This is a genomic window from Amycolatopsis sp. MtRt-6 (assembly GCF_017308975.1).
Taxonomy (GTDB): domain Bacteria; phylum Actinomycetota; class Actinomycetes; order Mycobacteriales; family Pseudonocardiaceae; genus Amycolatopsis.
Window position 1 is genome coordinate 1 of the sequence record NZ_JADWPD010000008.1, and the last position, 229,125, is coordinate 229,125.

213 protein-coding genes (1 of these 213 only partly in view) are annotated in these 229,125 nt (G+C 71.8%); 80 read left to right on the top strand and 133 right to left on the bottom strand.

Annotation, left to right across the window (positions count from 1 at the left end):
- Positions 1-231: 231 nt before the first annotated feature.
- From I4Q55_RS15535 to I4Q55_RS15580, 10 genes are all read right to left on the bottom strand, one after another.
- Positions 232-1,086: a DivIVA domain-containing protein gene (locus tag I4Q55_RS15535; protein WP_091308822.1), complete on the bottom strand. Its 855-nt coding sequence runs from the start codon at positions 1,084-1,086 to the stop codon at positions 232-234.
- Between the two features lie 52 nt (positions 1,087-1,138).
- The gene (locus I4Q55_RS15540; RefSeq protein ID WP_013224824.1) at positions 1,139-1,414 is read right to left on the bottom strand and encodes a YggT family protein; all 276 of its coding nucleotides are present in this window, start codon (positions 1,412-1,414) and stop codon (positions 1,139-1,141) included.
- A gap of 116 nt (positions 1,415-1,530) precedes the next feature.
- A complete protein-coding gene (locus tag I4Q55_RS15545) occupies positions 1,531-2,130 on the bottom strand; it encodes a cell division protein SepF (protein WP_206788508.1) in 600 nt (199 codons plus the stop codon).
- Between the two features lie 97 nt (positions 2,131-2,227).
- On the bottom strand, positions 2,228-2,938 hold the full coding sequence (locus tag I4Q55_RS15550) for a YggS family pyridoxal phosphate-dependent enzyme (protein ID WP_206788509.1): 711 nt from the start codon (positions 2,936-2,938) through the stop codon (positions 2,228-2,230).
- Positions 2,935-3,639: a peptidoglycan editing factor PgeF gene (gene pgeF / locus I4Q55_RS15555; RefSeq protein ID WP_206788510.1), complete on the bottom strand. Its 705-nt coding sequence runs from the start codon at positions 3,637-3,639 to the stop codon at positions 2,935-2,937. The genes I4Q55_RS15550 and pgeF overlap by 4 nt, the downstream gene beginning before the upstream one ends.
- A 214-nt stretch (positions 3,640-3,853) precedes the next feature.
- Positions 3,854-5,164 carry a cell division protein FtsZ gene (gene ftsZ / locus I4Q55_RS15560; protein ID WP_206788511.1) on the bottom strand — a complete coding sequence of 437 codons (1,311 nt, stop codon included), beginning with the start codon at positions 5,162-5,164 and terminating at the stop codon, positions 3,854-3,856.
- Positions 5,165-5,407: 243 nt separating this feature from the next.
- A complete protein-coding gene (locus I4Q55_RS15565) occupies positions 5,408-6,163 on the bottom strand; it encodes an anti-sigma factor domain-containing protein (RefSeq protein WP_206788850.1) in 756 nt (251 codons plus the stop codon).
- A gap of 11 nt (positions 6,164-6,174) precedes the next feature.
- Positions 6,175-6,780 (bottom strand): ECF RNA polymerase sigma factor SigK, encoded by a 606-nt coding sequence (gene sigK, locus I4Q55_RS15570; RefSeq protein ID WP_206788512.1) that lies wholly within the window; start codon positions 6,778-6,780, stop codon positions 6,175-6,177.
- On the bottom strand, positions 6,773-7,507 hold the full coding sequence (locus I4Q55_RS15575) for a DUF1365 domain-containing protein (protein WP_206788513.1): 735 nt from the start codon (positions 7,505-7,507) through the stop codon (positions 6,773-6,775). The genes sigK and I4Q55_RS15575 overlap by 8 nt, the downstream gene beginning before the upstream one ends.
- Positions 7,501-8,769: an NAD(P)/FAD-dependent oxidoreductase gene (locus tag I4Q55_RS15580; protein WP_206788514.1), complete on the bottom strand. Its 1,269-nt coding sequence runs from the start codon at positions 8,767-8,769 to the stop codon at positions 7,501-7,503. The genes I4Q55_RS15575 and I4Q55_RS15580 overlap by 7 nt, the downstream gene beginning before the upstream one ends.
- An 82-nt stretch (positions 8,770-8,851) precedes the next feature.
- Between I4Q55_RS15580 and I4Q55_RS15585 the strand changes: the two genes are divergently transcribed.
- Both I4Q55_RS15585 and I4Q55_RS15590 read left to right on the top strand, forming a co-directional pair.
- A complete protein-coding gene (locus I4Q55_RS15585; RefSeq protein ID WP_206788515.1) occupies positions 8,852-10,114 on the top strand; it encodes a cyclopropane-fatty-acyl-phospholipid synthase family protein in 1,263 nt (420 codons plus the stop codon).
- Between the two features lie 2 nt (positions 10,115-10,116).
- Entirely contained in the window at positions 10,117-10,878 is a 762-nt protein-coding gene (locus tag I4Q55_RS15590; protein WP_206788517.1) for a DUF1295 domain-containing protein, read from the top strand.
- Here I4Q55_RS15590 and I4Q55_RS15595 read toward each other — a convergent pair.
- A complete protein-coding gene (locus tag I4Q55_RS15595; RefSeq protein ID WP_206788519.1) occupies positions 10,865-11,371 on the bottom strand; it encodes a DinB family protein in 507 nt (168 codons plus the stop codon). The genes I4Q55_RS15590 and I4Q55_RS15595 overlap by 14 nt on opposite strands.
- Before the next feature lie 77 nt (positions 11,372-11,448).
- On the opposite strand from I4Q55_RS15595, the gene I4Q55_RS15600 reads away from it, so the two are divergent.
- The 3 genes from I4Q55_RS15600 (at position 11,449) to I4Q55_RS15610 (ending at position 13,014) form a co-directional block, all read left to right on the top strand.
- The gene (locus tag I4Q55_RS15600; protein ID WP_206788852.1) at positions 11,449-11,892 is read left to right on the top strand and encodes a MarR family winged helix-turn-helix transcriptional regulator; all 444 of its coding nucleotides are present in this window, start codon (positions 11,449-11,451) and stop codon (positions 11,890-11,892) included.
- Between the two features lie 9 nt (positions 11,893-11,901).
- Entirely contained in the window at positions 11,902-12,336 is a 435-nt protein-coding gene (locus I4Q55_RS15605; protein ID WP_091308790.1) for an OsmC family peroxiredoxin, read from the top strand.
- Positions 12,337-12,429: 93 nt separating this feature from the next.
- Entirely contained in the window at positions 12,430-13,014 is a 585-nt protein-coding gene (locus tag I4Q55_RS15610; RefSeq protein WP_206788521.1) for a TetR/AcrR family transcriptional regulator, read from the top strand.
- Here the strand turns inward: I4Q55_RS15610 and I4Q55_RS49180 are convergent.
- On the bottom strand, positions 12,986-14,044 hold the full coding sequence (locus I4Q55_RS49180) for a 4Fe-4S binding protein (RefSeq protein ID WP_242546079.1): 1,059 nt from the start codon (positions 14,042-14,044) through the stop codon (positions 12,986-12,988). The genes I4Q55_RS15610 and I4Q55_RS49180 overlap by 29 nt on opposite strands.
- Positions 14,045-14,187: 143 nt before the next feature.
- Here I4Q55_RS49180 and I4Q55_RS15620 point away from each other — a divergent pair, with 143 nt between their 5' ends.
- Positions 14,188-14,670, top strand: coding sequence for an alpha/beta fold hydrolase (locus tag I4Q55_RS15620; RefSeq protein WP_242546080.1), 483 nt, complete (start codon positions 14,188-14,190; stop codon positions 14,668-14,670).
- A 352-nt stretch (positions 14,671-15,022) separates the two neighbouring features.
- The gene (locus I4Q55_RS15625; protein WP_206788523.1) at positions 15,023-15,916 is read left to right on the top strand and encodes a LacI family DNA-binding transcriptional regulator; all 894 of its coding nucleotides are present in this window, start codon (positions 15,023-15,025) and stop codon (positions 15,914-15,916) included.
- Positions 15,917-15,919: 3 nt separating this feature from the next.
- Here the strand turns inward: I4Q55_RS15625 and I4Q55_RS15630 are convergent, their stop codons facing one another.
- Both I4Q55_RS15630 and I4Q55_RS15635 read right to left on the bottom strand, forming a co-directional pair.
- Positions 15,920-16,831 (bottom strand): glycoside hydrolase family 68 protein, encoded by a 912-nt coding sequence (locus I4Q55_RS15630; RefSeq protein WP_206788525.1) that lies wholly within the window; start codon positions 16,829-16,831, stop codon positions 15,920-15,922.
- Between the two features lie 23 nt (positions 16,832-16,854).
- Positions 16,855-17,904 carry a LacI family DNA-binding transcriptional regulator gene (locus I4Q55_RS15635; protein ID WP_206788527.1) on the bottom strand — a complete coding sequence of 350 codons (1,050 nt, stop codon included), beginning with the start codon at positions 17,902-17,904 and terminating at the stop codon, positions 16,855-16,857.
- A 134-nt stretch (positions 17,905-18,038) separates the two neighbouring features.
- Between I4Q55_RS15635 and I4Q55_RS15640 the strand changes: the two genes are divergently transcribed.
- From I4Q55_RS15640 to I4Q55_RS15655, 4 genes are all read left to right on the top strand, one after another.
- Positions 18,039-19,400 (top strand): ABC transporter substrate-binding protein, encoded by a 1,362-nt coding sequence (locus tag I4Q55_RS15640; RefSeq protein ID WP_206788529.1) that lies wholly within the window; start codon positions 18,039-18,041, stop codon positions 19,398-19,400.
- A gap of 173 nt (positions 19,401-19,573) precedes the next feature.
- Positions 19,574-20,410 (top strand): carbohydrate ABC transporter permease, encoded by an 837-nt coding sequence (locus I4Q55_RS15645; RefSeq protein WP_206788531.1) that lies wholly within the window; start codon positions 19,574-19,576, stop codon positions 20,408-20,410.
- On the top strand, positions 20,407-21,231 hold the full coding sequence (locus I4Q55_RS49185) for a carbohydrate ABC transporter permease (protein WP_206788533.1): 825 nt from the start codon (positions 20,407-20,409) through the stop codon (positions 21,229-21,231). The genes I4Q55_RS15645 and I4Q55_RS49185 overlap by 4 nt, the downstream gene beginning before the upstream one ends.
- Before the next feature lie 110 nt (positions 21,232-21,341).
- Entirely contained in the window at positions 21,342-22,511 is a 1,170-nt protein-coding gene (locus I4Q55_RS15655) for a hypothetical protein (protein WP_206788535.1), read from the top strand.
- Here the strand turns inward: I4Q55_RS15655 and I4Q55_RS15660 are convergent.
- The gene (locus I4Q55_RS15660; RefSeq protein ID WP_307793215.1) at positions 22,487-25,750 is read right to left on the bottom strand and encodes a family 78 glycoside hydrolase catalytic domain; all 3,264 of its coding nucleotides are present in this window, start codon (positions 25,748-25,750) and stop codon (positions 22,487-22,489) included. The genes I4Q55_RS15655 and I4Q55_RS15660 overlap by 25 nt on opposite strands.
- 243 nt (positions 25,751-25,993) lie before the next feature.
- On the opposite strand from I4Q55_RS15660, the gene I4Q55_RS15665 reads away from it, so the two are divergent.
- Together I4Q55_RS15665 and I4Q55_RS15670 are read left to right on the top strand one after the other, a co-directional pair.
- Positions 25,994-26,635, top strand: coding sequence for an MFS transporter (locus I4Q55_RS15665; protein WP_206788537.1), 642 nt, complete (start codon positions 25,994-25,996; stop codon positions 26,633-26,635).
- 37 nt (positions 26,636-26,672) lie between these two features.
- Positions 26,673-27,548, top strand: coding sequence for a fumarylacetoacetate hydrolase family protein (locus I4Q55_RS15670; protein WP_206788539.1), 876 nt, complete (start codon positions 26,673-26,675; stop codon positions 27,546-27,548).
- A 5-nt stretch (positions 27,549-27,553) separates the two neighbouring features.
- On the opposite strand, the gene I4Q55_RS15675 is transcribed toward I4Q55_RS15670, so the two are convergent.
- From I4Q55_RS15675 to I4Q55_RS15685, 3 genes are all read right to left on the bottom strand, one after another.
- A complete protein-coding gene (locus tag I4Q55_RS15675; RefSeq protein WP_307793216.1) occupies positions 27,554-29,701 on the bottom strand; it encodes a cation-translocating P-type ATPase in 2,148 nt (715 codons plus the stop codon).
- 5 nt (positions 29,702-29,706) lie between these two features.
- Positions 29,707-29,985, bottom strand: a complete 279-nt coding sequence (locus tag I4Q55_RS15680) for a DUF1490 family protein (RefSeq protein ID WP_307793217.1) — start codon at positions 29,983-29,985, stop codon at positions 29,707-29,709.
- Between the two features lie 164 nt (positions 29,986-30,149).
- Entirely contained in the window at positions 30,150-32,972 is a 2,823-nt protein-coding gene (locus tag I4Q55_RS15685; RefSeq protein WP_206788541.1) for a beta-galactosidase, read from the bottom strand.
- A 354-nt stretch (positions 32,973-33,326) separates the two neighbouring features.
- On the opposite strand from I4Q55_RS15685, the gene I4Q55_RS15690 reads away from it, so the two are divergent.
- Positions 33,327-33,941 carry a TetR/AcrR family transcriptional regulator gene (locus I4Q55_RS15690; protein ID WP_206788543.1) on the top strand — a complete coding sequence of 205 codons (615 nt, stop codon included), beginning with the start codon at positions 33,327-33,329 and terminating at the stop codon, positions 33,939-33,941.
- Positions 33,942-33,980: 39 nt separating this feature from the next.
- Positions 33,981-35,066, top strand: coding sequence for a winged helix DNA-binding domain-containing protein (locus I4Q55_RS15695; RefSeq protein WP_206788544.1), 1,086 nt, complete (start codon positions 33,981-33,983; stop codon positions 35,064-35,066).
- Here I4Q55_RS15695 and I4Q55_RS15700 read toward each other — a convergent pair.
- Positions 35,063-36,019 (bottom strand): YafY family protein, encoded by a 957-nt coding sequence (locus I4Q55_RS15700; protein WP_206788545.1) that lies wholly within the window; start codon positions 36,017-36,019, stop codon positions 35,063-35,065. The two genes, I4Q55_RS15695 and I4Q55_RS15700, sit on opposite strands and share 4 nt — an antisense overlap.
- 111 nt (positions 36,020-36,130) lie before the next feature.
- Between I4Q55_RS15700 and I4Q55_RS15705 the strand changes: the two genes are divergently transcribed.
- Both I4Q55_RS15705 and I4Q55_RS15710 read left to right on the top strand, forming a co-directional pair.
- Positions 36,131-36,589: a nucleoside deaminase gene (locus tag I4Q55_RS15705; RefSeq protein ID WP_206788546.1), complete on the top strand. Its 459-nt coding sequence runs from the start codon at positions 36,131-36,133 to the stop codon at positions 36,587-36,589.
- A gap of 23 nt (positions 36,590-36,612) precedes the next feature.
- Positions 36,613-37,575, top strand: coding sequence for an isopenicillin N synthase family oxygenase (locus I4Q55_RS15710; protein ID WP_206788547.1), 963 nt, complete (start codon positions 36,613-36,615; stop codon positions 37,573-37,575).
- Here I4Q55_RS15710 and I4Q55_RS15715 read toward each other — a convergent pair.
- Positions 37,562-38,860, bottom strand: coding sequence for a diguanylate cyclase (locus I4Q55_RS15715; RefSeq protein WP_206788548.1), 1,299 nt, complete (start codon positions 38,858-38,860; stop codon positions 37,562-37,564). The two genes, I4Q55_RS15710 and I4Q55_RS15715, sit on opposite strands and share 14 nt — an antisense overlap.
- A gap of 217 nt (positions 38,861-39,077) precedes the next feature.
- Between I4Q55_RS15715 and I4Q55_RS15720 the strand changes: the two genes are divergently transcribed.
- On the top strand, positions 39,078-40,037 hold the full coding sequence (locus I4Q55_RS15720) for a glycosyl hydrolase family 18 protein (RefSeq protein ID WP_206788550.1): 960 nt from the start codon (positions 39,078-39,080) through the stop codon (positions 40,035-40,037).
- Positions 40,038-40,109: 72 nt separating this feature from the next.
- Here the strand turns inward: I4Q55_RS15720 and I4Q55_RS15725 are convergent, their stop codons facing one another.
- The 3 genes from I4Q55_RS15725 to I4Q55_RS15735 all read right to left on the bottom strand — a co-directional run bounded on the left by I4Q55_RS15725 (position 40,110) and on the right by I4Q55_RS15735 (position 42,866).
- On the bottom strand, positions 40,110-40,589 hold the full coding sequence (locus I4Q55_RS15725; protein ID WP_206788552.1) for a hypothetical protein: 480 nt from the start codon (positions 40,587-40,589) through the stop codon (positions 40,110-40,112).
- A 157-nt stretch (positions 40,590-40,746) separates the two neighbouring features.
- Positions 40,747-42,522, bottom strand: coding sequence for a murein biosynthesis integral membrane protein MurJ (gene murJ / locus I4Q55_RS15730; protein WP_206788554.1), 1,776 nt, complete (start codon positions 42,520-42,522; stop codon positions 40,747-40,749).
- A gap of 86 nt (positions 42,523-42,608) precedes the next feature.
- The gene (locus I4Q55_RS15735; protein WP_206788556.1) at positions 42,609-42,866 is read right to left on the bottom strand and encodes a hypothetical protein; all 258 of its coding nucleotides are present in this window, start codon (positions 42,864-42,866) and stop codon (positions 42,609-42,611) included.
- A 164-nt stretch (positions 42,867-43,030) separates the two neighbouring features.
- Here I4Q55_RS15735 and I4Q55_RS15740 point away from each other — a divergent pair, with 164 nt between their 5' ends.
- The 3 genes from I4Q55_RS15740 to I4Q55_RS15750 all read left to right on the top strand — a co-directional run bounded on the left by I4Q55_RS15740 (position 43,031) and on the right by I4Q55_RS15750 (position 46,362).
- Positions 43,031-44,362, top strand: coding sequence for an alpha/beta fold hydrolase (locus I4Q55_RS15740; protein ID WP_206788558.1), 1,332 nt, complete (start codon positions 43,031-43,033; stop codon positions 44,360-44,362).
- A 270-nt stretch (positions 44,363-44,632) separates the two neighbouring features.
- Entirely contained in the window at positions 44,633-45,718 is a 1,086-nt protein-coding gene (locus I4Q55_RS15745) for a sensor histidine kinase (RefSeq protein ID WP_206788560.1), read from the top strand.
- On the top strand, positions 45,715-46,362 hold the full coding sequence (locus I4Q55_RS15750) for a response regulator transcription factor (RefSeq protein WP_206788562.1): 648 nt from the start codon (positions 45,715-45,717) through the stop codon (positions 46,360-46,362). The genes I4Q55_RS15745 and I4Q55_RS15750 overlap by 4 nt, the downstream gene beginning before the upstream one ends.
- 1 nt (position 46,363) lies before the next feature.
- On the opposite strand, the gene I4Q55_RS15755 is transcribed toward I4Q55_RS15750, so the two are convergent.
- The 8 genes from I4Q55_RS15755 to I4Q55_RS15790 are packed head-to-tail and all read right to left on the bottom strand — an operon-like array spanning position 46,364 to position 56,137.
- The gene (locus I4Q55_RS15755) at positions 46,364-46,960 is read right to left on the bottom strand and encodes a TetR/AcrR family transcriptional regulator (protein WP_206788564.1); all 597 of its coding nucleotides are present in this window, start codon (positions 46,958-46,960) and stop codon (positions 46,364-46,366) included.
- Positions 46,957-47,790 carry an NAD(P)-dependent oxidoreductase gene (locus I4Q55_RS15760; protein ID WP_206788566.1) on the bottom strand — a complete coding sequence of 278 codons (834 nt, stop codon included), beginning with the start codon at positions 47,788-47,790 and terminating at the stop codon, positions 46,957-46,959. Before I4Q55_RS15760 ends, I4Q55_RS15755 begins: the two co-directional genes overlap by 4 nt.
- Before the next feature lie 10 nt (positions 47,791-47,800).
- Positions 47,801-48,967 carry an acyl-CoA dehydrogenase family protein gene (locus I4Q55_RS15765; protein WP_206788568.1) on the bottom strand — a complete coding sequence of 389 codons (1,167 nt, stop codon included), beginning with the start codon at positions 48,965-48,967 and terminating at the stop codon, positions 47,801-47,803.
- Positions 48,964-50,913, bottom strand: a complete 1,950-nt coding sequence (locus I4Q55_RS15770; RefSeq protein WP_206788570.1) for a biotin carboxylase N-terminal domain-containing protein — start codon at positions 50,911-50,913, stop codon at positions 48,964-48,966. The genes I4Q55_RS15765 and I4Q55_RS15770 overlap by 4 nt, the downstream gene beginning before the upstream one ends.
- A 7-nt stretch (positions 50,914-50,920) precedes the next feature.
- Positions 50,921-52,519, bottom strand: coding sequence for an acyl-CoA carboxylase subunit beta (locus I4Q55_RS15775; protein ID WP_206788572.1), 1,599 nt, complete (start codon positions 52,517-52,519; stop codon positions 50,921-50,923).
- Complete coding sequence (locus I4Q55_RS15780; RefSeq protein WP_206788574.1) at positions 52,516-53,664, bottom strand: acyl-CoA dehydrogenase family protein; 1,149 nt, start codon at positions 53,662-53,664, stop codon at positions 52,516-52,518. The genes I4Q55_RS15775 and I4Q55_RS15780 overlap by 4 nt, the downstream gene beginning before the upstream one ends.
- Positions 53,661-55,349: an acyclic terpene utilization AtuA family protein gene (locus I4Q55_RS15785; RefSeq protein WP_206788576.1), complete on the bottom strand. Its 1,689-nt coding sequence runs from the start codon at positions 55,347-55,349 to the stop codon at positions 53,661-53,663. Before I4Q55_RS15785 ends, I4Q55_RS15780 begins: the two co-directional genes overlap by 4 nt.
- Positions 55,346-56,137, bottom strand: a complete 792-nt coding sequence (locus I4Q55_RS15790) for a TIGR03084 family metal-binding protein (protein WP_206788578.1) — start codon at positions 56,135-56,137, stop codon at positions 55,346-55,348. The genes I4Q55_RS15785 and I4Q55_RS15790 overlap by 4 nt, the downstream gene beginning before the upstream one ends.
- Before the next feature lie 306 nt (positions 56,138-56,443).
- Between I4Q55_RS15790 and I4Q55_RS15795 the strand changes: the two genes are divergently transcribed.
- The 7 genes from I4Q55_RS15795 (at position 56,444) to I4Q55_RS15825 (ending at position 68,001) form a co-directional block, all read left to right on the top strand.
- Entirely contained in the window at positions 56,444-57,673 is a 1,230-nt protein-coding gene (locus I4Q55_RS15795) for an HNH endonuclease signature motif containing protein (protein ID WP_206788580.1), read from the top strand.
- 303 nt (positions 57,674-57,976) lie between these two features.
- The gene (locus I4Q55_RS15800) at positions 57,977-58,816 is read left to right on the top strand and encodes an enoyl-CoA hydratase-related protein (protein WP_206788582.1); all 840 of its coding nucleotides are present in this window, start codon (positions 57,977-57,979) and stop codon (positions 58,814-58,816) included.
- Positions 58,813-59,406, top strand: coding sequence for an acetoacetate decarboxylase family protein (locus I4Q55_RS15805; RefSeq protein ID WP_206788584.1), 594 nt, complete (start codon positions 58,813-58,815; stop codon positions 59,404-59,406). The genes I4Q55_RS15800 and I4Q55_RS15805 overlap by 4 nt, the downstream gene beginning before the upstream one ends.
- A 225-nt stretch (positions 59,407-59,631) precedes the next feature.
- Complete coding sequence (locus tag I4Q55_RS15810; protein ID WP_206788585.1) at positions 59,632-62,541, top strand: ribonucleoside-diphosphate reductase subunit alpha; 2,910 nt, start codon at positions 59,632-59,634, stop codon at positions 62,539-62,541.
- Between the two features lie 16 nt (positions 62,542-62,557).
- On the top strand, positions 62,558-63,631 hold the full coding sequence (locus I4Q55_RS15815) for a ribonucleotide-diphosphate reductase subunit beta (RefSeq protein ID WP_086847910.1): 1,074 nt from the start codon (positions 62,558-62,560) through the stop codon (positions 63,629-63,631).
- A 159-nt stretch (positions 63,632-63,790) separates the two neighbouring features.
- Positions 63,791-67,507 carry a hypothetical protein gene (locus I4Q55_RS15820; protein ID WP_206788586.1) on the top strand — a complete coding sequence of 1,239 codons (3,717 nt, stop codon included), beginning with the start codon at positions 63,791-63,793 and terminating at the stop codon, positions 67,505-67,507.
- Positions 67,508-67,515: 8 nt separating this feature from the next.
- On the top strand, positions 67,516-68,001 hold the full coding sequence (locus tag I4Q55_RS15825; protein WP_206788587.1) for a hypothetical protein: 486 nt from the start codon (positions 67,516-67,518) through the stop codon (positions 67,999-68,001).
- A gap of 10 nt (positions 68,002-68,011) precedes the next feature.
- Here the strand turns inward: I4Q55_RS15825 and I4Q55_RS15830 are convergent, their stop codons facing one another.
- Positions 68,012-68,416: a pyridoxamine 5'-phosphate oxidase family protein gene (locus I4Q55_RS15830; protein ID WP_206788588.1), complete on the bottom strand. Its 405-nt coding sequence runs from the start codon at positions 68,414-68,416 to the stop codon at positions 68,012-68,014.
- A gap of 82 nt (positions 68,417-68,498) precedes the next feature.
- Between I4Q55_RS15830 and I4Q55_RS15835 the strand changes: the two genes are divergently transcribed.
- From I4Q55_RS15835 to I4Q55_RS15850, 4 genes are all read left to right on the top strand, one after another.
- Entirely contained in the window at positions 68,499-69,473 is a 975-nt protein-coding gene (locus I4Q55_RS15835; protein ID WP_206788589.1) for an AraC family transcriptional regulator, read from the top strand.
- Positions 69,474-69,491: 18 nt separating this feature from the next.
- Complete coding sequence (locus I4Q55_RS15840) at positions 69,492-70,952, top strand: cytochrome P450 (RefSeq protein ID WP_206788590.1); 1,461 nt, start codon at positions 69,492-69,494, stop codon at positions 70,950-70,952.
- Positions 70,953-71,189: 237 nt separating this feature from the next.
- A complete protein-coding gene (locus I4Q55_RS15845; protein WP_206788861.1) occupies positions 71,190-73,007 on the top strand; it encodes a bifunctional diguanylate cyclase/phosphodiesterase in 1,818 nt (605 codons plus the stop codon).
- Positions 73,008-73,089: 82 nt separating this feature from the next.
- On the top strand, positions 73,090-73,551 hold the full coding sequence (locus I4Q55_RS15850) for a peroxiredoxin (protein ID WP_206788591.1): 462 nt from the start codon (positions 73,090-73,092) through the stop codon (positions 73,549-73,551).
- Here the strand turns inward: I4Q55_RS15850 and I4Q55_RS15855 are convergent.
- The 4 genes from I4Q55_RS15855 to I4Q55_RS15870 form a co-directional block, all read right to left on the bottom strand.
- A complete protein-coding gene (locus tag I4Q55_RS15855; RefSeq protein ID WP_206788593.1) occupies positions 73,517-74,071 on the bottom strand; it encodes a GNAT family N-acetyltransferase in 555 nt (184 codons plus the stop codon). The genes I4Q55_RS15850 and I4Q55_RS15855 overlap by 35 nt on opposite strands.
- 38 nt (positions 74,072-74,109) lie before the next feature.
- Positions 74,110-75,318 carry an LCP family protein gene (locus tag I4Q55_RS15860; protein WP_206788595.1) on the bottom strand — a complete coding sequence of 403 codons (1,209 nt, stop codon included), beginning with the start codon at positions 75,316-75,318 and terminating at the stop codon, positions 74,110-74,112.
- A gap of 89 nt (positions 75,319-75,407) precedes the next feature.
- Complete coding sequence (locus tag I4Q55_RS15865; protein WP_206788596.1) at positions 75,408-76,652, bottom strand: cyclopropane-fatty-acyl-phospholipid synthase family protein; 1,245 nt, start codon at positions 76,650-76,652, stop codon at positions 75,408-75,410.
- 95 nt (positions 76,653-76,747) lie between these two features.
- Entirely contained in the window at positions 76,748-77,440 is a 693-nt protein-coding gene (locus tag I4Q55_RS15870) for an alpha/beta hydrolase (protein ID WP_206788597.1), read from the bottom strand.
- Positions 77,441-77,524: 84 nt separating this feature from the next.
- On the opposite strand from I4Q55_RS15870, the gene I4Q55_RS15875 reads away from it, so the two are divergent.
- Both I4Q55_RS15875 and I4Q55_RS15880 read left to right on the top strand, forming a co-directional pair.
- Positions 77,525-78,253, top strand: a complete 729-nt coding sequence (locus I4Q55_RS15875; protein WP_206788598.1) for an SIS domain-containing protein — start codon at positions 77,525-77,527, stop codon at positions 78,251-78,253.
- 109 nt (positions 78,254-78,362) lie between these two features.
- Complete coding sequence (locus tag I4Q55_RS15880; RefSeq protein WP_206788599.1) at positions 78,363-79,529, top strand: serine hydrolase domain-containing protein; 1,167 nt, start codon at positions 78,363-78,365, stop codon at positions 79,527-79,529.
- A 115-nt stretch (positions 79,530-79,644) separates the two neighbouring features.
- On the opposite strand, the gene I4Q55_RS15885 is transcribed toward I4Q55_RS15880, so the two are convergent.
- Both I4Q55_RS15885 and I4Q55_RS15890 read right to left on the bottom strand, forming a co-directional pair.
- Positions 79,645-81,516, bottom strand: a complete 1,872-nt coding sequence (locus tag I4Q55_RS15885) for an ABC transporter ATP-binding protein (protein WP_206788600.1) — start codon at positions 81,514-81,516, stop codon at positions 79,645-79,647.
- Between the two features lie 98 nt (positions 81,517-81,614).
- Entirely contained in the window at positions 81,615-82,046 is a 432-nt protein-coding gene (locus I4Q55_RS15890; protein WP_206788601.1) for a MarR family winged helix-turn-helix transcriptional regulator, read from the bottom strand.
- A gap of 130 nt (positions 82,047-82,176) precedes the next feature.
- Between I4Q55_RS15890 and I4Q55_RS15895 the strand changes: the two genes are divergently transcribed.
- Positions 82,177-83,529, top strand: coding sequence for a glycosyltransferase family 87 protein (locus I4Q55_RS15895; protein ID WP_206788602.1), 1,353 nt, complete (start codon positions 82,177-82,179; stop codon positions 83,527-83,529).
- On the opposite strand, the gene I4Q55_RS15900 is transcribed toward I4Q55_RS15895, so the two are convergent.
- From I4Q55_RS15900 to I4Q55_RS15920, 5 genes are all read right to left on the bottom strand, one after another.
- Positions 83,516-83,725: a helix-turn-helix domain-containing protein gene (locus I4Q55_RS15900; RefSeq protein WP_003071237.1), complete on the bottom strand. Its 210-nt coding sequence runs from the start codon at positions 83,723-83,725 to the stop codon at positions 83,516-83,518. The genes I4Q55_RS15895 and I4Q55_RS15900 overlap by 14 nt on opposite strands.
- A 177-nt stretch (positions 83,726-83,902) precedes the next feature.
- Entirely contained in the window at positions 83,903-85,531 is a 1,629-nt protein-coding gene (locus tag I4Q55_RS15905; protein ID WP_206788603.1) for an ABC-F family ATP-binding cassette domain-containing protein, read from the bottom strand.
- A 137-nt stretch (positions 85,532-85,668) separates the two neighbouring features.
- Positions 85,669-86,319: an acVLRF1 family peptidyl-tRNA hydrolase gene (locus I4Q55_RS15910; RefSeq protein ID WP_206788604.1), complete on the bottom strand. Its 651-nt coding sequence runs from the start codon at positions 86,317-86,319 to the stop codon at positions 85,669-85,671.
- 160 nt (positions 86,320-86,479) lie between these two features.
- A complete protein-coding gene (locus I4Q55_RS15915; RefSeq protein ID WP_206788606.1) occupies positions 86,480-89,353 on the bottom strand; it encodes a S8 family serine peptidase in 2,874 nt (957 codons plus the stop codon).
- Between the two features lie 397 nt (positions 89,354-89,750).
- On the bottom strand, positions 89,751-91,322 hold the full coding sequence (locus tag I4Q55_RS15920) for a deoxyguanosinetriphosphate triphosphohydrolase family protein (RefSeq protein ID WP_206788607.1): 1,572 nt from the start codon (positions 91,320-91,322) through the stop codon (positions 89,751-89,753).
- A gap of 74 nt (positions 91,323-91,396) precedes the next feature.
- On the opposite strand from I4Q55_RS15920, the gene I4Q55_RS15925 reads away from it, so the two are divergent.
- Positions 91,397-91,738, top strand: a complete 342-nt coding sequence (locus I4Q55_RS15925; protein ID WP_206788609.1) for a PASTA domain-containing protein — start codon at positions 91,397-91,399, stop codon at positions 91,736-91,738.
- A 226-nt stretch (positions 91,739-91,964) separates the two neighbouring features.
- On the opposite strand, the gene I4Q55_RS15930 is transcribed toward I4Q55_RS15925, so the two are convergent.
- Both I4Q55_RS15930 and I4Q55_RS15935 read right to left on the bottom strand, forming a co-directional pair.
- On the bottom strand, positions 91,965-92,603 hold the full coding sequence (locus tag I4Q55_RS15930; RefSeq protein ID WP_206788610.1) for an SRPBCC family protein: 639 nt from the start codon (positions 92,601-92,603) through the stop codon (positions 91,965-91,967).
- Positions 92,600-92,947, bottom strand: coding sequence for a helix-turn-helix transcriptional regulator (locus I4Q55_RS15935; protein ID WP_206788611.1), 348 nt, complete (start codon positions 92,945-92,947; stop codon positions 92,600-92,602). Before I4Q55_RS15935 ends, I4Q55_RS15930 begins: the two co-directional genes overlap by 4 nt.
- Before the next feature lie 128 nt (positions 92,948-93,075).
- Here I4Q55_RS15935 and I4Q55_RS15940 point away from each other — a divergent pair, with 128 nt between their 5' ends.
- Positions 93,076-94,743 (top strand): GGDEF domain-containing protein, encoded by a 1,668-nt coding sequence (locus I4Q55_RS15940; RefSeq protein ID WP_206788612.1) that lies wholly within the window; start codon positions 93,076-93,078, stop codon positions 94,741-94,743.
- An 11-nt stretch (positions 94,744-94,754) separates the two neighbouring features.
- On the opposite strand, the gene I4Q55_RS15945 is transcribed toward I4Q55_RS15940, so the two are convergent.
- Positions 94,755-95,378, bottom strand: a complete 624-nt coding sequence (locus I4Q55_RS15945; protein WP_206788613.1) for a TetR/AcrR family transcriptional regulator — start codon at positions 95,376-95,378, stop codon at positions 94,755-94,757.
- A 38-nt stretch (positions 95,379-95,416) separates the two neighbouring features.
- Here I4Q55_RS15945 and I4Q55_RS15950 point away from each other — a divergent pair, with 38 nt between their 5' ends.
- Positions 95,417-96,634 carry a glycosyltransferase gene (locus tag I4Q55_RS15950; RefSeq protein WP_206788614.1) on the top strand — a complete coding sequence of 406 codons (1,218 nt, stop codon included), beginning with the start codon at positions 95,417-95,419 and terminating at the stop codon, positions 96,632-96,634.
- Between the two features lie 25 nt (positions 96,635-96,659).
- On the opposite strand, the gene I4Q55_RS15955 is transcribed toward I4Q55_RS15950, so the two are convergent.
- From I4Q55_RS15955 to I4Q55_RS15970, 4 genes are read right to left on the bottom strand one after another with little or no spacing between them, the layout of a single operon-like run.
- Positions 96,660-97,820 carry a sulfotransferase gene (locus I4Q55_RS15955; RefSeq protein ID WP_206788615.1) on the bottom strand — a complete coding sequence of 387 codons (1,161 nt, stop codon included), beginning with the start codon at positions 97,818-97,820 and terminating at the stop codon, positions 96,660-96,662.
- A gap of 10 nt (positions 97,821-97,830) precedes the next feature.
- Positions 97,831-98,619, bottom strand: coding sequence for an SDR family oxidoreductase (locus I4Q55_RS15960; protein WP_206788616.1), 789 nt, complete (start codon positions 98,617-98,619; stop codon positions 97,831-97,833).
- Positions 98,616-99,806, bottom strand: coding sequence for a hypothetical protein (locus I4Q55_RS15965; protein WP_206788617.1), 1,191 nt, complete (start codon positions 99,804-99,806; stop codon positions 98,616-98,618). Before I4Q55_RS15965 ends, I4Q55_RS15960 begins: the two co-directional genes overlap by 4 nt.
- Positions 99,803-100,282, bottom strand: coding sequence for a nuclear transport factor 2 family protein (locus tag I4Q55_RS15970; protein ID WP_206788619.1), 480 nt, complete (start codon positions 100,280-100,282; stop codon positions 99,803-99,805). Before I4Q55_RS15970 ends, I4Q55_RS15965 begins: the two co-directional genes overlap by 4 nt.
- 39 nt (positions 100,283-100,321) lie before the next feature.
- On the opposite strand from I4Q55_RS15970, the gene cysD reads away from it, so the two are divergent.
- The 4 genes from cysD to I4Q55_RS15990 all read left to right on the top strand — a co-directional run bounded on the left by cysD (position 100,322) and on the right by I4Q55_RS15990 (position 104,102).
- A complete protein-coding gene (gene cysD, locus I4Q55_RS15975; protein ID WP_206788863.1) occupies positions 100,322-101,254 on the top strand; it encodes a sulfate adenylyltransferase subunit CysD in 933 nt (310 codons plus the stop codon).
- Positions 101,254-103,065, top strand: a complete 1,812-nt coding sequence (gene cysC / locus I4Q55_RS15980; RefSeq protein ID WP_206788621.1) for an adenylyl-sulfate kinase — start codon at positions 101,254-101,256, stop codon at positions 103,063-103,065. Before cysD ends, cysC begins: the two co-directional genes overlap by 1 nt.
- A gap of 33 nt (positions 103,066-103,098) precedes the next feature.
- Complete coding sequence (locus I4Q55_RS15985) at positions 103,099-103,470, top strand: VOC family protein (RefSeq protein WP_206788623.1); 372 nt, start codon at positions 103,099-103,101, stop codon at positions 103,468-103,470.
- 95 nt (positions 103,471-103,565) lie between these two features.
- Positions 103,566-104,102, top strand: a complete 537-nt coding sequence (locus I4Q55_RS15990; RefSeq protein ID WP_206788885.1) for a hypothetical protein — start codon at positions 103,566-103,568, stop codon at positions 104,100-104,102.
- Here I4Q55_RS15990 and I4Q55_RS15995 read toward each other — a convergent pair.
- From I4Q55_RS15995 to I4Q55_RS16005, 3 genes are all read right to left on the bottom strand, one after another.
- Positions 104,093-104,812, bottom strand: a complete 720-nt coding sequence (locus I4Q55_RS15995) for a class I SAM-dependent methyltransferase (protein ID WP_206788625.1) — start codon at positions 104,810-104,812, stop codon at positions 104,093-104,095. The genes I4Q55_RS15990 and I4Q55_RS15995 overlap by 10 nt on opposite strands.
- 19 nt (positions 104,813-104,831) lie before the next feature.
- Positions 104,832-105,485 carry a response regulator transcription factor gene (locus I4Q55_RS16000; RefSeq protein ID WP_206788627.1) on the bottom strand — a complete coding sequence of 218 codons (654 nt, stop codon included), beginning with the start codon at positions 105,483-105,485 and terminating at the stop codon, positions 104,832-104,834.
- 64 nt (positions 105,486-105,549) lie between these two features.
- A complete protein-coding gene (locus I4Q55_RS16005) occupies positions 105,550-106,776 on the bottom strand; it encodes a sensor histidine kinase (RefSeq protein ID WP_206788629.1) in 1,227 nt (408 codons plus the stop codon).
- 285 nt (positions 106,777-107,061) lie between these two features.
- On the opposite strand from I4Q55_RS16005, the gene I4Q55_RS16010 reads away from it, so the two are divergent.
- Entirely contained in the window at positions 107,062-109,002 is a 1,941-nt protein-coding gene (locus I4Q55_RS16010) for an AarF/ABC1/UbiB kinase family protein (protein WP_206788630.1), read from the top strand.
- Here I4Q55_RS16010 and lepB read toward each other — a convergent pair.
- The 8 genes from lepB to I4Q55_RS16050 all read right to left on the bottom strand — a co-directional run bounded on the left by lepB (position 108,926) and on the right by I4Q55_RS16050 (position 116,303).
- Positions 108,926-109,681 carry a signal peptidase I gene (gene lepB / locus I4Q55_RS16015; RefSeq protein WP_242546083.1) on the bottom strand — a complete coding sequence of 252 codons (756 nt, stop codon included), beginning with the start codon at positions 109,679-109,681 and terminating at the stop codon, positions 108,926-108,928. The genes I4Q55_RS16010 and lepB overlap by 77 nt on opposite strands.
- Positions 109,682-109,905: 224 nt before the next feature.
- A complete protein-coding gene (locus tag I4Q55_RS16020; RefSeq protein ID WP_206788631.1) occupies positions 109,906-110,301 on the bottom strand; it encodes a metal-sulfur cluster assembly factor in 396 nt (131 codons plus the stop codon).
- Positions 110,298-110,747, bottom strand: a complete 450-nt coding sequence (gene sufU, locus I4Q55_RS16025) for a Fe-S cluster assembly sulfur transfer protein SufU (RefSeq protein ID WP_072477978.1) — start codon at positions 110,745-110,747, stop codon at positions 110,298-110,300. The genes I4Q55_RS16020 and sufU overlap by 4 nt, the downstream gene beginning before the upstream one ends.
- Positions 110,744-112,033, bottom strand: coding sequence for a cysteine desulfurase (locus I4Q55_RS16030; RefSeq protein ID WP_206788632.1), 1,290 nt, complete (start codon positions 112,031-112,033; stop codon positions 110,744-110,746). Before I4Q55_RS16030 ends, sufU begins: the two co-directional genes overlap by 4 nt.
- 36 nt (positions 112,034-112,069) lie before the next feature.
- The gene (gene sufC, locus I4Q55_RS16035; RefSeq protein ID WP_091308583.1) at positions 112,070-112,840 is read right to left on the bottom strand and encodes a Fe-S cluster assembly ATPase SufC; all 771 of its coding nucleotides are present in this window, start codon (positions 112,838-112,840) and stop codon (positions 112,070-112,072) included.
- A gap of 27 nt (positions 112,841-112,867) precedes the next feature.
- On the bottom strand, positions 112,868-114,076 hold the full coding sequence (gene sufD / locus I4Q55_RS16040) for a Fe-S cluster assembly protein SufD (protein ID WP_206788633.1): 1,209 nt from the start codon (positions 114,074-114,076) through the stop codon (positions 112,868-112,870).
- 2 nt (positions 114,077-114,078) lie between these two features.
- Entirely contained in the window at positions 114,079-115,527 is a 1,449-nt protein-coding gene (sufB, locus tag I4Q55_RS16045; protein ID WP_091308578.1) for a Fe-S cluster assembly protein SufB, read from the bottom strand.
- The gene (locus I4Q55_RS16050) at positions 115,524-116,303 is read right to left on the bottom strand and encodes a metalloregulator ArsR/SmtB family transcription factor (RefSeq protein WP_206788867.1); all 780 of its coding nucleotides are present in this window, start codon (positions 116,301-116,303) and stop codon (positions 115,524-115,526) included. Before I4Q55_RS16050 ends, sufB begins: the two co-directional genes overlap by 4 nt.
- A 159-nt stretch (positions 116,304-116,462) precedes the next feature.
- Here I4Q55_RS16050 and mptB point away from each other — a divergent pair, with 159 nt between their 5' ends.
- The 5 genes from mptB (at position 116,463) to I4Q55_RS16075 (ending at position 121,934) form a co-directional block, all read left to right on the top strand.
- Positions 116,463-118,094, top strand: a complete 1,632-nt coding sequence (mptB, locus tag I4Q55_RS16055; RefSeq protein ID WP_206788634.1) for a polyprenol phosphomannose-dependent alpha 1,6 mannosyltransferase MptB — start codon at positions 116,463-116,465, stop codon at positions 118,092-118,094.
- Positions 118,095-118,100: 6 nt separating this feature from the next.
- On the top strand, positions 118,101-119,027 hold the full coding sequence (locus I4Q55_RS16060; protein WP_206788635.1) for an ABC transporter ATP-binding protein: 927 nt from the start codon (positions 118,101-118,103) through the stop codon (positions 119,025-119,027).
- Positions 119,024-119,806, top strand: a complete 783-nt coding sequence (locus I4Q55_RS16065; RefSeq protein ID WP_206788636.1) for an ABC transporter permease — start codon at positions 119,024-119,026, stop codon at positions 119,804-119,806. Before I4Q55_RS16060 ends, I4Q55_RS16065 begins: the two co-directional genes overlap by 4 nt.
- A gap of 192 nt (positions 119,807-119,998) precedes the next feature.
- Entirely contained in the window at positions 119,999-120,964 is a 966-nt protein-coding gene (locus tag I4Q55_RS16070) for a heme A synthase (protein WP_206788638.1), read from the top strand.
- Between the two features lie 52 nt (positions 120,965-121,016).
- Positions 121,017-121,934, top strand: coding sequence for an acyl-CoA desaturase (locus I4Q55_RS16075; RefSeq protein WP_206788639.1), 918 nt, complete (start codon positions 121,017-121,019; stop codon positions 121,932-121,934).
- Positions 121,935-122,144: 210 nt separating this feature from the next.
- Here I4Q55_RS16075 and I4Q55_RS16080 read toward each other — a convergent pair whose 3' ends face one another.
- Positions 122,145-123,368, bottom strand: a complete 1,224-nt coding sequence (locus I4Q55_RS16080; RefSeq protein WP_206788868.1) for a hypothetical protein — start codon at positions 123,366-123,368, stop codon at positions 122,145-122,147.
- 193 nt (positions 123,369-123,561) lie between these two features.
- Between I4Q55_RS16080 and I4Q55_RS16085 the strand changes: the two genes are divergently transcribed.
- Positions 123,562-123,753, top strand: a complete 192-nt coding sequence (locus I4Q55_RS16085) for a hypothetical protein (RefSeq protein WP_206788640.1) — start codon at positions 123,562-123,564, stop codon at positions 123,751-123,753.
- On the opposite strand, the gene I4Q55_RS16090 is transcribed toward I4Q55_RS16085, so the two are convergent.
- Both I4Q55_RS16090 and I4Q55_RS16095 read right to left on the bottom strand, forming a co-directional pair.
- Positions 123,754-124,614, bottom strand: a complete 861-nt coding sequence (locus I4Q55_RS16090; RefSeq protein ID WP_206788641.1) for a RimK family alpha-L-glutamate ligase — start codon at positions 124,612-124,614, stop codon at positions 123,754-123,756. It lies immediately after the preceding gene.
- Positions 124,611-124,910, bottom strand: a complete 300-nt coding sequence (locus I4Q55_RS16095; RefSeq protein WP_206788642.1) for a hypothetical protein — start codon at positions 124,908-124,910, stop codon at positions 124,611-124,613. Before I4Q55_RS16095 ends, I4Q55_RS16090 begins: the two co-directional genes overlap by 4 nt.
- A 91-nt stretch (positions 124,911-125,001) precedes the next feature.
- Here I4Q55_RS16095 and I4Q55_RS16100 point away from each other — a divergent pair, with 91 nt between their 5' ends.
- Positions 125,002-125,970: a quinone oxidoreductase gene (locus I4Q55_RS16100; protein WP_206788643.1), complete on the top strand. Its 969-nt coding sequence runs from the start codon at positions 125,002-125,004 to the stop codon at positions 125,968-125,970.
- A gap of 48 nt (positions 125,971-126,018) precedes the next feature.
- Here the strand turns inward: I4Q55_RS16100 and I4Q55_RS16105 are convergent, their stop codons facing one another.
- The 4 genes from I4Q55_RS16105 to I4Q55_RS16120 form a co-directional block, all read right to left on the bottom strand.
- The gene (locus tag I4Q55_RS16105; protein WP_206788644.1) at positions 126,019-126,588 is read right to left on the bottom strand and encodes an FKBP-type peptidyl-prolyl cis-trans isomerase; all 570 of its coding nucleotides are present in this window, start codon (positions 126,586-126,588) and stop codon (positions 126,019-126,021) included.
- A 10-nt stretch (positions 126,589-126,598) separates the two neighbouring features.
- The gene (locus tag I4Q55_RS16110; protein ID WP_206788645.1) at positions 126,599-128,836 is read right to left on the bottom strand and encodes an ATP-binding domain-containing protein; all 2,238 of its coding nucleotides are present in this window, start codon (positions 128,834-128,836) and stop codon (positions 126,599-126,601) included.
- 60 nt (positions 128,837-128,896) lie between these two features.
- Positions 128,897-129,295, bottom strand: coding sequence for a hypothetical protein (locus I4Q55_RS16115; protein ID WP_206788647.1), 399 nt, complete (start codon positions 129,293-129,295; stop codon positions 128,897-128,899).
- A gap of 206 nt (positions 129,296-129,501) precedes the next feature.
- Entirely contained in the window at positions 129,502-130,482 is a 981-nt protein-coding gene (locus tag I4Q55_RS16120) for a heme o synthase (protein ID WP_206788649.1), read from the bottom strand.
- A gap of 283 nt (positions 130,483-130,765) precedes the next feature.
- Here I4Q55_RS16120 and tkt point away from each other — a divergent pair, with 283 nt between their 5' ends.
- The 8 genes from tkt (at position 130,766) to I4Q55_RS16160 (ending at position 142,072) form a co-directional block, all read left to right on the top strand.
- A complete protein-coding gene (gene tkt / locus I4Q55_RS16125; protein WP_206788651.1) occupies positions 130,766-132,868 on the top strand; it encodes a transketolase in 2,103 nt (700 codons plus the stop codon).
- 14 nt (positions 132,869-132,882) lie between these two features.
- Entirely contained in the window at positions 132,883-133,995 is a 1,113-nt protein-coding gene (gene tal, locus I4Q55_RS16130) for a transaldolase (protein ID WP_206788653.1), read from the top strand.
- Positions 133,996-134,003: 8 nt separating this feature from the next.
- A complete protein-coding gene (locus I4Q55_RS16135) occupies positions 134,004-135,626 on the top strand; it encodes a glucose-6-phosphate isomerase (RefSeq protein WP_206788654.1) in 1,623 nt (540 codons plus the stop codon).
- The gene (gene zwf / locus I4Q55_RS16140) at positions 135,623-137,146 is read left to right on the top strand and encodes a glucose-6-phosphate dehydrogenase (RefSeq protein ID WP_206788655.1); all 1,524 of its coding nucleotides are present in this window, start codon (positions 135,623-135,625) and stop codon (positions 137,144-137,146) included. The genes I4Q55_RS16135 and zwf overlap by 4 nt, the downstream gene beginning before the upstream one ends.
- Positions 137,143-138,144: a glucose-6-phosphate dehydrogenase assembly protein OpcA gene (opcA, locus tag I4Q55_RS16145; RefSeq protein WP_307793218.1), complete on the top strand. Its 1,002-nt coding sequence runs from the start codon at positions 137,143-137,145 to the stop codon at positions 138,142-138,144. Before zwf ends, opcA begins: the two co-directional genes overlap by 4 nt.
- Positions 138,141-138,920 carry a 6-phosphogluconolactonase gene (pgl, locus tag I4Q55_RS16150; RefSeq protein ID WP_206788656.1) on the top strand — a complete coding sequence of 260 codons (780 nt, stop codon included), beginning with the start codon at positions 138,141-138,143 and terminating at the stop codon, positions 138,918-138,920. Before opcA ends, pgl begins: the two co-directional genes overlap by 4 nt.
- Positions 138,921-139,057: 137 nt before the next feature.
- Positions 139,058-140,539 carry a hypothetical protein gene (locus tag I4Q55_RS16155; protein WP_206788657.1) on the top strand — a complete coding sequence of 494 codons (1,482 nt, stop codon included), beginning with the start codon at positions 139,058-139,060 and terminating at the stop codon, positions 140,537-140,539.
- Positions 140,540-140,872: 333 nt separating this feature from the next.
- Complete coding sequence (locus I4Q55_RS16160; protein ID WP_206788658.1) at positions 140,873-142,072, top strand: sensor histidine kinase; 1,200 nt, start codon at positions 140,873-140,875, stop codon at positions 142,070-142,072.
- A 308-nt stretch (positions 142,073-142,380) separates the two neighbouring features.
- Here the strand turns inward: I4Q55_RS16160 and I4Q55_RS16165 are convergent, their stop codons facing one another.
- The 6 genes from I4Q55_RS16165 to I4Q55_RS16190 all read right to left on the bottom strand — a co-directional run bounded on the left by I4Q55_RS16165 (position 142,381) and on the right by I4Q55_RS16190 (position 147,856).
- Positions 142,381-142,725 (bottom strand): RNA polymerase-binding protein RbpA, encoded by a 345-nt coding sequence (locus tag I4Q55_RS16165; RefSeq protein WP_043788280.1) that lies wholly within the window; start codon positions 142,723-142,725, stop codon positions 142,381-142,383.
- A 108-nt stretch (positions 142,726-142,833) separates the two neighbouring features.
- Entirely contained in the window at positions 142,834-143,064 is a 231-nt protein-coding gene (secG, locus tag I4Q55_RS16170) for a preprotein translocase subunit SecG (RefSeq protein ID WP_003071471.1), read from the bottom strand.
- A gap of 127 nt (positions 143,065-143,191) precedes the next feature.
- On the bottom strand, positions 143,192-143,977 hold the full coding sequence (tpiA, locus tag I4Q55_RS16175) for a triose-phosphate isomerase (protein WP_206788659.1): 786 nt from the start codon (positions 143,975-143,977) through the stop codon (positions 143,192-143,194).
- On the bottom strand, positions 143,977-145,191 hold the full coding sequence (pgk, locus tag I4Q55_RS16180) for a phosphoglycerate kinase (RefSeq protein WP_206788660.1): 1,215 nt from the start codon (positions 145,189-145,191) through the stop codon (positions 143,977-143,979). Before pgk ends, tpiA begins: the two co-directional genes overlap by 1 nt.
- A gap of 5 nt (positions 145,192-145,196) precedes the next feature.
- Entirely contained in the window at positions 145,197-146,201 is a 1,005-nt protein-coding gene (gap, locus tag I4Q55_RS16185) for a type I glyceraldehyde-3-phosphate dehydrogenase (protein WP_091308527.1), read from the bottom strand.
- Positions 146,202-146,674: 473 nt separating this feature from the next.
- Complete coding sequence (locus I4Q55_RS16190) at positions 146,675-147,856, bottom strand: winged helix DNA-binding domain-containing protein (RefSeq protein ID WP_206788662.1); 1,182 nt, start codon at positions 147,854-147,856, stop codon at positions 146,675-146,677.
- Between the two features lie 72 nt (positions 147,857-147,928).
- On the opposite strand from I4Q55_RS16190, the gene I4Q55_RS16195 reads away from it, so the two are divergent.
- The gene (locus tag I4Q55_RS16195) at positions 147,929-148,573 is read left to right on the top strand and encodes a LysE family translocator (RefSeq protein WP_206788664.1); all 645 of its coding nucleotides are present in this window, start codon (positions 147,929-147,931) and stop codon (positions 148,571-148,573) included.
- Here the strand turns inward: I4Q55_RS16195 and I4Q55_RS16200 are convergent.
- The 5 genes from I4Q55_RS16200 to I4Q55_RS16225 form a co-directional block, all read right to left on the bottom strand.
- The gene (locus I4Q55_RS16200) at positions 148,554-148,898 is read right to left on the bottom strand and encodes a helix-turn-helix transcriptional regulator (protein WP_206788871.1); all 345 of its coding nucleotides are present in this window, start codon (positions 148,896-148,898) and stop codon (positions 148,554-148,556) included. The two genes, I4Q55_RS16195 and I4Q55_RS16200, sit on opposite strands and share 20 nt — an antisense overlap.
- 295 nt (positions 148,899-149,193) lie before the next feature.
- The gene (locus I4Q55_RS16210; RefSeq protein ID WP_206788665.1) at positions 149,194-149,988 is read right to left on the bottom strand and encodes a TIGR03620 family F420-dependent LLM class oxidoreductase; all 795 of its coding nucleotides are present in this window, start codon (positions 149,986-149,988) and stop codon (positions 149,194-149,196) included.
- 38 nt (positions 149,989-150,026) lie between these two features.
- Positions 150,027-154,484, bottom strand: a complete 4,458-nt coding sequence (locus I4Q55_RS16215; RefSeq protein ID WP_206788667.1) for a hypothetical protein — start codon at positions 154,482-154,484, stop codon at positions 150,027-150,029.
- A gap of 10 nt (positions 154,485-154,494) precedes the next feature.
- A complete protein-coding gene (locus I4Q55_RS16220) occupies positions 154,495-155,295 on the bottom strand; it encodes a hypothetical protein (RefSeq protein WP_206788669.1) in 801 nt (266 codons plus the stop codon).
- Positions 155,295-156,776, bottom strand: coding sequence for a hypothetical protein (locus I4Q55_RS16225; protein WP_206788671.1), 1,482 nt, complete (start codon positions 156,774-156,776; stop codon positions 155,295-155,297). Before I4Q55_RS16225 ends, I4Q55_RS16220 begins: the two co-directional genes overlap by 1 nt.
- A gap of 118 nt (positions 156,777-156,894) precedes the next feature.
- Between I4Q55_RS16225 and I4Q55_RS16230 the strand changes: the two genes are divergently transcribed.
- From I4Q55_RS16230 to I4Q55_RS16240, 3 genes are all read left to right on the top strand, one after another.
- Positions 156,895-157,332: a PPOX class F420-dependent oxidoreductase gene (locus I4Q55_RS16230; protein WP_206788672.1), complete on the top strand. Its 438-nt coding sequence runs from the start codon at positions 156,895-156,897 to the stop codon at positions 157,330-157,332.
- Positions 157,333-157,370: 38 nt separating this feature from the next.
- Entirely contained in the window at positions 157,371-158,201 is an 831-nt protein-coding gene (locus I4Q55_RS16235; RefSeq protein WP_206788674.1) for a coproporphyrinogen III oxidase, read from the top strand.
- 305 nt (positions 158,202-158,506) lie between these two features.
- Positions 158,507-161,071: a PQQ-dependent sugar dehydrogenase gene (locus I4Q55_RS16240; protein ID WP_206788676.1), complete on the top strand. Its 2,565-nt coding sequence runs from the start codon at positions 158,507-158,509 to the stop codon at positions 161,069-161,071.
- A gap of 48 nt (positions 161,072-161,119) precedes the next feature.
- Here I4Q55_RS16240 and I4Q55_RS16245 read toward each other — a convergent pair whose 3' ends face one another.
- On the bottom strand, positions 161,120-161,488 hold the full coding sequence (locus tag I4Q55_RS16245; protein ID WP_206788679.1) for a hypothetical protein: 369 nt from the start codon (positions 161,486-161,488) through the stop codon (positions 161,120-161,122).
- A gap of 163 nt (positions 161,489-161,651) precedes the next feature.
- On the opposite strand from I4Q55_RS16245, the gene I4Q55_RS16250 reads away from it, so the two are divergent.
- On the top strand, positions 161,652-162,251 hold the full coding sequence (locus I4Q55_RS16250; protein ID WP_242546085.1) for a hypothetical protein: 600 nt from the start codon (positions 161,652-161,654) through the stop codon (positions 162,249-162,251).
- A gap of 143 nt (positions 162,252-162,394) precedes the next feature.
- Here the strand turns inward: I4Q55_RS16250 and I4Q55_RS16255 are convergent, their stop codons facing one another.
- Positions 162,395-163,003, bottom strand: a complete 609-nt coding sequence (locus I4Q55_RS16255; RefSeq protein WP_307793219.1) for a TetR/AcrR family transcriptional regulator — start codon at positions 163,001-163,003, stop codon at positions 162,395-162,397.
- A gap of 70 nt (positions 163,004-163,073) precedes the next feature.
- On the opposite strand from I4Q55_RS16255, the gene I4Q55_RS16260 reads away from it, so the two are divergent.
- Positions 163,074-163,970: a sterol desaturase family protein gene (locus I4Q55_RS16260; protein ID WP_206788681.1), complete on the top strand. Its 897-nt coding sequence runs from the start codon at positions 163,074-163,076 to the stop codon at positions 163,968-163,970.
- On the opposite strand, the gene I4Q55_RS16265 is transcribed toward I4Q55_RS16260, so the two are convergent.
- On the bottom strand, positions 163,920-164,879 hold the full coding sequence (locus I4Q55_RS16265) for a glucosyl-3-phosphoglycerate synthase (protein WP_206788684.1): 960 nt from the start codon (positions 164,877-164,879) through the stop codon (positions 163,920-163,922). The two genes, I4Q55_RS16260 and I4Q55_RS16265, sit on opposite strands and share 51 nt — an antisense overlap.
- 242 nt (positions 164,880-165,121) lie before the next feature.
- Between I4Q55_RS16265 and I4Q55_RS16270 the strand changes: the two genes are divergently transcribed.
- Entirely contained in the window at positions 165,122-165,586 is a 465-nt protein-coding gene (locus I4Q55_RS16270) for a hypothetical protein (protein ID WP_242546086.1), read from the top strand.
- A gap of 52 nt (positions 165,587-165,638) precedes the next feature.
- Here I4Q55_RS16270 and whiA read toward each other — a convergent pair whose 3' ends face one another.
- Genes whiA through uvrC form a run of 4 tightly spaced genes read right to left on the bottom strand, consistent with a single transcriptional unit; the run spans position 165,639 to position 170,469 of the window.
- Entirely contained in the window at positions 165,639-166,631 is a 993-nt protein-coding gene (gene whiA, locus I4Q55_RS16275) for a DNA-binding protein WhiA (RefSeq protein WP_043788299.1), read from the bottom strand.
- Positions 166,631-167,617, bottom strand: coding sequence for a uridine diphosphate-N-acetylglucosamine-binding protein YvcK (gene yvcK / locus I4Q55_RS16280; RefSeq protein WP_206788685.1), 987 nt, complete (start codon positions 167,615-167,617; stop codon positions 166,631-166,633). Before yvcK ends, whiA begins: the two co-directional genes overlap by 1 nt.
- 1 nt (position 167,618) lies before the next feature.
- A complete protein-coding gene (gene rapZ / locus I4Q55_RS16285; RefSeq protein ID WP_003101350.1) occupies positions 167,619-168,476 on the bottom strand; it encodes an RNase adapter RapZ in 858 nt (285 codons plus the stop codon).
- A 43-nt stretch (positions 168,477-168,519) separates the two neighbouring features.
- A complete protein-coding gene (gene uvrC, locus I4Q55_RS16290; RefSeq protein WP_206788686.1) occupies positions 168,520-170,469 on the bottom strand; it encodes an excinuclease ABC subunit UvrC in 1,950 nt (649 codons plus the stop codon).
- Between the two features lie 220 nt (positions 170,470-170,689).
- Here uvrC and I4Q55_RS16295 point away from each other — a divergent pair, with 220 nt between their 5' ends.
- On the top strand, positions 170,690-171,412 hold the full coding sequence (locus tag I4Q55_RS16295; RefSeq protein ID WP_206788688.1) for a trypsin-like serine protease: 723 nt from the start codon (positions 170,690-170,692) through the stop codon (positions 171,410-171,412).
- Positions 171,413-171,483: 71 nt separating this feature from the next.
- Positions 171,484-172,263 (top strand): exodeoxyribonuclease III, encoded by a 780-nt coding sequence (locus I4Q55_RS16300; RefSeq protein WP_206788690.1) that lies wholly within the window; start codon positions 171,484-171,486, stop codon positions 172,261-172,263.
- A gap of 27 nt (positions 172,264-172,290) precedes the next feature.
- Here I4Q55_RS16300 and I4Q55_RS16305 read toward each other — a convergent pair whose 3' ends face one another.
- From I4Q55_RS16305 to rpe, 5 genes are all read right to left on the bottom strand, one after another.
- On the bottom strand, positions 172,291-172,734 hold the full coding sequence (locus I4Q55_RS16305) for a PH domain-containing protein (RefSeq protein WP_206788692.1): 444 nt from the start codon (positions 172,732-172,734) through the stop codon (positions 172,291-172,293).
- Positions 172,731-173,237 (bottom strand): 6,7-dimethyl-8-ribityllumazine synthase, encoded by a 507-nt coding sequence (ribH, locus tag I4Q55_RS16310; RefSeq protein ID WP_206788693.1) that lies wholly within the window; start codon positions 173,235-173,237, stop codon positions 172,731-172,733. The genes I4Q55_RS16305 and ribH overlap by 4 nt, the downstream gene beginning before the upstream one ends.
- A complete protein-coding gene (locus tag I4Q55_RS16315; RefSeq protein WP_242546088.1) occupies positions 173,234-174,562 on the bottom strand; it encodes a bifunctional 3,4-dihydroxy-2-butanone-4-phosphate synthase/GTP cyclohydrolase II in 1,329 nt (442 codons plus the stop codon). Before I4Q55_RS16315 ends, ribH begins: the two co-directional genes overlap by 4 nt.
- Entirely contained in the window at positions 174,559-175,188 is a 630-nt protein-coding gene (locus I4Q55_RS16320) for a riboflavin synthase (RefSeq protein ID WP_206788694.1), read from the bottom strand. The genes I4Q55_RS16315 and I4Q55_RS16320 overlap by 4 nt, the downstream gene beginning before the upstream one ends.
- A 79-nt stretch (positions 175,189-175,267) precedes the next feature.
- The gene (gene rpe, locus I4Q55_RS16325; protein WP_206788878.1) at positions 175,268-175,939 is read right to left on the bottom strand and encodes a ribulose-phosphate 3-epimerase; all 672 of its coding nucleotides are present in this window, start codon (positions 175,937-175,939) and stop codon (positions 175,268-175,270) included.
- A 122-nt stretch (positions 175,940-176,061) separates the two neighbouring features.
- Between rpe and I4Q55_RS16330 the strand changes: the two genes are divergently transcribed.
- The 3 genes from I4Q55_RS16330 to I4Q55_RS16340 all read left to right on the top strand — a co-directional run bounded on the left by I4Q55_RS16330 (position 176,062) and on the right by I4Q55_RS16340 (position 179,137).
- Positions 176,062-177,261: a sensor histidine kinase gene (locus I4Q55_RS16330; protein ID WP_206788695.1), complete on the top strand. Its 1,200-nt coding sequence runs from the start codon at positions 176,062-176,064 to the stop codon at positions 177,259-177,261.
- Positions 177,258-177,920, top strand: a complete 663-nt coding sequence (locus tag I4Q55_RS16335) for a response regulator transcription factor (RefSeq protein WP_206788696.1) — start codon at positions 177,258-177,260, stop codon at positions 177,918-177,920. The genes I4Q55_RS16330 and I4Q55_RS16335 overlap by 4 nt, the downstream gene beginning before the upstream one ends.
- 110 nt (positions 177,921-178,030) lie before the next feature.
- A complete protein-coding gene (locus I4Q55_RS16340) occupies positions 178,031-179,137 on the top strand; it encodes a serine hydrolase (protein ID WP_206788697.1) in 1,107 nt (368 codons plus the stop codon).
- On the opposite strand, the gene I4Q55_RS16345 is transcribed toward I4Q55_RS16340, so the two are convergent.
- The 8 genes from I4Q55_RS16345 to I4Q55_RS16380 all read right to left on the bottom strand — a co-directional run bounded on the left by I4Q55_RS16345 (position 179,126) and on the right by I4Q55_RS16380 (position 189,663).
- Entirely contained in the window at positions 179,126-179,623 is a 498-nt protein-coding gene (locus I4Q55_RS16345) for a flavoprotein (RefSeq protein ID WP_206788698.1), read from the bottom strand. The genes I4Q55_RS16340 and I4Q55_RS16345 overlap by 12 nt on opposite strands.
- A gap of 10 nt (positions 179,624-179,633) precedes the next feature.
- On the bottom strand, positions 179,634-181,058 hold the full coding sequence (locus I4Q55_RS16350; protein ID WP_206788699.1) for an RsmB/NOP family class I SAM-dependent RNA methyltransferase: 1,425 nt from the start codon (positions 181,056-181,058) through the stop codon (positions 179,634-179,636).
- Positions 181,055-181,981: a methionyl-tRNA formyltransferase gene (gene fmt / locus I4Q55_RS16355; protein ID WP_206788700.1), complete on the bottom strand. Its 927-nt coding sequence runs from the start codon at positions 181,979-181,981 to the stop codon at positions 181,055-181,057. The genes I4Q55_RS16350 and fmt overlap by 4 nt, the downstream gene beginning before the upstream one ends.
- A gap of 409 nt (positions 181,982-182,390) precedes the next feature.
- Positions 182,391-184,196, bottom strand: a complete 1,806-nt coding sequence (ggt, locus tag I4Q55_RS16360; RefSeq protein ID WP_206788702.1) for a gamma-glutamyltransferase — start codon at positions 184,194-184,196, stop codon at positions 182,391-182,393.
- A gap of 291 nt (positions 184,197-184,487) precedes the next feature.
- Positions 184,488-186,608: a hypothetical protein gene (locus I4Q55_RS16365; protein WP_206788703.1), complete on the bottom strand. Its 2,121-nt coding sequence runs from the start codon at positions 186,606-186,608 to the stop codon at positions 184,488-184,490.
- 48 nt (positions 186,609-186,656) lie between these two features.
- Complete coding sequence (locus tag I4Q55_RS16370) at positions 186,657-188,630, bottom strand: hypothetical protein (RefSeq protein ID WP_206788706.1); 1,974 nt, start codon at positions 188,628-188,630, stop codon at positions 186,657-186,659.
- Between the two features lie 67 nt (positions 188,631-188,697).
- On the bottom strand, positions 188,698-189,015 hold the full coding sequence (locus I4Q55_RS16375) for a hypothetical protein (protein ID WP_206788707.1): 318 nt from the start codon (positions 189,013-189,015) through the stop codon (positions 188,698-188,700).
- Between the two features lie 60 nt (positions 189,016-189,075).
- Positions 189,076-189,663, bottom strand: a complete 588-nt coding sequence (locus I4Q55_RS16380) for a sigma-70 family RNA polymerase sigma factor (RefSeq protein WP_307793220.1) — start codon at positions 189,661-189,663, stop codon at positions 189,076-189,078.
- Between the two features lie 278 nt (positions 189,664-189,941).
- Here I4Q55_RS16380 and I4Q55_RS16385 point away from each other — a divergent pair, with 278 nt between their 5' ends.
- On the top strand, positions 189,942-191,600 hold the full coding sequence (locus tag I4Q55_RS16385) for a CotH kinase family protein (RefSeq protein WP_206788708.1): 1,659 nt from the start codon (positions 189,942-189,944) through the stop codon (positions 191,598-191,600).
- A 6-nt stretch (positions 191,601-191,606) separates the two neighbouring features.
- Here the strand turns inward: I4Q55_RS16385 and I4Q55_RS16390 are convergent, their stop codons facing one another.
- From I4Q55_RS16390 to pyrR, 16 genes are all read right to left on the bottom strand, one after another.
- Entirely contained in the window at positions 191,607-192,083 is a 477-nt protein-coding gene (locus tag I4Q55_RS16390; RefSeq protein WP_206788710.1) for a hypothetical protein, read from the bottom strand.
- On the bottom strand, positions 192,067-192,288 hold the full coding sequence (locus I4Q55_RS16395; RefSeq protein ID WP_206788712.1) for a hypothetical protein: 222 nt from the start codon (positions 192,286-192,288) through the stop codon (positions 192,067-192,069). Before I4Q55_RS16395 ends, I4Q55_RS16390 begins: the two co-directional genes overlap by 17 nt.
- Before the next feature lie 6 nt (positions 192,289-192,294).
- On the bottom strand, positions 192,295-192,972 hold the full coding sequence (locus tag I4Q55_RS16400) for a Crp/Fnr family transcriptional regulator (RefSeq protein WP_206788714.1): 678 nt from the start codon (positions 192,970-192,972) through the stop codon (positions 192,295-192,297).
- A 42-nt stretch (positions 192,973-193,014) separates the two neighbouring features.
- Positions 193,015-195,111, bottom strand: coding sequence for a primosomal protein N' (locus tag I4Q55_RS16405; RefSeq protein ID WP_206788716.1), 2,097 nt, complete (start codon positions 195,109-195,111; stop codon positions 193,015-193,017).
- Between the two features lie 204 nt (positions 195,112-195,315).
- The gene (metK, locus tag I4Q55_RS16410) at positions 195,316-196,518 is read right to left on the bottom strand and encodes a methionine adenosyltransferase (protein ID WP_206788881.1); all 1,203 of its coding nucleotides are present in this window, start codon (positions 196,516-196,518) and stop codon (positions 195,316-195,318) included.
- 93 nt (positions 196,519-196,611) lie between these two features.
- Positions 196,612-197,832 (bottom strand): bifunctional phosphopantothenoylcysteine decarboxylase/phosphopantothenate--cysteine ligase CoaBC, encoded by a 1,221-nt coding sequence (gene coaBC / locus I4Q55_RS16415; RefSeq protein ID WP_206788718.1) that lies wholly within the window; start codon positions 197,830-197,832, stop codon positions 196,612-196,614.
- Positions 197,825-198,094, bottom strand: a complete 270-nt coding sequence (gene rpoZ, locus I4Q55_RS16420; RefSeq protein WP_206788720.1) for a DNA-directed RNA polymerase subunit omega — start codon at positions 198,092-198,094, stop codon at positions 197,825-197,827. Before rpoZ ends, coaBC begins: the two co-directional genes overlap by 8 nt.
- The gene (gene gmk, locus I4Q55_RS16425) at positions 198,091-198,744 is read right to left on the bottom strand and encodes a guanylate kinase (RefSeq protein WP_206788722.1); all 654 of its coding nucleotides are present in this window, start codon (positions 198,742-198,744) and stop codon (positions 198,091-198,093) included. The genes rpoZ and gmk overlap by 4 nt, the downstream gene beginning before the upstream one ends.
- Positions 198,741-199,058 (bottom strand): integration host factor, actinobacterial type, encoded by a 318-nt coding sequence (gene mihF / locus I4Q55_RS16430; RefSeq protein WP_003096398.1) that lies wholly within the window; start codon positions 199,056-199,058, stop codon positions 198,741-198,743. Before mihF ends, gmk begins: the two co-directional genes overlap by 4 nt.
- Before the next feature lie 107 nt (positions 199,059-199,165).
- Positions 199,166-200,014 carry an orotidine-5'-phosphate decarboxylase gene (pyrF, locus tag I4Q55_RS16435; protein WP_206788723.1) on the bottom strand — a complete coding sequence of 283 codons (849 nt, stop codon included), beginning with the start codon at positions 200,012-200,014 and terminating at the stop codon, positions 199,166-199,168.
- A complete protein-coding gene (carB, locus tag I4Q55_RS16440) occupies positions 200,011-203,325 on the bottom strand; it encodes a carbamoyl-phosphate synthase large subunit (RefSeq protein ID WP_206788725.1) in 3,315 nt (1,104 codons plus the stop codon). The genes pyrF and carB overlap by 4 nt, the downstream gene beginning before the upstream one ends.
- The gene (carA, locus tag I4Q55_RS16445; protein WP_206788726.1) at positions 203,325-204,446 is read right to left on the bottom strand and encodes a glutamine-hydrolyzing carbamoyl-phosphate synthase small subunit; all 1,122 of its coding nucleotides are present in this window, start codon (positions 204,444-204,446) and stop codon (positions 203,325-203,327) included. The genes carB and carA overlap by 1 nt, the downstream gene beginning before the upstream one ends.
- Positions 204,443-204,937: a transporter gene (locus I4Q55_RS16450; protein ID WP_206788727.1), complete on the bottom strand. Its 495-nt coding sequence runs from the start codon at positions 204,935-204,937 to the stop codon at positions 204,443-204,445. The genes carA and I4Q55_RS16450 overlap by 4 nt, the downstream gene beginning before the upstream one ends.
- Positions 204,937-206,223, bottom strand: a complete 1,287-nt coding sequence (locus tag I4Q55_RS16455; protein ID WP_206788728.1) for a dihydroorotase — start codon at positions 206,221-206,223, stop codon at positions 204,937-204,939. The genes I4Q55_RS16450 and I4Q55_RS16455 overlap by 1 nt, the downstream gene beginning before the upstream one ends.
- Complete coding sequence (locus I4Q55_RS16460; protein ID WP_091308415.1) at positions 206,220-207,152, bottom strand: aspartate carbamoyltransferase catalytic subunit; 933 nt, start codon at positions 207,150-207,152, stop codon at positions 206,220-206,222. Before I4Q55_RS16460 ends, I4Q55_RS16455 begins: the two co-directional genes overlap by 4 nt.
- Positions 207,149-207,757: a bifunctional pyr operon transcriptional regulator/uracil phosphoribosyltransferase PyrR gene (gene pyrR / locus I4Q55_RS16465; RefSeq protein WP_206788729.1), complete on the bottom strand. Its 609-nt coding sequence runs from the start codon at positions 207,755-207,757 to the stop codon at positions 207,149-207,151. The genes I4Q55_RS16460 and pyrR overlap by 4 nt, the downstream gene beginning before the upstream one ends.
- Before the next feature lie 249 nt (positions 207,758-208,006).
- Here pyrR and I4Q55_RS16470 point away from each other — a divergent pair, with 249 nt between their 5' ends.
- A complete protein-coding gene (locus tag I4Q55_RS16470; RefSeq protein ID WP_003096372.1) occupies positions 208,007-208,495 on the top strand; it encodes a transcriptional regulator in 489 nt (162 codons plus the stop codon).
- A gap of 122 nt (positions 208,496-208,617) precedes the next feature.
- On the opposite strand, the gene nusB is transcribed toward I4Q55_RS16470, so the two are convergent.
- Genes nusB through I4Q55_RS16485 form a run of 3 tightly spaced genes read right to left on the bottom strand, consistent with a single transcriptional unit; the run spans position 208,618 to position 210,770 of the window.
- Positions 208,618-209,073, bottom strand: a complete 456-nt coding sequence (nusB, locus tag I4Q55_RS16475) for a transcription antitermination factor NusB (RefSeq protein WP_091308410.1) — start codon at positions 209,071-209,073, stop codon at positions 208,618-208,620.
- Positions 209,073-209,636, bottom strand: a complete 564-nt coding sequence (gene efp / locus I4Q55_RS16480; RefSeq protein ID WP_206788730.1) for an elongation factor P — start codon at positions 209,634-209,636, stop codon at positions 209,073-209,075. The genes nusB and efp overlap by 1 nt, the downstream gene beginning before the upstream one ends.
- Positions 209,637-209,681: 45 nt before the next feature.
- Entirely contained in the window at positions 209,682-210,770 is a 1,089-nt protein-coding gene (locus I4Q55_RS16485; protein ID WP_206788731.1) for a Xaa-Pro peptidase family protein, read from the bottom strand.
- Between the two features lie 72 nt (positions 210,771-210,842).
- Here I4Q55_RS16485 and I4Q55_RS16490 point away from each other — a divergent pair, with 72 nt between their 5' ends.
- The gene (locus I4Q55_RS16490) at positions 210,843-211,232 is read left to right on the top strand and encodes a B-4DMT family transporter (protein ID WP_307793229.1); all 390 of its coding nucleotides are present in this window, start codon (positions 210,843-210,845) and stop codon (positions 211,230-211,232) included.
- Between the two features lie 14 nt (positions 211,233-211,246).
- On the opposite strand, the gene I4Q55_RS16495 is transcribed toward I4Q55_RS16490, so the two are convergent.
- The 9 genes from I4Q55_RS16495 to I4Q55_RS16535 form a co-directional block, all read right to left on the bottom strand.
- The gene (locus I4Q55_RS16495) at positions 211,247-212,725 is read right to left on the bottom strand and encodes a beta-xylosidase (RefSeq protein WP_206788733.1); all 1,479 of its coding nucleotides are present in this window, start codon (positions 212,723-212,725) and stop codon (positions 211,247-211,249) included.
- Between the two features lie 242 nt (positions 212,726-212,967).
- The gene (locus tag I4Q55_RS16500; RefSeq protein WP_206788734.1) at positions 212,968-213,876 is read right to left on the bottom strand and encodes a GNAT family N-acetyltransferase; all 909 of its coding nucleotides are present in this window, start codon (positions 213,874-213,876) and stop codon (positions 212,968-212,970) included.
- On the bottom strand, positions 213,873-214,304 hold the full coding sequence (gene aroQ, locus I4Q55_RS16505; protein WP_206788735.1) for a type II 3-dehydroquinate dehydratase: 432 nt from the start codon (positions 214,302-214,304) through the stop codon (positions 213,873-213,875). Before aroQ ends, I4Q55_RS16500 begins: the two co-directional genes overlap by 4 nt.
- Positions 214,301-215,425 (bottom strand): 3-dehydroquinate synthase, encoded by a 1,125-nt coding sequence (gene aroB / locus I4Q55_RS16510; RefSeq protein WP_206788736.1) that lies wholly within the window; start codon positions 215,423-215,425, stop codon positions 214,301-214,303. The genes aroQ and aroB overlap by 4 nt, the downstream gene beginning before the upstream one ends.
- A 9-nt stretch (positions 215,426-215,434) precedes the next feature.
- The gene (locus I4Q55_RS16515) at positions 215,435-215,959 is read right to left on the bottom strand and encodes a shikimate kinase (RefSeq protein ID WP_206788738.1); all 525 of its coding nucleotides are present in this window, start codon (positions 215,957-215,959) and stop codon (positions 215,435-215,437) included.
- Positions 215,956-217,143, bottom strand: coding sequence for a chorismate synthase (gene aroC / locus I4Q55_RS16520; protein WP_206788740.1), 1,188 nt, complete (start codon positions 217,141-217,143; stop codon positions 215,956-215,958). Before aroC ends, I4Q55_RS16515 begins: the two co-directional genes overlap by 4 nt.
- 388 nt (positions 217,144-217,531) lie before the next feature.
- Positions 217,532-218,173, bottom strand: a complete 642-nt coding sequence (locus I4Q55_RS16525) for an anti-sigma factor (protein WP_206788742.1) — start codon at positions 218,171-218,173, stop codon at positions 217,532-217,534.
- Entirely contained in the window at positions 218,170-218,682 is a 513-nt protein-coding gene (locus I4Q55_RS16530; RefSeq protein ID WP_206788744.1) for a sigma-70 family RNA polymerase sigma factor, read from the bottom strand. The genes I4Q55_RS16525 and I4Q55_RS16530 overlap by 4 nt, the downstream gene beginning before the upstream one ends.
- A gap of 4 nt (positions 218,683-218,686) precedes the next feature.
- A complete protein-coding gene (locus I4Q55_RS16535) occupies positions 218,687-219,055 on the bottom strand; it encodes a hypothetical protein (RefSeq protein ID WP_206788745.1) in 369 nt (122 codons plus the stop codon).
- Positions 219,056-219,160: 105 nt separating this feature from the next.
- Between I4Q55_RS16535 and I4Q55_RS16540 the strand changes: the two genes are divergently transcribed.
- A complete protein-coding gene (locus I4Q55_RS16540; protein WP_206788746.1) occupies positions 219,161-219,598 on the top strand; it encodes a ubiquinol-cytochrome c reductase iron-sulfur subunit in 438 nt (145 codons plus the stop codon).
- A 72-nt stretch (positions 219,599-219,670) separates the two neighbouring features.
- Here I4Q55_RS16540 and I4Q55_RS16545 read toward each other — a convergent pair whose 3' ends face one another.
- Both I4Q55_RS16545 and I4Q55_RS16550 read right to left on the bottom strand, forming a co-directional pair.
- Positions 219,671-220,126: a PTS glucose transporter subunit IIA gene (locus I4Q55_RS16545; protein WP_206788747.1), complete on the bottom strand. Its 456-nt coding sequence runs from the start codon at positions 220,124-220,126 to the stop codon at positions 219,671-219,673.
- Positions 220,123-220,362, bottom strand: coding sequence for a glucose PTS transporter subunit EIIB (locus tag I4Q55_RS16550; protein ID WP_072482356.1), 240 nt, complete (start codon positions 220,360-220,362; stop codon positions 220,123-220,125). The genes I4Q55_RS16545 and I4Q55_RS16550 overlap by 4 nt, the downstream gene beginning before the upstream one ends.
- Positions 220,363-220,605: 243 nt before the next feature.
- On the opposite strand from I4Q55_RS16550, the gene I4Q55_RS16555 reads away from it, so the two are divergent.
- From I4Q55_RS16555 to I4Q55_RS16570, 4 genes are all read left to right on the top strand, one after another.
- Positions 220,606-221,391: a GntR family transcriptional regulator gene (locus I4Q55_RS16555; protein ID WP_206788748.1), complete on the top strand. Its 786-nt coding sequence runs from the start codon at positions 220,606-220,608 to the stop codon at positions 221,389-221,391.
- Positions 221,388-222,623, top strand: coding sequence for a PTS transporter subunit EIIC (locus I4Q55_RS16560; protein ID WP_206788749.1), 1,236 nt, complete (start codon positions 221,388-221,390; stop codon positions 222,621-222,623). Before I4Q55_RS16555 ends, I4Q55_RS16560 begins: the two co-directional genes overlap by 4 nt.
- A gap of 40 nt (positions 222,624-222,663) precedes the next feature.
- Positions 222,664-222,930 (top strand): HPr family phosphocarrier protein, encoded by a 267-nt coding sequence (locus I4Q55_RS16565; protein WP_091308360.1) that lies wholly within the window; start codon positions 222,664-222,666, stop codon positions 222,928-222,930.
- A 71-nt stretch (positions 222,931-223,001) separates the two neighbouring features.
- On the top strand, positions 223,002-223,817 hold the full coding sequence (locus I4Q55_RS16570) for a serine hydrolase (protein ID WP_206788750.1): 816 nt from the start codon (positions 223,002-223,004) through the stop codon (positions 223,815-223,817).
- A 176-nt stretch (positions 223,818-223,993) separates the two neighbouring features.
- On the opposite strand, the gene I4Q55_RS16575 is transcribed toward I4Q55_RS16570, so the two are convergent.
- Positions 223,994-224,926 (bottom strand): D-2-hydroxyacid dehydrogenase family protein, encoded by a 933-nt coding sequence (locus tag I4Q55_RS16575; protein ID WP_206788751.1) that lies wholly within the window; start codon positions 224,924-224,926, stop codon positions 223,994-223,996.
- Positions 224,927-225,068: 142 nt separating this feature from the next.
- A complete protein-coding gene (locus I4Q55_RS16580; protein WP_307793224.1) occupies positions 225,069-226,262 on the bottom strand; it encodes an endonuclease/exonuclease/phosphatase family protein in 1,194 nt (397 codons plus the stop codon).
- Positions 226,263-226,395: 133 nt separating this feature from the next.
- Here I4Q55_RS16580 and I4Q55_RS16585 point away from each other — a divergent pair, with 133 nt between their 5' ends.
- Together I4Q55_RS16585 and I4Q55_RS16590 are read left to right on the top strand one after the other, a co-directional pair.
- Positions 226,396-226,779, top strand: a complete 384-nt coding sequence (locus I4Q55_RS16585) for a hypothetical protein (RefSeq protein WP_206788753.1) — start codon at positions 226,396-226,398, stop codon at positions 226,777-226,779.
- A gap of 10 nt (positions 226,780-226,789) precedes the next feature.
- Positions 226,790-227,449: a TetR/AcrR family transcriptional regulator gene (locus tag I4Q55_RS16590; protein WP_206788754.1), complete on the top strand. Its 660-nt coding sequence runs from the start codon at positions 226,790-226,792 to the stop codon at positions 227,447-227,449.
- Here the strand turns inward: I4Q55_RS16590 and I4Q55_RS16595 are convergent.
- Entirely contained in the window at positions 227,400-228,680 is a 1,281-nt protein-coding gene (locus tag I4Q55_RS16595) for a GrpB family protein (protein ID WP_206788755.1), read from the bottom strand. The genes I4Q55_RS16590 and I4Q55_RS16595 overlap by 50 nt on opposite strands.
- Positions 228,681-228,741: 61 nt before the next feature.
- A protein-coding gene (locus I4Q55_RS16600; RefSeq protein WP_307793230.1) for a shikimate dehydrogenase crosses the window boundary here: on the bottom strand, positions 228,742-229,125 show its final stretch. The gene runs 444 nt beyond the window's last position; only the last 384 of its 828 coding nucleotides appear in the window; its start codon lies off the right edge, out of view — the gene reads right to left on this strand; the stop codon is at positions 228,742-228,744.

The following is a 229,125-nucleotide window of genomic DNA, read 5'->3' on the forward strand; positions in this document are numbered from 1 at the left end:
CCAACGGCTACGGGCCCACACCCACGTCACCTTGAGCCAGCGAAGCGCTTCCGAGAGACCCCACCCAACAGCCGTCCAAGCCCCACCCGAAAGACCCCCCCACCCCCCCCCCCCCCCCCCCCCCCCCCCCCACCCACCCCCCCCCCCCCCCCCCCCCCGGCCCGCCCCCCCCCCCCCCCCCCCCCCCCCCCCCCCCCCCGGGCGCCCCCCCCCCCACGGCCGGAAGGAAACTCAGCCGGCTTCGGCCCGCGGGCCGAACGAGTAGCCCTGGCCGCCGCTCGACGAGCCGGACGACTGCCCGGAGTTCGACGACGCCGACGCCGGGGCCGCGGAGCCGCGGTCGTCGAGTTCGCGCAGCTGGGACTCGAGGAACCCGCGCAGCCTCGTGCGGTACTCCCGCTCGATCGTGCGCAGCTCTTCGATCTTCTTGCCCAGCCCGCTCTTCTCGGAGTTCAGGCTGTTCATCGTCTCGGTGTACTTCCGCTGCGACTCGCGCTCCAGCGTCGTCGCCTTGTCACGCGCCTGGCGCTCCAGCGTCTCGGCACGGGTCCGCGCGTCGTTCAGCATCGTGTCGACGCGGGTGCGGGCCTCGTTGACCATCGAGTCGGACTTCGCCCGGGCGTCCGAAAGCAGCTGCTCGGACTTGGTGCGGGCCTCGGCCAGCATCCCGTCGGACTCGGTCTTCGCCTCGGCGGTGAGCCGGTCGGCCATCTCCTGGGCCAGGCCCAGGACCTTGGCGGCCTGCACGTTCGGCTCGGTGCTGTCGCCGACCATCGAGTGCGCCTGCGTCTGCTCCATGGCCGACTGCGGCGGCGGCACCGGCGCCAGGCGCCGCGACGGCTCTTCGCGCATCGGGGGCGCGCCGACGTTCGCCTTGGCGTTCTCCAGCTCGCTGCGGGTCGACTCGAGCTCCGCGTCGAGTTGTTCCATCTGCTGGCGCAGCTCGTTGTTGTCCTCGATCAACCGGGCCAGCTCGGTCTCCACCAGGTCGAGGAACGCGTCCACCTCGTCCTCGTTGTAGCCCCGTTTGCCAATGGGCGGCTTGCTGAACGCGACGTTATGCACGTCAGCGGGGGTCAACGACATCAGATCACCTCACGCACTCCATGGCCTGCAGGGTCCACCCAAGTCTCCCCGATCAACTTGGAGTCGCCAGTTGCATCGCGAAGAACACAACCAACAGCAGCACCATAATCGACAAGTCCAGTCCGACGCCGCCGATCCGAACCATCGGAATGATCCGTCTGAACAACCGGACCGGCGGGTCCGTCACTGTGTAGATGGTCTCGAGCGTGACCGCAACCCCTCCGGCCGGATGCCACTCACGCGCGAAGGTCCGGACGAGTTCGACCACGATCCGCGCCGTCAGCAGCAGCCAGAAGGCGAACAGCACGTACCAGACGACCAGCCACACAGCTTCCACGTACCTACTCTAACCGGGCGTCCTCTCCGAAGACGCAGTTGAGGGGGGCCGAGCCCGGATCGGGTCGGCAAAGTCACGTCTGCTTGCGCTCAGCGGTACGGGCGACTTCAGCCCCGCAAAAACAATCCGCCCTCGGCAATCCGCCGACGGTCTTCCGCCGTGACGTCCACATCGGGCGGTGAGAGAAGGAACACCTTGTTGGTGACCTTGTCCATCGACCCTCTGAGCGCGAACGCCAGCCCGGCGGCGAAGTCGACGAGCCGCTTCGCGTCCGCGTTCTCCATCTCGGTGAGGTTCATGATCACCGGGATGCCCTCGCGGTAGTGCTCCCCGATCGCCCGCGCCTCCGCGTAACTGGTCGGGTGCAGCGTGGTGATGCGGCTCAACGGGTCGCGCACCGGCTGGCGCACGACCGGCTCGACGACCGGGCGCAGCCGCGCCACCGGCTCCGGCTGCCGGTCGACGGCCAGTGCCCCGTGAACGGCAGGCTCGGAACCGGACACGGAGCGTGACCGGCTGCGGCTGACGGGCTCGTCGTACGTGTCGTCGACGTCGCGGTACCGTGAACGCGACGACCGCGGGGCCGGCTCCTCGTAGGAGTCGTAGTCGTCGTCGTAACCGCGCCGATAGTCGTCTCCGTCGTCGTAGCCGTCGTCGTCAGCGGGCACCATCCCGAAGTAGGCCTTCAGCTTCTGCAGCGCGCTCATGCCTCTCCCTAGCCCTAGCCGCTCCCGCACTGACTGTTCTCCACGCCGTCAGTGCCCCGCGCGGGCGGACACGAAACGTGACGACCGCGCGAGCTCCCTACGGCGAGGCTAAACCGCGCCCACCGAGCAACGCGGTTCCGACACGCACACAGGTCGAGCCGTGCGTGATCGCCTGTTCGAGATCATGGCTCATCCCGGCCGACACGTCTGCGGCATTCGGGTGATCTTTGCGGAGCCGTTCGGCGGCACGGGCCAGCCGCTCGAAGGCGGCGGCCGGGTCGGCACCCAGCGGCGCGACGGCCATCAGGCCGCGAAGCCGCAGCTCCCCGGTCTGCGCGATGCGGCCGGCCAGCGCGTCCAGCTCGCCGAGCGGGCAGCCGCCGCGCGCGGGATCGTCGTCGAGGCTGGCCTGGATCAGCACGTCGAGGGGTTCGTCACGTATCTGGGCGTCGCGAGCCGCACGCACCGCCTTCGCGAGCGCGTCGGCGAGCCGCGCGGAATCGACGGACTGCACTTCGTGTGCCCACCCGACCACGGAACGTGCCTTGTTGCGCTGGAGCCGGCCGACCATGTGCCACCGCAGCTCGGGGACTTCGGCGGCTTTCGGGCCGGCCTCCTGGTCGCGGTTCTCGCCGACGTCGGTGACGCCGAGCTCGCCCAGCAGCGCGACGTCGGACGCGGGGAACGTCTTCGTGATCGCGATCAGCTTGACCTCGTCCCGCGCCCGCCCGGCGGCCCGGCACGCGGCGGCGATCCGCTCCTCCACCTCGCGCAGGTTCTCGGCCAGCTCGGCCTTGCGCCCGGTCATGCCTCGATCCAGGTGATGCCCGCGATCCGCCCGGTGGTCCCGTCTCGGCGGAAGCTGAACAGCGTCCTGTCCTCGTTCGTGCACCGCGGGTCGACGCCGATCTTGCCGATGCCCAGGTCGGCGAGCTGCCGCCAGAGCCCGGCGCGCAGGTCGAGCCCGGGCGTCCCCTTGCGGGTCTTGCACGCGCTCCCGGGGACGTGTTTCTCCACGTCGGCGGCCATTTCGGCGGGGACCTCGTAGCAGTCGCCGCAGATGGCCGGGCCGAGCAGCGCCTCGATGCGGTGCGGTTCGGCGCCCACTTCCCGCATGGCCTCGACCGCCGCCGGGACGACGCCGACGCGCGTGCCCACCCGGCCCGCGTGCACCGCCGAGACCACCCCGGCCTCGGCGTCGGCCAGCAGGATCGGGACGCAGTCGGCGACCAGCACCACGAGCGCGACCCCGGGCGTCGCCGTCACCAGGGCGTCGGTCGCCTCCGCGGCGCGGGTCTCCGACCCGTCGACGACGGTCGCCGTGCGGCCGTGGACCTGCTCCATCCAGGCCAGCTTGTCCTCGGCCAGGCCCAGCTCGGCGGCCAGGCGCTTGCGGTTGGCGTAGACGTTGCCCTCGTCGTCGCCGACGTGGTCGCCCAGGTTGAAGCTGTCGTACGGCGGCCGTGACGCGCCGCCCGCCCTGGTCGTGACCACTCGCCGAACCCGCACGAATCCTCCTGAAAGTCGCTGAAGCCCGGCCCCGTGCGCCCCAATGTGGCCTTGGTTGCGCTCAACGCACCCAAGGTGGCCTTCGGTGCGTTCAACGCACCGAAGGCCACCTTGGGGCGCTGGCCGCTGGTCAACAAGGTGAGCCGGGCCGGAATTGCCGAAGGCCACCACCCACGACTCTAGTTCGCGGGTGATGGCCTTCAGGGGCTGGTGGCTAGCGCCGCATGAACGGCGGGACGTCGACCTCGTCGTCCGACGGGTCGTCGTGCACCGGCATCGCGCGCCCGGGCAGGCTGCCCTGGGTGGCGTTGGAGCCGAGCGGCGAGTAGCCGCGCGAACCGCCGCCGGGCTGCGGGAGCCCGCCGGGCGGCTGGTTGCCGCCGGCCGGCGGCAGTGACGAGTGCGTGCGCGGCGGCGCCACCGGGTAGCCGGAGCTGCCCGCGGACGGCACCGGAGTGGCGCCCGACGGCGGCGTCGGCGGGTTCGAGACCTGGCCGGCCACAGCAGACGCTGTCGCCCCTGACGACGACCGGGAGCCGGAGCCGAACGTCGACGGGTCCAGCTTCTTGTGGGTCGGCGCGCCGGCGTCGAACCCGGCCGCGATCACCGTGACGCGGACCTCGTCGCCGAGGGAGTCGTCGATGATCGTGCCGAAGATGATGTTGGCGTCCGGGTGCGCGGACTCCTGCACCAGCGACGCGGCCTCGTTGATCTCGAACAGGCCCAGGTCGGAGCCGCCCGCGATGGACAGCAGCGCGCCGTGGGCGCCGTCCATCGACGCCTCCAGCAGCGGCGAGTTGATCGCCTTCTCCGCGGCCTGGATGGCCCGGCCCTCGCCGCGCGCGGAGCCGATGCCCATCAGCGCGGAGCCCGCGCCGGACATGACGCTCTTGACGTCGGCGAAGTCGAGGTTGATCAGGCCCGGCGTGGTGATCAGGTCGGTGATGCCCTGGACACCGGAGAGCAGCACCTCGTCCGCCGAGCGGAACGCGTCCATCAGCGAGACGCCGATGTCGCCGAGCTGCAGCAGCCGGTCGTTCGGGATCACGATGAGCGTGTCGCACTCGTTGCGCAGCGCCTGGATGCCCTCTTCGGCCTGCTTGCCGCGCCGCTTGCCCTCGAAGGTGAACGGGCGGGTCACGACGCCGATGGTCAGCGCGCCCAGCTTGCGGGCGATCTGCGCGACGACCGGCGCACCGCCGGTCCCCGTGCCGCCGCCCTCGCCCGCGGTCACGAACACCATGTCGGCGCCCTTGATGACCTCTTCGATCTCTTCGCGGTGGTCTTCGGCGGCCTTCTGGCCGACCTCGGGGGCGGCGCCCGCGCCGAGGCCACGGGTCAGCTCGCGGCCGATGTCCAGCTTGACGTCGGCGTCGGACATGAGCAGTGCCTGCGCGTCGGTGTTCACCGCGATGAACTCGACACCCTTGAGGCCGACCTCGATCATGCGGTTCACGGCGTTCACGCCGCCACCGCCGATGCCGACCACCTTGATCACCGCAAGGTAGTTGTGCGGGGGCGTCATCGAAGTCCGCCTTCCTGATCGTTGTGCCCGTACAGCCCGCCGCCGGTGATCAAACCCTCAACCTCAACCCCAGATCGAGAGTTATGTCAACCGCCGACGTTAGGCAGGACGGTAGGCACCAGGCAGGCTCTAATCCAGTAGGCACGCCGTGTGTCGCAAAGGTGTTTTGCCACAACACGTTCGAGCGCGCAAGAGCGACGGGCCGCGAGCGCCGCCGGAGCCCGATCTGGTATGGCCGCCGGATCAGGCCGGCACGGGCATGCTCATGAGGACTTCCGACGGCGCTCCGGTGGCCGATCCGCCGGGCGGTTCCACGCTCACCGCGACCTTGTCGGCACTGCCGACGCCGTCCGCGACGACCAGGCCGCCCTGGTCCGCGGCCGCGATCACCCCGGCCGAGCGCGGCGCGCCCGCGCCGGTGATCAGCCAGGCTTCGTAGACCTTCCCGCCCGGCTGCGCCGGCAGGCCCGCGTCCATCACCATCACCCGGTTCAGCGACCGCGACAGGACGACCGTGACGCCGCCGCCGGTGGGCGCTTCGCCGTGCGCGGTCTTCGCGTCCGGGGCCGCGAGCAGCGCCGCGACCGGCGCGAACTGCTGTTTCGCCTGGTCGAGCCGGCTCTGCGCGGCCTGCAGCTCCTGCCGCTGGGTCAGCGCGATCCCGCCGAACACCCCGCCCGCGGCGAGGCCGACGACGGCGGCCGCGGCCGACACGATCACGGCCCAGCGCGGCGCGCGCGCCGAGGGGCGGTGCCGGTCGGGTGAGCCGGGCCGGGTCCGCGGCGGCAGCTGCCGGGTGGCGTGCATGGCGGCCATGACGCGGTCCTTGAAGTACGGCGGCGGCTCCTCGGCCATCGCCGCGCCCAGCCGGGCCGCGGTCGCGCGCAGCTCGGCGACCTCCTGGGCGCACGAGTCGCACTGCTCCAGGTGGCGGGCGAACTCCGCGCGCTCGACGTCGTTGACGGCGTCGAGCGCGAAGGCGCCGGCGAGGGTGTGCATCTCCGGTGTGCTCAAGCGGTCACCCCCAGACAGTCCCGCAGGCGGATCAGCCCGTCCCGCAGCCGCGTCTTGATCGTGCCCTGCGGCGTCGACAGCACTTCGGCCACCTCGCGATACGTATAGCCCTGGTAGTAGGCGAGCAGCACCGATTCGCGCTGCAGGTCGGTCAGGAAGGACAGGCACCGGCGCACCTGGGAGCGTTCGAGCCGGGCGGTGACGGACTCGGCGACCTCGTCGAACGGGCGGCCGCGGGCGGCTTCGAAGTTCGCCTTCTGCTCGCGTTCGGTGCTCGCGCGGGCCGAGCGGACGCGGTCGACGGCGCGGCGGTGCGCCAGCGTCATCGCCCAGTTCAGCGCCGAGCCCTTGTCCGGCGCGTAGCGGGTCGCGGTGCGCCACAGCTCGACGAGCACTTCCTGGGCGACCTCCTCGGACTGGGCCGCGTCGCGCACGATCCGCCGGACCAGGCCGTAGATCGGCCCGGCGAACTGGTCGTAGAGCAGCTCGAAGGCGCGCTCGTCGCCCTTGGCGACGCGGACCATCAGTTCCTCGGCGGTGGGGCCGGCCGGGATTTCGGAGGGCACCGGCGCCATCCGGCGCGGGCGGGCCGGCTCATCCATGCAGCTGTCCTCCGGCGTTCTGCGGGGTGCGCGGCACGACCGCGGCCTTGCGCAGCCACAGCGTGACACCGTGGCGGCGGATCAGCGCGGACACCCGTTGCGGGAGCAGCGGCCGGGCCAGGACCAGCCGGGCCAGCCACCGCGGGTTCACCGGGCGGCGAACTCCCCGCAGCGTAGCGACCAGCGGCGTGGCCGTCCCGCGCCGCAACGCGACCGTGAGGTCGAGCAGTGCTTCCGGGCGGGGCAGCCGCATCCGGTATTCGCCGTCCATCTCCTGGAACGGCGAGACGTAGAACTCCTTGGCCGCGCGGGCCAGTCCGGCCTCACCGGGGTGCAGCAGGTAGGCGTGGCGGCCGCCGTAGGTGTTGTGCACCTCGGCCACGACGCACGCCAGGCGGCCGCCCGCGTCGTGGCACCAGTAGACGCTGATCGGGTTGAACACGTACCCGAGCACGCGCGCGGCGGCCAGCATCACGACCCGGCCGCCGCGCAGGTCGACCCCGCGCTCGGCGAGCCAGGCGTCCAGCTTTTCCCGGATCCCGCGCGGATCCGTGGCGGCGAAGTGGTCTCGGCGGTCGAAGCGGGCGAAAGGCCGCAGCCACCACGGCAGCCGCGGGAGGTCGTCCAGGTCCACCCGCCACAGGTACACGCGGTGGGTGAAGGCGTACCGCGGTTCGATCCGCCGCACGTGCGCGACCGTGGCGTCGTAGAGCGCGTTCGTCACCACGTCACCCCCAGGCTTTCCGCGGCGCGGGCGCCCGAGGCGCAGCCGTCCTCGTGGAAGCCCCAGCCGTGGTAGGCGCCCGCGAAGGCGAGCACGCCGTCGTTGAGCCCGGCCAGCCGGCGTTGCGCGGCAACGGATTCCGGCGTGTAGACGGGGTGCTCGTACCGCGTCCGCGCGACGACGTGCTCCGGCCCGGGGCCGTCGCCGGGGTTGAGCGTGACGACGTAGCCGGCCGGCTCGTCGAGCCGCATCAGGCGGTTCATGTCGTAGCTGACCTGCACCGCGCCGGTCGGGGCGCCGCAGGCTGGCGCGCGGTAGTTCCAGCCGGCCCGGGCGCCGGGCAGCGAGGGCAGCACGCTCGTGTCGGTGTGCAGCCAGGCCTCGTTCCCGGAGTACCGGAACGCACCGAGCACCGCGCGCTCGGCGGCGGTCGGGTTGGCCAGCAGGGCCAGCGCCTGGTCGGCGTGCGTGGCGACGACGACCTTGTCCACCCGGTGCGGGGTGTCGGCGTCGTCGCGGATCTCGACGCCGCGCGCGGTCCGCAGCACCGACCGCACCGGCGTCGAGAGGTGCACCGCCGTCAGCTGCTTCGCCGCGAGCTCGACGTACTCGCGGGAGCCGCCCACGACGGTCCGCCAGGCCGGCGAGTCCTTCACCGAGAGCATGCCGTGGTTGCGGAGGAACTCGAAGAGGTACCGGGCCGGGTACCGCAGGGTGTCGGCGCGGTCGGCCGACCACACCGTGGACACCAGCGGCAGCATGAAGTGGTCGACGAAGTAGCGGGTGTAGCCGCCGATGGCGAGGAACGCGCCGAGCGTGACGTCGCCGGCGTCCTGCGCGGCCAGCAGGCGCTTCGCGTGCCGGTGGAACCGCTTCACCTCGGCCAGCATCCGCAGGTACCGGCCGCGGACGGCGTTGCCGCGCTGCGCGAACAGCCCGGCCAGGCCCTTGGCGCCGGCGTACTGCAGGCCGCAGCCGTCGCAGCGGATGCTCATCGACATCTCGGTGTCGCGGGTGCGCACCCCGAGCTCGCCGAAGAGCTTCAGCAGGGTCGGGTAGGTGCGCTCGTTGTGGACGATGAAGCCGGAGTCCACGCCGACGGTGCCGCCGTGGGTGCTCGGCACGTCGTGCGTGTGCGCGTGCCCGCCCAGGCGGTCGTCGGCCTCGAACAGCAGCACCTCGTACTTGCGTTGCAGCAGGTATGCGGCGGTCAGCCCGGCCACCCCGCTGCCGATGACGCCGATGCGTTCTCCCGTGATCTCCACACCGGTCCTTCGGGACCGCGGCCCGGCCGGATTGCCGGACCGGGCGACCAATCCACCGGGGTGGGCGGCGCGAATCCCGGGCATGCCGCACACCACCGCGCACCACCTCGCTTCCTTCGCCGAAAAGCTCCTCGGCGGCCCGCTCCCCGTGGGCCTGCGGACCTGGGACGGGACCCGCGCCGGCCCGGCGGACGCGCCGACCGTCGTGCTCCGCAACCGCCGTGCCCTGCGCCGCCTGCTCTACGCGCCCGGTGAGCTGGGGCTCGCCCGCGCCTACGTCACCGGCGACCTCGACGTCGAAGGAGACCTGGCGGACGGCTTCCGCCGGATCTGGGCACTGACCCGCTCGGGTGAGCTCGCCCGGGTCGAGCTGGGGCCGCGTGAGTGGGCCGAAGCCGTCCGGCTGGCCGCCCGGCTCGGCGTCGCCGGGCTGCCGCCGAAGCCGCCCGCCGAGGAGGCGCGGCTGTCGGGGCGGCTGCACAGCCTGCGGCGCGACCGCTCCGCCATCGCCCACCACTACGACCTGGGCAACGCCTTCTACCAGCTGCTGCTGGACGAGTCGATGGCCTACTCCAGCGCGTACTTCACCTCGGAGTCGCGGAGCCTCGAACAGGCGCAGCACGACAAGCTGGAGCTGATCTGCCGCAAGCTGGGGCTGCGGCCGGGCATGCGGCTGCTGGACGTCGGCTGCGGCTGGGGCTCGCTGCTCGTCCACGCCGCGAAGCACCACGGCGTCGAGGCCGTCGGCATCACGCTCTCGGCCGAGCAGCTGCAGCACGTCCGCGGCCGGCTCGCCCAGCACGACCTGGCCGGCCGCGTCGAGGTCCGGCGGCAGGACTACCGGGAGCTGCCGGACGCGCCGTTCGACGCGGTCGCGTCGATCGAGATGGGCGAGCACGTCGGCGAGGTCAACTACCCGGCGTACGCGGCGACGCTGCACCGCATGGTGAAGCCGGGCGGCCGCGTGCTGCTCCAGCAGATGTCCCGCGGGCACGTCGCCCCCGGTGGTGGCGCGTTCATCGAGCGGTACATCGCGCCGGACATGACGATGCGCCCGGTCGGCCGGACGATCGGCCACCTGGAGACGGCCGGGCTGGAGGTCCGGGACGTGCACGCGCTGCGCGAGCACTACGTGTGGACGGTCCGGGCCTGGGCCGCCACCCTGGAGGACAACTGGGCCGACGTCGTCGCGCTCATCGGCGAGACGGGCGCGCGGGTCTGGCGCCTGTACCTGGTGGGCGGGGCGCTGGCGTTCGAGGAGAACCGGATGGGCGTGGACCAGATCCTGGCCGTGCGGCCGCACCCCGGCGGCACCAGCGGCATGCCCGCGACCCGGGAGTGGTGACGATGCCGCAGCTGCTCGTCACGGCCGCCGTCACGCTCGCGGCGGTGGCCGTGACCTTCGCGATCGCGCGGGCGCGCCGGCGCTACGACACGATCGACACGTTCTGGGGACTCGGCTTCGCGCTCGTCGCGATCGCCGCCTTCCCGCTCGGCGACGGCCCGCTCTCCCTGCGGCTCGTGGTGGTGCTCCTGACCGTCGTCTGGGGTGTGCGGCTGTCGGTGCACCTGCACCTGCGCAACCACAAGCTGCCGGAGGACCCGCGGTACGCGCGGATGGGGCACGGGCAGGCGAAGATGTTCGTGCGCGTGTACCTCTTCCAGGCCGTGGTGCTGTACTTCGTGTCGCTGCCGGTGCAGTTCGCGATGGACGGCACCGGGATCGGCGTGCTCGGCTGGCTCGGCGTGGCGGTGTGGCTGGCCGGCTTCGCGTTCGAGACGATCGGCGACGACCAGCTGCGCCGTTTCAAGGCCGATCCGGCCAACCGCGGCCGCGTGCTGGACACCGGGCTGTGGCGCTACACCCGGCACCCGAACTACTTCGGCGACGCGTGCGTGTGGTGGGGCCTGTACCTCCTGGCGTGTTCGACGTGGCCGGGCGCGGCGACGATCCTCTCCCCCGTGGCGATGACGTTCACCCTGGCCCGCGGCACGGGGAAACCGTTGCTGGAGAAAGGAATGGCCCGCACCCGCCCGGCGTACGCGCACTACGTCGAGCGGACCAGCGGCTTCTTCCCGTTGCCGCCCAGGCGCGTCACTCCCCGGTGAGGCCGTCGGTCAGCTCCCGCAGGACGTCGAGGTGGCCGACGTGGCGCGCGGTCTCCTCGATCATGTGCGTGACGACCCAGCGGACGTTGAAGGTCTCGTCCTTGTGCGTGACCTGGTCGTCGAGGCTGCGCTCGGCCACGATTTCGCGGCTGCGGGCGCACTGCTTCTCGTAGTCCGCGAGGAGGTCTTCCACGGTGGTCCCGGGTGGGACCCGGAACTCCGCGTCCGGGTCCTGCTCGAGCTTCTCCTCCCAGGTGTCCTCCTCGCCGTCGACGACCACGCCGAACCAGAACCACTCGTTGAGCGTGAGGTGGGCGACGAGACCGGCGACGGTCGTCAGCTCGCTGGGCAGGTGCTTTTGCCGGGCCTGGTCTTCGGTGAGCCCGCCGGCCTTCCACGCGACGGTGGCCCGGTGGTAGTCGAGCAGGCCGGTGAGGATTTCGCGTTCGCCGCCGGTGAGCGGCACCTCGGGGCGCTTCGGTCGTTCGGTCATGATCGGAACTGTGCCAGACGGGTCCGACAGTTTCTAATACCTTGCGCACGATGTAATCGTGCACTAGGTTCGTGACCGTGCCGGACGAGTTCCTTCTTGACGAGCAAGCCTGCTTCGCGCTGTACGCGGCGTCGCGAGCCGTGACGGACGCGTACCGGCCACTGCTCGGCGAGCTGGATCTCACCTACCCGCAGTACCTCGTGCTGCTGGTGCTGTGGGAGTCCGACGCCCGGCCGGTCAAGGAGATCGGCGAGGCGCTGCACCTGGACTACGGCACGCTTTCCCCGCTGCTCAAGCGACTCGAGGCCAACGGGCTGGTGACGCGGACACGACTGCCCGCGGACGAACGCACGGTGGTGGTCAGCCTGACCGAGCAGGGCCGGGCGGTGCGCACGCGCGCCGCCGGCGTCCCCTCGGCGATCGGCTGCGCGCTGGGTCTCGACGACACTTCGCGCCGGGAACTGATCAAGACCCTGCGGCAGCTGACGGCGTCGGCCGCCGCTTATTCATCCGAGCACTGAGGAGGCTTTATGCCCAGCCGTGACGCCACCACCCACTGGGTCGGCGGACTGAACAGCGGGAAGGGCGAGGTCACGCTGGACTCGTCCAACGCGGGCACGTTCGCGGTCTCGTTCCCGACCCGGGCGGGCAACCCGGACGGCCAGACGAGCCCGGAGGAGCTCATCGCGGCGGCGCACTCGTCCTGCCTGGCGATGAACCTGTCGGGCGTACTCGAGTCCCACCAGCTCACCGCGGACTCGATCGACGTGAGCGCGGAGGTGACGCTGGGCCCGGCGAAGGGCGGCGGCTTCGAGATCAGCGGCATCGCGATCACCCTGCGGGCGTCGATCCCGGGCGTGACGGCCGAGCAGTTCGCGGAGTACGCGGAGACGGCCGAGAAGACGTGCCCGGTGTCGAAGGCCCTGGCGGGCACGACGATCACCATGGACGCGGCTCTCGCCTGAGGCGGTTCCCGGCGGCGGCCCTCGCTTCGGCGGGGGCCGTTTCCTCGAAACCGATCGGTTTCCCTCCCGCCGCAACCGGGCTAACCTCGCAGGATGACCACCGGAACCACCCCACGCGACCGGCTGCTGGCCGCGGCCGCCGAGCTCACCTACCGCGACGGGGTCGGCATCGGGGTCGAGGCGCTGTGCAAGGCCGCGGGCGTCTCGAAGCGGTCCCTCTACCAGCTCTTCGAAAACAAGGACGCCCTGCTGGCCGCCAGCCTCAAGGAAGGCGCGGCCGCCTTCGTGGCCGCCCTGCTCCCGCCCGCCGACGACGGCCGCGACGCGCGGGCGCGGATCATGCACGTCTTCGGGCAGCTCGAAACCCAGGCCGGCGCGCCCGGGTTCCACGGCTGCCGGTACCTCGCCGCGCAGGTCGAGCTCAAGGACCCGCGGCACCCCGCGAGCAAGGTGGCGCGGCGGATCAAGCGCAACCTGCTGGGCTTCTTCCGCCGTGAAGCCGAACGGGGTGGCGCCGGCGATCCGGACCTGCTGGCCCGGCAGCTCCTCGTGGTCTTCGACGGCGCCAGCGCGCGGGCCGGGATCGGCGTCGACGACCTCAAGGGGCTCGTCGGCCCCACCGTCACCGTCCTGCTCGACGCGGCAGGCCTCACCCCGGCGGCCGCCAGCCGCCGGTGACCTCCTTGACCGGCTTGTGCGGGAAGCGGCTCCGGACGTACTCCGCCGCCCGCGAGCCCGGCATGACGTACAGCGTCTCCCGCTTCTCCCGCAACGGCCGCAGCACCGTGTCCAGGAACGCCTTGCGGTCCTCCAGGTACGGGGCGAGGACGTCCTCGCCCGCGGGACAAACGGCCAGGCAGTACCCCGACTTGTACCCCGGCGGCGAACTCAGGCTCTGCCACAGGGAGGCGTTTTCGGCGTCGGTGACCCGGGTGCGGTAGTCCGCGGCGTCCGCGCTGCCGGCCACCGTCTGCGCCCAGTCGGTGAACCCGCTCATGAACTCGCGGTAGTTGTGCGTGGTGCAGGCCAGCCCGTCGAACGCCCCGTCCTTGCCGATCGCCCCGACCGGGCAGGCCGAGACACACAGCTTGCAGTCGATGCAGGGGTTGTAGTCCAGCTCCTGCCCGTACTCGCTCACCTCCGCGTCCACCAGCACGGTGGCCAGCAGCACGAAACTGCCGAACTTCGGGTGGATGACGTTGCGGTGCAGGCCCATCACCCCGAGCCCGGCCGCGACCGCGACCGTCTTGTGCGCCACCACCCAGATCCGGTCCGTGCCGAACCGGTCCATCTCCTGCGGGAAGCCGACCGAGGGGTTGATCGCGTGGTGGCCGGCGTCCTGCAGGGCCTGGACCACGGCGCGGGCGGCGTGGTTGGCCTGCTCGTCGGTCTGGTGGAACTCCTGGTTGGCGACGCTGCGGGCCGGCGAACGGCAGTTGTCGCGGTTCATCCGGAACGCCATCGCGACCAGGCTGCGGGTGCCGGGCAACGCGCCCAGCACGTACTCGCGCTCGCCGGCCAGATCGGGATGGTCGAGGCTCACCGCGGCGACGTCGTCCGCGCCGGCCGCCAGGCACAGCTCGCGCAGCCAGGCCGCGTCGAGCACCGGCGGCGGGCCCGTGGTCGTCCGGCGCCGCGCGAGCACGGCCCGCACCGAAGGGTGCGCTGCCAGCTTTGCCGGCAGCACAGGGTCTTTCCCGGCCGTCATCCGCTCTCCCTGGTCGTTGCAGCCACACTGTAAACCGATCGGTTTCCCCCACCTTAGCAGCTCTTCTTGCCACCGGAAACCGATCGGTTTACGATCTGAAACCGATCGGTTTCCGGTCGCCCGACGCACAGGAAGCCGGCGAGATGCCCGACGCAGCACGACCCGCGATCCCCGTGCCCGGCACGACCAGCCACACCCTCGCCGCCCGAGACCGGCGCGAAGGCGCGTTGCGCTACCTGAAAGCGGGCTCCGGCACTCCCCCGGTGCTGCTGCACACCGTGCGCACCCAGGCCGAGCACTTCCGCGCCCTCATCCCGCTGGTCGCCGACCGGTTCACCGGGTACGCCCTCGACCTCCCGGGCATGGGCTACTCCGAGATCGTGCCCGGCGCGTCCTACGACGAGCCCGCGATGCGCGCCGGCGTCGAACGGCTCCTCACCGGGCTCGACCTCGAGGACGTGACACTGCTCGGCGAGTCCATGGGCGCAGTGCTCGCCCTGACCACCGCGGCCGGCCTGCCGGACCGGGTCCGGCGCGTCATCGCCGGAGTCGAACCGAAGGCCGCGCTGCGCAGGATCCTGCGGGGCGGGCTCGGCGACAAGACAGCCTGCGCGAGGACTACCTGACCGAACTCCTCCAGGTGGGCCGCCGCCCCGGCTACCCCGTCGTGGCCCGCGGCGTCTCCCGGAACCTGCCGAGCCTCGTCGCGCTACCCCGGAGTCAAGGCGCCCATCCACCTCGTCTACGGCGAGCGGGACTGGTCCCGGCCGGCGGACCGCCGGGCAGTGATGAAGTGGCCTGCGCGACAACGGAACCGATCGAATCGGTTCGATCATCACCTTTCCCAGTGAATGCATTGGGACCAGCTCGGATCTGCTTGCTTATCCCCGAAGGGTGTTCTACGTTCGGATGTCGTCGATGCGGTTCGACGGATCGTGACGAGTCGCCGGCTCCTGGGGGGAGGCTGTCGGGAACGCCATGCGCAAGCGCGCTCACCACCGGCCCGCCGGGGCCCCGCCCGCGGCCGGCCACCGGACGAACGTCCTGGCCCTGGTCGTCCCCCTGCGCGCCGGTGCCCACGACGTCGTCGTGCGGGAGTTCGTGGCCGCCGCCATCGCCGCGGCCGGCGCCCGCGAACACGCCCTGCTCCTGCTCACCGCCGAAGAGGGCCCGGCCGCGCTGCGCCGCGCGGTGTCGTCGTCCGTCGCCGACGGTGTCGTGGTGATGGACGTCGAAGCGGCCGACCCCCGCGTCCCGGTGCTGCTCGGCCTGGGCAGGCCCGCCGTGCTGATCGGCGTGCCGGACCGCCCGCGCGGGCTCGGCTGCCTGGACCTCGACTTCGCCGCGGCGGGCGCGCTGTGCCTCGGCCACCTCGCGAGCCTCGGGCACGAGCACGTGGCCCTGATCGGCTCGTCACCGGCCACCTACCGGCGGGGCAGCAGCGCCGCGACCCGGCTCGCGCGGGGCTTCACGGCGGAAGCGAACCGCCGGCGCGTCCGCTCGACGACGCTGGCGTGGGGCGACACCCACCGGCAGGCGGTCCGCGGCCTGGACGTGCTCTTCGCCCGCCACCCGGACGTCACCGGTCTCGTGGTCCACAACGAAACGGCGCTGCCCGCGGTGCTGGCGGGCCTGCGCCGGCGGGGCCTGCGGGTTCCCGAGGACATCTCGCTCGTCGCGGTCTGCCCGGAAAGCCTGACCACGCACAGCCTGCTGGAGCTGACCTGCGTGGCGATCCCGGCGCGGGAGATCGGCGCGCTGGCCGTCGAAACGGTCATCCGCCGGCTGGACGGCGAGAGCGCACCGGAGACCCGGCTGCTGGTCCCGGAGCTGACCGCCCGCGCCAGCACCGCGCCGCCGCGCCCGCGGTGAAGCTCAGACCACTTGCAGCCCCGCGGAAGGGGTGTAGCGGACCGCGAAGGGATCGGACAGCTCCCCGGCGAACCCACCGTCGCGTTCGGACACGAACCCGATCAGGTGCCACGCGTTCCCGGCGTCGCGGACCAGGCGGGGCGCGTACAGCCCGGGGCACGACACGGGCCGGGCGAGCGACAGGTCCCACGGGCCGGTCACCGCGGGGCCGGGCACCGCCCACACCGCGGCCTCGGCCGCGCGGACGCCCAGGTTGCTGCAGAAGAGCAGCAGCGGCTGCCCGTCGACGACGGCGACCTGGGGCACCTCGAGGTGGCCGAAGCCGCCGGGCCGGGTGAGCGGGGGCCGGGCTTCCCAGTGCAGCAGGTCGGCCGAGAAGGCGTGGCCGATCACGCCGCCGCCGTCCTTCGCGTGCGCGGTGACGAGCATGTGCCAGCCGTCCCCGCCGGGCGCGGGGAACACCCACGGGTCCCGCCAGGCTTCGCCGGCCCAGTCCGCGCGGTCGTCGTGGGCGTACCAGGCCGGATCGGGCTCGACCAGGGGCTTCGCCCCGAAGCGGTGCCACGTGTGCAGGTCGTCCGAGATGGCGAGGCCGATCCGCTGCACCGCGTGGCCGCCGTCGTCGCGAACCCCCGTGTAGAACAGGTACCAGCGCCGGTCCGGCCCGCGGACGACGGACCCGGTCCAGGTCGCGAGGTCGTCCCACGCCGGCCCGTCGGCGGGGACCAGGGCGTCGGCGACGAGCTCCCAGTTCCGCAGGTCGCGGGAAACGGCGTGCCCGATCGACGCCCGCCGGTGGCGCCGCTCGGGATCGAGCAACGCCCGCGAGGCGCGCAGGAAGAAGGCGTGGTGCCGGCCGTCGTCGTCCGTCGTGTACCAGCTGTCCCACACCCAGTGGTCGGGCAGGCGCAACATCGGGTGACCTCCAGGTCGGGGGTTCAGGACCGCGGACGCGTGACCGACGCGCGGGTGCGCAGCGGCATCGGGATGCGGTGGACCGGCGGCTCCCCGGTGGTTTCGCCGTTGATTTCGGCGAAGAGCGCGTCGACCGCCCGGCGGCCGAGCTCGTAGAACGGCAGGGCGACGGTGGTGAGCTGGGGCCGCATCCACGAAGCAAGCGGGTGGTCGTCGAACGAGACCACCGAGACGTCGTCCGGGACGCGCAGCGAGGCGTCGTCCAGCGCCTGGTAGGCCCCGAAGGCGAGCCGGTCGTTGAGGCAGATCAAGGCCCGCGGCCGGGTGCGGGCGAGCAGTGCGCTGGTCGCTTCGAAGCCGTATTCGGGCAGCCAGTCGGCGGTCCGGGTGCCACTCGCGATCTCGACGCCGGCCTCGGCGAAGACCTCGCGGATGCCGATGAGCCGCTCGACGGCCGCGACGCTGTCCCGCGGCACGTTCCGGACGCCCGGCCCGGCGCCGATCAGGTGGATGCCGTCGCGGTGCCCGGCTTCCAGCAGCACCCGCGCGGCCGCGCGGCCGGCCTCGACCTCGTCCGGGACCACCACGGGCAGCGGCGAAGGCGTCTTCGGCACGGCGTTGAGCAGCACCGCGGAGGTCGCCCGCAGGTTCTCGGGCACCGTGACGCGCCGGGTGTACATCGAGGCGAAGACGATCCCGTCGACCTGGCGGTCGTGCAGGCCTTCCAGCAACGCGTGTTCGAGCTTGCTGTCCCCTTCGGACTCACCGATGAACAGCAGGACACCGCGGTCGCGGGCGGCTTCGATCGCCCCCTTGATCATGTCGCCCGCCAGCCGGGAGGTGGCGACCGTGTCGGAGACGAACCCGATGGTCATCGTGCGCCCGGTGCGCAGCCCGGCGGAGACGATGTTCCGCCGGTAGCCCATTTCTTCCGCCACCGCCTTGAGGCGTTCCTGCACCTCGTCGGAAATGCGCAGCTCGGCGCCGCGCCCCGAAAGCACCAGGGATGCGGTGCTCCGCGACACCCCCGCCGCCTTGGCGACGTCGGCCAGCGTGACCCGTCGTGGGCTCACCGTCGCACCCCCGCCTTCCCCTCGAACCTTGACACCGGCTTGTCCGATCACCGAGACTACCGATGCTAACTCGGTTTAGCAAGATCGAATCCCCAGCTCGACCGGGGAATCCACACGCGACGGAGGAGACGATGTTGTCCCGTCGAACACACCACAGCCGGCCCCTCGGCACGCTCGTGACCCTCACCCTGGCCGGCGCACTGGCGGCGTCCTGTTCGGCGCCGGGCGGCAGTGCGGGGCCGGGCGACACCACGGCCGCGGCCGTCACCGCGGAGCCGACGTGCGGCAGCGCGCCGGTCACCATGCGCGGGTACTTCGAAACCGGCTTCCCGATGGCCAAGGCGCTCACCGACGAGTTCACGAAGCAGTTCCCGAACGTCAAGTGGGACGTCCGTGAAGACCAGTTCGCGGTGATCACCCAGAACGCGCCCCGCGTCCTCGCCGACGACCCGCCGGACCTGATGCGCCTGCCGCAGGTGTCCGAGCTGGTCAAGGACGGCCTGCTGAAGAACCTCGACGGGTACGCGAAGTGGTTCGGCTGGGACAAGTGGCCCGCCGGCCAGCTCGCGCAGCTGCGGATGGGCCCCGGCGGGCGGCCGCGGGGCGAGGGCTCGCTGTTCGCGATGGGCCTGAACTTCAGCATGACCGGCGTCTTCTACAACAAGCAGCTCGCGGCCCGGATCGGGATGACCACCCCGCCGGCCACGCTCGCGCAGCTCGACGAAGCCATGGCGAGGGCGAAGAACGCCGGTATCCAGCCGATCCAGCAGTTCAACGGCGGCGCCACCGGCGGACTGGCGTTCCCGCTGCAGAACCTGATGGCGGCACTGGGGCAGCCGGCGCCGATCAACGACTGGATCTACCAGAAGCCCGGCGCCACGATCGACACGCCGTCGAACCTGCAGGCCGCGCAACACCTCGAACAGTGGATCAAGGCCGGGTACTTCGCGCCGGACGTCAACGCCGTCGACTACGCGCAGATGGTCAGCCGCTTCACCGCCGGGCAAGGCCTGTTCAGCTTCAACGGCGACTGGGAGTCGGCCAACCTGGACAAGCTGATGGCCGGCAACGCCGGGTTCTTCCCGATGCCGCCGGCCCAGGCGGGCGCCAAGCCCGCGGCCATGTCCGCGCCGCTCACCGTCGGGATCAGCGCCAAGGCACCGCACGCCGACTGCGCGGCGTTCTTCCTCAACTGGGTGGCGACGAACACCAAGGCGCGGGAAGTCGCCGTGCAGACCGGTGGATCGCACCCCATGGGCCCGGCGGACGCGCCGCTGCCGCCGGTCGCGGCGGGCACGGTGACCGCGGGGACGCTCGAAGCCGCCGCCCAGGTCGACCGGGACGGGACCGCCATGGACTTCATCGCCAACGCGACCGGCGCCATCTACGCCAAGAGCTGGACGCCGCAGCTGCAGAAGCTGGTTTCCGGCGAGCAGACACCGGACGGGCTGCTCAAGTCGGTGCAGCGCGACTACGCCGAGCAGGTCGGGAGCTGAGGATGGCGCGTCACAAACCGCTTGCCGTCCGGGACGAGCGCCCCAATGTGGCCTTCGGTGCGTTGAACGCACCCAAGGCGGCCTTCGGTGCGTTGAACGCAACCAAGGCCACATTGGGGCGCAGGCCGCCTGCGCGCCGGCGACGACGTGCGGGCTGGGCGGGCTGGCTCTTCGTGGCCCCGGCCCTGATCTGCTACGCCGTGTTCGTGCTGCGGCCGATCGTCCTCACCGTCCAGTACTCGTTCTACGACTGGAACGGCGTCGGCGCGTCCCGCTGGGCGGGCTTGGCCAACTACGGCAAGGTCTTCACCGATCCCGAGCTGTACGAGTCGATCCTGCACGCGTTCGAGCTGATCCTCTTCTTCAGCGGGATCCCGGTGCTGCTCGGCCTGGCGATCGCGGCGACGATCCGCCGCATCGCGACGAGCCGCCTCGCGCTCGTCGCCCGGACCGTGCTGTTCCTGCCGCAGGTCATCCCGCTCGTCGCCGCCGGCATCGCGTGGACGTGGCTGCTGTCGGCCACCGGCGTCGTCAACCAGCTGTTCTCGGCGCTGGGCCTCGGCAAGGTGACGACGGCGTGGCTCGGCGGCTCCTCGACCGCGCTGCCCGCGGTGGGCGCGATCGGCGCCTGGGTCCTGCTCGGCCTGTGCATCCTGCTGTTCCTGTCCGGCATGAGCAAGATCGACCCGGCACTGTACGAGGCGGCCCGCATCGACGGGGCCGGGGTGGTCCGCGAGTTCTTCGCGATCACGGTGCCGAGCCTGCGCCAGGAGATCGGCGTCTGCGTGACCGTGACGGTGATCGCCGCGCTCGCGAGCTTCGACATCGTGTACGTCTCGACCCAGGGCGGCCCCGGGAACGCCACCATGGTGCCGGGCCTGGAGATCTACTACCTCGCGTTCTCGCAGCGCGAGGTGGGGCTGGCCTCCGCGCTCGCCGTCGTGCTCATGGTGGTCGTCCTCGTGGTCGTGCTCCCGATCCAGCGCATCTCCCGGGAGGAGAAACCGTGACGGGCACCGCACGGGCCGGTCTCACCGGCCGCGTCCTGCTCATCGTGCTGATGGCGGTCACCCTGCTGCCGTTCGTCAGCCTCTTCGTCACCGCCCTGCACCCGGCGGGCAGCTATCCGTCCGGTCTGGACTGGCCGGCCGACCCGCAGTGGGGCAACTTCGTCCGGGCGTTCGAAGTGGCGCGGCTGGGCGAGTTCCTGAAGTCGAGCGTGCTCATCGTGCTCGGCGTCGTCCCCGTCTCGCTGCTGATCGCGACGATGGCCGGCTTCGCCACCGGGCACCTGCGCATGCCCGGCGGCCGCGCGGTGTTCCTGGTCTTCGTCCTCGGCCTGACGCTGCCGTTCGAAGGCATCATCACGCCGCTGTACTTCCAGGTGCGGGACATGGGCCTGCTCAACACCCGGTGGGCGATCATCCTGCCGCTGATCGGCCTGTACATGCCGTTTTCGGTGTACTGGATGCGCGCCCACTTCGTGACGATGCCGCAGGAGCTGTCGGAGAGCGCCCGGGTGGACGGCGTCAGCACCTGGCAGCTGTTCTGGCGCATCCACGTCCCGCTGGCGAAGCCCGCGCTCTCGTCGCTGGCGATCCTGCTGTTCCTGTGGACCTGGAACCAGTTCCTGCTCGCGATCGTGCTGGTGGACGAACCCACGAAACGCACGATGGCCGGCGCGCTGGGGGCGTTCCAGGGCCAGTGGGGCACCGACATCCCGCTGCTGTGCGCCGGTTCGCTGCTGATCCTGACGCCGACGCTGGTGGTCTTCCTGATCTTCCAGCGGCGCTTCGTGTCGGCGTTGCTGGCGGGTTCCTTGAAGGGCTGACCGGCGGCTCGGCCCGGGTTGCGCGCGGCCGGCTCCTGGGCCGGTTCGACGTCCTGTCCCCGGGCCGCGCTAGCATCCCGGCGGCGGCCGCGCCGATCAGGAGGCGAAAGATGGCGGACGAACGCGGCGTCGAAGCCGTCGAGCAGTGGTTCCGGCGGCGAGGGCTGCCCGCCGTCGTGCGGGGGCGGCCCGCGCACCTGCTGGTCCGCACCGCCCCGGCGGTCGTGTTCATCGCCGCCTGGCAGGTACTGACCTCCGTGCTGTCCGCGGTGGACGGCCAAACAGACGCGGAATTCGACCGGCTGATGCAGAGCGACCTGTTCGCCCTCGGGTACGGCGGCCTGCTGCTGGGCCTGGTCGTCGTCCCGGCCCTCGGCTCCTGGCTCACCGCGCGGTGGGTGCGGCGCAAGCTGGTCGACCGCGGCGGGGCCGGGCCCGCGGCGGTCATGGCGACCGTGTTGGTGGTTGCCGTGCCCGTCGCCGAGCAGGTGCTCGAAGACGACCCGGTGCCACTCGGCCTGGTGATCCAGGCGGCGATCCTGGCCGGGCTGTTCGCCGCCGCGTTCGTCGGGGTCGGCTCGATCGTCGGCTGGGCGCTGCGGGCCGCGTTCCGCCAGATCCGGCTGCTGGGCGAACTGACCAGCCGGGTACTCCCCCTGCTCCTGCTGTTCACCGTCTTCGGGTTCTTCACCACCGAGATCTGGCAGGTCGGCGCCGCGCTGCCGCGGCCGCGGATGTGGCTGGTCGTCGGGCTCTTCGCCGTGGTCGCCGTGGTGTTCCTGCTCGCGATGCTCAAGGCGGAGGTCACGACGCTGACCCAGTCGCGCACCGCCCCGGTCGGCCTCGACAAGCTGCGCGAAACCCCGCTGGCGCCGTTCCTCGCGGACGGCGTCCCCGCCGAACGCCTCCCGCTCACGAAGCTGGAACGCGCGAACATGGTCCTCGTCCTGGTGCTGACCCAGGTGCTGCAGACCCTCGTGCTCGCTGCGCTCGTCTTCGTCTTCTTCGTGGCCTTCGGGATCATCGCGATCCAGCACTCGGTGATCAAGACGTGGATCGGCCGCGACCCGGCCTCCGGCACGCTCTTCGGCATCCAGCTGCCGGTGCCGGAAGAGCTGCTGCAGGTCTCCCTGTTCATCGCCGCGTTCTCCGGCCTGTACTTCGCCGCCTCGACGGTGACCGACGCCAAGTACCGCAGCGCCTTCTTCGACCCGCTCGCCGACCACCTGGCCGTCAGCCTCGTGGCCAGGGACCTCTACCTCGGCGCCCGGAAGCGGTAGGTCCCGGACCCGACGACCACGACGGTGGCCTTCTTCCCCGCATCGTACGTCACGCTCGAAACGCCCGGCGCCCACCGCACCGGCTTGCCCGACTCGGTGACGTTCCCGGCCGGGATCACCACCTCGGCGGTCGTGCCGGCCGGCACGGTGACGGTCATCGTCAGCCCGTCACCGGTGAGAGCCCACGCGTTCGACAGCCGCCCGTAAACGGTGTCGATGGCCCCTTCGGCGTGGGTGAGCCCGCCGCCGACGCGCGGCTCGATCACGCTCTTGCGGTAGCCGGCTTCCTTGATCCGGATGCCGCCGATGTTCTGGTGCATCCAGTCGGCGACCGCGCCGTAGGCGTAGTGGTTGAACGAGTTCATGTCCACCGGCCCGAAGGTGCCGTCGGGCTGGATGGAGTTCCAGCGCTCCCAGACGGTGGTGGCGCCCTTGCCGATCTCGTAGCCCCACGACGGGTAGTCCTTTTTGGACAGCAGCGTGTAGGCGAGGTCGTCGCGGCCGATGTTCGTCAGCGCCGGCAGCAGCCACGGCGTCCCGATGAACCCGGTCTTGAGGTGGTTGTCGCTCTGCGCGAGCTTCGCCACGTACTTCTCCCCCGCCTTGGCCCGCAACGCCGGATCGGTGATCAGCTCCATGCCGAGGGCGAGCGCGTACCCGGTCTGCGAGCCGCCCAGCACCGTCCCGTCCGCGGCCACGTAGGCCTTGGTGAACGCGGCGCGGACGTCCTCATAGAGCCGGGAGTACTCCGCCGCTTCGGCGGTCCGGCCGACCGCCGCCGCCATTTCCGCCATCATCCGGACGTCCTGCGCCCAGATCGCGGTCCCGAGCACGCCCTGGTCCGACGGGTCGTCCAGGTTCAGCCAGTCGTTGGTGAAGAACGTCAGCCGCCCGGTCTCCAGGTTGTCCGGCCCGGCGCTCGCCCGGGCGTAGGCGAAGAACCGGCTCATCGCGTCGTAGTTGTCGCGCAGCACCCGGGTGTCGGAGTAGGCGTGCCACAGGGCGTACGGCACGGTGATGAGCGCGTCTTCCCAGCCGACGCCGCTCTCGTCGAACGCCCCGTTCGTCGCCGGGACGACCGCCGGGATCGACCCGGTGGGCTTCTGCTCGTCGCGGACGTCGGTCAGCCACTTCCCGAGGAACGCCCGCATGTCGCTCAGGTAGCTCGCGGTCGGCGCGAAGATGCTGATGTCGCCGGTCCAGCCGAGCCGCTCGTCCCGCGCCGGGGTGTCGGTCGGGATCGAGAGGAAGTTGCCCCGCGCGCCCCACGCGACGTTGCTCAGCAGCTGGTTCAGCATGCCGTCGGACGTGCCCAGGGTTCCGGTGCGGCGCAGGTCCGAGCCCCACACGACACCCTGGACGTCGGCGGCGGGCGGCGGCGTGGCGAGCCCGGTGACCTCGACGTAGCGGAACCCGTGCTGGGTGAACGTCGGCTGGTAGGTGATCGTGCTGTCCTTCGCGAACCGGTAGTAGTCGGTGGCGGTCGCGGCCCGCAGGTTCGCCACGTACATCGTGCCGTCGGGGTTGAGCACCTCGGCGTGCCGGAGCCGGACCGTGTCGCCGGCCTTGCCGGTGATCTTCACCCGGGCCACGCCGACCATGTTCTGGCCGAGGTCGTAGACGGTCACCCCCGGCGCCGGCGTCGTCACGGCTTTCGTGGCGAGGACCTGGGTTTCCCGCACCGGCTCGTCCGGCTGCGGCGCCAGCTTGGCCGTGTCCGAAGGCCGCACGACGACCGGCGCCCACGCCGAGTCGTCGAACCCGGCGTCCGCCCAGCCCGGCTGCTCGAGCCGGGCGTCGTAGGTCTCGCCGAGCTGGTTGTCGGTGGCCGCGAACGGGCCGGTGGCCCACTTCCAGGACGGCGTCGTGTCGACCCACTGCACGCTGCCGTCGGCGTAGGTGATCTTGAGCCGCGCGACGAGTGCCAGGTCGGTGCCGTACTGCCCCTTGCCGGCGAGGCCGATCTTCCCGGCCCACCACCCGTCGCCCAGTGCCGCGCCGAACCCGTTCGCGCCCGCCCGGACGAGGCCGGTGACGTCGTAGGTCTGGGACTGGATGCGCCGGGCGTACTCGGTGTAGCCCGGCGCGAGGTACTGGTCGCCGACCTTGCGGCCGTTGAGCGTGAGCTGGTAGACGCCGTGCGCCGACGCGTAGACCCGCGCCTGCGCCACGCGCTTGCCCGGCGTGGTCGCGAACGACGTCCGCAGCAGCGGCCCGTAGGTGTCACGGCCGGCCAGCAGGGCGTCGGTGTTCCCCGTGACGGTCAGTTCGCCGTTGCCGACGCTGCCGCCGGTGAACGGGTTGGGCACGGCGAACTCGGGGTCCGCCAGCACGGTGCCGTCCGGCTTGGTGACGGTGAACTTCCGCACGGTCACCGACTCCGTCCCGTAGGTGCGCAGGCCGGGCCGCCCGCTCGGGAGGTCCGCCGCGGTGCGCGTGTCGACGACGACACCGTCCAAAGTGGTCCGGATCGTGGTGCCCTCGACGGTGTAGGCCACGGTGTGCGTCCCGGTCAGCAGGCCGGCCCGGGTGAACCCGAACGGCCGCAGGTCCACTTCGGCCAGCACGGCGTAGTCGCCGTTGACCCGGCGGTGCGGCCGCAGCATCGGCACCGACGTCGCGGAGTCACCGACGTTGATCTGCCACATGAAGGCGTTGCCGAGGTCCCGCGCGCGCAGGAAGGTCCCGAAGGCGAGGTTGTTCAGCCGGAAGGTTTCCGTGACGGTGTAGCCGGTCCACTGGTCGTAGGCCGGAGCGGGCTTGCCGATCCAGGCCGCCGGACCCCAGTCGGCCGCGGTGAGCAGCCCGGTTTCGAACCAGGCGGGCGCGCTCCAGCGGCTCGGCGTGCCCCGGTCGTCCCAAACCCGGACCCGCCAGAAGTACCGCGTACCGGAGGCGAGCGCGGGGCCGCCGTAGGCGACATCGACCTGCTGGGCCGACGCGACTCGGCCGGAGCGCCACCCGCCGGCGGCCTGCGGCGACCGCCCGACCTCGAGTTCGTAGCCGGTCTGCGTCACGGCTCGGCGGGCGGCGGAGATCTGCCAGCCGAAGACGGGAGCGGCGCCGGGAATCCCCAGCGGGTCGACCCGGCCGTTCGTGGTGAGCCCGTCGACGGTCGCTGTTCCGCCGCCCGGAGCGGCGGCGGAAGTTCCCGGCAGGAACGCGAGTCCCAGCAGGATGACGGCCGGCAGCGTCGCTGCGGGACGGTGGGCTTTCGTGCGGCGCTGCCTGAAGGCCACGGCTACTCCGACCTGAGAATTGAAACGATTCAACCCGAGGAGACTTCCGTGAGATTAGGTGACCGCCGTCACGGACGTCAACACCCCGCCACAGGCCGGGCCGGTGAATCCGTCGAACGCCCCGGGCCGGCCGGTTCGCCCGGCATGCCGGCGCCATCCGCACGGAGTTTCGCGACTTGGCTTGCCGTGAAGACTTCCGGCAACGGCGAACGAGGCGGCTAGCGAAGTAATACGGTGACCGCCATGCACGTGACGCCTCCGCCATCGCCTGTCACTCGTCCCGCTGCCGCGCCGGCCTGGTGGCAGGTGTCCGGGCCCGGCTTCGCCGCGCTGATCGGGCTGTTCATGCTGACCGCGATCTACCGGTTCGACGGTGTGCCGGCGATCCAGCTCGAACTCGGCTTGTCCAGCCTGAGCTTCCTCCTGATCGGGCTGGTCGCCTACCTGGCCGGGGCGGCACTCGCGGTGCCCGCCGGGCTCCTGCTCGGCGCCCGCTTCCCCACGGCGGTGGCGATCCCCGCGCTCGGCGCCCTGTTCGTCGGCGTCCTGCTGGCCGCCTTCACCGACGCCGGCGGGCTCCTGACGATCGGCCGCGCCTTCGCGGGCCTCGGCACCGGTGCGGCCGCCGGGACCACGGTCGCGCTGATCAGGAAGCTTCGCGGAGGCCGCGGTGTCGTCGCCGGCGTGACCGCCGCGCTCGCCGTCCTCGCCCTGCTGCTCGGGCCGGTCATCGGGCAGCTGATCTCCGCGGCGCTGGGGTTCCGGGTGGTCCAGCTGACCGCGATCCCGTTCCTGCTGGTCGCGCTCATCGCCACCGCGGTCATCGGCATCGTCCGGCTCACCTCGGCCAAGCGCCCGGTCCCGAACGGCCCGTCGTACCCGTAACCTGGTCGCACACCCCCGAAGGTCGAGGAGGCCCGGTTTGAGCCACCTGGTGCGATTCACCGACGGGACCGGCACCGTCCGGGTCGGCCTGCTCACCGGCGAGCAGCTGCGGCCGCTCGCGGTGACGTCGATGAGCGACCTGCTGCGCCGCCCCGTGGCGGAGATCCGTGAGCTGGCCGAGGCCACCGGGGAGCCGGTGCCCGCGGCCGGGGCGAGCCTGCTGCCGCCACTCGACGGGCGGATGGAGGTGTGGGCCGCCGGGGTGACCTACCTGCGGTCCGAGGAGGCCCGCCGTGAGGAGAGCGCCGACGAGGACGTCTACGCGCGGGTGTACCGCGCGAAGCGCCCGGAGCTGTTCTTCAAGTCGGCGGCCTGGCGCGTGGTCACCGACGGCGAGCCGGTCGCCATCCGCGCCGATTCCGCCAACAACGTGCCGGAGCCCGAGCTCGGCCTGCTGCTGACCGCCACCGGGGAGATCGCCGGGTACGTGGTGGTCGACGACGTCAGCTCCCGCAGCATCGAAGGCGAAAACCCGCTGTACCTCCCCCAGGCCAAGATCTACACCGGATCGTGCGCGGTGTCGGCGCGGGTGCGGCCGGCGTGGGAGGTGCCGGACCCGCTCTCGCTCGACCTCCGCATGCGCATCCTGCGCGACGGGCACGAGGTGTTCGCGGGCGAAGCCAGTACCGCCCAGCTCAACCGCGAGCCGGCCGAGCTGGTCGAGTACCTGTGGCGCGACAACGACTTCCCCGACGGCGCCGTCCTCTCGACGGGCACGTCCGTCGTGCCGGGCCTCGACCTCGGGCTGCGGCCGGGAGACGTGGTCGACATCGAGATCGGCGAGGTCGGCTCGCTGCGCTCCCCCGTGGTGCTGGGCGCGGACGAGGTGCGCCGCGCGCTCGCGACCCACTGAGGCCGCTAGCGGTCGAGCCGGTAGCGGATCAACCGGGAACTGTTCCCCACGACCGCGACCGAGGACGCGTTGTGCAGGATCGCCGCGGCCACCGGCGACAGCCCGCCCACGGCGGACACCGCGAGCCCGACCGCGTTGACCGCGATCGACATCCCGTAGTTCTGCCGGATCAGGGTGATCCCGCGGCGGCCCAGGTCACGCAGGTCGAGCAGGGCACGCAGGTCGTCCGTGGCGAGGGCGACGTCGGCGGTCTCGACGGCGACGTCCGTTCCGCCGGCCCCCATGGCGATGCCGATGTCGGCCAGCGCGAGCGCGGGCGCGTCGTTGGTGCCGTCGCCGACGACGGCGACCGTGTACCCCTCGGCCTGCAGCTGCCGGACCACGTCCTGCTTCTGCTCGGGGAGGACCTGGGCGCGGAACTCGTCGACGCCGAGTTCCGCCGCGACCGCCGCGGCCGTGTCGGGGTGGTCGCCGGTGAGCAGGATGACGCGCCGGACGCCGTCCGCCCGCAGCGCGGCCAGCACTTCCCGCGACTCCGGGCGTACCGCGTCGCGCAGGGACACCAGCCCGGTCAGCCGGCCGTCGACCGCCAGCAGCAGCGGCGTCTCGGCGTCCTGCTGGAGCTTGCGGACCCAGCGCTCGGCCTCGCCGGGGATCGTGATGTGCTCCTGCCGCAACAGTTCGACGCTGCCGATGAGCATGACCCGGCCGTCGCTCTGCACGCGCATGCCCTGGCCGAGCAGGACCGCGCACTCCTCGTGCGGCGGGATCTCGATCCGCCGTTCCTCGGTGGAGCGGATGACCGCCTGGGCGAGCGGGTGCCGGGAGTGGATCTCGGAGCTGGCGGCGTAGGCGAGCACCTGTTCCGGCGACCAGGCGTCGTCGAAGGAGATCACGTTCGTCACCACCGGGCGGCCCAGGGTCAGCGTCCCGGTCTTGTCGAACACCACGGCGTCGACGCGGCCGGCGGCCTCCAGGTGGGCGCCGCCCTTGATGAGGATCCCGCGGCGGGCGCCGTTGCCGATCGCGGCGCTGATCGCCGTCGGCGTGGCCAGCCCGACCGCGCAGGGGCAGGCCACCAGCAGCATCGTCATCGCCCGCCGCACGTCGCGGGTCACCAGCAGGGTGAGCGCGGAGAGGGCGAACGAGGCGGGCACGAACCGGCGGGAGAAGGTGTCGCCGACCGTCTGGATCGGCGCCCGGTCCTCCTGGGCCTGCTCGACGCGCGCGATGATCCGCCCGATCGCGGTGTCGGGGCCCACCGCGGTGGCCCGCACGACGATCCGGCCCCGCAGCAGCACCGAGCCCGCGTGCAGCGCGGTCCCCGGCGCGACGGTGACCGGCAGCTGCTCACCGGTGACCGCGGCCTGGTCCAGGATGCCCTCGCCCTCGACGACGACCCCGTCGACCGGCAGCACCACGTGCTCGTGGACGACGACCTCGTCCCCGACCAGGAGCTCGGCGATGTCGATTTCGACCTCGGCGCCGGCCGGCGTGCGCACCCAGGTCCGGGTCTGCGTGCCGGTGAGCAGTTCGGAGATCGCCCGCCGGCTGCGCCGCAGCGTCAGGTCCTGCAGGTATTCGCCGATGTTGAGCAGCCACAACACGGTGAGGGCGACGACGTTTTCCCGCAGCACCAGGCTCGCGATGGTCGCCGCCGACACCAGCGCGTCGGTCCCGGCACCGCGGCGGCCGGCCAGCGACCGCAGCGCGCCGCGCAGGAACGGGTAGCCGGTGAAGATGGTGACCGCCGTCGCCGCCGTGCGGCCGGCCGGGCCGAGCATCGGCGGCCGGCGCAGCCCGTAGCGCCGTATCCCCAGCAGCGCCAGCGCCAGCCCACCGGCCAGCATGCGCAGCATGTCGCCGGTGCGGACGTCCGCCGAGCGGGGCGACCGCACGACCGGTGCCGCGGGGTCCGAGCGCAGGGCCCGCTCGATCGCCGTGACGAGCTCGTGCCGGTCGCAGCGGAGCCGGTCGTACCAGACCACGACGCTGGCGGTGCGCGGATAGGCGTGCACCCCGCGCACCCCGGGGACCTGGTCGACGGCGTCCTCGACGGCCACGGCCCGGGCGTGGCTGCCGCGCAGCGCGGGCCCGACGAACCGGACCCGGCCGCCGGCATCGGACACGAGGGTCAGCGGCGCGGGGGTCACGGCGGTCAGTGTTCGTGCCCGTGCCCGGCCGGCGCCCCGGGTACGGGCGTCTGCTCCCCGATGCGCTCCCGCGCTTCGCTGAGCACGTCGGCGGTCGCCAACCGCACCTTTTCCGCCCCGGTTTCCGCCGCGCGGGCACCCTTCAGGCCCCACGCGGTGACCGCCACCGTCGCCGACCGGAAAGCACCCGACCGGGCGATCCGCTTGGCGCCGTCGTAGACGGCCGCCCCGGCAACACCGGTCACCACCACGCCCACCGCTTTGGCGGCGATCCCGCTCAGCACCACCGGCCTCCTCAGTCATCCGGCTCGCCCGGAGGTGCCCTGACCTGTGCCGGCACGCTCATCCGCGCGAGATCGGCAGCTTAACCCGCGCGGGCGCCGGTGTCCTGACAAGACCGGCTACCTGACAATGATTATCGTCACCTTCAAGCCCGGCGGCCTGGTGTTCACGGGAGGATCCCGGCCGGGTGCGCGCCGGTCCACTGGTTCCCCAGCTGGACGAGGCTCACCGGGACCGGCACCGGTCCCGCTTCCCGGGGTTCGGCCGAGACCACCGCCAAGGTCAGGGTGTTGGCGGTCTTGAGCACCCCGTTCGGCAGCACGAAGTCGCGTTGCGGACCACCGCTCAGGTACTGGCCCATGTTCCAGCCGTTGACGAACGCGAACACCCGGTAGGTGCCGGCCCGCTCGCCGAACCTGAGCGCGACGGAGACGTCCTGGTCCTTCGGGGTGTCGAGCCGGAACGTCGTGCGGTACCAGGACACCCCCGGTTCGGTGGTGGCCGGCGGCCGGTCCCACCGGGCGTGGCCGCCCGGGAGGTGCCACCCCTGGCGTTCGCCGTGGAGGCCGCCGGTGTTCAACGGGCCGCGTTCCCCGTCGTTGCCGCGGGCGCCCCGGATCAGCCAGGAGATCTTCGCGTCACCGACCGCCGCCCCGAAGAGCCCCCGCGGCTGCTTGAACCGGGTGTCGTCGGCCGTCCAGTCGTCGTTGTGCCCCATGTTGGTCACGAGCACCGAAAGCCGGGCCGCCCTGCCCTTGACCAGCGCTCCTTCCGGCACCGGGAAATCACCGCGTCCGGGGTCGGTGTTCACCGGTGCGTCCGAGTCGGCCTGCGTACCGCCGGCGGCGGACCCGAGGTAACGCCCGTCGAGCCACACGAGGTAGCTTCCCCGCTTACCGGTGATGGCGTTCAGGGACACGGTCTTCTCGGTGCCGTCGGGGACGAAGTCGCCGCGGTACCAGACATTGCCGTGGTGGTAGCCGTAGTCGTCGGAGTAGAGCACCGGCAGCGTCTTCGGCTTGATCGGGCTCGCGGTCGTGGTCTTGTCCGCGACCGTCCAGCCTTCGTCGCCGGCGGCGGGCGGCTCGGCCCGGTACCCCCAGCCCGACAACGCGGGCAGTGACACCGCGCGCGGTCCCGGGAGAGCACCCACCAGCGAACCACTCGGCGTGCGCCGGGTGTCGACGGGCCTGCCGCCGACGACCAGCCGGCGGGCCGGGCTGAAGACCTCCACGTCCCCCGGTGCGTCCGTGTCCGCGCGGAGGACCAGCCGGTCGTCCGCCATCCTGGCTTCGCGCACGACCGACGTGCCCCGGACCAGGACCGGCCCGGCCCCGGTGTCCAGCCGCCAGAACCGGGCGGCGGTCTCGTCGGTGCCGAGCAGGAGCAACGCCGGTGGCCGGCCGCCCCCGGAGACGAGCACCCGGGCCAGCCCGGCGTGGGTGTAGTCGAGGCGCAGGTCCTTGCCGTCGAACGAGCTGCGCACCTCGCCTTCCAGCACCCGGACGGACGGCGCCGACGGGTACCGCAGCACCGTCGTCCCCTGCTCGCCCGCACGCCCGTAAAGCACGGCGACGTCCCGGCCGCCGGTGGTCACGTGGGTCAGGATCTCCGACGTCGAGTACACCAGCCGCTGCCGGCCGAGGTCGTACCCGGCGACCAGGATCTTGGCGTCCCGCCCGTCGACCCGGACCGGCACCCGGTAGTCGCCGTCCGGCGTCGACCAGTCCAGCGTCGTCGCCACGTCGGTGCCGGCCCGCCGGTCGGCGTGGCGGACGAGGACGAACTGCGTCCGGGTGTCCGGGTTCGCCCGCGCCTGGGTGAACACCGCCGCGTCGCCGGACGTCGGGGCCGTGGCCGGGTCGGTCTTGGTCAGCGGCGCGACGGTCGTCATGAAGTACGCCTGGCGCTTGAACTCGTCGTACTTCGTGGTGAGCCCGCGCGGCTCGGTGATCGCCGCGCCGTAGTCATAGGAGGTGTAGACGTCGTTGGGTTGTGGCAACCAGCCCCACGACGTGCCGCCGTAGAGCATGTAGTAACCGAACATCGTCGCACCACTGCCGATGACGTTCGACTTGTAGTAGACCTTCATGTAGTCCGGCCCGGTCAGCGCCCGGCATTTTTCGTAGCCCGCGTTGTTCAGGTCGATCGCCCCGGCCTGGTACTCGGCGGCGTAGACCGGAGCGTCTTCGCGCAACCGCCGCGTGACACCTTCGCCCCAGGTCCCCCACGTGTCCGGATCGGGACAGTTGAACGCCTGGGGGTAGTCGTCGACGCCGGGGATCTGGACGGCCCCCTGTCCCGACGACCAGTTCGCCAGATCGGCGTTGCAGCAGTTGTTGTGCACGATCGGCACGTCGATCCCGTCGGCCCTGGCCTTCTGCTGGAGCTGTTCCATGTAGGCCGGGTCGACGTTGACGGCGTATTCGTTCTCCACGTTGTAGGCGATCACCGAACCACCGCGGGTGACCTGGTGCCGCGCCAGGATCGGGTTGATGTGGTCCAGCCATTCCCGGTAGGCGGCGGTGTATCCGGGGTCGCTCGACCGCGCGCGCCCGTCGACCGTCTTGAGCCACGCGGGAAATCCCCCGCCGGTGGTTTCGGCGTTGATGTAGGGCCCGGGCCGGGCGACCACGTAGAGACCGATCTCCTCGGCCATCCGCAGGAGCCGGTCCACGTCCCGGACGCCGCTGAAGTCGTACACCCCGGGCGCCGGCGAGTGGTATCCCCAGTGGAAGTACAGCGAGACGCCGGTGAACCCGGCCGCCCGGATCTTCTCCAGGATGTCGCGCCACAGCTGGGGGCTGGGCAACCGGAAGTAGTGGAACTCCCCGGACCACAGCATGAGCCGGCGGCCGTCGACGCTGAGCGAGTACCTGTCGTAGCCGACCTGGTGTCCCCGTGCCCCGGCGTCCGGCGACGCGTGCACCGGCGAACCGGGTGCGACGACCAGGCCCAGCAGCATCAGGAAAGCGACGAAGATCCTCATCGGCACCATCCATCGTCGAGGCGTTTCCGGGAGCCCGGCAGTCGAAGTGTTTCCATGGCACGTTAGGGCCGCGTCGCGGTCAACGCAATACTTGCGGTTCTGCCTTTGTCTCCGGTATATCCTGCGAAATCATCGAATGCCGGTACGTCGAATAGTCGAATAGTCGAATAATCGACGCGCGGAGAACGGCGAGCGAGCGTTCCGATTTCGCCGCCGGCGGAAATCTTTTCGCGGCCGGCTCGGCCGCGTCGTGGCCGGCCGTCGCCGGGGAGGTGTCCCCGCTTCGCTGAGCGCCCGCTTACAATGAACCCGTCCGCGCCTGCCGGCCGGGCGGCGGAGTGGGAGGATCACCGGATGTCGATGTCGCTGTCGGCCGAACTCTGGCCGGACGTGCAGCCGGAGACGGCGCGGCGGCTCATGCTGGCCGGCGTCGAAGCCTTCGCCCAGCGCGGCTACCACGCCACCACCACGCGGGACATCGCCGGCGCCGCCGGGATGTCGCCCGCCGCGCTCTACGTGCACTTCCCCTCCAAGGCCGCGTTGCTGTTCGCCATCAGCCGGTACGGCCACGAGCAGACCCTTTCGCTGGTCGAGAACGTCGTCGCCAAGGAGTCCGACCCGGTCGAGCGGATCCGGCTGATCGTCGAGGACTTCGTGGCCTGGCACGCGCGGCGCCACACGGTGGCGCGGGTCGTCCAGTACGAGCTGCAGGCGCTGCCCGAAAAGGAGTTCGAGGTGGTCGCCGCGCTGCGGCGCCGGATCGAGCGGATCGTGCGGGAAGTCATCGCCGAGGGCGTCGAGGGCGGCGTGTTCACCGTGGCCGACCCGCACGTCGCCGCGCGGGCGGTGCTGTCGCTCGGGGTCGACGTCGCCCGCTGGTACAGCGAGCGCGCCCGTCAGACGCCGGCCGCGCTGGGCACCGAGTACGGCGGGCTCGTGCTGCGCATGCTCGGCGTGTCCGGCCGATAGCGGTCATTCTCTGTCCGCTATTTCCGGCAGGGTGGTCTCGTGCACACCGTCCTGGACTCGCGGGCCCTCAACCGCGCCACCCTCGCCCGGCAGCTGCTGCTCGAACGCGCCGAGCTGCCCGTGCTCGACGCCGTCACCCACCTCGGTGGCCTGCAGGCGCAAGAGCCGCAGGAGCCGTTCACCGGGCTGTGGTCGCGGCTGCGCGCCTTCGCCCCGGCGACGCTGGACGCCCTGCTGACCGGACGGCAGGTGGTGCGGACCCACCTCATGCGCCGCACCGTCCACCTGCTCGCCGCCGACGACGTCCTGGCGTGGCGGAGCCGGTTCGACGCGATGCTGCGGCAGCGGGTCGTCACCACCTACCGCCGCGAACTCGAGGGCGTGGACTTCGCCGAGCTCGCCGCGGCGGGCCGGGCGGTGCTGGCCGACGGCGAGCCCCGCTCGATGGGCGAGCTCGCGCGGGCGGTCGCCGGCCGGTGGCCCGAGCCGGGCCCGCGCCCGCTCGGCGAGCTGCTGGTCGCCGCGTTGATCCCGTCGGCGCAGCTGCCGCCACGCGGGCTGTGGCGCACCAAGGCGGGCGTCCGGAACCTCCCCCTGGCCACGTGGCTCGGCCGCGACGTCGACCCCCTCGCCCCGGACGACGGCGTCGGCCGGACGCTGGTCCGCCGCTACCTGGCGGCGTTCGGCCCGGCGGCGACGGCTGACCTGCGCGCCTGGTCCGGCCTGACCGGTCTGCCGGCCGCGGTGCAGGCCGTGCGCGACGAGCTGGTGGTCTTCCGCGACGAGCGCGGCCGCGAGCTGCTCGACCTGCCGGAAGCACCCCGTCCCGACCCGGAAACGCCGGCGCCGGTGCGGTTCCTGCCCGCGTTCGACAACGCGATCCTCGGCTACGACGACCGGTCCCGCATCATCGACGACGCCCACCGCGGGCTGTCGGTGGCGGGCGAGCGGGTGGTCCTGCTCGACGGCCGCGTCTCGGCGACGTGGACGGTCGAGGAGGGCGCGGTCGTCGTGCGGCCACTGCGGCCCCTCACGAAGGCCGAACGCGGCGAGGTGGCCGCCGAGGGAAGCGCGCTGGCCGCGTTCTTGAGCGACGGCGAGACCGACCAGGTGCGACTGGGCTAACCCGCCGCCCTGGCGAACCGCTCCGCCACCTCCCGCAGCCGCTCGACCAGGCCCGGCGGCGCCTCCTCGACGACGAAGTCGAACCCCAGCTGCGCCAGGTGGTACGGCACCGCGTCCAGGTTGTTCGCCCCCGTGCGCAGCCGGCAGCTGTGCTCGTCCACCTCCTCCACGACGCCCGAGGTCGGCGGGACGCGCCGGGCCAGCTCGGCGGCCGGGGCGGCCACCCGCAGCACCAGCCGGTGCGGGTACACCTCCGTCGAAATCTGGCGGGAGACGTACTCCGCGAGGTCCGGAGCCGGCGGTTCGCGCGGCGTGAACCGGAAGCCCACCGCCGGCGGCCCCGCGATCCGGTCGACGCGGAACGTGCGCCAGGCCGCGCGGTCGAGGTCGAAGGCGACCAGGTACCAGCGGCGTCCCGTGTGGACCAGTCGCAGCGGCTCGACCGATCGTTCCGTCGCGGCACCGGAGGAGTCGGCGTAGGCGAACCGCAGCCGTTCCTGGTCGCGGCAGGCCGCGGCGAGCACCGTCAGCACCGAGGCGTCCACCGTCGGACCCGAACCGGGCAGGGCCACCGTCGCCGCCTGCAGCGCGCCGACCCGGGGCCGCAGCCGCGCCGGCAGCACCTGCTCCAGCTTCGCCAGCGCGCGCACCGACGTCTCCTCGATGCCACCGACCGTGCCGCTCGCGGCCGTGCGCAGGCCGACCGCGACCGCCACGGCCTCGTCGTCGTCCAGCAGCAACGGCGGCAGCGCCGCCCCCGCGCCGAGCCGGTAGCCACCCGCCACGCCCGGGGTCGCGTGCACCGGGTAGCCCAGTGACCGCAGCCGCTCGACGTCCCGGCGGATCGTGCGGACGTCGACCTCCAGCCGCGTCGCGAGGTCGGCACCCGGCCAGTCCCGGCGCGCCTGCAACAGCGAGAGGAGCCTGAGCAGGCGTTCCGCGGTGCCGTACATGGCACGCAGTGTGCCAGACATCGAGGACAGCAGCGGTCCGCGATCCGCCGGATCGTGCAGCCGAGCGGTCAAACACTTGCCAGGCACCGCCCCGGGCGGAAAGAGTGACGCATGCCGATCGACCCGCACGCCCTGCTCGCCGTCGCCCGCGAAGAAGCCGAACTGGGCAAAGCGGAAGGGGGCGTGCCGATCGGGGCCGCGCTGTTCGACACCGCGGGCACCCTGCTGGGCCGCGGGCACAACCGGCGCGTGCAGGACGGCGACCCGTCGATGCACGCCGAGACCGCGGCGTTCCGCAACGCCGGCCGCCGCCCGCACTACCGCGACACGATCATGGTCACGACGCTCTCGCCGTGCTGGTACTGCTCCGGGCTCGTCCGTCAGTTCGGTATCGGGCGCGTCGTCATCGGTGAGGCCGAGACGTTCCACGGCGGTCACGACTGGCTCGCCGAGCTCGGCGTGGAGATCACCCTGCTCGGCGATCCCGGCTGCACCGCGCTGATGACGGAGTTCATCGCCGCGCGCCCGGACCTGTGGTTCGAGGACATCGGGGTCGAGAAGTCCGAATAGGACAGTGTGTGACAGGAGCCGGTATGCCGTCATCCGTTCCGCTCGTGGACCTTTCGCCGTGGTTCGCGGGCACCTCCGAGGGCCGGGCCGAGGTGGCGGGCCGCATCGACCGCGCGCTGCGGGAGTCCGGCTTCCTGCTGGTCACCGGGCACGGTGTGCCGGACGACCTGCGCCACCGGACGCGTGAGCTGGCGCGGGAGTTCTTCGCGCTGCCCGAGGACGTCAAGCAGCGCTACGCCGTCACGGTCGGCGGCCGCGGCTGGCTGCCGCCGGGCGTCGAGGCCAACGGCTACGCCGAGGGCACCGAGACGCCACCGGACCTCAAGGAGTCCTACTCGGCGGGCGCGGACACCCGGACCGGCGTCGCGGAGGTCGACGGGTTCTGGTTCCAGCCCAACGTCTGGCCGCACGAGGTGCCCGGCCTCGGCGAGGCGGCGACGGAGTACATGCGCCGGATGCGGGCGCTGTCGGACCACCTGCTGGAGATCTTCGCCGCGGCACTCGGCCTCGCCCAGAGCCACTTCACCCGGCACACCGGGCACCCGACGTACACGTTCAACATCAACTGGTACCCGCCGATGACCCACGTCGGCCCGCCGGCGCCGGACCAGTTCCGGATCGGCCCGCACACCGACTTCGGCACGGTGACCGTCCTCGACCGCCAGGCCGGGCTCGGCGGCCTGCAGGTCTGCACGGCGGACGGCGAGTGGGAGGACGCCCCGTTCCACCCGGAGGCGTTCACGGTGAACATCGGCGACCTGATGGCCCGCTGGACGGGCGACCGCTGGCGGTCCACCCGCCACCGCGTCCTCCCGCCACCGGCAACGGCGCCGGACGAGGACCTGGTGTCGTTGATCTTCTTCTACGAAACCGACCACGACGCGCGGATCACGTCGCTGGCGCCGCCGCTGGGGACGCGCACCTACCCCGAGGTGATCGCTTCGCAGTACCTCAAGGAAAAGCTCAACGCGATCACGATGAGCTGACGTCCGGCTCGGCACAGACCGTCCGGTTCCGGCCCGCCGCCTTCGCCCGCAGCAAGGCCTGCTCCGCGGCCAGCAGCGCGTCTTCGAGCACGCCGTCGGCCGCGCAGTCCGCGACGCCGATCGAGACCGTCACCCCGACGAACTGCGGGCCGTCGCCCGAGGCCTTCAGGGCCACCAGCGTCGAGGCGATCCGCAGCCGGATGCGCTCGGCGATCGCCATCGCGTCGAAGCGGCCCGTGCCCGGCAGCAGCACCGCGAACTCCTCGCCGCCCGAACGGCCCACCAGGTCGGCGGCGCGGACCTCGTCGCGCAGGGTGCCCGCGACCGCGCGCAGCACCGCGTCGCCGATGCGGCCGCCGTAGCGGTCGTTGAGCAGGCGGAAGTGGTCGAGGTCGAGCAGCAGCACCGCCGGGCCCGGGCCGTGGCCGCCGAGCCGGTCCAGGCGGGCCTCCGCGGCGCCGCGCCAGGACGCGGCCGTCAGCACGCCGGTGCCGGGATCGAGGGTGACGTGGTCGCGGCGGCCGGCGCCCAGCCCGCCGCGGTGCAGCACGACTGTGGCCCCGGCCAGCAGCGGGACCAGCATCGGCGCGGCGACGGCGGCCCACGCGAGCGGGAGGCCGAACGCCGTCATCGCGGCGTCGAAGGCGTGCCCCGGCGCGGCTTCGCGCGGCCGGCGGGGCCCGTCGGCGCCGGTCACGAGCGCGGCGTTCACCGCGAGGAACACCAGCCCGGCGGCGGCGAGCAGGAGGACGGTCCGGGTGCCGAGGACGTCGCCGAGCGGGCGGACGCCGGTCGCGGTGAGGAAGGCGCCGGCGGCGAGCCCGGCCAGCGCCGTCGCCGCGGCGCCGAACACCTGCCGGTGCACGGGTTTTCTGCGGACCCGGAACCACTGGTGCAGTGCGGAGAGCACGACCAGTGCGGCGGCGAGCCCGGGCCGGAGCACGAGCACCCCGGCGAAGATCCACGGCGTGTCGACGCCGGGGCCGAGGAGGGTGTCCTCGCGGTGACGTTCGACCGGCCGCGCGAGTTCGGCCGACACCAGCATCCCGGCCGCGAGCAGCGCGAACGGCGCCAGCATCGCGGCGAGCGGCGGGAAGCGGAGGGCGGCGAGCACGACGGCGGCGACGGCGAGGACGTCGACCCCGACGAAGTACCAGACCTGGCCGCGGCGCGGCAGCCGCCACAGGGCCCACTGCCGCAGCGCCCAGCGCCGCGGGAGGAGGGCGGGCAGGGACCGGCCCGGGCGGCGTTCCCCGCCGGCGGCGACCGTGGAATCCCCCACCATTTCGGCAAAGTAGCCGGAATGCGGGCCCGTGTCACTCCGCCTTCAGGGGAATTTCACATCGTCGGCCCGGCCGGCTTCGTGGGTCATTTTCCGACCGGCGGAGGGTTGACACACAACATTGGTCCAGTCCACTGTGTGGTGGCACACCGTGCTCCTCCCGGGTTGATCCCGCCGCCTCAAACCGGAGGTGCTCCACCTGCGTCTTCGGAGGACTTCCATGCCATCAGTGCGCCGTCTGCTCACCCTCGCGACCGCGGCTTCGGCCGCGCTGGCGACCACGATCGGCCTCGCCCCACCGGCCATGGCCGCAGTCGACCCCGTGCTCGCCTCGCCGTACCTGTACCAGTGGAGCGGGCAGACCGGTCCGGCCGCGGCGATGTCCGCGACCGGCGTGAAAGCGTTTACCCTCGCCTTCGTCCTGTCCGACGGGACCTGCAACCCCAAATGGGACGGCACCCGGTCGCTGACCGGCTCCGACAAGACGATGATCCAGAACATCCGCAACGCCGGCGGGGACGTGATCCCGTCCTTCGGCGGCTGGTCCGGCACGAAGCTGGGCTCGAAGTGCACGTCGGCCTCGGCACTGGCGGGCGCGTACCAGAAGGTGATCGACGCCTACGCGCTCAAGGCGATCGACCTCGACGTCGAGAACACCGACGAGTTCCAGAACGCCACGGTGCAGGACCGCATCCTCAACGCCGTCAAGCTGACCAAGCAGAAGAACCCGGGCCTGCGCGTGGTCATCACCATCGGCACGACGACGACCGGTCCCGACAGCTGGGGCAAGCGCCTGATCAACCAGGCCAAGGCGATCGGCGCGGGCGTCGACGTCTGGTCGGTCATGCCGTTCGACTTCTCGAACGGCGGTGACATGGCCGCCATGACGAAGTCGGCGGTCGACGGCCTGAAGAACCAGCTCAAGACCACGTTCGGCTGGAACGACGACACCGCCTACCGGCACAGCGGCCTCTCCTCGATGAACGGCAAGACCGACAACGCGGGCGAGACCGTCACGGTGGCGAACTTCAACTCCATCCGCAGCTACGCGGCGAGCCACCACCTGGCCCGCTTCACCTTCTGGGCCACCAACCGCGACTGCGGCGGTGGCGGCGAATGCAGCGGCATCACCCAGGACAAGTACGCGTTCACCAAGATCGTCGCCGGCTACACCGGCTGACGCGGAGACCCGTAGTGGGGCTGTCGGAGGCCCTCTCGCCGGCATCGGGGTCGGCGAGGGGGTCTTCGCGGGTCAGCGCCGCCAGCCGCCGCAGTAGTAGGGGTTGCACTGGTACGGGTTCCAGCCGGAGGGCGACGGTTTCGTCGTCGACGGCGGAGGTGGCGGCGGCAGTTCGACCGTCACCGTCGGGGTGGGTGTCGGCGTCTTGCGGGCGTGCATCACCACCGGGGACGGCGTGCTGGTCTGCGTCGGCGCGGCCACCGCGGTCGACGGCGGGATCGCGGTCGCCGGCTGCAGCTGCGGGAACTGCGTGGAATCGGGCACGGGATCCGGCCGCGTGGCCAGCACGAGCACGAGCCCGCCCAGCACGACGATCACCGCGGAGGCCAGCGCCATCCGCGCCGCCCCGCTCTGCCGGACCTCCGGCTCGGCGTCCCGGCGTGCGGCCAGTTCGGCCGCGCGCGACCCGGGTCTGCGCGGCCGCGCCCCGGTCTGTCTGAGCAGTTCGTCGACCGTGACCCGGTCACGTCGTCTGCGCGCACGGCGCGTCATGCACGACCTCCACCCGAATACCCCCGCCGCCGCGCTCGCCCGCGGCCGCCTGATCCCCGGTGGATAGTAGAAACCCTTGCGGTAATTGTAAACGCGCTGATCGCAGCGGTCTCGTTATCGTTTCGAGACATCCGGATCGCGTTCCCGGCCGTAGCCGTCAACGAGCGGCGAACCGCCGCCGCAACCCCGCCACCCGCCGGGTCACCGGCGCGAACTCCGGCAGCTTCAGCAGCGCCAGCAACCCGAACGGCACGGCCATCCCGAGCAGCCCCTGCACCGGCAGCTTCACCCACGCCGCCGGGATCGCGCCGAGCGACGCCGGCACCGCGTGCCCCGCCAGCACCGCGGCCACCACGCCGAGCGCGCTCGCCGACAGCGTGATCAGGCCGACCCGCAGCGACCGCTTGCTGCGCAGGTGCCCGAGCCGGACCCACAGCCAGACCTGGCCGAGGACCGCGCCGACCACGAACCCGGCGCCGTTGACCAGCATGACGCCGTACACGACGTGCTCGCCGTCGAGCAGCCCGCGGCAGGCCAGCAGCAGCGGGATCTTCACCGCCGTCATCACGAGCATGATCAGCGTCGGCGTGCGGGCGTCCTTCATCGCGTAGAACACCCGCAGCTGCAACATGACCAGCGCGAACGGCAGCAGCCCGACGGCGGAGACGGCCAGGGTCTGGCCGAGCCGCTCGGCGTCGTCGAGGGTGCCGCGTCCCCAGGTGAAGATCGCGATGCCGATCGGCGTGCCGACCACGGCCAGCACCGCCGAAATGGGCACGAAGAGCACCGTCGACATCCGGGAGGCGAGCGAGAGGTCGCCGACGAGCGACACCGTGTCGCCGTCCGCGGCGGCGCGGCTCATCCGCGGCATCAGCGCTGTCAGCAGCGAAACGCCGAGGATGCCGTACGGCAGCTGGAACAGCAGGGACGCGTAGCTGTAGGCCGTGACGCCACCGCTGTTGCCGCCGGTCAGCACACGGGTGGTGACGACGAACCCGACGTGGCTGACGACGACGTACCCGAGGATCCACGCCGCGAGCCCGCCGAACTCCTTGATCCGCGGGTCGAAGCCCCAGCGCCAGCGGAACCGGAACCCGGTGCGCAGCAACGCCGGGATGAGCACGACGGCTTGGGCGACGATGCCGAGCGTCGTGCCGAGGCCGAGCACGAGCAGCTTCGGGTCGCTCATGTGGACCGGGTCGAGGGTCAGCTCCCCCGGCACGACGGCGAACACGACGAGCGTGCCGGTGACGACGACGTTGTTCAGTACCGGCGCCCAGGCCGGCGGGCCGAAGACGTTCTGCGCGTTGAGGATGGCCGAGAGCAGCGCGAACAGGCCGTAGAACAGGATCTGCGGCAGCAGCAGGTAGGCCAGCGCGGTGGTCAGCGCCGGGTTCGCCGTCGGAGACGATTTGTCGACGTAGAGCGCGGTGAACAGCGGGGCGATCGCCACCGCGACGGCCGTGCCGACGACGAGCAGCACCAGCGCCATCGTGATCAGCCGCTGCGTGTAGGCACGGCCGCCGTCCGGGTCGTCGTGGGAGCGGACCAGCAGCGGCACCACGACACTGGCCAGGACACCGCCGAAGAGCAGTTCGAACACGATGTTGGGCAACGTGTTCGCGACGGTGAAGGAGTCGTTGACGACCCCGGCCCCGACCACGGCGGCGAGCAGCAGCTTCGCGACGAACCCGGTGACCCGGCTGACGGCCGAGGCGACCGCCATCCGCCCGCTGGAGCGGGCCAGCGACGAGCCGGCGCCTTCCCCGCGGCCGGCGCTGACCGGCGAAGCGGGCGGCCGCGCGACGATCTGGCCGGCGAACTCGTCGTAGGGCCGCCGGGAGACGTCGAGGTCACGGGTGGGCCAGTGCGGGCCCCGCAGCTCGCTCGGGAGGAAGACCGTCGCCTCGTCGTCGGCCGGTGGTGGGTGCATGGGGGTAAGCCTGCCAGGTCCCCCGACCCGGAAGATATCGAACAGGCGAGCGACTTCACGACCGTGCGTGAGGCACGCCCGGCAGCTCAGGCGGCGACGGTGACGGCCAGCGCGGCGCGCCCGGCCTCGGTGAGCTCGGCGTCGACCCGCCCGGTGGCGCCTTCGACGGCGGGGCGGAGGTAGCCGCCGTGGGCGAGCGCGTGCGCGGTCATCTGATCGCAACAGGCGAATCCGTCGATGAAGAGGTCGGGCTCGCAGCTGCACGACATCTGCGCACGACCCGCGGCCACCGCCTTCAGCATGGCCATCGCGCGGTGGGTGAGCTCGACTCCTGAACCGGACACCGGCTTGCCTTCCCCTGAGGTTCGCTACTACCTGTCATTCGCCCATTGGGCCGATTGTGTTACTTACGGCACTATGACGTTTCGGGTGCGGGGGAGGTTCCGCGGCCGGAAAAGTCTGTCCCAGTGCAGACGCGCGCGCCGTCGCCGCCTGCTCGAATCGAGGCATGAAAGCACTGTTCAAGCAGGTGACGGCGGTGGCCGTGCTGCTCGTGGCCGGAGCCGGGACCGCGACGGCGGACGGGGGCCTGCCGTGGCGAGACTGTTACGACGGCTTGTCCTGCACCGAGATCGTGGTCCCCGCCGACTGGGACGAACCGGCCGGTGGCGCCACCGTCACCGTCCCGCTGCTGCGGATCCCGGCGCGCGAAGGGAAACTCGGCACCCTGCTGGTGAACCCGGGCGGCCCCGGGCAGGCGGTCCCGCTGTTCGCCGTGCCGGGTTACCGCGACCAGTTCACCGATCTCGCGGCGCGGTTCGACGTCGTGGTGTTCGACCCGCGCGGCCTCGACGTCACGTGCCCGGCGCCGACGCCCGCGCCACTGCCGGGCCCGCTGACCGAGCGGGCGTATGACGCCTACGCCGCGGCGAACGCGAAGTTCGCGGCGGACTGCACGACGGCCGCGGGCGCGGTCCGCGGTCACCTCGGCGCCGACCAGGTCGCCCGCGACATGGACGCGATCCGGGTCCGGCTGGGCGAGCGCCGGCTGAACTACTTCGGCAGCTCGTACGGCACGGTGTACGGGCAGGAGTACGCGGCGCGGTTCGGCTCCCGGGTGGGGCGCATGTACCTCGACAGCGTGCTGGACCACACCCGGCCCGACCCGGCGGCGTGGGCTCGCGCCGGCGCGGTGACGGCCGAGCGCAACCTGGCCCGGATGGCCCGCTGGTGCGCGGCGGAAGCAGGGTGCGCCCTGCACGGCCGCGACGTGCTCGCTGTGTGGGACGAGCTGATGGCAACACCGGACGCGGGCGCGATCGTGGCCTGGACGGCGGCCCGCATCGGCAGCGACGCGAGCTGGCCGGCCCTGACGGCGGGGCTGGCCTCGGCCGCGGCCGGCGACACGACCCCGACGACACCGCGCCCGTCCCCGCCCGACGCGCGGCTGGCCCGCACGGCGTTCTGCGCGGATTTCCCCGCTCCGGAAGGGTTTTCGGCGGCGAAGGAGGTGGAGGACGAGCTGCGCGCGGCGGCGCCCCGGCTGGGCTGGGCGGCACACCCGTGGCGGGTGACGGGCCACTGCGCGGGACTGCCACGGATCGGGCCGAATCCGCCGGAAGCGCTACCCCCGACGCCCCGCACCCTGGTGGCCAACGGCGACGACGACCCGCTGACCCCGGCGGACCACGGCCGCCGGGTGGCGGGGCAGCTGCACGGGAGGTATCTGCCGTCGGCGGGCGGGCATGCGCTGTACCTGCGGGGCAACACGTGCGTGCGGGGTCACGTGCACCGGTGGCTGTGGGAAGGGAAGTGGCCGGCGGCGGGGGCCCGCTGCTGAGGCGGGGACGGCGGTCGTGCGGTGGACGGGCGGGCGCGGATGGCGTGCCCGCCCGCGCCTCGTCTCACCTGGCCGCCGCCGCTGCGCGAAGGGCGGACCGGTTCGCGGGGTTGCGCCGCTGCGCCGCACAGCGCCCCAAACCCCGCGCCACCCCGCCTGCCCAGCCGGCCCCGCCCCGCCGACCCCAACCCAGCAGCCACCAAACCCGCACCGCGAACCGACTCACCCGAAGCCGCGCCAACCACTCCACCGGACGTGTACAACGTGCAAATGGCCACCGACCACCCACCCGGCCCGGGACCATGGCACCGCCTGGCCCGCCTCAGCCACACCCCGGCCGGCGACCTGCTCGTCGCCGCCGTCGCCGCGGTTGCCGTCCTCGGCCTCGGGTTGGCCGAACGCTCCGCCGCCGATCCGCTCGCCACCGCCGTTGCCGCGGCCGCCGTTGCCGCGCCTCTCGTGCTTCGCCGCCGGTTCCCGCTCGGCGCCGCCCTGGTCTGTGCCGCCGTTGTCGTCGCCGCCGCCGTTCCGCTGTGGCCCGGGCGGCTGGTCGCCATGGCCGCCTTCGCGTCCGCCGCCTTCCACCGGCCGCGGGCGAGCGTTCTCTGCTGGTCCGTCGGCTGGCTCGTCGTGCTGGCCGTCGCCGGGGTTCGTCCCGCGAATGCCGCCACCTACACCGATCTCGTGCTCCTCGGCGTCGCACCCGTCGCCGCCGGGTACGCGCTGCGGCTGCACCGGGACCGCGCCGAGCACGCCGCGCGGCTCTACCGGGCGGAGACGCGGCGGGTCGTCGCCGAGGAGCACGCCCGCGTCGTCCGGGAGGTGCACGATGCCGTCGGGCACCACCTCACCGTCATCCGGTTGCAGGCCACCGCCGTGCGCCACGTCCTCCGCGCGCTCCCGCCGGCCGCCGATCGGGCGCTGGCCACCATCGCCGACGCCTCGGCCGCCGCCCTCGCCGAAGTGCGGGCCGTGCTCCCCCGAAACGGCAGCTCACTGTCCGATTTGGACACGCTCGTCGAGCGCACCACGGGCCCGGACCGCACCGTCACGCTCACCCGGCGCGGCTCGCCGGACGTGCCGCCGCTGCTCGACCACGCCGGCTACCGGGTGGCCCAGGAAGCGCTCACCAACGTCCTGCGCCATTCCGACGCCACCCGCGTGGACGTCGGCGTCGACCACCGCCCGGACGCCGTCGTGATCACCGTCGCGGACAACGGGTCCACCACGCCCGGCGCCGCCGAAGGCACCGGGCTCCGCGGCATGCGGGAGCGGGCCCGGCTGCTCGGTGGCACCGTCACGATCGAGCCCGGCGAACCGACCGGCTGGCGGGTCGAAGCCCGGCTCCCGCGATGATCCGCACGCTGCTCGCCGACGACCAGGAGCCGGTCCGCTGGGCCCTGCGCCTGGTGCTCGACGCCGAAGAAGACATCGAGGTGGTCGCCGAGGCCGCCGACGGCGCCGAAGCCGTCGAGAAGGCCCGGTACTGCCGGGTCGACGTCGTGGTCCTCGACCTCCGCATGCCGCGCCTGGACGGGGTCGCCGCCATCCGCCGGATCGGCGAATCGGTCAACCCCGCGCCCGCGGTCGTCGCGCTGACCACGTTCGACGTCGACGAGTACCTGTTCGGCGCGCTCAAGGCGGGCGCGGCGGGCTTCGTGCTCAAGGACAGTGAACCGGCACTGCTGGTCGACGCCGTCCGCGCGGCGGCCCGCGGCCAGGGGCTGCTCGACCCGCAGGTCACCCGCCGCGCGCTCCGCCGGTTCGCCGAGCCGGCCCCGCGGCGCCGGGGCGGCCGGGACCTGCTCACGCCGAGGGAGCTCGAAGTGCTGCGTCACGTGGCGAAGGGCATGAGCAACGCCGAGATCGCCGGCGCCCTCGTCGTCGGCGAAGGCACGGTGAAGACCCACGTGGCCCGGATGCTGGCCAAGCTCGGCCTGCGCACCCGGGTCCACCTGGTGATCCACGCCTACGAGCACGGCCTCGTGGACGACCGCTGACTCAGGACAACCGCAGCTCCAGCGTCCGGGCCCACTCGCGCACGATCTGGCGACGCCGGCGCGCGTCGTCCGTCAGCAGGTTCGCCAGGCCCAGTCCGCGTGCCAGGTCCAAGGTGGCCTGGACCAGTTCCCGCACCCCCGGCCGGGACTCGTCGACGCCGAGGAGCTCCACCGTCACCCGGTGCGCCTCGCGGCCGACCCGGGCCTCCAGGGGCACCAGCACGTCCCGGAGGGCGTCGTCGGTCGCCGCCACCGCCCACAGCTGCAGGGCCGCGCGGAACAGCGGGCCCGTGTACAGGTTCAGCACCATCTCCACGACGCGCTCGATGCGGGACGCGCCGGTCGGGAGGCCGGCCGCCTGGGCCCGCAGCTCGTCGATCTGGGCCTCGCCGAGCAGGTCGACCGCCGCCACGACGAGGTCCTCCCGCGCCGGGAAGTGGTGCTGCGCCGCGCCGCGCGAGACGCCGGCGCGCTCGGCGATCCCGGCCACCGTGACGCCGTGCCAGCCGCGCTCGCCGAAGCTGTCGAGCGCGGCCTCGACCAGCCGCCGCCGCGTGGTGCGGCTGCGTTCCTGCTGGGGTTCGCGGATGCCGGTCAAGCCGGGTCCACCCAGAAGTCCAGCTGGAGGTCCTCTTCGGACCCGCCGACGCGGTACTTCGCGAAATCCGTGACGCCGGCCGCGCGCAGGATCTCGTCGTCGAGGAAGAAGTTGCCGGTCGCCTCGCGGCTCGGCTTGGTCAGGATCACGTGGGCCGCGTCGGCCACGATCTCCGGCGTCCGGCTGCGCGATGCCAGTTCCGCGCCGACGACGTTGCGGATCGCCGCGGTGTCGATCGTCGTGCGCGGCCACAGCGAGTTGACCGCGATCCCGTCGCCACGAAGCTCCGCCGCCAGACCGACGGTCACCAGGCTCATCGAGTACTTGGCGATGCTGTAGGCGAGGTGCCCGGCGATGAACCACTTCTCGTCGAGGCTGATCGGCGGCGACAGCGTCAGGATGTGCGGGTTCGCCGACGCGCGCAGGTGCGGAATGGCCAGTTTGGACAGCAGGAACGTCCCGCGCGCGTTGATGTCCTGCATCAGGTCGTAGCGCTTCATGCTGACCTGCTCGGTCGGCGTCAGGTCGATCGCGCTCGCGTTGTTCACCACGACGTCGATCCCGCCGAACTGCTCGACGGTCTTCGCCACCGCCGCGGCCACGCCGTCGTCGTCGCGGACGTCGCCGAGGATCGGCAGCGCGTACCCGCCCGCCTTTTCGATCGCCTCCGCCGCGGTGTAGATCGTGCCGGGCAGCTTCGGGTGCGGCTCGGCGGTCTTGGCCAGCAGCGCGACGTTCGCGCCGTCTTGGGCGGCCCGCAGCGCGATCGCCTCGCCGATGCCCCGGCTCCCGCCGGACATGATGAGGGTCTTCCCCGCCAATGTAGCCAAAACGACCCTCCTAGTAGGACTTCGGGAGCCCGAGGCTGTGCTGGCCGACGAAGTTGAGCACCATCTCGCGGCTGACCGGCGCGATCCGGCCCAGCCGCACCGCCGTGACCAGCGTGCCGAGACCGTACTCGGTCGCCAGGCCGTTGCCGCCGTGGGTCTGCACGGCCTGGTCGGTGGCCCGGATCGCGACCTCGGCGGCGGCGTACTTCGCCATGTTGGCCGACTCCCCCGCGCCGAAGTCGTCGCCCGAGTCGTAGAGCGACGCCGCTTTCTGCGTCATCAGCTTCGCGAGTTCCAGCTCGATCTTGATCTCCGCCAAGGGGTGCGCGAGGCCCTGGTGGGTCCCGATCGGGGTGCCCCAGACCTGCCGCTCGTTGGCGTACCCGACGGCCTTGGCCAGCGCGTACCGGGCGATGCCCAAGGAGAACGACGCGCCCATGATGCGTTCCGGGTTGAGGCCGGCGAACAGCTGCGCGATCGCCGCGTCCTCCTCGCCGACCAGCGCTTCGGCGGGCAGGTGGACGTCGTCGAGGAACAGCGAGAACTGGTTCTCCGGCGCGATGATGTCCATCGGGATCTTCGTGTACTCGAAGCCCGCGGTGCCGGTCGGGAGGATGAACAGCGCGGGCTTGAGCCGCCCGGTCTTCGAGTCCTCGGTGCGGCCGACGACGAGCACCGCGTCCGCCTCGTCCACCCCGGAAATGTAGACCTTGCGTCCATTGAGGACCCAGCCGCCGGCGTCGCGACGCGCGGTCGTGGTGATCTTGTGCGAGTTCGACCCGGCGTCCGGCTCGGTGATCGCGAAGACCATCCGCTTGGTTCCGTCGGCAATGCCGGGCAGCCACTGCTTCTTCTGCTCGTCGGTGCCGAAGCGGGAGATCACGGTGCCGCAGATGGCCGGCGAGACGACCATGAGCAGCAACGGCGACCCGGCGGCGGCGAGCTCTTCGAGGACCGCGGCGAGGTCGGCGATGCCCGCGCCCCCGCCGCCGTACTCCTCCGGGATGTTGACGCCGAGGTAGCCGAGCCGGCCGGCCTCGTCCCAGAGCTCGTGCGTTTTCTCGTCCGCGCGGGCCTTGCGGGCGTAGTACTCGTGCCCGTACTTGGCGCCCAGCTCGGCCACGGCCTTGCGAAGCGCGATCCGCTCCTCCGGCTCGACGAAGTTCATCGCGTTCATTCTGCTTCTCCCACCACCGCGAGGATCGTGCCCACTTCGACCTGTTGTCCCACCGTCACCGGCAGTTCCGCGACCACGCCGTCGGCGGGCGCGGCGATCCGGTGTTCCATCTTCATCGCTTCGAGCCACAGCAGCGGGTCGCCCGCCTTGACCGGGTCCCCGGCCTGGACGGCGAGCCGCACGACGGTGCCCGGCATCGGCGCGACCAGCGACCCGGCGGCCAGTGCGGCGTCCGGGTCGGCGAACCGCGGCTCGGCCCTGAGCGCCACCGAGCCGAGCGCCGAGTCCACATAGGACACGCCGTCGTGCCGGGCGACGTCGAAGGCACGCCGGACCCCGGCGACGTCCAGCACGACCCGGCCCGGTTCCGCGCTGACCAGCTCGGCCTCGAAGCCTTCCGCGCGAAGGCCGTCCCGGATCAGCGAGTAGACCACCTCGTACTCGCGGCCGGCCACGGTGAAGACCTTGCGCTGCCCGGCCGAGCGCACGTTGCGCCAGCCGCTGGGCAGCCTGCTCTGTGTCGTCGCGGCTGCCCGGTTGCCCGCCGCGTCCGCCAGCGCCGCCGCCAGCGCCGACAGCCGTTCGGTGTCGGGCGTGGCCAGCGGAGCGGCCAGGGTGTCGAGGCCGTGGCGGTCGAAGAACGCCGTGTCGGTCTCCCCGGCCAGGAAAGCCTCGTGGCGCAGGATGTTCACCAGCAGGTCGCGGTTGGTGACGACGCCGTGGATCTTCGCCGCGGCCAGGGCCTTCGCGAGCCGCCGGGCCGCTTCGGCTCGGGTCGGCGCCCAGGTGATCACCTTGGCGAGCATCGGGTCGTAGTGGACACCCACCACGGACCCGGTCTCGAAGCCGGAGTCGAGCCGCAGCCCGGCGCCTTCGCGGAACTGCCGGTCGACATCGGGCACCTCGAAGGTGTGCAGCGTCCCGCTTTGCGGCTGCCACCCGGCCGCCGGGTCTTCGGCGTAGAGCCGGACCTCGATGGAGTGGCCGACGGCCGGCGGCGGGTCGGCCGGCAGGCGCTCGCCCTCGGCGATCCGCAGCTGCAGCGCGACCAGGTCGAGGCCGGTGACGTTCTCGGTGACCGGGTGCTCGACCTGCAGCCGGGTGTTCATCTCGAGGAAGGAGAAGCGGCCGTCGGGTCCGGCCAGGAACTCGACCGTGCCCGCGCCGACGTAGCCGATCGCCTTGGCGGCCTTGCGCGCGGCCTCGAACAGCTCCTCGCGCATGGCCGCGTCGACGAACGGCGACGGTGCTTCCTCCACGACCTTCTGGTGCCGGCGCTGGATCGAGCACTCCCGCTCCCCCACCGCCCACACCGTGCCGTGCTGATCGGCGAGCACCTGGACCTCGATGTGCCGCCCGGTCTCCAGGTAGCGCTCGCAGAAGACAGTCGGGTCGCCGAACGCCGACGCGGCCTCCGCGCTCGCGCCCCGCACCGCCTCGGCCAGCTCGTCGAGCGAACGGACCACGCGCATCCCGCGGCCACCACCACCCGCGGACGCCTTGACCAGCAACGGAAGATCCTCTTCGGTGACCGACTCCGGGTCCAGTTCGGGCAGCACGGGCACCCCGGCCGCGGCCATCAGCCGCTTGGACTCCACTTTGGAGCCCATGGTCTCGATGGCCTCCGGCGGCGGCCCGACCCAGGTCAGCCCGGCGTCGAGCACGGCCCGCGCGAACGCGGCGTTCTCGGACAGGAAGCCGTACCCGGGGTGGACGGCGTCGGCGCCGGTCTCGGCCGCGGCCTTCACCAGCAGCTCGGCCCGCAGGTACGTCTCGGACGGCGCGTTGCCGGGCAGCCGGACGGCCGCGTCGGCTTCGCGGGTGTGCGGGGCGGCGGCATCGGCGTCGGAGAACACCGCGACCGTGCCGATCCCGGCGTCGCGGCAGGTGCGGAAGACGCGGCGGGCGATCTCGCCGCGGTTGGCGACCAGCAGGTTCTGGATCATCGCTCGCTCACATCCGGAAGACGCCGAAGCCCTCGGCGCCCTTCACTGGTCCATTGTGGATCGCGGACAGGCTCAGCCCCAGCACGGTGCGCGTGTCGCGCGGGTCGATGATGCCGTCGTCGTAGAGCATGCCGGAGAGGAACATCGGCATCGACTCGGCTTCGATCTGCCCTTCGACCATCGCGCGCATGGCCTTGTCGTGCTCCTCGTTGTATTCCTGGCCCCGGCTTTCGGCGGCGGCGCGGGCCACGATGGACAGCACGCCGGCCAGCTGGGCCGGGCCCATCACCGCGGACTTCGCGCTCGGCCACGCGAACAGGAACCGGGGATCGTAGGCGCGGCCGCACATCCCGTAGTGCCCGGCGCCGTAGGACGCTCCCATGAGGACGGACAGGTGCGGCACCTTCGAGTTCGACACGGCGTTGATCATCATCGCGCCGTGCTTGATGATGCCGCTCTGCTCGTACTCCTTGCCGACCATGTAGCCGGTCGTGTTGTGCAGGAACACCAGCGGCGTGTGGATCTGGTTGGCCAGCTGGATGAACTGCGCGGCCTTCTGCGACTCCTCGCCGAACAGCACACCCTGGGCGTTGGCGAGCACGCCGACCGGGTAGCCGTGGATGCTCGCCCAGCCGGTGACCAGGCTCGATCCGTAGAGCGGCTTGAACTCGTCGAAGTCGGAGCCGTCGACGACGCGGGCGATCACCTCGCGCGGGTCGAAGGGCACCTTGAGGTCGGTGGGCACGATGCCGAGCAGGTCCTCGGCGGCGTACAGCGGCTCGTCGTAGTCCGGCTTGGGCGAGGGCCCCTGCTTGGTCCAGTTGAGCCGCTTGACGATGTTGCGGCCCAGCCGGATCGCGTCCTGCTCGTCGACGGCCAGGTAGTCCGCCAGGCCCGAGGTCCGCGCGTGCATCTCGGCGCCGCCGAGCGACTCGTCGTCGGACTCCTCGCCGGTGGCCATCTTGACCAGCGGCGGGCCACCGAGGAACACCTTGGCGCGTTCCTTCACCATCACGACGTAGTCCGACATGCCCGGCAGGTACGCGCCACCGGCCGTGGAGTTGCCGAAGACCAGTGCGATCGTCGGGCAGCCCGCGGCGGAGGCCCGCGTGATGTCGCGGAAGATCCGGCCGCCGGGAATGAAGATCTCCTTCTGCGTGGGCAGGTCGGCGCCACCGGATTCGACGAGGTTGATCGACGGCAGCCGGTTCTGCGCGGCGATGTCCGCCGCCCGGAAGGATTTCTTCGTGGTCCACGGGTTGCTCGCGCCGCCCTTGACCGTCGGGTCGCTCGCCGAGATCAGGCACTCGACGCCTTCGACGACACCGATTCCGGTCACCAGGCTCGCGCCGACACGGTAGTCGGTGCCCCAGGCCGCCAGGGGCGAGAGTTCCAGGAACGGCGAGTCCGGGTCGAGCAGCAGCTCGATCCGTTCGCGAGCGAGGAGCTTGCCGCGCTTGCGGTGACGTTCGACGTACTTCTCACCGCCGCCGGCGACGGCCTTGGCGTGTTCGGCGTCGATCTCGGCGAGCTTTTCCAGCATCGCTTCGCGGTTCGCGCCGAACTCGGCGGCCCGCGTGTCCACTGTGGACCTCAGAGCAGTCACGACGTGTATCCCAATCGCTTCGCGGCCAGGCCGGTGAGGATCTCGGTGGTGCCGCCGCCGATGCCGAGGATCCGGACGTCGCGGTAGTGGCGCTCCACTTCGGACTCGCGCATGTAGCCGAGCCCGCCGTGCAGCTGGACGGCCTCGTTGACCACCCATTCGGCGGCCTCCACGGCGGTGTTCTTGGCGAAACAGGCCTCGGCGACGACTTCCTCGCCCGAGACGTGCCGGATCGCCGCCTGCCGGGTGTAGCTGCGGGCGACGTCGACCTTCCGCGCCATTTCGGTGAGCTTGTGCTGCACGACCTGCCGCGAGATGAGCGGACGGCCGAACGTCTCGCGCAGCCGGCACCAGTCCAGCGTCAGGTCGAGCGCGCGCTGGGCGTGCGCGTAGGCCTGCACGGCCAGGGAAAGCCGTTCGGTGACGAACTGGGTGGCCACCTGCGCGAACCCGCTGTTCTCGGCGCCGACCAGGTTCTCCACCGGCACCCGGACGTCCACGTAGGACAGTTCGGCGGTGTCGGAGCAGAGCCAGCCCATCTTGTCGAGCTTGCGGCTCACCGTGAACCCCGGCGTCCCGCGCTCGACGACGAGCAGCGAGAGCCCGTGCGCGCCGTCGCCGCCGGTGCGCACCACCGTCGTCACGAAGTCGGCGCGGCAGCCGGAGGTGATGAACGTCTTGGCGCCGTTGACGACGTACTCGTCGCCCTCACGGACAGCGGCGGTCCGGATCCCGCCGACGTCGGAGCCGCCGTCCGGCTCGGTCACGGCGAGGGAGCCGATCTTGTCGCCGCGGAGGGTGGGCCGCACCCAGCGTTCGATCTGGACGGGATCGTTCGCCTCGGCGATGTGCGGGACGGCGATGCCGCAGGTGAACAGCGACGCGAACAGCCCGCCGGAGCCGCCCGCGTAGTGCATCTCCTCGGCGACGACCAGCGCGTCCAGGTAGTTGCCGTCGCCCCCGCCGATCTCCTCGGGGAACGCCACCCCGAGCAGGCCGAGGTCCCCGGCCTTCCGGTGCAGGTCACGCGGCAGCTCGCCGGCCCGCTCCCAGTCGTCGAGGTGCGGGAGGACCTCCTGCTCGACGAACTTGCGCACGGTCCTGCGCAGCTCGGCCCGTTCGGGCGTCCGGAACGGATCGGTCACAGCAGGACCTCCGGCACATCGACCTCCCGCGACCGCAGCCACTCGCCGAGGGCCTTGGCCTGCGGGTCGAACCGCGCCTGCGACGCGACACCCTCGCCGAGAATGCCTTCGACGACGAAGTTCATCGCCCGCAGGTTCGGCAGCAGGAAGCGCGTCACCGGCAGGTCCGCGGTCTCGGGCAGCAGCAGCTTGAACTCGGCGACGGTCAGCCGGTGCACCAGCCACCGCCAGGCTTCTTCGGAGCGCACCCAGACGCCGACGTTGGCGTTGCCACCCTTGTCGCCGCTGCGCGCGCCGGCGATCGTGCCCAGCGGCACGCGCCACACCGGCCCGTGGCCGAGCGGCTCGGGCAGCGCCGGCTCGTCCACTTCGGACAGGTCCCGAGTGGACACCGAAGGCGCGATGTCGACCCGCATCCCGTCCGGCAGCACGGCCACGTGCGGCACCTGGCCTGCGTCCACGAAGGCCGCGGTGTAGACGCCGTACGGCGACGCGTCCGACGGCGGGGCGGTGACGTGGAAGCCGGGGTAGCTGGCCAGCGCGAGTTCGACGGCGGCGCCGGTGAACGCGCGCCCGGCCACCTTCGGGTCGGCGTCCTTGACGGCGACGTGCAGCAGGGCACTGGCGGTCTGCTCGGTGCCGGCGTCGGGGTGGTCGGTGCGCGCGAGGGTCCACCGGACGTCGGCGGGCGGCCGGTCCTTGAGGGACGCTTCGAGCTGTTCTTTGACGAGGGCGGCTTTCGCCTCGATGTCGAGTCCGGTGAGGACGAACGTCGTCTCGTTGCGGAACCCGCCGAGGCTGTTGAGGGCGACCTTGAGCGTCGGCGGCGGCGCTTCCCCGCGAACGCCGGAGACGCGGACGCGGTCCGGCCCTTCCTGGCTCAGCGACAGCGTGTCGAACCGCGTGGTGACGTCGGGTCCGGCGTACCGCGCGCCGGTGATCTCGTAGAGCAGCTGCGCGGTGACGGTGCCGACGTTGACCACACCCCCGGTGCCCGGGTGCTTGGTGATGACACTGGACCCGTCGGCCTCGATCTCGGCGATCGGGAACCCGGGCACGCCGATGCTGTGTTCGGTGAAGAAGGCGTAGTTGCCACCGGTGGCCTGGGCACCGCACTCGATGACGTGCCCGGCAGCGACCGCGCCGGCCAGGGCGTCGAAGTCGTCGCGCGCCCAGCCGTAGTGCGCGGCGGCCGGGCCGACGACGACGGAGGCATCGGTGACACGGCCGGTGACGACGACGTCGGCACCCGCGTTCAGGCATTCCGCGATGCCCCAGGCGCCGAGGTAGGCGTTGGCGGTCAAGGGTTTGCCGAGGTCCAGCTCCTCGGCGCGCCGGACGAGGTCGTCGCCTTCGACGTGCGCGATCTTGACGTCGAGGCTCAGTTTCCGCGCAAGCTCCCGGAGGGCATCGGCGAGTCCGGCGGGGTTCAGCCCACCCGCGTTGGCGACGATCTTGACACCCTTTTCCCGCGCCAGCCCGAGGTTTTCCTCCATCTGGCGGAGGAACGTCTTGGCGTAGCCGCGGGTGTCGTCCTTCATCCGGTCGCGGCCGAGGATGAGCATGGTCAGCTCGGCAAGGTAGTCGCCGGTCAGGACGTCCAGGGGCCCGCCGGTGAGCATCTCGCGCACGGCGGAGAACCGGTCGCCGTAGAAGCCGGACGCGTTGCCGATGCGGTAGGTCATGCGAACTGCCCCGGCTTCCGGCCGTTCCCCGGCGGGCCCGCGAAGGCCTGCGCGACGCTGAGCCACTCCTCGACGTCGGCGCCGTCGGCGACCAGGTCGGTGTCGGCGGGGTGCCGCCGCTGGGTGACGACGAGGCAGAAGCCGAGCGCGCTGCCGGTGAGTTTCTGCGCGGCGTCCTCGGGCCCGAAAGCCCAGGTGGCGCCATCGGGCGCGGTCAGCTCGACGCGGAACTCCTCGGCCGGCGGGGCGAGGGAGTGGACCTTGTAGGCGAAGTCGCGGGTCCGGGTGCCGAACCGGGCGATGTGCCACAGCCGCGCGGTGGGCTCGCGGGTGAGTCCGAGCGCGTCGAAGACGTCCTGGCCATGGGCCCAGGTCTCCATCAACCGCGCGGTGGCCATCGAGGCGGCGCTCATCGGAGGGCCGTACCAGGGCAGTTTCTGCCCGTCCGGCACCGCTTTCAGGGCCTGAGCCAGGCTTTTCCGACCTGCTCGCCACCCATCGAGAATCTCCTGCGGCGGCCGCTGCGCGCCTTCCTCGGCGCCGTCGTCGACGTAAGTCTCGCCGGCTTTGAGGAGTTCTTCGACCTCGGCCTGCCAGTTTTCGGGGTGCGCGGCCGCGATCAGGGCCTTGCGGTCGGTCCAGGCCAGGTGGGCGATCTGGTGCGCGATCGTCCACCCCTCGGCCGGTGTCGCGCGCGCCCAGTCTTCGACGGGGAGCGCCGCTACCACGTCGTCGATCGTCTGTGTCTCCGCGTCGAGATCCGCGAGGATCACGCCGAGGTCCGCCATTGCCACGCCTCCTTGCGTCCTGCTTGTCAGCGTGGCAGCCGGGGTCGGAAAAATCAAGCACGCCTGATTGTTTTGGTTTCTTGTGACTGGGGTCACTTTGGCTGGGTTTCAGGCACGGCTTCGCCGTGGCGTGGGAAATCGGCGCTCCACGGGGTTGCGTCCCGCTGTGGTTGGCAGCGCCGATTCCCCACGCTTCGGTTGCCCTGCCGTGGTTTCCGGTGTTCTCGGGTGCGGACAGCGGCTTTACCTTTTGTTCCCACCGCATCGAGTGATGACCCTGTGTTCGATCGCCGGTAGCTTGGAGACATGACCAACGACGCGACCCAGTCCCCCGAGGCGGTGGCTCTCGCCGACCGCATCGGCGAACTGGTCGCGTCGATGCGGTCCGCTGAGGCCGAACTTGGTGCGGTGCTGGTGGAAATCGAACAGCGGGGTGTGATGGAGCTGTTCGGCTACCGCTCCGCTGCCCGGCTTATGGAGCACCTCGCCGATGAGCCGAAGCCGGCTACGGAACGGCTCGTCAAACGCGCCCGCCTGCTCAACCCCGGCCGGAACCTCGACGGCAGTCCCATTCCTGCCTTGGCTCCCGCCACTGGTGTTGCGGCTCGGGCGGGGCGGTTGAGCAACCCGATGATCGATGTGATCACCTCGGTGCTGGCTCAGGTTCCGCCCGAGCATGGTGTGAGTGCCGAGGCCAACCTGCTGGCTTTCGCCGAGGAGGCCGGGCACAAGCAGGTCGCCGCCCTCGGCGCCCGCATCCTCGCCCACCTCGCCCCCGACGGCCCCGCACCCGACGACACCGAACCCACGGCTCCGACCCGGGAGCTGTTCCTCCGTCGCAAAAGAACCGGGATCTGGGAACTGAGTGGCCGGTTCGACGACGAAACCGGCACCCGCGCCCACGCCCTGCTGGATGCTCTGGCCGAGCGTCGCTCCGGGGATGAGGGTCCCGACTTCCGCACCGCCCCGCAGCGTTACGGGGATGCTTTCTCTGATGCCGTCGACCTGGCTCTGAATTCTCCGGAGTTGCCGATGCAGGCCGGGGAACGAGCCCACGTCATGGTCGCCGTGTCGTTCGAAGACCTGAAATCCGGTGTTGGCAAGGCCACCCTCGGCGACACCGGCACGATGACCGCGGCTGAGGCCCGGGTGCACGCCTGCGACGCCATGATCATCCCCGCGGTGCTGGGCGACAAGAGTGAACCGCTGAACCTCGGTCGCCTCCGCCGGTTGATCTCCGCCGGGCTGCGCCGCGCGTTGTTCCTCCGGGATCGGGGTTGTGCGTTCCCGGGGTGTCATCGGCCGCCCCGGCATTGTCAAGGTCACCACATCCGGCACTGGGCAGATGGCGGCCCCACCGATCTCACCAACCTGGTGCTGATGTGCGCTCACCACCACCGGTTGCTGCACCGCTCGGGCTGGGAAGTCCGCATCGCCACCGACGGCCTCCCCGAATTCCTCCCACCGGTATTCATCGACCGTCGCCGCAAACCCAGGCGCAACAACCTCCACGAACCACTCCCATCCACAGCCTGAACACGGGAAAAGGCCCGCAGCCCAACGGCTACGGGCCCACACCCACGTCACCTTGAGCCAGCGAAGCGCTTCCGAGAGACCCCACCCAACAGCCGTCCAAGCCCCACCCGAAAGACCCCACCTCACCCACCCAGCCAGCCAGCCAGCCAGTCAGTCACCGCAGCGAAGCCACCGTGCTGCCCATCCCAACCCGCGCCAACCTCACCCAGCCACCCGACCCGCCGATCACGGCCGAGCCACCCACCCCGACAGTCCCACTATTGACATCTTGCCAGTAGCGCCGCTCTGCAATAGCTTCGTCGCATGGCCGACTACGCCGAGATCACCTACGCCGTCGCGGAGCGGGTTGCCACCGTGACGCTCAACCGCCCTGAGGCGCGCAACGGCTACACGATCCGGATGGCCGATGAGCTCAATGCCGCCATGGACCGCGCCGATCGGGACGAGGACGTCCGCGTTGTCATCCTGACCGGAGCCGGCAAGGACTTCTGTGTTGGGGCCGATCTCTCGCAGGGTGGCTTCGACTTCGACCCCGAAAAGGGGCCCGGTCAAGCCTGGCAAGAACCCGCCGGCCGGTGTTCGAAGCGGATCTTCACCATGAACAAGCCCGTCATCGCCGCCCTGCATGGGGCCGCCGTGGGGGGTGGGCTCACCATCACTCTCTCGTGCGACTACCGGCTCGCCTCCGATGACTCGCGGTTCGGCTTTGTCTTCACCCGGCGCGGGATCTACCCCGAAGGCGCGTCCGCTTGGTTCCTCCCCCGGCTCGTCGGGATGGGCACCGCGCTCGACTGGATGATCAGCGGGCGCGTCTTCGATGTGGCCGAGGCATACCAAAAGGGCCTGGTGCACAACGTCTTCCCCACCGGCACAGTGGTGGACGAAGCACGGAAACTCGCCCAGGAGATCGTCGAGACGACCGCGCCGGTTTCGGTCGCCGTCACGCGGCAGCTGCTCTACCGGATGGCCAGCGCCGAGTCGCCGTTCCCGGTGCACGAGCTCGACTCGAAACTGATCGGCGGGCTCGGCGCGAACCCGGACGCCGTCGAAGGGGTCATGTCGTTCCTGCAGAAACGGCCACCCTCCTTCGGCATGCGTGTCGAAAAGGACCTGCCCGGCTACCTGCCCTGGCTGGAGAAATGACCACCTATCCCCCGCAGCCCTGGCACCTGGTCGCCGACGCGCACCTGTCGATCTGGCGGGTCCCCGCGCGGGACGTGCACCCCGGCGCGCTCTCCGTCGCCGGGTACACCACCGTCTTCACCGCCTGGATCGCCTACCGCGCCCCCGGGCAGCTCAGCTACCACGAGCTGCTCGCGGCCGTCCCGGTGCGCGGGACGCCGGCCACCCGGACCACCTGCACGATCACGCAGATCTGGGTCGACTCCGAGGTCTCCCGCCAAGGCGGCCGCGAACTCTGGGCCATCCCGAAGGACCTCGCCGCCCTGCAGTTCACCGATCGCACCCACACCGCGGCCACCGACGACGACTGGATCGCCACCGCGGCCTTCACGCCGAGGCCGGGCTCGCCGCTTGCCCTCCCCACCCGGTTCGACGTCCTCCAGGACCGCGACGGCGTTCCCGTACGGACCCCCGTCGGCGCGAAGATCCGGCCGCGGCTCGCCGCGGCCGACTGGTCGGTCAACGCCCGCGGTCCGCTCGGCTACCTGGCCGGCCGGCGGCCGTTCCTGAGCCTCGCCCTGCCCGGCGCCGAGCTGCGGTTCGGGGCTTGAGCAGCACCTCTGGGTGATCACGTCACCTCGCCAGAGTGAACTCGGGACACGCCATCTGGGGTCCCGTGCACACCCCGACCCCTACATGTAGTCTCTCAACACCGGCAGCCCCCAGCGACGGGGAGACCGCTGCGGAGGGTCGCCGGGCAGCTTTGGAGAAACCGCAGCGCACGGCCTCATGCGGCCGTGTGGCGATCGAACGCGCCCGAAAACTTGGAGACACGCATGTCAGTCGAAACCGGTCAGCGGCCTTCCGCGACCGCCTCACCCACCGCGATCCGGGTCATCCGGCGGGACGGCAGCGTGTCGCCGTTCGACGCCGGGAAGATCTCGGTCGCGCTGACCAAGGCGTTCCTCGCGGTCGAGGGCGGCGACGCCGCCGCGTCCTCCCGCGTGCACCACGTCGTCGCCGAGCTGACCACGCAGGTCGAAACCACCCTGCTGCGCCACGCCGGGCCCGAGACCGCCCTGCACATCGAGCAGATCCAGGACATCGTCGAGCTCGCCCTCATGCGCGGCGAGCACCACAAGGTCGCCCGTGCCTACGTCCTCTACCGCGAGGAGCGCGCGAAGGCCCGCGAGGCCGCGAAGCCGGCCGCGGCCGAGGTCGCGCTGAACGTCAAGGGCGCCGACGGCGTCCTGCGCCCGCTCGACTGGGCCCGCGTTTCCCACGTCGTGGGCGAGGCCGTCGCCGGCCTCGAAGACGTCACCGCCGAGCCGGTGCTGGCCGAGACCAAGCGCAACCTCTACGACGGCATCAGCGCCGACGAGCTGGCCCTGGCCCAGATCATGGCCGCCCGCGTGCTCGTCGAGCAGGAGCCGAACTACTCCTACGTCTCCGCCCGCCTGCTGCTGGACAAGCTGCGCGGCGAGGCCCTCAGCTACCTCGCGAAGAAGCCGCGTCAGGCCAGCCAGGACGAGATGGCGACCGAGTACCCCGCGTACTTCCGCGCCTACCTGCGCCGCGCGATCGAGCTGGAGCTGGTCGACGGCGAGCTGCAGCGCTTCGACCTGGACAAGATCACCGCCGCGATCCGGCCCGAGCGCGACCTCGACTTCGGCTTCCTCGGCCTGCAGACGCTCTACGACCGGTACTTCCAGCACCACGACGGCACCCGCTTCGAGCTGCCGCAGGCGTTCTTCATGCGCGTCGCCATGGGTCTCGCCATCCGGGAAGACGACCGCGAAGCCCGCGCCATCGAGTTCTACGAGCTGCTGTCCAGCTTCCACTTCATGGCCTCGACGCCGACGCTGTTCAACTCGGGCACCACGCGCCCGCAGCTGTCGTCCTGCTTCCTGACCACGGTGGACGACGACCTGGACTCCATCTTCCAGGCCTACAAGAACAACGCGCTGCTGGCCAAGTACTCCGGCGGCCTCGGCAACGACTGGACCCCGGTCCGCGGTCTCGGCGCGCACATCAAGGGCACCAACGGCCAGTCGCAGGGCGTCGTGCCGTTCCTCAAGATCGCCAACGACACCGCCGTCGCGGTCAACCAGGGCGGCAAGCGCAAGGGTGCGGCGTGCGCGTACCTCGAGACGTGGCACGTCGACATCGAGGAGTTCCTCGACCTGCGCAAGAACACCGGTGACGACCGGCGCCGCACCCACGACATGAACACCGCGAACTGGGTGCCGGACGAGTTCCTCCGCCGCGTCGAGGCCGACGCGCAGTGGACGCTGTTCTCGCCGAACGAGACGCCGGACCTGCACGACCTCTACGGCAACGAGTTCGCCCAGCGCTACCGCGAGTACGAGGCCGCCGCCGAGCGCGGCGAGATCAAGGTGTTCCGCCGGGTCCGCGCGGTCGACCTGTGGCGCCGCATGCTGACCATGCTGTTCGAGACCGGCCACCCGTGGATCACGTTCAAGGACCCGTGCAACCTGCGCTCGCCGCAGCAGCACGCCGGCGTCGTGCACTCGTCCAACCTGTGCACCGAGATCACGCTGAACACCAACAGCGAAGAGGTCGCGGTCTGCAACCTCGGCTCGGTGAACCTGCTCAAGCACGTCACCCCCGAGGGCCTGGACACGAAGCGCCTCGAGAAGACCGTGCGCACCGCCGTCCGCATGCTGGACAACGTGATCGACATCAACTTCTACACGATCCCGGAGGCGCGCCGCTCCAACCTGCGCCACCGGCCGGTCGGGCTGGGGCTGATGGGCTTCCAGGACGCGCTGTTCGAGCTGGGCCTGCCGCTGTCGTCGGAGGCTGCCGTGCAGTTCGCCGACACGAGCATGGAGCACATCTCCTACTACGCGATCTCGGCGTCGACCGACCTCGCCGAGGAGCGCGGCCAGTACCAGTCGTTCGAGGGATCGCTGTGGAGCAAGGGCATCCTGCCGATCGACTCGATGCAGCTGCTCATCGACGCGCGCCAGGGTGACAACCTCGACGTCGACCTGTCCACGACGCTGGACTGGGCGCCGCTGCGCGAGCGGGTCAAGACCGTCGGCATGCGCAACTCCAACGTGATGGCGATCGCGCCGACCGCGACGATCTCCAACATCTGCGGTGTCGGCCAGTCGATCGAGCCGCTGTTCCAGAACCTGTACGTCAAGTCGAACATGTCCGGCGACTTCACCGTGGTGAACCCGCACCTGGTCCGCTCGCTCAAGGCGCGCGGGCTGTGGGACGAGGTCATGGTCAGCGACCTCAAGTACTTCGACGGCAGCCTCGGCCAGATCGACCGCGTGCCGGACGACCTGAAGGCGCTGTACGCGACGGCGTTCGAGATCGAGTCGAAGTGGCTGGTGGACGCCGGTTCGCGGCGCCAGAAGTGGATCGACCAGGCGCAGTCGCTGAACCTCTACATCGCGGCGCCGAGCGGCCGCAAGCTCGACCAGCTCTACCGCTACGCGTGGCACAAGGGCCTCAAGACCACGTACTACCTGCGGGCGCAGTCCGCGACGCACGTGGAGAAGAGCACCCTGCGCGGCACCGACGGCAAGCTGAACGCCGTCTCGGCCACCCCGGCCGCCGTGGCCCCCGCGGCCACCCCGGCCCCGGCCCCGGCCCCGGCTCCCGCGCCGACGCCGACGCCGTCGCCCAAGCCCGAGCCGGACGTCGACTTCGTCGCCACCGACGGCGCCGCCTGCCGCATCGACGACCCCGACTGCGAAGCCTGCCAGTAAAGGAATCCCTGCAGAAATGACCAACGTGGAGACGACGGACGCGACCGGCCTCGGGGAGATCGAGGTCGGCGCCGCCCGGATCAACGTCGACGACAAGCGCATGATCAACGCGCGCGCCGACGTCAACCAGCTGCTGCCCATGAAGTACAAGTGGGCGTGGGAGAAGTACCTGGCCGGCTGCAACAACCACTGGATGCCGACCGAGGTCGCCATGCAGGCCGACATCGCGCTGTGGAAGTCGCCGGACGGCCTCACCGAGGACGAGCGGCAGATGCTCAAGCGCAACCTCGGCTTCTTCGCGACCGCGGAGTCGTTGGTGGCCAACAACATCGTGCTCGCGGTGTACCGGCAGATCACCAACCCCGAGTGCCGCCAGTACCTGCTGCGCCAGGCGTTCGAGGAGGCCGTGCACACGCACACCTTCCAGTACATCTGCGAGAGCCTCGGCCTGGTCGAGGGCGAACTGTTCAACATGTACCGCGAGGTTCCGTCCATTTCGGACAAGGACGCGTGGGCGCTGAAGTACACGCAGAACCTGGAGAACCCGGACTTCGAGACCGGCACGCCGGAGGCCGACCAGGCGTTCCTGCGTGACCTCGTCGCGTTCTACGTGATCTTCGAGGGCATGTGGTTCTACACCGGCTTCGCGCAGATCCTGTCGCTGGGCCGCCGGAACAAGATGGTCGGCATCGCCGAGCAGTACCAGTACATCCTGCGCGACGAGTCGATCCACCTGAACTTCGGCATCGACTGCATCAACCAGATCAAGATCGAGAACCCGCACCTGTGGACCGAAGAGTTCCAGGCCGAGGTGCGCGGGATGCTGCAGGAGGCGTGCGAGCTGGAGGTCAAGTACGCGCGCGACACCATGCCGCGCGGCATGCTCGGGTTGTCGGCGCAGCTGTGCGAGCAGTACATGCACTTCATCACCGACCGGCGCGCGCAGCAGATCGGCCTGCAGCCGATCTTCGGCGAGACCGAGAACCCGTTCCCGTGGATGTCCGAGGCGATGGACCTGAAGAAGGAGAAGAACTTCTTCGAGACCCGCGTGATCGAGTACCAGTCGGGCGGCGCCCTCGACTGGGACTGAGCTCCCGGTACGGCCGGCCCCGTCCTGGTTCGCCAGGGCGGGGCCGGTTTTTTTGCTCCGAACCGGGCCCTCGCTGCCTCCGTCCGGCCTGGCACGCCTGCCCGCATGGCTGCCCGTTCGGCCCCTTCCGCACGGCCGGGAGCGGGGCACGATGGACCGGTGCGCCGGGACAAGGCCGAAGCGGAGACCGGTGGGCCCGCCGACGCCGAACACACCCGGGCGCGGACCGCCGATCCGGCAGGTCCGGCGCCCGCGACCGGCGCCGACCGGTCCGGACGTCCGCGCGTGCTCACCAGCAGCCCGCGCGCGATCCTCGCCCTGCAGAGCGCGGCCGGGCAGAGTGCCGTGGCCCGGCTGCTCCAGCCCTCGGCACCGGCTTCCGCGGAAAACGTCAGTGTGCAACGGCAGGAAGAACCGGCGCCGGCCCCGGGCCGGACGCCGGCCACCCCGGCGCCGGCCGCACCGCCACCCGCTCCGGCTGATTCGCCCGCACCGCGGGCCGCCACCGCGACGCTCGAGCCGCCGGCAGCGGAAACGGGCGCGCCACCACAAGCCGCCACCGCAACGGTCCAGCCGCCGGCAGCGGAAACGGGCGCGCCACCACAAGCCGCCACCGCAACGCTCGAGCCACCGGCACCTCAGGCGAGCGCGCCACCACAAGCCGCCACCACGACGCTCGAGCCACCCGCACCACAGGCAAGCGCACCACCACAAGCCGCCACCACGACGCTCGAGCCACCCGCACCACAGGCAAGCACGCCACCACAGGCTGCCACCGAGAGCGGCTCGGCCGAGCTGGACGGCAAGGTCGCCGCCCGGCGGAGCGCCGTCTCCGAGGCGTCTGCGGGGCGGCAGGCGCAGGTCCGGGCGGCCGCGGCGGCGGCCGGTCAGGTGATCCGGGCCGCGGCCCGGACCGAGCAGGAGTCCGTCCTGGCCACGCTGGACTCCGCGCTGGCTCGCGTCCGCTCCGGGTTCGCCAGTGCCCGGGACGGGATCAACGCCCAGCGCCGGACCAAGCTCGCCGAGGTGGGTGACGCCGCCCGCGAGAAGAACACCGCCCTGGACGCCGCGGTGGACCGGCACAAGGCCGCCTTGCTGAAGGCCGCCGGTACCCGGGCGCAGGCGGCCCGGAAGTTCGGTGCGGACGAGGCCGCCCGCGCGATCCGGGAATGCGGGACGCGCGCGGGGCGGGCCCGTGCCGTCGGCGAGCAGAAGGCCCAGCAGTACCAACCGGCGGAACGGGGACCCCGGATCGCGGCCGAAGCGCGCGAGATGGCCGGGGACGCGGCCGGGAAGATCGAGGCGGCCGGGCAGGAGGTCGCCGCCGCGGTCCGCAAGGACGGGACCGACCTCGCCGAGAAGTTCCTCCGCGAGGGGCGGGACAACGCCGAGAAGTTCGAGGAAGCCCGCCGGGCCGGGCACAAGAAGATCGAGGCCGAGCGGCGCACCGCGGCCGACGGGATCGGCAAGTCCGCGGACGACGCCATCGACGGCCTGCGCCGGTCCGCCGACCGGCTGACCGAGACCCTCACCCGGCAACGGGCCGAACTCGGTCCGGCGCTGCGGCAGCTCGGCGAGGCCGGGGCGACCGGGATGCGGACGCAGGGCGAGAACGCGGCCCGGCAGATCGACGCGCAGACCGCCGACGCCAACGCCTCGATCGACACCTTCGCCACGCAGGTGGCCGGCGCGCTCCGCGGCGCGCCGGCGAGCGCGGCCGCGCAGGTCGTCGCCGAGGCCGACACCCAGCTGGCGGCCGGCCTCGGCGAGTTCGACAGTGCGCAGGAAGGTCAGGTTTCGCAGGCCGGGCAGGCGTTCGACACGGGCGCGGCGGACACGGCAGGCCGCATCTCCGCCGGGACCGCGCAGGTCTCCCAGCCGGTCGAGCAGGCCGCGGCCGACTTCGAAACCCGGGCCGCGGACACCATGAGCCAGACCAACGACACCATCGCCAAGGCCGCCAAGGACGCGACGGACGGGATCGCCGCCGCGGTCACCGAGACCGACCGGGAGCTGGGCACGGCCGTCACCGATGCCGACGCGGGCTGGGGCAGGCAGCTCGACGAGGGCCGCACCCAGGCGGCGAAGAAGGTCGACGACACCTTGGCGGCGCAGGAGAAGGTGGTCACCGGGCTCGGCGCGCAGATCGACAAGCGGGCCCACGAGATCCAGGACGAGAGCTGGCTCAGCCGGGCGGCCCACTTCCTGGGTGGCGTCCTGGTCGGCTTCCTGCAGGAGCTGTGGGATTTTGTCAAGGTGCTCGCGTGGATCGTGCTGATCGTCGTCGCGGTGATCGTCGTGGCGGCCCTGATCATCCTGGCCATCGGCGGGATCGCGCTGCTGCTCGAGGCGATCGCCGCGGTGGCCGCGTTCCTCGCCGCGGCGGCCGGGGTGATCAAGGTGATCCTGATCGTGCTCGCCGTCGTCGGCGTGATCGTCCTGGTCGCCATCGCCGCCTGGCGGCTCTACCAGGCGTGGGTGCGGGACGACCTGTCCGACTACGAGCGCGGCAAGCTCGTCGGCCGCTCGGTGTTCGACATCCTGTCGATCCTCGTGCCCGGCCGGGTGCTGAAGTTCCTCGGCGAGGTCCGGTGGCTGCGCGCCCTCGTCGCGTCGGCCGGCGGAGGCACCCGGTTCGTGATGCTCCTGATCTGGGCGCGCGGCGACCTCGTCGCGGTGCGGGCGATCGTCGCGGAGATCCGCACGATCGAGGAGATCATGCTGATCGTCCGCCGGACCGCGAACATCACCGAGTTCCTCGAACTGCGCACGCTGGTCGGCGAAACACCCCGGCTGATCCGCCTCCTGCGGCAGGCGCCGAACGTGGCGGAGCTGCGCGCCGTGGTCGGCGCGCTCGGCCGGGACTCGGCGTTGCTGGACGATCTGCTCGGCAGCGCGAGCTGGACCGAGGTCGCGCAGCTGGTCCGGAACGTGACCGCGGCCGGCGGCGACGCCGCGCTGATCCGGACCATGGTCGGCAAGGCGGGCTCGGTCGCCGAGGTCAACCGGCTCCTCGGCATCGTCACCGCGGCCGGCGGTGACGCGCCGATGCTCGGCAGGCTGCTGGCCGGCACCGCGAACCCGGCCGAGCTGACCGGGCTGCTCACCCGCCTGCGCAACGACGCGCCGCTGCTGGACGAGCTGATCAAGGCGACCGACGACATCGCGCAGCTGGACAAGATGCTCACCGCGCTGGCCAACGACGGCGGCCTGCTCCGCACGCTGCTGACCAACGCGGGCGGGAAGCCGGGTGCCGCGATGCTCGCGGAGCTGATGGACCTCGCGGTCGCCCGGGGGAAGGCGGCTTCGGAGGTCGCGGACCTGGCGGCGCAGGCGGCCGGCAACGCCACCGAGTTCCAGCGGCTCGGCAACCTGGCCAAGCTGTTCCACGCCCGCACGCCGGCGCCGACCACACCGGGACCGGCGATGGGGCCCTACCCGAGCTCGAACATGACGCACTTCCTCGACGAACACACCATCGCGCACTACGACTTCACCAAGACCGGCGCGAACGGCCAGAGTTTCTGGCCCAGCGGGCACACCGCGGCGGACGTCCAGGCCGAGCTGCAGAGCGCGGTCAACCTGCTCGACAACCCGGGCGCGGTGGTCGATTCGATCTCCATGGGACCGACCGGGCTCGCGCGGCCCACCCCGCTGCGGGTGCTGAACGGTGCCCAGCCGAACTCGGTGGTCACGGCCGGCACCATCAAGGGACCGGTCCGGTTCACCCTGCCGAGCGGGATCCGGGTGCAGTTCGGCACCCAGCTGCCGAACGCCAGCCCCGGCATCGGGCAGTTCTTCCCGCTGCCGGGCAGCCCCGGCGTCGAGCACCTGTCCAAGGCGCTGCTCGACGCCATCGCGAAGATCGTGGGATAGGGTTGACCATGCCAGTAACCGCGCGGTTCGGGGTCCGGACGGGCCCCGACGTGTTCGCCGTCGAGCCGGGGCCCGGCCTGGAGCCGCCCGGCGGGCAGGACTACTGGTACGGGCGCGTGCTGCTGGACGCCCCGGGTGTCTTCGTCGAGGACGAGCTCCTCCCGCTGGTCGCGAGCCTCTGTTTCCAGGCACCGGCGCAGCTCGCGGCGGGCGAGCCGTTCGCGGCCTGGACCAACCGGTATCCCGGCGAGTACCACCTCGAACCGGCCGGGGCCGACGTCCGGCTGCACGGAAGCGCGGTGCTGAGCGCGAACGGTGCCGCGGCAACGGAATGGGCCGCCCCGGCGGCCGAGCTGCTCCCCGCGTTGCACGACTGCGGACGCCGGGCGCTGGCGTTCTTCCGCAGCCGGATCGGCGACGACCCCGGGCAGACCGAAGCACTGAGCGCCCTCGAAGCGCTCGAAGCCGAGACCGCGGCGGCCCTGCGCCGCTGAGCACGGCGGCTCAGAAGGCGTAGCGCCGCACGGTTTCCGGGTGCAGGACGAGGCGGACCTGGTCCGTGCCCTGGATCGCCTTCGCGTCGGCCGCCCGGTCCGGATCGCCGAGGTCCCAGTAGCGGGCGGCCAGGCGCTGCGCCAGCTCGTGCGCTCCGTCGGGCTCCACCGAAATCCGGCCCTCGACCGACACCCAGCGCTCCCGCTCGCCCACCGGGGCGGCGACCACGATCGACGCGCGCGGGTCGCGGCGGACGCGGCGCACCTTGGGCGCGTCCGGTTCCGAGAACAGCTGGAGCGTGCCGTCGGCGGCGGCCTCGAACCACACCGGACGCGGCCGGCCGCCGGCCACCGTGAGGAAGCCGTGCAGGGGGCGCCGGAGGAAATCGAGATCTTCGGGGGTCAGTGCGTTCATGAGGCTCAGTCAACCGGGACTGCCCGGACGATCCCATGGGTGAAACACCGGAATCCCTGTCCATTCGTCTAAGGTCGGAGTCGTGGACGACCTCTTCCGCGGCGTGCGGGCCCACGGCTCGCTGTTCGGCAGCTCGGCGTTGTCGCCGCCGTTTTCCCTGCACTTCGTCGACGGCGCGCCGCTGACGCTGTGCACCGTCCTCTCCGGCGGCGGCTGGATCGTCCCCGAGCACGGCGACCCCGAGCCGTTGCGCGCCTACGACACCGTCGTCGTGCGCGGCCCCGGCACCTTCCGCTTCGTCGACGAGATCGGCACCGGCGCGGAACCCGTCGCGTGCGGCGAGTACTGCGCCGCCCCCGAGCTGGGCGGGACGCGGTACCGGCGCGGCTGGCGGGACGACGGCGCGGGCCCGACCACGCTGATCGTCGGGGCCTACCCGGCCGGCGGCGAGGTCAGCCGCCCGCTGCTGGACGCCCTGCCCGTCGTGCTGCGGGTCGACGGCGGGGGTACCGGGGACGCCGTGCTCGACCACCTCGCCGCCGAGGTCGCCGCCGACACGCCCGGGCAGCAGGTGGTGCTCGACCGGCTACTCGACTGGATGCTCGTCTGCACCCTGCGAGCGTGGTTCGACCGCCCCGGCGGCGAGCCACCGGCGTGGTGGACCGCCCAGCGCGACCCGGTGGCCGGCCCCGCGCTGCGCCTGCTGCACGACGATCCCGCGGCACCGTGGACGGTCGCCGCGCTGGCCGCCCGGGCCGGCGTCTCGCGCTCGACGCTGGCCAAGCGGTTCGCCCCCCACGGCGGCCCACCCCCCCACACCAAACAAAACCGCCGCCGCATGGCGCTCGCGGCGGACCTGCTGGCCGGGCGGCCCGCCGTCACCGTCTCGGAGGTCGCCCGCAGCGTCGGGTACGCCGACGCCTTCGGGTTCAGCGCGGCCTTCAAGCGGATCCGGGGCGTCACGCCGAGCGAGTACCGGAAGCACGGCAGTCCACCCGAAAGGACGGCCGCCAGGGTGTTGTCAGAGCGTCAACAAGAGGGCATCGTGGAGGGGTAGCCGATCTCGACGCAGGAGATGGTCACTTTGCCGGGCACCGTGAGCCGAGCCGCCGAAGCACTGCGCGAACGCGTGCCGCCGTTGACGGCGTTGCCGCTGCCCCGTGGGGTCGACGAGCGCTGGCTGCGCTCGCGGTGGCCGGTCAAGGAACTCGCGGCGCCGCCCGCGGGCAGCGGCCTCAAGCCCGTGCTGGGCGACGAAGGCCCGCCGGTGGTCGGGCACATGCTCGAGATGATGCGGTTCGGGCCCGCGTTCGGCCTGCGCCGCCACGAGCTCTACGGCCCGGTGTCGTGGACCGGCGGGTTCGGCCGCCGGATCGTCGCGCTGTCCGGGCCCGAAGCCACGCAGATCGCGCTCGTCAACAAGGACAAGGCGTTCTCCCAGGAGGGCTGGAAGTTCTTCATCGAGAAGTTCTTCGACCGCGGCCTGATGCTGATGGACTTCGGCGAGCACCACCTGCACCGCCGGATCATGCAGGAGGCCTTCACGCGCCCGCGGCTGGCCGGCTACGTCGGCGAGATGGGCCCGGCGCTGCGCGAGGGCGTCGCCGGGTGGAGCAGCAGCGAGCGGCCGCGGCTGTACTGGGCGCTCAAGCAGCTCACCCTCGACGTCGCGACCCGCGTGTTCATGGGCATGCCCAGCGGTGACGACGCCGCCCGGATCAACCGCGCGTTCGTCAGCTGCGTGCGGGCCGGCACCTCGTTCGTGCGCTTCCCGGTGCCGGGCGGGCGCTGGTCGGCCGGGCTGCACGGGCGCCGTGTCCTCGAGCGCTACTTCGGCGAAAGCCTGCCCGCCAAACGGCGTTCGGGCGGCGACGACCTGTTCGCCGCGCTGTGCCAGGCCACCACCGAGGACGGCGACCGGTTCTCCGACACCGACATCGTCAACCACATGATCTTCCTCATGATGGCCGCGCACGACACGACGACCATCACCAGCAGCGCCATGGCCTATTACCTGGCCAAGCACCCGGCGTGGCAGGACCGCGCCCGCGCGGAGTCGCTCGCCCTCGGCGACGACGTCCTCGACATCGACGCCGTCGAAAAGCTCGAAACCCTCGACCTCGTCATGAAAGAGGCGCTGCGGCTGGTCGCGCCGGTGCCGTCGCTGACCCGCCAGACCGTCAAGGACACCGCGGTGCTCGGCCACTACATCCCGGCGGGCACCCTGGTCGGCGTCTCGCCGACGATCAACCACTTCACGCCCGAGTGCTGGACGAACCCCTTCGCCTTCGACCCGGAGCGCTTCGCTGAGCCGCGGCGCGAGGACAAGTCGCACCGGATGGCGTGGATGCCCTTCGGCGGTGGCGCGCACAAGTGCATCGGGTTGCACTTCGGCGGTCTCGAGGTGAAGTTGCTGATGCACGAACTGCTGCGGGCGTACCGCTGGTCGGTTCCGGAGAGTTACACCGCACGCTGGGACTACGTCTCGCTGCCGGTGCCCGCGGACGGTCTGCCGGTGCACCTGACCCCCCGCTGACCCGGCGGATGTCCACCACCGCATACACTAGGTAACGAAAAGTTACCGTTTGTGGAGATTCGTTCACTCGTTCAGCCGGTAGACACCCTGTCACGCACATGATGGCGTGGCATCGATCGTGGGCGAAGGCTGCCTGGTGTGGCTTCATGATCCTCGACACCGTGTCCGACCTGGCCATACCTGTGCGTGAAGAGGTGGAGTGTGCCTGAACCCGGTGCCGCGTCGGGGCTGCTGGACGTGGCGCGGCGGTGGGCGGCCACGTTGGCCGACACCAAAGGAGTAACGCTTCCCCCGGAGGAGCTCGAAGCCCTCCTGCTGGAGGTCGCGCACGACGCGGTCGGCCAAGCCGGCTCGCAACACGACGGCGCGCTGCTGCGGTTCACCGCGCTGTACGCCGCGTCGCCGATGGGGATCGCGCTGGCCGACCCGGACGGCGACATCGTGGAGGCCAACCTGGCCCTCGGCCAGCTGCTCGGCTGCTCGCCCGAACGCTTGCGGGGCAGGCACATCAGCGACCTCGGCTCCACCGACCACGACGTCTCCCGGCTCGCGGCCGGCCTGGAGCTGGTGCGCGCGGGGCGCGACCGCTACCAGGAGCGGATGCTGCTCGACCACACCGAAGACGGGCAGCTCTGGACCGACGTCACGATCGCCCCGCTGCCCGGCGACCGGCCGGGCTCGATCTACCCGGTGCTGATGGTGTCCGACGCCAACGAGCTGCACCTGCTGCAGGAGCGGCTGCTGCACCAGAACGTGCACGACCCGCTGACCGGGCTGCCGAACGCGTCGTCGTTCACCACCAAGCTGGAGGCCGCGCTCGGCGCCGGCGCGCGCGACGACATCGCGTTGGTCTACCTCGACGTCGACGGCTTCAAGGTGATCAACGACGGCCTCGGCGCCGGGGTCGGCGACCAGGTGCTGCGCGGGGTCGCGAACAAGCTGTCGGCGGTGTTCACCGGCCACCACGACGGGTTCGTCGCCCGGCTGTCCGGCGACGGCTTCGCGGTGCTGCTGCGGGGCGAGCTGGCGGCACCCGAGGTCGTCCGGCTGGTCGAGCGCGCCCTGGAAGACCTCAACGAGCCGATCTACCTGGGCGGCCACGGCATCGGCGTCAGCGCGAGCGCGGGCATCGTCGTGCGGGCGGCCGTCGAGGGCGGCGCGGCCGAACTGCTGCGGGCGGCGGAGATCGCGCTGCACCGGGCCAAGGAGGCCGGCAAGGCGCAGTGGATGCTGTTCGACCCGGAGCTGGACGCCCGCGACCGCGGCCGCTACCAGCTGGGCGCGGTGATCGCCGGCGCGCTGGAGAACGGCGAGTTCTCGCTCGTCTACCAGCCCACGGTGAAGCTGTCCCGGCCGGACGAGCTCGCCGCCGTCAACGCCGGGCTGCGCTGGAACCACCCGGAGAAGGGCGAGCTCGGCTCCGAGGAGTTCTACCCGCTGGCCCAGACCACGGGCATGACGGTGCCGCTCGGACGCTGGCTGCTCGCCGAATCCCTGGCGGCGACGGCCCGCTGGCGCGCGCAGCTGGGCGACGCGGCCCCGGACGTCTGCGTGCGGCTGCCGACCCGGCTGGCGATCGACCCGGACCTGGTGCTGCTGGTGAAGGAGCAGCTGGACAAGCACGAGCTCCCGGCGCGGGCGCTGCGCCTGTGCACCGACCGCGATTCGATACTGGCCCCGCGCGGCGAGGTCCTGGACTCGCTCGCGGTGCTGGCCGACCTGGGCGCGCAGCTGGTGCTGACGATCTCGGGCTCGGCGGACCTCGAACTGATCCCCCAGCACCGCCTCCCCGTGCAGCACGTGATCCTCTCGGGCCCGGTGGTCGACGCGCTGGACACGGACGAGCCGGCGGAGCCCGACCTGCGGCACCTGACGCAGCTGATCACGCGGGCGCGCGAGCTGAACCTGCGGGTCGGGGCGGAGGGCGTCCGGACGCACGAGCAGGCGGCCCGGCTGCGGCAGCTGGGCGTGCTCGCGGCCCGGGGCCCGTTCGTGGCGGACTCGGCCTCGGGTGACGAGGTCGACGAGATGATCACCCGGCACCCGTCGAAGTAGGGCGGGTCCAGACCAAGCCGGTGTCCCGTCGGTTCCGAACACCCGGCAGACTGGGTTCTGCCGCCGACGCGAAAGGACGTCCATGGACGCCGGAGACCTCGCCCCCGACTTCACGCTGCCCGACGACCAGGGCCGGGAGCGGACGCTCTCGGACTTCCTGGCCACCGGGCCCGTGGTCCTCTTCTTCTACCCCGCCGCCATGACCGGAGGCTGCACCGCCGAAAGCTGCCACTTCCGCGACCTGGCCGCCGAGTTCGCGGCGGTCGGCGCGCACCGCGTCGGCATCAGCCCCGACGCCATCACCAAGCAGCGCGCCTTCTCGGAGGCCAACGGCTTCGACTACCCGCTTCTGTCCGATGTGGAGGGTGCGGTCGCGAAGCAGTTCGGCGTGTGGCGGAAACTCGTGCCGCTGCACACCAAGCGGGCCACCTTCGTGATCGGCGAGGACCGGAAGGTGCTCGCGAAGATCAAGAGCGAGCTGAACTTCACCGTCCACGCCGACGAGGCGCTCAAGGTGCTGCGGGAGCGGAACAAGGTCTCCTAGCGAGCCGCCACACGTGGTTGGTGCCCGTGCACGACGGCGCCAGCGGCTTCTCCGCCGGTTCCGTGCGCACCTTGGTGAACCCGAGGCGCGCCGGGATCGCTCCACTTCGGACGTTCCGCTCGTCGTGCTTGATCTCGACGTACCCGGCGCCGAGGCGGAGCGCCTCCTCGGTGAGCAGCGCGACCGCCCGCGTCATCAGGCCGCGGCCGACGAAGCCGAGCGCGAGCCAGTAGCCGATCTCGACGCCGCCGTCGCGCCGCATCACGCCGATGCCGCCGGCCAGATCGGAGCCGGCCGAGATGGCGTACTCGTACGCTTCGCCGTTCTCCCAGCTGTTCACGGTGCGCCGGAGGAACTCGTCGGAGTCGTCGTCGGTGTACCCGCCGGTGGCCCAGATCAGGAACGCGCCCAGGTGCGCCAGCGACCCGCTGACCGCGGCCGTCAGCACCGTGCGATCGCCGGGGTGCCAGCGGGTCAGCGTCAGGTCACCGTCGCGATAGGTCTCGGCCGGGGTTTCCATGCGGTTCATGGTGCCCCGGCCGAGTCCTGGAGCGCGAATCAATTGACGATGACGCTGTCCGGCACCGCGGTGTCGTTCTTCAGCGCGTCGAACAGCTGCTTCGACTTGGCCTTGTCCCAGTTCTCCGCCGACCCGCTGGTCACCGGCACCGTCGTCGTCACCACGCCACCGGAGGAGATCCCGCGCATCGCCATCGCCAGGCCGGCGAGGTTGTGCACGTGGTCGCCCGAGTCCATGGTCAGCGCGTCCGGCGCCGAGGACAGCAGCGGGAAGAAGTGGAACGGGTTCAGCAGCGTGCCGGGGCTGGCGATCTGGCTGACCAGCGCGCCGATGAACTTGCGCTGGTTGGCGACGCGGTCGAGGTCCGAACGCGGGGTCGCCGCGCTGTGGCGCATGCGGACGAAGCCGAGCGCCGAGCGGCCGTCGAGCGACTGGCAGCCGGCCTTGATGCTGATGCCGGTCATGGTGTCGTTCATGTCCTTGTCGATGCACATGTCGACGCCGCCGATCGCGTCGACGATCTTGGCGAACCCGCCGAAGCCGATCTCCGCGTAGTGGTCGATGTGCAGCCCGGTCGCGCCTTCGACGGTCTGGGCGAGCAGCTTCGGCCCGCCGATCGAGAAGGCCGCGTTGATCTTGTTCTTGCCGTGCCCGGGAATCGACACCTGCGAGTCGCGCGGCAGCGACAGCAGCGTCGGCTTGGTGCTGTTGTCCGGGATGTGCGCGACCATGATCGTGTCGGTGCGCTGCCCGCCGCCCGCCGCGGCGACGTCGCCCGTGGCGAGTCGCTCCTCGTCCTCCGCGGTCAGGCCTTCGCGGCTGTCCGAGCCGACGATCAGCCAGTTGGTGCCGGACTCGGCGACCGGGCGGCCGGAGTAGTCGGCCAGCGCGTCGACGCGCTTGATCGAGAACTCGAGGTAGACCCAGATGCCGGCGAGGAACACGACGAACACCAGCACCAGGGCACCCAGCACCTTGCCGAAGCTCCACCGGCGGCGACGCGGCGGGCGGGACGGCGGGTAGCCGTCGTCCACCGGGCGCCGCGGCGGGTCCTGCCGCGGCGGCGGGGGCGGCGCGTACTCCGGCTCGCGGGTGCCCATCGGGCGGGTGCGCTCGTCGTACGGGCTGCGGCCCCGCCCGGGCAGCGGCATCATCTGCGCGCGCTGGTGGTCGCGGGGGCGGCCGGCAGGCGGCCGGGGCGGTGGCATCCGGCGCCCGCCGTCGTCGCCACGGTACGTCATCACCATCACCCAATCCCGATCCGGACAAACGTGTCGTGGTCAGTACACCGCACGTCCTCGAAGGGAGGACGTCCGGCACCGGGGTCGGGTTGCGGTCACCGGCCGGTCGCCTCGTAGCCGAACTGGTGGACCTTGAGGTACCCGGACCGGAACCCGGCCTCGGAATAGGCCAGGTAGAACTCCCACATCCGGCGGAAGACGTCGTCGAACCCGAACCCGGCGATGTCGGCCCAGCGGTGCAGGAACCGTTCGCGCCACCACCGTAGCGTGCGCGCGTAGTCCTGGCCGAACTCGCGCATCCCGGCCAGCTTGAGCCGGGTGTTCGCCTTGACGCCCTCCTCGATCGAGCGCACCGACGGGATGAGCCCGCCCGGGAAGATGTACTTGTGGACCCAGCCGTAGGCCCGCGACGCCGCGAGCATCCGGTCGTGGTCCATCGTGATGGCCTGCAGGCCGAACCGCCCGCCGGGGCGCAGCCGCTCCCCGATCACCCGGTAGAACTCCGGCCAGTAGGACGCGCCGACGGCCTCGATCATCTCGACGCTGACCACGGCGTCGTACCGGCCGCTCGACTCGCGGTAATCACACAGCTTCACCTCGACGCGGTCGGAAAACCCGGCCGCGGCGATGCGTTCCGTGGCCAGCCTGCGCTGTTCCTCCGAAATGGTCAGTGACGTCACGTGCGCGCCGCGGGCCGCCGCGCGGATGGCGAGTTCACCCCATCCGGTGCCGATTTCGAGGACTGCGCTGCCGTCGCGGACGCCGGCGTAGTCGAGCACGCTGTCGATCTTGCGGTGCTGCGCGGCGGTCAGGTCGTCGTCGAGCCCGAACAGCGCCGAGGAGTACGTCATCGACTCGTCGAGGAAGGCGCCGAACAGGTCGTTGGACAGGTCGTAGTGCCGGTGGATGTTGGCCCGCGCGCCTTCGAGGGTGTTCTCCTCCGACGGCGGCTGCGTCCGCTCGGCGATCCGGCGGAACTTCTGCAGCGCCGGCGGGACGAGCGTGGCCATCCGCTCGGCGAACGGCGTCAGCACTTCGGCCAGGTCGGACGCGGTCCAGTCACCGGCCATGTAGGACTCGCCGAAGCCGATCTTGGCGTCGACGCCGAGGCGGTGGAAGAACGCCTCGGGGCGCAGGATCCGCAGCTCGGGTGCCTCGGGACCGCCGGCGCCGAGCACGGTGCCGTCCGGGAAGGTCACCCGGACGTCGAGCGGGCGGACCGCGTGGCGGAACAGCGCGGCGGCGATCCGGGCGCGCAGCGCGGAGTGCGGCGGGGTGGCCAGGCCGGGCCAGCGGTCATCGTCCTGGGCCGAGGCCCGGTCAGCGCTCGAAGTGGTCACGGGTACTCCCTCCGGCCGGCCAGGTTCGCCGGTGGTCGATCCTAATCGCCGCACCCCCGCGGCGCGCTTCGCCGAATGCCCTGTTCGGGGCACTTTCACACGGGTATCCGCAGCCGCTGCGGCGCCGGCGCGGCCCACGCCCCGCGCAGGGTCCCGCCGTCGTCCCCGGTGAGCAGCTCCAGGGTGAACGCCACCGTCAGCCGGGTCCAGACCCGGGCGCGGCGCAGCATCGCGTGCCCTTCGTTCGCCATCTCGAACCGGGCCAGGCGCGCGGCGACGTCCGCGGCCCGTTCGGCGAAGGCGTGGGACTCCGCCGGGCTCGTCATCCGGTCGCGGGTGCCGTGCACGATCAGCACCGACCGCCCGGCGACGGCCTCGACCGGCTCGCCCCGCGGCGTCCACGGCGCCAGCGCGCAGACCCCGCGCACGGCCGGGTCGTCGGCCACGCGCAGGGCCACCCGTGCCCCCATCGAGTGACCGACCAGCACGACCGGCAGGCCGGGGTGGTCGGCGCGGAGGCGGTCGAGGGCCCAGCGTGCGTCGTCGATCGGGTCCTCGGCGGGCGCGTTCCAGCCGTAGCGGCGGTTGCGCAGCAGCCGCACCTCGACGCCGTCCTTGCGCCCGGCCCGGTGCAGGGCGCGCGCGATCGGCACCATCCGCAGGTAGGCCAGTTTCCAGGGCTGGACGCTGCCCGTGCTGTGTTCGGCGCCGCCGTGCAGCACAAGCACTACCGCCCGCGTCCGTCCGCGGGCCGGCCACACGGACACCGCCGGTTCTGCTTCGCCCACCCGCGTCCTCCTCGCCTGCCGTTCCCCCGCCTACCACCATATTCGCGGTAGATTCGGCGCCCGGTCCCCAACGGAAGGGTGGGTGTGGTGAGCGCCACGGACATCGCGGGCAGCGTCGCCGAGCAACTGGCGGACGTCGAGCAGGCCAACGCCGAAGCGGTGCGGGCCGCGGCGGACCTGGTGCTGGGGGTGATCCGGGCCGACGCACTGGTCTATACCGCGGGTGCCGGGCACTCGCTGGCCGCGGTCGCCGAGACGTTCTACCGCGCCGGCGGGCTGGCCTGCGTCTACCCGCTCTACCACCCGGACCTGCTCCCGCTGCACGGCGCGGTGTCCAGCACGCGGACCGAACGGCGCAGCGGCCTGGCCGCGGAGGTCCTGTCCGAGCGTGCGCCGGGGCCGGACGACGTGCTGGTGGTGTTCTCGACCTCCGGCGTCAACCCGTATCCCGTCGAGCTGTGCATCGAGGCGCGCAAGCGGGGCGCGGCCGTCATCGCGGTGACGTCGCGGGCGTCCGTGGCGGCGGCGCCGCGGCGGTCGTCGAGCACGGTGGTGGAGCAGAGCACGGTCGTGCTGGACTCGCTGGTCGTCCCCGGGGACGCGAGCTACCCGGCGGACGCCCCGCGGACCGCGCCACTGTCCACTGTGGTCAATGCGTTCCTGTGGAACCTGGTGCTGGCCCAGGTTTACGACCGCGGGACGGCGGAAGGCCTCGACGTCCCACTGTGGCGAAGCTCCAATGTGGAGGGTGGCGACGAAGCGAACGCCTCACTGCTGGCGAAGTACGGCGAAATCGTCCCCCGGCTGCGGTAGTTCGTCAGAAAGCACCATCCGGGCGCGTCTTGACGCCACGTGCCCGGCCGCTTTAGCGTCGACATACCGACTGGTCGGTGCGAACCGGTCGCTCCCCGGAGGAGGTCCGATGGACAGCGCCACGGCGACGGTGCACGGCGAGTGCGCACCCGGTTTCGAACCGGTGCGCGCGGCCTTCGAAGAGAACTTCCGCTCCCGCGGCGAGCTGGGGGCCGCGTTCACCGCCGTCCGCCACGGCGAGGTCGTGGTGGACCTGTGGGGCGGCTGGTCCGGTCCCGACCGCACGCGGCCGTGGCAGCCGGACACGCTGGCCAACGTCTGGTCGACGACCAAGGGCATGACCGCGCTGTGCGCGCACAGGCTCGCCGACGCGGGCGAGCTCGACGTCGACGCGCCGGTCGCGAAGTACTGGCCGGAGTTCGCCGCGGCCGGGAAGTCCGGGATTCCGGTGCGGTGGCTGCTTTCGCACCGCTCCGGCGTGCCCGGGATCGGACTGGACCGGCCGGTGCGGATCGAGGAGCTGTACGACTGGGACCTCATGACCTCGCTGTACGCGGCGCAGGAGCCGTTGTGCGAGCCCGGGTCCGCGAGCGGCTACCACGCGCTGGCCTACGGCTGGCTCGTCGGCGAAGTCGTCCGGCGGATCGCCGGCCAGGGCATCCGCGAGTTCTTCGCCGAGCAGATCGCCGGGCCGCTGGACGCGGACTTCTCGATCGGCCTCGCCTCATCCGCCGACCTGGACCGCTGCGCGACGCTGGTCGACCCCGTGCTGAGCGAAGAGGTGGCGAACGCGCTGGCCACGGCGTTCGCGGCGGCCGGCCCGGTCGGGCAGGCGGCGTTGCTCAACCCCCGCCTCCAGGGCCACGACGCCAACGAACCGGCGTGGCGCCACGCGGTCATGCCGGCCCTGAACGGCCACGGCACGGCCCGCGCCATCGCGACGATCTACTCCGGCCTGGCGACCGGCACCCTCCTGTCCCCGGCAGCGCTGGCCGTGGCACGCGAGAGCCAGGGCAAGGAGATCGACGCGGTCCTCGGCCTCCCCAACGAGTGGGGCCTGGGCTTCTACCTCGGCAGCGACGCCCGCGGCTTCGGCCCCAACCCCACAGCCTTCGGCCACGACGGCCTCGGCGGCTCCACCGGCGCCGCCGACCCGGAAAACGGCATCGCCTTCGGCTACACCCTCAACCAGCTGGGCCCTCTCATCCGCGACGACCCCCGCAAAATGGCCTTGGTCCAAGCCCTCTACACGTGCTTGGAGGGGCATCACCCGTGATCAGAGGGGACACTCACGTGATTGGAGGGGCATCACGCTGATGCCCCTCCAAACACACGTGATGCCCCTCCAATCACGCGTGATGCCTCCCGGATCACGGGTGATGCCCCGCTGATCACGCCGCGGCGGGTTCTTCGTCGGCGAACTGGGTTGCGTGGAGGGTTGCGTAGCGGCCGCCCGCGGCCAGGAGCTCGTCGTGGGTTCCGCGCTCGACGATCTCGCCGTGCTCCAGGACCAAGATCTGGTCGGCCGCGCGGACCGTCGACAGCCGGTGGGCGATGACCAGGGCCGTGCGGCCCGCGAGGGCGTGGGTCAGGGCCTCGCCGACGGCGGCCTCGGACTCCGAGTCCAGGTGGGCGGTCGCCTCGTCGAGGATGACGACCTTGGGCTGGGCCAGCAGGAGACGCGCGATCGTGAGCCGCTGACGCTCGCCGCCGGAAAGACGGTAGCCGCGCTCGCCCACCGTCGTGTCGAGGCCGTCGGGCAGCGCACGGACCAGCTCGCCGAGCCGGGCCCGCTCCAGGGCTTCCCAGATCTCGTCGTCGGTGACGCCGGGGCGCGCGTACGCCAGGTTCGCGCGGATCGTGTCGTGGAAGAGGTGCCCGTCCTGGGTCACGACGCCGACGGTTTCCCGCAGCGAAGCGAAAGTCAGGTCCCGGACGTCCACATCGGACAGCCGCACCGAGCCGGCGTCGACGTCGTACAGCCGCGGCAGCAGCGACGCGATCGTCGACTTCCCCGCCCCCGACGACCCGACCAGCGCGACCATCTGCCCAGGCTCGGCCCGGAACGAGATCCCGTGCAGCACCTCTTCCCCACCGCGGTGGTCGAGCGTGGCGACGTCCTCCAGCGACGCCAGCGAGTACCGGTCCGCCGCCGGGTACCCGAACCGGACTCCCGCGAACTCGACCGAAACGCCACCCGATGCGGGCAGCGCACGCGCGGCCGGCATCTCCTCGATCATCGGCTTGAGGTCGAGCACCTCGAAGACCCGCTCGAACGACACCAGCGCCGTCATGACGTCGACGCGGACGTTGGCCAGCGCGGTCAGCGGCGCGTAGAGCCGGGTCAGCAGCAGGGCCAGCGCGACGACGGTGCCCGGGGCCAGCGCCCCCGTCAGCGCCAGGTAGCCGCCGAGGCCGTAGACGAGCGCCTGCGCCAGCGCGGAAACCAGGGTCAGGCTGGTCATGAACCAGCGGGTCAGCATCGCGGTCCGGACGCCGATGTCCCGCACGCGCCCGGCCCGCAGCCCGAAGTCGTCGGCCTCCTGGGCCGGCCGGCCGAAGAGCTTCACCAGCGTCGCGCCCGGCGCGGAGAACCGCTCGGTCATCTGGGTGGTCATCCCGGCGTTGAGGTTCGCGGCTTCCCGCTGCAGCCCGGCCATCCGGCGGCCGAGCCGGCGCGCGGGGATGACGAAGATCGGCAGCAGCACCAGCGCGATCAGCGTGACCTGCCAGGACAGCGTGAGCATGACGGCCAGCGACAGCGCCAGCTGGATGACGTTGGTGACCAGCCCGGACAGCGTCGCGGTGAACGTCCGCTGCGCGCCGATGACGTCGTTGTTGAGCCGCGAGACCAGCGCCCCGGTGCGGGTGCGGGTGAAGAACGCGATCGGCATGCGCTGGACGTGCTCGAAGACCGCGCGGCGCAGGTCGTAGATGATGCCCTCGCCGATGCGCGCGGACTGCCACCGCTCGATCAGGCCGAACCCGGCGTCGGCGATCGCCAGCCCGGCGATCACGACGGCGAGCCAGATGACCAGCGTGACGTCGTGGCCGCCGACGATCGCGTCGACCACCTTGCCCGCCAGCACGGGCGTCGTCACGGCGAGGACGGCCGACACGACGGTCAGGATGAGAAAGGCCAGCAGCCGCCGCCAATGCGGCCGGGCGAAGCGCGCGACGCGCTTGAGCGTGCCGCGCGTCAGCGCCTTCGGGGCGTCGTCGGCGCGCATCGCCGAACTCCACAGCCCCCACATGTTGTCCACGGGAAACCCCCAGTGTCTGAAACCTCTACATTAGCTGAGGTTTTCGGCGGATATGACCTGGACAACGCCCCTGCTGTCCGTTTCCTTCCCGATGTCGTTCACTCGACGCGAACAACTCGGCGCAGGGCGGCGCGCAGCCGCTCGGCGTCCTCGGCGGAAAGCGGTTCCAGCAGCAGCGCCTCGGCCCGCCGCGTGACTTCCGCCCCGGCCTCGCGGATCCGCTCCCCCTCGGCCGTCAGCACGACGAGCCGCTTGCGGCGGTCCCCTGGCGCCACCTCGCGCCGGACCAGGCCCTTGGCCTCCAGCTCGTCGACCAGCGCGACCATCGTCGTCCGGTCGACGCCGAGCCGCGCCGCGCCGTCCTGCTGCGAGCGCGCCGGGCCGTCGGCGAAGAGCGTGAGCAGCGCGAGCTGCCGTCCGGTGACGCCGAGTGGCGCGTACCGCGGCTCGGCCAGCTCCGCCAGCCGCAGCTGGGCGTGCTTGAGCAGGTAACCGAGCCGCTGAGTGACGGCGAGGGGCGCGCTGGACATGGGCGAGCTCTACACCTGTACTGATCGTCAGCTTCGCCGATTATTTCACCAACTGACGATGGGAAATCCACCGCCCCACCGGCGCGACGTCGGCTGAACCGGGCGGCGGCCCCCTCGGTAGCCTGGCGACGTGGGAACGGAGGTGGGCCAGGCGCCCGCATGGCGGCGCGCGGCCCGGCTCTTCACGGCGCCGGCGCGCCCCGACGAGGCCGCCCCCCTGCGCTGGGACCTGGGGTTTTCCCTGGCCTGCCTGGCTTTCGCGCTGCCGACGGCACTCGTGTCCGAGTTCTACGGCTACCGCGTCTGGGGCAACTTCGCGACGGTGGCCTACGGCTTCGGCGCGGCGCACAGCGGGTTCCTCCTGCTGTCCGCCCGCCGCGGGCGGACGCCGCGCGGCCTGCTCGGGTCACGCTGGTGCGGCATCGCCGCGGTCGCCCTGTTGGCCATGATCCTCCCGCTGGCGCTTCTCGTGATTCGCCGGCTGACCGGGCGGGACTGGCTGATCACGCCGAATTCGTGGGCCGCGCAGCCCGAGGTCTGGGTGATCGAGCGGTCCGCGGATCTGCTGCTGCGCCACGGAACCCCGTACGTCGACGTCACCGCGCTCGGCCGGGCACCCGAAGTGAACGACTACACACCGTACGGTCCGGTGATGGCGGTCTTCGGACTGCCGCGGGCGCTGTTCGGCGGCAGCCCGGCGGCGAACGCGCTCACCGACGCCCGGTGGATGTTCGCCCTGGCCGCCTGCGCGTGCGTGCTCGGCACGCTGAAGCTGCTGAAGTGGCCCCGGGTCCCGGTCGGTGCCGCGCAGCTCGCGCTGGCCTGCCCGCTCACCGCGCTCACCTGGGCCGTGGCCGGGCCGGACCTGGCCATCGTCGGCCTGCTGGTGCTCAGCTGCGCGCTCGCGGCCACCGGGCGGATCGCCTGGTCGGGCCTGGTACTGGCGCTGGTCGTCAGCGCGAAGCTCATCGTCGCGCCCGCGGCCGCGGTGCTGGCGATGCTCGTGCTGGTGCGCCGCGGCCAGGGTCTTGACTGGCCCGCGCTGGGCCGGTTCGCGGCGGCGCTGGTGGCGACCACGGCCGCCCTGCACCTGCCGGTCTACCTGGTGGATCCGGCCGCGTTCGTCGAGCACGTCTTCCGGTTCCCGCTCGGGATGGGCGTCGTGCGGTCGCCCGCGGCCAGCCCGTTGCCGGGCCACCTGATCGCCGAGACCGGCCCGGTCGGCCAGGTGGCGGCGTTCGTGCTCGTCGGCGCCGCGGCCGTGGCGATGATCGTCTGGCTGGTGCGCCGGCCCCCCGCGAACGGCTCCGCCGCACTGCTGCGCATCGCCGTCGGACTCGGCGCGTTGATCCTGCTCACCCCGGCCACCCGGTACGGCTACCTGGTGTACCCGCTGGTCCTGCTCGGGGCCCACCTGGTGTTCCGCGTGGCCGAAGCTCCCGCTGCGCCCCCCGCGCAGCAGTCCTCGACTACTTCTTCTTGACCCTGGTGGCCCCGCCGCGCCCCCGCAGCTGGACGCCGGACTCCGACAGCACCCGGTGGACGAACCCGTAGGACCGCCCCGTCGACTCCGCCAGCGCCCGGATGCTCGAGCCCTTCTCGTATTTCTTCTTCAGGTCAGCGGCCAGCTTGTCGCGCGTGTTGCCGGTGATCCGCGCGCCTTTCTTGAGATCAGCCACGTCGATCGCCTTCCCGCCGAGAGTGTTCTGGGCCACATATCGGCCCCTGCCGGGGCAATGATCGAACACTGAGCGCCGGAATGCCAGACGACAGACGCGAAACAGCCGAAATTGCGATCACATTGGGCCATTCCAGTGCTCCACGGCGAGTAATCTTGCACCCGAATGGACGCACCGTCACGCAAGCTGGACAAGTTCGAGGTAGTCCGCGGACCAGTGATCCTCGGTTCCGTCGGGCAGCAGGATGACCCGCTCGGGCTCCAGCGCCTCGACCGCGCCCGGGTCGTGCGTCACCAGGACGACGGCGCCGGCGAAGCTGCGCAAGGCGTCCAGGACCTGGGCGCGGCTGGCCGGGTCGAGGTTGTTCGTCGGCTCGTCGAGCAGCAACACGTTGGCAGCACTGGAGACCAGGCCCGCCAGCGCGAGGCGGGTCTTCTCGCCGCCGGAAAGCGTGCCCGCCGGCTGGTCGAGTTGTTCGCCGGTGAAGAGGAACGAGCCCAGCAGGTTCCGCAACTCCTGCGCCCCGGTGTCCGGAGCGAGATGTCGGATGTTTTCCCACACCGACGCTTCATGATCAAGAGTTTCGTGTTCCTGTGCGTAATAGCCCAAACGCAATCCGTGACCCGGAACGACGGATCCGGTGTCCGGGGTTTCCATTCCGCCGAGCAGCCGGAGCAAAGTCGTCTTTCCCGCACCGTTCAGCCCGAGTACGACAACCTTCGAACCGCGGTCGATGGCCAGATCGACGCCGGTGAAGATTTCCAGTGAGCCGTAGGACTTCGAGAGGCTCTCCGCGGTGAGCGGGGTGCGGCCGCAGGGCGCCGGCTCGGGGAACTTGATCCGGGCGACCTTGTCGGCCTGGCGGGTGTCCTCGAGGGAGGACAGCATCTGCTCGGCGCGGCGCGCCATGTTCTTGGCCGCCACGGCCTTCGTGGCCTTCGCGCCGAGCTTCGCGGCCTGCTGCTGCAGCGCCGACGCCTTCTTCTCGGCGTTGGCGCGCTCGCGGCGGCGGCGCTTCTCGTCGGTGGCGCGGGCGTCGAGGTAGCGCTGCCAGCCCATGTTGTACAGGTCGAGTTCGGCGCGGGTGGCGTCGAGGAACCACACCTTGTTGACGACGTCGGCCAGCAGCTCGACGTCGTGGCTGATCACGACCAGGCCACCGTCGTGCTGCTTGAGGAAGCCGCGCAGCCAGTTGATCGAGTCGGCGTCGAGGTGGTTGGTCGGCTCGTCGAGCAGCAGGATCGTCTCGGACTTGCCGCCGGCGCCGGCTTCGGCCGCGGCGAACAGGATCCGGGCCAGCTCGACGCGGCGGCGCTGACCACCGGAAAGCGTCTGCAGCGTCTGCGCGAGGATCCGGTCGGCCAGGCCCAGGTTGGAGCAGATCCGCGCGGCTTCGCTCTCCGCGGCGTACCCGCCGAGGGAGGCGAAGCGCTCTTCGAGCCGGGCGTAGCGGTTGATGGCCTTGTCGCGCGCGGCGTCGTCGACGAGCTCGGCCATCGAGGCCTGCGCCTTCTCCATGTCGCGCATCAGCTTGTCCAGACCACGGGCGGAGAGCACCCGGTCCTTCGCCGTGACCGACAGGTCGCCTTCGCGCGGGTCCTGCGGCAGGTAGCCGAGCTCACCGGTGCGGCGGACGTCGCCCGCGTGCGGCTCGCCTTCCCCGGCGAGGACCTTCAGCGAGGTGGTCTTGCCCGCGCCGTTGCGGCCGACGAGGCCGATGCGGTCGCCGGACTGGATGCGGACGGTGACGCCGTTGAGCAGGATGCGCGAACCCGCGCGCAGCTCAAGGCCGGTGGCCGTGATCAAGGGAAACTCCCGTGGAAAGGGGGCGTACGGAGGACAGCATCAGGCAGCCGCTCGGGCCGCGGCGTCACTCCAGCTGGATATCCACGAAGCCCAGTGTACGGGCCGCGGTCCAGCGGATTTTCCGGACGTGTGCGGTCTCACCCGTCGCGCAGCGTGACCTGCACGGACAGCGCGCGGACGGCGGCCTCCTCGAGCACGGCCCGGCTCGGCTCGCCGACGTCCAGCACGCGGGGTTCCGCACGGGCGAACAGCGGCGCCAGCCGGCGGTCTTCGCGCAGCTCGTCGAGGGCCCGCCGATCGCCGCCGAGCACCACGGCATCCACTTCGGACAGCCGGGGCACGAGCACTTCGAAGACGTCCTTCGCCGCGTCCTGGAGCGCGTGCCGGGCCTGCCCCGCGCGACGCCGGGCGAACCGCTGCTGCGACCACCCACCCGCGGCGGACCGGCCCTGCACGAGGTGCCGCTCGGTGCGCGAAACCTCGATCCGGCCGCCGCGCGCGATACCGACGCTGTGCCCGCCCCGCCGCACCACCACGAGCGCGAGGCGCCGCGGCACCAGCGCGTGGGCGACGAGCCCGGCCACGGACGGTTCGCCGAGCGGCCCGAACGGGACGGTGGCGGTCGCGGAGGTGCCGTCGGCGGCGGTCACCCGGACCTCGTGCGGAGTCGCCTCGGTGGCGGCGATCCCGTCGTGCCGCTCGCCGAACCGGGCGAAGAACCCCGCCAGCCGCTCGGGCGGGACCTCGACCGTCCGGCCGCCACCCGCGGCTTCCCGCCCCTTCGCCATGGACAAAAGGTAGCGCCCCAATGTGGCCTTGGTTGCGTTGAACCGGCACCGCGGCGCGAAGCGCCTCCGTTGAGGGTGGTGGCGGGGGCATGGATGGAGCACCCAAGGCGGCCTTCGGTGCGTTGAACGCACCGAAGGCCACATTGGGGCGCTGGGGACGTTACAGCGGGTGCACCGGGCCGTTGTTCGTCACGCCTCGCACGTTCGACGGCGCGCCGGCCGCCGCGGGCTGCACGAACCCGTTGATGTGCAGGGCGACCGAGCGGATCGACCCGGCGTCGCCGCCGGCCGCGTCGACCACGGCGAACGTCCACGTGCCGTCGACGGCCGCGCCGGCGAGGTTGCCGGTCAGGGCCTGCGTCGGCCGCCAGGTGCCGGTGAACGGCGCGGTGGCCGAGGTCACCGTGCTGAACGCGGCCGCCGCGTTGTCGGCGAAGACGACCTTGCACAGGTTCTTGCCCGAGCCGCCGTTGCGCTGGAACACCGTGGCCTTCGCCCCGGACGGCGCGGTCAGCGTGCCGACCAGGTCACCGACGTACGAGTGGTTCAGACCCACCGTCGTCGAGGCCGGGTCGGCGCTGCAGGTCGTGCCGTCCACGGAGAACGTCACCTTGGACGCGCGGCCGACCCCGGTGACCGGGATGGTCACCGACGCGCCGACCGGGCTGTTGTCCGGGATCGCCACCGGCGCGCCGGTGTAGGCGAAGTCCTGCGCGACCGGCGACGGGGTGCCGACCGGCAGCGAGAACGTCTGCGTCGTCGGCGAATGCGAGCCGGCGAAGCTGACGCGGGCGTTCAGCACCACCGGCGCGCCGAGCTGCTGGCTCGCCGGGACCGTGATGGTGAAGTCGTTGACGCCGGTCTGTCCCGGGCTGATGGTGCCGTAGGACTTGGACCGCGGCGCCACCGTGACACCCGGCGTCGGGCTGGTGAGCACGACGCTGGTGGACACCGCCGTGCCGTCGCCGTCGTTGGTCACCGGCAGCGTCACCTTGGCGGTGTCGCCCGGGTCGAGCGCCGAGCCGCCGTCGGCCGGGGTGACCGTGGGCTGCTTGGCCACCGCGAGGGGCTGCGGGCTGGCACCGGTGTAGGCGAGCACCTTGTCCGCGAGGATGACGCCGGCCCCGGTGAAGTTGTCGCGGCCCGGGGTTTCGATGTCGATCGCGGTGTTGATCAGCGCTTCCCGCACCTCCGCGGGCGGCAGTCCGGGGTTGCCGGACAGCACGAGCGCGGCGATGGCGGCCGCGTGCGGGGCGGCGGCCGAGGTGCCGAAGAACGGGTTGAACCCGGTCACGCTGGTGGTGACGCCGTCGGCCGCGGTGATCTCCGGCTTGTTCCGGACCTCGCCGCCGGTCGAGGACACGTTGCCCGGGGTGATCGGCGTGCCGTCGGCCTCGTAGAACACGCGGCGCGGGCCGTCGGAGGTGAACCGCTCGGCCTTGGTGGCACCGCTGAACGCGCCCGGGTACGGGCCGACCGGGTTGGCCGGGTCGCCCGGTTCCAGGGCCCGGCTGAACGCCTTGGCCGCCGGGGCGGCCGCGACGCTGACGGCGTCCCGCGCGGCCGAGTGACCGAGTGAAACGCCCGGGGTGTTGTAGGCCTTGAGCCCGTCGGCCGAGTCGGAGAACCGGCCGCGCAGCGCCGAAAGCGACAGGTACCGGTCCTGGCCGGAGAACTTCACGATGGCCAGCCGCAGCCCGGTGCCGCCGAAGGCCGGCGTCGTGACGCGCTCGTACGGGTCCTGGGTGCCGGTCTGGACGTCCTGGCTGAAGCTGACGACCGCGCCCGCGGAGTTGAGCAGGTAGAGGTCGTAGTCGTTCGCGGACGCGCCGAGCGGGTCCGACCAGTGCAGCGTCACCGGGACGTTGGCCGAGGACGCGTTCGAGATCGGCTCGTAGATCTGGTTGCCCGCCGCGCCGGCGAAGTTGTGCGCGGTACCGGCGAACTTGCCGACCGACTTGCCGGAGTCGACGAAGTCGCCTTCCCAGTGCGCGGCGGTGCCGCTGGTGACGTTGCCTTCGTTGCCCGCGGAGGAGAAGTACAGCGCGCCGTCGGCGGTCACGTCGTTCACGGCCTGGGCGATGATCCAGTCCTGGAACGGCGATTCCTTGAAGTAGAGGACGTCGTCGACGATGACGTCGCAGTGCGACTCGAAGCGCAGCTTGCGGATGTTGTCGGCGAAGCTGGCGTCGGAGTTGAACGCCGACGCGAAGCCGAGCGCGGCGCGGGGCGCGAGATCGTGGATGATCTCGAGCATCGCGGTGCCCTCGTCGCCGTCGCCCTCCTGGCCGGCGATGACGTCGACGTCCGGCAGTTCGCCCCTGGCCTGCGAAGCGGCCAGGGAGTTGACGCCGTCGGACAGCGCGCACGCCTTGACGCCGACGCCGGTGACGCCGAACTGCTGGCGCGCGAGATCGGCGTTGTGGGCGCGGTCGCCTTCGCTGACCAGCGGCGCGGCCGCAACGGCGTTGCGCTGGCTCTTGGCGCTGAGGGCCTTCTGCAGCTCGCCGGCGATGCGATCGGCCTTCTGCTGCTTGGTTTCGGTCTTTTCCGGCGTCGTCGCCGGCGTGGCCAGTTCCCGGGCGGTCATCGCCTGGTCGGCCTGTTCGACGCGCTTGACGTCGCCGCGCGCGGCGATCTCGCCGACCTTGGCCAGCGGTACTTCGGCGCGGACGCTGCCGTAGCGGTCCGACACCGCGCGGATGCCCGCCCCGGCCTTGGTGAGCCCGGCGAGGAGGTCCGGCGAGACCTTGCTCGCGCGGATGTCGACCAGGACGGTCCCGGCCGCGGAAACGGTGGCCCCAGACTGCAGTGAGTTCAGCTGCTTCCCCACGCCCTTGGCGGCGACGAGCAGCTTGCTGTCCACTTTGGACTCGGTGGCGGTACGGCCCGCCTTGACCGCCTGCAGGGCGGCGATCTGTTGCTGAGCGGTCTCGCTGAACGCGTCCGGAGCGGACGCGGGTGCGGCCCCCGCGACGGGCGGGGAAACCAGCCCGAGCGCGGCGAGCAGGGCCGCGGCTGAGGCGGTGAACACAGTGGATCTCGATCTCGTGGAACGGGTACGACGCACGGGCGCCCTCCGAATCTCCAAGGCGCGTGCCCCGACTCACGCTGACCGACGCCGGTGATCACCGGCTGGATCCAGCTAAGTACCGCGAGTTCCAGGTAAACATCAGCCGTTCGAGTGACAAAGGACGGATAATTTCCCGAACGGGCCGGATGTTGTAGGCCGTTCAGCGCAGCGGTGAACCGGTCACCGGACACGGAGCGGACAAATGATCGCTCCACCGTGGGCCGCAAGGGTGACCACGGAGTGGGATGTCCGGGTGGGATGTCCACAAGCAACACGCCGCACCGTGCAACCGGCGGGGTGACGGGGAAAATTCGTTACGGTGCCGCGCGCGAGTCACGGCGCGGCGAGGCCCCGGCCGTCAGAGCACGAACGAATCCGACCACGGCTGCGAAGCCCGCCCGGACAGCGCGTCGAGCAGCGTCACCGCCTGCTTGTCCGTCAGCGAAGCCACGAAGTCGACCACCGCCCGGCCGCGCGCGAGCCCGCGGACCGCGTCCGCTCCCGTCACCGGCTCGCCCGTCGCCCCCACCAGCAGCTCCGGTGCCGTGCGCGCCAGTCCCGCGTACTCCGCGCGGGCCAGCTCGACCAGGTCGTGCAGCCGCCGGGGCAGGCGGGAGACCTCGTCGCGATCGAGCAGCCACGCGTCGAGCGCGTCGACCAGGCTCGTCACCAAGCCGGCCTGGCCGCGCTGGTGCAGCGCCAGGTCGGGGCGCAGCAGCACGAACCGGCGGTGCACGAACTTGAGCACCTGGACCTCGTGCCACTGCGCGGGCCGCAGCGAGACGTGGCCGGTGCGCGTCGACGGCGACGGCAGCACGAACACGCCCTCGACCAGGCGGGCCGTCCAGTTCGCGGAAAACGCCGCCGTCGCCTGCTCCGCCTCGATCGAACCGTCGAACTCGCCCGCCAGGAGCCCGTCGACCAGCTCCGCGCGCACCCGCGCGACCGCCGCTGCGAACGCGTCGTCGTCGACGATCCACGCGTCCTTCGCGTGCATGCGGCGGCGGAGGCGCTCCAGCGACCGGCCCGGGCGGCGCAGCTGGACGTGCAGCGTCTCGTCGTCCAGCGACGCCAGCTCGGCCGCGTGCTCCAGCCACTCCCCCAGCTCCGCCGCGACCGGCGCGTGCTGCAGCACGCCGATGCGGTGGAAGTCCTGCAGGTCGTGGATGGCGTAGGCGATGTCGTCGGCGGTGTCCATCACGGACGCTTCGACGGTCTGCTGCCAGCCTTCGACGCGGCCGGCGAACACCGCGCGCGCCTGCTCGAAGTCGTCGAGTTCGGTGGCGTAGGCGGAGAACTTGGCCGCGCCGGTGCCCGGGAGGTCGCCCGGCTCGCCGGCGCCGCGCGGGGGCACGGCCATCGCCGACGGGTGCGGCGCGGGGTGGTGCAGCCGCAGCCACGGGTACTTCAGGACGGCGGCGCGCACCGCCGTGGTCAGGTCGAGCCCGATGGCCGACGGCCCGCGCACGTCGGTCGTGGTGATGATCCGGAACGTCTGCGCGTTGCCCTCGAAGCCGTCGGCGAGGCCGAAGCGGTGGCGGGCGATGCGGTCGAGCGTCTGCTCCCCGAGGTGCCCGAACGGCGGGTGCCCGAGGTCGTGGGCGAGCGCCGCGGCCTCGGCGACGTCGGGGTCGCAGCCGCCCAGCTTGTCGGCCAGCACGGCGTCGGGGCCGCCGGCGATGCGCTCGGCGACGGCGCGCGCGACCTGCGCGACCTTGAGGCTGTGGGTGAGCCGGTTGTGCAGCAGCCCGGCCCCGCCGGCGCTGACGACCTGCGTCACGCCACCGAGCCGGGCGAAGAACGGCGACGCGGCGATCCGGTCGCGGTCGATCCGGAACGGGCTGGTCGCCAGGTCGGTGAACCCGCCGACGTTCGCCACGGGGTCGCGCCGGGCCGCCCGCGGGTCGGTGTGCTCGCTGCCCTGATCCATGCGCCCGACCTTATCCGCAGGTTCACCTGAACGGCGGGCAGGCGCGTGGGTACTCCGGAGGTATGTCCCGACGGATGGTCACGACCCTGGCCGCGCTCGCTCTCGCCACGGCTTCCTGCGGCGCCCCACCGGGCGAGCCCGGCACGACAACGTCGACCACGACCTCGACCTCGACCTCGGCTCCGGCGAAACTCATCAAGGTCCCGGACGTTTCGGGCATGAACCACCAGGACGCCCAGAACGCGATGCAGCGGGCCGGGCTCTACAACCTGCGCGAGGTCGACGGCACCGGCCAGGGCCGTGCCCTGGTGATCGACCGCAACTGGGTCCAGACCGGCCAGGACCCGGCCGCGGGCACCGAAGTCGCCCCGGACACGGTGATCACCCTGACCGCGGTCAAGTACGACGACCGCTGACTCGTGATGCCCCTCCAGTCACGCGAGAAGCCCCTCCAGTCACGCGAGATACCCCTCCAGTCACGCGAGATACCCGGACCCGCACGAAAGCGGGCCATGGCGAAGCGGTCACGCCGGTGCCCGGAACGGCATCACCCGTGATCAGAAGGGCATCTCGCGTGATTGGGCGGGCATCTCGCGTGACGGGAGGGGCATCACTCGTGACTGGGGGGACGACACGCCGGTGTCAGGCCTCCGGCTGGGCGGTGTAGGCCGCCAGGCAGCGGTCGGCCTGGCCGCGGGCCACCGCTTCGTCCTCGCCGCCGGCCACGTGCGCGGCGTACCAGGCCTCCCCGGCCCGCGTCACGAATTCCACCCCTTCGGGGGATGCCATCCAGGCCATCGCCTCGGCCGGATCGACCACGTACCCCGGGTCGGCGGCCAGGTGGCGGACCAGGGCCGTCAGCGCCATGTCCCAGCCGATGCCGACCGCGCCCGGGCCGAACTGCTCCCAGTGGTCGTCGACGTGCGCGACGTGCTCCAGCTCGAACCGGGTGCCGCCGTCCTCCGGCGTCAGGCGGACCTCGATCCAGCTCACCCCGCCGTGCATCTCCCACGTCGCGGCGAAGCTCTTCGGCGGGTCGCAGCGCTCGACCGTGCCGCCCGCGTTGCCCTCCAGCTGGTACTTCCCGCCGACGCGCAGTTCGCCCGACACCGGCAGGAACCAGCGCGGGATGCGCTCGGGGTTCGTCACCGCGTCCCACATGTCGTCGACGTCGGTGTCGTAGACCTGGCTGATCGTCATGACGCGCGCGTCGCCCGCTTCGAGCACGCGCCGGCCGACCGTCCGGCGGACGGCGCTGATCTGGTGGCTGACGTCGATCACGAATCTTCTCCTTGGTTGAGGCGGCGCTCGCGCTTGCCGCGGGCGATTTCGGTGGCCAGCGCGTCCAGCGGCGGCGTCCAGAACCGGCGGAACCGGTCGAGCCAGACGTCGACGTCACGCAGCGGCGCGTGGCCGACCGCGTAGAGCCGTCTCGTCCCGTCCTGGCGGACGACCGCGAAGCCGTTGTCGCGCAACACCTTCAGGTGCTGCGACACCGCCGGCTGCGAGATGCCGAACTCGGCCCGGATCACCTCGGTCACCGCGCCGGCGGCCCGCTCGCCGTCGGCCAGCAGCTCGAGGATCCGGCGGCGGACCGGGTCGCCGAGGACGTCGAACGCGTGCACCCCGCCAAGCTACAAGCAGCGACTTATATAAGTCAAGCCTGAAACAGTTACGCCGATGTGCGTAACCCAGGGTGAACATCAGCCGACATCGGTTCCGCTCGGCCGCGCGACCCGCGACGATCGAGGCCGTGAAGTCGCCACGCGCGGTCCGCTTCGCCTTCCAGCCGCTGTACAGCCTCCACACGGGAGGCGTCGTGGCGCACGAAGCGCTGGCCAGGCCCGGCCGCGGAGCGGTCCCCGAACTGCTCGCGCAGGCGCGCCGCGACGGCAGGCTCGCCGAAGCCGACGTCGGGCTCGCGGTCGCCGCCGTCCGGCAGGACGCCGAAAACCCGACGTCGCTCCCCCTGCACCTCAACCTCTCCGCGCGCACCCTGGCCGCGCCGCCGTCGCTGTACGACGACCTCCTCGAAGCACTCGGCGACGCGGGCCGCCGCACCCGTGACGTCGTCCTCGAGATCGGCCCGCCGTTCGCGCCGCTGCCCGCCGGCCGCGCGCTCAGCGGGATGCGGGCGCTCACCGAGCTCGGCTTCCGGGTCGCCCTCGACGGCCTCGGGCGCGGCGACCTGCCGCTGGGCCTGCTCGTCGAGGCGCCGATCGACCTGGTGAAGCTCGACCGGACCGTGCTGCGCGGGCTGCCGGACGGCCCGGCCGCCGTCGCCGTGGTCGAGGCGCTGCTGCACTACACGAACCGCACCGGCACCCGGCTCGTCGCGACCGGCGTGGAGACCGACGCGCAGCTCGACGCCGTCCGCGGCCTCGGCGTCCGGATCGCCCAGGGGCACCTCCTCGCCCCGCCGACCGCGGCCGGTCCGGCCCCGGCCCTGCTCACGCGCGGTCGTCCGGCGGCCGCGGCACCGGCGCCGTGCGTCGGCGACTTCCTCCGCCCGGCGACGACGCTGCCGGAATCCGCGACCTGCGACGAGGTCCGCGCGGTGCTGGCGGCGGCCGACGCGCCGAGCGGTGTGGTCGGGGTGGACGAGCTGAACCGGCCGCGCTGGTCGGTCGACCGGACCCGGTTCCTGGTGGCCGTGACCGGCCCGTACGGGCACGCGCTGCACGCGAAGCGCCCCGCGGCCCGGCTCGCCGACACGCCGCACACGATCGAGGCCCGCGCGGGCGCGATGGAGTTCCTCGAGCTGGTCACCGACGCCGACTGGGGCCGCACCGGCGACGACGTGGTCGTGGTCGACGAGCTCGGCCGCTGCCTCGGCGTCGTGCTGGTGACCGAGGTGGTCCGCGGCGTGGCGGAGGCGAAGGTCGAGGCCGCGGCGGCGCTGAACCCGCTGACGCGCTTGCCGGGCAGCGACACGGTCGCCCGCGACGTCGCCCGCCGCATCACGATCGGCGAGCCGTTCGTGGCGGCGTGGCTGGACATCGACGGCTTCAAGACGGTCAACGACACGGCGGGCTTCGCGGCGGGCGACCACCTGATCCGAGAGCTGGGCGCGGCGCTGACGGAGCTGTCGGCGGGCCTGCGCCGGATGCGGGTGAGCCACGTGGGCGGCGACGACTTCCTGGTGGTCTGCGACGTCGACGAGATCGCGACGGTGGCGGCGGCCCTGCTCGACCGCCCGTGGGCGGCGGAGGGCCTGCCGGTGACGGTATCGCTGGCGACGCTGGTCTGCGCGAGCGACGCGATCGGTTCGTACCAGGAGGTTTCGCGGCTGCTGGCGCCGTTGAAGAAGCGCGCGAAGGCGGTGCCGGGGTCGAGCTGGGTGCTGAGCCGCCCGGGCTCGGACCGCGTGGAGGTGTTGCGCGGCATCGGAACCCACGGCTTACAGGCCGCGGCCGGCTAGCTGTAGCGCGCTCACGCCCAGCCGAGGGTCAGCTGCGCCTGGACCGCCGCCGTCGCCCAGGTCACGTAGTCCTCGTGCGGCCAGCCGCACACCTGCGTCAGGTGGTCGTACGCCTCGTGTGACATGACCAGACCCACCGCGTCGGCCAGGCGGCCGATCTCCCCGCCCTCCGGGGCCAGGCCCGCCGCCGACAGCCGGCCGGCTATCTCCGTCCTGCGCGCCACCGCCTGTGCGGCGCGGACCGCCGCCACCGCCGGGTCGGCCGCCGCCGCCGTGGTGAACGCGCGCCAGATCGGCAGTGATCCGCGTAGGCCCGCCGCGACCCGCGACACCACCGCCGGCAGGTCGTCCAGGCCGGCCGAGCCCACCACCGCATCCAGGTTCACCGCGTCCGGGTCGCCCGCGAAGCCGTCGCGGAACGCGGCGATCAGCAGCTCCGGCTTGCGGCCCGTCTGCGTCACCGTCTCCAGGCTCACCCCCGCCGCCGCGGCGATCTGCCGCATGCTCGTGCCCGCGTAGCCCCGCGAAGCGAACAGCTTGCCCGCCGTCGCCACCACGTGCGCGCGGGTGCGCCGGGCGCGGGCCTCGCGCACCGGCGACTCGTATCGGCGCCTCGGTCCTTCGGGTATCGTCATCAATTGGATGGTACAGCGTATCGATCAAAGGGGCAGCCATGACTCGGGTACTCGTCGGCGTGCAGCCCGCCCGCGGCCACGTCGGGCCGACCAAGCCGATCGTCGCCGCGCTGCTCGCCGCCGGTCACGACGTCGCCGTCGTCACCGGCGCCCGCTACCGGCAGGCGTTCGAAGAGCTGGGGGCCACCGTCACCGTCCTGCCCGAAGAGGCCGACTTCGACGAGACCGACCTGGACGGCACGATCCCCGGCCGCGCCGGGTTGCGCGGGCTGAAGCTCGCCCGGTTCGAGCTGACCCACTTCGTCCGCGCGATGCCCGCCCAGCTGAGCGTGCTCGACGGGCAGGACGCCGATGTCATGCTGTGCGATCCGCTGATGATGGCCGGGCTGGCCCTGTCCCGGCGCGAACGACGGCCGAGGCTGCTCGTCCTCGGCTTCCTGCCGTTCATGCCGCCCGTCCCGACCGGCCCGCCCGGGCACCCGGTCCGCGGCGCGATCCTCCGGGCGCTCGCACCGTGGGTGACCGGACCTGCGCAGAAGCTGGCGAAAGACCTGCTCGGCGGCGATCCCGGCCTGCTGTTCACGGACTGGCCGCTGCGCGGCGACGGTGTCCTCCAGATGACCTGCCCCGGCTTCGAGTACCCGCGCGAAGGAGCGCCGCTGCACTTCATCGGGCCGACGACGGTCAGCGCGGCGAGCGAGCACCCGCTGCCGCCGTGGTGGGCCGACCTGGACGGCGGCCGCCCGGTGGTGCACGTGACCCAGGGAACGATCGCGAACGACGACCTCGGCCGCCTCGTCGAGCCGGCGATCGACGCCCTGGCCGGCGAGGACGTCCTGGTCGTCGCGACGACGTGCGGCGGGCGGCTGCGGCCCGGTCCGCTGCCGGACAACGTCCGGGTCGCGGACTTCCTGCCCTACGACGAGCTGCTCCCCCGCTGCGCCGCCATGGTCAGCAACGGCGGGTACGGCGGCGTCAACCACGCCCTCCGCTACGGCGTGCCGCTGGTCGTCGTCGGGGCCAGCGAGGACAAGCGCGAAGTGGCGGCCCGGGTCACCTGGTCGGGAGCCGGGATCGGCCACGCCCGCGCGTCGGCCGCGCCGCGGACGCTGCGGCGGGCCGTCCGCGCGGTCCTGGACGAGCCGCGCTACCGCAGGCGCGCGCGGGAGCTGGCCGCGGAAATGGCCGCCGGACCGTCGATGGACGAAGTGGTGAAGCTGATCACCGAGCCTCCCGCGGCTTGTCGTGAGTGGTAATTAGGGTTCTAACCCGAATTACCACTCACGAGCCGTGGGCCGCCAGGTAGCTCGCGAACCGCTCGTCGACCTCCTCGGGCGTCAACCCGAAGTCCGCCAGGCTGTAGCGGTGCACCGGTTTCCGGTCGCCCGTGCGGCTCGCCTGGTGCACCGCCGTCATGGCCGCCCGCGCTGCCGGCGTGAACTCCAGTCCGAAGTGGTCGTACACAGTGGACACCGTGCCGATCGGGTCGGCGACGAAGTCCTCGTACCGGACGTCGCAGAACTGCGCCGGGTTGTGCCGCGCCCGGGCCCAGCCGAACTCGTCCGCGCCGCGTGCCCACAGGTCGAGCTGCCCCTGCCCGATCACCTCGCCGCGGAACTTCGCCGACCAGCCGTCCGCGGCCTTCTCGGCGAGGCTGCACATCGACGCCATGATCGTGCTCGGCGCCCGGTGCGTCTGGATCACCAGCGCGTCCGGGTAGTTCGCCATCAGCGCGTCCAGCGCGAACAGGTGACTCGGGTTCTTGAGCACCCAGCGCTTGCCCGCGTCCGGCAGCCCGATCAGCTGCAGGTTGCGCTTGTGCCGGGCGTAGGCGTCCGTCCAGTCCTGCTTGGCCAGCCAGCGCGAGTAGCGCGGCAGGTGCGCGAGGCACTCGAAGGACACCGACCGCATCGACTGGCGCAGCAGCTGCCAGCACTCCTCCACCTGGTCGGCGGACATGTGGTGCACGCCCATGAACTCCGGGTGCTCGACGTGGTGGCGTTCGTAGCCGGCCTGGATGCCCCGGAAGATCGGGTTGTCCGCCCACGACGCCCGCGGCGGCCGCGGCTGCGGGACCTCGGCGAGCCACACCTCGAGACCCTGGTGCGCGGGGTCCTCGGCGAGCAGCCGGTGCAGGGCCGTCGTGCCGGTGCGGGGCAGGCCGGTGACGAAGATCGGCCGCTCGATGCGGACGTCGGCGTACGCCGGGTTCTGCTTCCACGACGCTTCGCTGAGCAGCCGCGCCACCAGAGCGCCGCGCAGGAACGCCCGGTGCACCTTGTTGCCGTACGGCGTCAGTTCCGCTTCGGCCTCGTAGGACTCCAGCAGCACGCGCAGGCCTTCGACGTACTCGTCGGTGCCGAAGTCGTCGAGCCCGGTGAGCTTCGACGCCGAGGCGCGCAGGTCCTCGACGGTGCCCACGTCTTCCCGGCCGGGGAGCATGGCGTCCTCCTCAGTGGTGGTACTCGCCGCTGTTGACGTCGAGGCATTGCCCGGTGATCGCGCGTGCCATCGGCGAGGCGAGGAACACGACCGCGTCGGCGATCTCGTCGGGCTCGGGCAGCTTGCGCAGGTCTATTGTGGACGCTGTTTCGGCGTAGACGTCCTCCGGCGTGATGCCTCGTTCCTTGGCCAGGTAGGCGAAGTACCACTGGAGGTTCGGGCCCCAGATGTACCCGGGCGCCACGGTGTTGACGCGCACGCCGTCCGGACCCAGCTCGCTGGCCAGGCTCTGGGAGAGCGACAGCAGCGCCGACTTCGCCATCTTGTAGGCGCCGAACGTGCGCCGCGAGTGCCGCAGCACCGCCGAGTTGATCATCACCAGCGAGCCCTTGCTCTCCTTGAGCGCGGGCAGGAACAGCCGGGTCAGCCGGAGCACGGAGATCGCCGCCGTCTCGAAGCCCGCGCGGACGGCGTCGAGGTCCACAGTGGCCAGGTCGGTCAGCGGCGGGACGGCGAAGGCGTTGTGCACCACCGTGTCCACCCGGCCGAACGCCTCGACCGCCTCGTTCACCAGGTTGGCGGCGGAGTCCGCGTCGTCGATGTCGGTGCGGACCGCGACCGCCCGGCGGCCGAGGTCGGTCACCTCCTTCGCGACTTCGCTCAGCCGAGACTCCGTGCGCGCGGCGAGCACGACGTCCGCGCCGGCCCGCGCGCTGCGCACGGCGATCGACCGGCCAAGCCCGGGCCCGATGCCCGAGACGACGACCACCTTGCCCTGCAACACGTTCTCCACGCTCACCCCAGCATCCGGGCGGCGACGGCGTCCTGCCGGGCCGCGATCCGCGCCGCCCACTGCTCCGGCGTCACCCGCGCATCCGCGTAATGGGGCAGCCGATCGGGCAGCTCGTCGGCCTTGACCACCTCGACGACCGGGCCGTCGTCCGGACCGAGGTCGCGGGCCAGCCGCTGCCAGCGGATCTGCAGGTACCCGCGGTCGTGGCCGGTGAGCTCCAGCCAGTTCGCCAGGCCGGGGTCACGTTCGGCGAGCACGAACCGGATCTTGCCGTCCGGGTCGACGCGGGCCTGGTCGGCGGTGAGGCTCGTCTGGTGGTTGATGTAGTCGAGCGAGACGTACCAGCGGCTGCCGAGCTGGATGCCCTGGTACGGCGCGTCCGCGCAGCGCGGCACGGTGACGATCATCGCTTCCTCGGGGCCGAGCTCGTAGTGCCCGGCCGAGGAGAACTGCGTGGTGAGCCCGCCCGGCGTCGAGCGCGGCTCGGTCAGCGTGTTCACCGGCAGGTTGTCGTAGAACCACTTCGGGAAGGCCAGGAACGTCTTGAGCCGGCTCAGCAGGATCTTGCCGGTGACGCCGTAGCGCTTGGCCAGCGCGGACCGGTCCGGCACCGGCGGCGCCTGGCCCGCGGTGTCGACGCACCGGATGCGGATCTCGCCGCGCCGCTCGGTCGCCCAGTCGCTGTAGACCTCGCGGACCACGAGCATCGACGCGCCTTCGCCGAGGACGAAGTAGTTCGGGCCCGGGTTCTCGCGGGCCGGGCCGAAGCGCAGCTCGAACCGGCCGTCCGGGCCGATCTCGATGGCCCGGTCGTCGAACGCGGCGAGGCTGCCGGGCACCTCGACCGGCGAGTAGTCGCCGTTGAGGACCTGGAAGCTGAGGTCGGCGGTCGTGCCGCGGACGCCGGTGACCAGGTACTCGCGGTCGGCGCGGATGTTCGCGTTGAAGTACAGCGTGTCCGGGTTGTCCAGGCCCATCTTCGTGTAGGGCCCGGTCGACGCGGTGAAGTACGGGAAGTCGCGCTGGTAGGCCCAGGCCATCTGCAGCGACGCCCGGATGCTGCCGGCGAGGTAGTCGTAGCCCTCGAGCAGGCCCTGCTCGGTCTGCGCCGGCGGGGCTTCGGCGATCAGCTTCTCGGCCTCGACGATGGCGTCGGCGAACGGCCGGGTCAACGAGAACTCGTTCTCGATCATGCCGGGACGGCCCAGCGGTTCGCGATCAGCTTGAAGCCCGGGATGCTGTCGAAGGTCGTCAGCGTCTCGTAGGTGCGGACGTACCCGATGTGCGAGATCCGCCAGACGCCGTCGCTCTCGCGGCGGTAGGTGTCTTCGTAGAACGCGGCCCCTTCGACGATCATCTTGTGCTCCGGCACGATGACCTTGTCGGTGAACGACCACCGCCCGGTCGCGGTGTCGCCGTCGACGTCGATCTCCGGCTGAGCCGCGTGGTGCACAGTGATGATGCCGTTTCCGAGGCTCTGGGTAAGGAACTCGACGATGGCGTCGCGGCCCTCGAACTGCTTGCCCTCACTCCCGGTCGCGCGGGTCCCGTAGTCGGCCGTGGCGTCGACGGTGAAGGTGTCGGCCACCTCGTCCCACAGCTTCAGGTCCACCCCGCGCAGGTACCGGTACTTCAGCCGCTTGATCTCTTCGAGTACGACCAGGTCCATGTCACCAGCGTCCCGCACCGCTTGACCAAAGACAAGAACATGTTCTACTTTTTTCCCGTGTCCGTGACCTCGTACGAGCTCTCGCACCTGGCCGCGCTCGAAGCGGAGGCCGTGCACGTCTTCCGCGAAGTCGCGGCGACCTTCGAGCGCCCGGTCCTGCTCTTCTCCGGCGGCAAGGACTCGGTGGTGATGCTGCACGCCGCCGCGAAGGCGTTCTGGCCCGCGCCCCTGCCCTTCCCCGTGCTGCACGTCGACACCGGCCACAACTTCGACGAGGTCATCCGCTTCCGCGACGAAACCGTCGCCGCTCTCGGCCTCCGCCTGGAGGTGGCGAGCGTGCAGGACGACATCGACGCCGGCCGGGTCGTCGAGGAGACCGGGCCACGGGCCAGCCGCAACCGGCTGCAGACCGTGACGCTGCTGCGGGCCATCCGCGAGGGCGGCTTCGACGCCGTGTTCGGCGGCGCCCGCCGTGACGAGGAGAAGGCCCGCGCGAAGGAACGCGTGTTCAGCTTCCGCGACGAGCACGGCCAGTGGGACCCGCGGGCGCAGCGCCCGGAGCTGTGGAACCTCTACAACGGCCGGCACCGCCGCGGCGAGCACATCCGCGTCTTCCCGCTGTCGAACTGGACCGAGCTGGACATCTGGCAGTACATCCGCGACGAGCGGATCGCGCTGCCGCCGCTGTACTACGCGCACCGGCGCCCGGTGGTCCAGCGCGACGGCATGCTGCTGGCGGCCACCCGCTTCCTGTCCCTTGTGGACGGTGAGTCGCCGTACGAGGCGACCGTGCGCTTCCGGACCGTCGGCGACGCCACCTGCACCGGTTGCGTCGAGTCGTCGGCGACGACGCCGGCCGAAGTGGTCGCCGAGGTGGCCGCCACCCGCGTCACCGAACGCGGTGCGACGCGCGCCGACGACCGGATTTCCGAAGCCGGCATGGAAGACCGCAAGCGAGAGGGCTACTTCTGATGCAGCTGCTGCGGATCGCCACCGCCGGAAGCGTCGACGACGGCAAGTCGACGTTGATCGGCCGGCTGCTGTTCGACTCGAAGGCGATCTTCACCGACCAGCTCGCCGCCGTCGAGCGCGCCAGCCGCGACCGCGGCGAGGACTACCCGGACCTCGCACTGCTCACCGACGGGCTGCGGGCCGAGCGCGAGCAGGGCATCACGATCGACGTCGCCCACCGCTACTTCGCCACGCCGCGGCGCAAGTTCATCATCGCCGACACGCCGGGTCACCTGCAGTACACGCGGAACATGGTGACCGGCGCGTCGACCGCCGACCTGGCGCTGATCCTCGTCGACGCGCGCAAGGGCGTGCTGGAACAGTCGCGGCGGCACGCGTTCCTCGCGTCGCTGCTCGGGATCGGGCACCTCGTGGTGTGCGTGAACAAGATGGACCTCGTCGGCTGGTCGCGGGAGCGGTTCGACGAGATCCGCGAGGACTTCCGCCGGTTCGCGATGAAACTCGACGTCGCCGACCTGACGTTCGTGCCGGTTTCGGCGCTGCACGGCGACAACGTCGTCCACCGCAGCGCGAGCATGCCGTGGTACGAGGGCACTTCGCTGCTGCACCAGCTGGAAGAGGTGCACGTCGCCTCCGACCGCAACCTGATCGACGCGCGGTTCCCGGTGCAGTACGTCATCCGGAAGTCCGACTTCCGCGGCTACGCGGGCACCATCGCCGGCGGGGTGTTCAAGCCGGGCGACGAGGTCGTGGCGCTGCCGTCGGGGTTCACGTCGAAGGTGCGTGCGGTCTGGGGACCGGGCGGGCAGCCGCTGGAAGAGGCGTTCACCGGCCAGGCGGTGGCCGTGGAGCTGGCCGACGACCTCGACCTCGGCCGCGGGACCATGCTCTGCCGGCCTGGCAACCGCGCGGAGTCGGCCCGCGAGGTCGACGCCCTGGTCTGCTGGTTCTCCGAGCATTCCTCGCTGGCCCCGGGTGCTTCGTACGTCGTACGGCACACGACCACCGAAACGCGGGGCACGGTCGAGCGGCTGGAGTACCGCCTCGACGTCACCACGCTGCACCGCGACGAGACGGCGGAAGCGCTGTCGTTGAACGACATCGGCCGCGTCCGGCTGCGCACGCGTGCGCCGCTGCTGTTCGACCCGTACCGCCGCAACCGGGCCACCGGCGGCTTCCTGCTGGTCGACGAGCACACCGGCGACACGGTCGCGGCGGGCATGATCACCGGCGCGGTCGCCTCCCCGGTCGTCTGGCACACTGCGGCGGTGCGGCGTGAAGACCGCCCCACCCGCGGTGCGACGGTGTGGCTGACCGGGCTTTCGGCGTCGGGCAAGTCGTCGGTGGCGGTCGAGCTGGAACGCCGGCTGGTCGCGGCGGGCCGCCCGGCGTACCTGCTCGACGGCGACAACCTGCGGCACGGGCTCAACGCCGGCTTGGGGTTCAGCCCCGAGGACCGGGCGGAGAACGTCCGGCGCGTGGCGGAGGTGGCGCGCCTGTTCGCGGACGCGGGCGTGGTGGCGATCGCGTCGCTGATCAGCCCCTACGAAACCGATCGCGCCCGGGCGCGGGCGATCCACGACGGGCTGCCGTTCGTGGAGGTGTTCGTCGACACGCCCCTGGAGGTGTGCGAGGCCCGCGACCCGAAGGGCATGTACGCGAAGGCACGCGCCGGGGAGATCACCGGCTTCACCGGCATCGACGCCCCCTACGAGCGCCCGTCGTCGCCCGACCTGGTGCTGCGCCCGGGCGACGGCGACCCGGCGGCCATGGCGGCGGCGATCCAGGCCCTGCTCGACGACCTCGGCTGAATTCGGTTGCGCACGCACCCTAGGGTGGGCCTCATGACGACGGTCAGGCAGGTCCAGGTCACCTTCGACTGCGCGGATCCCGGGCGGGTCGCCCGGTTCTGGTGCGAGGTGCTCGGTTACGAGCTCCACAGCAGCGGAGTCGCCTGCAGCGACCCCACCGGGGTGGGCCCGCGGCTGTACTTCCAGCAGGTGCCCGAAGGCAAGGTCGTCAAGAACCGGGTGCACCTCGACGTCCGGGTCGGCACGGGGCTCGTCGGCGAAGAGCGGCTGGCCGCCCTCGAGGCCGAGTGCGCGCGGCTGGAGAAGCTCGGCGCGGTCCGCGGGCAGCTCCTGCTCGCCGACGAGGAAAACGAATCGTGCCAGAACATGCAGGACATCGAGGGCAACGAGTTCTGCCTCGATTGAGCCCTGCCCGGCCTGTTACATCGGAAGCACGTGCGTCACAGACCGATTTGTGGTCTGATATCCCCCGCTACTCCGTATGGCCCAGAGGGGGATCCGTGAAAAGCGTGGTTTGGTGGTCCGTCGGCCTGCTGTTCGGGCTGGGGTTGATGGCGCTCGGCCTGTTCGGCTCCGGCGGGTCCGGCAAGGTGCTGTGCGGCGGCGAGGAGATGCGGCCGGGGCAGACCTGCGAAGAGACCCGGTACGGCCAGACATCCAGCGAGACCTACGAGGAAAAACGGCAGGAAGCGATCGACGACGCGGCCACCTTCAAGGGCGGCGGCCGGTGGGTCACGTTCGGGATCGGCACCGTGATCGCGGGTGCGTGCGGCTGGCGGCTGATCGTCGCGATCCGGCGCAGGGCCGGCCAGGGGTCCGGCCCGGTCGCCCAGACCGCGCCCGGGCAGCAGCCCGGCTTTGTGCCGCCGCCGGGATACCCGGCGCAGGGATACCCGGCGCAGGGACTTCCGGCGCACCAGAACTTCCCGCAGCAGCCGGGGTTCCAGCAGCCGGGGTTCCAGCAGCAGCCGGGGTTCCCTCCGCCGCAGGGGTTTCAGCAGCCTCCGCCGCCGGGATACGGGCCGCGTCAGCAGTAGCGACGCCCGTCGGCTTCGAGCGCGAAGAACAGGAAGCTCGGGAAGGTGTCGAGGATTTCGAAGTCGCCGGGGAACAGCTCCCGGGCGGCCGGCACCGGGTGGGGTTCGCTGATGACGGCGATCCGGAAGCCGGCCGCGGTGAAGGCGTCGGTCATCGCGTGCAGCGGCTTGTTCCAGAACGTCATGCGTGCTTTTTCGCCGTGGAGCTCGAACTCGTCGGTCCAGGTGTAGGGCTCGAAGTAGTCGGGCCGGGGCCCCTCGTGGCGGTGCGTGAGGTTGACCATCATCGGGTGGTTGACCGAGGCGATGAGCCGGCCGCCGGGCTTCAGCACGCGCTTGAACTCGGCGAGGGGTGAAGCCCAGTCGCGCAGGTAGTGGAGCACGAGGGACGCGATGACGTCGTCGAACTCGGCGTCGGCGAAGGGCAGCGGCTCGGCCAGGTCGGCGACCCGCAGGTCCGCGTCCGCACCGAGCAGCGTTCTCGCGTGCGCCAGCATGCCGGCGCTCTGGTCGATCCCGGTGACGACGGCGCCTCGCTCCCGCAGCGCCGCGAACAGCGGGCCCGAGCCGCAGCCGGCGTCGAGAATCCGCCGTCCGGCCACGTCACCGGCGAGGGCCAGGGTCGCCGGCCGCTCGTAGTAGGCGTTCATCAGGCTGGATTCGTTCTCGGCCGTGTAAGCCCCGGCGAAGTCGTCGTACGCGGCAGTCATGCGGCCCATGCTGCCCGAATCAGGGCGACGGTGCCACGAAGCCCGAGTCGTACGCGCGGATCACCGCCTGGGTGCGGTCCCGCGCGCCGAGTTTCGCGAGCACGTTGCCCACGTGGGTCTTCACCGTCTGGACACCCACGTAGAGCTCGCCCGCGATCTCCACATTGGACAGTCCACCGGCCATCAGCCGCAGCACTTCCCGCTCGCGCTCGGTGAGCCCGGCGCCGGCCAGGCCGTCACCGGCCGGGGCGGGGGCGTGCCGGGCGGCCAGCCGGCGGATGGCCGCCGGGAACAGCAGGGATTCACCGGCGACGACGGTCCGGACGGCGGCGACGATCTCCTCCGGCCGGGCCCGCTTGAGCAGGAAGCCGCTGGCGCCGGCGACGAGCGCGTCGTAGACGTAGTCGTCGTTCTCGAAGGTGGTCACCACGATCACCTTCGGCGGCTCGTCCACAGTGGACATCAGGTGGGCGGTGGCCCGGATCCCGTCCACGGCGGGCATCCGCACGTCCATCAGCACGACATCGGGCCGCAGCCGGGCGACCAGGCCGGGCACCTCGGCACCGTCGGCGGCCTCGCCGACCACGGTGAGGCCGGCTTCGCTGTCGACGATCGCCCGGAGCCCGGCCCGGATCAGCGGCTCGTCGTCGACCAGCAGCACACCCACGCTCATCACTCTCTCCCCCTCTCCGTCCCGCTCCCCCATCGCCGCTCCACCGGCAACTCGCCGCCGCCACTCACCGCCCGCTCCCCCACGGCACCCGCACCTTGACCACCCACCGCTCGTCCTCCGGCCCGGCCGACAGCTCGCCGCCGAGCACCGCCACTCGCTCGGCCATCCCCCGCAGGCCACGGCCGCCGCCAGTGCGGCGCGGGCCGCTGCCCAGCGGGTTGGCGACCCGCGCGCGCAGGTCGTGTGCCGCCACCTCGACGACCACCGTCACCGGGACCCTACCGGCGTGGCGCACCGCGTTGGTCAGGCATTCCTGCAGGATCCGGTACACCTCGCGGGACACCACCGGCGGCACGGCGGCCAGGTCTCCGCCCAGGTCGGCGGTGACTTCGGTACCCGCGAGCCGGGTCGTTTCGACGAGCGCCGGCAGCGCGGTCAGCGTCGGCTGCGGTGTCCGGCCGGCCGTCTCCTCGCGCAGCAACCCCAGGACGTGGTCGAGGTCGTCGAGCGCGGTGCGGGCCGACTCCTCGATCGCGCCGAGGGCACGCTCGGTGAAATCCGGGTCGGTGCGCAGCGTCCGCCGGGCCGCGCCCGCCTGGACGGTGACGACGCTCAGCGCGTGCCCGACCGAGTCGTGCAGCTCCCTGGCCAGCCGGTTGCGTTCGGCGAGCTGCTCGGTCCGCCGTTCGAGCCGGGCGATCCGGTCGGCGGCGGTCGTCCCGAGCAGTGCGATCGCGGCCCGGCGCAGCAGCCCGCCGACCACGCAGACGGCGTAGACCAGCACGACCAGGCCGATCAGGAAGACGACCGGCAGCCACACCGACGCCCAGCCCGCCGGCACGGTGACGGCGTCGCCCTCGCCGGTCTGGACGAGCTGCCCGGTGAAGACGGCGCCGATCGACAGCCCGATCGCGACCGGGGCGGCAAGGCTGAAGAAGCTGACGACGAACCCGGCGCCGACGTGCAGCACGAACATCACCGCGGCGCGCCGGCGCCCGGCGCGGGTCTGGGGTTTCGCGGGCGCGTCCGGCACCGGGTCGTCGAGCAGCTCGCGGACCGCGGTGGACTCGAGGACGTGGACGGCGGGCAGGAACGCCGTCCCGGCCAGGACGGCCAGGGTGAGCAGACCGCCGACGAGGACGGCGCGGTCCAGCGTGGTGACGAACGGCAGCAGCGACGGCACGGCGACCGCGGAGAACAGCAGGTACGGCACGCTGATGGCGCCGCCGAGGACGAGGTAGACCCAGCGGCGGTAGGTCGCCTTGCTCGTCAGCGGCCGGAAGATGCGCACCGGCCGATCTTCGCAGCCGGACGCGGTGCGCGCCTCCCTCTTGCGGTGGAACGGCCCGGCGTCAGTGCGCCCGCGCCGCGCTTGACCAGCTTCACGTCCGTGACCGTCGCCGCCGAAGCCATTCAGAGAGCACTTGACCGCATTACGCGCGATCAGGTCAGAAGGTAACCACAGTGCGGCCACGGCCGAAAGTCGTTCCCTCGCGGGAGGGAGCCGCCTCCCGCCGTCGCGTGAGCCGCGCGCGGTGTCCGTCGTGATCTGCTCGGCGACGGCGAAAGGGAACCGATGGACATCTTGCTGGGCCTGCTGACCCTCCCCCTGTACGTGCTCGTGCTGTGGCCGCTCGTCGCCGCGGCCCGGCGCGTGCTCGGCGTCCGGATCGGGGCCGTGCGCGCCCTGTGCGCCGCCGCGTTCGGGTGGCTCGTCGCCGGCGGCATCGGGCAGGCGTTCCCCGTTTCGCTGCTGCACAACGGCGGCGCGGCTCTCGGCCTGCTGATCCCGTTGGCGGGCAGCGCTTTCCTCGCGACGCTGATCTTCCTGTTCGTCGCGGAGCTGGCGCTGCCGAACGGCTTCGGGTTCGGCCGGCTGCGGGGCCGGCTCTCCCGCACCCGCCGGTACGCGCAGATCAGCCGGATCGCGGTCAAGCACGGCCTCGGCCGCTACCTGACCGGCCGCCGGGAACCGGGCCGCACGCGCCACGCCAAGCTCGCGCGGTCGCTGCGCCAGGCACTCGAAGAGGGCGGCGTGACGTTCGTGAAGCTCGGCCAGCTGCTCTCCACCCGCGCGGCCCTGCTGCCCCCGGCGTTCGTCGACGAGCTCGGCCGGCTGCAGGACCGGGTCGCGCCCGCCCGCGCCGACGCCGTGTGGGCCGTGCTGGCCGCCGAGCTCGGGGGCTCGCCCGACGACGTCTTCGCCGAGTTCGACCCCGAACCCCTCGCGGCCGCGTCGGTCGCCCAGGTCTACCGCGCCAAGCTGCACAGCGGCGAAGACGTCGTGGTCAAGGTCCAGCGCCCCGGTGTGCGGGACCAGGCCGAGCGCGACATCGCCATCGTCCGGCGGGTCGCCGCGGCGCTGGAGGACCGCGCGGACTGGGCGCGGTCGCTCGGCGTCGCCGACCTGGCCGCCGGGTTCGCCGACGCGCTGGCCGAGGAGCTCGACTTCACCATCGAAGCCCGCAACATCACCGCCGTCGCCGCGACGGGCTCCCCGGACGTCGCGCTCCCGAGAGTCCACAAGGGACTCTCGACCGACCGCGTGCTGGTCATGTCCCGCCTCGACGGGAAGCCGCTCGCCACGGCGAAGGATTCCTTGCCGGCGGCCGAACGCGAGCGGCTGGCGCGCTCGCTCCTGCGCAGCCTGCTCGACCAGGTGATGACCGGCGGCGTCTTCCACGCCGACCCCCACCCGGGCAACCTCATGCTGCTCGGCGACGGCCGGCTCGGCCTGCTCGACTTCGGATCGGTCGGCCGCCTCGACGCCGGGCTGCGCGACGGCCTGCAGAACCTGCTGCTCGCCCTCGACCGCGGCGACCCGGCGGCCCTGCGCGACGGGCTCCTGGAAGTCGTCGACCGCACCGGCGAGATCGACGAACAGCGCCTCGAACGCGCACTCGGCGCCCTGGTCGCCCGGCACTTCGGCCCCGGCCGCACCCCGGACCTCGACCTGTTCACCGGCCTGTTCCGGGTCGTCGCGGACTTCCGGCTCAGCGTGCCACCGCCGGTGGCCGCGGTGTTCCGCGCGCTGGCCACCGTGGAGGGCACCCTGGCCGCGCTGGATCCCGGCTTCGACGTCGTCGCCGAATCACGCGCGTTCGCCGTCGAGCAGGTCGGCGCCGGGCTGCGGCCGGGCCCCCTCGGCCGCAGCGCGGCCGGCGAGCTGACGGCGCTGCTCCCGGTGCTGCGCCGCCTCCCCCGCCGCATCGACCGGATCGGCGCGGCGCTGGAGGAGGGCAGGCTGTCGGTGAACGTCCGGCTGTTCTCCGACGAGCGCGACCGCGACGTCGTCACCGGCCTGGTCCACGAAGCCCTGCTGGCCTTCGTCGGCGCGGCAACGGGGTTGATGGCGGTGTTCCTGCTGACCGGCTCGGGCGGGCCGCGCATCGCCGCGGACCTGACGCTGCACCAGGTGTTCGGCTACAACCTGCTGGTGATCAGTGCGCTGGTGGGACTGCGGCTGCTTTTCGTCGTCTTCCGGCGCTCCGGACGAGCGTCACGATCAGCCCGGTGAACCCGGCGACGAACAGCACGAAACCGCCGACGATCCACCACCGCAAGGTGGGCAGGATCGAGTCGGTGAACGGCGCACCCTGCAGGCCGGCGTCGGTGAACGCGGTCACCGCGGGCAGCGAGTCCGGGGTGATCACGGTGCCGGTCGCGACCACGAACCCGGTGACGCCGGACAGCTGCACGGGACTGCGGAACCGCGAGTCGTCGGAGTTGCCGCGGTTGTCGCCCTCGACGAAGACCGTGCCCTCGGGCACCTTGGCCGAGAACTCGAAAAGGCCTTCGTAGCCCGGGGTGATGTAGGGCTCGGTGATGGGTTTGCCGTTGACCGAGAGGTGCTCGTCGGTACAGCAGGCGACGGTGTCGCCGGCCACGCCGACCACCCGGACCACGCTGACACCGGGGTGCCCGTCGGTGGCATACGCCCCGCCCTCGATGACCACCACGTCCCCGCGGTGCACTTCGCCGCCGTTCGCCCGGCGCACCACGAGCCGCTCGTCCGGCTGCAACGTCGGGCTCATGTTCTCGCTCGTCTGCACGTACGCCTGGTACCCGACGGTCAGCCGGACGACCCCGTAGAGGCCGGCGCCGACACCGAGCACCATCAGGGCCACCATCACCAGCACCATGGGCCACGAGCGGCGGCGCGGGGACGATTCCGGCGGCGCGGGTGGGAACGACATTTCGGTCACGAAGATCTATCGCGCCCTCACGTGCGGCGTTACCCCGTGCGCGCGGGGCGTACCTGATCACCGCGGCGAGGATGCGGCCGAAGTGGACGTCCGGCCGGAGGGTGGCCACGAAGCCGTACACACCCAGCGCCACCACTCCGCCGCCACGGGCGCCGTATAGGTCGTTATACGCCAAACGGGCCACCCTGGAGGGTGACCCGTTCGACAAACCGAACTCAGACGGTGAAGCCGAGGGCGCGCAGCTGCTCGCGGCCGTCCTCGGTGATCTTCTCCGGGCCCCACGGCGGCATCCAGACCCAGTTGATCCGGAAGTCCTTGACCAGACCGCCGGACGTCAGCGCCGCCGACGTCTGGTCCTCGATGACGTCGGTCAGCGGGCAGGCCGCGGACGTCAGCGTCATGTCGATGGTCGCCGTGTTGTCGGGCTCGACGCGGATGTCGTAGACCAGGCCGAGGTCGACGACGTTGATGCCCAGCTCCGGGTCGACGACGTCGCGCATGGCCTCCTCGACGTCCTCGAGCTTGGCGAGGTCGAGGTCCTGTTTCGCGGTGGTCTCGGCGTCGAGGTCGGCGGCGGTACGCCCCTCACGAGTCGCGGTGTCTTCGGTCATGCCTTTTCAGCTCCACTGGTCGTCCGGGCGACGGCGTCCTTGAAAGCCATCCAGCCGAGGAGGGCGCACTTCACGCGGGCCGGGTACTTGGCGACGCCCGCGAAGGCGACCCCGTCCTCCAGCACGTCCTCGTCCGGCTCGACCTTTCCCTTGCCCTGCATCAGTTCCACGAAGGCGTCCATGGTGGTGAACGCCTCCTCAAGCGTGTGGCCGACGACGAGATCCGTCAAGACCGACGTCGAAGCCTGGCTGATCGAGCAGCCCTGGCCCTCGTAGGAGACGTCGGCGACCTTCCCGTCGTCGAGCTTGACCCGCAGCGTCACCTCGTCGCCGCAGGTCGGGTTGACCTGGAACGACTCGGCGTCGAACGGGTCGCGCAGGCCGCGCCCGTGCGGGTTCTTGTAGTGGTCCAGGATGATCTCCTGGTACATGCTCTCGAGGTTCACTGGGCCACCCCGAAGAACTTCTGCGCCTCGCGCACGCCCGCCACCAGGGCGTCCACCTCGGCCAGGTCGTTGTACAGGTAGAACGACGCGCGCACGGTCGCCTGCGCGTTGCAGGCCCGGTGCAGCGGCCACGCGCAGTGGTGGCCGACGCGGACGGCGATGCCGAGGCTGTCGAGCACCTGCCCGGCGTCGTGCGGGTGCACGCCGTCGATCACGAACGACACGGTCGCGCCGCGGTCCGTCAGGTCGGTCGGCCCGATGATCCGGACACCGGGGATCGCGCCGACGCCCTCGATGGCCGCCGCGGCGAGCTGGTGCTCGTGCGCCGCGATGCGGTCCATGCCGATGGCCGAGAGGTAGTCGACGGCCGCGCCGAGGCCGATGGCCTGCGACGTCATCGGGACGCCGGCCTCGAACCGCTGCGGCGGCGGCGCGAACGTCGAGCCCTCCATGCGGACCATCTCGATCATCGACCCGCCGGTCAGGAACGGCGGCATGGCTTCGAGGAGTTCCGTGCGGCCGTAGAGGACGCCGATGCCGGACGGGCCGAGCATCTTGTGCCCGGAGAACACCGCGAAGTCGACGCCGAGAGCGTGGAAGTCGACGGCGAAGTGCGGCACCGACTGGCAGGCGTCGAGCACGGTGAACGCGCCGACCGCGCGAGCCTTCTCGACCAGCACCGAGACCGGGTTGACCGTGCCCAACACGTTCGACTGGTGCGCGAACGCGACGACCTTGGTCTTCGGCGTGATCAATTCGTCCACATCGGACAGGTCCAGGCGCCCTTCGGGCGTCACCTTGAACCACTTCAGCGTCGCCCCGGTGCGCTGGCACAGCTGCTGCCACGGCACGAGGTTCGCGTGGTGCTCCATCTCGGTGACGACGATCTCGTCACCCGGCCCGACCACGAACCGCGCGGCTTCCGGGTCCGCGGTCGCGGCGTTGCCGAACGAGTAGGCGACCAGGTTGATGCCCTCGGTGGCGTTCTTGGTGAACACCAGCTCCTCGGGGTCGGCACCGACGAACTCGGCAATCTTCGCCCGCGCGGACTCATACGCGTCGGTCGCTTCTTCGGACAGCTGGTGCGCGCCGCGGTGGACAGCCGCGTTCGACGTCTCGACGTAGTGCCGTTCGGCGTCGAGCACGGCCGTCGGGCGTTGCGACGTCGCCCCGGAGTCCAGGTACACCAAGGGTTTCCCGTCGCGAACCGTGCGCGACAGGATGGGGAAGTCGGCCCTGAGGGCCGCCACGTCCAGTGGCAAAGAGCTGGCCGAGGTGGTGGTCATCGGGCCGACTCCTCTCATTCTCGGTGTGGTGGAACGTCAGAGCGCGGCGGGCTCGGGCTTGCCCACGTACTTGACGTAGCCGTTCTCCTCCAGCTCGTCCGCCAGCTCCTTGCCGCCCGACTCGACGATCTTGCCGCCGGCGAAGACGTGCACGAAGTCCGGCGTGATGTGCCGCAGGATCCGCGTGTAGTGCGTGATCAGCATGACGCCGACCTCGCTGTTGGCCTTGTACTCGTTGACACCCTGCGAAACGATCCGCAGCGCGTCGACGTCGAGGCCGGAGTCGGTCTCGTCGAGGATGGCGAACTTCGGCTTGAGCAGCGCCAGCTGCAGGATCTCGTGGCGCTTCTTCTCGCCGCCGGAGAAGCCTTCGTTGACCGAGCGCTCGGCGAACTCCTGCGAGATCTCGAGCTTGCCCATCTCCTCCTTGACCTCCTTGACCCAGTGGCGCAGCTTGGGGGCCTCGCCACGGACCGCGGTGGCCGCGGTGCGGAGGAAGTTGGACATCGACACGCCCGGCACCTCGACCGGGTACTGCATGGCCAGGAACAGGCCGGCCCGCGCGCGCTCGTCGACGCTCATCTCGAGCACGTTCTCGCCGTCGAGCAGCACCTCGCCGGAGGTCACCTCGTACTTGGGGTGGCCGGCGATGGCGTAGGACAGGGTGGACTTGCCCGAGCCGTTCGGACCCATGATCGCGTGCGTCTCGCCCGACTTGATCGTCAGGTTGACGCCCTTGAGGATCTCCTTGGCGCCCTCTTCGGTCGTGACCGAGGCGTGCAGGTCCTTGATTTCCAGCGTTGCCATTTCTTCGTTTTCCTAAGTCAGAGAGGGTCAGGCACCAACGGCTTCGAGCTCGGCCTCGATCGCGGCTTCGAGGCGCTCGCGCACCTCGGGGACGTCGATCTTCACCAGGATCTCGTGGAAGAACCCGCGCACGACCAGCCGGCGGGCGGCTTCTTCGGCGATCCCGCGCGACTGCAGGTAGAACAACTGCTCGTCGTCGAACCTTCCCGTCGCGCTCGCGTGGCCGGCGCCTTCGATCTCGCCGGTCTCGATCTCGAGGTTCGGCACCGAGTCCGCGCGCGCTCCCGGGGTGAGCACCAGGTTGCGGTTGAGCTCGTAGGTGTCGGTGGCCTCGGCGGCCGCGCGGATCAGGACGTCGCCGATCCACACCGTGTGCGCGCCTTCGCCCTGCAGCGCGCCCTTGTACATCACGTTCGACTTGCAGTTCGGGACCGCGTGGTCGACGAAGAGCCGGTGCTCCTGGTGCTGGCCGGCGTCGGCGAAGTACAGGCCGAGCATCTCGACGTCGCCGCCCTTGTCCGCGAACGTCGCCGTCGGCGAGACGCGGACCAGGTCACCGCCCAGGGTGATGACGATGTGCTTGAGCGTGGCGTCGCGGCCCAGCTTCAGGTGCTGCTCGGAGACGTGCACCGCGTCGTCGGCCCAGTCCTGGACGCTGACCACGGTGACCTTCGCCGAGTCGCCGATGACGAACTCGACGTTGTCGGCGTAGGTGCCGGAGCCGACGTGGTCGAGCACGATCACGGCCTCGGCGAACGCCTCGGCGCGGACCTGCAGGTGCCCGTAGGCGACCTTCTCCTCGCCCGGGCCGTGGACGCGCAGCACCGACGGCTTCGACGCCTGCGTCTCCTTCGGCACCGTGACGACGGTGGCCTGCTTGAAGGACGAGTACGCCTGCGCGGCGATCCGGTCGCTCGGGACACCGGCGGCACCCAGCCGCTCGTCGTCGCGGCCGACGGTCTCGACCTTCAGCTCGTCGGCGGCCTCGACGTCGATGGTGATCTCGCCGGTGGCGGCCGCACTGCCGTCGTGGAGGCCGCGGAGGCGCTTCATCGGCGTGAAGCGCCAGTTCTCCTCACGGCCGCCCGGGACCTCGAAGGCCTCGACGTCGTAAGAAGTGAACCGCTCCGCGCGGGAGGCCGCCGGGATGACTGTGCTAGTGCCTCCATCGCCGGCGGGCGAGGCGCCCTCGCGGTGTGAAAGGGCTTCGGAAACGTTGTTCTCGGTAACCGACATGACTAGCCGACGGACCCTTCCATCTGGAGCTCGATCAGGCGGTTCAGCTCGAGCGCGTACTCCATCGGCAGCTCACGGGCGATCGGCTCGACGAAGCCGCGCACGATCATCGCCATCGCCTCGGCCTCGTCGAGACCGCGCGACATCAGGTAGAACAGCTGGTCCTCGCTGACCTTGGACACCGTGGCCTCGTGGCCCATGGACACCTCGTCGTTGCGGATGTCCACGTACGGGTACGTGTCCGAGCGCGAGATCGTGTCCACCAGCAGGGCGTCGCAGACCACGCTGGAGCGCGAGTGGTGCGCCCGCTTCGCGACCTTGACCAGGCCGCGGTAGGACGTCCGGCCGCCGCCGCGCGCCACCGACTTCGACACGATGGTCGAGGACGTGTACGGCGCGAGGTGCTCCATCTTGGCGCCCGCGTCCTGGTGCTGGCCCTCGCCCGCGAACGCGACCGACAGGACCTCGCCCTTGGCGTGCTCGCCCATGAGGAACACCGACGGGTACTTCATCGTCACCTTGGAACCGATGTTGCCGTCGATCCATTCCATGGTCGCGCCCTCTTCGCACTTGGCGCGCTTGGTGACCAGGTTGTAGACGTTGTTCGACCAGTTCTGGATGGTCGTGTAGCGGCAGCGGGCACCCTTCTTGACGATGATCTCCACGACCGCCGAGTGCAGCGAGTCGGACTGGTAGATCGGCGCCGTGCAACCCTCGACGTAGTGCACGTACGCACCTTCGTCGACGATGATCAGGGTGCGCTCGAACTGGCCCATGTTCTCGGTGTTGATCCGGAAGTAGGCCTGCAGCGGGATCTCGACGTGCACGCCCTTCGGCACGTAGATGAACGAGCCACCGGACCACACCGCCGTGTTCAGCGCGGAGAACTTGTTGTCGCCGGCCGGGATGACCGAGCCGAAGTACTCCTGGAACAGCTCGGGGTGCTCACGCAGGCCCGAGTCGGTGTCCAGGAAGATCACGCCCTGCTCCTCCAGGTCCTCGCGGATCTGGTGGTAGACGACCTCGGACTCGTACTGCGCGGCGACACCGGCGACGAGGCGCTGCTTCTCCGCCTCGGGGATGCCCAGCTTGTCGTACGTGTTCTTGATGTCCTCGGGCAGTTCCTCCCAGGAGGTGGCCTGCTTCTCCGTGGACCGCACGAAGTACTTGATGTTGTCGAAGTCGATCCCGGAGAGGTCGGCCCCCCAGTTGGGCATGGGCTTCTTCTCGAAGAGCTTGAGCGCCTTCAGTCGCGCTTCGCGCATCCACTCCGGCTCGGACTTCTTCCCGGAGATGTCGGTGACGACATCTTCGTTCAGCCCGCGACGGGCGCTGGCGCCCGCCTCGTCGGAGTCCGCCCAGCCGAACGCGTACTTGCCAAGGGACTCGATGGTCTCTTCCTGGCTCAGTGGCGCGGTGGTGGGAGTGCGCTGCTCGGCAGCGGCAGTCATGCGGGTTTCCCTCCATTCGGGATCCGTGCTGTGTGCCCCTCGGGGGACACCGTTCTCGCCGGCTCGGGATGGGCCGGCTGACCCGCCGTGACGGGTACGTGGGTGGTGCACGCGGAGTCCCCGCGTGCGATGGTCGCCAGCCGCTGGACGTGGGTGCCCAGCAGCTGCGCGAACGCCTCCGTCTCGGCCTCGCACAGCTGCGGGAACTCCGCGGCGACGTGGGCGACCGGACAGTGGTGCTGGCAAAGCTGCGCGCCCACGTTCTGACCAGGAGCCGGGGCGCCGACCTGGCGGGTCGACGCAGCGTAGCCTTCCCTGCTCAGGGCGGTCGCGAGGGCCTCCGCGCGGGCCGCCGGATCGCCCGGGCCGGTGATCGCGGAGCGGTGCGGGCCGACGAGCTTCTCGATGCGCTGCTCGGCGAAGGCGCGGACGGCGTCCTCCCCGGCGTGCTCGGCGAGGAAGCGGATGGCGGAGACGGCCAGGTCGTCGTAGGCGTGCCCGAAGCGGGCGCGGCCGGGCTCGGTCAGCAGGAAGAGCTTCGCCGGACGACCCCGGCCCCGGGGTCCGCGGCGCGGCGCGTCCCGCGTCTCGGCTTCGCCGTCCGCGAGAAGCGCGTCGAGGTGCCGGCGGACGGCGGTGGGGCTGATCCCGAGCTGCTCGGCGACCACGACGGCGGTCATGGGACCCTGTTCCAGCAGGAGCCGCGCCACCTCGTGCCGGGTCTTGCCCTCGGCGCTGACCTGCGACGGAACGTGCGGCTGTGCGGCACGCGGCATGTCGCCGCCCGCCTGATCACCCGCCTCCGTCTTTTTCACAACACAAGTGTGTCTTATTTCCGGGTGCCCCGCAAAGGCGGGGTGTCCGGCAGTGACCCGACTCACGCGGAGGCGGACCGATACCCTGCACGCGTGGCAGTGGGTGAACAGGAGCAGCAAGTGGCACAGCTCGAAACCGGGAGTGCCCACCCCGTGACGCTCTCCCCGGTCCGCCCCCGCGAACCGCTTCCCCTGGAGGCCGCCGAGCAGCGCGGGCTGAACGTCGTCCGGCGCTTCGGCACGGTCGGTTCGCTCTTCCTCGCGCTCGGCTCCCTCGGCGCCGGCGCCGCCCCGGTGATCAACCCGGTGCAGGAGATCCCGGTGCTGCGGCTGTTCACCCGGATCCCGACGGTGTCGCTGGCCATCGCCATCTCCGGCATGGGCATCCTGGTGCTGAGCTGGCTGATGCTCGGCAAGTTCGCCCTGCCCGACCGCGCCCGGCTCGCGTCGCAGGGCCAGCTCGCGCGCACCATCGCGCTGTGGGTGCTGCCGCTGCTGGTCATCCCGCCGCTGTTCTCCCGCGACGTCTACAGCTACCTCGCGCAGAGCGAGATCGTGCACCGCGGGATGGACCCGTACGTCCTCGGCCCGGCGCAGGCGCTCGGCGTCGCCGACCCGTTCACCGCGGGCGTGTCGAACATGTGGCGCGAGACGCCGGCGCCGTACGGGCCGGTGGTGCTGCGCCTCGGCGGCTGGCTGGCGCCGATCTCGGGCAACAGCATCGCGATGGGCGTGCTCCTGCAGCGGGCGATCGCCCTGGTCGGCGTGATCCTCATCGTCTGGGCGCTGCCCCGGCTGGCGCGCCGCTTCGGCGTGCAGCCGGCGACCGCGCTGTGGCTCGGCGCGCTGAACCCGCTGCTGATCTTCCACTTCGTCGCCGGCGCCCACAACGACGCGCTGGCCATCGGCCTGATGCTGGCCGGGCTGGAGGTGGGCATCCGCCGGCTGCCGATCCGGGTGAAGGGCGACACGCCACCACCCCTCGCCCGCGGGGAACTGCTCTACATCGGGCTCGGTGTCGCGATCATCACCCTCGGCGTGGCGGTGAAGCTGCCCGCGGTGTTCGCGTTGCCGTTCTTCGCGGTGATGGTGGCGCGGCGCTGGCACGGCAGGCTCAAAGACCTCTTCGCGGCGGGCGCGCCGATGGCGCTGTGGTTCGGTGTGGTCCTGGTCGTCGTCTGCTTCGGCACCGGCCTCGGCTTCGGCTGGTTCGGGGCGACGTTCAACACCCCCGGCCTGGTCCGCTCCTGGATCTCCCCCACCGCCGAGCTCGCCAACCTCTCCGGCGTCCTCGGCATCGCGCTCGGGCTGGGCAACCACACGAACGCGCTGGTGCCGATCCTCGGGGCGCTCGGCTACCTCGTCGCGGTCGCGATCACCTTCAAGTTCCTGTGGGACAGCTTCAAGTGGCGCTACCGGCCGATCATCGGGCTCGGCGTCTCCCTCGGCGCGGCGATGATCCTGCAGATCAACCTGCAGCCGTGGTACCTGCTGTGGGCGGTCATCCCGCTGGCCGCCGCGGCGGGGACGTCCCGGTTCCGCGTCGCCGCGACGGTGATCAGCGCGGCCATGCCGTTCCTGTTGCCGCCCACCGGCAGCACCTTCGACGGCCGCCCGTACGTGCTGCCGTTCGCCTACGTCGCGGCGATCGTCGTCTGCGGGACCGGGATGCTGATCGTGCGGCGGCTTGCTCCGGTATTGCTGTCCAGGCCGTCCCCGCGGGGGCGCGCGCACGCCGACGCCGTATCGTGACCCGATGTGAGTGTCCCTGCCGTCGAGATCAGCGGGCTGGTCAAAAGCTACGGCTCCACCCGCGCGGTCGACGGCCTCGACCTGCGGATGGAGCGCGGCAGCCTGCTCGCCCTGCTCGGCCCGAACGGGGCCGGCAAGACCACCACCGTCGAGATCTGCGAAGGGTTTTCGAAACCTGACGCGGGTTCGGTGCGCGTGCTCGGTCTCGACCCGGTCCGCGAGTCTGCGGCGCTGCGCCCCCGCGTCGGCATCATGCCCCAGGGCGGCGGCGCGTACCCGGGGGTGCGGGCCGACGAGATGCTGCGGCTGGTGGCGTCCTGCGCCGCGACCCCGCTGGACCCGGCCTGGCTGCTGGACGTCCTCGGGCTGGCCCCGGTGCGCCGGACGCCGTTCAAGCGCCTCTCCGGCGGGCAGCAGCAGCGGCTTTCCCTGGCGTGCGCCCTGGTCGGGCGGCCGGAGCTGGTGTTCCTCGACGAGCCGACGGCGGGCATGGACCCGCAGGCCCGGCGCCTGGTGTGGGACCTGCTGGGCGCGCTGCGCGCCGACGGCGTCTCGGTGCTGCTGACCACGCACCTGATGGAGGAGGCCGAGGCACTGGCCGACACGGTGGTGATCGTGGACCACGGCAAGGTCGTCGTGTCCGGTGCGCCGCAGTCGCTGACGATGGACGAGACGGGCAGCGCGGGCCTGCGGTTCAAGGCCCGCACCCGGCTCGACACGGCGTTGCTGACGGCGGCGCTGCCGGAGGGCTACGCGGTGCGCGAGTCGGCGCCGGGGACGTACGTGGTGGTGGGTTCGGTCGACCCGCAGGTGGTGTCGACGGTCACGGCGTGGTGTGCCCAGCAGGGTGTGCTGCCGGAGGAGCTGCAGGTCGGCAAGCGGACGTTGGAAGAGGTCTTCCTCGAGCTGACCGGACGGGAGCTGCGGGCATGACTTTTGCTCCTGGGACGTTCACGCCGGCCCCCGGACGGGGATCACTGGGCCGGATGCTGCGCACGCACGCCCGCGTCGAGGTGAGCCTGACCCTGCGCCACGGCGAGCAGGTGCTGCTGACCCTGTTGATCCCGCTGGCGCTGCTGATCGGCTTGTCCCTGTTGGACATCCTGCCGGCGTCTTCGCTGGGCTCGGTGTCGCGAGTGGACTGGATCACGCCGCGAATCCTGGCGCTGGCGGTGATGTCGTCGGCGTTCACCGGCCAGGCGATCGCCCTCGGCTTCGACCGGCGCTACGGGGTGCTGAAGCGCCTCTCGGCGACGGCGTTGCCCCGTTGGCTGCTGGTGGCGGGCCGCCTCGCTGCGGCGCTCGCGGTGGTGGCCCTGCAGTCGGTGATCATCGGCGTGGTGGCGGCGTTCCTGGGCTGGTCGCCTTCGTTTGCCGGGCTCTTTTCGGCCGTGTTGCTGCTTGTGTTGGGGACGCTCGCGTTCGGGGCGCTGGGCGTCCTGCTGGGTGGGGCGTTGCGGGCGGAAGCGGTGCTGGCGCTGGCGAACGTCGTGTGGTTCGTGCTGCTGCTGGCGGGCGGGATCCTGCTGGCACCGTCGTCGCTGCCGCCGGGGCTGGCGCCCGTGGTGGAGCTGCTGCCGTCGGGGGCGCTCGCGGAGGGGATGCGCGCGGCCTTGGTGGACGGGGCTTTCGCACCGGGGCCGCTCGCGGTGCTCGCGGTCTGGGCGGTTTTGGCGGGCGCGCTGGCTTCGCGGACGACGAAGCTCACCTGAAGCGCCCCAATGTGGCCTTGGGTGCGTTGAACGCACCGAAGGCCACATTGGGTGCGTCCAACGCACCGAAGGCCACCTTGGGGCGCTTGGGTCCCGGGCTTCGCGTGACCTTGGTCCCTTGCGGGCGCGCCGTCGTTCTGGGCGTCCGGACCTGCCGAAAGCGCGTTTTCCGCGCGCTCTACCATCGATGCCGTGCCGTTCACCAGCCTTGTCGCCCGTCTGCCGTTTCCGTCCGCCGCCGCGCAGCGGGCCGTCGGGATCGCCGCTGTCCTCGCGCAGGCGCTGATCGGCGTCACCGGGTCCATCGTGCGCGTCACCGGGTCCGGGCTCGGCTGCCCGACCTGGCCCCAGTGCGTGGCCGGCAGCCTGGTGCCGAAGCACGACTCCGGGATCGACGCGCTCAACCAGTGGATCGAGTTCGGCAACCGGCTGCTGACCGGTGTCGTCATCCTCGTCGCCGCCGTCGCGGTCGTCACCGCGTGGCGCGTGCAGATCGACCACCCGGGCCGCAAGCGCCTGGTCAAGCTGGCCTGGACGATGCCCGGCGGCGTCCTGCTGCAGGCCGTCGTCGGCGGCATCACCGTGCTGGCGAAGCTGGAGTGGTGGACCGTCGCGATCCACTTCCTCGCGACGACGCCGCTCGTCTGGCTCGCCGTTCTGCTGCTGCGCGCGTTCCGCGAAGGCGACGAGGCGCCGCGCCCGCTGGTGCCGCCGGCCGGCCGCACGATCCTGGTTCTGCTCGCCGTCGTGCTGTGGCTCGTGCTGGCGGCGGGCACCACGGTGACCGGCGCCGGCCCGCACAGCGGCGACATCAACACCCACCGCCTCGACGCCCCGGTCGAGGCGCTCGCCCAGGTCCACGGCGGCCTGCTGGTGCTGTACCTGCTGCTGCTCGCGGTGTTCGGCCTCCAGCTGCTGCGCGTCGGCGCCCCGAAGAGCCTCTGGCAGCGCTACACGGCGGTCTGGGTGGTCGCCGTCGCGCAGGGGGCGCTCGGTTCGCTGCAGTACGCGCTGGGGGTGCCGGAGGCGATGGTGTCGTTCCACGTCCTGGGCGCGATGGCGGTCATCATCGCCACGGCGGCACTGTGGACGGGCAGCCGCGACCGCGGCCCGGTGACCTCGCTGGAAGCGGCGCCTCGAGAGCTCACCGCCGCTTGACCGTAACTCCGGGTTGGCGTGGGCGTCCGGCTCGTGGGTTATCGTTCGCGCCATGACGTCGCGCACCGCGCCCAAGCCGCTGATCTCCCACCGCCGTCGCACCGGGGAGATGCTCGTGCTCAAGACCTTCCTGCTGGTGCCGTTCGTGGCGCTGCTCGTCGCGGTCCCCGTGGTGTGGGGCTGGGGCATGACGTGGATCGACCTGATCCTCGCGGCGGCGTTCTATGTGTTCGCGACGCTGGGGGTGACGGTCGGCTTCCACCGCTACTTCACCCACGGCGCGTTCAAGGCGTCGCGGCCCCTGCGGGTGGTGCTGGCCATCGCGGGCAGCATGGCGGTGCAGGGCTCGGTGATCTTCTGGGTGTCGAGCCACCGGAGGCACCACGCGTTCGCCGACCGCGAGGGCGACCCGCACTCGCCGTGGCTGTTCGGCACCTCGCCGTCGGCGTTGCTGAAGGGGTTCTGGCACGCGCACATGGGCTGGATGTTCGGCCGCGAGGTGACCAACGCGGACCGCTTCGCCCCGGACCTGGTGGCGGATTCGGACCTCCGCTGGGTGAACCGGTACTTCTGGCTGTGGATCACGCTGAGCCTGGCGCTGCCGGCGGCGCTGGGCGGCCTGCTGACGTGGTCGTGGTGGGGCGTGGTGACGGCGTTCTTCTGGGCGGGCCTGGTCCGCATCGCGTTCCTGCACCACGTGACGTGGTCGGTGAACTCGGTGTGCCACCTGATCGGCGACCGCCCGTTCGCCAGCCGCGACAAGGCGGCGAACTTCTGGCCGCTGGCACTGCTGTCGATGGGCGAGTCGTGGCACAACTCGCACCACGCGGACCCGACCTGCGCGCGACACGGGGTGCTGCGGGGCCAGGTCGACGTCTCGGCGCGGGTGATCTGGGCTTTCGAGCGGTTCGGCTGGGCGACCGACGTGCGGTGGCCGCGGGCGGAACGGCTGGCCGCCAAGCGGGCCTGATGGCCAGAGGCGAGGCCACACCGGGGTGCGGCTCGCTTCCCGCTTCGTGAACCGGAGTTACGGCTAGTTGCCGGTGTTGCCACCACCGTTGCCGCTGCCGTTGCCTCCGCCACCGTTGTTCATCACTCGGAACTTCCCTTCTATCACTTGGTGTGACGGAAAGTTACCGTGTGTTGTGAGACACTAAAGAGAACTACCCGCTACTCTTCGTCAAACTTTCGGCCACCTGAAGACGATCCCGTACTCCTCTCGCGGGTGACAAGGCTCCACGAAGGTGTGCTGCACAAAACCGGCTTCGACCGTCAGCAGGTGCGGATCACCTGCCGGCGGCCGCCGCAGTCGTTCATGGTCAGTCTGCTCCGCGTACCACCAGCAGGCTTCCGGTAGGCACTGATCGTCGAACATGATCCGAATGGTCAGTCCGGCGATCGGCTCGCCGTGCCGATCGGTTTCCCCCGGCGCGACGCCGTGGTGGTCGATGTCGACGTTGACCCACTTCCGTTCCTGGTCGAGGCGATCGTCCGTCGCCTCGGAGACGAAGCCATACCGCTGCCCGCGGCGCAGCTTCTCCCGAAACCGCAACCTGGCGACGACCGGGTCTCCGGGATGCGCGCCGGGGACCGCGACGAGCCGGCAGTTCCAGATCGCCCGCACGGGAATGTCGGCGAGGTCGTTCGTCCACCCGGTCAACGCCTGCACGTCATAACCGTCGACGCCGTCCTCGCGAGCGGTGACGACGCGCTCGGTGAGCCGGCTCACCGCCGTTCTCCGCCGCATGACCACCCGGACGAGCATTCGCTCCATGAACACCGGCTGAGCACCACGCGACGGAGCCCGATGACAAGGAACCCGGTCCAGCCAGGCACCCGATCGGACTCGCGAACGTTCCTTTTCCACGGCCTTGCCGATCTCGACACATTCTTGCCACTCGTTGCCATCGAGTGCGAGCAGCGCCAACCGCTGCCCCACCAAGAGCGCCAGCCGTTCGACCGCGCGTTTCCAGGCCTTGTGCATGGGCGCGGTCGTGCTGGGCGGCGGATCGCCGAAGACCCTCGGAACTGCCAGCAACTGCTTGAAGCGGTCTTCGAGCGTGGCCTTCCACTCGGCGTCCGGCCCAGGAGCCGGCGGCAGCCGGAACGCCGCCTTCAAGGTGCTGCGACGCCGGGAATCGTCGGCGGATCCCACTTTGCCGATCTCGTCGACGACGAGACCCCAAATCGCCAGCGCACGTGCTTCCGACGTTTCGGCGATCAGACAGGCAGTCGGCTCGACCAGCTTGCCGAGTGCCGTCGCGGAACCACTCGTCGGATCTTCGATGGCATACCGCAGAAAGCGCAGCGGTTCGCCTTCCTTGCGGCTCGCCAGCCAGCGCAGGGAGGACGCGACTGCGGAAAGCTCATCCCCGTCCGCGACGGACACGCGGTCCAGCTGCATGGTCACGACGACTCCTCCACCTCGTTGCGGCACCCGGCAATGATCGGCAAGCCCAGGCGACGGCGAGCAGCGGAAAAACATCCGTCCGGCATCGGAAAACCATCGTCGGCAACAAAAGATCATTCCCGGTCACCGAGGCCGGAGTCACCATGGACCCAAGGTGTACTAGTACACGATGCAGAGGGGTAGAACAATGGCGAAGCAGCCCGCCGGCAGACCGGATCCCGCACTCGGCCGCGGTGATTCACGGAGCGAACGAGAATTGATCAAAGCCGGCCTCACCGGAATCGGCGGCCTTTATCTGATCACCGGCTCGCTGGCCGTGACCTTGATCGGCGCGGTCGTCGCCATCGTGCTCGCCGTGGTGCAGCGGGCCGTCCGGTGACTACGCCAGCTGCTGGCGCACCGCCGATGCGAACCTCGTCACCGCGCCGGCGTCCGTCTGGCTGAAGCCCAACGACGGCTCCGTCAGCTCCAGCTCCAGCAGCAACGGCTTCCCGTCCGCTCCGCGCACCACGTCCACCCGCGCGTACAGCAACTCCGCCCGCAGGATCCCCAGCAACGCCGAGGCCGCGTCCAGGACGTCCTCCGCCAGTGCCACCGCGTCCGCGGGTGGCGTGGCCGGGGCCAGCTCCTCCGCCAGGTACAGCCCCGACTCGTCCATTGTGGACCCCAGCATCGCGCCCTTCGAGAACGCGTGGGAATAGATCCCGCCCAGGTACACCAGGGCCAGCTCGCCCGCGGTGTCCACACTGGACTGGTACGGCTGGATCATCGCCGTGTGGCCCTCGGCGTGCAACGCGGCCACGTGTGCGGATGCGTCGGTGCCGGCGGTGAAGCGGGCCGCTCCGCGCGAGCCCGCCCCCACCGAGGGCTTCACCACGAAGTCCGACGAAGGAAAGGACGCCGGCGAATCCGGCGTGACCAGCGAGGTCGGCACCACCGGCAGACCCGCGTCCAGCAGCTCCACCAGGTACGACTTGTCCGTGTTCCACCGCACCACGGCCGCGGAATTGAACAGTGACGGCACCGACTCGCACCACGAGAGGAACTCCGCGCGCCGTGCGGGGTAGTCCCACGTCGCGCGCAGGATCACCGCTTCCGCCGAGGAAAAGTCGAACGCAGAGTCCCAGGGCGCCCACGACACCGAGAAGCCCAGCGACGTCAACGCGGGCACGACGACGTCGTCGTCGCCGTCCCCTGTCGGAAGCTCCGCGCAGCTGACCAGGACCGCCGTGCCGGTCACCGGCCCGCCATCTTGCGGCGGTGCTCCGGGCCGATCTTCGTCCGGTTGACCGTCTCGGCGTCCCACGTGGCCGGCGACAGGTCCTCGACCGCCTCGACCAGCGCCTCACCGGTCGCCACCGAAGGCACCACCACGTCGCCGAGGGCACCGTCCGCGCCCACCAGCACGACGCGCGCGCCCGCCCGGCCGATGTTCTCCACCACCGCGCTGGACGGCTTGCCGTGCGCCTTCACGAACTTGCGGGCCGCGGCCAGCTGCGCGCTGGTCGGGGGAACGACGGTCTCTTCTGCAGTCACGTCCCGAACGATAACCAACAACCCGCCGGAACGCGGAACAGCGTGGCCTCGGCCATAGTTGCACCCGGAGAACCCGATCCGAGGAGGACCCATGCCCACCGCAGTGCAGGTGACGAAGACCGGCGGCCCGGAAGTGCTCGAACCGGCCGAAGTGGACGTCGCGGCCCCGCAGGCCGGCGAGCTGCTGGTCGACGTCGCCGCGGCCGGGGTCAACTACATCGACACCTACCAGCGCCAGGGCATCTACCCGATGGAACTGCCGTTCGTGCTCGGCCTCGAAGGCGCCGGCACGGTCGTGGCGGCGGGCGACGACACCGGCTTCGCGCCCGGTGACCGTGTGGCCTGGCAGGGGTCGATCGGCAGCTACGCGGCCCGCAAGCTCGTCCCGGCCTCGGTCGCGGTGCGGGTCCCCGAAGGCGTCTCCCTCGAGACCGCCGCCGCCACCATGCTGCAGGGCATCACCGCGCACTACCTGGTCGCCTCGACCTTCGAGGTCAAGCCCGGCCACGACGTGCTCGTGCACGCGGCCGCGGGCGGCGTCGGCCTGCTGCTGGTGCAGCTGGCGAAGGCGCGCGGTGCCCGCGTCATCGGCACGGTGTCGACCGACGAGAAGGCGAAGCTCGCCCGCGAAGCCGGCGCCGACGAGGTGATCCGCTACGACCGCGACGACTTCGCGAAGATCACCCGCGAGCTGACCGGCGGCGAAGGTGTCGACGTCGTCTACGACGGCGTGGGCAAGGACACCGTCGACGGCAGCCTGGCCAGCCTCAAGGTCCGCGGCCTGCTCGCGCTCTTCGGCGCCTCCAGCGGCCCGGTCCCGCCCCTGGACCCGCAGCGCCTCAACGCCGGTGGCTCGCTCTACCTGACCCGCCCGACGTCCGGGCACTACACGCGGACGCGCGAGGAGATCGACTGGCGGGCGAAGGAGCTCTTCGACGCCATCCTCGCGGGCGAGCTGAACATCCGCATCGGCGGGAAGTACCCCCTGGCCGACGCCCGCAAGGCCCACGAGGACCTGCAGGGCCGCCGCACCACCGGCAAGCTCCTGCTCATCCCCTGACACGCCGAAGGGCCGCTTCGGCGTGAAGCGGCCCTTCGCGAGCGGAACTCAGCCCTTGTCGGTCGGGACCGAGACGGCGTCGGTGACGAACACCAGCGTCTCGTTCGGCTTCATCCGCCCACCGCCGTCGCCGTACGCGAGGTCCGGCGGGATGATCAGCAGGCGGCGGCCGCCCTGCTTGATGCCGACCAGGCCCTGGTCCCAGCCCGGGATGACCATGCCCGCGCCCAGCTGCAGGTCGAACGGCTCGCCGCGGTCGAAGGAGCTGTCCAGCTTCTTCTTGTCCGACCAGGTGACCAGCGAATAGTTCATCTTCAGGTTCTGGCCGGCCTTCGCGCCGTTGCCGGTGCCGTCGGACAGGTCCTTGGTGATCAGCTTCTTCGGCGGGTCGCAGTCGTCCGGAATGGTGATCGTCGGCGCCTCGCCGAACTTCCCCGTCGTCTTGATGTCGTCCGCGGTGCACTCGCGGCCCTTGCTCTGGGTCGCCTGGGCGGCGCCGGACGACGGAACGGGCGGCCCCGCCGGCGGAGCGGCCGTCTGGGTCTTGGCGTCCTGGCCGCACGCGGCCAAGGACAGCGCCGCCGCGGCGACGACCACGATCTTCCCGATTTTCTGCATGCCGGGCACCCTAGCCAAGCACGGAGAGTGCCGGCACGTCGTCACCGGTGGTGACCACGCCGAGCCGCCGCGTTGCCCGGGTCAGGGCCACGTACAGGTCGTTGAGCCCGCGTGGCGAGCCCGCGACGATCTCGTCCGGCGCGACCAGCACCACCGAGTCGAACTCCAGGCCCTTCGACCGCTCGACCGTCAGCACGCTCAGGCGCTCGTCGAGCGAGCCGAGCAGCGCCGACACCGCGTCGAACCGGCCCGCGGGCACCAGGACCGCCACCGTGCCACCGTCTGCTTCGGACACCTCGCGCGCGACCAGCGCGGGCAGCTCCGCCGCCAGGGACGCCGGGCGCACCGACCACGGCGGCACCCCGGTCTCCCGCACCGAAGACGGTGCCGACAGCTCCGGGGAAACCTCCGCGAGCACCCGCGCCGCGACGGCCATGATCTCGGCGGGCGTGCGGTAGTTCACGGTCAGCTGCTCCAGCCGCCAGCGGTCGTCGACGTACGGCGAGAGCACCTCGCCCCACGACCGCGCCCCGCCCGCCGCGCCGGTCTGGGCGACGTCGCCGACCAGCGTCATCGACCGGTTCGGCGTGCGCCGCATCAGCAGCCGCCAGTCCATCGCCGACAGCTCCTGGGCCTCGTCGACGATCACGTGCCCGAACGTCCAGGTCCGGTCCTGCGCGGCGCGCTGGGCCGCGGTCAGCTCGCTGCGCTCCTGCTGGCGCTCGGCGAACAGCTCCGCGTCGAGGACGTCGGAGACGCGCAACAGCTCCTCGTCGATGATCTCTTCGTCCTGCTCGAGGATGTCGAGCACGCCCTCGGCATACGCGCGTTCCTCGCGCTCCCGGCGTTTGCGCTCGACGCGGGCCTCGGTGTCGTCGACGCCGATCAGCTCGGCCAGCTCGTCGAGCAGCGGCACGTCGGCCGGCGTCCACCGCGCGTCCCGGCCGCTTTCCAGGAGCTTCCTGTCCTCGGGGGAAAGCAGCTTCCCGGCCGCCCGCGCAAGCCGTTCGCGGTCGGCGAACAGGTCATCGAGCACGCCTTCCGGGGTCAGCACCGGCCACAACGAGTCCAGGGCGGCGGCGACGTTCTCGTCCGCGGCCAGCTCGGCGCGGATGTCGGCCAGGTCCTGGCCGTCGAGGAGGTCGTCCCCCAGCTTCCGGGCGGCCTGGCGGGTCAGCGCGTCGAGGACGTCGGACACGAACAGGCGCCGCGCCGGGTTGTGCGGACGGCGCGAGCGGCGGGCCCGCGTCCGGGCGTCGGCGCAGGTCTTGCGGTCCAGCCGCAGCACGTCGTGCTCGTACTCGATCTCCATCACCGGCTCGGGCACGCGCTGCCGGTCGCGGACGGCGTTGGCGAGCACGTCGGCCAGCACCAGCCGCCCCTTGACCTCGGTGGCTTCGCGGGATTCGACGCCGTCGGCGTCCAGGCCCGGGTAGAGCTGGCCGATAGTGGCGAGCAGCACGCCGGTCTCGCCCAGCGACGGCAGCACCTGGCCGATGTAGCGCAGGAACGTGCTGTTCGGGCCGACGACGAGCACGCCGCGGGTGGTGAGCTGCTGGCGGTGCGTGTAGAGCAGGTAGGCCGCGCGGTGCAGCGCCACGGCGGTCTTGCCGGTGCCCGGGCCGCCCTGCACGACCATGACGCCGCCGAGCGGGGCGCGGATGATGCGGTCCTGCTCGGCCTGGATGGTCGCGACGATGTCGCTCATCTCGCCGGTGCGCCGCTGCTCCAGCGCGGCCAGCAGCGCGGCTTCGCCGGCCAGCCCGAGGTCCTGGCCCTGGTCGGCGGCGGTGAGGTCGAGGATCTCGTCGTCGAACCCGGTGACCTTGCGGCTCAGCGACCGCAGGTGCCGCCGTCGCCGCACCCCTTCGGGGGACGCGGCCGTGGCCAGGTAGAACGGCCGCGCGACCGGCGCCCGCCAGTCGACCAGCAGCGGCTGGTAGTCGTCGTCTTCGTCGAACAGCCCGAGCCGGCCGATGTAGGTGGTTTCCTCGGCGCTCTCGGGGACGAAGTCGAGCCGGCCGAACGCCAGGCCCTGCTCGACGGAGCCGAGCTGGGCGAGCCGGTCGGTGTAGAGGGTCGTGGCGACGTCGCGCTCGGTGCGGGCCTGCGGGGTGCCGCCGGTCTGCCGCAGCGTCTCGTCGAGGCGGCGCTGGGCGTCGAGGCGCTCGGCGTCGAGCTTCGCGTAGAGGGTGGTGACGTACGCCTGCTCGCGGGCGAGCTCGGCGGAGAAGTCGTCCGAAGACAAAGATCCTGCTTTCGCCTCAAGGAAAAGAGCCAACGAAGTGTAACGGCGGCCGCCGCGCGATCATTCCGTCCGCAGGTCGCAGTAGGGAAAGACCTCGGCACCCGGAGCGCCGCCGGGCAGCACCCGCTCCCCCGGCGCGCACGAGACGTTCGCCGGGGGCAGCTGATCGCCGCCGGTGATGCGGCCGCCGGCGTCGCGGAAGAGCACGGCGGCGCCGCGGCTGGTCAGGGCGCGGCAGTTCTCACTGCGGTACCGGACGCCCGCGGGCACAACGGTGGCGGTGACGGACGTGAAGCCGCCCAGTGCCTCCGGCGCGATCCAGATCACCGGACCGATCGCGGGGTGGTCGAGCACGACCCCGGTCCGCTGCCCCGGCAGGAGCACCGGGACCTCGACGGTCCGGGCGCCGGACGTCACCGGGATCCGGTAGGCGGCGAGGGTGCTGGCGTTTTCCAGCACAGCCGCGCCAGGCCCCTGGTCGGCGACGCGGACGGCCCCGCCGTCGGGAGCCGGGCCGGGGCGGGCGGTGATCTTCGACGGGATGGCGCAGCCGGTACCGAGCAGCCGGTTCTGGTCGAGGTCCAGCCGACCGCGGCCGAGCAGGACCAGCAGGCCCAGTGCGACGACCGCGGTGACCGCGGTCCCGGCCCGCCGCAGACCCGGACTCAGAACGGCAGGCCGAGGGTCGGCAGGCCGATCGCCGAGTCCACCGCCAGCGCCACGAACACGATCATCAGGTACGTGTTCGACCGGTGGAACAGCGCCATCGGCTTGGTCTCCTCGCCCCGCCGCACGGCCGCCTGGAGGCTGTGCGCGTAGAAGAGGAACCAGCCGCCCGCGAGGATCGCGAACGTGCCGTACAGCCACGACGTCACCGGGAGCAGCAGCAGCGTCCACGCCACCATCACCCACGAGTAGATGACGATCTGGCGGGCGACGTGCTGGGCGGTGGCGACCACCGGCAGCATCGGGACGCCGGCGCGCTCGTAGTCGTCGCGGTACTTCATGCCCAGCGCCCACGTGTGGGGCGGGGTCCAGAAGAAGATCACGCCGAACATCACGAACGCCGGCCACTGGACCGTGCCGGTGACGGCGGCCCAGCCGATGACCACCGGCATGCAGCCCGCCGCGCCGCCCCAGACCACGTTCTGTGACGTGCGCCGCTTGAGGCCCAGCGTGTAGACGAAGATGTAGAAGAGGATCGTCGCCACGGCCAGCAGGGCCGAGAGCAGGTTCACCGTGAAATAGAGCACGACGAACGAGGCGACACCCATCACCAGGCCGAAGACCAGCGCGCCGCGGCGGGGCACCGAGTCCTTGACCAGCGGGCGGCGCTTCGTGCGGTTCATCACCTTGTCGATGTCCGCGTCGATCACGCAGTTGAGCGCGTTCGCGCTGCCCGCGGCCATCGTCCCGCCGACCAGCGTGGCCAGGACCAGCCACGGCGAGGGGATCTGACGGCCGGCGAGGAACATCGCCGGGATGGTGGTCACCAGCAGGAGCTCGATCACCCGCGGCTTGGCGAGCGCCGCGTAGGCACCTACGACCCGGCGGATGCTTCGCCGGTCACCGTGCGGTCGCTCACCGGTCGGGTGCACGGCGCTGGTGTCTTCACTGCGTCCGTGCGCAGCGTTCACCAACGACATTTCACTCCCTGCGTCAGGTTCGGGGCGGGACCAGTCCGGGTAGCCGGGAACCGGCCCTACTGAACCCTCGACCGATGTTAGACGTGGTGAATCCCGTGGGTGATCGCGGGTCCTCGACCCGCCCAAGCACTAGGCTGGCCGCGACGGGCCGCGATTGCCCCAGCGCATGGCCGCGAGCAGGAATATCGTCCCTTCGGGATCGATTGAGATAAGTAGCCGCGCGCACGGGTAACCGGAACGAGGAAGACCAGCCGCAACCATCATGACCGGGAGTTGGAGTTCAGTGTCCGAAACCGCCACTACCAGCGAGAACAACCCACTCCTCCGGCGCAACACGCCCGCCGACTGGACCGACACCGACACCCGCGCCGTGGACACCGTCCGGGTGCTGGCCGCCGACGCCGTGGAGCACTGTGGCAGCGGCCACCCCGGCACCGCGATGAGCCTGGCGCCGCTGGCCTACACGCTGTTCCAGCGCGCCATGCGCCACGACCCGAACGACCAGCACTGGCCGGCCCGTGACCGGTTCGTCCTGTCCGCCGGTCACTCGAGCCTCACCCTCTACATCCAGCTGTTCCTCGCCGGCTACGGCCTCGAGCTCGAGGACCTCAAGCAGCTGCGCAAGTGGGGCTCGAAGACCCCGGGTCACCCCGAGTACCGCCACACCGACGGCGTCGAGACCACCACCGGCCCGCTGGGCCAAGGCCTCGCCAACGCCGTGGGCATGGCGATGGCGGCCCGCCGCGAGCGCGGCCTGCTGGACCCGGACGCCGCGCCCGGCGAGAGCATCTTCGACCACTACGTCTACGTGATCGCCTCCGACGGCGACATCGAAGAGGGCGTCACCTCCGAGGCCTCGTCCATCGCGGGCCGCCAGGAGCTGGGCAACCTGATCGTCTTCTACGACGACAACAAGATCTCGATCGAGGACGACACCAACATCGCGCTGTCCGAGGACACCGTCGCGCGCTACGAGGCCTACGGGTGGCACACCCAGGTCGTCGAGGGCGGCGAGGACGTCGTCGCGATCGAGGAGGCCATCAAGGCCGCCAAGGCCGAGACGCAGCGGCCGTCGTTCATCGCGCTGCGGACCGTCATCGGCTACCCGGCCCCGAAGAAGATGGGCACCGGCAAGGCGCACGGCGCCGCGCTGGGCGGCGAAGAGGTCGCCGCGGTCAAGGAGATCCTCGGCTTCGATCCGGAGCAGTCGTTCCAGGTCGAGGACGACGTGCTCAAGCACACCCGCCAGGCGGCCGAGCGCGGCCGGGCGGCGCACGCCGAGTGGACCGAGAAGTTCGAGGCGTGGGCCCAGGCCAACCCGGAGCGCAAGAAGCTCGCGGACCGGCTGTCCACCCGCACGCTGCCCGAGGGCTTCGCCGACAACCTGCCGAAGTGGGAGCCGGACGCCAAGGGCATCGCCACCCGCAAGGCCTCCGGTGAGGTGCTCAACGCCCTCGCCGAGCCGCTGCCGGAGCTGTGGGGCGGCTCGGCCGACCTGGCCGAGAGCAACAACACGACGATGAAGGGCGCCGACTCGTTCGGTCCCGAGAAGGCCGCCACCGACATGTGGCAGGCCAACCCGTACGGCCGGACGCTGCACTTCGGCGTCCGCGAGCACGCCATGGGCTCGATCCTCAACGGGATCGCGCTGCACGGCGGCACCCGCCCGTACGGCGCGACGTTCCTCATCTTCTCCGACTACATGCGCCCGCCGGTCCGGCTGGCCGCGCTGATGAAGGCGCCGGTCACCTACGTGTGGACGCACGACTCGATCGGTCTCGGCGAGGACGGCCCGACGCACCAGCCGATCGAGCAGCTCTCCGCGCTGCGCGCGATCCCGGGCCTCAACGTCGTCCGCCCGGCGGACGCCAACGAGACCGCGTACGCCTGGAAGGCCGTGCTGGAGGACACCGAGCACCCGTCCGGGCTGGCGCTGACCCGCCAGAACGTGCCGGTGCTCGAGGGCACCAGCGCCGAGGGCGTGAAGAAGGGCGGCTACGTCCTGGCCGACAGCGAGGGCACCCCGGACGTGGTCCTCATCGCGACCGGCTCCGAGGTCCAGCTCGCCGTCGAGGCGAAGAAGACCCTGGACGCCGACGGCGTCAAGGCGCGCGTCGTCTCGATGCCGTGCGTCGAATGGTTCGACGCGCAGGACGCGGCCTACCGCGAATCCGTCATCCCGGCCGGGGTGAAGGCCCGTGTGTCCGTCGAGGCGGGCGTCGCCCAGTCGTGGCACCGCTTCACCGGTGACGCCGGGGTGAACGTTTCGATCGAGCACTTCGGTGCGTCGGCCGATGCCGCCACACTGTTCCGTGAGTTCGGTTTCACCGCGGAAGCAGTCGTCGAGGCCGCCCGTCGCTCGATCGCCAACACCAAGAATTCCTGAAGGGGATGACACCAATGAGCAACGACAAGCTCGCGGCTCTGTCCGAGGCCGGCGTTTCGATCTGGCTGGACGACCTTTCGCGCGAACGCCTGAACACCGGCAACCTGGCCGACCTGATCCGCGACAAGCACGTCGTCGGCGTCACGACCAACCCGACGATCTTCGCCAACGCGATGTCGAAGGGCCACGCCTACGACGAGCGGACGCGCGAGCTCGCCGCCCAGGGCGCCGACGTCGAGGCCACCATCCGGGACCTGACGACGACCGACGTGCGCAACGCCGCGGACCTGTTCCGCGACGTCTACACCGCCACGAACGGCGTCGACGGCCGTGTCTCCATCGAGGTCGACCCGCGGCTGGCCAAGGACACCGACAAGACGGTGGCCGAGGCGAAGGACCTGTGGAAGACGGTCGACCGGCCGAACGTGCTGATCAAGATCCCGGCCACCGAAGAGGGCCTGCCGGCGATCACCGCCACGCTGGCCGAGGGCATCAGCGTCAACGTCACGCTGATCTTCTCCGTCGAGCGCTACCAGAACGTCATCAAGGCGTTCTTCGCCGGCCTGGAGCAGGCGAAGGCCAACGGCCACGACCTGCGCGGCATCCACTCGGTGGCGTCGTTCTTCGTCTCCCGCGTGGACACCGAGATCGACAAGCGCCTGGAAGCCATCGGCACCGACGAGGCACTGGCCCTGCGCGGCAAGGCGGCCGTCGCCAACGCCCGGCTCGCCTACGCGGCCTTCGAGGAGCTGTTCGCGTCGGATCGCTGGAAGGCCCTCGCGGCCGACGGCGCCAACGCCCAGCGCCCGCTGTGGGCCTCGACCGGCGTGAAGAACCCGGACTACTCCCCCACGCTCTACGTCGACGACCTCGTGGTGAAGGACACCGTCAACACCATGCCGGAGAAGACGCTGGAAGCCGTGGCGGAGCACAGTGATCTCAAGGGCGACCAGGTGACCGGCCGTGGCGCCGAGGCGCAGGAGGTCTTCGACAAGCTTTCCGCGGTGGGCATCGACATCACCGACGTCTTCCTCACCCTGGAGAACGAGGGCGTCGAGAAGTTCGAGAAGTCGTGGACCGAGCTTCTGGAGACCGTGAACGGGCAGCTCGAGAAGGCGAAGGGCTGAAGCACGACATGACGACAGGCGAAAAGACCGGCGTCGAGATCGTGGACGCCGCACTGGCGGAGCGTGCCGCGCCGCTGGCCGAGCAGCTGGTCGCCGACCAGGCTGCTTCGAAGCTGGCGGCGCAGGACGCGACGCTCTGGGGGCCGGACGCCGAACCCGAGGCGTCGATCCGGCTGTCGTGGACGACGCTGCACAAGTCGTCGCGGCCGCTGATCGGCGAGATCGAGGCGCTGCGGACCGAGCTGCGGTCCGAGGGCGTCGACCGCGTGGTCCTGGCCGGCATGGGCGGCTCCTCGCTGGCGCCGGAGGTGATCACCGCGACCGACGGCGTCGCGCTGACCGTCCTCGACACCACCGACCCGGGCCAGGTCGCCGACGCCTTGGCGGGCGACCTCGAGCGCACGGTGATCGTGGTGTCGTCGAAGTCGGGCGGCACGGTCGAGACCGACAGCCACCGGCGGATCTTCGCGAAGGCGTTCGCCGACGCGGGGATCGACGCGGCCCGGCGGATCGTGGTCGTCACCGACCCGGGCTCGCCGTTCCAGGAACTGTCCGAAAAGGAGGGATACCGCAAGGTGTTCCTCGCCGACCCGCACGTCGGCGGCCGCTACTCGGCGCTGACCGCGTTCGGGCTCGTCCCGGCCGGGCTGGCCGGGGCGGACGTCGCCCGGCTGCTCGACCAGGCCGCTTCGGTGGCCGAGGACCTCGCGGCCGACTCCGCCGACAACCCGGCGGTCAAGCTGGCCGCCGCGTGGGCCGCCGCGCACGAGGCCGGCGCCGAGAAGGTCGTGCTGGCCGACACCGGCTCCGGGATCAAGGGCTTCCCCGACTGGGCGGAGCAGCTGATCGCGGAGTCCACCGGCAAGCAGGGCACCGGCCTGCTGCCGGTCGCGGTCGAGGGCCCGGAGGCGGCCGGCTTCGCCGACGCCGGCGACGACGCCACGGCCACCGCGGTCGGCAGCCCGCAGGGCGCGGCGAAGATCGCGGTCACCGGCTCGCTCGGCGCGCAGTTCCTGCTCTGGGAGTTCGCCACCGCGCTGGCCGGCCGGCTGCTCGGGATCAACCCGTTCGACCAGCCGGACGTCGAAGCCGCGAAGAAGGCGGCGCGCGCGCTGCTGGACGACCCGGAGAAGCTGAAGGGCGGCGAGACGGCGTCCAATGTGGACGGCCCGGTCGAGATCTTCGGTTCTTCCGGCGTGGCCACGGACGGCAGCCTCACCGACGTGATCCGGGCGTTCTTCGCTTCGGCGCCGGACGCCGGGTACATCGCGGTGCAGGCCTACCTCGACCGCCTCGACGACGCGTCGACGGCGGTGCTGCGCGGCGAGATCGCCAAGCGGACCGGGAAGCAGACGACGTTCGGCTGGGGCCCGCGGTTCCTGCACTCGACCGGCCAGTACCACAAGGGCGGGCACCAGAACGGCGTCTTCCTGCAGCTGACCGGCGCCGTCGAGCAGGACCTCGACGTGCCGGACCGGCCGTACACGCTGGGGCAGCTGCAGCACGCGCAGGCCCTCGGCGACGGGCAGGTGCTCGCCGAGCACGGCCGCCCGGTGCTGCGCCTGCACCTGACCGACCGGGCCGCGGGCCTCGCGGCCGTCGTCCGCGCGGTACAGGAGGCCGGCGCATGACGTGGACCAACCCGCTGCGCGATCCGCGGGACAAGCGGCTCCCGCGGATCGCCGGGCCGTCCAGCCTGGTGATCTTCGGCGTCACCGGCGACCTGGCCCGCAAGAAGCTGATGCCCGCCATCTACGACCTGGCCAACCGCGGGTTGCTGCCCGCGGGCTTCTCGCTCGTCGGGTTCGCCCGGCGCGACTGGGAGCACCAGGACTTCGGCGAGCTGGTGCACGACTCGGTCAAGGAGCACGCGCGGACGCCGTTCAAGGAGTCGGTGTGGAACCGGCTCGCCGAAGGCATCCGGTTCGTCCAGGGCACCTTCGACGACGACGAGGCCTTCGACCGGCTCGCGAAGACGGTCCGCGACCTCGACGAGGAGCGCGGCACCGGCGGCAACACCGCGTTCTACCTGTCGATCCCGCCCGGCGCGTTCCCGGTGGTGACCAAGCAGCTGGCCCGCTCCGGGCTGGCGAACGCCGACGAGAAAACCTGGCGGCGTGTGGTCATCGAGAAGCCCTTCGGGCACGACCTGAAGAGCGCCGAAGAGCTGAACGCGATCGTCAACGACGTCTTCCCCGAGGAGTCGGTGTTCCGCATCGACCACTACCTCGGCAAGGAGACGGTGCAGAACATCCTGGCGCTGCGCTTCGCGAACCAGCTGTTCGAGCCGATCTGGAACGCCAACTACGTCGACCACGTGCAGATCACCATGGCCGAGGACATCGGTCTCGGCGGCCGCGCGGGGTACTACGACGGCATCGGCGCCGCCCGGGACGTCATCCAGAACCACTTGCTGCAGCTGCTCGCCTTCACCGCGATGGAGGAGCCGCTGTCGTTCGAGCCGCGGGCCCTGCGCGCGGAGAAGATCAAGGTCCTCTCGGGTACCAAGCCGCTCGGGCCGCTGAGCCAGACGAGCGCGCGCGGGCAGTACGCGGGCGGCTGGCAGGGCGGCACGAAGGTGCCCGGCCTGCTGCAGGAAGAGGGCTTCGCGAAGGACTCGAAGACCGAGACCTACGCCGCGGTGACCCTCGAGGTCCAGAACCGCCGCTGGGCCGGGGTGCCGTTCTACCTGCGCACCGGCAAGCGGCTCGGCCGCCGCGTCACCGAGATCGCCGTCGTCTTCAAGCGGGCGCCGCACCTGCCGTTCGACTCGACGTCGACCGAGGAGCTGGGGCAGAACGCCCTGGTCATCCGGGTCCAGCCGGACGAGGGCATCACGCTGCGGTTCGGCTCGAAGGTGCCGGGGACCACGATGGAGGTCCGCGACGTCACCATGGACTTCGGGTACGGCCACGCGTTCACCGAGTCCTCCCCCGAGGCCTACGAGCGGCTGATCCTGGACGTCCTGCTCGGTGAGCCGTCGCTGTTCCCGGTGAACGAAGAGGTCGAGCTCTCCTGGAAGATCCTCGACCCGATCCTCGAGCACTGGGCGAAGGAAGGCGCGCCGGAGCAGTACGCGCCGGGCACGTGGGGCCCGCCGTCCGCCGACGAAATGCTGGAGCGCACCGGCCGGAAATGGAGGCGCCCGTGATCATCGACCTGCCGTCCACCACGACTTCGGCACTCAACAAGAAGCTGGTGGAGATCCGCGAACAGGGCGGGCAGGTCGCGCTCGGGCGCGTCCTGACGCTGGTGATCGTGGCCGACGACGACGCCAAGCTCGAAGAGGCGATCGAGGCGGCCAACGGCGCGAGCCGCGAACACCCGTCCCGGGTGATCGTGGTGGCCAAGGGCGTCCGCACCGCGGCCCCGCGCATCGACGGCCAGATCCGGGTCGGCGGCGACGCCGGCGCGAGCGAGGTCATCGTGCTGCGCCTGTACGGCCCGCTGGCCGCGCAGGGCCAGAGCGCGGTGGTGCCGCTGCTGCTGCCGGACGCGCCGATCGTCACCTGGTGGCCCAGCGCCGGCCCGAAGGACCCGGACAAGGACCCGCTCGGCGAGCTGGCCCAGCGCCGGATCACCGACTCGGCCGCGGAGAAGAACCCGGTCAAGGCGCTGACCACGCGCGCGAAGGCGTACACGGCCGGCGACACCGACCTGGCCTGGACGCGCCTGACGCACTGGCGCGCCCAGCTCGTCTCGGCGCTGGACCTGCCGCCGTACGAGAAGATCACCGCCGCGACGGTGACCGGCGAGGCCGACTCGCCGTCGACCGAGCTGCTGGCCGCCTGGCTGGCCGAGTACCTGAAGGTGCCGGTCAAGCGGGTCAAGAGCTCGGGCGCGGCCGGGATCATCTCGGTCACGCTCGAGCGCAAGTCGGGCGCGGTGGAGCTGCACCGCCCGGACGGCCGCGTGGGCACGCTGACCCAGCCGGGCCAGCCGACCCGCCGGATCGCGCTGCAGCGGCGCAGCACGCAGGACTGCCTGATCGAGGAGCTGCGCCGGCTCGACCCGGACGAGGTCTACGAGGCGGCCCTGCACGGGCTGGGCAAGATCACGTCGGGCACGAACGGCAAGACGGGCACGCCGCCCAAGGCGGACGTCACGTCGCCGGCCGCCGCGGCGGTGGCTTCGAAGGCACGCAAATGAGCAAGACGGAAGTGGTCGTCTACGCGAACCAGGACATCCTGGCCGCCGCGGCGGCAGCCCGCCTGGTGACGCGGCTGGTCGACGTCCAGGCGGCCAAGGGGTCGGCGTCGCTGGTGCTGACGGGCGGCGGCACGGGCATCGCGGTGCTGTCGGAGCTGCGGGCGTCCTCGGCCCGCGACGCGATCGACTGGTCCCGCCTGGACATCTACTGGGGCGACGAGCGGTTCGTCCCGGCGGATTCGGACGAGCGGAACGAGAAGCAGGCCCGCGAGGCGTTGCTGGACCACGTCCCGCTGGACCCGAAGCGCGTCCACGCGATGGCGCCGTCGGACGGCGAGTTCGGTGACGACGTCGACGCGGCAGCCGCGGCTTACGCCGACGTGCTGGCGTCGCAGGCGGGGCCCGAGGACCACGGCGACGTGCCGTCGTTCGACATCATGCTGCTGGGTCTCGGCGGGGAGGGGCACACGGCATCGGTGTTCCCGGAGTCCCCGGCGGTGTACGAGACGGAGCGGTCGGTGGTGGCGGTGCGGAACTGCCCGAAGCCACCGCCGACCCGGGTTTCGCTGACGCTGCCGGCGATCCGGCGTGCTCGGGACGTGTGGCTGATGACGGCGGGCGAGGCGAAGGCCGACGCGGTGGCGTTGGCTCTGGCGGGAGCTGGGGAAGTGCAGCTGCCGGTGGCCGGGGCACGCGGGCACCGGCGGACGTTGTGGCTGCTGGATCGCGCTGCGGCGGGGAAGCTGACGAAGGTGTATCAGCCGCCGACGGCTTGAGTGTGTTCCACGAAGACCCCCTCGGCTCGTGCTGAGGGGGTCTTCGCGTTTCCGCCCATCGCGCCGGAAGCTGGGGCATCATGGGGTGACGGCGGTCGCACGCTCCGTGGGCGACGCCTCCGGCGAGAGGGGAGCTCGTGGGAGACGCGGCTGTCTCGCTGCTCGTCCCGATCGCCGCCGCGGCGGACGACGACAGCCGGGGACGCGACGTGCTCGGCGTGCTCGTCCTCCTGGCGCTGATCGCCGGCGGTGCCTGGCTGTGGTCGACGGGCAAGGAGCATGCCAAGGCGCAGGCGCGGATCACCGAGGCCAAGGCCAGGGATGCGGAGGCCGCGGACTGGCGCCGGGCGACCCGATGGGCCACCACGAGCAATCCCGGTCCTCCGGCGCCGCTGGCCTCGCCGCTCACACCCGATCGGGGGCCGCGGAGCGCGGACCAGGCCCGGCGGGCGATCCAGGACGCCCTGATCGCGCTCGCAGCGAGCATCGCGGAGGAAGCCCGCGCGCACGCGGACGCCCTGGGCTCGGACGCCGATCGATGGTGCCGGCCGGGCCGGTTCCGGGAAAGAAGCAACTACGAGTGGGGCCCGGCCCGCGACGGCACCCGGCTGACGCGGAGCGCCTTCGCGCGGGTTCTCGACATCATGGCGTGGGCGGACGCACGCCGCCGGCTGCTTTCGGGCGTCCACGACGATGCCGCGCGGCTGCTCGTCTCGACGACGAGCCCGTGCAAGAACAAGCTCGGCGAATTCCGCGACACCTCCCGGTGGGTGGGCGACGGGGAGGAGGTGCCGGTGCTCCCGCACGACCGCTGGCCGGCGTTCCTCGGCGACCTGCACGCCGCGCTCACGTCGATCGCCGACGATCTCCCGGCCCTTCCGCCGCCGGAGCCGCCGATCGTGCACCGGCCCGGCGAGGCCAAGCTCCGCGAGGACGTGTCGGCGGAGGCGATGACCGGGCAGCTCGACGCGTTCCTGACCCGGGTCGCGGCGCTGCGCGAGGCGGCCGCCGAGTGGCCGTTCGACATGGGCGGGCGGCTCGACGGCGGCGTCCTCGACGGGTTCGTCACGAGGGAGATCCGTGACCGGCTCGCGAAGGCGACCCCGGGCTTCGAGGCCGTGGCCCGGTGGAAGGCGAGCGACATCGCCCCCGCTGCACGGGCCCACATCCTTCTGGCCTACCTGGACATCGCGCTCGGCTATCTGACGGAGGTACGCGGAAACATGGACAAGTACGCCCAGGACTCCGGCACGCAGCCGGGCGACCGGATCACCGTTTTCGTCGACACGAACCACGGCAACGTGAACGTGAAGAGCTCGATCGGCACGATCAACACCACCCTGGCACCGGTCGACGAGCGGGGTGACACCGAGCTGGCGGAGGCGATCCGCGCGCTCGGCGAGGCGGCCCGGAACGACCCCGACCTCACCGACGAGCGGCGGCAGGAAGTACTTCACCACGTGGAGGACATCGCGGAGGCCGCGGCCGAGCCCGGCGAGGAGCGCAAGCGCAGCCGCGCGAAGGCGGCACTGGCCGCCGTCACCGACGCCGCCAAGGGCGCTGCTCAGCTCGCCCAGACCGTCGACAGCTGGCACGACGTCATCGGCAAGCTGTTCTGACCCCGAACCGCTGAGCGACGACCTGCGGTCCATGGCGGCCCGAGAACTACCGCCGGGTGACCACACATGGGTAACATGATTCCCACGATGTGGTCATCTTCGCGCACACTGGGAAACAGAGCTCTCACGTTGGGTAGCACTCCACTCCAACTCTGCTCCGTACAGCGTAACCGACTACGGAATCCGGCCGTCGAAGCGTCGCGCACGGGTGAAACTAACCGTCTCCGTACGCCACCTCGTTAGCATCCGCACATTTGTCTGGCTCCGCGCGTCCCGATCGGGCCCCGAGCGCCTCTCACCATCAAGTCCACAAGACGAATGGGGTCGCCAGCGATGAGTACAGAGGGACTCTCGATTCCAGGCATCTCGATCGCCGGCTCGGGGCCATCGGCCGCCGAGCGGGTGCGCAAGCGCGGGTTGAGCCTGTTCGGCTCGGTGCCGCGCCCCGCTGTGGTCACGTTCGCCATCGAGGCGGCCGCCGTCATCCTGGCCGTGCTCGACGTCTGGCTGGTCATTCCCGAGAAGGCCCAGCCGTACTCCATCTGGCTCTCCGGCGCGGCCTGCCTCGCGGTGGTGTTCCGCCGGAAGTTCCCGTTCCTCGCCGTGCTCGTCGCCGTCCCCGGCTTCCTGGCCGGCTGGGCCCAGCTCGCGTCGATGATCACGCTCGGCATGCTCGCCACCCGCCGTCAGCTGCACTGGCAGGTCTGGGTCGGCGCCGCGCTGGTGTGGACGTGCCGGTTCGTGCAGTGGCCGCTGGAGGACTTCGCCGAGCTCAGCTGGCGCGAGCACATCCTCGACGGCATCTACGGCGTCCTCGTCGCCGGCATGCCGATCGCGATCGGGCTGCTCGTCGGCGCGCGCACGGAGGTTTCGAACAAGCTCGCCGAGCTGGCCACGAGCCGCGACCGCGAGCGCCGCTTCCACGCCGACGCCGTCCGCGCCGAGGAACGCGCCCGGCTGGCCCGCGAGATGCACGACGTCGTCTCGCACCAGATCACGCTGATCGCCATGCAGGCCGGCGCGCTGCAGGCCCAGACCACCGACGACCGCGCGCAGGAGACCGCGCAGGTCATCCGCATGTTGTCCAAGCGAACCCTGGAGGAGCTGCGGTCGCTGGTCAGCGTGCTGCGAGCGGGCTCGGACGACGACGGCCCGCGGCCGGGCATCAACGAGCTCGACCGGCTGATCAGGACCTCGGACGTCCCGGTGCACCTGACGGTGGAGCACCTGCCGGAGGCCCTGCCCAACCAGGTGTCCGCGGCGGCCTACCGGACGGTGCAGGAGTGCCTGACGAACGTCCACAAGCACGCCCCGGGCGCGACGGCGACGATCCGCATCCAGGGTGAGCACGGCGCGCTCAAGATCGAGGTCCGCAACGAGCGCGCGAGCCGCCCGACGGAGGGGTTGCCGTCGGGCGGCCACGGCTTGACGGGGTTGGCCGAGCGAGCGCGTCTGCTGGGCGGAAGCTTCGAGACATCGGGAACGGAGGACGGCGGCTTCCGCGTCCGGGCGCGGTATCCGCTGGACCGCTGACCTCCGGCCCCCGGTATCCACCTTACCGGCGGGCACCGACGATTTCGGATCGTGTGACGCCGCCCCGGGAACTGTCGATGGGCGCCGGTGGCGGGGCATCACGCGTGATCCGGCGGGCTTCTCGCGTGTCCGGAGAGGCATCATGCGTGATTGAGCGGGCATCACGGTGATGCCCCGCTGATCACGCGTAAAGCCTCGCTGATCACGCGTGATGCCTGGCTGATCACGGGAGATGCCCCGCTGGGCACGGAACGAGCGCACGAAAAGCCACCCCGAGGGGTCCCGGGGTGGCGTTCGGCTGAGGAGACTTAGAGGATTTCCCGGCGCTTGCGCAGGCGGTCGAGCGCCTCCGCCAGGATGGCCTCGCCGTCGGCGTCGCTGCGCCGCTCCTTCACGTACGCGAGGTGGGTCTTGTACGGCTCGGTCCGTGGGGCGGCCGGCGGGTTCTTCTCGTCCTGCCCACCCGGGAGCCCGCAGCGGGGGCAGTCCCACTCGTCGGGGATTTCCGCGTCGAGCGCGAACGACGGCCGTGCCTCGTGCCCGTTGGCACACCAGTAGGAGATGCGGCGGCGCGGCGCCGACTCTCCCCGTTCCGATTCGCCCGTAGGACCGGCACCCACCCGGGTGCCCCGAATCGCGTTACCGCCAACCATGAATCCTCACACCTAGGAATCGGCGGCGCGCCCCCCAATAGGCACGCCGAATCGCTGCGTCCCGCCGTCTCGACCCGGTCGCGGCCGACGAACGGGACGCCGGACGCCTCACACCTTGAGCAGCAGACCCAGGCCCACGATGCTGATCAGCCAGACCGCGCCCAGCAGCAGGGTGATCCGGTCGAGGTTCTTCTCGGCCACGCTCGACCCGGCCAGGCTCGACTGCATCCCACCGCCGAACAGCGACGACAGGCCACCGCCCCGGCCACGGTGCAGCAGCACGGCGACCACCAGCAGGACGCTGGAGACGATCAACAGGATTTGCAGGAACAGCTTCATGTCATCCTCTGGGCTCTAGGAGAATGCAGGGGTACGGCATGGTCGTTTCCGACCACCACCGTACCCCTGGACTCGTCCACTGCTGTGTGACGGACCGGATACACAGGCTACCCGGTCGTGGCCTCGATCAGGGCAGCGGCCCGCCCGCGGCGAGTGCGCAGAGTTTCGTGAACTCCTCGCCGTCGAGGCTCGCTCCGCCGACCAGGGCACCGTCGATGTTCTCGCAGGCCACCAGTTCGCCGATGTTGCCCGACTTCACCGATCCCCCGTAGAGCACCCGGACGGACGAAGCGACCTCGTCGCCGTACTTCTCCTGGAGGGTGGCGCGGATGGCCTTGCAGACCTCTTCGGCGTCCGCGGACGACGCGACCTTGCCGGTGCCGATCGCCCAGACCGGCTCGTACGCGACCACCACGTCCTTGACCTGTTCGGCCTTGAGGCCCTTCAGGCCCTCGATCAGCTGCGTCGTGGTGTGGTGGATGTGCTCGCCGGCCTCGCGGACCTCGAGCTTCTCCCCGATGCAGAGGATCGGCGTGATGCCGTGCTTGAGCGCGGCCTTGACCTTCTTGTTGACCAGTTCGTCGGACTCGGCGTGGTATTCGCGCCGCTCCGAGTGCCCGACCGTGACGAACTTGCAGCCCAGCTTGGCCAGCATCGGCCCCGAGATGTCGCCGGTGTAGGCCCCGGAGTCCTGCGGCGCGAGGTCCTGCGCGCCGTAGGTGAGCGACAGCTTGTCGCCGTCGACCAGGGTCTGCACGCTGCGGATGTCGGTGAACGGCGGCAGCACCGCCACGTCGACCTTCGCGTAGTACTTCTCCGGCAGCGCGAAGGCGATCTTCTGCACCAGCGCGATGGCCTCGAGGTGGTTCTGGTTCATCTTCCAGTTGCCGGCGATGAACGGCTTGCGTGCCACTAGTTCTGTCCCTCCAGGGCCACGACGCCCGGCAGTTCCTTGCCTTCGAGGTACTCCAGCGAGGCACCGCCGCCGGTGGAGATGTGCGAGAAGCCGTCCTCGGGCAGGCCCAGCTGCCGCACCGCGGCCGCCGAGTCGCCGCCGCCGACCACGGTGAACGCGTCGCTCTTCACGAGCGCCTCCGCGACGGCACGGGTGCCGCCGGAGAACGCCTCGAACTCGAACACGCCCATCGGGCCGTTCCAGAACACCGTCTTGGCGTCGGCCAGCTTGCTCGCGAACAGCTCGCGGCTGCGCGGGCCGATGTCGAGGCCCTGGCGGTCGGCCGGGATGGCGGTGGCGTCGACGGCCTCGTTTTCGGCGTCGGCCGAGAACTCCGTCGCGGCCAGGACGTCGACCGGCAGCACCAGTTCGACGCCGCGCTTCTCCGCCTCGGCGAGGAAGCCCTTGACCTGGTCGAGCTGGTCGGCCTGCAGCAGCGACTGGCCGACCTCGTGGCCCTGGGCCTTGAGGAACGTGTACGCCATGCCGCCGCCGACGAGCAGCCGGTCGACCTTGGTCAGCAGGTTCGCGATGACGCCGAGCTTGTCGGACACCTTCGCGCCGCCGAGCACGACCACGTAGGGCCGCTGCACGTCGTCGGTCAGCTTCTTCAGCACGTCCAGCTCGGCCAGCACCAGGCCGCCCGCGTACGCCGGGAGCACCGACGCGACCTCGTAGACCGAGGCCTGCTTGCGGTGCACGACCCCGAAGCCGTCGGAGACGAACGCGCCGCCCGGGACGAGCGCGCCCAGCTCGGCGGCCAGCTCGGAGCGGTCCGCGGCGTCCTTGCTGGTCTCGCGCGCGTCGAAGCGCACGTTCTCCAGCAGGACGACACCGCCGTCGGCAAGGCCGGCCGTCAGCGCCTTGGCGGACTCGCCGACCAGGTCACCGGCCAGCGCGACCTCGGCGCCGAGCAGCTCCGAGAGCCGCTTCGCGACGGGCGCCAGGGTGTACTTCGCGTCCGGCTCGCCCTTCGGCCGGCCGAGGTGCGCGGTGACGACGACCTTCGCGCCCGCGTCGGCGAGCTTCTTGATCGTCGGCAGCGCGGCGCGGACCCGGCCGTCGTCGGTGATGCGGTCGGAGTCGAGCGGGACGTTCAGGTCGGAACGCACGAGGACGTACCGGCCCTGAACGCCCTCGCCCAGCAGGTCGTCGAGGTTCTTGACGCTCATCGGGTTCAGGACAGCTTCGAACCGACGAGCTTGACCAGGTCGGCGAGGCGGTTGGAGTAGCCCCACTCGTTGTCGTACCAGCCGACGACCTTGACCTGGTTGCCGATGACCTTGGTCAGCGGCGCGTCGTAGATGCAGGACGCCGGGTCGGTGACGATGTCGGCCGAGACGATCGGGTCGTCCGAGTAGCGCAGGATGCCGGCCAGCGGGCCCTCGGCGGCGGCCTTGTAGGCGGCGTTGATCTCCTCGACCGTGGCGGCCTTGGACAGCGTGACGGTGAGGTCGGTGGCCGAGCCGGTCGGGACCGGGACGCGCAGCGCGTAGCCGTCGAGCTTGCCCTGCAGCTCCGGCAGGACGAGGCCGATGGCCTTGGCGGCACCGGTCGAGGTCGGGACGACGCTCAGGGCGGCGGCGCGGGCGCGGCGCAGGTCCTTGTGCGGGGCGTCCTGCAGGTTCTGGTCCTGGGTGTAGGCGTGGACCGTGGTCATCAGGCCCTGCTCGATGCCGAAGGCGTCGTTGAGGACCTTGGCCAGCGGGCCGAGGCAGTTGGTGGTGCAGGAGGCGTTCGAGATGATGACCTGCGAGCCGTCGTACTTGTCGTCGTTGACGCCGAGGACGATGGTCAGGTCCTCGCCCTTGGCGGGCGCGGAGATGATGACCTTCTTGGCGCCGCCGGCGATGTGCGCCTTGGCGGCGTCGGCGTTGGTGAAGAAGCCGGTCGACTCGAGGACGACGTCGACGTTCAGCTCGCCCCAGGGCAGGTTGGCCGGGTCGCGCTCGGCGAGGGCCTTGATGGTCTTGCCGTCGACGACGATGCCCTCGTCGCTGACGCTGACCTCACCCGGGAACCGGCCCAGGATGGAGTCGTACTTCAGCAGGTGGGCCATGGTGGCGACGTCGCCGAGGTCGTTGAAGGCGACGACCTCGATGTCCTGGCCGCTGGCCTGCACGGCGCGGAAGAAGTTGCGGCCGATGCGGCCGAAGCCGTTGACACCTACGCGAACGGTCACTGCTGCCACTCCTTTGAGGGTCGGCCGGCACTCCGGCCGTGACTTGCGGGCTCGCGGCCACCCTAGCGTGCGGGCATGCGCGTCCCTGACTGCCCTGACGAGACTTCCACCACTTGGCGAACGGGTCAAGAATCGATTAAGAAGCCGGGGCGCCACCGGGGGTGTTCCGGGGGTGGACCACGGCGGACCGGCGGGGTTGCGGGCTCGGGTGCCGGGACCGGTTCCAGCTGATCGCGTGCGGTGCCCGCAGGCCGACGGGAAGCTCGGCTGCGGCTTGGGAACCGGGGCTTGACCGATTCAGGCGCCGGGCGGCCGCCAGGGGTGGTCGGCGGCGGCTCGGAAGCGGGACGTGAGGTCGATGACTCGACCGATCCAGCGGCTGCCGGGCGGCGCTTCGGCGACCGTTCGGCGGCTTTTGGGCCCGGAAGGATGACGCTTCCGGGCCGGCGACCGCCCGCCGCGGCCGAACCGCGTCAAGCCGTCAGCTCGCGCTCCAGCGGGGTGCGGAACCGCGGCACCGCCCGGATCTCGCCGAACCACTTCGCGCACTTCTCCGCCTCTGCCTCGACCGCCGCCCGCAGCTCCGATCCCACGTCCTCCAGCAGCCTGAACACCACCTCCCCCGAGGCACGCTGGGCCCAGCCGCCGACCACTCTTCCGGCCGCCCACACCGTGGCGCCGATGTTGCCGCTGCGGTCGAACAGGGCCGCTCGGTGGGGGCCCAGGAACCAGTCGCGGTCCTGCCAGCCCATCGGTGTCGGGTCCAGCGCCGGCAGGAACGCCACCCACGGGGGTGGCGATGGGACCGGATCCACGTCGTCCGCCAGGACCACTCCCGGGACGCCGTCGAGGTCGACCTCCGCCGGGGACAACGCCGCCAGTGCCTTCTTCGTCTGGCTCGCCGTCCAGCCCGTCCACCACCGCAGGTCGCTCACCGGCGCCGGGCCGTACGCGCGCAGCCACCTCCGGGCGAGCTCGGCCCTCGCTTCCTCCGCGTCCCATGGCCGCAGACCGCCCGGGACCCACTCGTCCAGGGGGTGCCACACGTACTGGCTGCTCAGCCAGCTGCCGCGGGGACGGCCACGCGCGATCCGGCCGCCCGCCGCCAGCAGGAAGAGCACCCGGCTCGTCACGTTGCCGATCGCCTCGTACGGCTTGCCCGCCGCCATCAGCAGCTGCTGGCGCAGGCGGGGCTCGTCTTCGCTCAGCTGCTGTGCCGTCGCCGAACCGCGGGCGCGCAGCGCCGCCTCGACCGACGCCTCGACCTCCTTCAACCACGTTGCCGGCTCCGGCACGTTCTCCGGGTGGCCCTGCTGCCCGAGGTGCTGCTCCAGGAGTTTCCGCTGCTTGACCTGGATGTCCGCCGAGCAGCCCGCCTGCACCAGCGCCGCCGTGTCCAGGTCCGTCACGAACACCGTGCGCCGCATGCCCAGCAGGCGCAGCAGGGTCCGGTCTTCGTAGAGAGCCCGCTCCACCGAAGGAACCGCCGGGCCGGCCAGCCGGGCGGACGCGGACAGGTGGACGGTCGCCGGATCGGTCGCGTGCAGGGCGACGACCCCCGCGACGGCGTCGGCCACCGTGGCCGCGGGCGTGGCCAGGTGGTGCCGGACCGCGAGGCGGGCCCGGCGCTGCTCGGTCGTGATCTTCGGAGACACCCGTTTTTCCTACCACCCGGCACCGACAAAAACGCCTCGTCATGCCGGGCGACCAGGCGATAGCCTCGGGAAATGGTCTCCGGTGCGCACTTCGCGGCCTTCGCCGCGCTGACGTTCCTCATGGTCGTGGTCCCCGGGCCGAGCGTGCTGTTCACGATCAGCCGCGCGCTCACCGTCGGGCGGCGCGACGCGCTGCTCACCGTCGTGGGCAACTCCGTAGGCGTGTACGCGCAGGTCGTCGCGGTCGCCTTCGGCCTCGGCGCGCTGGTCACGACGTCCGCCGCGGTGTTCACCGCGATCAAGGTCGCCGGCGCGGCCTACCTCGTGTACCTGGGGATCCAGGCCGTGCGGCACCGCCGGAAGCTGACCGACGCGATGGCCGAGAAGGTGCGCGCCACGCCGGGACGCGTGGTGGCCGTGCTGCGCGTCGGCTTCGTCGTCGGCTTCGCGAACCCGAAGTCGATCGTGTTCCTGGCGGCTTTGCTGCCCCAGTTCGTCGACCCCGCCGCCGGCTCCGTGCCCGGCCAGATGCTGATCCTCGGGTTGTGCCTGCCCGCGATCGCGCTGGCCACCGACAGCGCGTGGGCGCTGGTCGCCGGCACGGCCCGCGCGTGGTTCGCCCGCTCGCCGAAGCGCCTCGAACTCGTCGGCGGCACCGGGGGCCTCGTGATGATCGGCCTGGGCACCGGCCTCGCGTTCACGGGCCGGGGTGACTGAGCACCAGGTCGAGCAACCCGGGGAAAGCCGCGTCGAATTCGGGACGCCGCAGGCGGTTCAGCCGCCGCGGGCCTTCGTCGCGCTGTTCGATCAGACCCGCCGCGCGCAGCACGGCGAAGTGGTGGCTGCGGGTCGCCTTGGCCACCGGCAGGTCGAACGTGCCGCACGCCTTCGTCCACTCCGGCACAGCCGCCAGCTCGCGCAGGATGCTGCGGCGCACCGGGTCGGCGACCGCGGCCAGGGCGTCCTGCAGCGAAACCTGCGCCGGGCCCACGTGCGTGAGGCCGCGCGCCCGCGCAGTGTTCGATGATTGTCGTACACTCATCTGGTCGACCTCCATCGAACAATCTTATGGAGCCGTCATGCCCCGGCACCTCGACGCGGCCTTCGGCCTCGACGCGCGCAACCGGCTCGACGAAGCCGGCGCCGGGTCCGGACGACCGATCCGCCGGCCCAGCTGAACAACCCGCTCGGCGGCATCCTCCGCGGCGGCGCGGCGATCACCGAGCTGTACGACCGCGTCTTCCACGGCCCGGCCCGCGTCACGGTCACCTCCGGTGACATCACGGCAGCATCGACGACGCCGGCGCGCTCGCCGCGTACCAGCGGGCGATCCGCGGTCAGCCCAGGGCCTTGACCAGCTCCGGCCACCACTCGCGCGGCACGCCGTCGAGCGGGACGACGACCTGGTCGGCGCCCGCGGCCCGGTACTCCCGCAGCCGGGCGACGACGGCGTCGAAGTCACCCCACACGGTGAGGCCGTCGACGAGCCGGTCGGACAGGTCCGCGATGTCCGCGTCGGTGAAGCCCATCCGGCGGAAGCTGGCCGCGTAGCCCGGCATGCCGGCCAGGAACTTCAGCGAGCCCGCGCCCCGGACTGTCTCCCGCACCGTGGCCACGTCGGTCCCCGCCACCACGTTGAGCCCCACCACCAGCTGTGGTCCGGGGCCGAGAAGCTTTCGCGCCGAAGCGACGTAGTCGGTCGTCACCAGGTACGGGTACGCCCCCGACGCGCGGTCCCGCGCCAGTTCCAGCATCTTCGGCCCCAGCGCCGAGAGGACCCGCGCCGACGCGGGCACGGCGCCGTCGATCTCGTCCAGGTAGGCGTTGATCGTGGCCAGTGGCCGCGGTCCGTGTGCCCCGCCGAGACCGACGACGAACCGCCCGGCGGGTAGGTCCGCGTACGCGGCGGCCACCTCGGCCGACGGCACGCGGTCGACCGAGAGGATCCCGCTCGCCACCTGGATCCGGTTCGTGCCGTGCAGCAGCTCGGTGATCCGCGGCAGCGTGTTGCCCTGCCCACCGGAAATCCAGAGCGTGGCGTAGCCCAGCTCCTCCAGTTCGGTGGCGGTCGCGACGGCGGCCGACGGCTCGGCGGTGTCCAGTGCGCTGTGGCTGGCCCCCAGTTTCGTCATGCGCCCGGCAACCCCGGGCGACGCCGCGTTGTTCCTCCTCAGGCCGGTTGTTCGTCCTCAGCGGAATCGGGTTCCTCGGTTGCCCGGGTGAACATCCGGGTCGCCGACAGCCGCGCGACGCCGTCGGGCTCGCCCAGGTCCTCCAGGGAGTTCCGGATCGTCGAGTCCACCGACAGGTACTTCCGGCCCGCCCGCAGGTCGGCGTCGTTGCGCAGCCGCACGATCAGCGGGAACTCCGACAACGCGCCCGCGTCGAACAGCCCCGTCGTGTAGATCAGCTGCACGCCCAGCGCCTCGGCCACCGCCCGCTGCAGCTCCAGCAGGTACCCGGCCGACGCGCGGCCGATCGGGTTGTCCAGGAACAGCACACCCGAGTGCCGGTTGCGGACCTTGCCGCGGTTGTTGGCGCGCAGCGCCGCCAGGGTGCAGTACAGGATGATCGCCGCGGTCAGCTGCTGGCCGCCCGAAAACACGTCGCGGATCTCCGAGACGCGCTGGCGTTCGGTCCGCAGCACCGAGTCCGGCTTGAGCATGTCGACGCGGAAGCCCTTGGGCGCCGCGGCCCGGACGCCGCGCAGCACCAGGGAAAGCCCGTCGCGCCTGACGTCCCGGCCGTCCGCCGTCTTGCCCACCGCGGCCTCGTCGACGACCTCGCCGAGCTTCTCGGTGAGCGCGTTGTCCTCCAGCTCGGTGAAGCGGATGCGGAGGAACTCCTGCCCGGACCAGTCGCCGAGGCCGTCCGGCAGCCGGGAGACGCGCTGGGCCGAGCGCAACGTCCGGAGTGCGCCGTCGACCATGCCCTGCAGGCGCGTGATGATGCCGCCGCGGTGCCGGTCGATCTGCGCGAGGTCGTCGGTCAGCGACCGCAGCCGCGGCCGCAGCGCTTCGGCCCACTCGGCCGCGTGCGCCGGGAGCTGGTCGCGCTTGACCGAGATGACCTGCTGCCGCACCGGCGTGCTCAGCTTCTCGAAGCGCTTTTCCGTCGCGTACTGCGCGAGCTGGTCCGCGGCCGCGCGCACCCGCCGGTCGCCCGCGTCGGCGGCGTCCTGGGCCTGGCTCAGGGTCGCGTTCAGCCGCGCGTGCTGGGCTCGGGCGGTCTCGACGTCGCCGTCGTAGGCGGCCGCGTCCGTGTCGGTCACCAGGTGGGCCAGCGACTCGGCGAGCAGCGCGAACCCCGAGGCCGAGGTGCGTGCCGACTCCAGGGTCGCCTCCGCCGCCGCCCGGCGGTCCTGCAGCTCCTCCCACTTCCGGGCGGCCGCCGACGCCTCCTGCCCCGCCGCGTCGATCAGCTCCAGGCCGTGCTCGATGTCCCGCGGCTTCTCGCCGTTGACGCCGTTCTGCAGCGGCAGCGCGTCCAGCTCGGCGCGCCGGGTCGAGACGAGCCCGATCGCCTCGGTGCGTTCGTCCTCGAGGCCGTCCACCAGACGGCGGGCGCGCGCCAGCGCCGCCGCGCGGGCCGACGCGTCGGAGCCGTCGGGCGTCTCCAGCAGTTCGGCCGCGCGGGCCCGGACGGCCTCGTCCAGGGACTCGACGGCCGAGCCGGCGGCGGCTTCGGCGGATTCGGCCTGGTCCAGTTCGCTCCGCAGGTCGCTGCCGACCTCGACCTTCGCGTACGACTCGGACGCCGACAGGTAGGTCCGGCGCAGCGCGTCGACCGGCTCGGCCGGCGCCGGCCCGTCCGCGGCGTCGGCCGCACCGGGCACCTCGGCCAGTTCGGCACGCGCGGTGGTCGCCGTCCGGCGGTGGCCGTCGGCGGTGCGCTGCTCCTCCCCCGCCTGCTCGCGCAGCCGCGCGGCCTTGCCCGCCGCGTCGGACGCCTGGAGGTCGGCGCGCTCGGCGATCTCCGTGGCCCGCTCGGCTTCTTCGGTCCACTCCGTGATCCGGACGCTGCGGACGCCCAGCTCGCCGAGCCGCCGGGCCTTCTCCTCGGCTTCGGCGGCGGCCGCCCGCAGCTCCGGGACGCGTTCGCGCAGCGCCGCGGCCTTCTCGCTCAACCGCGCGAATTCCGCCTCCGCCTGTTCCAGCGCGGTCCGGGCGGTCTCCCGCGCGGTCCGCGCCGCCTGGGCCTGCTCCGCGAGGGTCGCGATCGCGCCGGGCGGGTAGTCCTCGCGCCACGTCGTGAGCTTCCACGTCAGGGCGCCGTCCGCGGACAGCTTGGCGGACAACGCTTCGAGGCGCCGCTGCCGCTCGGTGTGCCGCCGGGCGACGGCTTCCCGCTCGGCGTCGGCGGCTTCTTCGTCGTACATCGCCGGGTTCGGCGGCACGAGAAACTCGACGCCGGGCGCGGACGGCACTTCGGCCTGCAGTGCTTCGGTGGTGCCGACGGCGATGATCGCGCTCGGCAGCAGCCGCCGCTTCGTCAGCACCTCGCGGGCGCGATCGGCGTGCGCGGCGTCGTTGAGCAGCACACCGGACACCAGCTGCGGCAGGCTTTCCAGGACTTCGGCCCGCCGGGACGCGTCCAGTTTGGACAGATAGCGCCAGCCGGACCACGCGGTGATCCCGGCCTCTTCCAGCGCGTCCAGCGCGGCCTGGACGTCCTCGGGCGGCGGCAGCAACCCGCCGGACCCCAGCGCGGCCAGGGCCCGCTCGTCGGCGGACTCCTCCATCCGCAGCGCGGTCTGCTCCTTCTCGACGGCCGCGCTCGCCTCGCGCAGCCGTTCCAGCAGCACGGGGAGGTCGCTCTCCAGAGCCACGTCGTCGGCGCCGAGCAGCTCCACGAGACGGCTTTCGGCGGCGAGGGCGTCGGTCCGGCGGTGGGCGCGGTCGAGGTCCTCGGTCGCGCGTTCCAGGCGGTCCTGCGTGGTGCCGGCGAGCTGGTGCGCCTCGTTCACGGCCCGTTGCGCCGCTTGGAGATCCGTGCCGACGCGGTCGAGTTCCCGCTCACGCCGGGTCAGTTCCGAACCGGCCTGTTCGGCGGCGGCGCGCGCGGCTCGCGCGGCTTCGGCGACGTCGGCGCCCGTAGGCAGCAACCCCGCGCGAACCGCGGCTTGGACTTCTTCGCGCAGCTCGGTGATCCGCGCGGTCAGCCCACGCGCTTCGGCCCGGCGGGCGGCCGCGAGGTTCGCGGCTTCGTCGCGCTCGGTCTGCGCCTTCTCGGCTTCGGCGCGCAACGCGCCCGCGTGCGCTTCGGCCTTGTCGGCCTGCCGCTGGGCGTCCTGCGCCAGAGCGTGCAACCCGCGTGCGAGCGCCGAAGCGGCGTCGTTGCGCGCTTTCAGGGCGGGACGTGCCTTCTCCTCCCGGCTGCCGACGAGTTCGCGCAGGTCCTTCGCTTTGCGCGCCGCGTTCAAGGAGTTGAGGACGGTCGCCGTCTCGCGCCAGGCCTCCGCCTCGGTCTTCGCCGCGGCCAGCTCGGCGTCGACGCGCTTGCGGGCCTCCTGGGCCTCGTCCAGCCGCAGCACCGCGACCAGGCGACGCAGCTCGGTGACGGCCGCGGCGAGCCGCCGGTGGTCGCCCTCGGCGAGCTTCTCCGCGGACTTGACCTCGTCGACGTGGTCTTCGAGCCCGGACAGCCGCGCGTTCTCCAGCTCGTTGCGCGCGACGACGCGCCCGGCCAGCGAAGCCAGGTCGGCCTTGGCGGACTCCGCGATCTTCCGCGACTCCGCGGCCACGCCTTCTTCGGCCGCCAAGGGCCCGAGCAGGTCCAGCGCGCCGGCCACGAAGTCGCGTTCGGACAGCAGATCCCCGCGCTGGGCCAGGTTGTGCGCGTAGGTCGCGACGACCTCGGCGAGGTCCTTCGGCTCCTCCTCGGAGATGACCGCGCGCAGCAGGAACTCGACGAAGGCGTCGTCGGTGCCGAAGGCGAACGCGTCTGCCGCTTCGCCTTCGCCGGCGTTCATCGCGCGCTGGTAGCGGAACAGCTCGGTGTCGAGGCCCAGGCTGTCGAGGCGGCCGGTCCACTCGTGGTGGCGGCGGGTCCAGGACAGCTCCAGCTCCGGTTCGGCCAGCTGGGCCGCGGTGAGCTTGTCGTGGAAGCCGGACATGGTGAGCAGCCGGCCGTCCTGGGTCATCGGCAGGGAGTCGAGCCCCAGCGCGGCGGTCGGGCGGAAGCAGTACCAGGAGTCGACGAGGTTCTCGGAGTCGGCGGACACGACGTGCCCGCGCCATTCCGAGACCTTGCCGGTGATGATCCGGTGCCCGCTCTCGACGTGCAGCCATTCCAGCACGACGTGCGAGACGTCCTTGGCGGCGACGAACTTCTCCAGCACCTTGGTGCTGGTGGTGCCGACGACCTGGCGGCGGCCGGGCAGCATGACCGAGAAGATCAGCTTGATGAGCACCGACTTGCCGCCGCCGTTTTCGAGGAACAGCACGCTCGCCGGGGACGGGCGGCGCAGCTCGGCCGGGCCGGTCGCGTGGATGCCCGCGCTGAACAGCGCGTCCTGCTGCGGCGCGGTGATCTTGGCGCCGACGCCGCTGAAGTCGAGCACGACGTCCTGGTAGCGGGCACCCGCCGGGCCCACCGAGTGCAGGCGGACCCGCGAAAGCTCGTACATCGATTCCCCTCTACAGCGTGTCCGAGGCGGCCGCGCGCAGCGTCCCCCCGGCGTTCGCGACGGCCACGACGTCGAGCGCGAGCAAGTCGTCGAAGGCGGCGTCGGCGGCGAGTTCCCGCACCTGGATCTGGTAGCGCGGCGTGGTCCGGTAGGTGCCGCCCTGCTCGTCGCTCACCGGGACCAGGAAGCCCTGGTCGGCGAGGAACCGCAGGGCGCGGCTGACCATGCCGCGGGTGGTGTCGGCGGCGAGGCGCCCGTCCTTGGTGGCCGCGGCCGCCGGGCGACGGGTGTAGGCGCGCCAGGCCTGTTCGAGCTCGGGCGCGTCGGCCAGGGGGTCGTTGTTGGCCTCGGCCGCGGCGGCGCGTTCGTCGAGCATGCGGGCGGCTTCGCGGACCATCGCGTCGACCTGTTCGACGCTGACGCGGCCGATGTAGGTGTCGTTGGCGAGGTCGTCGGGCCGCGGGTAGCCGAGCGCGGCGGTGGCGAGGTGGATCAGGCCGTGCAGGACCTTCTCGGTCTCGCGGCGCTCGCGGATCTTGGCCTGCCGGGCGTAGGAGTCCATCTTGATCTCGAAGACGGACTCGTCGGTCGCGGCGAGCACCGCGCCGGCCTGCTGGTTGACCTCGAGGACCATGAGGCCGAGCCCGGCGGCGACGGCGTGGGTGAGGGCCTTGAAGGCGTTGTCCTCGCCGTAGCGGCGCACGAGGTCGCCGTACACGACGTCACGCGCGGGCAGCTGCTTCGGCCGCATGCCGAAGGCGACCAGCCGGGCCGCGGCCTCGGCGTCCACGCTGCTGTGGGACAGCGCCATTACGCGACCTCCTCGTTTTCTTCTTCGTCGGCGCGCTCGACGGCGGCCGTGGACAGCAGCAGGTCGGCGCCCCCGAACTCCGGGTCGTCCAGGAGCGTGCCGTCGTCGACGGCGAGCAGCACCGACCGGTCACCTTGGCGGCGGGCCGCGCCGATCCCGGGACTGTAGGCGTGGACCGCGCGGAGCGCGACCAGGGCGGCGAGCCCGGGCTGGCGGCTGCGGCGGGCTTCTTCGAGCAGCCCGGACAGCCGTCGCGGCACCTCGGGCAGGTCGAGGAGTTCGTCGGCGCGCCGCCAGACGTCGTCGCCGAACTTGTCGCTGACCTCGGCAGGCATGAGTTCGGGTTCCGGGATCTCGCCGACGAGCTGGTCGCGCTCGGGCGCGGGCCGCAGCAGCAGCGAGACGAGGGACGACAGCGACGGCACGACCGGCGCGGTGATGCCGGCGGCGGCGTGGAAGAAGTGCTCGGCCGGCGCGACGGCGTCGGCCAGCGGGAGGCCGAGCGTCGGGACGAGGAGCTGGCCGAAGAGGTCGAGGGTGGCGCGCTGGGGCGGGCCGGAGAACTGCTGGCGGTCCTGTTCGGCGCGGAAGACCGCGCCCGCGTCGGCGAGCCGGGACTGCAGGCGGGTGTGCCGGCGGATGCAGTCGCCGACGATGTCGACGAGTTCGGCGGCGCGGCGCTTTTTGTCGAGGTCCTCGGTCTCGTCGCGGGCGGTGGTGATGTTCTTGAGGATGGCGTTCTCGGCGCGGAACCGGGCTTCGATGTGGCTCAGGGCGCTGTCCAGCAGCTCGGGCACCTCGCGTTCCCAGTCGACCGACCGGACGTCGCGGCGGGTGGCGTCGAGCTTCGCCCGCAGCGTCTCGCCGTACTGGACGGTCCGGTAGCGCGCCTGCTCGGCGGCGAGCTTGGCGTCGGCGAGGCGACCGCGGTTGATGAGGTTCTCGAGTTTGACCTCGGCGGCGATCTGCGCCGACTCGACGTCGGTGTCGAGCGCCCCGACGAGGACGTTGATGGCTTCGTCGGTGGCGCGCAGGTAGACCTCGCCGTCGCGGGCGGCCAGCTCGACGAGCAGCTTGAAGTCGAACTGGCGCCGCTGGTAGCCGCCGGGCCCGACGGAGCCGTAGACGCGCCGGAAGCCGCGGTCGGTGGTGCCGACGTTGATCAGGTTGTCCAGGACCCACTTGGCCACCCGGACGTGTTCCTCGGGCATCCGCGACGGCGCCTGCTGGGCGATGAACGGCAGCAGCCGGTCGATGACCTCGTCGTGACCGGCGCCGGTGTCGAAGTCCATGGCGATGGTGACCTGGTCGATCGTGTGCAGCGCGATCTCGGCCATCTGGTAGATCGTGGCGTCGGCCCAGTCGAGCTTCGCCTTCCGCGCGTCGAGGTCGTGCAGCGGCGCGGTGCAGGCCAGCGCCTTGAGGCGGCGCGTCAGCCCCTCGTCGGCCAGGCCGGCTCCCCCGGTGTCGTCGTCTCGCACAGCAGGCCAGGCTAGTCGGCCACCCTCTGCGCACGCGCGGGTGACTCCATCCATGCCCCCACCACCACCCTCAAAGGTGGCGCTGACGCGCCGCGGAGTTTGCATTAACGTCCCTCTCATGCGTGAGATGAGCCGAGACGAGTGGTGGAAGTTCGCTTCGGAGGGGACCCGGACCGGCATGTTGGGCCTGGTCAGGAAGGACGGCTCGCCGATCGTCACCCCGGTGTGGTTCCTGCTCAACGAGGGCCCGGACGGTGACGAGCTGATCTTCACCACGGGCACCGAGACGCTGAAAGGGAAGGCCATCGCCCGCGACGGCCGCGTTTCCCTCGCCGTCGACGACCAGAAACCGCCGTATTCGTACGTGCAGTTCACCGCCGAGGCACGGCTCACCCACGACCTCGACGAGATGCTCGAGTGGGCGACGAAGCTGGGCGGCCGCTACATGGGCGCCGAGCAGGCCGAGGCGTACGGCAAGCGCAACGCCGTCCCCGAAGAATCCCTCGTCCGGGCGAAAATCACTCGGGTGATAGCCCGCGCCGACATCGCCGGCTGACCCCGTTTCGCTGGTAATCTGCCCCCGGGGGTGGGGGTATGCCTTCAGGAGACAGACGGGACGCCGTCAAGGCGATCTTCAGCGCGGGCCAGCGCGAGCTGGTCGCCGAGCTGGAACGCCTCGACGGCGGGCGCTTCGGCCGGTCCGGCCGCACGAGGCTGCTCGAAAACGGTGACGTCTTCGAACGCGCCGTCGTCAGCGCGGCCTTCTCCGGCGAGTTCTTCGCGGCCGGGCTGTCGGTGGTGCTGCACCCGCGCAACCCGTACGTCCCGGCCTTCCAGGCGCACTTCCGGTACCGCGAAGCCGCGGACGCGTGGTGGTTCGGCGGCAGCGTCGACCTCCTGCCCTGCTACGGCTTCACCTCGGACGCGACGCACTTCCACCGCGTCCTCAAGAGCCACTGCGACACGCTCGACCCGGCGTTCCACGCGCAGGCGAAGCGGGCGTGCGACGACCGCTTCCGGCTGCCCCACCGCGGCGAAGCCCGCGGAATCGGCGGCATCCTCTTCGACCACCTGAGCCTGCCCGGCGCGGACGGCTGGCGGCGTTCGGCGGCGTTCACGGCGGCGGGCATCGCCGCGATCGCCCCGGCGTACTTCCCGATCGTGCGACGGCGGAAGGACCGGCCACACGGCGAACGCGAGCGGCAGTGGCAGCTCTACCGCCGCGGCAGGTACGTCGAGTTCACCCTCGGCCACGACGCGGCGACCGCGGTACAGGCGGACGCCGAAGCGATCCTGGCGGCACTGCCGCCGCTGGCGCGGTGGGAGCCGGAGTTCACGCCCGAGCCGGGGAGCGCGGAGGCGGAGCTGGCGTCGTTCCTGGTTCCGCGCGACTGGGCGGCCGAAACCCCGGTGACGGCCGGCTGACCCGCAAGCGCCCCAATGTGGCCTTCGGTGCGTTGAACGCACCCAAGGCGGCCTTCGGTGCGTTGAGCGCAACCAAGGCCACATTGGGGCGCTGGGCAACCTGAGCCGTCCGGACGCGGCTGACCCGCTGAGCGGGAAACCGTTGACACGGTGGGAACCCATCGTGTCGAGTATTGACAGAGCCCACCCCGAAGGTGTGTGATCTGTCCCATAAATAGGAAACTTTCCTAACTATTGCCGCCGGTGGTCCGCCGACCATTCCGCCCCGGTCACCCCCTGTCCCCCGACAACGCAGGAGGCTCCCAGTGGCACCCCGTCCACCGTGGCGCGCGGTACTGGCCGGTACCGCCGTCGCGGCGCTCGGCCTCACCGCGGTCAGCCCGGTAACCGCTTTCGCCGCGGACACCGGCTACGAAGCCGAGAACGCCACCATCTCCCAGGGCGCGGTCGAATCGAACCACGCCGGCTACAGCGGCACCGGCTTCGTCAACTTCGACAACGTCGTCGGCAGCTACGTCGAATACTCCGTCAACGCCGCGCAAGCGGGCACGCACACGCTGACCTTCCGCTACGCCAACGGAACCACCGGCAACCGGCCGGTGAAGCTGACCGTCGACGGCGGCGACAAGGGCACCCTCGACTTCCCCGCCACCGGCGCGTGGACGACCTGGCAGACCGTCACCGCGACCGTGCAGCTCACCGCCGGCGTCAACAAGGTCCGCACCACCGCGACCACCGCCACCGGCGGGCCGAACGCCGACAAGCTCACCGACACCTTCACCGCGCCGGTCGACGGTGAACCGCCCTCGCCGCCGTCGAACCTCAAGGCGAGCAATGTCCTGCCCACCGCGGCGACCTTCACCTGGACGGCCGCGACGGACAACGTCGGCGTCGTCCGGTACGAGATCAACCGCGGCGGCAACACCCTCAAGACCGTCGACGGGAACACCACGAGCGCGACCGTCGACAACCTGACCCCGAACACCGCCTACGACATCTCGGTCGGCGCGTTCGACGCCTCCGGCAACCCGTCGCAGCAGAGCAACGTGGTCACCTTCACCACGCCGCCGAGCGACGACACCACCCCGCCGACCGTGCCGGGCAACCTGCGCTCCACCGGCGTCACCGCGAACAGCGTCTCCCTGGCGTGGAACGCTTCCACGGACAACGGCGGCACCATCGCCGGCTACGACGTCTACCAGGGCGCCGCGAAGGTCGCGACCACGACGTCACTGAGCACGACGATCACCAACCTCGCGCCGAACACGTCCTACACCTTCACCGTCAAGGCCCGCGACCCCGACGGCAACAGCTCGGCCGCCAGCAACGCCGTCACCGCGAAGACCAGCGCGCCGGGCGGCGCCGGGGGCATCCCGGAGTACGACCGGGACATCGCGAAGGTCGACCTCGGCTGGTCGGTGGACTTCCTGCCGAACGGGAACGCGCTGGTGACCGAGCGGGACCGGTTCGAGATCCTGCTCGTCACGCCGTCCGGCCAGAAGACCACGCTGGGCAAGGTGCCGGGCGCGGTCGGCACGAACGGCGAAGGCGGCCTGCTCGGCCTGGCGATCTCGCCGAACTGGACGTCCGACCACGCGATCTACCTCTACCACACGGCATCCGGCGACAACCGGATCGTGAAGATGACCTACGACGGCACCACGCTGTCGTCGACGTCGACGCCGGTGCTGACCGGGATCGCGAAGAACCGCTACCACAACGGTGGCCGGATCAAGTTCGGTCCCGACGGCAAGCTGTACGCGACGGTCGGCGACGCCAAGAACAGCGACAACGCGCAGAACAAGAGCTCGCTCAACGGGAAGATCCTGCGCCTCAACGCGGACGGCTCGGCGCCGAGCGACAACCCCTTCTCCGCCACCGGCGGCAACGCGCGGTACGTCTGGAGCTACGGCCACCGCAACCCGCAGGGCCTGGCCTGGGACTCCCGCGGCCAGCTGTGGGCGGCGGAGTTCGGCGAGAGCAGCCAGGACGAGCTCAACCTCATCCAGAAGGGCGGCAACTTCGGCTGGCCCAGCTGCGAAGGCACGCAGGGCAGCTGCGGCGGCTACCTCGCGCCGAAGAAGACCTGGTCGACGTCGCAGGCCGGGCCGAGCGGGCTGGAGATCGTCAACGACTGGATCTACATCGCCGGCGTCACCGGGCAGCAGCTGTTCGCCACGCAGATCAACGCCGCCGGCACCGGCGTCGGCACGGTGTCGACGCTGTTCTCCGGCCGCTGGGGCCGGCTGCGCTCGGTCACCAGGACCCCGGCCGGCGGGCTCTGGCTGACCTCGACGAACAACGACAAGAACGGCGGCACGCCGTCGGCGCTGGACAACGTGATCGTGCAGCTGAAGTTCCCGGGCGGCAGCACGCCCGGCGGCTTCAAGCTGACCAGCTCCGCCTTCGCCGACAACGCCACCATCCCGGACAAGTACACCTGCGCCGGGGACGGCACGGCGGGCCAGGACCCGTCGCCGCCGCTCGCGTGGGGAGCTTCCGACGGCGCGAAGGGCTACGCCGTCGTGTTCGCCGACGTCGCGAACAGCGGCACCAAGCTGCACTGGGCGATCTGGGACGTCCCGGCGGTCACCCGGTCGCTGCCGGAGGGGCTCGGCGCGGGGTACACCGTGCCGAACCAGGGTGGCGCGAAACAGAAGGCGATGGGCAGCGGGGCGAACGCGCAGAAGTTCTTCGGCCCCTGCCCGGGCGGTTCGAGCCACCCGTACACGTTCACGCTCTACGCCCTGAACACCGCGACCGTGCCCGGGCTGACGTCGTCCTCGACGATGGCCCAGGTCGAAACGGCGATCAAGGGCGCGTCGACGGCGAACGTGGTGCTGCGCGGCAAGTCCAGCGCGGCCGCCTGAAAGCCGCGGCAGGGGTGACCGGAGCGGCGCCGGTCACCCCTGCCGCCCTCAGCCCGTTCCGGCGATCCGGCGCAGGTGCGCGTCGACGTCGAAGCCGTGTTCCTCCAGCCGGCGGCGGGCCAGCAGGAGCTCGTCGGGGGTGAACAGCTCGGCGTACTCCTCGCGGAGCATGACCGCCTCGGAGCTGCGGCCGAGCTGGTTCTTCTCCCACAGCACGGTGAACCCGCCCGCCGTGCCGGCCCCGCGCAGCAGCAGCCGGGCCGCTTCGACACCACCGTGCTCGCGCACCATGCGTTCGAACTGGGCGGGCCGGTAGCCGAAATCCTTCGCGAGAACCCGGCACCCGTCGAGCAGATCCTCGGTGAACCGCGCGGCGAGCCGGGGATCGGCCGGGACGGATGCGGCTGGTTCGGGCATGGGGCAGACCTCTCGACGCGACGGCTTCCCAGATTAATCGTGAACCGGGGTGGTTTCGCTACGCCATTCGAGCAACGAATTTTCGACGAGCACTCTCCGTGGCAGCCAGAACGGGCAACAGCGGCGAACCGGAACTGTCGGTGAGGTCTGCCATGCTGACCGCATGCGAACCGTGGTCCACGGCGACGTCCACGTCCACTATGGACAGATCTACGTCCACGACGAGGCCGGCGAGCCGTTCGACGGCGACCTGACGGCGTGCTTCGCCGGGCAGCGCAACGGGCTGTGCGGCGCCGCGGTGCCCGGCACCCTGTTCCTCATCACCGGGCTGCACACCGGCGAGGTCGGCTTCACCGCCGAGGTGCACCCGGCGGAGCCGCCGGACGACGGCGGGGAGGACGTCGTCGAGGTCTCCTTCCACGTCGAAGGCCGGACGAGGCTGGTCACCTGGGGCGGCGAGGACTGGTGGGACCTCGAGCTGCCCCCGGGCGACTACCGCGTCCGCTACCGCGGCACGGCGATGGACGCGGGCCGCGACCGCGACACCCGGCTCGGCGGCGAGCCCCCGCTGGACAGTTACGTGCTGCAGTTCTGGCCCGCGCCACCGGCCGAAGACGTGATCGTCCGCGAAACGAGCGCGATCGCGGCCTACTGGCACGGTTTCGCGCGCGATCTGCCTCCGCCGGTGACCGAAGCGGAGCTCGCGGCCCTGCGGGAACACCGGCGGCGGGCCGAGGAGCGGGCGCGGCAGCTCCGCGAATAGGGGGCGCGCCGCCGTTCGCTGCCGGGGTTCGCGGCTCGCCGGCATCGGAAACGACGTGCGGCGGCGCGCACGTCGACCCGGCCCGGCGGCCTCGCCACCGGCGCTCCCGCCGACACCCGGCGATCCGGTCCCCGGTCCCCGCCTCACCAGCCGAACAGGCCGCCCATGATCCGGGCGCAGCGGGCGGTCATCGCGTCGGCGTCTTCGCCCGGGCGGTCGATCCACCAGCTGATCAGCGAGTCGACGACGCCCGTCCACACCTGGGCCACCGCCTCGATGTCCGCCGGGTCGGCCAGGCCGCGCGAGGTCAGCAGCTGCGTGGCGCCGAGCACGGCGAACGCGTCCAGGCGGCGGCGGTAGTCCGCGGCCGCCGCGGCGATGTCACCCGTCGACGGCACCGTGGGGTCGCGCAGGAGGCGCCACGCGTAGCGGTCGTGGTCGAACGTCGTGAAGATCGCCGAGAGCACCTTCAGCGGCATCTGGTCGGGCTCGCCGCCCGCCGCCATCGTCGTCGCGACGCCGTCGGTGAGCCGGCCGCCCGCGCGGTGCAGGCAGGCCAGGTACAGCCCGTCCTTCGAGCCGAAGTACTGGTACAGCAACGGCTTGGTGACCCCGACCCGGCGCGCGATCTCGACCATCGAGGCACCCGCGTAGCCCGCGCGGCCGAACTCCTCCGTGCCGGCCACGACGAGCTGGGCCTCGCGCTCTTCGCGGGGCATGCCCTTGGTGCCGACCGGCCTTGACTCCGTCACACCCGAGAGCCTACCGTGCGTAAAGTGACCCGAGGGTAAGTTACCGCATGGTCAGATCCGAGGAGGCAACGTGGCCGAGTTCCTGGCACACCTGCGCGACCCCGTGCTGTTCGCGATTCCGGTGTTCCTGCTCTTCGTGACGATCGAAATCGTGGCGGTGCACGTCCTCGGGCACGACGACAACGTCGTCGGCTACAGCGTCGCCGACACGCGCACGAGCATGCTGATGGGCACTGTCGCGGTCGGCGTCAACGCGCTGTTCCGGCTGGTGATGCTGGTCGTGTTCGCGGCGCTGTTCGAGCTGGCGCCGGTCAAGTTCGACCCGCGTGACTGGTGGACGTGGGTGCTGATGCTGCTCGGCCAGGAACTCGTGTTCTACGCCTACCACCGGGCCAGCCACCGCGTGCGGCTGCTCTGGGCCGGCCACCAGGTCCACCACTCCAGCGAGCACTACAACTTCTCGACGGCGCTGCGCCAGAAGTGGACCCCGTACTTCCAGCTGCCGTTCTGGTCGGTCCTGGCGCTCTGCGGGATCCCGCCGTGGATGATCCTCACCGGGCTGTCGATCGACCTCGTCTACCAGTTCTTCGTGCACACCGAGAAGGTCGGCAAGCTCCCGCGCTGGTTCGAGTACGTCTTCAACACCCCGTCCCACCACCGCGTCCACCACGGCAGCGACGAGGCGTATCTCGATTCCAACTACGGCGGCATCCTGATCATCTGGGACCGGATGTTCGGCAGTTTCGTCCCGGAGGGCACGCGGCCGACGTACGGGCTGACGACGAACATCGGGACGTACAACCTGCTGCGCGTGGGCTTCCACGAGTACGGCTCGATCCTGCGTGACCTGCGCGCGGCCCGGACGTGGCGCGAGCGCGCGGGGTACGTGTTCGGGCCGCCCGGCTGGCAGCCCGCGCTACGCGATGTCGCGCAGGGCCAGGCTGTTCAGGGGCGGGCGCTGCGGTGAGGTGAGGTCGGTCAGCACGATCTCGCGCTCGACGCCGGGGGACGTCCCGCGCCGGAACTGCGCGAGCAGCGTCGCCGGCGGGGCCGCGGTGACCAGCCTGCCGTGGCGTTCCAGGCGGTCGAAGAGCGTCTGCATGATCTGCCCGGCCATCCGGCCCAGCGCCTGGGTGCTCTGGTGGCGGTGCGCGCGGTGGCCGAGGTCGACCTGGGCGAGGGCGTCGAGGCCGCGCAGCTCCAGCAGGTCGATGAGGTGCCCGACCTCGACGCCGTAGTTCGCGACGAACGGGATGCTCTCCAGCACTTCGCGGCGGCCCGCGTATTCCCCGGCCAGCGGCTGGACGAACCCGGCCAGCTCCGGCCAGAACATGTTGAGCAGCGGCCGGGCGACGAGTTCGGTGACCCGGCCGCCGCCGTCCGCCTCGGTGCCGAGCGGGCGGTGGTAGAAGCCCTTGACGTAGGCGACCGTCGGGTCGGTGAGCAGCGGGCCGAGCAGCCCGGTGACGTAGTCCGTGGTGAAGTCGTACAGGTCGCCGTCGACGAAGACGACGAGATCGCCGCTCGTCGCCGCGACGCCCTTCCACAGCGCTTCGCCCTTGCCGGCCAGCCCGTCGAGCCCGGGGAAGACGGCGTCCTGCGCGACGACGGCCGCCCCCGCGGCGGCGGCCACCTCGGCGGTGGCGTCGGTGGAGTGGCTGTCGACGACGAGGATCTCGTCGACGAGCACGCCGTACAGCTCGTCCCGGATCGCCGCGACGATCGCGCCGACCGTGGCTTCCTCGTTGCGGGCCGGGATGACGACGGACACGGTGGTGCCGCGCTTGGCCGCGACCAGCTCCCGGACGGTCCAGTCCCCGGCCTTGCTGCTGCGCCGGGTGAGCCAGGTGCCGATTTCCGGCGAAACCTGCAGCATGCGCTTCCCCTTCCCTCGTTCCCTGCCGAGGTTCGGGGTCCCGCGTTTCGGCGGCCGCTCCCCGGTGCTACCGGGGTGTTACGAGATGGCGGGCCGCGTTAAACCGGCTGACCGGCGACGGCCCACGCTCCAGGCTCCCCCGCGGTGTGGAAGCGGCTCGTCCGCGGGCTGACCCGGGAACCCGCGATCGCGGAACCGTGGCTGCGGGATATCGTCACGCGTCTTGCGGCAAAGGGGGGTTCATGACCACTGCGGACGACAACGACCGGCGGTTCCGCCTGGACGTTCTCGCCACGATCGTCCAGGAGGAGTTGCTGGCGGCCGGCCTACCGGTTCTGTCCGGCAACGATCCGGCCGGCTCGGTCGGCGCCATCGTGCACGCCGATGTGCCGCAGCTTCGCGGCGTGACGGTCGACTGGCAGGAGCACACCCTCTTCTGGGACGCGAGCAAGGAAGCCTTGGCCGAGGACCCGCTCCAGGAAGGTGCCGAGTGCGCGGCGTTCGGCAAACTCGCGGTCGCGATCGGCGAAGCGATGGCCGAGGCGATGCGGAAGATCCTCACCGCCGCCGGCCTCGATGTCACCGGCAGCGGCGACGACTACGCGCCCCACCAGCTGCTGGTCACCCGCCGGCTGGCCCTTTCACCCTGGCAAGCGCGTCGCGACGCCAAGTTCCAGCGGCAGCAGGACGCGATGCGCGCGGTCTAGCGGGCGAAGCACGAAGCCGAATGCCCGAACCACGGCCCCGGCCGCTGAGCCCTCAGGCGTCTTCCTCTTCCAGCATCTCCGGGGTGACCGCCGACTCGGTGTCCGGGATGTTCAGGTCCTTGGCCCGCTTGTCCGCCATCGCCAGCAACCGCCGGATGCGGCCCGCCACCGCGTCCTTCGTCATCTGCGGGTCCGACAGCTGGCCCAGTTCCTCCAGCGACGCCTGGCGGTTGGACAGCCGGAGCCGGCCCGCCGCCAGGAGGTGGTCCGGGGCCGTGTCGCCGAGGATCTCCAGGGCGCGCTCGACCCGGGCCGCCGCCGCCACGGCCGCGCGGGCCGAACGCCGCAGGTTGGCGTCGTCGAAGTTGGCCAGGCGGTTCGCCGTCGCGCGGACCTCGCGGCGCATGCGGCGCTCTTCCCACTGCAGGACGCTCGCGTGCGCGCCCAGGCGGGTCAGCAGCGCGCCGATCGCGTCGCCGTCGCGGACCACCACGCGATCCGCTCCGCGGACCTCGCGGGACTTCGCCTGGATGCCCATCCGGCGCGCCGCGCCCACCAGGGCCAACGCCGCCTCCGGGCCCGGGCACGTCACCTCCAGCGACGACGAGCGGCCCGGCTCGGTCAGCGACCCGTGCGCGAGGAACGCGCCCCGCCACGCCGCTTCCGCGTCGGCCACGCCGCCGGACACCACGGCCGCCGGCAGCCCGCGCACCGGGCGGCCGCGCTGGTCGATCAGCCCGGTCTGGCGGGCCAGGCCCTCGCCGTCCTTCACCACGCGCACGACGTACCGGGTGCCCTTGCGCAGCCCGCCGCTGGCGGTGATCACGTGGACGTCCGAATGGTGGCCGTACAGCTCGTGGATCTCCTTGCGCAGCCGTCGTGCGACCGAGCCCGTGTCGAGCTCCGCCTCCACGACCACCCGGCCGGCCACGATGTGCAGCCCGCCGGCGAAGCGAAGCAGCGACGCGACCTCCGCCCGGCGCGGCCCGATCTTCGTGATCTCCAGCCGGCTCAGCTCGTCCTTCACCGCGGCGGTCATCGCCATTACTGCCCCTCCCTGCCTTTCGCTCCTCCCCCGTGCTCTCCGCCGAGACCGAGAGCCTCCCGCATGCACAACGCGAGCGCATCAGGATCATGCCGTCCCGGCACTCCGGGGTCGGCGACCGCCCCCAGGTGTGCCCGGCCGCCCAGCCGCTGCGCCGCGCGGCGGAGATTCGCCGGGTCGGGCACGGAATCGCGGTCCGCGATCACCGCGTCGACCCGCAGATCGGGCGCGTGCTCGAAGAGTACGTCGAGATGGCGCTCCGGGGAGAATCCCGCGGTTTCCCCCGGCTGGGGGACAAGGTTGAGCACGAGCGCTTTCGTCGCGGCCGTCCGCACGAGGGCGTCGTGGAGCCCCGGCACGAGCAGGTGCGGCAGGACGCTGGTGAACCACGAACCCGGGCCGAGGAACACGACGTCGGCGTTCAGCACCGCTTCCACCGCCGCTTCGCACGCCAGCGGCGGGCGCCCGGACCGGCCCGGTGAGCGCAGGCTGACGCGCCGCACCTGGCCGGGTGTCGAGGCGACCGCGACCTGGCCGCGGATCGTGCGCAGGGCCGCCGGGTCCTCGCTGTCGAGGCCGCTGACCTCGCCCTCGATCTCCAGGGGCTCCGGTGACATCGGCAGCACGCGGCCGGAGACGCCCATCAGCCGGCAGGCCTCGTCGAGCGCGGCGACCGGGTCGCCGAGCACCTCGAACAGCCCGGCCAGCAGCAGGTTGCCGACCGCGTGCCCGGCCAGTGCGCCGTCGCCGCCGAAGCGGTGCTGGAAGACCTCGGCCCAGAGCGTGCCGCCGTCCTCCGCGGCGAAGGCGGCGAACGCCTGCCGCAGGTCGCCCGGCGGCAGCAGGCCGAGCTCGCGCCGGAGCCGGCCGGACGATCCGCCGTCGTCGGCCACGGTCACGACCGCGGTGACGTCGGGGGTCACCCGCCGCACCGCGGACAACGTGGCGTGCAGCCCGTGGCCGCCCCCGAGGGCGACCGCGCGCACGTTATTCACGACCAAGGTCGCGGTGCACCACCTTCACGGCCATACCGTCTTCTTTGGACAGACGCTGGGCGAGCTCCACCGACAGCGCCACGCTGCGGTGCTTGCCGCCGGTGCAGCCCACGGCCAGCGTCAGGTACCGCTTGCCCTCGCGCTTGTAGCCGGCGCCGATCAGCCGCAGCAGCTGGTGGTAGCGGTCGAGGAACTCCTCGGCGCCTTCCTGGGAGAGGACGTAGTTGCGGACCTCGCCGTCGAGCCCGGTGTGCTCGCGCAGCTCCGGGATCCAGAACGGGTTGGGCAGGAACCGGACGTCCATCACCAGGTCGGCGTCCATCGGCAGGCCGTACTTGTAGCCGAAGGACAGCACGGTGACGCGGGTCTGGGTGCTCGCTTCGGAGCCGAAGGCGTCCTCGATCTTGGCGCGCAGGTCGTGCACCGACAGCGACGACGTGTCGAGCACCAGGTCGGCCTCTTCGCGCAGCGGCTCCAGCAGCGTCCGTTCCGCGGTGATGCCGTCGGCGAGCCGGCCGTCGCCCTGCATCGGGTGGCCGCGGCGGACGGCCTCGAAGCGCCGCACCAGCACGGCGTCGGTCGCCTCCAGGAACAGCACGCGCGGCTTGTAGCCGCGGGCGTCGAGGTCCTTGATCACCGAGGCGAGGTCGTCGGTGAAGGCGCGCGAGCGCACGTCCATCACCACCGCGACCTTCGTGATCGCGCCGCGCGCCTGCGCGCCCAGCTCGACCATCGTCGCGATCAGCTCCGGGGGCAGGTTGTCGACGACGAACCAGCCCAGGTCCTCCAGGCACTTGGCCGCCGTGCTGCGGCCCGCGCCGGAGAGCCCGGACACCACCGCGACCTCCATGCCGGACCCGCGGATCTCCTCTTGCGCACTCACTGTCTTTCCCTTACTCCCCTGGTTTCGGATCGGCGCCGGTCTCCCCGGCCAGCGCGGCGACCACGGCCTCCGCGGTGCGCCTGCCGAAGCCGGGCACCGCCTCGATCTCTTCGATCCTGGCCTGCTTGAGCTTCTTCACCGAGCCGAAGTGCTTGATCAGCGCGGTGCGGCGAGCCTGCCCCAGCCCGGGCACACTGTCCAATTCGGACGTCACCAGCCGCTTGGAGCGCTTCTCGCGGTGGTAGGCGATGGCGAAGCGGTGAGCCTCGTCACGCAGCCGCTGCAGCAGGTACAGCCCCTCCGACGTCCGGGGCAGGATCACCGGATCGGGGTCGGCGGGCAGCCAGACCTCTTCGAGCCGCTTGGCCAGCCCCACCACGGAGATGTCGGTGATGCCGAGCTCGGCCAGCACGTCGGCGGCCGCGGTGGCCTGCGGCCCCGCACCGTCGACGACCAGCAGGTTCGGCGGGTAGGCGAACTTCTTCGGCCGCCCGGTTTCGGGGTCGAGGCCGGGCTTGCTCGACTCGTCCGTGGTTTCCTTGAGGTAGCGATAGAAGCGGCGCCGGACGACCTCGGCGATCGAGGCGACGTCGCCCTCGGTGGCGGCCTCGCGCAGCGCGAAGCGCCGGTACTCCGACTTGCGCGCGAGCCCGTCTTCGAACACGACCAGCGACGCGACGACGTCGCTGCCCTGGATGTGGCTGATGTCGACGCACTCGATGCGCAGTGGCGCGGTGTCGAGGCCGAGGAACTCCTGCAGCTCGGTGAGCGCCGCCGAGCGGGCCGTGAGGTCGCCGGCGCGGCGCAGCTTGTGCTGGGTGAACGCCTCGCCCGCGTTGCGCTGCACGGTCTCGGCCAGCGCCTTCTTGTCGCCGCGCTGCGGCACCCGCAGCTGGACCCGCGAGCCGCGCAGCCCGGTGAGCCACTCCGCGACCGCCTCGGCGTCCGCCGGCAGCTCGGGGACCAGGACCTCGCGCGGGACGACCGGGCCGGAGTCGACGTCGTCGCGGGCGTCGAGCTCGGCCTCGTCGCCGTAGAACTGGGTGAGGAAGTGGTCGACCAGGGCCGGGACGTCCATCTCCTCGGCCTTGTCGATGACCCAGCCGCGCTGGCCACGGACCCGGCCGCCGCGCACGTGGAACACCTGGACGGCGGCTTCCAGCTCGTCGTGGGCGAACGCGACGACGTCGGCGTCGGTGCCGTCGCCGAGCACCACCGCCTGCTTCTCCATGGCGCGGCGCAGCGCGCCGAGGTCGTCGCGCAGCCGGGCGGCGCGCTCGAACTCGAGCTCTTCCGAGGCGTCCGCCATCTCGGCTTCGAGGCGCTTGATCATGACGTCGGTCTTGCCGGCGAGGAAGTCGCAGAAGTCCTCGACGATGTCGCGGTGTTCGTCGGCCGACACCCGGCCCACGCACGGCGCCGAGCACTTGTCGATGTAGCCGAGCAGGCAGGGCCTGCCGATCTGGCCGTGACGCCGGAACACCCCGGCCGAGCAGGTGCGCGCCGGGAAGACGCGCAGCAGCAGGTCGAGCGTCTCCCGGATGGCCCACGCGTGCGCGTACGGGCCGAAGTACCGGACGCCCTTCTTGCGGGCGCCGCGGTAGACGTGCAGGCGGGGGAACTCCTCGTTCAGCGTCACCGCGAGCACCGGGTAGCTCTTGTCGTCGCGGTAGCGGACGTTGAACCGGGGGTCGAACTCCTTGATCCAGTTGTACTCGAGCTGGAGCGCCTCGACCTCGGTGGTGACGACGGTCCATTCGACGCTCGCGGCCGTGGTGACCATCTGCCGGGTGCGCGGGTGCAGGCCGGAGAGGTCGGCGAAGTAGGAGTTCAGCCTGCTGCGGAGGCTTTTCGCCTTGCCGACGTAGATGACCCGCTTGGTCGCGTCACGGAATTTGTACACGCCAGGGGCATCCGGGATGCTCCCCGGCGAGGGACGGTAGGTGGTCGGGTCAGCCACTCCTCCAGACTATGCAGTGGCGCGAAGCGTCTCCGTTGAGGGTGGCGGTGGGGGCATGGATGGACTATGGGTCGGCACCGACAGTTTTCGGCGGGCCCCCGGCTGCCCCATCGGAAGTAGGGTGTTCGTCCGTTTCCGACCTTCGTCGGTGTCCGCCCGGGTGACCCGGTGGTTACTTTCCGACCGGCCGCTTCGGTCCCCCTCCGAAAGGATCACCGCCGTGACCCCTCTCCGTCTCCTCGGTGCCGCTTCCGCGGCCGCCGTCGCGCTGACCCTCGCGGGCGGCGCGGTCGCCTCCGCGGGCGTCCAGCCGAACATCGTCGGCGGCACCACCGCCCCGACGGTCTCCTGGGGTGCCCAGGTGTACGTCAACACGCCCGGCCGTGACTACCAGGGCTTCAACTGCTCGGGCACGGTCATCGCTTCGCGCTGGGTGCTGACCGCGGTGCACTGCCTCGACGAGGACAACTCGGGGATGTACGTCCGGGTCGGCAGCAACACGCTGCTGTCGGGCACGAAGATCGCCGTCGACGGCAAGTACGAGTCCCCCAGCGGCGACATCGCGCTGCTGCACCTGGCGTCGGCGACCAGCGCCTCGCCGATCTCGCTGGGCAGCTCGGACCCGGCGACCGGCAGCACCAACCAGATCTACGGCTGGGGCCGCACCACCCCGACCGGCCCGCCGGCGACGTCGCTGAAGACGGCCAACGTCCAGGTGACGGGCCGTTCCACGGACGCCTACGGCGGCCGCGCGATCCAGAGCGTCGGCGTCAACGGCTCGGCGTGGAAGGGCGACTCGGGCGGGCCGCAGGTGGCCAACGGCGTGCAGGTCGGCGTCGCGTCGACGGTCCAGAACCAGAGCGGGTCGAACACGCGCGGGACGAACAACTACGCGAGCGTGGCCGCGAGCCGGACCTGGATCCGGACGACGTCGGGCATCTGAGTTCTCCTCGGCCGGGGCGGCGCTTCGGCGCCGCCCCGGTTTTGTCGGTGGCGTGTGGGATGCTCGCGGGCATGCGGATCGCCACCTGGAACGTGAACTCCATCGTCCCCCGCCTGCCCCGCGTGCTGGACTGGCTGGAGAAGACGGCACCGGACGTGCTGTGCCTGCAGGAGGTGAAGACCACGACGGAGAAGTTCCCGCTGGCCGAGGTCGAGGCGCTGGGGTACGAGGTGGCGGCGTACGGGCTCGGCCGCTGGAACGGCGTGGGGATCGTGTCGCGGGTGGGTCTGTCGGACGTGGTGCGCGGGCTGCCGGGCGAGCCGCAGTTCGACGGGGCTTCGGAAGCGCGAGCGGTGGGCGCCACCTGCGGCGGGGTGCGGGTGTGGTCGGTGTACGTGCCGAACGGGCGCGAGCCGGACAACCCGCACTACGGGTACAAGCTGGAGTGGCTGGAGTCGCTGCACTCGCTGGTTTCGTCGGAGCTGTCTTCTTCGGGCCCGTTCGCGGTGCTGGGCGACTTCAACGTGGCCCCGACGGACGCGGACGTCTGGGACATCGCGGCGTTCGCGGAGTCGACGCACGTGACCCCAGCGGAACGCGAAGCCCTGGCACGCCTGCGGAAGCTGGGGCTGTCGGACGTGTTCCCGCGGCCGTTGAAGTACGACCACCCGTTCACGTACTGGGACTACCGGGCGGGGAACTTCCCGAACAACAAGGGGATGCGCATCGACCTGGTGTACGGGAACGAGGCTTTCGCTTCCGCCGTCACGGATTCGTACGTGGACCGGGAGGCGCGGAAGGGCAAGGGGCCTTCGGACCACGCCCCGATCGTGGTCGACCTGGACCTCTGAGCGCCCGGCCGCTTGAGAAGCCGGGTGTCAGCCGCCGGTGGCAGCGCGGTGCAGCTTCCGCAGTGCCCGCACCGCCTCCACCGCCCGGTCCCGGTCCACGGCCTGCACCGCCATCACCGCGTGGTACTCGTCGTCCGGCAGCTCCAGCCGCGCCCACGACGCGCCGTCCGGGAAGCTCACCGACAGCACCTCGCTCCACGCGAACCGGCGGGTGATCAGCACGTTGCGGACCTCGATGCCCTCCGCGTCCGCGCGCACCCGGGCGATCGCGAACAGCATCACCCCGCACGCCAGCAGGATGCCGATGCCCACCATCGCCGCCTGGTCGGAACGCTGGAACCGCACGCCCGTGTCGCCGTTGCGCAGCAGGACCGCCACCACGACGAACGCCGCCAGCAGCGCCACCGCCAGCACGCTGCACATGATCATCGCGCGGCGCGGGCGGATCACCAGCGAAGTCGCCACGCTCACTGGAAACCCCGCTCGGTCCACGGCTGGCGCAGGCTCCGCAGCACGTGCGCGGAGTCCAGGGCCGCCACCGTCGCCTCGTAGCCCTTGTCCTCCTTCGACCCCGGACGGCCCGAGCGGTCGACGGCCTGCTCGTGCGTGTCGCACGTCAGGACGCCGTTGCCGACCGGGGTGCTCTCGTCGAGCGCCACCCTGGTCAGGCCCGCCGTCACCGCGTCGCACACGTACTCGAAGTGCGGGGTGCCGCCGCGGATGACCACGCCCAGCGCCACCACCGCGTCGTGGTTGCGGGCCAGCGCCTGCGCCACGACCGGGAGCTCGACCGCGCCGGCCACGTGGACGACCGTCGGGTCTTCCTCGAGTTCCGCCTCGCGGGCCGCGACCAGCGCCCGCTCCAGCAGGACGTCGGTGATGTCCGCGTTCCAGCGGGTGGCGACGATGCCGAGCTTCAGCGACTTGCAGTCGGAGAGGTCCAGCTTGACGTCGGGACGGCCTTCGCCGCTCACAGTGCTCCTCCGTCGGTGTGCTCGGTGCGCGCGCCGACCTGGTCGTAGTGCTCCAGCTGGGCCAGGTCGTGGCCCATCCGGTCGCGCTTGGTCCGCAGGTAGCGCAGGTTCTCCGGGTTCGGCGAGATCGGCAGCGGCACGCGCCCGGTGACGCGCAGGCCGTAGCCCTCGAGGCCGATCCGCTTGGCCGGGTTGTTCGACAGCAGCCGCATGGTGCGGACGCCGAGGTCGCAGAGGATCTGCGCGCCGGTGCCGTAGTCGCGGGCGTCGGCCGGGACGCCGAGCTGGAGGTTGGCGTCCACCGTGTCGGCGCCGTCGTCCTGCAGCTGGTAGGCCTGCAGCTTGTGCAGCAGGCCGATGCCGCGGCCCTCGTGGCCGCGGATGTAGAGCACGACGCCGCGGCCTTCGGTGGCCACCGCTTCCAGGGCCGCCTCCAGCTGCGGGCCGCAGTCGCAGCGCAGCGAGCCGAAGACGTCGCCGGTCAGGCACTCGGAGTGCACGCGCACCAGGATGTCCTGGCCGTCGCCGATCTCGCCGTAGACGAACGCGACGTGCTCGATGCCGTCGAGCAGCGAGTCGTAGCCGACCGCGCGGAACGTGCCCGCGGCCAGCGGGATGCGGGCCTCGGCGACCCGCTCGACCTGCTTCTCGGTGCGACGGCGGTAGGCGATCAGGTCGGCGATGGTGATGATCGCCAGGTCGTGGTCGGCGGCGAACACCTCGAGCTCGTCGCGGCGCGCCATGTCGCCTTCGTCCTTCTGCGACACGATCTCGCAGAGCACGCCGGCCGGGGCGAGCCCGGCCATCCGGGCCAGGTCGACCGACGCCTCGGTGTGCCCGGGGCGGCGCAGCACGCCGCCCTCCTTGGCCCGCAGCGGGACGACGTGCCCGGGTCGGCGGAAGTCCTTCGCCGACGACGTCGGGTCGGCGAGCAGCCGGATCGTGTGCGCGCGGTCGGCGGCGGAGATGCCGGTGCTGATGCCCTCGGCGGCGTCGACCGTGACGCTGTACGCGGTGCCACGCGCGTCCTGGTTCGTGTGGTACATCGGCGGCAGGTCGAGCCGGTCCGCTTCGGACTCGGTCAGCGCCACGCAGACGTAGCCCGAGGTGTAGCGGACCATGAAGGCCAGCAGCTCCGGCGTCGCCTTCTCGGCGGCGAAGATGAGGTCACCCTCGTTTTCGCGGTCCTCGTCGTCGACCACGACGACCGGGCGGCCCGCCGCGATGTCCGCGATCGCCCGCTCGATGGCGTCGGCGTCGAACACCGCTCCGCTGCCGCACGGGGTCCAGCCCGATTCGGGCTCTGCCGCGCTCGTCTCACTCATGACCGCACCTCCGTGCCGCTGTCGCGATTGTGCACCTGGTCGCGGATGTGGGCCTCGGCCAGCTTCTCCACGTACTTCGCCACCACGTCGACCTCGAGGTTGACCAGGTCGCCGGCCTCCCGGCGGCCGAGGGTCGTCACCTCCAGGGTGGTGGGGATCAGCGCGACCGAGAACCGGTCGCCGCCGATCGCCGCGACCGTCAGCGAAACGCCGTCGACCGCGATGGAGCCCTTCTCGACCACGTACCGGGACAGGTGCGCCGGCAGCGCGAACGTCGTGACGCCGTTCTCGTCGCGGCCGAGGAACACGCCGGTCCCGTCGACGTGGCCCTGCATGATGTGCCCGCCGAGCCGGCCGCCGGCCGGGGTGGCGCGCTCGAGGTTGACCCGGTCGCCGACCGCCACCTTGGCGAGACTCGACCGCTGCAGCGTCTCGTCCACGACGTCGACGGTGAACTCGCCGCCGGTCACCTCGACGACGGTCAAGCAGACCCCGCTGACCGCGATCGAGTCGCCGTGCCCGGCGTCGCTGGTGACCAGCGGGCCGCGGACCCGCAGCCGGGCCGCGTTCGTCAGCTGCTCGACCGCGGTGACTTCGCCGATCTCCTCGACTATGCCGGTGAACACGTGCGCTGCCTCCTTGTGAGCCGGTCCTTCCATCCAACACCCGCCGCGGCCCGGTGGCTTCTCCGGTGCCGCCGCGGGGTCAGCCGGCCCGGCCGCGGGCCGCCTGTTCGCGCAGCGCGGCGACCGCCTTGCCCGGGTCGCCGGCGCCGTAGACGGCGGACCCGGCGACGAAGCAGTCGACGCCCGCCTCGGCGGCCTGCTCGATGGTGTCGGTGTTGATGCCGCCGTCGATCTCGACGATCAGCTTCAGGTGCCCGGTGTCGACCAGCCGCCGCGCGGTGCGGACCTTGGTCAGGACGTCGGCGATGAACGACTGCCCGCCGAAGCCCGGCTCGACCGACATGACCAGCAGCGTGTCGTAGTGCTTGAGCGCGTCGAGCCACGGCTCGAGCGCGGTGCCCGGCTTGATCGAGAGACCGGCCTTCGCGCCCGCGGCACGCAGGTTCTTCGCCAGCGCGACCGGGTCCTTGGCGGCCTCGGCGTGCACGGTGACGTTGTAGGCGCCGGCCTCGGCGTACCCGATCGCCCAGCGGTCGGGGTCGTCGATCATCAGGTGACAGTCGATCGGCAGGTCGGTGCTGTCGATCAGGGCCTTGGCCACGGGCAGGCCGAGGGTCAGGTTGGGCACGAAGTGCGCGTCCATGACGTCGACGTGGACCCAGTCGGCGCGGGTCTCCCCGCCGCCGGCCACGGCGGCGATCTCCTCGCCGAGCCGGGCGAAGTCCGCCGCGAGGATGCTGGGGGCGATCAAAGGTCGGTCTGCCACGTCCCGAGTGTAGGAGGACGGCGCTAACGCTCGCTAACCGGTTGTGACCAGGATCTGGCTCCGGAGCGGGAGGCGGAGGCGACCCGGCCGGCCATAGGCTCGCCGCCATGTCCGGATTCTTCCAGTCCCTGGCGCGGATCGGCAGCTACCGCAGCCTCCCCTTCGCCGTCGCGGGTGCCGTCCTGACGGTGCCGGCCTCCCCCTTCGCGCTCGCCGCGGCCGTGTCCGTCGAGGCCGACTCCCGGGTCCGGGCGTTGCTCGCCCTGATCGCCGTGGCGGTGCTGATGGGGCTGCTGGGCCTGCTGGGACCGGTGCGGCGGGCCGGCATCGGCCTGGCGAACGCCCTGCTCGGCACGGCCATCCCGGCCCCGGCCGGCCGCCCCGACGCCGGTTCGCGGCTGCGTTCGGGCCTGTGGCTCGCCCTGCACACGGCGCTGAGCGGCGTCCTGCTCACCGTGCTCGCCTTCCTGAGCCTGGGCCTGCTCGTGCCCGCGGTCTGGCTGGCCGGCGGCCAGGACACCATCAGCCTGTTCTGGGACGACGTCCCGCTCGGCGGCTGGACGGTCCCGTTCGGCATCGTCCTGCTCTTCGCCGCGCTGGTCCTCACCGCGGGCGCCACCCACGGCTTCCGGACGGGCGCGGAAACGCTGCTCGGCCCGTCCGACGCCGAACGCACGGCACAGGCCGAACGCCGGTCGGCCGTGCTCGCCCAGCGCAACCGGCTGGCCCGGGAGCTGCACGACTCGATCGGGCACACGCTGACGACGTCGACGATCCAGGCGGCGGCCGCGGCCGATCTCGTCGAGACGGACCCGGCACAGGCCCGGCGCGCACTCGGCACGATCGAAGAAGCGTCTCGAAGCGCCCTCGATGACCTCGACCACGTCCTGGGGCTGCTGCGCGAGGAGCCGGCCGCGAAAGCGCCGACGCGCACGCTCGCCGAGGTGGACGTGCTCGCCGTGCGGGCCCGCGAAGCCGGGCTCGACGTGCGCCTGGCCGTCACCGGGCCGGTCGCCGCGCTGCCCGCCACGGTGTCGCGCGAGGGATACCGGATCGTCCAGGAGGGCCTGACCAACGCGTTGCGCCACGCCGGTCCGGGCGCGGTCGACGTCCGGGTCGAGGCCGGGCCGGACCGCCTCGGCATCGCGGTCGTCAACGCCCTGCCCGGCGACGGGCCGCGGACCGGGCGGCGCGGGCTGACCGGGCTCGCCGAGCGCGTCGAAGCCCTGCGCGGCGAGCTCGACGCCGGGCCGGACGGGCAGCAGTGGCGGCTGCGCGCGACGATCCCGCTGCGGGCGGGCGCGTGACGCCGACGGTGCTGCTCGCCGACGACGAGCCGCTGGTCCGCACCGGGCTCCGGGCGCTGCTGGAGCAGCAGGGCCTGCCGGTGGTCGGCGAGGCGGCCGACGGCGGCGAGGTCCTCGAAGCGGTGCGGCGGACCCGGCCGGACGTCGTGCTGATGGACGTCCGGATGCCCGGGACCGACGGCATCGAGGCCACCCGCCAGGTGCTCGCGGCGCTGGCGGAGCCGCCGAAGATCCTCGTCGTCACGACGTTCGACAACGACGACTACGTGCACGACGCGCTGCTGGCCGGGGCCAGCGGGTTCCTGCTGAAGCGGGCGCGCAAGGAGGAGATCGCGCACGCGGTGCGGACGGTGGCCACCGGGGAGTCCCTGCTGTTCCCGGAGGCGATCCGCCGGCTGGTGAGCCGGCGGGTTCCCGGCGGCGGTGAGCACGCACGGGCGGCGAAGACGCTCACCCGCCGGGAAGCCGAGGTGCTGCGGCTCATCGCGACCGGACTGTCCAACCAGGACATAGCCGCGGCGCTGGTGATCAGCCTGGAGACGGTGAAGACCCACGTGGGCAACATCTTCGCCAAGCTCGGTGCCGGCAACCGCAGCCAGGCGGTGGTCATCGCCTACGAAGCCGGGGTCGTGCGGCCCGGCCACGTCGGCGGCCGTTGACCCGAACGGGGGTGAGGTTTACCGCAGGAAGACTCTGTGGTTTGCCTCATCCCGCCGGCGTCCCGGAATCCCTAGCGTGAACGGAGACCGACACGAGGGGGTTCGTTTTCATGCGGAAGTCATTGCGGGTCGTCACCGCCGGCACGCTCGTCGCGTTGCTCGTCGCCACCACGGCGGCACCGGCGCTCGCCGCCACGAGCCCGGTCCAGGACCGGCTCGACGTGCTGACCGCCCAGGACGGCGTGCCCGGCGCCGAGGCGGTGATCCAGGACGGCCGCCGGACGCGGGTCGTGCGCAGCGGCACCGGCGATCTCACCACCGGAAAACCGTTCCCCCGCAACGGCTCGTTCCGCGCGGGCAGCGTCACGAAGACGTTCGTCGCCACCGTCGTCCTGCAGCTCGCCGGCGAAGGGCGGGTGCGGCTGGACGCGCCGGTTTCGCGGTACTTGCCGGGACTTCTGCCGGACGAGCGGATCACCGTGCGCCACCTGCTGCAACACACGAGCGGGCTCTACAACTACACGCTGGACTTCGCCGGGCTCGACCCGGAAACCCTGCGCCACCGCGGCGCCGAACCCGCCGAGCTGGTGGCGATGGCGCTGAAGCACCCGCCGTTGTTCGCGCCCGGCGCGCAGTGGTCGTACTCCAACACCAACTACATCGTGGCCGGGATGATCGTCGAACGCGTCACCGGGCACGACCTGAGCGGCGAGATCGCCCGGCGGATCGCCCGCCCGCTGGGCCTGCGCGGCACCTACCTCCCCCGCCGCGGCGACGAGCGGCTGCCGGCGCCGCACGCGGTCGGCTACACCCCGATCGGCGGGCAGCTGGTGGACTTCAGCGACTTCGACGCCACCATCGCCTGGGCCGGCGGCGGGCTGGTCTCGACACCGGCCGAGCTGAACCGGTTCTACGGCGCCCTGCTGGGCGGGCGGCTGCTGCGCCCGGCCGAGCTGACGGAGATGCGGCGCACCGTCCCGGCCGACCTGGGCGGCATCCCGGGCGCGGGCTACGGCCTCGGGCTCGGCAGCATCCCGCTGTCCTGCGGCGGGGTGGTGTGGGGGCACGGCGGGTCGATCCCCGGCTTCACGACGATGTCCGGCGCCGCGGCGAACGACCACCGGGTGACGCTCGTGGCGAACCAGGACCCGCTGCCGAAGGCCACCTTCCAGCACTTCGCGGCCGCTTTCGACACCGCGTTCTGCTCAGGGAAGTAGGTCCAGCACCTCGGTCCACGGCCGCCGGACGTCCAGCCGGTGCAGGGTCACCCCGGCGCCCGCCAGGGTGTCGAGGTGCCCCTGCCACGCCGGGTGGTGCACCCGGGTGTCCTGGATCTGGTACGCCACCACCACCGTGATCCCGGGCGCGCCGAGCACGTCGCCGAGCACGGTCAGGGCCTGGTTGTCCGCGATGCCGAGTGCCAGCTTCGCCACCGAGTTGGCCGAGGCCGGCGCGAAGAGGAACACGCCGGGGTCGGGGTGCGGGCGCGGCTCGCCCGGCAGCCGCGACACGCTGCGGACCGGCAGGTCGGTGTGCGCGGCCAGCTCGTCGAGGCCGCCGGTCGACTCCAGCCAGCGCATCGCCGTCGGCGTCAGCGTGATCGCCGGGCGCCAGCCGCGGGCCGCGGCGGGTTTCACCAGCTCGGCGGCGAACCGGACGTCCAGTCCACCGCACGAGCCGGCGACCAGCCCGAGGTTCCTCACGGTTCGCCCGTCACGGTTTGCGCAGCACGGCGCAGAACATCGCGTCCGTGCCGTGGCGGTGCGGCCACAGCTGGACGTACGGCCCGTCACCGAGCTCCGGGACGCCGGGGAAGTACTCGCGCGCGTCGAGCACCTCGGCCTTCAGCCGCCGCGCCGTCTCCGCGAAGACGCCTTCGGTTTCGGCCAGGTGCGGCGAGCAGACGACGTAGGTCAGCGCGCCGCCGGGCCGCAGCAGCTCGTAGGCCGCGGTGATCAGCTCGCCCTGCAGCTTCGTCAGGTCCGCGACGTCGGACGGCTGCCGCCGCCAGCGCGCCTCCGGCCGCCGCCGCAGCGCGCCGAGGCCGCTGCACGGCGCGTCGACGAGGATCCGGTCGTACCCCGGCTCCAGGCCGCTCTCGCGCCCGTCGGCGACGCGCACCTTCACCGGCAGCCCGCTCGTGGCCTTCTCGACGAGCTTCGCGCGGTGGGGCGCCTTCTCCACGGCGTCGACGGTCGCCCCGCTCAACGCCGCCAGCGCGCCGAGCAGCGCGGCCTTGCCGCCGGGGCCGGCGCACAGGTCGAGCCAGCGCTCGTCCGAGCCGTCGAGCGGCACCTTCGTCGCGGCGACCGCGCACAGCTGGCTGCCCTCGTCCTGGACCGCGGCCAGCCGCTCGCGGACCGGCTCGGCGTCCGCCGGGTCGCCGGCGCCGGCGGGCAGGCGCACGCCGTACGGGGAGTACGGCGCCGGGTCGCCGCCGGTGATCGCGGCGAGCTCGTCGGCGCTGATCTCACCGGGCCGCGCGACGAGGTGGACCTCGGGGCGCGCGTCGTCGGCTTCCAGCGCGGCCTTGAGACCGGCGCCCTTGTCACCCAGCGCTTCGGCGAACGAGCGGGCGATCCAGCGCGGGTGCGCGGTGCGCAGCGCGTAGGCGCCGATCGGGTCGGCCGCCTCGTCCGGCGCCAGCTCGTCGAGCCACGCCGCTTCGTCCTTTTCGGACACCTTGCGCATGATCGCGTTCGCGAAACCCGTGGCCCACGAACCGGCTTCGGCGCGCACGAGGTCCACAGTGGACGTCACGGCGGCGTGCTCGGGGATGCGCGTGCGCAGCAGCTGGTAGACGCCGAGGCGCAGCGCGTCGAGCACCGCCGGGTCGGTCTGCTTGAGCGGCCGCTCGGCGCAGGCCTCGATGACGGCGTCGAGCAGGCCCTGCGCCCGCGACGCGCCGTACGCGAGCTCGGTGGCCAGCGCGGCGTCCCGGCCGGTGATCCGCCGTTCGCGCAGCAGGTCCGGCAGGACGAGGTTGGCGTACGCGTCCTTCGTCCGGACGGCCGCGAGGACGTCGAACGCGGCCTGCCGGGCGGGGTCCACCTCCGGCGGGCGGCGCGGCCCTTCCTTGCGCGGTGCCGGGCGGCCCCGCTGCGGCCGTGACGGACGTCGTTCCCTGTGGTCGTTCACCGGAGGCGCTCTCCCTGGTCGATCCTTGTTCCGCGCGCCCAGTCGGTGGCCGCCATCCGTTTCTTGCCGGGTGCCTGGACTTCGCCGAGCCGCAGCGGCTTCGTCGCCGTCCCGACCAGCACCCGTTTGCGTTCGACCACGATCTCGCCCGGCGGCGGGCCGGGTTCGTCGAGCACCGTGACCGGGCCGAGCTTGAGGCGTTCCCCGCGGAACTCCGCCCACGCGCCCGGGTCGGGGCTGACCGACCGGATCTGCCGGTCGACCGCCGACGCCGGGTCGGCGAAGGACACCCGCGCGTCGTCGACGGTCACCTTCGGCGCGTAGCTGACGCCTTCGGCGGGCTGTTCGCGCGCGACGAGGCTGCCGTCGGCCAGACCGTCCATGGTGGACAGCAGCAGCTTGGCCCCGGACTCCGCGAGCCGTCCGAGCAGCGCGCCGGCGGTGTCGGTGGCCCCGATCGCCTCGGTGACGACGCCGTAGACGGGGCCGGCGTCGAGTTCCTTGACGATCCGGAAGGTCGAGGCGCCGGTGATCTCGTCGCCGGCGCGGATCGCGGCCTGCACGGGCGCGGCGCCCCGCCACGCGGGCAGCAGCGAGAAGTGCAGGTTCACCCAGCCCAGCCGCGGGATGTCGAGGGCGGCCTGCGGCAGCAGGGCCCCGTAGGCGACGACCGGGCAGGCATCGGGCGCGAGCTCGGCAAGCCGCGCGAGGAAGGCCGGATCACCGGCGCGGGCCGGCGTCAGGACCTCGATGCCGTGTTCGTCGGCAAGGGCACCGACGGGCGACCGGACAACGCGCCGGCCGCGCCCGGCCTGCGCATCGGGCCGCGTGACGACGGCAACGACCTCGTGCCGCCCGGAATCGAGCAGGGCGCGCAGGGCGGGAACCGCCGGGTCGGGAGTGCCGGCGAAGACGAGCTTCATCGACCCACCCCCGGCGGAAGCAGGGTTTCAGGTGGCTGGAACATCGAGCCCGAGTCTAGAAGGCGGCCGCCGGCCGGGCGCGCCAGTGCCCCGATGTGCCGATCGGCCGCTCGGCCGGGCTGCTCTGCCGGGGTTTTCCCGCCGGCCCGAACGCCGGATTGTTCAACGGCCGTCAGACCGCGTCAAGGCGGGAAAGCGTGCCTTGACCCGGCCTGCCGGCCGCTGATGCGGCTGCGTATCGGGTCGGCAGGGGGGGGTGTGGCCGAGCGTGGGCTTTGTTCGGGCCGGTTGTGCCTGCGTGGGGCCTCGCGGAACTCCCGGCCGGCGCCCCGGTGTCGCGAATGACTCATTGGGGACGTCTGAGGTCTCGGATGAGTCATTCGCGACGTGCGCGGGCGACGTCTCCCACCTACCAGTTCGCCGGCCACACCACCTGCGCCGCGCCGCTCCCTCGCCGCACCGGTTCCGCCGCCGCCAGCCAGCGGCCGTCGCGTAGGCGCTCCACTCCGGTTGCCGCGCCGATCTCCGCCGGGGTTGTCGAGAAGCCCTGGCCGCGGGCCTTCAGGTCCGCCACCAGCTTCCCCTGGTCCTGGTCGAGGAATGCCTGCTCCACCTGGGCCGCCGCCGAGTTGCGCTGGGATGCCCGGGGTGCCGCGATCGCCTCGTCCAGGGACAAGCCGCGGTCGAGGCGGCCGAGGATCACCTGGAGCACCGTCGTGATGATCGACGCTCCGCCCGGCGACCCCGTCGCGAAGAACGGGCGGCCGTGGTCGAGGACGATCGTCGGGGCCATCGACGAACGCGGGCGCTTGCCCGGGCCCGGCAGGTTCGGGTCCGGCACGCCCGGCGTCACCGGCGTGAACGAGAAGTCCGTCAGCTCGTTGTTCAGCAGGAACCCGCGGCCCGGCACCACGATGCCGCTGCCACCTTCCTGCTCGATCGTCAACGTGTACGCGACGACGTTGCCCCACTTGTCCGCGACCGTCAGGTGCGTCGTGTTCTCCCCTTCGTACGGTGTCGGCGCCGCGGTCGCGCCCGCGGTGCACGAGGCCGGATGCCGCGGGTCGGCCGGGGCCACCGGGCTGGTCGCCGCCTTGTCCTTCGAGATCAGGCAGGCCCGCGAGTCGGCGAACCGCTGGCTCAGCAGCTCGCGCGCCGGGACGTCGACGAACGCCGGGTCGCCGATCCAGCGGTTGCGGTCGGCGAAGGCGAAGCGGGTCGACTCCAGGAAGTACTGCAGGTAGTCAGCCTTGCTCGCGCCCTTGAGGTCGAAGTTCTCGAGGATGTTGAGCGCTTCGCCGACCGTCAGCCCGCCCGACGACGGCGCCGGCATGCCGTAGACGTCGAGCCCCTGGTACGTCGTGTGCGTCGGACGGCGCTCGATCACGTCGTAGGCGGCCAGGTCGCCGGCGGTCAGCTTGCCGGGCCGGACGTTCAGCGTCGAAGCCGGGTCGACCGGCGGTTTCTGCACCGTCTTGACGATGTCCGCGCCGATCGGGCCGTGGTACAGCACGTCGACGCCGTTGCGCTCGAGCTGCGCGTACGTCGCGGCCAGATCCGGGTTCTTGAAGACGGTCCCGGGCGCGGGCGGCGCGCCGCCCGGCAGGTACAGCGACCGCGTCGACGGGAACGCCGAGAAGCGCGCGGCGTTGTTCGCGATCTGCGTCTGGAACGTCTGGTCGACGACGAAGCCGTCACGCGCGAGCTTCTCCGCGGGCTTCAGCGTCTTCGCCAGCGACCGGGTGCCCCACTTGCGCAGCGCCTCGGCCCAGGTCGCGGGCGTGCCGGGCACGCCGACGCTCAGGCCACTGGTGACGGCGTCGGCGAACGGGAGGGGCTTGCCGTTCTCGACGAAGAGGTTCTCGTCGGCGGTCTTCGGCGCGGTCTCGCGGCCGTCGAGGGTGTGCACGCGGCGGGTCTTGGCGTCGTAGTAGACGAAGAACCCGCCGCCGCCGATGCCGGCGGAGAACGGGTCGGTGACGCCGAGCGCGGCGGCGACCGCGACGGCCGCGTCGACGGCGTTCCCGCCCTCGCGCAGCACCCGGGTGCCGATCGCGGTGGCATCGGCGTCGATGCTGGCCACGGCACCCCCGAAGCCGACGGCGACCGGCGACTTCGGTGTGGGCGTGGCGGCGGTGGCGGGCGCCGCGACACCGGCGGTGAGCACGGCGGCAACGGCCAGGACGAGCGTGGTGCGGCTCCTGTGCGCGGGCATGCGGGCGAGTCTGCCCCTTGGTCAAGACGGCTTCAAGACGCCAACCGACTTTTGCCCGGATAGCGGACCGAACCACGCGGGTGGGCGGGCCGGCTTCGGAGCGAGCGGGCCGGGGTTGCGGCCAGAGCGCCGGCTACCCGGCCCCACCAGTCCGGACCGCCCCGGCCTCACCCGTCACCGCCCGCCTTGCGCAGCCGGATGGCCAGGCCGCCCACCACCCGACGCTCGCCCGTCACCCGCCCGCCTTGCGCAGCCGGATGGCCAGGCCGCCCACCACCCGACGCTCGCCCGTCACCCGCCCGCCTTGCGCAGCCGGATGGCCAGGCCGCCGACCACCCGGCGCTCGCCCGTCACCTCCCGGTGCACCAGGTCGACCGTCCCCGCCCGGCCCTCCAGGCCACGGGCGCGCACCGCCAGCGCCAAGCTGAGCGGCCCGCCACTCGCGGGAACGTGGACCGTCGCCCGGCGGCCCGGTGGGAACGCGACCACGTGCCGCCCGGCCTCGCCCGCCGCAGGCTCCGCGCCCGGGATCTTCAGGGCCGGCCGATGGACGAGAACCGCCTCGAGTGCTTCCGCGCCCTCCGGCCGGCGCAGTTCCAGCAGCGCTCCTCCCGCGGGGACCACGTCCCGGAAGAGCGTGAACGGCAGGCGCCACCACCGGTCCGGCGCCAGGTCCACCACGGTGAGGTTCTTCTGCGCGAGGCCGCCGTGGTCCGCCGTGTGGGCCCCGGCCGGTGGGTGGCCGCCGCGGGAATGCACCGATGCCAGCCAGCACGGGTGGCTGCCCGGCGGCGGTACCAGGTGACGCGGCCACCGGGCCCGCACCACGGTGTCGGCGCCCGGGGCGAGGTCGAAGCCGGCGACCGCCGCGACGCACGGCAGCCAGTCGGCCGGGTAGCCGAACTCCGTGCCCGCGAAGCCCTTGATCGCGAACGTGACGACGAAGTGCCGGCACTCGCCCGGGCCGCGGTTGCGCACCCGGGCGTGGAACCAGTTGTCCTGGCCGAATTCGGGCTCCTGATGGGTGGTTCCGCCGTCGTCCGCGTGGCGGATCCACAGATCGGGCGAATCCCAGAACCGCCCGTCGCCCGGGTCGTCGCGCAGCCACAGCTCGGGCGGCTGCGCCGGGTCCTCGTGGCCGTAGACGAACCGGTGGAACGCGTCCACCAGCTCCGGGCGGCCGCTGACCGCCACCAGGTGGGCTTCGAGCGCCGCGGTCGTCGTGGGGCGGTGCCGGCTGCCGCGGTAGAAGCCGGCCATCGCCGCCCGCAGTGGTGCGCTCCCCATGATCGACGCCACGCCGCGGAACACCCGCTCCCCGAGGGTGTAGGCGGTGCCGGGCGTTCGCCGGCCCCACGGGTTCCGGTCGCACAGCGTCACCGGCGGATCGGTGAAGTCGAACGGCTCGGTGCCGGCCGACCCGTTGTCGTGGTACACCGTCCAGGCTTCGTCGAGCCAGCCGTCGGCCTGGCTCGCCGGCCGCATCGCGCGGCCCCACCAGCTGTGGTGCGCTTCGTGCCGCAGCGGGCCCGGCGCGGACGTCGTCCCGCCGTCGTACTCCATCCCGCCCTGGTCGAGGTAGACGACGAACCGGTTGCCGTGGGCGTACGGGCCGATCGCCGTCTCGTTCGCGACGAGCCAGGCCGACACCTTCGCGAGCTCGGCGGCGAGATCCGCCGCTCCACCGGCCGGCTGCCAGCCGTCGACGGCGACCGGGCCGGTCGTGGGCAGCACCGCGGTCGTCGTCGCGTGCGTGAGACCCGCCGCCGTCCGCAGCTCCACCAGCGGCGACAACGCCGTCGACGTGGCCGGGAAGTCGAGCCGCCACGCGTTGCCGCCGAGCGCGGTGACCGTCGCGTTGCTGACCACCTGGTGCGCCACGGCCGTCCCGGTGACCCGCAGGGTGAGCCGGAGGGAGAACTGGTCGAACGCCAGGTTCGCCGGGACCCACGCCTCCAGGTACCGGGCGGGGTGCAGGTCGGTGAAGCCGAAGCTGAGCCGGACCGAAGGGCCCGCCGCGTAGGTGAGCCGGGGCGGGTAGCTGCCGCCGGCCGGGGACTGCGGCAGCCCGACCGCGTAGTCGACCTCGAGGGTGTGCGTGGTGTTCGCGGGCACGGTCGCCGCGAGCACCCGCATCTCCGTGCCGGGGCCGCCGCCGAGATCCCGGTGCGGCGCGGCGGTCACGGCCAGCGCCGCGCCGTCGAGACGCAGCCCGGTGACCGGCTGCCGGAGGTCGAACACCGGGCTGCCCGCCACCGGCCCGCTCACGAACCGCACGGACGCGGTCCCGGTCGCCGTCGCGGCGCCGGCGTCCAGCGTGATCGTCGCGTCGACGTGCTGGATGTCGATCGGCACCGCCGGCCCGCCCGGGAGCGCGACCGGTGCCGGCGCCAGGTCGAAGTTGGTCGCCATCACTACCTCCGGGGCCGGTGCCCGCGAGGCGGGCACCGGCGAGTTCGGTCACTGCGCATCGGGCAGGATTCCGGAATATCCGCGCAGGGCCTTGACGCCCGGCGCCGCGCCGTCGCCGGCACCGTCGCCGGCGGCCATGATGCCGCGCAACCGGTCGACGGCGTCACCCAGGTGGTAGGCGCCGCCGCCGAGCGCCACCCACTTGCCGACCTCCGGGTGCAGCAGGGCCGCCGCCGCGGCGTTCTCGGTGTCCGAGGCCGGGTAGTTCACGAACACCGGCGTCTCGCCGCGCACGGTCATCGGTGTGCCGGCGACCGTCCAGTCGACCCGGACCTCGACGGTGTAGCGCCCCGGCCGTTCGAACGCGAACCCGTTGCCGGACCAGAACACCCGGGCCTCGGCGGTCAGCGTCCCGCCGGCCTCGAGCGGCGCGATCCGGCTGCGCTCGCAGTCGATGACGAACGGCGTCATCTCGCGACGGCGGCCCGCGGCGTCGATCACCGTGATCTTGGCGTACGTCGACTCCGCGGTCACCTCGCTCGGCACGGCCGCGTCCGCGCCGCCGGTGTTGGCCAGCGTCCACCGCAGCTGCACCGGCTCGCCCAGCTCGACCCGGTCGTCAGTGGCGCTCACCCGCAGGGTCAGCAGCTCCGGCCCGACCTCGAGCCGGTCGGCCGACGGCACCGGGGTCATCGCCCAGGACGCGAACGTGTGCCCGCCGGGGCGCACCACCGGGTCCGGGAAGTGCGCGAGGTGGTGCCGGACGTTGGCGTTCACCTTCAGCTTGATGTCGTCCGGGAAGACGCCGGGGTCGCCGGGGGCGGCGAGCACGTCGGCCACGCTCGGCGTGGTCGTCATGATCGAGTTGTCCGCGCCGCCCTCCTGCTCCTGGTGGATCTGGTTGAAGCCGTGCACGACCTCGTGCGACGCGCTGCGGAGGAACGCCCGGGGCACCGTGCGCTGCGTCTGGTTCGCCGCGGCGCCGAAGTTGACCGAATCGGCGACCGGGTAGCCGTCGTCGGAGTAGCTGACCACGCCCTCGCGGGGCACGGTGATCGAGTCGTACATCTTGCCGCGGGAGCAGGGCATCTTCCCGGGGACGACCATCACGTGCATCCGCCAGTCGGCGTCGAGGTCGGTACCGGCCTTGCGGACCGACTGCATCAGCGCGTGCAGGTCGGCGTCGCTCCAGCAGGCCTTGTGGTTGGCCACCGTCGCGGGCTTCGGGATGTCCTTCTGGTCGTAGACGACCGTGGCCGCCCAGCCCGCCGAGGCCATCATCGTCTTGAAGCTCTCGGTACCGGCCGCGCCGAGCGCGGGCACCGGCTGCGGCGACACCGCGTCGACCAGCGTGTCGATCTCGATGGTGCACCGCCGCAACGATGCCGAGACCCAGCCCAGGGTGGCCGAGCCCGTGACGACGCCGTTCTCCACCCATTCGCCTTCGTAGTAGTTGCCGGGCCACAGGAACGACGGCGCCGGCTTCTTCGCGAACCGCAGTGTCGCGGTGCGGCTGCCCGGAGCGGCCGGGAAGGACCCGTTGAACGTGCCCGCGGCCGGCTGCGTGTAGTCGTACTGCTCGACGGCGACGGACGCGCGGCAGGTGCCGAGGGAGACCAGGCGGACCGAGGTGGCCTTGAGGTAGGAGTGGTACCGGTTCCTCGGGTACACCGGGATGCCGTGGCGCCGGAAGAAGCCCGGCGGCTTGATCGGCTCGAGGAGGGCGCGGCTGACCGCCTGGCCGCGCCCGTCGTCGTCCGTGCCGAGCGGGAACCAGTACAGGTCGCCGCTGACGACGAGCGCGCCGCCGCCCCGGTCCACGCGCAGCGTGCCCCGGTAGGTTCCGGTGCCCAGCAAGGGTTTCACGGCGATCCGGTAGCAGCCGTCGGGCAGGCTCACGACGCAGGGCTTCGGGAGGCCGGGCCCCTGGTCGGACTGACCCGGCAAGCCGGTCTCTCCGGGCTGATCCGGGCTTTCGGCAATGGATTCGGCGAGCGGGACCGAATATCGCGTGGCAGACACCTTTCCGACCTCCTGGAAACGCAGGACGCGGCACGAGGAATCCGTGCCGCTTCCTTCCAAGAGGGCGCTAATCCGCTCGCTGATACACGATCGGACGGCCGGTTTCGCCGGTGATCACCAAGGTGTCCGGTGCAATTTCCAGCGAATACGACGCCAGTGCGTCGTTGGCCAACGACAACGTGAGCCGGTCACCGTCCACCGTGTACGATCCGGCGTCCCACACGATGAACCCCTGATCGGGTGCTTTCCGGGCGGCATAACGGTGTCCGCTGAATTCGATCTCGGCGGGGAACATCCGGGGATCGTGCCCGAAGGACACGGATTCGGCGCCGGGCGGCGGATCGGGATCGGTCACCCGGCGCCAACGACCCTCGAGGGCGCTCATGCCCCCCAGCATAACCGTGCCGCGGCGCTTTCCGGGAAAACCGGAACCAGCCGCCGGCGGTCACCGCCACTCTCCCTCGGTCTCGGTTTCCAGCAGCTGCCGCAGGTGGGCCAGGCACCGGCCGCGCACCGGCCCGATGCTTCCCTGCGGCATGCCGAGGGCCTGGCTCACCTCCCGGTAGCAGGGGCGATCGGCGGAGGCGACGATCCGCAGCAGCTGCCGGCACCGCGGGCTCAGCCGCCCGACGGCCGCCCACAGCCGGTCGCGGCGGTCGTCGTCGAACACGGCGGTGTCCGCGCGCTCGGCCGGGGTGAGGCGCTGCTCGAAGAAGTCGCCCGGCTCGCTCAGCTCGCTGAGCTGCCTGCGGCGCTCCTTCCAGGCCTCCCGCCGGGTGACCGTCACCAGCCACGCCGTCAGCGCCGCCGGGTTGTGGATGCCGGCGAGCGACCGGAGGAAACGCAGCCACGTGGTCTGCACGACGTCGGCGCTCAGCTCGCGGTCGAGCCCCTGCGCCCTGGCCACGTGCCAGAGCATCGGGGTCAGGGTCACGATCAGCTCGTCCAGCGCGGCCCGGTCACCGGCCCGCGCGGACTCGACCAGCTCCGCCATCCGCTGGTGCCGGCTCAGTTGCGGCCCGTCATTTTTCACCCGGAACACCTCCCCGGCTCACCCGGCACTGCGCGAACCGCGGTTCCCGATTCCTTCCGAGCCGCGCCCGGCGCAATCTTCCTCGCCGGGAAACGAATCCGCCAGGGTCATTCGGGCAGAAATCACGACGCTGGCATCACCCGGTCGTGTGAACCGGCCGATTCTCGGAACTCCCCCACCGGTTGCCCCGGCAATGGGTGAGACGGCCACCCGGATCGGATCGGTTACGGAATTACTTTCACATTCTTGCCGCCGGAATCCCGCCGTACACTGGGCGGATGAGCAGCCAGGAGCAGCGCGCGCTCGATTCCCTCTACGCGATCGACAATGTGCTGACGATCGATATCGCGATGCCGCAGGCCGACTGGGACGCGGTGCGCACCGAGCAGCCGGCCGGCGGGGTGTGCAACTTCGACTGGACCGGCGGCAGCCGGTACACCTGGCGGAAGGCGACGTCGGTCGAGCTGTCCGGGACGAAGTTCCCCGCGCGGGCGAAGTTCGCCGACGTGGGGATCAAGAAGAAGTCCTTCTGCGGTTCGATCAGCAGCGGCAAACCCTGCCTGCACATCGACTTCGGGAAGTTCCTCGACGCGAACAAGGCGCCGATCCGGGAACTGATCGGGTCGCGGTACCTGACGCTCAACAACTCCGTCCAGGACCTCTCCTGTGTCCGGCAGCTGCTCGGCTACAAACTGTTCGAGCTCGCCGGTCTCCCCCATTCGCGCGGCAATTACGCCCGGGTGCTGGTGAACGGCACGCCGATTGGCCAGGGCGTCGCCGACGTGCACAGCCCCGGCGTCTTCGTGAACGTCGAGCCGATCATGCCCCGTTACCTCGAGCGCAACTTCGGCCACGTCGACGGCAACCTCTACGAACTGGAGCACCGGGACGACTTCGTGGCCGCGCGGGTCCCCTTCATCGGGGTCGAGTCCCTTTCGCGGTTCGAAGACAAGGCCGACCTGCGGTTCGCCGTCGACCACATCGCCGCGCACGGGGCGGCCGGGGCGAGTGAGGTCTTCGACCTCGGCCAGTTCGCCGGGATCTACGCGATGGAGTTCTTCCTCAAGCACTGGGACGGCTATTCCCGCAACACCAACAACACCTACGTCTACAACGACGTGGCCGCCGTCGCCCGGCCCGGCGTCGGCGACATCGACTTCAAGCTGATCCCGTGGGGCCTCGACCAGACCCTGCAGCCCGCCCGGCACTTCCGGCTCGGCACCGCCGGGCTGCTGGCCGAGCTCGTGCGCGGCGACGCGGGACAGCGGGCGCGGGTGCTCGACCGGGTCCGCCAGTACCGCGAAACCGTGTTCGGCCACCGGACCCAGCAGGACGTGCTGAAGCCGATGCTCGACGCGATGGGCACGCTGCTGGCCGGGCTCGGCGTGCCCGACGTGCCGGCGCAGCTCACCGCCGTGCGCAAGCAGCTGCGGCTCGCCACCTCGGCCGGCTACCTGTGCGGCGGCCTGCCCGGGGCCGCCGGCGCGTACGTCCGCGAAGACGTCACGGGCGAATGCCTGCACGAAAGCCGCAGCGAAGCCATCCCGGCCACGGCGGCCGAGCCGGGCGGCGCCGAGGTCGTCCACCGGCGCCGCCCGGCGCACGTCGACGACACGGACCTGTGGTGTTTCGCCCCGCTCGGCGGCGGGCAGTCGGTCGGCGGCAAGGCGTCCGGCCGGCTCCTCCACGCGACCACGACGAAGTCGGGCCAGGGCCACGAACTGCTGTGCACGCGCGCGGCGGACACACCCGGCCCCGCGGAAGAGTTTTCGGTGACGCCGATCGACCCGGTGGGCGACGCGTTCGCCTTCAGCGGCTACTTCACGCTGACGAGCACCCGGACCGGCCTGGGAGCCGCTTTCGGCACGGATCCCACGGCGGCCGGAAAACCCCGGGTCCACCAGGATCCCAGCCCGTCGAAGCTGTATTTCTCCTGATCGGGATCAGGTCGGTCCGTGGCCGATCAGCTGCGGCGGTTTCCGGACCGGGCCGCGCAGGTACGCCCGGATCTTCGCGATGTCGGCCAGGTCCTTGGGGCGCAGGAGTTCGCGCTTGTAGCGCAGCACGTCGGCCGGACGCGCCCACCGGAGACCCCCGATGACTTCGGCGCCGTCGATCAGCTCGCCGGCGTTCCAATGAGGCGTGATCCACCCGGCGGAGAACTGAATCCGGCCACGGCCGAACTGCCACACGGGATCTCCGCTGTACGCGCCGACCGCCGGCGTACCGGCCCGTTTCGCCCAGGCGAGGACGTCGCCGCGGGCCACCACGTCCAGGTCCCGGATGGTCGTCCGCAGCCCGTGCGCCAGCAGCGGCGCGCTGCCGAAGACCACGAACTGGTCGGGATCGAGATCCATCGCCACGAGCTCGCGGATCAACCTGTTGCGGAAGAGCCGGTTCGGGTCAGGGACGGTCGTCACGGCTGTTCCTTGTCGTCGGTTTGCGCAGCGCGCCACGCCCCAGCAGACCGCACAGGGCCGTGATGATCGCGGGCCGTTCGGCCGGTTTGCTGTTCCGCAACGCGGCTTTGAACATCAGCAGCCGGACGAGCTGGCGCACGATGGTCCCGAGCACCACCACGGCGAGCACCCAGACGCTCGAAGAGTGTTCCAGCACGGAAAGCACGGCCGGTCACCACGACGAGGTGGGGTGGCCGCCGGCGATCCGGCGAAGGGCCTCCGGGTCGGTGACGCGGAGCAGGAGGCGTCCGGTGTCGACCAGGCCGCTCTCCTTGAAGACGCGGACGATCTTCTTCGTCGCTTCCAGCGAGGAGCCGCTGAGGGAGGCCAGGTCCTTCTGGCTCAGCCGGACGGTCGGCACGCCGTCGACGACCTCGCAGATGTCGTTGCGGACCAGTTCGGTGAGCGCCTTGGCGATCCGCCGTTCCATCGCGAGGTCGGAGTCCGAGATCTTCCGCGTGGCCTGGGCGAGCCGCTTGCGGACCGCCGCGTGCAGAGCCCGCTCGGCCCGGCGGTGCTGGTCGAGGAACTTCAGCAGTTCGGCCGCGGGAACGTGGAGCACCTCGACGTCGCCCCAGGCGATCACCGTGGCCGACCGCGGCTCGTCGTCGATCACGCCGAGCTCCCCGACCGTCTCCCCGGGCCCGCGGAACGCGATGATGCGGGCCGGCTGGCCGGAGGTGACCTTCACGTGCCCCTTCCGGATCAGCAGCAGGAAGTCGCTGGCCTCGCCTTCCCGCATGAAGACGTGGCCGTCGCCGCGCCGGAGGACACTGCCCACCCCTTCAAGGGTGTGGATCTCCTCCTCGTCGAGAAGCCATCTGCTCTCGTCAACGGGTACTCCGGCCATGGATTGAGTGTACGAATACACCTTGATCGGGGCAAGAGGGCCCTAGATGAGGTCCAGCGGGTCGAGCTGGATGCGGATCGGTTCGGTGGCCTTCCGGGCATCGCGGCGGGCCGCCGCCGCGTGGATCGACGTCGCCAGAACCTTCCCCTCCGCCCGCGACACGCGGACCAGCGCCCGCTCGCGGTCCGCGTTGCCCTCTTCGTCGACCTCGCCGATCGGGACCGGCCCCAGGACCTCGCCCGACGACGGCAGCGGCAGGTCGTCCAGCAGGGCGGCCACGGCGTCGGGACTGCCTTCGACGCTCGCCATCCGCATGGCCGGCGGGAAGCCCAGCTCGCGCCGCTCCGCCAGCTCCTGGCCCGCGTGCCAGGCCGGGTCCCAGCGGACCAGGGCCTGGACCACCGCCAGGCCCGCCTCCGCGCCGACGATCACCCGGCCGCCCGAAGCGGCCGGGCGGACCAGGGCCGCCGCCGCCATCCAGCGGCGCAAGGCCTCTTCGCCCGCCCGCAGGTCCTGGCGGCCGAGCAGGGCCCAGCCGTCGAGCAGCAGCGCCGCGCCGTAGCCGCCCTCGGCCACCGGCTCCGCGCCCGGGGTGCACACCACCAGCGCCGGTTTGCCCGGGACCGAGGCCAGGACCTCCGCGGCCCCGGACGTGCGGACCGGGACGCCCGGGAACGCGCGCCCGAGCTCCTCCGCCGTCCGCTTCGCGCCGACGATCACCGCGCGCAGCCGGACCGAGCCGCACGCCGTGCAGCGGAACGCCGTCTCCGGGACGCCGCACCAGCGGCACGCCGGGGGCTTCGGCTGCCCGTCGAGCGAGCCGCCGGGCAGGGCCAGCGGCCCGGCGCAGCGGCGGCAGTGCGCCGGTGTCCGGCAGTTCCCGCAGGCCAGGCCGGGTACGTACCCGCGCCGCGGGACCTGGACCAGTGCCGGCAGGTCCGCCGCGAAGGCCTGGCGCGCGGCCTCGAACGCCACGGCCGGCAGGCGGGCGACCCGGGCGGCTTCGTCGCGGGCGACGTCGAAGTCCTCGCCCACCGGCGTGACGCGCGGGGCGGCCGAACGCAGCGTCGCGCGGTCCGCCAGCACCGGGGCGGCCCAGCCGGACTCGACGAGCAGCTGGGCCTCGGCCGTCCGGGCGAACCCGCCGACCAGCAGTGACGCCTTCGCGGCGTGCGCGCGGTCCATCAGGACGTCCCGGACGTGCGGGTACGGCGCGTGCGGGTCGAGGTGCAGGTCGTCGCCGTCGTCCCAGACCACGAACAGGCCGGGGTCGTGGACGGGCGCGAACATCGCCGCCCGGGTGCCGACGACCACGCGCACCGCGCCGCGCAGCACGGCCAGCCAGCGCCGGTACCGTTCGGCGGGCCCGAGCCCGGCGATCAGCGCCACGACGGCGTCCTCGCCCACGACCGCCGCGCAGGCCTCGTGCACGCGGGTCAGGTCGCGGTGGTCGGGCACGACCAGCACCGCGCCGCGCCCGTCGGCGGCCACGGCACCGGCGGCCTCGGCGAGCCGGCGCGGCCAGTCCTCGCCCGGCAGGGCCTGCCAGACGGCGTTCGCGGGCTTGGCCTCGGCGAGGGCCTCCAGGAAGGCCGGGCCGCGCTGGTAGCGCGCCCAGGCCGTGGTGTCGGGCGCCGCCGGCGCGGCCGCGGGCGGCCGGGGCGGCTCGCCTTCGGCCTTGGCGTGCCGCGGCGGGATCGCGAGCCGCAGGACGTCGGACAGCGTGCCGCCGTAGCGGTCGGCGACCGCCCGGCAGACGGCATGCAGGGACGGCGGCAGCACGGGCTCGGCCGACGTCACGCGGTCGAGGAAGGCCAGCTTGCTGCCGTAGTCGCTGGTCTCGCCGCGTTCGACGAGATAGCCGTCGACGAGCTGCCCGGCGAACCGGACGCGGACCCGGCAGCCCGGCACGGCGGTCTCGTGCAGTTTTTCGGGCACGAGGTAGTCGAAGGTGCGGTCCAGGTGGGCCAGCGGGATGTCGACGACGACCCGCGCGACCGGCCGCTCGGGCGCGGGCGACGGGGCGCCCTTCGCCTTCTCGCCCGGCTTCGGTGTTTTCCGGGCGCGCGAGGGCGCCGCCTTGGCTGCAGGCGGCTTCTCCGGGAGATCCCAGAGGGCAGCGGGCTCGGAACTGCTCACGTCCTGATCTCTACCAGACCCCACCGACACCGTGACCGGAGAGGCATCACGCGTGACTGGAGGGGCATCACGCCTGATGCCCCGCTGATCACGCGTGATGCCCGCCTGATCACGCGTGATGCCCGCCTGATCACGGGAGATTCCCCGGACACGAGGAAGGCCACCCCGGCGGAAACCGCGGGGTGGCCTTCACCGGATCGTGCGTCAGGCGCCGGCGGCGGCCTTCAGGGCCTCGGCGCGGGCCGTGCTCTCCCACGGGAGGCCCAGCTCGGGACGGCCGAAGTGGCCGTACGCCGCCGTCGGGGCGTAGATCGGGCGCAGCAGGTCGAGGTCGCGGATGATCGCGGCCGGGCGGAGGTCGAAGACCTCGGTGATGGCCTGCTGGATCTTCGACGGGTCGACCGTCTCGGTGCCGAACGTCTCGACGAACAGACCCACCGGGGCCGCCTTGCCGATCGCGTACGCCACCTGGACCTCGGTCCGCTGGGCCAGGCCCGCGGCGACGACGTTCTTGGCCACCCAGCGCATCGCGTACGCGGCCGACCGGTCGACCTTGGACGGGTCCTTGCCCGAGAACGCGCCGCCGCCGTGGCGGGCCATGCCGCCGTAGGTGTCGACGATGATCTTGCGGCCGGTCAGGCCGGCGTCGCCCATCGGGCCGCCGATGACGAACCGGCCGGTCGGGTTGACCAGCAGGCGCGCGCCGGAGGTGTCGATGCCCAGGCCCTCGAGCTCGGGGCCGACGACGTGCTCCTTGACGTCGACGCTGAGCATCCGGTCCAGGTCGATGCCGTCGGCGTGCTGCGAGGACACGACGACCGTGTCGAGGCGGACCGGCTGGTCGCCGGCGTACTCGATGGTCACCTGGGTCTTGCCGTCCGGGCGCAGGTACGGCAGCACGCCGTCCTTGCGGACCGCGGTCAGCCGCTTCGACAGCCGGTGGGCCAGCGCGATCGGCAGCGGCATCAGCTCGGGGGTGTCCGAGCAGGCGTAGCCGAACATCAGGCCCTGGTCGCCGGCGCCCTGGCGGTTGATCTCGTCTTCGTCCGACTCGACGCGCGACTCGTACGCGGTGTCGACGCCCTGGGCGATGTCCGGCGACTGCGAGCCGATCGCGACGTTGACGCCACAGGAGTTGCCGTCGAAGCCCTTGGCGGAGGAGTCGTAGCCGATCTTGAGGATGACGTCGCGGACGATCGTCGGGATGTCGGCGTAGGCCTCGGTGGTCACCTCGCCGGCCACGTGCACCTGGCCGGTGGTGATCAGGGTCTCGACGGCGACGCGGCTGCGCGGGTCCTTCGACAGCAGGCCGTCGAGGATCGAATCGCTGATGGCGTCGCAAATCTTGTCGGGGTGCCCTTCGGTCACCGACTCCGAGGTGAATAATCTGCTGCTGGACGCGGTCACGGTGGCCGTCACTTCCTCACCTAGTCGTCGGATGCCCGGTGGGTTAGGCACCCCTTACCTGTGCAAGCGTACTGACTATCGCTTGGGAGACGGTCAACGCTTCATGAAGCTCACAACAGCGTCCCACAGTGTGGACGCGAGTTCCGCCTTCGCGCCCAGCGGGATTGCGAGTTCCGTGCCGTCGGCCCCCAGCAGCCAGCCCGAATTATCCTCGGTCCCGAAAGCTTTGCCATCCCCCACGGCGTTGACGACCAGCAGGTCGGCGCCCTTGCGCTTGAGCTTCGCGCGGGCGTGGTCGAGCACGCTGCCCTGCTCGTCGCCGGTTTCCGCGGCGAAGCCGACCACGACCTGCCCGGGCCGCCGGTGCTGCACCAGCTCGGCCAGGATGTCCGCGTTGCGGTCGAGCGTGATGACCGGATCCGGCTGGTCGTCGGACTTCTTGATCTTGTGGGTGGCCTGGTTCGCCGGCCGGAAGTCGGCGACCGCGGCGGCCATCACGACGACGTCCGCCGACCGGGACGCGGCGTGCACCGCCTGCCGCAGCTCCTCCGCCGTCGAGACGTGCTCCACCGCCGCGCCCGCCGGGTCCGGCAGGGCGACCGTGTGGGCGGTGACCAGGGTGACGTCGGCGCCGCGCTGGGCGGCGACGCGGGCCAGCGCGTAGCCCTGCTTGCCGGACGAGCGGTTGCCCAGGTAACGCACCGGGTCGAGGGGCTCGCGGGTGCCGCCCGCCGAGACCACCACGCGGACGCCTTCGAGGTCGCGCGGGAGGGCGCCGGGGCGGGCCAGCAGCAACCGGGCCAGGTCGACGATCTCGGCCGGGTTCGCCAGGCGGCCCTTGCCGGTGTCGGCCCCGGTCAGCCGGCCCGCATCGGGCTCGGTGACGACCATCCCGCGCGAGCGCAGCAGCGCGACGTTGTCGCGGGTGGCGGGGTGCTCCCACATCTCCGTGTGCATCGCCGGGAAGAAGGCGACCGGGCACCGGGCGGTGAGCAGGGTGTTGGTCAGCAGGTCGTCGGCGAGGCCGTGGGCGGCCTTGGCGAGCAGGTTCGCCGTGGCCGGGACGACCAGGACGAGATCGGCTTCCTTGCCGACGCGGACGTGCTGGACCTCGGGCACCTCGGTGAACACGCCCGTGTGCACCGGGTGCCCGGAGAGGGCTTCGAAGGTGGCCGCGCCGACGAAGTTCAGCGCGGCTTCGGTGGGGACCACGCGGACGTCGTGACCGGACTCGGTCAGCCCGCGCAGCACCTCACAGGCCTTGTAGGCGGCGATCCCGCCGCCCACGCCCAGGACGACGCGGGGTTTACTCACCCTCGGTGTGCTCGAGCAGGCCGCCGTGGATCTCGCGCAGCGCGATCGAGAGCGGCTTCTCGCGCGGGCCCGGCTCGACGAGCGGGCCGACGTACTCGAGCAGGCCCTCGCCCAGCTGGGCGTAGTAGTCGTTGATCTGGCGGGCCCGCTTGGCCGAGTAGATCACCAGCGCGTACTTCGAGCTGACCTTCTCGAGCAGGTCGTCGATCGGCGGGTTGGTGATGCCCTCGAGCTCTTCGGTCAGGGTTGCCTGGGTGGTCACGCGTGGTGCTCCGATTCGTCGGAAGACTGATCAGTAATCAAGTTTAGCAAGTGCTCAGCCGCCTCCCGCACGTCGGCGTTGACGACGCGGTGGTCGAACTCCCCCGCCGCCGCCAGCTCGCGCTCCGCCTCGGCCAGCCGGGCCCGCACCGCGGCCTCGTTTTCGGTGCCGCGCCCGGTGAGCCTGCCGACCAGCTCGTCCCACGACGGCGGCATCAGCATCACCAGCCGGGCCTCCGGCATGGCGGCCCGGACCTGGCGGGCGCCCTGCAGTTCGATCTCGAGGACGGCCGGGCGGCCCTCGGCGAGGGCCTTCTCGACCGGCTCGCGCGGCGTGCCGTAGCAGTTGCCGGCGAACTCGGCCCATTCCAGCAGCCTGCCGTCGGCGACCATCGCGTCGAACTCCGCGCGGTCGACGAAGTGGTAGTGCGCCCCGTCGACTTCGCCGGGACGCGGCTTGCGCGTGGTGACCGAGACGCTGAACCAGACGTCGGGCTCCAGCTTCCGCAGTTCGCCCACCACGCTCGACTTCCCGACTCCCGAGGGCCCCGATACGACGGTGAGCCGGTGCCGGGGGATGTCCCCCGTCACCGGCTCACTGCCGCGGTCGGCGCCCCGGCTCACCGGGTAGTCCTGACCGACGCCGTTCACTCGCCGCTGAACTCGGCCAGCAGCGCCTTGCGCTGCCGGTCGCCGAGGCCACGAAGGCGACGGCTGGGGGCGATCTCCAGTCGTTCCATGGTCTGCTGCGCGCGGACCTTGCCGACGCCCGGGAGGGCCTCGAGCAGAGCCGAAACCTTCATCTTGCCGAGGACTTCGTTCTCCTCGGCCTGCTTCAGCACGTCGACCAGAGTGGTACCGCCCCGCTTCAGCCGCTCCTTCAGCTCAGCACGGATGCGGCGGGCGGCGGCGGCCTTCTCCAGCGCCGCAGCGCGCTGTTCCTCTGTCAGCTGGGGAAGTGCCACGTTTTCCTCCGGTAGTTCTCAAAACTGGGTGGGTGACGCGACGGTACCCACCCGTGAGCACCGGCCACAATGCGGGGGTGCCTGGTGGGGGCCCGTTCCGCGCCCTGCTATTGGCCGTTTTCCTGCGGGTCGGCCAGCACTTCGGCGACCCGTTCGACCGCTTGGCGCAAAGCCGCTTGCTCCGGACCGTGCTTCAGGATGTCGCGTGACGACGCGGGCAGGACGCCCGGCAGGGACACACCGAACAGGGCCCGCAAATCGGCCACAGTGGCTCCCTGGGCCCCGAAACCGGGCGCCAGCACCGGACCGTTCAGCCGCGAGAGATCGAGCTCCCCCGGCTTGACCGTGGCGCCGACGACGACACCCACATCGCCGAGCGGTTCCGCTCCGTCGTTGAACGCCGCCGCGGAATCGACGATCGACTGCGCCACCGTGCGCCCGTCGGGCAGCCGGGCGTTCTGCACGGCGGCCGCTTCCGGGTTCGAAGTCCGGGCGAGCACGAAGATGCCGCGTCCCGCCGAGACGGCCGTTTCGGCGCACTGGGCCAAAGAGCCGAAGCCGAGGTACGGCGAAACGGTGATCGCGTCGGCCGCGATCGCCGCCCCGTCGGCCACGTACGCGGCCGTGTACGCCGCCATCGTGGACCCGATGTCGCCGCGCTTGACGTCCAAAAGCACCAACGCGCCGGCGTCGCGGGCCGTCTCGACGACCCGCTCGAGCACGCGGACGCCGTCCGGTCCGAAACTTTCGAAGAACGCCGACTGCGGCTTCACGATCGCCGCGCGCGCGGCCAGGACCTCGGTGGCGGACAGCGCGAACCGTTCCAGGCCCGAGACGTCCACCGGCAGCCCCCAGGCCTCGATCAGGCCCGGGTGGGGGTCGATCCCGGCGCACAGCGGGCCGCGGGCCGCGACGGCCTTGGCCAGCCGCGCCCCGAACCGCTCCCGCCCGCTCACGACTTCGCCTTCAGCGCCGCCTGGAGCTCCTGCAGCGACCGGACCCCGATGTCACCCCGGATCAGCGCTTCGATGCCGTGCACGGCCGCCGCGGCGCCCTGCACGGTGGTCACGCACGGGATGTCGCGGGACACCGCCGCGGTGCGGATTTCGTAGCCGTCGACGCGCGGACCGCTGTTCCCGTACGGGGTGTTGATCACCATGTCGACGTCGCCGGCGAGGATGACGTCCACGATGTTCGGCTCGGCCTCGGTCGAGCCCTCGTAGTGCTTGCGCACCACCGTGCAGCCGATTCCGTTGCGCCGCAGCACTTCCGCGGTGCCGGACGTGGCGAGGATCTCGAACCCGAGGTCCGCCAGCCGCTTCACCGGGAACACCAGCGAGCGCTTGTCGCGGTTGGCGACCGAGACGAACACCCGGCCGGACGTCGGCAGCGAGCCGTACGCGCCGCTCTGGGACTTGGCGAAAGCCTTGCCGAAGTCGACGTCGACGCCCATCACCTCGCCGGTGGACTTCATCTCCGGGCCCAGCAGCGAGTCGACGCCGTGGCCTTCCGGGGTGCGGAAGCGGTGGAAGGGCAGCACGGCTTCCTTGACCGCGACCGGAGAGTCGGCCGGCAACTGCCCGCCGTCGCCCTCGGCCGGCAGGACCCCGTTCTCGCGCAGGTCCTTGATCGTCGAGCCGGTCATGATCAGCGCGGCCGCCTTGGCCAGCGGCACCGCGGTCGCCTTGGACACGAACGGCACCGTCCGCGACGCGCGCGGGTTGGCCTCCAGGACGTACAGGACATCGTCCTTGAGCGCGTACTGGACGTTCAGCAGCCCGCGCACGCCCACACCGCGGGCGATCGCCTCGGTGGACTTCCGCACGGCCTGCAGGTCGGTGTGCCCGAGCGTGATCGGCGGCAGCGCGCACGAGGAGTCGCCGGAGTGGATGCCGGCCTCCTCGATGTGCTCCATGACACCGCCGAGGTAGAGCTCCTCGCCGTCGAACAGCGCGTCGACGTCGATTTCGATGGCGTCGTCGAGGAACCGGTCGACCAGCACCGGGTGTTCCGGTGTGACCTCGGTGGCGCGGCGGATGTAGCCGGCCAGGGTCTCCTCGTCGTAGACGATCTCCATGCCGCGGCCGCCGAGCACGTAGGACGGCCGGACGAGGACCGGGTAGCCGATCTCGTCGGCGATCCGCTTGGCGCCCTCGAAGGACGTCGCCGTGCCGTAGCGCGGGGCGGGCAGCCCGGCGTCGGTGAGGACCTCACCGAACGCGCCGCGATCCTCGGCGAGGTGGATCGCCTCCGGCGGCGTGCCGACCACCGGCACCCCGGCGTCGGCGAGCTTCTTCGCCAGGCCCAGCGGGGTCTGGCCGCCCAGCTGGACGATGACGCCGGCGACCGTACCGGACGCCTGCTCGGCGTGCACGACCTCGAGAACGTCCTCGAAGGACAGCGGTTCGAAGTACAGCCGGTCGGACGTGTCGTAGTCGGTGGACACGGTTTCCGGGTTGCAGTTGACCATGACGGCCTCGAACCCGGCCTCCCGCAACGCGATCGCCGCGTGCACGCAGGAGTAGTCGAACTCGATGCCCTGCCCGATCCGGTTCGGGCCGGAGCCGAGGATGAGCACCTTCGGCTTGTCACTCTGGACGGCCACTTCGGACTGGGCGTCGGGGTCGGACTCGTAGGCCGAGTAGTGGTACGGCGTCTTGGCCGCGAACTCGGCCGCGCAGGTGTCGACGGTCTTGAACACCGGCCGCACGCCGAGGCGGTGGCGCAGCGCGCGGACGCCGTCCTCACCGGCCAGTTCCGGCCGCAGGGCGGCGATCTGGCGGTCGGACAGGCCGGTGCGCTTGGCGCGGCGCAGCAGGTCGCCGTCCAGCACGGGCGCGTCGCGGACCTCGGCGCCCACCTCGCCGATGAGGGCGATCTGGTCGATGAACCAGGGATCGATGCCACTCGCTTCGTGGACCTGCTCGACGGTGGCGCCGAGCCGTAGCGCGCGCTCCACTTCGTACAGCCGGCCTTCGTGCGGCGTGCGCAGGTCGTCCAAAGTGGACTCCAGCGTGACGCCTTCGGGGTCGGGCAGCGTCCAGAAGCCGGTCGCCTTGGTCTCGATCGACCGCATCACCTTGCCGAGCGCCTCGGGGAAGCTGCGGCCGAACGACATCGCCTCGCCGACGCTCTTCATCGTCGTGGTCAGCGTCGGGTCCGCGCCCGGGAACTTCTCGAAGGCGAACCGCGGCATCTTGACGACGACGTAGTCCAAAGTGGGCTCGAACGCCGCCGGCGTCTCGCCGGTGATGTCGTTCTGGATCTCGTCGAGGGTGTAGCCGATGGCGAGCTTCGCGGCGATCTTGGCGATCGGGAAGCCGGTGGCCTTCGACGCCAGCGCGCTGGAGCGGGACACGCGCGGGTTCATCTCGATGACGACCATCCGGCCGTCGCGCGGGTTGATCGCGAACTGGATGTTGCAGCCGCCGGTGTCGACACCGACCTCGCGCAACACGGCGATGCCGACGTCGCGCATCACCTGGTACTCACGGTCGGTGAGGGTCATGGTGGGCGCGACGGTGACCGAGTCGCCGGTGTGCACGCCCATCGCGTCGATGTTCTCGATCGAGCAGACGACCACGACGTTGTCGTGCTTGTCGCGCATCAGCTCGAGCTCGTACTCCTTCCAGCCGAGCACGCTCTCCTCGATGAGCACCTCGGTGACGGGAGATTCGGCGAGGCCGGTGGAGGCGAGCCGCTCAAGGTCCTCGGGCGTGTGCGCCATGCCGGAGCCGAGCCCGCCCATGGTGAACGACGGCCGGATGACGACCGGCAGGCCGAGTTCCTCGACGGTGGCACGGACCTCGTCCATGTCGTGGCAGACACGGGAGCGCGGCACCTCGGCGCCGACGGTGCGCACGATGTCCTTGAACTTCTGCCGGTCCTCACCGCGCTGGATGGCGTCGATGTCGGCGCCGATCAGCTCGACACCGTACTTGTCGAGCACACCCCGCTCGTGCAGCGCGACGGCGCAGTTGAGCGCGGTCTGCCCGCCGAGGGTCGCGAGGAGGGCATCGGGCCGCTCTTCGGCGATGACCTTCTCGACGAAGTCCGGCGTCACCGGCTCGATGTAGGTGGCGTCGGCGAACTCGGGGTCGGTCATGATGGTGGCCGGGTTCGAGTTCACCAGGGACACGCGCAGGCCTTCGCTGCGCAGCACCCGGCAGGCCTGGGTGCCGGAGTAGTCGAACTCCGCGGCCTGCCCGATCACGATCGGCCCGGAGCCGATCACCAGCACGTGCTGGATGTCCGTCCTCTTCGGCATCAGGCCTTCTTCTCCATGAGCGAAACGAAATCGTCGAACAGGGGGGCCGCGTCGTGCGGACCGGCCGCGGCTTCGGGGTGGTACTGGACCGAGAACGCCGGGACGTCCAGTGCGCGGACGCCCTCGACCGTGTCGTCGTTGGGGCAGTAGTGGCTGATCTGCGCCGCCCCGAACGGGGACTCGAAGCGCTGACCCGGCTCGCCTTCGAGGGCGAACCCGTGGTTCTGCGCCGTGATGGCCACGGACCGGGTGGCCACGTCGATCACCGGGATGTTGATGCCGCGGTGGCCGTAGCGCATCTTGTACGTCCCCAGGCCGAGCGCGCGGCCGAGGACCTGGTTGCCGAAGCAGATGCCGAACAGCGGGATCTCGCGGCCGAGGACCTGCTTGGTCAGCTCGGTGGCATGCGTCGTGGTGGCCGGGTCGCCCGGGCCGTTGGACAGGAACACGCCGTCCGGCTCGATGGCCAGCAGCTCCTCCAGCGTCGACGTCGAGGGCAGCACGTGCACCTCGATGCCGCGCTGGACCATCTGGCGCGGGGTGTTGGACTTGATGCCCAGGTCCAGCGCCGCGACCCGGAAGCGGACATCACCGGAAGGCGAGACCACGTAAGGCTTCGGCGTCGACACCTGGCCTGCCAGGTCCGCGCCCTCCATCTTCGGGCTGGCCAGCACCGAAGCGACCATGTCGTCGACCGTGCCGAGCGCGTCACCGGAGAACACCCCGGCGCGCATCGCGCCGACCTCGCGCAGGTGCCGGGTCAGCGAGCGGGTGTCGACCTCGGCGATGCCGACGATCCCCTGGCGCACCAGCTCTTCGTCCAGGGTCCGGCGGGAGCGCCAGTTGGACGGCGTGCGCGCGGGGTCGCGCACCACGTAGCCGTTGACCCAGATCTTCGAGGACTCGTCGTCCTCGTCGTTCCAGCCGGTGTTGCCGATCTGCGGCGCCGTCTGCACCACGATCTGCCCGTGGTAGGACGGGTCGGTCAGCGTCTCCTGGTAACCGGTCATGCCGGTGCAGAACACCGCCTCGCCGAGGGTTCGCCCCTGCGCGCCGTAGGCAGCGCCGCGGAACACCCGGCCGTCTTCGAGTACCAGTGCGGCCTGAGCGCGCGCGTTCACTGGGCACCTCCCTTGATCTTGAGCTGTTCGATCCACTGTGGATAGTCGTCGAGGTCGTCGCCGCGGAAGCCGGTGTCGAGCTCCGCGTCGCCGAGCCGCCAGGTGACGACGAGCAACGCGTCCGTGCCCATCACCTTCCCGGCGATCTTCGTGTCGCGCCGGACGCCGGTGACGGCGTCCCGCGGGATCCAGAAGTCCGGGGCTCCCCCGCGCTCGACGGCGATACCCCCGTCGTGCAGCCGCCAAACCGCGCCGGTGCGCAGGCCCGCGCCGCGGGTGACGATCCGGTTCTGCCACTCCCCCGCGACCGTCGTCGACAGGTAGACGCCGGTGGACTCCAGCAGGACGTCACCCGGGTCCGCGGGGATGGCGGGGAACGGCGGCACCTGGGCGCTCTGCGAGCGGGACTTGCGCCGCCAGCCGACGTACATGCCCCAGAGGCACAGGAGGAAGAAGGCGACGATCGCCAGCACGAGCCAGAAGCGCTCCATCAGCCGATCTTCCCGTCCCGCGCGGTGATCCGCCCGCGCAGCAGCGTCGCGGTCACCACGCCGGGCAGCCGCATTCCCTCGTACGGGGTGTTGGCCGCGATGCTGGCCAGCTCCGCGCCCCGGACGGTCCACTCGGCGTCCGGGTCGACCAGGGCCAGGTTCGCCGGCTCCCCCACCGCGATCGGGCGGCCCTGGTCGGCGAGGTTGCCGATCTCGGCCGGCCGCTCGCTCATGACGCGGGCGACGCCGCGCCAGTCGAGCAGCCCCGTGCGGACCATCGTCTCGGTGACGATCGAGAGCGCCGTCTGCAGCCCGAGCATGCCCGGCCGGGCCGCGCTCCACTCGGTGTCCTTGTCCTGCACCGCGTGCGGCGCGTGGTCGGTGGCGACGCAGTCGATGGTCCCGTCGGCCAGCGCGGCCCGCAGCTTCTCCGCGTCGGACTCGGTGCGCAGCGGCGGGTTCACCTTGTTGACCGGGTCGTAGGTGGCCAGGCGCTCGTCGGTGAGCAGCAGGTGGTGCGGGGTGACCTCGGCCGACACCTTCGTGCCGCGGTCCTTCGCCCAGCGCAGCACGTCCGCGGTGCCCGACGTCGAGACGTGGCAGACGTGCAGCCGCGCGTTGGCGTGCAGGGCGAGCAGGCAGTCGCGGGCCACGATGGACTCTTCCGCGGCGGCCGGCCAGCCGGTGTAGCCGAGCCGGGCCGCGCGCTCGCCCTCGTGGGCCTGGGCGCCGACGGTCAGCCGCGGCTCCTCCGCGTGCTGCGCGATGACGACGTCCAGCGCCGTCGAGTACTCCAGCGCGCGGCGCATGAGCAGCGGGTCGGCGACGCAGAGGCCGTCGTCGGAGAACACCTTCACCCCGGCCTGGGAGTTCGCCATCGTGCCCAGCTCGGCGAGCTTCTCGCCCTTGAGCCCGACGGTGACCGCGCCGACCGGGTGGACGTCGACCAGGCCGACCTCCTGGCCGCGCCGCCAGACGTGCTCGACGATCACGGCGTTGTCGGCGACCGGGTCGGTGTTGGCCATGGCGAACACCGCGGTGTACCCGCCGAGCGCCGCCGCGGCCGAGCCCGAGTCGATCGTCTCGGTGTCCTCGCGGCCGGGTTCGCGCAGGTGGGTGTGCAGGTCGACGAAGCCGGGGAGGAGGACCTGCCCGCGCGCGTCGATGACCTCGGCGTCTTCGGGTGCTTGGACGGTGCCGATCCCGGTGATCACGCCGTCCTCGATCAGGACGTCGACGGGGTCGCCTTCGCCGTAGGGCCGGGCGCCCTTGATCACGGTGCTCACGCGGCGGCTCCTTCGCTGGCCAGGAGGTGGTAGAGGACCGCCATGCGCACGTGGACGCCGTTGCGGACCTGTTCGGTGATGGCCGACGCCGGGGAGTCGGCTACCGCCGAAGCGATCTCCATCCCACGCAGCATCGGGCCGGGGTGCAGCACGACCGCGTGGTCCGGCAGCAGCTTCTGCCGCCGTTCCGACAGGCCGTAGGCAATCGAGTACTCACGGGCACTCGGGAAAAACCCGCCGTGCATGCGCTCGGCCTGGACACGCAGCATCATGACGGCGTCGACCGCGGGCAGCTCGGCGTCCAGGTCGTGGGAAACGGTCACCGGAAGGCTTTCGACGCCGTAAGGCAGCAACGTCGGCGGCGCGACCAGCACCACTTCGGCGCCCAGGGCGGCGAGCAGGTGGATGTTCGAGCGGGCGACCCGGCTGTGCAGGACGTCCCCGACGATGGCGATCCGGCGGTCCTTCAGGGACCCGAGCCGCTCGCGCAGGGTCGCCGCGTCGAGCAGCGCCTGCGTCGGGTGCTCGTGGGTGCCGTCGCCGGCGTTGACCACCGAGGTGCCGGGCTCGGCCAGCCACTCCGAGAGCCGCTGGGCGGCGCCGCTGGCGGGGTGCCGGACGATCACGCAGTCGGCGCCCGCGGCGGCCAGCGTCAGCGCGGTGTCCCGCAGCGACTCGCCCTTGTTGACCGACGAGCTGGACGCGGAGACGTTGATCACGTCCGCGCTCATCCACTTGCCGGCGATCTCGAACGACACCCGGGTGCGCGTCGAGTTCTCGTAGAACAGGGTGATCACCGTGCGGCCGCGCAGCGTCGGCAGCTTCTTGACCTCGCGGCCGAGCAGCGTGTGCTTGAGCTCGTCGGCGGTGTCGAGCACGGCCGTGGCCAGCGCCGGGTCCAGGCCGTCGGTGGCGAGCAGGTGCTTCACGAGTCCTCTCCAGCAGCAGTGTCGGCCTTGGAAGGGCGCAGCAGGACCGCGTCGCGGCCGTCGATCTCGGCCAGCAGGACGGACACGCCCTCGGTGCGGGCGGTCGGCACGTTCTTGCCCACGTAGTCGGCGCGGATCGGCAGCTCCCGGTGACCGCGGTCGACCAGCACGGCCAGCTGCACCGCGCGCGGGCGGCCGTGATCACGCAGGGCATCGAGCGCGGCCCGGATCGTCCGGCCGGAGAAGAGGACGTCGTCGACGAGGATCACGACGCGGTCGTCGATGCCGTCCGGCGGCAGCTGCGTCTGTTCGAGCGCGCGCGGCGGGCGGCGGCGGAGGTCGTCCCGGTAGAGGGTGACGTCGAGGGCGCCGGTGGGCGGGCGGACCCCGGAGAACTCGCCGATCTTGTCGGCCAGGCGGGCCGCGAGCGGCGTGCCCCGGGACGGGATGCCGAGCAACACGGGCGGGGTAGTGCTCTCCGCACCGTTCGCGGTCTTTTCGATGACCTGATGGGCCATTCGGGCGATCGTGCGCGCGACATCGCCGGCCGTCAGGAGCTCGCGCTCCCCGGCCGAACCAGCCGCGTCACGCGGGCGTGACGACAAACCGGACTCCTTCCCCGCCTCACCGGACGGGTCCTTAAAGGACGTCTGTTCCCCTGCTGGTCGGGGCTTTCCCACCGACAGTAGCAGGCACTTTGCTCAGTCTTCCGGGTGGTGTGGCGTGATTCGCGGCAAGCTTCTGCTTGACCTGGTGACAACAATGCGTAACCATTACTCTGAGTATTCGACTCAGCGAGTCCCCCGTGCTCGGTCACCCCGACCGGGAGGGGGTGAAGAACGGAGAACGACCAGATGGGCGATTACGCCAAGGCGCTCGGGGCCAAGCTCCGCGGGATCCGCCAGCAGCAGGGCCTGTCCCTGCACGGGGTCGAGCAGAAGTCCGGTGGGCGCTGGAAGGCCGTCGTCGTCGGCTCGTACGAGCGTGGCGACCGCGCCGTCACCGTCCAGAAGCTGGCCGAGCTGGCCGACTTCTACGGTGTGCCGGTGGTCGAGCTGCTGCCCGAGGGCCGGGTCCCCTCCGGTGCCGAGCCCGCCACCAAGATCGTGATCAACCTGGAGCGCCTGCAGCAGCTGCCGGCCGAAAAGGTGGGCCCGCTGGCCCGCTACGCCGCGACCATCCAGAGCCAGCGCGGCGACTACAACGGCAAGGTGCTCTCGATCCGCACGGAGGACCTGCGGTCCCTGGCGATCATCTACGACATGACCCCCGGCGAGCTGACCGAGCAGCTCATCGACTGGGGCGTCCTGCCGCCGGAGGCGCGTCCTTCCAAGGAGGACTGATTCCGGGTGTTGTGGTACCGACGCAGTGAGCGTCCCTCGGTGGGGCACCGGAGACGCTCACTGATTCGTCGGGGAGGCTCGTTCGGGGGCGAGCCCGCCCCGCGGTCACCCGACCGGGGGCGTTACAGGACGGCGCGGAGGCGGTCGGCGATCGTGCCGATCCGGCCCAGCACGCCGTTGACGAACCGCGGCGAGTCGTCCGTGGACAGTTCCTTCGCGAGGCCCACGGCCTCGTCGATCGCGACCGGGTCCGGCACGTCCTCGGCCCAGAGCAGCTCGTAGACCCCGACCCGCAGCACCGCGAGGTCGACCTTCGGCATCCGCTCCAGGGTCCAGCCCTGCGCGTGCTCGGCCAGCAGCTCGTCGATCTGCGTCTTCCGCCCGGTCACGCCCTCGACCAGGCTGATCGTGTAGTCCGCGATCGGGTCGACGTCCGTCGCGCCGACCCGGTCGGCCAGCAGCGTCACCGCGTCGGTGTCGCGCTGCGCGGCCTCGTACAGCATCTCCACCGCGCGGCGGCGCGCCTGTCGGCGGCTGATCGCGCCGCCGCGGTTCGGGTGGGGTTTCGACGTCGGCATCAGCTGGAGACGCGACCCAGGTAACGGCCGTCGCGGGTGTCGACCTTGATCTTCTCGCCGGTGGTCAGGAACAGCGGGACCTGGATCTCCGCGCCGGTCTCCAGCGTGGCCGGCTTGGTGCCGCCGGTGGAGCGGTCGCCCTGCAGGCCCGGGTCGGTGTGCTGGACGACCAGCTCGACCGACGTCGGCAGCTCGACGTACAGCGGCTCGTTCTCGTGCACCGCGACCTGGACCTCGGTGTTCTCGAGCATGTAGTTGGCGTTGTCGCCGACGACCTCGGGGGAGACGACGATCTGGTCGTAGGTGTCACCGTCCATGAACACGAAGTCCTGCCCCTCCTTGTAGAGGTAGGTCATGTTCCGGCGGTCCACCGTGGCCGTCTCGACCTTCGTGCCCGCGTTGAACGTCTTGTCGACCACCTTGCCGGTGAGCACGTGCTTGAGCGTCGTGCGCACGAAGGCACCGCCCTTGCCCGGCTTGACGTGCTGGAACGCGGTGACGGTCCACAGCTGGCCGTCCAGGTTGAGGACGAGCCCGTTCTTCAGGTCGTTGGTCGTGGCCACGAGCTTGCAGTCTCCTGTGTCGAATCTTCGGGTTCGGGGCCGCCGTCAGACGACCACGAGGTTCTTGGTGCTCAGGGTGAGGAGTTCGGGCTCCCCAGCCCGCACGACGAGCGTGTCCTCGATGCGCACGCCACCGCGTCCCGCGAGGTACACGCCGGGCTCGACGGTGACCGCCATACCGGCGGCCAGTGTACCGACGCCCGTCGCGGCGAAGCTGGGCGCCTCGTGGATCTGCAGGCCGACGCCGTGCCCGAGGCCGTGCGCGAAGTGCTCCCCGTGGCCCGCGTCCGCGATCACCTTCCGCGCGGCGGCGTCCACATCGGACACCTCGGCGCCCGGCACGACGGCGGCGACGCCGGCCGCCTGCGCGGCGTGCACGAGCTCGTAGACCTCCCGCTGCCAGTCCGCGGGCGCGCCGAGGACGAAGGTGCGGGTCATGTCGGAGTGGTAGCCGTCGACGGTGGCACCGAAGTCCAGCTTGACGAAGTCGCCGCGCTTGAGCTCGGCGTGCGTCGGCTGGTGGTGCGGGATGGCCGAGTGCGCGCCGGCGGCGATGATGGAGGCGAAGCTGGGCGCGGACGAGCCGTGCTCCAGCATCCGGTTCTCCAGGTCACGGGCGACGTCGAGCTCGGTCCGCCCGGGCCGCAGCCCACCGGCGGCGAGCAGGTCGTCGAGCGCCCGGTCGGCGGCGGCGCACGCCTGGCGCAGCGCCTCGATCTCGGCTTCGTCCTTGACTTCGCGCAGCCGCTCGACGAGGCCGGGGGTGCGCTTCAGGGGCACCTGCTGCCGGAGGGCTTCGTACTGCTCGACGCTGACGTGCTGGCTCTCGAACCCGAGCTGCCCGTAGGTCTTGGGGTCCTTCGCGGCCTTCGCGACGAGCGCGGCGGCGCTGGCCCGGTCGACGACGGTCTCGAGGTCGGGCACCTCCGCGGCCGACTGGGTGGTGTAGCGGCCGTCGGTGCAGAAGAGCGTTTCGCCGTCCCCGCCGGCGTGGAGGAGAAGGGCGGCGTTGGAGCCGGTGAACCCGGTGAGGTAGCGGATGTTCAGCAGATCGGTGACCAGCAGCGCCTCGACACCGGCCCCGGTCAGGAGCCCGCGCAGCGCGGCACGACGTCGTCCATGGGTTTCAGGCACGCGTACCAGCCTAGTTCCCCGGCGGCGCCTACACTCCGCAGCATGAGCGCCTGGGTGATTCGCGGACTGGTGATGGCGGTGCTGCACGGCGCGGCCATCACGGTGCTGGCCAAGTACGCGGTGTACCACCCGACGGACCAGGCGCTCCCGGTGTCGCTGGCCCTGGCGGTCCTGGTCGGCGCGGCGGCGCTGTGGAGCGCGCTGGACGCCTGGCGAGGCTTGCCGGACCGCGGCCGCGTGTGGTTCATCGCGGCGCTGGTGGCGGGCCCGGTGGCGGGGATCCTGTACGTGATCGGCCGCGCGGCGTTCGTGGACCAGACGGGCGTGTCGGAGCTGGGCGGGGCGTTGACGGGCGGAGCGGCGTTCTCGGCGTTGCTGGTGCTGATCCCGGCCGGGCTGGGGCTGTTCGTCGGCGGGCGGATCGGACGGTCCCAGAGGTCGGGCGAGGAGCCGCGGGCGTAGCTCTGCCGCGGCTCTCAGCCCACCAGCGAGGCGCTCGGCGGGTAGCCGTCCCACTGGGCCGTGCTCACCGGGCGGGCCGTCGAGCCGTTGTTGCCCACCACGCCGCCGTCGGGGACCCGCCAGCGGCGGCCGTCCAGCACGAACGCGAAGCCGCGGTCCGGGGACACCACCGCCTCCGCGCCCGAACGCAACCGGGTCGCCAGCGGGAGCGTGGCCCACGCCGGCGGTGCCTTGTCGAGGACCTCCCCCGCCAGCGCCACCGCCACCGCGCGGCGGTCCACGCGGACTCGCGCGCCCGCCCGGACCAGGTCCATCGTGCGTTCCGGGGACGGCGCCGTCACGCCGTCGAACGTCGCCGCCACGCGGCCGGGGTTCTCGCACGCCCGGCTGCCCAGCAGGTCGAGCCCGAAGTGCCGCAGGTCGGACGGCGCGCCGGCGCCACCGAGCGTGGTCGCGCGCACGACGTCGAACGGCACCCGGTCGCACGGGTCGGCCGACGACAGCGGTGCGTGCCCGTCCGCGCGGCGGACCAGCCCCGGCCCTTCCTTCCACGGGCCGGGGATCAGCACCGGCTGGAACGGGTGCTCTTCGAAGTCCGCGGTCCAGAACGTGAGCGTCGTCCCGCCGTCGGTTTCGTGCGCGACGACGAACGCGGCGAGCGCGCCCACCCACATCAGGTCCGCGCTGAAGCCGTCGACGACCGACCGGGCGCGCGGCGCCGAGGTCGACGGCACCGGCACGAACCCGCCGACGTCCAGCGCCTGCACCCCGGACCCGAACGCCGGGTCGCGCGAGCGGAGCAGGAACTGGCCGGCGCCGTTGGTGCCCGCGGCGCGGCCGGTGGTGTCGGTGAACATCAGGTAGAACCAGCCGTCGAGGTAGACGACGGACGGCTGGCCCGCGCCGTAGACGTTCGCGCGGTGCACGTCGTGCGACGGCCCGAGGATCGGCCGCCCGCCGGCCGCGCGGGTCCAGTGGATCCCGTCGGGGCTGGTCGCGAGCCCGATCGCGTTGCCGAGCGCGTGGTCCCCGGCGGCGCCGGTGTAGTAGAGGTAGTAGGTCGAGCCGACGCGCAGCACGGACGGGTCACACGTGTGCATGCCGTCGAACTGCCCGGGCGCGCCGGAGAACACGGCGGCCGGGATGCCGCCACCCGGTCCGGTGAACGGCCCGTCGATCGACTGCGCCTGCGCGTAGAGGATGTCGTCCCCGGCCGGCCCGGCCCCGCCGTACTGGCTGCACCACCACATCCGCGGCTGCCCCCGATCGAGCATCACGGACGGCCCGTAGTTGTAGACGGCGTCGGCCTCACCGGCGGCGATGACACCACCACTCTGCCGGGGGTCACCCGAAGCGAGCTTGACGTCGGTGGGCCGCGGCGGCCCGGCGGTCTGCCCGCCCGCGATCACCGGCTGGTCACCCGACGCCTGCGGCTGGGCGTAACCCTGGGTGCAGCCCGCGACCAGCAGCCCCACGAGGACGCTGGCGGACAAGACGAGAGCGGGGCGCCGACCCCCACGGCGAAACGGGCGCACGACATCGGAGTGTAGCGAGCGACTTCACTCGTCCGAGCGGCCGCGCTCCGATCCGGGGTCGTCCGATCGCGCTCGCCGCGCCCGGCTGGCGCCCGGCTCGAGCGCCCCAATGTGGCCTTCGGTGCGTCCAACGCACCCAATGTGGCCTTCGGTGCGTTGAGCGCAACCAAGGCCACCTTGGGGCGCTTCACCCGGCCGGGTCACTCCCCTGCCGCGGGACCTTCCACCGCCACCAGCTCGACTTCGAAGCCCGCGTCGTTCTCCAGGTACGCCGCGTAATGCGCGCTCCCGCCCGCGTGCGGGTACTTCTCCGCGAACAGCGGCCGCCAGCCGTACTCCACCGCCCGGGCCGCCAGGTCGTCGACGCCGGCCCGCGTCCCCACGTGCAGCGCCAGGTGGTTCAACCCCGGCCGCGTGCGCTCGTGGCCCGGAGCGCTGAGGGCCGGTGACTGTTCGACCACCAGGTACGTCCCGCCCAGCCGCCAGCTGACCCCCGCCGGCCAGCGCTGGAACTCGCGCCAGCCCAGCTCACCCAGCAGCCAGCCCCAGCTGCGCTCGGCCTCGGCCAGGTCCGGCACCCACAGCTCGATGTGGTGCGGCCGCCCGTGCGCCGACGGCAACGCCACCAGCACGCGGTGCAGGTCGCCGTAGTGCACGCCGCTGCCGACGTCGAGGAAGCCCAGGCGCCCGGCCACCTTCCGGCTCGCCGCGTTCCGCTCGTGGACCAGCGCCCACACCGCCGGGAGCCCCAGCGTGCCGAGCCCATGGTCCAGCAGCGCGCGGGCGGCCTCGGTCGCCAGGCCCTGCCCCGCGTGCGCGCTCGCGACGTAGTAGCCCAGCTCGGGCACCCCGCCCGGCAGCTCCCACGACGGCCGCAGGTGCGCGACGCCGATCACCTCGCCGTCGCGCTCGATCACCCAGTGGCCCTGGCCGGCCGGCCCGCGGTAGGCCAGCCGGCGGTCCACCATCGCGCTCGCCGCGGCCGGGTCCGAGAAGTCCGCCGCGAAGTACCGGCTCATCTCCGGGTCGGCGAACACCTTCACGACGGCTTCGCGGTCGGCCTCGGTCAGCGGCCGCAGCGTCAGCCGTGACGTCGCGAGCACGGTCATCCCGCGTGCGTGGCGAGCCAGCGCAGCGCGAGCGGGTAGCCGTCGACGCCGAGGCCCGCGATCACCGCCGTCGCGATGTCCGACAGCACGCTGTGGTGCCGGAACGCCTCCCGCTTGTGCACGTTCGAGATGTGCAGCTCGATCAGCGGCGCGGTCAGCTGCGCCGCGGCGTCGCGCACCGCGATCGAGTAGTGCGTCCACGCGCCGGCGTTGAGGACCACCGGGTGGCCGCCGTCGGCCGCTTCGTGCAGCCAGCCGACCATCTCCCCTTCGTGGTCGGTCTGCCGGACCTCGACCTCGATGCCCAGTTCCTCGCCCGCGCGCACGCACAGCGCCGCGAGGTCGTCGTGCGTGGTCGAGCCGTAGACCGACGGCTCGCGCTTGCCGAGCCGGCCGAGGTTCGGGCCGTTGAACACGAACGCCTTCACAGCAGCACGCTCCCGCCGCTGCGGGTCGGCTCCACCGCGATCGCCGAGTACGCGGCCGCGAGCAGCGCCGGGTCCGGGCCCTCCAGCCGGCCGGGCTTGGCGAGCGCGTCGAGGACGACGAACCGCAGCGCCCCGGAGCGGGTCTTCTTGTCGCCCTTCATGGTTTCCAGCAGCTGCGGCAACGCGTCGGCGTCGTAGGTCGTCGGCAGGCCGAGCAGCTTGAGCACGGACGCGTGGCGCTCGGCCGTGGCGTCGTCGAGCCGCCCGGCCAGCCGCGCCAGCTCGGCGGCGAACACCAGGCCGACGCTGACCGCGGCGCCGTGCCGCCACCGGTACCGCTCGCGGCGCTCGATGGCGTGGCCGAGGGTGTGGCCGTAGTTGAGGATTTCGCGCAGGTCGGACTCGCGCAGGTCGGCGGCCACGACGTCGGCCTTCACCTGGATCGATCGCCGCACCAGCTCGGCCAGGACGTCGCCGGTCGCGTCGAGCGCCGCGGCCGGGTCGGCCTCGATCAGCTCGAGGATCCGCGGATCGGCGATGAAGCCGGTCTTGACGACCTCGGCCATGCCGGCGACGAGCTCGTTCGGCGGGAGCGTCTCCAGCGTCGAGAGGTCGACGAACACCGCGCTCGGCTCGTGGAACACGCCGACGAGGTTCTTGCCGGCCTCGGTGTTGATCCCGGTCTTGCCGCCGACCGAGGCGTCGACCATGCCGAGCAGCGTCGTCGGCACGTTGACCAGCCGGACCCCGCGCATCCAGGTGCCCGCGACGAACCCGGCGAGGTCGGTGACGGCGCCGCCGCCGAGGCCGACCACGGCGCCGCGGCGGTCCAGCCCGATCCGGCCGAGCACCTCCCAGCAGAAGCCCGCGACGGTGAGCGCCTTGCCGTCCTCGGCGTCCGGGATCTCGACGCGGTGCGCGTCGAGGCCGGCCGCGTTCAGCTCGTCGCGGATGGCCTCGGCCGTCGTGGTCAGCGTGGGCGGGTGGATCAGCGCGATCTTCGAGGCGTCGGCCAGGTGCTCGACGAGGTCGCCGAGCAGGCCGCGCCCGACCACGACGTCGTAGGGCTGGGCGGTGGCGACGGGGATGCGCACCGGATCGGACTGCGCCTTTTCAGACACGGGGTGGGATCACTCCTTGGCTTCGGCGGGAGCGGCGAGCTCCGCCATGAGGTGCGCGACGATCTCGGAGGGCGTCCGATCATCGGTGACGATCTCGACGGTGGCGACCTCGCGGTAGACGGGGACCCGCTCGTCGAGCAGTTTCTTGAAGGTGGCGCGGGGGTTCACCCCGGCCAGCAGCGGCCGCGCACTCGACAAGCCGGTGCGCTGCACACCGGCCGCGAGGCCGACGTTGAGGAACACCACGGTGTGCCGGGCCAGCCGGGCCCGGGTGCCGGGGGTGAGCGGCGCGCCGCCGCCGAGGGAGAGCACGCCCTCGTGCTCCGCCAGCGCGGTGGCGACCGCTTCTTCTTCCAGCGCGCGGAAGGCGGGTTCGCCGTCTTCCGCGAAGATGTCGGCGATGCTGCGCCCGGTGCGGGCGACGATGTCGTCGTCGCTGTCCCGGAACGCGACCCCGAGCGCCTTGGCGAGGAGCGGGCCCACTGTGCTCTTGCCCGAGCCGGGCGGCCCGACGACCACCGCGCGAGGACTCACCACCGCTCCTCGAGGGCCTTGAGGTACGCCTCGGCGTTGCGCTTGCTCTCGGCGAGCGAGTCGCCGCCGAACTTCTCGAGCGCGGCGTCGGCGAGGACGAGCGCCACCACCGACTCCAGCACGACGCCGGCGCGCGGCACCGCGCAGACGTCCGACCGCTGGTGGATGGCCACCGCCGGCTCGCCGGTCTTGACGTCTACTGTGGACAGTGCTTTCGGGACGGTCGAGATCGGCTTCATGGCCACGCGCACGCGCAGCGGCTCGCCGTTGGTGATGCCGCCTTCCAGGCCGCCCGCGCGGTTGGACCGGCGGGTGACGCCGACCGGGCCGGAGCCGCGGTCGATCTCGTCGTGCGCCTGGCTGCCCCAGCGGCGTGCGGTCGTGAAGCCGTCACCGACCTCGACGCCCTTCATCGCCTGGACGCCCATCAGCGCGCCGGCCAGCCGCGCGTCGAGCCGGCGGTCCCAGTGGACGTGGGAGCCGAGGCCCGGCGGGAGGCCGTAGGCGAGGACCTCGATGACGCCGCCGACGGTGTCGCCGGCTTTGCGCACGGCGTCGACCTCGGCGACCATGGCGTCGGTGCCCTCCTGGCTGAAGGAGCGCACCGGGCTCTCGTCGATGGCGGCCAGGTCACCCGGCTGCGGGAGCGGGCCCTCGGGCGCCTCGGCGCCGCCGATCGAGACGACGTGGCTGAGGATCTCGACGCCGAGCAGCTGCTGGAGGAAGTTCCGGGCGACGGTGCCGAGCGCGGTCCGCGACGCCGTCTCCCGGGCGCTCGCGCGCTCCAGGACGGGCCGGGCCTCGTCGAAGCCGTACTTCTGCATGCCGGGCAGGTCCGCGTGGCCCGGGCGGGGGCGGGTGAGCGGTTCGTTGCGCGCGAGGCCTTCGAGGATCTGCGGGTCGACCGGGTCAGCCGCCATGACCTGCTCCCACTTGGGCCACTCGGCGTTCTCGATGTGGACCGCGACCGGGCCGCCCTGGGTCAGGCCGTGGCGGACCCCGCCGAGGAACTCGATGTGGTCGGTCTCGAAGCCCATCCGTGGGCTGCGGCCGAAGCCGAGGCGGCGCCGGGCCAGCTGTTCGGTGACGTCGGCGGTGGTGACGGCGACGCCCGCGGGCATGCCTTCGAGCACGGCGGCCAGCGCGGGTCCGTGCGATTCACCTGCGGTGATCCAGCGCAACATGGGCTCAATCCTGTCACGGCTGCGGTGCGGGGCGGGACATGCCTCCGGTCATTCCGCAGCGGGGAAGAGGACACGCGGCCGAACGCCGTGGCGCGGGTCACGCCGGGCACCGCCGGGACGGTGGTGACGGGCCCCGGAACGGTCGGCCCGCGTACCCGGAGCGTCGGCTCGCGTACCCAGAAGGTCGGCTCCCGTGATTGAAGGCGCATCTCGCGTGACTGGGGCGTAACTCGCGTGATTGGCGGGGCATCTCGCGTGACTGGCGGGGCAACTCGCGTGACTGGCGGGGCATCTCGCGTGACTGGCGGGGCAACTCGCGTGACTGGGGAGGCATCACGGGGTGGTGGCTCATCCGGGACCCCCTGCGGCCCGGATGAGCCACCGGCTTCTACAACGTCAGCCGGAGCAGGGCCGGCCCGTCCGCCAGGCGGACCTCCAGTGCCGCCAGGTCCGGCTGCCGCAGGGCCGTGCCGATCGAGAGGCGGGCCGTGTTGTCCGGGACCGCCTTCCACGTCGCGAGCTGCGTCTCCGCCCCGGACCGCGAGATCGCCACGAGGACGTACTCGCCGCCGCTGCGGCCGCCGGTGTAGCTGCACGACATGTCGACCTGGGTGCCCCAGTCGAACGCCGCCAGGCGGGCGTCCGCGCGGACCGGGAACTGCCCCAGCGCCGTCATCGCCACCCCAGGAGGCGGCGAAGGCGCAGGCGCCGAGGCCACCACCGCCAGCGCCACGCAGGCCGCCACCGCCAGCCCGGCCGACGCGGACGTCACCGCGAGCCGGACCCGGCGGCCGCGCCGGACGCGGCGGAGCACCGCCGGCAGCAGGTCCGGCGGGGGCGGACCGGGGTCGGGCAGTGAAGCCGGCCTGTCCACCCTCGCCAGCAGCCCGGGCAGCCCCGCCAGCTCGCGCACCGACGCCGCGCACCGGTCGCACGTCCGCAGGTGCTCCTCGAAGCGCTGCCGGTCCTCGGGGGCGAGCGCCCCCAGCACGTACGCGGCGTCGAACGTCGCGAACGGATCTTCGCTCACTGGGTCACTCCCCTCTCTTCGAGCACCAGGCGGAGCGCGCGCAACGCGTAGTGCGTGCGCGACTTGACCGTCCCTTCGGCCACCCCCAGCTTCAGCGCCGCGTCGGCGACGGAATACCCCTGGAAGTAGCACAGCAGCAGTACCTCGCGGTGCCGTTCCGACAGCTCGGCCAGCGCCTCGGCGACCAGCCAGCCTTGCACCGCGCGGTCGGTCCCGTCGGCGACCACGCGGTCCGGCGGCCGGTCGGTCGTCACCTCCGACCGCGCCGACGCCGACCGCCAGCCGTCGATGGCGATCCGCCGGGCGACCGTGAACAGCCACCCCCGCGCCGAGCCGTGCGACTGGTCCAGCACCGCCGGCGACCGCCAGGCCCGCAGCAGCGTCTCCTGGACGACGTCCTCGGCCCGGATCCGGTCGCCGGAGGTCAGGTGCAGCGCATAGGACCACAGCGCGGCCGCGTGCTCCTCGTGCAGCGCGCGCATGAGCGCTTCTTCGGCGACTTCTCCCACGAACTCAGGCCGAGACCCGGCGCCGGTCCCTCAGGAACAGCAGTGCCAGGCCGCCCACGATGCAGACCGCCTCGGTGATGACGCCCCAGTACTCCGGCTGGCTGTTGAACTGGTCGTGGTTCCCCAGGAACCCGACCGTCGCGGCCAGCACGTACGCGCCGAGCGTCAGCGCCCCGAAGCCGACCGCGCCCAGCGCGGGCAGCCAGTGCCGCCAGGCCAGGACCGCGATCGCCAGCACCAGCCCGGCGATGGCGTCGAGCAGGAACAGCGTGCCGGTCAGGCCAGGGTAGTCCTGTGTCCACAAGAAGTAGTGCACGCCCGCCGAGCCCAGCAGCGCGGCCGCCACGACGATGCGCAGAACCCAATTCACCATGATCGTTCCTCCACTCCACACCCACTCCGGTACATACACGAGGCAGGGGCCGATCCGGTTCACCGCGAATTGAACCGAACGGGTGGCGATCTCGTTCCTTAGGGCATGACAGCCGAACTGCACTCCCGCCGCACCGTCCTGTCCACCGGTGCCGCCGTCGCCGGTGCCGCCGTCGGCGCCGTCGCCCTCACCGCCTGCTCGTCGGAATCGAACGGCAAATCGGGCACCGCGCAGGCCCCGATCGCCGCCGGGACGCCGCTGGTCGCGCTCGCCGAAGTCCCGATCGGGCAGGCGAAGGCCGCGAAGGCCCCGGACGGCTCCGACGTGATCGTGGCCCGGACGTCCGAGTCGGCCTGCGCCGCGTTCAGCGCCGTGTGCACGCACCAGGGCTGCACAGTGACGCCGAAGGGTGCCGACCTGGTCTGCCCGTGCCACGGTTCGGTGTTCAACGCGCTCACCGGCGAGGTCAAGCAGGGCCCGGCGAACAAGCCGCTGCCGTCGGTGCCGGTCAAGGTCGAGAACGGGAAGGTCGTCACCGGCTGACGAGCCGGGCGCGCGAACGGGCCCTTGTGGATCACTGTCCACAAGGGCCCGTTCGCGTGTGACAGAAAGGGTTCAGGCGTCCCAGGAGAACAGCCGGTCGCCGGCCGCGACCTCGCGCTCGGTGTCCAAACCGGACAAAACCTCCGCCGCGGCGTCCAGCGCGACGACCGGGACGATCGCCGAGTAGCCCGCCGCGGTCACCGCCGCCGGGTCCCAGCTGACGACCGGCTGACCGGCCCGCACCTGCTCGCCCTTGACGACGTGCAGCGTGAAGCCCTCGCCCTTCTCCTTGACCGTGTCGATCCCGAGGTGGACCAGCACGGCCTTGCCGTCCTCGGTGGCGATGACGTAGGCGTGCGGGTGCAGCGTCGCGACCGTGCCGTCGACCGGCGCGACCGCGTCCGACCGGCCGCCCGCGGGCTGCACGGCGATGCCCGGCCCCACCATGGCCTGGGCGAACACCGGGTCGGGAACCTCGGTGATCGGCACCACGCGCCCGGCGACCGGGCTGAGGATGTCGAGCGTCACAGCAGGTCCTCGATGTCGCTGGCGATGGTGTCCGCCTCCGGCCCGACGATCACCTGCAGGGCCGTCGACCCCATCTTGACCACGCCCATCGCGCCGGCCTTCTTGAGCGCCGCCTCGTCGACGAGGCTCATGTCCTCGACCTCGCAGCGCAGCCGCGTGATGCAGCCCTCGACCTCGGTGAGATTGTCCGCGCCGCCGAGTGCCGCGAGGATCTTTTCGGGCCTGTCATCCGCCATCGCGGTCTCCTTGATCACTGTTTGTTCCCAACCTGACGCGAACCGCGTGTCCACCTGTACTACGCCGATCGTCGGCATGCACCCCGCCGCGGGCCACGAACGGATAACGGTGGTTGACACCCGTCCGCGTGGCGGAGCATCCTGCCCCATCAGATCATTGGTCTAGACCGGAACGTACCAATGTTCCGGCCCGGACGCGAGCACCGGTCCCCCGGTGACGCGAGAACGAGGAGGGTGACGCCGATGAGCGCGGCCGCGCACGTCCCGCCGCCCGACAAGGTTGTCAACGGGCCCACGCCCAAGCACGCCCAGCTGCGGGAAATCCTCCGCCGCACGGTGGAGCGCGAGCTCCCGCCGGGCGCGCCGATCCCGTCGGAACGCGACCTGGCCCAGCGCTACGGCGTGTCGCGGCTCACGGTCCGCTCGGCGATCGGCAAGCTGGTCGAGGAGGGCCTGCTCGCCCGGGTCCGCGGCAAGGGTACGTTCACCGCGGCCCGGCGGATGGAGCTGCAGCTCTACCTGATGTCGTTCACCGACGACATGCGGAGGCGGGGGCTGACCCCGACGACCGAGGTGGTCTCCGCGGCCACCGAGGTGCCACCCACCGCCTCGGCACACGCCCTCGGCCTGGCCGAGGGCACCCCGGCGCACCACCTGGTGCGCCTGCGGCACGCCGACGGCGTGCCCCTGGCCGTCGAGCGCGGCTGGTACCACGCGGGCCGGGCCCCCGGCCTGCTCGGGCTCGACCTGACCCAGTCGATCTACGCGCAGCTGGCCGAGACGTACGGCGTGCGTCCCGACCGGGCGTGGCAGACGGTCTGGGCCGAAGGCGCGGACCGCGAGACGGCCCGGCTGCTCGGCATGCGTGCCGGCAGCCCCCTGCTCGTGTTCCGGCGGGTCTCCAGCGCGGGCGGCGACCCCATCGAAGACATCACGTCCTGGTACCGGGGAGATCACTACCAGGTGACCATGCAGTTGGACCGGAACACCCCGGAACCCGGTCAACCCCACTATGGAGGATCCAGATGAGCTCCACCACCGCGGAGGGGGCGAAGAAGAGCGGCAGCGGTCTCGCCGGTCTTCAGCGCTTCGGCCGCAGCCTCATGCTTCCGATCGCCGTGCTCCCCGCGGCGGGCATCCTGCTCCGGCTGGGGCAGGACGACATGCTCGGCAAGGACGGCCTCGGCTGGAACAAGGTCGCTTCGGTGCTGGCCGCCGGCGGCGGCGCGCTGTTCAACTGGCTGCCGCTGCTGTTCGCGGTCGGCATCGCGATCGGCTTCGCCAAGAAGGGCGACGGCTCGACCGCCGTCGCGGCGGTCGTCGGCTTCTTCGTGTTCAGCTCCGTCGTCCAGGTGTTCGCCCCGCTGAGCGACCTGCCCGGCTACAAGGCGGGCGTGACCGAGCTCCAGCCGATCAAGTGGCCGTACTCGGTGCTCGCCGGTGTCGTGGTCGGCATCGTGGCGGCGCTGCTGTGGCAGAAGTACCACCGCATCAAGCTGCCCGCCTACCTGGCGTTCTTCGGCGGCCGCCGGTTCGTCCCGATCATCACCGCCGGTGTCATGGTGATCCTCGGCGTGCTCTTCGGCCTGGTCTTCCACTGGGTCAACAGCGGTATCGAGGCCGCCGGTGACGCGGTCACCGCGTCCCCGGTCGTCGGTGGCGGCATCTACGGCGCGCTGAACCGCCTGCTCATCCCGGTCGGTCTGCACCAGCTGCTGAACGTCCCGGTCTGGTTCATCTTCGACGGCGGCGACATCAACAACTTCGTCGCGGGCAAGACGTCGGCGGGCGCCTTCACCACGGGCTTCTTCCCGATCTTCATGTTCGCGCTGCCCGCCGCCGCCCTGGCGATCTGGCAGACGGCCCGCCCGGCGCAGAAGAAGGTCGTCGGCGGTGTGATGATCGCCGGTGCGCTGACCTCGTTCCTCACCGGTGTCACCGAGCCGATCGAGTTCTCCTTCATGTTCGTCGCGTGGCCGCTGTACCTGTTCCACGCGATCATGACCGGCACCTCGCTGGCGATCTGCAACGCGCTGGACATCCACCAGAGCTTCAACTTCTCGGCCGGCGCGATCGACTACCTGCTCAACTTCGGCGCCCCGGCGGCGCAGAAGCCGTGGCTGCTGATCCCGATCGGCCTCGTCTACGCGGTGATCTACTACGTGGTGTTCCGCTTCGCGATCACCAAGTGGAACCTGCGCACGCCGGGCCGCGAGGACGACTCGATCGAGGCCGACCTCGACCGGACCGCCGCCGCGTAACATCCGTACCGACGTAAAACCCCGTAGCGAGAGGACGAACATGCCGGAGAAACGCGTCGCCGTGGCCAGCAAGGTGGGGCTGCACGCCCGGCCGGCCGCGCTGGTGGCGAAGGCGGCCGCGGCGCAGCCCGTCGCGGTGCAGATCGCCAAGGCCGGCGGGAACCCGGTGGCCGCCGGCAGCGTGCTCAACCTGATGACGCTGGCCGCCGGCTACGGCGACGAGGTCATCATCAGCGCCGAGGGCGAGGGCGCCGAGGAGGCCGTGGAAGCGGTCGCCCAGCTGGTCGCCACCGATCTCGACGCCTGAGCGGTCCGCGAAAGGCCCCCGCACCGGTCCCCGGGACCGGTGCGGGGGCCTTCGTTTCGTAGGGTGGGCACATGGAGAGCGTGCGCCTGATCGACGAGTGGCCGGTGGACAACGCCGCGACGGCGGTGGTGGCGGCGGACGGCAGCGTCGCCGGCAGCCACGGCGACACCGCGCGGAAGTTCCGGCTGGCCTCGGTCTCCAAGCCGCTGACCGCCTACGCCGCGTTGATCGCGGTCGAAGAGGGCGTCGTCGAGCTCGACACCCCGGCCGGGCCCGAGGGCTCGACCGTGCGGCACCTGCTGGCCCACACGTCCGGTCTCGCCTTCGACGCGCACAAGGCGATGGCGGCGCCGGGCACGCGGCGGCTGTACTCCAACGCCGGGTTCGAGCAGCTGGCTGACGCACTGACCGAGCACTCCGGCATCCCCTTCGCGCAGTACCAGGCCGAAGCGCTGTTCGCCCCGCTCGGCATGACGTCGACGACGCTGGATGGCTCGCCCGCGGCCGGCGCGGTGTCCACTGTGGACGACCTGGCGGCGTTCGCCGCCGAGCTCCAGGCCCCGAAGCTGCTGGACCCGGCCACGGTCGCCGAGGCGACGAACGTGGTGTTCCCCGGCCTTTCCGGCGTCCTGCCCGGCTTCGGGCACCAGAAGCCCAACGACTGGGGCCTCGGCTTCGAGATCCGCGACCACAAGAGCCCGCACTGGACGGGCGCGCACAGCTCGCCGCGGACGTTCGGCCACTTCGGCCAGTCGGGCACGTTCCTCTGGGTCGACCCCGACGCGGGCGCGGCCTGTGTCGCCCTGACCGACCGCGCCTTCGGCCCGTGGGCCGCCGAGGTCTGGCCGCGCTACACCGACGCCGTCCTCGCCGAGCTGAACGCCTGAGGCGATTTCCCCGCCCGGAGGGAAATTCGCCGACCGGATGTGATGCCCAACGGCCCGGCCGGGGCAGGGTCCAAAGACCCTGCCGCCGCCCGAGCCGAGGTGGTGTCATCAAAGGGCGCAGGCCCGCCGCAGGGCCGGTGCGGGGACCTCGGGCCCCGGCGGGCCGCACACCTTCTTCACTCCATGACGCGGATCGGCTTCCCCGCCTGGAAAGCCGCGATGTCCTCGACCGCGTCGCCGTAGAAGATCTCGTAGACCTCCCGGGTCACGAAGCCGATGTGCGGCGTCAGGACCGCGTTGTCGAGTGTCCTCAGTGGATGGTCCGCGGGGAACGGCTCGGTGTCGTAGACGTCCAGCGCGGCGGCGCGGATCTCCTTGCGCCGCAAGGCGTCCACCAACGCCGCTTCGTCGACGATCGGGCCGCGCGAGGTGTTGACCAGCAGCGCCGTCGGCTTCATCGCTGCCAGCTCGACCGCCCCGACCAGGCCGCGGGTGCGCTCGCTGAGCACCAGGTGCACCGACAGCACGTCCGACCGCGCGAACAGCTCCTCCTTGGACACCGCGGTGACGCCGTGCGGCTCCGCCTTCTCCTGCGTCAGGTTCTGGCTCCAGGCGATCGTCTCCATCCCGAAGACCTGCCCGATCTTCGCCGCGCCCGCGCCGAGCCTGCCGAGGCCGAGCAGGCCGAGCGTCTTGCCGTGCAGCATGGTGCCGACGCCCGTCTGCCAGCCGCCCTCGCGCATGGACCGGAACTCCTGCGGCAGGTTCCGCGACGCCGCGAGGATCAGCGCCCAGGTGTGCTCGGCGGTCGGCTCCCCGATGTACCCGGTGGCGGACACGACGACGCCGTTGCGCCGCGCGGCCGCCACGTCGATGGCCGCGTTCCGCTTGCCCGTGCTGACCAGCAGCTTCAGGTCGGGCAGGGCGTCGAGCACCTCGGCCGGGAACCGGGTGCGCTCGCGCATCGCGACGACCGCTTCGAAGCCCTGCAGCTGCTTGACGACGTCGGTCAGCGGCTCGGTGAAGACCGTGATGTCGGCCTTCAGCGAGTCCCAGTCCGCGAAGGTGCGGGCGACGTCCTGGTAGTCGTCGAGAATCGCGATGCGCATGGCCTCACCGTAGCCCGACGAGGCAGCCACCCAGTGCCCCGGCCGCCGGCCAGCGCCCCAATGTGGCCTTCGGTGCGTTCAACCCACCGAAGGCCACATTGGGTGCGTTCAACGCAACCAAGGCCACCTTGGGGCGCTTGGGCTAGCCGCGGGGCACGAGGACGTCCACCCGGACCAGGTGGTGGTCGGAGGCGTCGTTCAGCCGGGACAGCGGGTCGGACGGCACCGGCCAGAACACCTCGGCGTGCCAGGGCAGCAGTCCCTTGGACGGCAGCACGTAGTCCGTCCGCAGGTTGCCCGGCGCGACGTCGTTGAAGTCGCCGGTGTCGAAGTACGGGTTGCTCTTTTGGCCGACGTTCGCGCCGCCCTGGGCCTGGGCGGCGAGCACCGCGCCCTGGCTGCCCGGGTACGTCTCGATCACCCGGCGCGCGTCCAGCAGCTGCTCGATCGCGCCGGGGACGCTGTCGCCGTCCAGGGGGTCGGAGTTGTTGTCGCCCGCGATCACGAAGCGCTCCGACGCGCCCAGGCCGCCGCGCCGGCCGCGGTCGTCGTGGATGTAGCCGCCCTTGCCCGGCGTCACGTAGTCGGCCCAGAAGCGGATCTCGTCGTGGTTGCGGGTGCCGTTGCGGTCCTCGGGGCCGTCGAAGCTCGGCGGCGTCGGGTGCGAGACCAGGAAGTGCACGGTCGAGCGGCCGATCTTCAGCGGCAGGTCCCAGTGCGACTTCGACGACAGCCGCAGCACGTTCAGCTCGGCGGCGTCGTACCAGTCGTGCGGCGCCGGCGTGGCCGGGTCGTCGGGCAGCAGCGCGCCCGGCATGTCCTTCCACAGGAACTTCTGGAACGTCCGGACGTGCGCCAGGTCGATCGGGTACTTCGACAGCACGAGCAGCCCGTACTGGCCCTCGAAGGCGCCGAAGCCCTGCGCGTCGTTGCCGCCGCCGACCGTGCCGCTGCGGTCGAGGTCGAAGCCGGTGGGCACGCCCGTGTTGACCGGCGCGGTGTAGGCGTACGGGTAGTCGATGGGCTTCGCGCCGTGCTGGCCGATCGCCAGGTAGTTCTTCCGGAACGCGTCGGCCGCGGCGTTGCCCGGCACGTAGTCGAACTCGTTGATCAGCTGGACGTCCGCGCGGTTGCGCTGGACGACCTCGGCGACCTCCTGGGCCTGGGCGTTGCCCGGCGTCGAAAGGTCGCTCAGCAGCTGCCCCGCGGACGCGCGGTTCAGCGAGGCGTTGAAGGTCGCGAAGCGGACATTCTGCCCGACGCTCGCGGAGGCGGTGGCGGGGACGGACAAAGCGACGAGCGCGGCGATCGAGAGGCCGGCGGCGATGCGTTTCACGGCGGTCACCCTATGCCGGAATCCGCCCGTCCGGGTGAGCAGCAGGTGAACGGCCGACGTGACGCAGCCCTCTTGAACACGTTCAAAAGCAGCGCTACCGTCCTTCTTGAACACGTTCAAAACAGGAGGAACCATGGACCGGATAGTCGTCGCCTACGCGCTCTACCTGCTGATCAGCATCCCGTTGACCGTGCTCGTCGCCCGGACGCTGAGCAAGCACGGGCGCACTTTCCTCGCCGAGGTCTTCGCGGACAGCCCCGGGCTGGCCAATGCCGTCAACCAGCTCCTCGTCGTCGGCTTCTACCTGGTCAGCCTCGGGTTCGTGACACTCTTCCTGACCAGCGGCGCCGACATCACCAGCGCCCGTGAGGTCTTCGAGATGCTGTCGGTCAAGATCGGCACGGTCGCGCTGGTCCTGGGTGTCATGCACCTGCTCAACGTCCTGGTCTTCAACGGCATCCGGCGCCGCCACCTGGCCCCGAAGCCCGCGCCGGTGCCGCAGCCCTATCCCGGCTAACGTGCAGCGCGTGGCCAAGAGCGAGGAAACGCGGTCCCTGATCGTCACCACCGCGATGCGGCTGTTCACCGAGAACGGCTACGACCGCACGACGATGCGCGCGATCGCGGCCGAGGCGGGCGTCTCCGTCGGGAACGCCTACTACTACTTCTCGTCCAAGGAACAGCTGATCCAGGGCTTCTACGACGAGATCGCCCGGCAGCACCTGGCGGCGGCCGGACCGCTGCTGGCCGAGCGCGCCGGTTTCGCGGACCGGCTCAAGGCCGTGCTGCTGTGCTGGCTCGACGTCGCCGAGCCCTACCACCGGTTCGGCACGCAGTTCTTCGTCAACGCGGCGGACCCGGAGTCGCCGCTGAGCCCGTTCAGCGACGACTCCTCGGCCGCCCGCGAAGCGTCGATCGGCCTCATGCGCGAGGTCGTCGAAGGCTCCGACGTCAAGCTCGACCCCGAGCTGCGCGAACAGCTGCCGGAGCTGCTCTGGCTCTACCAGATGGGCGTGGTGCTGTTCTGGGTCCACGACCGCTCGGCCGGCACGAAACGCAGCCGGATGCTGGTCGAGCGCAGCGTCCCGCTGCTGGCCCGGCTGGCCGCGCTCTCCCGGCTGCGGGTGTTCCGCCCGGTCAGCCGGGAGATCGTCGACCTGATCCAGGACCTGACCAAAAAGGACTGACCGCGCGGAAGTACAGGAACCGCGGCTTCGCCTTCAGGTTCGCCGCCCACTTCGGGTCGGCGGCCTCGGCCTCCGGGACCGGCATGGGCTCCACCAGGCGGTCGACCGCGAACCCCGCGTCGCGGAGGGCCTGGAACGTCCAGCTCAGCGGGCGCCGGTAGAAGCGCACGTGGTGACCCGGCGGGAACTCGTCCTCCAGCAGCTCCAGCTCGAAGTAGTTCTCCTTGCCGAACCAGCGCCAGTCCTCGCCCGGGTGGTGCACCGAAAACACCAGCGCGCCACCGGGTTCGAGCACGCGGCGGAACTCGGCCAGCGTCGGTCCCCAGTCCGCCAGGTAGTGCAGCACCAGCGACGCGGTGACCACGTCGATCGAGCCGTCCGGCAGGTCCAGGGGCCGGGCGATGTCGGCGACCTCGAACCGCGCGACGCCGCCGAACTTCCTGCGGGCAACGGCGATCATGCCCGCGCTCGAGTCGACGCCGACGACATCGGCCCCGCGCTCGGCCAGCAACGCGCTCAGGTGCCCGGCCGCGCAACCGACGTCCAGCACGCGCTTGCCCGCGACGTCGCCGGCCAGGTCGAGGATCGCCGGCCGGTCGTAGAGGGCGTTGGTGGTGGACTTCTCCGCGTGCTCGGCGTACTCCTCGGCGTGGCCGTCGTACTGCTCGGCCCGGGCGCGGCCGATGATCTCCTCGATCACTTCGGTCTTGGCGTCGGCGTAGTTCTGGATGTACTTCCAGGTTTTCGCGGCCAGCTCACGCTTCTTCGCCGCGTACAGCTCCAGCTCTTCCGGGTGCGAACGCAGGCGGTCGCGGAAGAGGCGGTAGCGCGGCGTCTGGCCGTTGCCCGGCGAGTAGACGTGCAGGTTGACGTTCGTGTCCGGGCCCTTGAAGCAGCGGTGCTTCTCCCAGTCCGGCTCGCGGATCACGAGCCGGTAGCCCGCCGCCTCCAGGGCCGGGACGTAGGCGTCTTCGTCGTCGGTGTCCGGCACTTCGAGGAGGATGTCGACGATCGGCTTGGCACACAGCCCCGGCACCGACGTCGAGCCGACGTGCTCGAGCACGAGCACCCGCTCCCCCAGCACGCCCCGGATCCGCTCGGCTTCGCGCTCGAAGAGCCGCGGCCACTCCGGGTCGTAGTCGGCGAGGGTGACGGTGGAGTTGAGCTGCGGCGCGGCGCCGACTGCGATCGCCTGGATTTCGTCGTCGCTCAACGCTTCTTGACTGGTCATTCCGGTGAAGACCCCCTTCACTTGGGCAGTCCACCAGAATATCGGATCTTGCCAAGCGGTTTCAGGCGATCGGCAGCGGCAGCAGGTTTCCGGTCGCGGCGCGCAGCGCGGCCCGCATCGCCGCCCGCGGGGCCGGGCGGCCGGTGAAGTGCTCGGCCTGGCCGAACGCCTGGTGCAGCAGCATGTCCAGCCCGGTGGCGAGGCGCCCGCCGCGGGCCGCGACCGCTTCGGCGAGCGGCGTCGGCCACGGGTGGTAGATGACGTCGAGGACGTGCGCGACACCCGCGAGTTCGGCCACGTGCGCGACCACCGCGTCCGGCGGGACGGTGTTCACCAGCACCGCCGCGGACCCGAGGGCCGCGAAGTCGGTGTCGGCCCAGCGCAGGACGTCGACGTCGAGCGCGGCCCGCTTCGCCGCGTCGAGGGTTTCGCCGGCCCGGGCCGG

Coding starts and splice junctions, on each gene's coding strand:
- I4Q55_RS15535 (WP_091308822.1), bottom strand. CDS start 1,086: ATGTCGTTGACCCCCGCTGACGTGCATAACGTCGCGTTCAGCAAGCCG.
- I4Q55_RS15545 (WP_206788508.1), bottom strand. CDS start 2,130: ATGAGCGCGCTGCAGAAGCTGAAGGCCTACTTCGGGATGGTGCCCGCT.
- I4Q55_RS15550 (WP_206788509.1), bottom strand. CDS start 2,938: ATGACCGGGCGCAAGGCCGAGCTGGCCGAGAACCTGCGCGAGGTGGAG.
- ftsZ (WP_206788511.1), bottom strand. CDS start 5,164: ATGACGCCCCCGCACAACTACCTTGCGGTGATCAAGGTGGTCGGCATC.
- I4Q55_RS15565 (WP_206788850.1), bottom strand. CDS start 6,163: ATGCACACCCTCGCCGGCGCCTTCGCGCTCGACGCCGTCAACGACGTC.
- sigK (WP_206788512.1), bottom strand. CDS start 6,780: ATGGATGAGCCGGCCCGCCCGCGCCGGATGGCGCCGGTGCCCTCCGAA.
- I4Q55_RS15585 (WP_206788515.1), top strand. CDS start 8,852: ATGCCGCACACCACCGCGCACCACCTCGCTTCCTTCGCCGAAAAGCTC.
- I4Q55_RS15590 (WP_206788517.1), top strand. CDS start 10,117: ATGCCGCAGCTGCTCGTCACGGCCGCCGTCACGCTCGCGGCGGTGGCC.
- I4Q55_RS15595 (WP_206788519.1), bottom strand. CDS start 11,371: ATGACCGAACGACCGAAGCGCCCCGAGGTGCCGCTCACCGGCGGCGAA.
- I4Q55_RS15605 (WP_091308790.1), top strand. CDS start 11,902: ATGCCCAGCCGTGACGCCACCACCCACTGGGTCGGCGGACTGAACAGC.
- I4Q55_RS15610 (WP_206788521.1), top strand. CDS start 12,430: ATGACCACCGGAACCACCCCACGCGACCGGCTGCTGGCCGCGGCCGCC.
- I4Q55_RS49180 (WP_242546079.1), bottom strand. CDS start 14,044: ATGACGGCCGGGAAAGACCCTGTGCTGCCGGCAAAGCTGGCAGCGCAC.
- I4Q55_RS15620 (WP_242546080.1), top strand. CDS start 14,188: ATGCCCGACGCAGCACGACCCGCGATCCCCGTGCCCGGCACGACCAGC.
- I4Q55_RS15625 (WP_206788523.1), top strand. CDS start 15,023: ATGCGCAAGCGCGCTCACCACCGGCCCGCCGGGGCCCCGCCCGCGGCC.
- I4Q55_RS15630 (WP_206788525.1), bottom strand. CDS start 16,831: ATGTTGCGCCTGCCCGACCACTGGGTGTGGGACAGCTGGTACACGACG.
- I4Q55_RS15655 (WP_206788535.1), top strand. CDS start 21,342: ATGGCGGACGAACGCGGCGTCGAAGCCGTCGAGCAGTGGTTCCGGCGG.
- I4Q55_RS15665 (WP_206788537.1), top strand. CDS start 25,994: ATGCACGTGACGCCTCCGCCATCGCCTGTCACTCGTCCCGCTGCCGCG.
- I4Q55_RS15685 (WP_206788541.1), bottom strand. CDS start 32,972: ATGAGGATCTTCGTCGCTTTCCTGATGCTGCTGGGCCTGGTCGTCGCA.
- I4Q55_RS15690 (WP_206788543.1), top strand. CDS start 33,327: ATGTCGATGTCGCTGTCGGCCGAACTCTGGCCGGACGTGCAGCCGGAG.
- I4Q55_RS15700 (WP_206788545.1), bottom strand. CDS start 36,019: ATGTACGGCACCGCGGAACGCCTGCTCAGGCTCCTCTCGCTGTTGCAG.
- I4Q55_RS15705 (WP_206788546.1), top strand. CDS start 36,131: ATGCCGATCGACCCGCACGCCCTGCTCGCCGTCGCCCGCGAAGAAGCC.
- I4Q55_RS15710 (WP_206788547.1), top strand. CDS start 36,613: ATGCCGTCATCCGTTCCGCTCGTGGACCTTTCGCCGTGGTTCGCGGGC.
- I4Q55_RS15715 (WP_206788548.1), bottom strand. CDS start 38,860: ATGGTGGGGGATTCCACGGTCGCCGCCGGCGGGGAACGCCGCCCGGGC.
- I4Q55_RS15720 (WP_206788550.1), top strand. CDS start 39,078: ATGCCATCAGTGCGCCGTCTGCTCACCCTCGCGACCGCGGCTTCGGCC.
- I4Q55_RS15725 (WP_206788552.1), bottom strand. CDS start 40,589: ATGACGCGCCGTGCGCGCAGACGACGTGACCGGGTCACGGTCGACGAA.
- murJ (WP_206788554.1), bottom strand. CDS start 42,522: ATGCACCCACCACCGGCCGACGACGAGGCGACGGTCTTCCTCCCGAGC.
- I4Q55_RS15740 (WP_206788558.1), top strand. CDS start 43,031: ATGAAAGCACTGTTCAAGCAGGTGACGGCGGTGGCCGTGCTGCTCGTG.
- I4Q55_RS15745 (WP_206788560.1), top strand. CDS start 44,633: ATGGCCACCGACCACCCACCCGGCCCGGGACCATGGCACCGCCTGGCC.
- I4Q55_RS15750 (WP_206788562.1), top strand. CDS start 45,715: ATGATCCGCACGCTGCTCGCCGACGACCAGGAGCCGGTCCGCTGGGCC.
- I4Q55_RS15765 (WP_206788568.1), bottom strand. CDS start 48,967: ATGAACGCGATGAACTTCGTCGAGCCGGAGGAGCGGATCGCGCTTCGC.
- I4Q55_RS15770 (WP_206788570.1), bottom strand. CDS start 50,913: ATGATCCAGAACCTGCTGGTCGCCAACCGCGGCGAGATCGCCCGCCGC.
- I4Q55_RS15785 (WP_206788576.1), bottom strand. CDS start 55,349: ATGACCTACCGCATCGGCAACGCGTCCGGCTTCTACGGCGACCGGTTC.
- I4Q55_RS15790 (WP_206788578.1), bottom strand. CDS start 56,137: ATGGCGGACCTCGGCGTGATCCTCGCGGATCTCGACGCGGAGACACAG.
- I4Q55_RS15795 (WP_206788580.1), top strand. CDS start 56,444: ATGACCAACGACGCGACCCAGTCCCCCGAGGCGGTGGCTCTCGCCGAC.
- I4Q55_RS15800 (WP_206788582.1), top strand. CDS start 57,977: ATGGCCGACTACGCCGAGATCACCTACGCCGTCGCGGAGCGGGTTGCC.
- I4Q55_RS15805 (WP_206788584.1), top strand. CDS start 58,813: ATGACCACCTATCCCCCGCAGCCCTGGCACCTGGTCGCCGACGCGCAC.
- I4Q55_RS15810 (WP_206788585.1), top strand. CDS start 59,632: ATGTCAGTCGAAACCGGTCAGCGGCCTTCCGCGACCGCCTCACCCACC.
- I4Q55_RS15815 (WP_086847910.1), top strand. CDS start 62,558: ATGACCAACGTGGAGACGACGGACGCGACCGGCCTCGGGGAGATCGAG.
- I4Q55_RS15825 (WP_206788587.1), top strand. CDS start 67,516: ATGCCAGTAACCGCGCGGTTCGGGGTCCGGACGGGCCCCGACGTGTTC.
- I4Q55_RS15830 (WP_206788588.1), bottom strand. CDS start 68,416: ATGAACGCACTGACCCCCGAAGATCTCGATTTCCTCCGGCGCCCCCTG.
- I4Q55_RS15840 (WP_206788590.1), top strand. CDS start 69,492: ATGGTCACTTTGCCGGGCACCGTGAGCCGAGCCGCCGAAGCACTGCGC.
- I4Q55_RS15850 (WP_206788591.1), top strand. CDS start 73,090: ATGGACGCCGGAGACCTCGCCCCCGACTTCACGCTGCCCGACGACCAG.
- I4Q55_RS15855 (WP_206788593.1), bottom strand. CDS start 74,071: ATGGAAACCCCGGCCGAGACCTATCGCGACGGTGACCTGACGCTGACC.
- I4Q55_RS15860 (WP_206788595.1), bottom strand. CDS start 75,318: ATGGTGATGACGTACCGTGGCGACGACGGCGGGCGCCGGATGCCACCG.
- I4Q55_RS15880 (WP_206788599.1), top strand. CDS start 78,363: ATGGACAGCGCCACGGCGACGGTGCACGGCGAGTGCGCACCCGGTTTC.
- I4Q55_RS15890 (WP_206788601.1), bottom strand. CDS start 82,046: ATGTCCAGCGCGCCCCTCGCCGTCACTCAGCGGCTCGGTTACCTGCTC.
- I4Q55_RS15910 (WP_206788604.1), bottom strand. CDS start 86,319: ATGGCGAAGGGGCGGGAAGCCGCGGGTGGCGGCCGGACGGTCGAGGTC.
- I4Q55_RS15920 (WP_206788607.1), bottom strand. CDS start 91,322: ATGGATCAGGGCAGCGAGCACACCGACCCGCGGGCGGCCCGGCGCGAC.
- I4Q55_RS15925 (WP_206788609.1), top strand. CDS start 91,397: ATGGTCACGACCCTGGCCGCGCTCGCTCTCGCCACGGCTTCCTGCGGC.
- I4Q55_RS15945 (WP_206788613.1), bottom strand. CDS start 95,378: ATGACGATACCCGAAGGACCGAGGCGCCGATACGAGTCGCCGGTGCGC.
- I4Q55_RS15950 (WP_206788614.1), top strand. CDS start 95,417: ATGACTCGGGTACTCGTCGGCGTGCAGCCCGCCCGCGGCCACGTCGGG.
- I4Q55_RS15955 (WP_206788615.1), bottom strand. CDS start 97,820: ATGCTCCCCGGCCGGGAAGACGTGGGCACCGTCGAGGACCTGCGCGCC.
- I4Q55_RS15965 (WP_206788617.1), bottom strand. CDS start 99,806: ATGATCGAGAACGAGTTCTCGTTGACCCGGCCGTTCGCCGACGCCATC.
- I4Q55_RS15970 (WP_206788619.1), bottom strand. CDS start 100,282: ATGGACCTGGTCGTACTCGAAGAGATCAAGCGGCTGAAGTACCGGTAC.
- cysD (WP_206788863.1), top strand. CDS start 100,322: ATGTTCTACTTTTTTCCCGTGTCCGTGACCTCGTACGAGCTCTCGCAC.
- cysC (WP_206788621.1), top strand. CDS start 101,254: ATGCAGCTGCTGCGGATCGCCACCGCCGGAAGCGTCGACGACGGCAAG.
- I4Q55_RS15985 (WP_206788623.1), top strand. CDS start 103,099: ATGACGACGGTCAGGCAGGTCCAGGTCACCTTCGACTGCGCGGATCCC.
- I4Q55_RS15995 (WP_206788625.1), bottom strand. CDS start 104,812: ATGACTGCCGCGTACGACGACTTCGCCGGGGCTTACACGGCCGAGAAC.
- I4Q55_RS16000 (WP_206788627.1), bottom strand. CDS start 105,485: ATGAGCGTGGGTGTGCTGCTGGTCGACGACGAGCCGCTGATCCGGGCC.
- I4Q55_RS16010 (WP_206788630.1), top strand. CDS start 107,062: ATGGACATCTTGCTGGGCCTGCTGACCCTCCCCCTGTACGTGCTCGTG.
- lepB (WP_242546083.1), bottom strand. CDS start 109,681: ATGTCGTTCCCACCCGCGCCGCCGGAATCGTCCCCGCGCCGCCGCTCG.
- I4Q55_RS16020 (WP_206788631.1), bottom strand. CDS start 110,301: ATGACCGAAGACACCGCGACTCGTGAGGGGCGTACCGCCGCCGACCTC.
- I4Q55_RS16030 (WP_206788632.1), bottom strand. CDS start 112,033: ATGACCACCACCTCGGCCAGCTCTTTGCCACTGGACGTGGCGGCCCTC.
- sufC (WP_091308583.1), bottom strand. CDS start 112,840: ATGGCAACGCTGGAAATCAAGGACCTGCACGCCTCGGTCACGACCGAA.
- sufD (WP_206788633.1), bottom strand. CDS start 114,076: ATGTCGGTTACCGAGAACAACGTTTCCGAAGCCCTTTCACACCGCGAG.
- sufB (WP_091308578.1), bottom strand. CDS start 115,527: ATGACTGCCGCTGCCGAGCAGCGCACTCCCACCACCGCGCCACTGAGC.
- I4Q55_RS16050 (WP_206788867.1), bottom strand. CDS start 116,303: ATGCCGCGTGCCGCACAGCCGCACGTTCCGTCGCAGGTCAGCGCCGAG.
- I4Q55_RS16065 (WP_206788636.1), top strand. CDS start 119,024: ATGACTTTTGCTCCTGGGACGTTCACGCCGGCCCCCGGACGGGGATCA.
- I4Q55_RS16075 (WP_206788639.1), top strand. CDS start 121,017: ATGACGTCGCGCACCGCGCCCAAGCCGCTGATCTCCCACCGCCGTCGC.
- I4Q55_RS16080 (WP_206788868.1), bottom strand. CDS start 123,368: ATGCAGCTGGACCGCGTGTCCGTCGCGGACGGGGATGAGCTTTCCGCA.
- I4Q55_RS16085 (WP_206788640.1), top strand. CDS start 123,562: ATGGCGAAGCAGCCCGCCGGCAGACCGGATCCCGCACTCGGCCGCGGT.
- I4Q55_RS16100 (WP_206788643.1), top strand. CDS start 125,002: ATGCCCACCGCAGTGCAGGTGACGAAGACCGGCGGCCCGGAAGTGCTC.
- I4Q55_RS16105 (WP_206788644.1), bottom strand. CDS start 126,588: ATGCAGAAAATCGGGAAGATCGTGGTCGTCGCCGCGGCGGCGCTGTCC.
- I4Q55_RS16120 (WP_206788649.1), bottom strand. CDS start 130,482: ATGTCGTTGGTGAACGCTGCGCACGGACGCAGTGAAGACACCAGCGCC.
- tal (WP_206788653.1), top strand. CDS start 132,883: ATGAGCAACGACAAGCTCGCGGCTCTGTCCGAGGCCGGCGTTTCGATC.
- I4Q55_RS16135 (WP_206788654.1), top strand. CDS start 134,004: ATGACGACAGGCGAAAAGACCGGCGTCGAGATCGTGGACGCCGCACTG.
- zwf (WP_206788655.1), top strand. CDS start 135,623: ATGACGTGGACCAACCCGCTGCGCGATCCGCGGGACAAGCGGCTCCCG.
- pgl (WP_206788656.1), top strand. CDS start 138,141: ATGAGCAAGACGGAAGTGGTCGTCTACGCGAACCAGGACATCCTGGCC.
- I4Q55_RS16160 (WP_206788658.1), top strand. CDS start 140,873: ATGAGTACAGAGGGACTCTCGATTCCAGGCATCTCGATCGCCGGCTCG.
- I4Q55_RS16165 (WP_043788280.1), bottom strand. CDS start 142,725: ATGGTTGGCGGTAACGCGATTCGGGGCACCCGGGTGGGTGCCGGTCCT.
- secG (WP_003071471.1), bottom strand. CDS start 143,064: ATGAAGCTGTTCCTGCAAATCCTGTTGATCGTCTCCAGCGTCCTGCTG.
- pgk (WP_206788660.1), bottom strand. CDS start 145,191: ATGAGCGTCAAGAACCTCGACGACCTGCTGGGCGAGGGCGTTCAGGGC.
- I4Q55_RS16195 (WP_206788664.1), top strand. CDS start 147,929: ATGGTCTCCGGTGCGCACTTCGCGGCCTTCGCCGCGCTGACGTTCCTC.
- I4Q55_RS16200 (WP_206788871.1), bottom strand. CDS start 148,898: ATGAGTGTACGACAATCATCGAACACTGCGCGGGCGCGCGGCCTCACG.
- I4Q55_RS16210 (WP_206788665.1), bottom strand. CDS start 149,988: ATGACGAAACTGGGGGCCAGCCACAGCGCACTGGACACCGCCGAGCCG.
- I4Q55_RS16215 (WP_206788667.1), bottom strand. CDS start 154,484: ATGTACGAGCTTTCGCGGGTCCGCCTGCACTCGGTGGGCCCGGCGGGT.
- I4Q55_RS16220 (WP_206788669.1), bottom strand. CDS start 155,295: ATGGCGCTGTCCCACAGCAGCGTGGACGCCGAGGCCGCGGCCCGGCTG.
- I4Q55_RS16230 (WP_206788672.1), top strand. CDS start 156,895: ATGCGTGAGATGAGCCGAGACGAGTGGTGGAAGTTCGCTTCGGAGGGG.
- I4Q55_RS16235 (WP_206788674.1), top strand. CDS start 157,371: ATGCCTTCAGGAGACAGACGGGACGCCGTCAAGGCGATCTTCAGCGCG.
- I4Q55_RS16245 (WP_206788679.1), bottom strand. CDS start 161,488: ATGCCCGAACCAGCCGCATCCGTCCCGGCCGATCCCCGGCTCGCCGCG.
- I4Q55_RS16250 (WP_242546085.1), top strand. CDS start 161,652: ATGCGAACCGTGGTCCACGGCGACGTCCACGTCCACTATGGACAGATC.
- I4Q55_RS16265 (WP_206788684.1), bottom strand. CDS start 164,879: ATGCTGCAGGTTTCGCCGGAAATCGGCACCTGGCTCACCCGGCGCAGC.
- I4Q55_RS16270 (WP_242546086.1), top strand. CDS start 165,122: ATGACCACTGCGGACGACAACGACCGGCGGTTCCGCCTGGACGTTCTC.
- whiA (WP_043788299.1), bottom strand. CDS start 166,631: ATGGCGATGACCGCCGCGGTGAAGGACGAGCTGAGCCGGCTGGAGATC.
- rapZ (WP_003101350.1), bottom strand. CDS start 168,476: ATGGAGGTCGCGGTGGTGTCCGGGCTCTCCGGCGCGGGCCGCAGCACG.
- I4Q55_RS16300 (WP_206788690.1), top strand. CDS start 171,484: ATGCGGATCGCCACCTGGAACGTGAACTCCATCGTCCCCCGCCTGCCC.
- I4Q55_RS16315 (WP_242546088.1), bottom strand. CDS start 174,562: ATGAGTGAGACGAGCGCGGCAGAGCCCGAATCGGGCTGGACCCCGTGC.
- I4Q55_RS16330 (WP_206788695.1), top strand. CDS start 176,062: ATGTCCGGATTCTTCCAGTCCCTGGCGCGGATCGGCAGCTACCGCAGC.
- I4Q55_RS16340 (WP_206788697.1), top strand. CDS start 178,031: ATGCGGAAGTCATTGCGGGTCGTCACCGCCGGCACGCTCGTCGCGTTG.
- fmt (WP_206788700.1), bottom strand. CDS start 181,981: ATGAAGCTCGTCTTCGCCGGCACTCCCGACCCGGCGGTTCCCGCCCTG.
- ggt (WP_206788702.1), bottom strand. CDS start 184,196: ATGCCCGCGCACAGGAGCCGCACCACGCTCGTCCTGGCCGTTGCCGCC.
- I4Q55_RS16365 (WP_206788703.1), bottom strand. CDS start 186,608: ATGGCGACCAACTTCGACCTGGCGCCGGCACCGGTCGCGCTCCCGGGC.
- I4Q55_RS16375 (WP_206788707.1), bottom strand. CDS start 189,015: ATGAGCGCCCTCGAGGGTCGTTGGCGCCGGGTGACCGATCCCGATCCG.
- I4Q55_RS16385 (WP_206788708.1), top strand. CDS start 189,942: ATGAGCAGCCAGGAGCAGCGCGCGCTCGATTCCCTCTACGCGATCGAC.
- I4Q55_RS16400 (WP_206788714.1), bottom strand. CDS start 192,972: ATGGCCGGAGTACCCGTTGACGAGAGCAGATGGCTTCTCGACGAGGAG.
- carB (WP_206788725.1), bottom strand. CDS start 203,325: ATGCCGAAGAGGACGGACATCCAGCACGTGCTGGTGATCGGCTCCGGG.
- I4Q55_RS16450 (WP_206788727.1), bottom strand. CDS start 204,937: ATGGAGCGCTTCTGGCTCGTGCTGGCGATCGTCGCCTTCTTCCTCCTG.
- I4Q55_RS16470 (WP_003096372.1), top strand. CDS start 208,007: ATGGGCGATTACGCCAAGGCGCTCGGGGCCAAGCTCCGCGGGATCCGC.
- nusB (WP_091308410.1), bottom strand. CDS start 209,073: ATGCCGACGTCGAAACCCCACCCGAACCGCGGCGGCGCGATCAGCCGC.
- I4Q55_RS16490 (WP_307793229.1), top strand. CDS start 210,843: ATGGCGGTGCTGCACGGCGCGGCCATCACGGTGCTGGCCAAGTACGCG.
- I4Q55_RS16500 (WP_206788734.1), bottom strand. CDS start 213,876: ATGACCGTGCTCGCGACGTCACGGCTGACGCTGCGGCCGCTGACCGAG.
- aroC (WP_206788740.1), bottom strand. CDS start 217,143: ATGTTGCGCTGGATCACCGCAGGTGAATCGCACGGACCCGCGCTGGCC.
- I4Q55_RS16535 (WP_206788745.1), bottom strand. CDS start 219,055: ATGGTGAATTGGGTTCTGCGCATCGTCGTGGCGGCCGCGCTGCTGGGC.
- I4Q55_RS16540 (WP_206788746.1), top strand. CDS start 219,161: ATGACAGCCGAACTGCACTCCCGCCGCACCGTCCTGTCCACCGGTGCC.
- I4Q55_RS16550 (WP_072482356.1), bottom strand. CDS start 220,362: ATGGCGGATGACAGGCCCGAAAAGATCCTCGCGGCACTCGGCGGCGCG.
- I4Q55_RS16555 (WP_206788748.1), top strand. CDS start 220,606: ATGAGCGCGGCCGCGCACGTCCCGCCGCCCGACAAGGTTGTCAACGGG.
- I4Q55_RS16560 (WP_206788749.1), top strand. CDS start 221,388: ATGAGCTCCACCACCGCGGAGGGGGCGAAGAAGAGCGGCAGCGGTCTC.
- I4Q55_RS16565 (WP_091308360.1), top strand. CDS start 222,664: ATGCCGGAGAAACGCGTCGCCGTGGCCAGCAAGGTGGGGCTGCACGCC.
- I4Q55_RS16570 (WP_206788750.1), top strand. CDS start 223,002: ATGGAGAGCGTGCGCCTGATCGACGAGTGGCCGGTGGACAACGCCGCG.
- I4Q55_RS16575 (WP_206788751.1), bottom strand. CDS start 224,926: ATGCGCATCGCGATTCTCGACGACTACCAGGACGTCGCCCGCACCTTC.
- I4Q55_RS16585 (WP_206788753.1), top strand. CDS start 226,396: ATGGACCGGATAGTCGTCGCCTACGCGCTCTACCTGCTGATCAGCATC.
- I4Q55_RS16595 (WP_206788755.1), bottom strand. CDS start 228,680: ATGACCAGTCAAGAAGCGTTGAGCGACGACGAAATCCAGGCGATCGCA.